Raw genomic sequence first — 192,387 nt, forward strand, 5'->3', positions numbered from 1 at the left:
AGCTAAATGCGGAAGAGATAAGTGCTGAAAGCATCTAAGCACGAAACTTGCCCCGAGATGAGTTCTCCCTGAGACTTTAGGTCTCCTGAAGGAACGTTGAAGACGACGACGTTGATAGGCCGGGTGTGTAAGCGCAGCGATGCGTTGAGCTAACCGGTACTAATGAACCGTGAGGCTTAACCTTACAACGCCGAAGATGTTTTGGCGGTTGAGAAGACAGATTTTCAGCTCAGATTCAGAGTCCGAAGGATTTTTCGCTGAGACAAGGCGGCAAACGCGGCGACGGAAGGAGCATACAGAAGTATGTGACTGACGTTCGCAAGAGCAGCCAACGCCGTATCAGCGTAAAAGACACAGGACAGAGCACAAAGAATTTGCCTGGCGGCACTAGCGCGGTGGTCCCACCTGACCCCATGCCGAACTCAGAAGTGAAACGCCGTAGCGCCGATGGTAGTGTGGGGTCTCCCCATGCGAGAGTAGGGAACTGCCAGGCATCAAATTAAGCGAAGGGCCCTGTCGGAAGACAGGGCCTTTTGTTTTATCTGTAGTCTGTCGGTGAGCACTCTCCTGAGGAGGACAAATCCGCCGGGAGCGGATTTGAACGTTGCGCAGCAACGGCCCGGAGGGTGGCGGGCAGGACGCCCGCCATAAACTGCCAGGCATCAGACAAGTGAAGAAGCCCGTCCGTCTGGACGGGCTTCTTTGCGTGTGTGGTAACTGTAAAAATGTAGGCCTGATAAGCGCAGCGCCATCAGGCAACCGGCACCGCCGGATGCCAGTTTCGCCTTATCCGGCCTGTATGCACTTATCAGGCAGCACCACTACTCACGGATAAATTAAATTCAACAATGGATACGGTTTCCCAAGATCGTCAACCTCCGAACGTCCCGTCACCTTAAATCCCATTTTCTTATAAAATCCAACAGCTTGTGTATTTTGCTCGTTAACATTGGTTGTCAACCCCGGCGCCAGTGTTAACGCATGTTCAACTAATCTCTTACCGATACCCTGACCACGCACGTCCGGATCGACAAACAGCGCATCCATATGTTCGCCGGTAAGCAGCATAAATCCTACCGGCTCATCCTGATCGGTCACGGCAACCCATAGTGGCGCTTCTGGCAGAAAATCGCTCACCAGCTCTTCCAGTTCGGCCCGATAAGCGTTTGACAGAAAATCGTGCGTGGCATCGACTGAGCGACGCCAGATCGCAATCAGTTTTTCCCCTTCCTCATGCCTTGAACGGCGAATGTTAATCATCATCTTCACTCCTTTTTTGCTTACTTCTATTCTAATGCAAATGCTGTCGTGAAACTTTCTCACCTTGAACTTGCAGACTCGACATTCGCCTGATTTCTGAGTATCTTCAGCTATCTGGATGTCTAAACGTTTAAACGTATGTCGTGAGGTTATCAGGTTATGCCGATTCGCGTGCTGGACGAGCTACCCGCCGTCAATTTTTTACGTGAGGAGAATGTCTTCGTCATGACGACTTCTCGCGCATCAGGTCAGGAAATTCGCCCGCTAAAGGTACTTATCCTTAACCTGATGCCGAAGAAGATTGAAACGGAAAATCAGTTTCTGCGCTTGCTATCGAACTCGCCATTACAGGTCGATATTCAACTACTGCGGATAGATGCCCGCGAGTCGAGGAACACGCCAGCCGAGCATCTGAACAACTTTTACTGTAACTTCGACGATATCTGCGATCAGAACTTTGATGGGCTTATCGTGACCGGAGCGCCGCTGGGTCTGGTGGAGTTTAATGACGTGGCTTACTGGCCGCAGATTAGGCAGGTGCTGGAATGGGCGAAAGATCACGTTACTTCGACGCTATTTGTCTGTTGGGCCGTTCAGGCCGCACTCAATATTCTTTATGGTATCCCTAAGCAGACCCGTACAGATAAACTTTCCGGCGTCTATGAACATCACATCCTTCATCCTCATGCTCTGTTGACGCGTGGTTTTGATGATTCGTTTCTTGCGCCACACTCACGCTATGCCGATTTCCCGGCGGCGCTAATACGGGATTATACGGATCTTGAAATTCTGGCCGAAACAGAAGAGGGGGATGCGTACCTGTTTGCCAGCAAAGATAAACGTATTGCGTTTGTCACCGGTCATCCTGAATATGACGCCCATACGTTAGCGGGTGAATATTTTCGTGACGTTGAGGCCGGGTTAAATCCGGAGGTTCCGTACAACTATTTCCCAAAAAACGATCCGCAAAACATACCGCGCGCAACCTGGCGCAGCCACGGTAATTTACTGTTTACTAACTGGCTCAACTATTATGTCTACCAGATTACGCCATATGATCTGCGTCACATGAATCCAACCCTGGATTAATCTTCTGCTCCTGACGATCCTAAAGCGTTTCAGCATGTTGAATCAGGCACCTTCGGGTGCCTTTTTTATTTCCGAAACGCACCTCATCATGTAATTAAATTTAATTTATATTGTTATCAATAGGTTAATGTATAATTAAATTAAAAATGGAAATTGTTTTTGATTTTGAAATTTAATTGAGTAGTCTTAGTTGTGTTGAACGAAAAGCGCACAGTGATCCTTCGTTCGCATTGGGGATGTATCTGGATCAACAACGAGGAGCTGCATGATGAATCCACAGGCAACCACAACTGATGAATTAACCTTTACCAGGCCGCAAGGCGAGCTGGAAAAGCAAGTCCTGACCGCTGAGGCAGTCGAGTTTTTGACGGAGTTAGTTACCCGTTTTACGCCAAAACGCAATAAACTCCTGGCTGCACGTATCCAGCAACAGCAGGATATTGATAACGGTAAGTTGCCTGATTTTATTTCGGAAACCACTTCCATTAGAGAAAGTAATTGGCAGATTCGTGGTATTCCGGCGAATTTACAGGATCGCCGAGTAGAAATTACCGGGCCGGTTGAACGTAAAATGGTGATTAATGCCCTGAACGCAAACGTGAAAGTGTTTATGGCGGATTTTGAAGACTCGCTGGCGCCGGACTGGAATAAAGTTATGGATGGTCAAATCAACCTGCGTGATGCGGTGAACGGCACCATTAGCTATACCAACGAAGCCGGAAAAATCTATCAGCTCAAGCCCGATCCGGCCGTATTGATTTGTCGTGTACGTGGTCTACATCTGCCAGAAAAACATGTTACCTGGCGGGGGGAAGCCATTCCCGGCAGCCTGTTTGATTTTGCTCTGTACTTTTTCCACAACTATAAAGCGCTGCTCGCTAAAGGTAGCGGCCCGTATTTTTACCTGCCGAAAACGCAAGCCTGGCAGGAAGCAGCCTGGTGGAGTGAAGTTTTCAGCTACGCCGAAGACCGCTTCAATCTACCGCGCGGTACGATCAAAGCGACCCTGTTGATTGAAACGCTGCCTGCTGTTTTCCAGATGGATGAGATTCTTCATGCGCTGCGTGATCATATCGTCGGTCTCAACTGTGGTCGCTGGGATTATATTTTCAGCTATATCAAAACGTTGAAAAATTACCCGGATCGCGTCTTGCCGGACAGGCAGGTGGTAACGATGGACAAACCGTTTCTGAGCGCCTACTCGCGCCTGCTAATCAAAACCTGTCACAAGCGCGGCGCGTTCGCGATGGGCGGTATGGCGGCGTTTATCCCGAGCAAAGACGTTGAACGCAACAATCAGGTCCTTGCCAAAGTGAAAGCGGATAAAGCGCTGGAAGCGAACAACGGCCACGACGGCACGTGGATTGCGCATCCCGGGTTGGCGGATACCGCAATGGCCGTCTTTAACGAGGTACTGGGCGAGCACAAAAATCAGCTGTTCATTACCCGTGATGAAGATGCGCCGATTACCGCTGAACAGTTACTGGAGCCATGTGAAGGCGAACGCACAGAAGCGGGAATGCGCGCCAATATTCGCGTGGCAGTGCAGTACATTGAAGCGTGGATCTCCGGCAATGGCTGTGTACCGATTTACGGTCTGATGGAGGATGCCGCGACGGCGGAAATCTCACGAACCTCTATCTGGCAGTGGATTCACCATGAGAAAACACTGAGCAATGGAAAACCCGTAACGAAAACGCTTTTCCGCGAAATGTTGGCGGAAGAGATGCGGGTAATCCAGGACGAACTGGGCGAGCACCGCTACAGCAGCGGGCGCTTCGACGATGCCGCACGTCTGATGGAGCAAATCACCACCTCAGATGACTTAATCGACTTCCTCACCCTGCCGGGCTATCGCTTACTGGCTTAATTCACCACATAACAATATGGAGCATCTGCACATGAAAACCCGTACTCAACAAATCGAAGAATTACAGAAAGAGTGGACACAACCGCGCTGGGAAGGCATCACCCGCCCGTACAGCGCGGAGGAGGTGGTGAAATTACGCGGCTCGGTTAACCCGGAATGCACGCTGGCGCAGCTCGGCGCCGCGAAAATGTGGCGGCTGTTGCACGGTGAAGCGAAAAAAGGCTATATCAACAGCCTTGGCGCGCTGACTGGCGGTCAGGCGTTGCAGCAGGCGAAAGCCGGTATTGAGGCGATTTATCTTTCAGGCTGGCAGGTGGCGGCAGATGCCAACCTTGCATCCAGCATGTATCCGGATCAATCGTTGTACCCGGCAAACTCTGTTCCGGCGGTAGTGGATCGGATCAACAACACTTTCCGTCGTGCAGATCAGATCCAGTGGGCATCCGGTATTGAACCCAACGATCCGCGCTATGTGGATTACTTCCTGCCGATCGTTGCTGATGCGGAAGCCGGTTTTGGCGGCGTTCTGAATGCCTTCGAACTGATGAAATCGATGATTGAAGCCGGTGCAGCGGCCGTTCACTTCGAAGATCAGCTGGCGTCGGTGAAGAAATGCGGCCATATGGGCGGCAAGGTGCTGGTCCCCACGCAGGAGGCGATTCAGAAACTGATTGCTGCGCGTCTGGCCGCTGATGTGATGGGCGTCCCGACGCTGGTGATTGCGCGTACCGATGCGGATGCGGCAGATCTGATTACCTCCGACTGCGATCCCTATGACAGCGGTTTCATTACCGGCGAACGCACCAGCGAAGGTTTCTACCGCACCCATGCGGGCATTGAGCAGGCGATCAGCCGCGGTCTGGCGTATGCCCCGTATGCCGATCTGGTATGGTGCGAAACCTCTACGCCGGATCTCGAACTGGCGCGTCGTTTTGCCGATGCTATCCACGCGAAGTATCCGGGCAAACTGCTGGCCTATAACTGTTCACCATCCTTCAACTGGCAGAAGAATCTGGACGACAAGACCATTGCCAGCTTCCAGCAGCAGTTGTCGGACATGGGTTACAAATACCAGTTTATTACCCTGGCGGGCATCCACAGCATGTGGTTCAACATGTTCGACCTGGCACATGCATACGCTCAGGGCGAGGGCATGAAACACTATGTTGAGAAGGTTCAACAACCCGAGTTCGCCGCGGCGAAAGATGGCTACACCTTTGTTTCCCACCAGCAGGAAGTGGGTACTGGTTACTTCGACAAAGTCACCACCATTATTCAGGGCGGCGCGTCATCCGTTACCGCATTAACGGGTTCCACCGAAGAATCGCAGTTTTGATTGATGCCCGGTGGCGCTGCGCTTACCGGGCCTACAGATAGCGTAGGCCGGATAAGCGAACGCGCCATCCGGCATGACGTGGTGCCGAATGAGGGAAAAAAATGCCGCGTGGCCTGGAATTACTGATTGCTCAAACCATCCTGCAAGGCTTTGACGCGCAGTATGGTCGATTTCTGGAAGTGACTTCCGGCGCGCAGCAGCGTTTTGAACAGGCCGACTGGCACGCCGTCCAACAGGCGATGAAAAGCCGTATCCACCTCTATGATCATCATGTGGGCTTGGTGGTGGAGCAACTGCGCTGTATTACCGATGGCAAAAGTACCGACGTGGATTTCCTTTTACGCGTTAAAGAGCATTACACCCGGCTGTTGCCGGATTACCCGCGCTTCGAGATTGCGGAGAGCTTTTTCAACTCCGTTTATTGCCGGTTATTTGACCACCGCTCGTTAACACCCGAGCGGTTGTTTATTTTCAGTTCGCAACCGGAGCGCCGCTTTCGTACTATCCCGCGCCCGCTGGCCAAAGACTTCTTTCCCGATCACGGTTGGGAGCCGCTGTTGATGCGCATACTCAGTGACTTACCGCTGCGTCTGCCCTGGCAGAATAAAAGCCGGGATATCCGCTATATTATCGCGCACCTGACTGAAACACTGGGCGAGGACGCGCTACCTCGCTGCCATGTCCAGGTGGCGAATGAGTTGTTTTACCGTAATAAAGCGGCCTGGCTGGTAGGTAAATTAACCACACCTGACGGTACGCTGCCGTTTTTATTGCCGATTCATCGCACTGATGAGGGTGAACTATTTGTCGATACCTGCCTGACCACCACGGCAGAAGCGAGCATTGTGTTTGGTTTTGCCCGCTCTTATTTTATGGTGTATGCGCCGCTGCCTGCCGCGCTGGTTGAGTGGTTGCGTGAAATCCTGCCGGGTAAAACCACTGCCGAACTGTATATGGCGATTGGCTGCCAGAAACATGCGAAAACCGAAAGCTACCGCGAATATTTGTGTTATCTGGCTGAAAGCGATGAGAAATTCATTGAGGCGCCTGGTATCCGCGGCATGGTGATGCTGGTGTTTACCCTGCCAGGTTTCGACCGGGTATTTAAAATCATTAAAGACAAATTCGCCCCGCAGAAAGAGATGTCTGCCGCCCATGTGCGTGCCTGTTATCAACTGGTAAAAGAGCATGATCGCGTCGGTCGTATGGCGGATACCCAGGAGTTTGAGAATTTCGTACTGGATAAACGGCAAATTGATCCGGCGCTGATGGCGCTGTTACGGCAAGAAGCGCCAGAGAAGATTACCGATCTTGGGGAACATATCGTCATTCGCCATCTCTATATTGAACGGCGCATGGTGCCGCTCAATATCTGGCTGGAACAGGTAGAAGGCCAGCAGTTGCGCGATGCGATAGAAGAATATGGTAATGCGATTCGCCAGCTTGCCGCCGCTAATATTTTCCCCGGCGATATGTTGTTTAAAAACTTTGGCGTTACCCGTCATGGTCGCGTGGTGTTCTATGACTACGATGAAATTTGCTACATGACGGAAGTGAATTTCCGCGATATTCCGCCAGCGCGTTATCCGGAAGACGAACTGGCCAGCGAACCCTGGTATAGCGTCTCGCCAGGTGATGTTTTCCCGGAGGAGTTTCGCCACTGGCTGTGTGCCGATCCGCGTATCGGGCCATTGTTTGAAGAGATGCATGCCGACCTGTTTCGCGCCGATTACTGGCGCGCGCTACAGACGCGTATTAAAGAAGGGCATGTAGAAGATGTGTATGCCTATCGTCGTCGCCAGCGCTTTAGCGTGCGTTACGGCGCGATCTCAAGTACGGCGAACTCTTCGTAAACCAGTTCCATCTCCGGCGACCAATTACCCTCGCGCTCAAAAAAGGCCCGGTGTGCCGCTTGCCAGTACGCCAGGCTAAGATCGCCTTCGCCTTCCAGTGCGGCGAGATCGGCGCTCATCTCGTTAAAACGGATCAGCCTGAGCGCCAGCGTGCGTATGACGCACACGGCGTCGCCTGTGCCGTTGAGCACAATGTGATATGACCCGGGCGTGACAGGGGGCTGCTCTTTCTGATAGCTAACCAGCGAGCTACAGGTGCCACGCTTTTTACCGGCGACCACTAGCGCCGCCAGCTCGTCGGCCAGCGTCGGCGAATCACCGAAAGACCAACAGAAGGCCTGTGGGTACTTCTCCTGCCAGTATAATTTCAGGCTGCTCATTTCAGCGAGTTCCACCATAGGCCAGCGTCACCTCTTTCGCCGCTTTAATCACCATGGCGCCAAGTTCGGTGACGCGATCGTCAGTAATGCGTGAGCAGGGGCCGGAAATAGAGAGGGCCGCAAACGGTTCGCGGTGTTCGTCATAAATACACGAGGCCACGCAGCGCAGACCGAGCGCATGTTCTTCATCGTCAAACGAATAGCCGCGCTTGCGCGTCTGGGCCAAATCGTCTTTCAGATGCAGCGGCGACACCAGCGTCGCATGGGTATAAGCGTGCAACCCCTTGCGGTGCAGCAGACTGGTAACCTGTTCCTCACTGAGCTGTGATAAAAACGCCTTGCCCGCGCCAGAGGCGTGCATGGGCAGCTTGCCGCCAATAGGCGCGGACATACGCATCAGCTGCGTACACTGCACCTGGTCGATAATAATGGCCTGATGGTCGCTCTGGTCGAGTACGGCAAGGTTTACCGTTTCGCCGGAGTCCTCCATCAGTTTGCGCAAAATCGGATGGACAATCGCCAGCAGATTACGGCTCTGTAAGAAGCTGCTGCCGACGATAAACGCATGTGCGCCTACGGCCCAGTGGCCCAGCTCACCGACCTGGCGGACAAAACCCTGCTGCTGCATGGTGGTGAGTAGACGGTGAGTAGTGGAATTAGGCAAACCCGCCTGTTGCGCCAGTTCGGTCAGCGCGACGCTGCCGTTGGACTCGGCAATCCACTCCAGCAGCTTCAGACCGCGAGTTAAAGACTGAACCTGCCCGGTTACGGGTGCAGTGGTAGCGGCAGGTTTTCTCCCGCGTTTCGCGGGAACAGGGGCAACCATGGCAGACTCCTTTTTCTGTATCGTGGAAATCATTTTCGTTTTATTCAATTATAATGCAAGAGTTCCTGAACTGATCGGATGAGTGACATCACAGGATGCCCGATGGCGCTTCGCTTATCAGGCCTACGCTTTGGGAGCCGCCAAAGTAATTTGTAGGCTGGATAGGGCGCTTGCGCCGCCATCCGGCAAAACGGAACCAATAGCGCCAGCAAGCTGAACATGTCTCATGTTGCCCGTTGTTCTCTTTTCCGCCAGCACGCTTTGTGCCAGTATGGCTCGTTACGTGGAGCGTTGTCGGGAGCGAGTGTGAGCAGCAAAGTTGAACAACTGCGTGCGCAGTTAAATGAACGTATTCTGGTGCTGGACGGCGGTATGGGCACCATGATCCAGAGCTATCGTCTACATGAAGAAGATTTCCGCGGGGAGCGCTTTGCCGACTGGCCCTGCGACCTGAAAGGCAACAATGACCTGCTGGTACTCAGCAAGCCGGAGGTGATCGCCGCTATCCACAACGCCTACTTTGAGGCTGGCGCGGATATCATCGAAACCAACACCTTTAACTCGACAACCATTGCGATGGCGGATTACCGGATGGAATCCCTGTCGGCGGAAATTAACTATGCGGCGGCCAAACTGGCGCGCGCCTGCGCCGATGAATGGACGGCGCGAACACCAGAAAAACCACGCTTTGTTGCGGGCGTGCTTGGTCCAACTAACCGCACGGCCTCCATTTCGCCGGACGTCAACGACCCGGCGTTTCGTAATATCACCTTCGATCAGCTGGTGGCGGCCTACCGTGAATCCACCAAAGCGCTGGTGGAAGGTGGCGTAGATCTGATTCTGATTGAGACCGTCTTTGACACCCTGAATGCGAAAGCGGCGGTGTTTGCGGTGAAAGAAGAGTTTGAAGCGCTGGGCGTTGATCTGCCGATCATGATTTCCGGCACCATCACCGACGCCTCTGGTCGCACCCTCTCCGGCCAGACTACCGAAGCCTTTTATAACTCGCTGCGCCACGCCGAGGCGCTCACTTTTGGCCTTAACTGCGCGCTGGGGCCAGATGAACTGCGCCAGTACGTCCAGGAACTGTCGCGGATTGCCGAATGCTACGTCACCGCGCACCCGAACGCCGGCCTGCCGAACGCTTTCGGCGAGTACGACCTCGACGCCGACACCATGGCGAAACAGATTCGCGAATGGGCGGAGGCGGGCTTCCTGAATATCGTTGGCGGCTGCTGCGGCACTACGCCGGAGCATATCGCCGCCATGAGCCGCGCCGTTGTCGGTTTGCCGCCGCGCCAGCTGCCGGAAATCCCGGTGGCCTGCCGTCTGTCTGGCCTGGAGCCGCTGAACATTGGCGACGACAGCCTGTTTGTGAACGTCGGCGAACGTACTAACGTCACCGGTTCGGCCAAATTTAAACGGCTGATCAAAGAAGAGAAATACAGCGAAGCGCTGGATGTTGCCCGTCAGCAGGTAGAAAGCGGCGCGCAGATTATTGATATCAATATGGATGAGGGGATGCTCGACGCCGAAGCGGCGATGGTGCGTTTCCTCAGCCTGATTGCCGGTGAGCCGGACATTGCCCGTGTACCAATCATGATCGACTCCTCCAAATGGGAGGTTATCGAAAAAGGGCTGAAGTGCATTCAGGGTAAAGGCATCGTCAACTCTATTTCGATGAAAGAGGGCGTGGAAGCCTTTATTCATCATGCGAAGTTGCTACGTCGCTACGGCGCGGCAGTGGTGGTGATGGCTTTTGACGAGCAGGGGCAGGCCGATACCCGCGAGCGTAAAATCGAGATTTGCCGCCGGGCGTACAAAATTCTCACCGAAGAGGTGGGCTTCCCGCCGGAAGACATCATCTTCGACCCGAATATCTTCGCCGTGGCGACCGGTATTGAAGAGCACAACAACTACGCGCAGGACTTTATCGGCGCTTGCGAAGACATCAAACGCGAGCTGCCGCACGCGCTGATCTCCGGCGGCGTGTCTAACGTGTCCTTCTCGTTCCGCGGCAACGACCCGGTACGTGAGGCTATCCACGCGGTATTCCTCTACTACGCCATCCGCAACGGCATGGACATGGGCATCGTCAACGCCGGGCAACTGGCGATTTATGACGACCTGCCTGCCGAGCTGCGCGATGCGGTTGAAGATGTCATTCTTAACCGTCGCGAAGACGGCACCGAACGTTTGCTGGATTTGGCGGAGAAATATCGCGGCAGTAAAACCGACGAGGCTGCCAGTGCCCAGCAGGCGGAATGGCGTAGCTGGGACGTGAAAAAGCGCCTCGAATACTCGCTGGTGAAAGGCATTACCGAATTTATCGAACAGGATACTGAAGAAGCCCGCCAGCAGGCCGCCCGCCCGATTGAGGTGATCGAAGGGCCGCTGATGGACGGCATGAACGTGGTCGGCGACCTGTTCGGCGAAGGGAAAATGTTCCTGCCGCAGGTGGTGAAATCCGCTCGCGTGATGAAACAAGCGGTGGCCTACCTGGAGCCGTTTATTGAAGCCAGCAAAGAAAAAGGCTCCAGCAACGGCAAGATGGTGATTGCCACCGTGAAGGGCGATGTGCACGACATTGGCAAGAACATCGTTGGCGTGGTGCTGCAATGCAACAACTACGAAATCGTCGATCTTGGCGTGATGGTGCCAGCGGAGAAAATCCTCAGAACGGCGCGTGAAGTGAATGCCGATCTGATTGGTCTTTCCGGGCTTATCACCCCGTCGCTGGACGAAATGGTCAACGTGGCGAAAGAGATGGAGCGTCAGGGCTTTACTATCCCGCTACTGATCGGCGGCGCAACTACTTCGAAAGCGCATACGGCGGTAAAAATCGAGCAGAACTACAGCGGTCCGACGGTCTACGTGCAGAATGCTTCGCGTACCGTGGGCGTGGTGGCGGCGCTACTCTCCGACACCCAGCGCGATGACTTTGTCGCCCGTACCCGCAAAGAGTACGAAACCGTGCGTATTCAGCACGCCCGCAAAAAACCGCGCACGCCGCCGGTCACGCTGGAAGCGGCGCGCGATAACGATCTGGCATTCGATTGGGAACGCTACACCCCGCCAGTAGCCCACCGTCTGGGCGTGCAGGAGGTAGAAGCCAGCATCGAAACGCTGCGCAACTACATCGACTGGACGCCGTTCTTTATGACCTGGTCGCTGGCCGGCAAATACCCGCGTATTCTGGAAGATGAAGTGGTGGGCGTTGAGGCGCAGCGCCTGTTTAAAGACGCCAACGACATGCTGGATAAACTGAGCGCGGAGAAACTGTTGAATCCGCGTGGCGTGGTGGGCTTGTTCCCGGCGAACCGTGTGGGTGACGACATCGAAATCTATCGCGACGAAACCCGTACTCATGTTCTGACGGTCAGCCACCACCTGCGCCAGCAGACTGAGAAAGTCGGTTTTGCCAACTACTGTCTGGCGGATTTTGTCGCGCCGAAATTGTCCGGAAAAGCGGACTACATCGGCGCGTTTGCCGTCACCGGCGGTCTTGAAGAAGACGCCCTGGCTGATGCTTACGAAGCGCAACACGACGACTATAACAAGATCATGGTGAAAGCGATTGCCGACCGTCTGGCGGAAGCGTTTGCCGAGTACCTGCATGAGCGTGTACGTAAGGTTTACTGGGGATATGCGCCGAACGAGAGCCTGAGTAACGACGAATTAATCCGCGAAAACTACCAGGGGATTCGCCCGGCGCCGGGTTATCCTGCCTGCCCGGAACATACCGAAAAAGGCACTATCTGGCAGCTACTGGATGTCGAAAAACATACCGGGATGAAGCTCACCGAATCTTTCGCCATGTGGCCTGGCGCGTCGGTCTCCGGCTGGTACTTCAGCCATCCTGAGAGCAAATACTTCGCGGTAGCGCAGATCCAACGCGATCAGGTGACTGATTATGCTTTCCGTAAAGGAATGAGCGTTGAGGACGTTGAGCGGTGGCTGGCGCCGAACCTGGGTTACGATGCGGACTGATTCATAAAATCGTCACTTTTCCTTACAACATACAAGGCACTCATTGGGTGCCTTGTCTCTTTCTTACAATTAAACCCTTATACTGAAGGAAGGCTCTACGCTGAATTTGCCGGATGGCGGCGTAAACGCCTTATCCAGCATACCGTATTACGTATGGTAAGCCCGGTGGCGTGCAACGCCAGCAGGCCTTAACGCTGTGCGCCATCAGGCAATTTATCGCAAGTGAGCTTCAGGAAAACGTATAACGATAAGGAGAACCTGACGCCGTGTTAACTTTGCTCCATCTACTTTCTGCCGTTGCGCTGTTGGTATGGGGAACACATATCGTTCGTACTGGCGTAATGCGCGTGTTTGGCGCGCGTCTACGTACTGTCCTCAGCCGCAGCGTGGAAAAGAAACCGCTCGCCTTTTGTGCGGGTATCGGTGTTACCGCGCTGGTACAAAGCAGTAACGCCACCACTTTATTGGTAACGTCGTTTGTCGCCCAGGATCTTGTCGCCCTGACGCCAGCTCTGGTGATTGTGCTGGGCGCTGATGTGGGTACTGCGCTAATGGCGCGTATTCTCACCTTTGATTTGTCGTGGCTGTCGCCGCTGCTGATTTTTATCGGCGTGATTTTCTTTTTAGGACGTAAGCAGTCCCGCGCCGGGCAGCTGGGTCGTGTCGGTATCGGGCTTGGCCTGATTCTACTGGCGCTGGAGCTGATTGTGCAGGCAGTGACGCCGATCACTCAGGCTAATGGCGTGCAGGTCATTTTCGCGTCGCTGACGGGCGACATTATGCTGGATGCGCTGATTGGCGCGATGTTCGCTATTATCAGTTATTCCAGCCTGGCGGCGGTGTTGCTGACGGCGACCCTGACGGCGGCGGGGATTATATCGTTCCCGGTGGCGTTGTGCCTGGTCATCGGCGCCAATCTGGGATCGGGGCTGCTGGCGATGCTCAATAACAGCGCCGCCAATGCTGCCGCGCGTCGCGTAGCGCTCGGTAGCCTATTGTTCAAATTGATCGGCAGCCTGGTCATCCTGCCGTTTGTTCATCCGCTGGCGAATCTGATGGATGAGCTATCGCTACCGAAATCAGAGCTGGTGATCTATTTCCACGTTTTCTATAACCTGGTGCGCTGCCTGGCGATGGTGCCATTTGCCGAGCTGATGGCGCGTTTTTGTAAACGAATTATTCGTGATGAGCCTGAACTGGATACCCATCTGAAGCCGAAACATCTGGATGTCAGCGCGCTGGATACGCCAACGCTGGCGCTGGCTAATGCTGCCCGCGAGGTGCTGCGCATTGGCGATGCGATGGAACAGATGATGGAAGGGCTAAAAAAAGTCATGCACGGCGAGCCGCGTGAAGAGAAAGCGCTGCGCAAGCTGGCGGATGACGTTAACGTGCTCTACACCGCGATTAAGCTTTATCTGGCGCGAATGCCGAAAGACGAGCTGGCAGCGGAGGAGTCCCGCCGGTGGGCGGAGATTATCGAAATGGCCCTGAACCTCGAACAGGCGTCGGATATTATCGAGCGAATGGGCAGTGAGATTGCCGACAAGTCGCTGGCGGCGCGTCGGGCATTTTCAGAAGAAGGATTGAAAGAGCTGGATGCGCTTTACGATCAACTGCTCAGTAATCTGCAACTGGCGATGTCGGTCTTTTTCTCCGGTGATGTCACCAGCGCCCGTCGGTTGCGCCGCAGTAAACATCGCTTCCGTATACTTAATCGCCGATACTCACATGCGCATGTCGACCGCCTGCACCAGCAGAACGTGCAAAGCATTGAAACCAGCTCGCTCCATTTAGGGCTGCTGGGCGATATGAAGCGTCTTAACTCACTGTTCTGTTCGGTCGCCTATAGCGTACTGGAACAGCCGGATCAGGACGAGGAACGGGGCGAGTATTAAGTGAAATGCCGGATGGTGGGGCCTACGGAGAACATGCGCGTAGGCCCGCCATTCGGCATTCAATGTGCCAGGGATTAAAAGCGATGACCCGCTTCCAGCGCCACGGCCTCTTCGCCCGCTTTAAACACCCAGGTGGTATTCGGGCCGCCGAGAACCGCCTGGCCGTTGCTCACCTGAATCCAGTTACCTTCCGGCAAACCAATCACTGTCAGTTCCGGCGCGACCACCAGCAGTTCGCGAATACGCTGCTCGCGGGTCTCGCCCTTATGACCTTCCGGCAAGGCGTTAGTGAAGTGAGGATTAATTTGCAGCGGGAACAGATCCAGCGCGTCGAAACCGTTTGGATCGACGATCGGCATATCGTTGGTCGTGCGGATAGTCGGGCAGGCAAGGTTAGCGCCCGCGCTCCAGCCGATATACAGTGCGCCGCGTTTTACCCTGTCCGCCATCGGCGCCAGCAGCCCGCGTTCACGCGATTCTTTCAGTAGCTGGAAGGTATTTCCGCCGCCGACAATAATGATTTCCGCTTTCTCAATCGCCGTAAGCGGATCGGCGACACGATGAATCCCTGTGACGTTTATCCCTAATGGCGCAAGTACCTCTGCGGTTTTATCCGTGTACTCGTCCCATGTTTGCGTGACGCCGGCAAACGGAATAAACACGGCTGAGCGTCGACCGTTCAATTGATTCGCTATCAGCGGCAGAGCGTGTTCCAGCCAGGCTTTACCCGGCAGCGTCGAGTTACTTAATAAAAGCAGTTCCATTACTTCTCCACCTCATCAGGAAATGTCAAAACGTAATAATGCTACCATTATCCATTTAATGTCTTACTGATATGGCTCATGATGTTGCGCGTGTTACAGGCAACGCGCGGTCGTTAAAAGTGACGCCAGGCCAGATCTGCTATCTGGTATCGCCTGAAAAATTACAGGTATAATCCGCAAAATTATTTAACACGTTTAGAGACGAAAATGGCAAAACTGACCTTACAAGAGCAACTGCTACAAGCGGGATTAGTGACCAGCAAAAAAATGGCCAAAGTCCAGCGCACGGCTAAAAAATCACGCGTTCAGGCTCGTGAGGCCAGAGAGGCGGTGGAAGAAAATAAAAAGGCGCAACTTGAGCGTGATAAACAACTCAGTGAACAGCAAAAACAAGCGGTTTTAGCGAAAGAGTTTAAAGCTCAGGTTAAGCAACTTATTGAAATGAATAGAATCAATGTCTCTAAAGGCGATATTGGTTTTAACTTCACCGATAATAACGTCATCAAAAAAATAGACGTGGATAAGCTCACTCAGACGCAACTGATTAATGGGCGTCTCGCGATTGCGCGTCTGGTTATCAATAACAGCGGTGAATGTGAATATGCGATTATTCCCGCGAGCGTCGCCGATAAAATCGCACAACGAGATGCGGACAGTATTGTCGTAAACAGTGCGCTGAGTCAGGAAGAGCAGGACGAAGATGATCCGTATGCCGATTTTAAAGTTCCTGACGATTTGATGTGGTAAGTCACATTCCCGACGTTTATGTAGAAAAATTTCTCAGAGAGTAAATATGCTGACCGACACATCTACCCGGCTTAATAAATATATTAGTGAAAGCGGCATCTGTTCGCGTCGCGAGGCGGACCGTTTTATCGAACAGGGCAATGTTTTTATCAACGGCAAACGCGCCGCCATTGGCGATCAGGTGGTCGCCGGGGATGTTGTTAAAGTAAATGGTCGGTTGATTGAGCCGCGAGAAGCGGATGATTTAGTGCTGATTGCGCTGAATAAACCGGTTGGCATTGTGAGTACCACTGAAGACGGCGAACGCGACAATATTGTCGATTTTGTGAACCACAGCAAACGTATCTTCCCGATTGGTCGTCTGGATAAAGACTCGCAGGGGCTGATATTTCTGACTAACCACGGCGATCTGGTCAATAAGATTCTACGTGCCGGTAACGATCACGAAAAAGAGTATCTGGTGACGGTGGATAAACCGATTACCGACGAGTTTATTCGCGGTATGGGCGCTGGCGTGCCGATTCTGGGTACCGTCACCAAAAAATGTAAGGTGAAAAAAGAGGCGCCGTTTGTCTTTCGCATCACCCTGGTGCAGGGATTAAACCGTCAGATCCGCCGTATGTGTGAATACTTTGGTTATGAAGTGACGAAACTGGAGCGTACGCGCATTATGAACGTCAGCCTGAGCGGGATTCCGCTGGGCGAGTGGCGCGATCTGACGGACGATGAGCTGATCGATCTGTTTAAATTGATTGAGCGTTCCTCTTCCGAAGCCAAACCAAAGGCCAAAGCGAAGCCGAAGACCACGGGTATTAAGCGACCGGTCGTTGCGATCGAAAAAAGCAATGAGAAAGCGCGCCCGACATCAAGCGGTAAGCGCTTTACCTCGCCGGGACGAAAGAAGAAAGGACGTTAACGTCTGCCGCGCGTCGGCGTATTCGCCGACCAGGAGAATGACGCTTCCGTATCGGGTTTATACGCCTGCTTTTTCTTCAACTGGCGGGCTTTTTTCGCTTCAGCCTCACGCAGCGCCATCAGCTTATCGATGTACTCCTTTTTGACGCTGTTGGTCTCAGAATTGGTCAGCGGACGCCCGTGCGCAATACGGGCGCGGTCCAGCAACGTTTTCAGTTCGCGCTGTTCGCGCTCGGTCATCTCTTTTTGGGTAATGCGGGGGAGTGCCATACGGGTGCCCTCAGTTAGCCGATGCATTTAGAGCCTATCCCATTAGGGCTATTTTACTTGCCATTTTAGACCTGGGCAGTGCTCAAAATCCTCACGTACTACGTGTACGCTCCGGTTTTTGCGCGCTGTCCGTGTCCAAACTGGCTGCGCCAATAACGCCTGGTGGGATAGGCTCTTAGTCTACGGCAATACGCAACGGGCGGATAGCGCTCAGTCAGCAATCCGCAGCTTTCCGGCGAAATCCTGTGGCGTATAACCCGTTGACGTAAATCCTTTATCCGTGATGATGTTATCGATTTCTTTTACGCTTGCGATGCACATCACACCGTCCTGACCAAATTTGGTATGGTCGGCGAGAATCACTGATTTTTTGCTCATCGCAATCATGGCTTTGGCAACGTAGGCTTCTTCAAAGCTCTTCACCAACACGCCATGCTGGGGAGAAATGCCGCCAGCGCCAATAAAGCAGATATCCGCGTGAATTGCGTTAATCTGCTGACACACCGAGACGCCGAGATTGGCGCGAAAATGGTAATCATATTCGCCGCCTAATACATACACGCGGGCCTGTAGGTTATGCTCTTTAATTTTATCGGCAATCAGGGCTGAATTGGTAATCACGGAAAAAGCGAGAGGCGGTAATTGCTCGGCCAGAATAAGGTTAGTTGTACAGGAGTCAATAAACAATGTATCCCGTTCACTGACCATTTCGGCGGCAAGTTTGCCAATCGCTATTTTCTCTTCGCGATGCGCCTCTATTCTTGCGCTAAACGCATCCTCCTGGACAACTTGCTTTTTGACTGCGCCCCCATGAATCTTAGTGATTTTGCCTTCAGATTCCAGTAAGGAGAGATCGCGACGAATGGTTTCCGAGGTGACGTTGAGCATTTCCGATAATTTAATAACGGTGACTTCACCGAATTTGTTTAATTCATCAAGAATATGTTTTCGTCTTTTAATTGGATTCATTATCTTTCGCCGTCGTCAACCTTTGGCGCATGGTAACTGGATGCGTCAGGCAACGCAACCACTCCAATGCATGGACGATACCCTCCTCATCATTCGTGGCAGTCACATAGCCGGCCTGCCGCTTTACTGTATCCGGCGCATTGCCCATTGCGATACTGATTCCGGCAGCGGCAAACATGCTGACATCATTCTGCTGATCGCCAATCGCGACTACCTTGTCAGAAGATATATTTAAATAATGAATTAATTTATCGATTATGAACCCTTTATTTATATCGGCTCTTTGAATATCAATATAATTTTCTCCCGTGACAACCGCATAATATCCACAAGGCAGGTGATTATTCACTTCTGTACACAGAGTATCTATCTCCGAAGATGCGGCAACAAGTGTAATTTTATATATATTGCGACGATTAAAGATATTTTCTGCAGTTTCAGTTATAAGCGGTAACCCAAATAAGCGGGCTTCATATGTTGTCCAGGGCGCAATTAGTCTATCGTCACGATGGTGAATTGCTTCGGCGCTAAAAAAGTGGTGGTGGTAGCGGGAAAGAGAAATATGTTGGTCAATATTCCATAGATCTGTGGCGGTCAGCGGGGCAGCATGAATAATGCGCGGCCCCGCCATCTCCAGCAGGCGTCCGCAGTTAAAACCGGCGCACCAGCTAAACAACGTATCAACCTGTTGCTGGCGTAGCAGGCGTACCATTGAGGAGACCGGTCTGGCGGAACATGCCGCCAGCAGACCACCGTCCTGGCGGAACGCAATCAGCGCCTGACGCGTGCGCGGGCTGATTGTTTTCTGCGAGGTGAGTAATGTTCCATCCAGATCGGTGATCAACAACATCTCTCGTTCCCTGATATCAATGAACAATAAACGGCGTAACGGCTTCTTTGGCGGCGTTGCACACCATGTTGTCGATAGCCGTACCGACCACCAGAATATTGACCCCGGTATCTTTAAACGCTTTCGCGTTGGCGAGGTTAATCCCGCCTTCCGCCAGCGTCGGAACATCCACCGCGCCGACCAACGCCCGCAGGCGATCTTTAATCATCTGCGGGATATCGCCTGCCGCTACGCCTTCATAGCTCATGCCTGTCATCAGACCAATCATATCCACGCCGATATCCTGCATTCGCTTCGCCACGCTGGCGACCTCTTCCGGCGTGCGTGCAGGAATACCGAAAGTATGCAGATCGTCAGGATGGCCAATGTAGGCATCGACAGTCAGACCATACTGATGGGCGAGATTAACGATGTCCTGCAGATCGTCCCAGTCGGATTTATGCGTATGTAAACCGTCGGCCCCAGCGCGGGCAATCTCCAGAATTTCCGTTTCGCTGAGCGGCACCGGTAAGGTTTCGGTAAAACCGCCGGCGATACCAACGGTGATAAAAATATCGTCCGGGACCACATTACGCACACCGTGTACGGCCTCAGCCATCTGGCTATTGGTGATTTCGTGACGAATCTGCTCCGCCGCGTGCATGTTGTTCACGCCTTTGTGTCCACGCGCCAGCGCCAACGCAGGGTGGTTCGGCTCCAGTAGCTTAACGCCAGCCTCACACACGGCTTTCGCCAGGCGCGCATCGTCGCCGGTTATTCCTGTGCTGAGGATGGTTTGCCCGCCGTGAAGTGTGATGGCTTCTTTCACTTTCTGTAACGCTTTGGCGCGTTTTTTATTCATATCGCCTTTAAACATGGTGTACCTCTGGTGTTGGTGCATTAATTAACGGCTGTCGTTGTTGATTCGCTCTGTACGACAGGTTTGAAACGGTTAGCAATAATGGTGGTAAGGCAGGTCATCGCCATTGTGGCAATCATTACGATGGCCATCTGGAGCGCATTGTTGGATAAGAACGGTGAGGCGAAAGCCGGAACATAGGCCACCCCTTTGACGTTAAAAAAGCCCAGCATCATGCCGCCCATTCCGGCCCAAAAAATGGCGGAGCCAAAAACAATTTTGTTGGCGAACATGAAGGGATAGGCGGATTCAACAAAGGTGCCAAAGCCCAGGTTAATGAGCAGGCCCGGCGTAGCAACGGCAGCTTCGCTTTTTTCACGCGGGGCGATCACATTGGCAAGGTTAATACCTGCGGCCACCATCACCAGACCGACCATATCGACCGCGCCGAGGAAGCTGACGCCGGATTTTTCCATCTCCAGCAGCACCAACGGCAGGATCACCGCGTGATAGACGCCGCCGAGAATGGCAGGCCAGATAACCAGACCAGCCAGCAGCCCGGCAAGAATTGGGCTGAATGCCAGCGTGCTTTCGATAGCCAGTTTGATGTAATTACCCGCAGATAGCGCCAGCGGACTCAGCAGATAGTGCATGATTAACCCAGCGGCAAGGCCCGATATCCCACCGGCGACGATGTTGACGGTAGTCATTGGGAAGCGCCAGTTCAGGCACAGCTCGAACAGCCAACGGACGAAAATCCCCGCCATTACACCGCCGATAATGCCGCCGATAAGACCGCCCTCTACGGAAAGCACGCCAGCGACGACCCCGGCCACAATTGAAACTTCATCCAGTTCGGAAATCTGTTTTGCCGCCAGTACCGCGACTAACACCGGCAGACCTTTTAGTAATATTTCAAAGATATCGTTAAGTTTTTCCAGTCCTGGTATGTGGCTCAGGGCGAGTACAATCGCCATGGCGATAAAGCCTGGTAGCGCAGGGATCATGATGCTACGAATGTTAAAACGTTTGAGCAGGCTTTTTCCGGAACCGCTCTGCGAGGGCGAAGCGCTACCCAACTGTGGTTTGTACTTGATACCCCAATGTTTACACAGTGACGCCACGAAGGAGACGGCGCGGGTACGGCTGGTGGTGCCGGTTGTTCCGGAGGTCGCGACCACATTCGCCCCCTTTGCCGCCACCAGCGCCATGGAGGTTCCCCCGGTGCCGACAATCGGTGTTTTCATCTCAACGGCGGCGGCAAAAACGGCCTGGTTCGCCTTTACCGGATCGGCGCTCATTACCACGATCCCATCGATCTCACCGCAGCGGATCATCTCAGCGATTTGGCGATCGCTTTCTACTACCGAGGTGTTTACCTCCGAAAGTTTGCCCTGAAATATGCGCTGTGGTTTTTGTTGGTTTTCTGTGGTTAATGCATAAACCGATGCCGGGGTATCCGGTTTGGCGACGTCCATCGAGGCTTCTGCCGCGATAAACTGTACGGCGGCCACATTCACGCCCGCAGCCTCACACTGCTGATAAATCTCCTGGAGTAACTTCTCTGGCTCGGCGCCACCCAGGTTGTAGAGGTTGCCTCCACTGCTTCCAATAATCGCAATTTTTTTCATAGCGGCCTCAAATAGGGTAAGGGGGTTATCTGTGTTGTAGTGCAATCATAATTCCAACCAAAACAAAATAAAGCAACAATGAAAAAGTGGGCTTATACCAAAAGATATCAATTTTTAAATGTAACTCATTAAAATATAATGATTAATTTATGTTTTTGCTTTGTGTTGTTTTGTGTGGTTTTGTGACGAGGTTCAAAATGGGGAGTGCATAAATAGGGGAAAGTTGCCCATGTTGGTGGGACGAGTAGGGTGTTGCGGATTCCTGAGCAGTATTCCGCCGGCAGCGCCTGGCGCGGGAACCGCCGGATGACGTGCCTGCGTCGTCATCCGGCAGCGTATTGCCTGATAGCGCTCACCCGCTGTCGTGTCAGGGCGATTATTCAAATAAGTTCTGATGTAGCTTTTGCACCACTTTCTCGGCATCGTCTCCCGGCACGAGGAAGCACAGATTGTGGCTGGAGGCGCCGTAACAAATCATGCGAATGTTGAACGGTTCCAGGACGCCAAACACTTCTTTACCAACGCCGCAGGCTTTTGACAGGTTGTTGCCAATCAGCGCGACCAGCGCCAGTCCTTCTTCGACTTCTACCCGACACAGCGCGGAAAGCTCCATCAATAAGGATTGGGTCAGTAACGTATCGCCCGTGGAGGTGGAGCCGGTAGTATCCAGCGTCAGCGCGACGCTCACCTCCGAAGTGGTAATCAGATCTACCGAAATATTATGCCGCGCCAGAATGCCGAACACCTCAGCCAGGAAACCTCGCGAGTGCAGCATATTCAGGCTGTGCAGCGTCAATAGCGTTTGATTGCGGCGCAGCGCCAGCGCGCGGAACAGCGGCGGGTTTTGGGTTTTATTGCACACCAGCGTACCGCCCGCTTGCGGATCTTTACTGGAGCCAACGAAGACCGGGATATCGCTGCGCACGGCCGGGAGTAAGGTGGCTGGATGCAGTACTTTTGCGCCGAAGGTTGCCATCTCCGCCGCTTCTTCAAAGTCGATTTCATCAATTCGCTGCGCGACGGGCACCACGCGCGGGTCGGTGGTGTAAATACCGGGCACATCTGTCCAGATATCAACCCGCGCGGCGTGGAGCGCTTCAGCCAGCAACGCTGCCGTATAGTCGCTGCCGCCGCGGCCTAACGTCGTGGTGCGGCCTTTGCTTTCACTGCCGATAAAGCCCTGAGTAATGACCAAAGTTTCGTTCAGGCGCGGGAGCAACTGCTGCGCGGCCAGTTCCGCAAGCGCTGCGACGTCCGGTTCCGCACGACCAAAGCGATCGCTGGTACGCATCACTTTGCGCACGTCGAACCAGTGGGCCTGTACGTCGCGTTCACGCAGGATCTCAACAAATAGCAGGGTAGACATCAGCTCGCCGTGGCTGACCAGTTCATCGGTCAGGGCTGCCGATGTCGCCAGCGATGCCGCCTCCGCCAGAATAGTGATGTTTTCCAGCAGGCGTTCAATCTCTTCGCGAATGACATTCGGATGACGCAGACGATCAAGGATATCGAACTGGATTTTACGGATGGCGTCGAGCGTAGCGAAACGTTCGCCAGGCTCCATCCCTTCGGCCAGCGCCACCAGCAGATTAGTGATGCCGGCAGACGCGGAAAGCACGACTAAACGAACATTGGCGTCGGAAAGTACGATATCCGCGCTACGGTTCATGGCGTCAAAATCAGCGACGCTGGTACCGCCAAATTTGGAAACAACGATCTCTGTCATATCAACCTCGTGTCAGGAAATGAAAAACGCGACCATGGCACAAGGGCAGAACAGAAACCGGTGCAGGCGCAAATGCAAGTAACGTATTTATAAATAAAAGTTGTGGCCTGGACTGTCAACGTTGGGATTATGCGGATTTTTTATGCTGAGTTTAGGCTCAGTAACAGCGCTTATAACCCCGATACCCGTTTGTAGTATGTTGGCTTATCTATGCGCCCGGCGACTCACCCACTTGCTGCCTTTCTGCACCTCGAATTATTTAGGGTATATACTTTTTATCCTCATTCGACAGTGCCTGGGGCAACGGCACTAAAACAATCACACTTTTCTGTGACTGGCGTTACAATCGATCCCAGTCACAATTCTCAAATCAGAAGAGTATTGCTAATGAAAAACATCAATCCAACGCAGACTTCTGCCTGGCAGGCGCTCCAGAAACACTACGATGAAATGAAAGACGTTACGATCGCTGAGCTTTTCGCGAACGATAGCGACCGTTTCGCTAAATTTTCCGCGACGTTTGACGATCTGATGCTGGTGGACTTCTCCAAAAACCGCATCACCGAAGAGACGCTGGCAAAATTACAGGATCTGGCGAAAGAGACCGATCTGGCCGGCGCGATTAAATCCATGTTCTCCGGCGAGAAGATCAACCGCACCGAAGACCGCGCCGTGCTGCACGTGGCGCTGCGTAACCGTAGCAATACGCCGATCATCGTGGACGGCAAAGATGTGATGCCGGAAGTGAACGCCGTGCTTGAGAAAATGAAAACTTTCTCGCAAGCGATTATCTCCGGTCAGTGGAAAGGCTACACCGGTAAGGCCATCACCGACGTGGTGAACATCGGTATCGGCGGTTCCGACCTCGGCCCGTTCATGGTGACGGAAGCGCTGCGTCCGTATAAAAATCATCTGACTATGCACTTCGTCTCTAACGTTGATGGTACCCACATCGCTGAAGTGCTGAAAAAAGTGAACCCGGAAACCACGCTGTTCCTGGTGGCGTCGAAAACCTTCACCACGCAGGAAACCATGACCAACGCCCACAGCGCGCGCGACTGGTTCCTGAAAAGTGCAGGCGATGAAAAACACGTGGCGAAACACTTTGCTGCGCTCTCCACTAACGCCAAAGCGGTCGGCGAATTTGGTATCGACACGGCCAATATGTTCGAGTTCTGGGACTGGGTCGGCGGTCGTTACTCGCTGTGGTCTGCCATCGGGCTGTCCATTATTCTGTCCGTCGGTTTCGACAACTTTGTCGAGCTGCTTTCCGGCGCGCACGCGATGGACAAGCATTTCTCCACCACTCCGGCGGAGAAAAACCTACCCATTCTGCTGGCGTTGATTGGCATCTGGTACAACAATTTCTTCGGCGCGGAAACCGAAGCCATTCTGCCGTACGACCAGTATATGCACCGTTTCGCCGCCTACTTCCAGCAGGGTAACATGGAATCCAACGGTAAATACGTTGACCGTAACGGCAACGCCGTGGATTACCAGACAGGCCCAATTATCTGGGGCGAACCAGGCACCAACGGTCAGCACGCGTTTTATCAATTGATTCACCAGGGTACTAAAATGGTGCCGTGTGATTTTATCGCCCCGGCTATCACCCATAACCCGCTATCCGATCATCATCAGAAGCTGCTGTCTAACTTCTTCGCGCAGACCGAAGCGCTGGCGTTTGGTAAATCCCGCGAGGTGGTTGAGCAGGAATATCGCGATCAGGGTAAAGATCCGGCGCAGCTTGAACACGTTGTGCCATTCAAAGTGTTTGAAGGCAACCGCCCGACCAACTCTATCCTGCTGCGCGAAATTACGCCATTCAGCCTGGGCGCGCTGATTGCGCTGTATGAGCATAAAATCTTTACGCAGGGCGCCATCCTGAACATCTTTACTTTCGACCAGTGGGGCGTTGAGTTGGGTAAACAGTTGGCTAACCGTATTCTGCCGGAGCTGGGCGATGATAAAGCTATTTCGTCCCATGATAGCTCTACCAACGGTCTGATTAACCGTTATAAAGCCTGGCGCGCCTGATGGCGCTGCGCTTATCCGGTCTACGTAATGCATAGCGTCTGTAGGCCGGATAAGGCGTTTCGCCGCCATCCGGCAAAAAGAGAATAAGATAATAAAAAGGCCGATATTCACATCGGCTTTTTTTATAAGATAATTCCGCTTGTCCGTCTTTATCCCCACAATTTTATATTGAGCTTAATCCTAAAATAAGCAATAACCAGAAAATCACTCTGCGTTACTTTCAGATTATACGGATGCCGATGTCTTTTATTTTAATTTTAACTTATTGATTTTATTTGTTTGTTAATTAAACAATGTAGGCGTTACTTCTTTAAAGTTTAATTATCCTAAAACCTCGCTGTTATTTCTCCCGGACATAATCCGCCTGCTTTGGTTGTGTATACTCGGTAGCGCCCGAAATTCTTTTGGGTAAATCTCCATTCATTCAATGAAGGGAAATTATGATGAAAAAAGTACTGTATGGCATTTTTGCCATAACCGCGCTTGCGGCGACATCTGTCTCGGCAGCCCCCGTTCAGGTGGGTGAAGCGGCAGGGTCGGCAGCGACGTCGGTATCGGCGGGAAGTTCCTCCGCCACCAGCGTTAGCACCGTAAGTTCGGCGGTGGGCGTCGCGTTAGCGGCAACCGGCGGCGGCGATGGTTCCAATACCGGGACCACGACCACCACGACCACCAGTACCCAGTAGTATCGGTACGTTTAACCATAACCACACTCCGGTGTGGTTATTTTGCCCCTCTGGAGAAGCGTCGTGAAGCGACTCGCACTTATCCTGATTTGCCTGCTATTACAGGCGTGTTCGGCCACCACTAAAGGCCTGGGCGATTCACTGTGGGACAGTTTGTTCGGTACGCCAGGCGTACAGCTAACGGATGACGATATTCAAAACATGCCTTATGCCAGCCAGTACATGCAGCTTAACGGCGGTCCTCAACTGTTTGTGGTGCTCGCTTTCTCGGAAAACGGGCAGCAGAAATGGGTGACGCAGGATGGCGCGACGATCGTGACGCAGCATGGCCGTCTGGTCAAAACGCTGCTCAGCGGCGACAACCTGATCGATGTGAATAATCTGGCGGCCGACCCGCTGGCGAAACCAGGACAGATTATCAATGGCGCGACCTGGACTCGCACCCTGGGCTGGACCGAACATCGCCAGGTGCGTTACGCCACCGCCCGTTCCGTTTTTACATGGCGAGGGACCGATAGCGTTAGCGTCGGCAGTGAAGAGACCGCCGTGCGGGTGCTGGATGAAGAAGTGACGACCGATCAAACGCGTTGGCGTAATCGCTACTGGGTTGATAGCGAAGGCCAAATTCGCCAGACGGAACAGTATTTGGGCGCGAATTACTTTCCGGTGAAAACCACGCTGATTAAGGCGGCAAAATCATGATGAAAAGGACGATAAGCGCGCTGGCGCTGGCCTTTGTCGCGTCATCCGCCTTTGCCAGCGGCACTGTTACCGTTTTTACCCAGGGTAATAGCGAGCCTAAAACGCTGACAGACGCTGAGCGTCTGCTCGATTTAGTCGGACAGCCGCGCCTGGCAACGAGCTGGTGGCCTGCGGCGGTGATAGGCGAAGAACAGGCGACCGTGACGGCGCGTCAGCAGCAACAGGAACTTCTCGGGCGACTGGCGGCGCTCAGCGCTGAGGAAGACGGTGATGCGGCGGCGGCGATAAATACACTGCGCCGACAGATTCAGGCGGTGAAGGTGACGGGCAGACAATTCGTGAATCTTGATCCTGACGTAGTTCGGGTGAGCGAACGAGGTAACCCGCCGCTGCAAGGTCACTACACGCTCTGGGTCGGGCCGCAACCCACGCAGGTGACGCTCTTTGGCTTGATTAGCCAGCCGGGCAGCCAGCCGTTCGTCCCTGGGCGGGACGTCGCCAGTTATCTCGAGGGTCAGCGCTTACTCAGCGGCGCGGATCGTAGCTATGCCTGGGTGGTTTACCCTGATGGACGCAGCCAAAAAGCGCCGGTGGCTTACTGGAATAAACGTCATATCGAGCCAATGCCCGGCAGCATTATTTTTGTCGGTTTTGCCGATTCCCTTTGGCGCGGCACGCCGGAGGCGATAAATGCCGACATTCTTCATACCCTGACGCAGCGGATACCGGAATAATGAAAAAAACACATCTGCTCAGCGTGCTGGCGCTGGGTATTAGCGCGGCCTGCCATGCCGAAACATATCCAGCCCCTATTGGGCCTTCACAATCTGACTTTGGCGGCGTGGGCCTGCTGCAAACGCCGACAGCGCGTATGGCGCGTGAAGGGGAGATGAGCCTGAACTATCGTGATAACGATCAGTACCGCTACTATTCGGCTTCGGTTCAGCTTTTCCCGTGGCTGGAAACCACGTTGCGCTATACCGATGTCCGTACGAAAAAGTACAGCAGCGTGGAATCATTCTCCGGCGACCAGACTTACAAAGATAAAGCGTTTGATGTGAAACTGCGGTTGTGGGAAGAGAGTTACTGGATGCCGCAGGTGGCGGTTGGCGCGCGCGATATCGGCGGGACGGGGCTGTTTGATGCGGAATATATTGTAGCGAGTAAGGCCTGGGGGCCGTTTGATTTTTCATTAGGTCTCGGCTGGGGCTATCTTGGCACCAGCGGCAATGTGTCTAATCCTTTCTGTTCGTATAGTGATAAATTCTGTTCACGTGATAACAGTTATAAAGAGGCAGGTTCCGTCGACGGTAGCGATATGTTTCACGGCCCGGCCTCGCTGTTTGGCGGCGTGGAATACCAGACCCCGTGGCAACCGCTACGCCTGAAGCTGGAGTATGAAGGCAATAACTATCAGCAGGATTTTGCGGGTAAACTGGAACAGAAGAGCAAGTTTAACGTCGGCGCCATTTACCGCGTCACCGATTGGGCCGAAGTTAACCTCAGCTACGAGCGCGGCAACACCTTTATGTTTGGTGTTACGCTGCGCACCAATTTCAACGATTTACGTCCCGCGTATCATGACAATTCACGCCCGCAATACCGACCACAGCCGCAGGATGCCATCCTGCAACATTCGGTAGTGGCTAATCAATTAACGTTATTGAAATATAATGCTGGTCTGGCGGACCCGAAAATCCAGGTCAAAGGCGATACGCTGTACGTTACCGGTGAACAGGTGAAGTACCGCGACTCCCGTGAAGGGATCGTGCGCGCTAACCGGATCGTCATGAACGATCTGCCGGAGGGGATCCGCACGATCCGCGTGACGGAAAACCGCCTTAATCTGCCGCAGGTCACCACTGAAACCGATGTCGCCAGCCTGAAACGCCATCTGGAAGGCGAACCGCTGGGACATGAAACCCCGCTGGCGCAAAAACGCGTAGAGCCGATCGTGCCAGAGAGTACTGAACAGGGCTGGTATATCGACAAGTCGCGCATTGATTTTCATCTTGATCCCGTGCTGAATCAGTCGGTAGGCGGCCCGGAAAACTTCTATATGTATCAGTTGGGCGTAATGGGAACTGCGGATCTGTGGGTCACGGATCATCTGCTCACCACGGGCAGCGTGTTTGCCAATATCGCCAACAACTACGACAAATTTAACTACACCAATCCGCCGAAGGATTCACATCTGCCGCGGGTGCGTACGCATGTCCGTGAGTATGTGCAGAATGATGTTTATGTGAATAACCTACAGGCCAACTACTTCCAGTATTTTGGCAATGGTTTCTATGGGCAGGTCTACGGTGGTTATCTGGAGACCATGTTTGGCGGTGCCGGGGCGGAAGTCCTGTATCGCCCGATAGACAGCAATTGGGCGTTTGGTCTGGATGCCAACTACGTGAAACAGCGTGACTGGCGTAGCGCGCAGGATATGATGAAGTTTACCGATTACAGCGTGAAGACCGGACATTTGACCGCATACTGGACGCCGTCGTTCGCCCAGGATGTGCTGGTGAAAGCCAGCGTTGGTCAGTATCTGGCGGGCGATAAAGGCGGTACGCTGGAGATCGCCAAACGCTTCGATAGCGGCGTCGTTGTCGGCGGTTACGCGACGATTACCGATGCGTCGCCGGATGAATATGGGGAAGGGGATTTTACCAAAGGCGTATATGTTTCCGTGCCGCTGGATCTCTTCTCGTCCGGCCCAACCCGAAGTCGTGCGGCAATTGGCTGGACGCCGCTGACGCGTGACGGTGGTCAACAGCTTGGGCGTAAGTTTGGCCTGTATGATATGACCAGTGACAGGAGCGTAAATTTCCGTTAATACTCAGGCCGGATAAGGCGTTCAAAGCGCTATCCGGCAAATTATCTTATTGAACAAAATATAAACATAAATAAAAAATATAGATGCTCGTCACATTTGTGCGTTATACAGAAACCTCGCCGCAGAGAAAGAGGGGGCTGTTATGATGCCATTATCGCGCTCACGTCTTGAGTTTATCGCCACGATTTTACAAAACGTACTAAATTTGGGGCTGCTTACCCTCGGTCTGATCCTGGTCGTTTTTCTCGGTAAAGAGACGGTGCATCTGGCGGATGCATTATTCGTGCCTGAGCAAGCCAGCAAATATGAACTGGTGGAAGGGCTGGTGATCTACTTTCTTTATTTCGAATTTATTGCGCTGATTGTGAAGTACTTTAAGTCTGGCCTTCACTTTCCGCTGCGCTATTTCGTGTACATTGGGATCACGGCGATTGTGCGCCTGATCATTGTCGATCATAAAACGCCAATGGATGTATTACTCTATTCGGCGGCGATCCTCCTGTTGGTTATCACGTTGTGGTTATGTAATTCGAACCGACTACGGCGAGAATAGGCGTCGCCACACCGTAACGGACGTACGGCGTGGCGATAAATCAGCTTATTGTATGGCGGCTTTCGGCGTTTTCTCTTCTGCTGGCGTCCATAACTTCTCAAGTTCTTCCAGCGTTTTGCCTTTGGTTTCCGGCACGAACTTCCACATAAACAGCGCCGCCAGAATACCCATACAACCGTAAATCCAGTAGGAGAAACCGTTGTGGAAATGGGAAACCAGCCACGAATTTTTGTCCATCATCGGGAAGGTCCAGGAGACGAAGTAGTTCGCCAGCCACTGCGCGGCGACGGCAATGGCGAGCGCTTTGCCACGAATCGCGTTCGGGAAGATTTCTGCCAGCAGCACCCAACAAACCGGTCCCCAGGACATGGCAAATGCGGCGACGTAAAACAGCATCGACAGCAGCGCTATCAGCCCGGAAGCCTGGGTGTAAAACGCGGTGCCAAGGCTGAACATCCCAAGAGCCATACCCAATGCGCCAATAATTTGCAGCGGTTTGCGACCAAATTTATCTACCGTCATGATGGCCAGCACGGTGAAGCTCAGGTTGATTACGCCGACAATAATGGTCTGCAAGAGCGCCACGTCGGTGCTGGCCCCTAACGTTTTAAACACTTCCGGCGCGTAGTAGAGCACGACGTTAATGCCGACAAACTGCTGGAAGACGGACAGCATCACGCCAATGACTATCACGCCCACGCCAAACATCAACAGGCGTCCGCCGGTTTTACGGCCATGCTCCAGAGACTGGTTGATCTCCTGCATGGCCTGGGTAGTGAGGCTGCTACCCATAATTTTGCGCAGAATGCCCTCCGCCTGTTCGTGTTTGCCACGTGCCATCAGCCAGCGCGGGCTTTCCGGTACGGTATACAGCAGCAGTAAAAACAGCAGGGCGGGAATACTTTCTGAAGCAAACATATATCGCCAGCCATCGGTATTCAGCCAGTTAGCGTCACCAGAGCGGGCAATGAAATAGTTAACGCAATACACCAACAGTTGACCAAAAATAATGGCGAACTGGTTAAAGGAAACCAGTTTCCCACGAATATGCGCTGGAGCCAGTTCAGCAATATACATCGGTGAGAGCATTGAGGCTAAACCAACGCCAATACCACCAATGATGCGATAAATAACAAATTCGGGGACATATCCGGCCAAATAAACAGGTACGGCATTATCTGGGTTAATCGTGGTAAATCCTAATTCTGGCCATGCGGAGCCAATACCGGAAATAAAGAACAGCAGAGCGGCGATTTTCAGCGAGTCCCGACGACCAAAGCGGTTACTGCAATAACCGCCCAGCGCACCGCCGATGATGCAGCCAATCAACGCACTGGCGACGCAGAAGCCCAATAGCGAGTTGGCGGCGGATTCACTTAAATGTTGCGGAGCGACAAACACGGTATTTAAGGATTCTACCGTTCCGGATATGACGGCAGTGTCATAGCCGAATAATAACCCTCCTAATGTTGCGACTAAGGTAATGGAAAAAATATAGCGGGAATTATAGTGGGTGTTCATTCAGACCTGCCTTAGAGGATACAGCTCTTTTGATCAGTGTCGTGATGGTGAATTTAACAGGCAGGGAAAACAATTATCATTTTTTACATTGCAATTATGTTTTGTCTTTTCTGTGATCTTAATTCTGTTTAATTTGTCTGTTTTCAGGCGGTAAATATAATTGCAGTGATGGGGGCCACGAAAGGAAATAATCGTAACAGCAATGCAAAATAACATAAAAAAAGCGCTCCGAAGAGCGCCAAAATACGACCATAAGTGGGGATAACATAAGTTGAGGGCAGTGGCATTGCCCGTTGCCGGGCAGGTACTTCGATAAGACTTAACCTTTCACACCCCCTGCCGTCAGGCCGTTGACCAGCCAACGCTGCGCCAACAGGAACACCAGGGTGATAGGAATAGCGGAAAGGACGGCGGCGGCGGCAAAGTCGCCCCACAAATAGTTTTGCGGGTTGAGATATTGCTGCATACCCACGGCCAGCGTATAGCTGTCCACATCGCGCAGTAACAACGAGGCGACCGGAACTTCGGTAATCGCCGCGATGAACGACAGAATAAACACCACCGCCAGAATCGGTACGGAAAGCGGCAGCAGCACCAGGCGAAATGCCTGCCACGGGGTTGCGCCATCCAGCGCGGCGGCCTCTTCCAGCGAGCTGTCGATAGTTTCGAAGTAGCCTTTAATCGTCCAGACATGCAGCGCAATGCCGCCAAGATAGGCGAAGATCACGCCGCCATGCGTATTCAGACCGATAAATGGAATGTATTGTCCCAGGCGGTCAAATAACGCATACAGCGCCACCAGAGACAAAACCGCCGGAAACATCTGGAAAATCAGCATCCCCTTGAGCAGTGTTGCTTTACCTGGAAAACGCATTCGTGCGAAAGCGTAGGCGCAGGTGGTGGAGAGCGCCACGATGCCGATGGCGGTAATACCGGCGATTTTCACCGAGTTCCACAGCCACAGCAGGACCGGGAAGGGAGGCGGCGTTACCCGACCATCCGCATGTTCCACGCTGAAACCCAGCGCCAGCCGCCAGTGTTCCCAGGAGATTTTATCCGGGATCAGGCTTCCGGTGGCGAAGTTCCCCTCACGTAGCGAGATAGCGATGACCATCAGCAGCGGGAACATGATCGCCGCGATGAAAATCAGCAGCCCCAGGTGCGTGATGAAGAGACGTAATTTTTGAGATTTGGGTTGGACCATAGCCATTGTTATTATCTCCCTTAATCAAACTTCATACGCGTGGCTTTCAGGTTCACGATGGCCAGCGCGCCTACCAGCAGGAAGATCAGCGTGGCAATGGCCGCCGCCAGACCGAAGTCCTGACCGCCGCCGCCTTCAAAGGCGATACGGTAGGTGTAGCTGACGAGCAGATCGGTATAACCGGCAGGCGTGGTGGTGCCGAGACGGTCTGGCCCGCCGTTGGTCAATAACTGAATCAGGACAAAGTTATTAAAGTTAAAAGCGAAGCTGGCGATCATCAGCGGCGTTAGCGGCTTAATCAGCAGCGGTAAGGTGATCTTAAAGAAATTCTGAAATGGACCAGCGCCGTCCATTGCGGAGGCTTCGTACAGGTCATCCGGAATCGCTTTCAGCAGTCCCATGCACAGGATCATCATGTAGGGATAGCCCAGCCAGGTATTCACGATAATCACCATTGCCCGCGCGGTGTTGGGGTCGCTGAACCAGGCAGGTTTAATGCCAAACAGCGCGCTCAGCATCATATTGATTTCGCCAAAGCTTTGGTTGAATAACCCTTTGAAAATCAAAATTGAAATAAACGACGGTACGGCGTAGGGCAGAATCAGCAGGACGCGGTAGATAGCTTTACCTTTCAGCGCTTCCCACTGTACGAGGCAGGCCAATACCATCCCAACCGCCACGGTTAACACCACAGTGAGAACCGAAAAGACCACGGTCCAGACGAAGATAGCGAAAAAAGGCTTCTGGATCCCTTCGTCGGTAAAGACGCGCGTAAAGTTTTTCGCGCCGATAGTAACGGTATAACCAGGACTGAGTTTTTCATCACCCCAGCTTCCGTCGGCGTTGATCGACTGATAATAACCGCTATCGTTGTTTGGCCGGTATTTTACGCCGCTCTGGTTATTGGTCAGCAGGCCGTCATCAGCCAGTGTGTACAGCGGACGGGTACCGGAAAACTGACGCAGCGAGCTCATAATCACTTTACTTTCATCCGGCAGGACGGCGGTTATCTGGTTCAGTGCCAGACGGTTCTGGGTGATTATCCGCAGATTGGCGCGTTCGCCGCCCGGCAGGGCATCGGTCTCTTTCAGCTGTAATTTCTGTTCGCCGCCGAAGGAAAATGCGTCAGACAGGTAATGTTTGCCCGTTTCTCCGTCGGTGAGGGCCAGTTGCCACTCGTCGCCGGTCGGGTAAAGACCGAAGTTATAGGTTTTTCCCGCCTGATAAGAACGGTCCATCAGCACTTGCTGGGCGCGTTCAAAGGTGAGCTGGTTGGTGCTGCTGTAGTTAGTAAAGGCGATGGCGATGGTGCACACCAGCGGGAATAGCACAAACAGCCCCATGCCGGCGAGGCCAGGGTAAACGTAGCGCCAGGCATAGGTTTTACGATTTGCGAAAATATACAGGCCAGCAGAGCTTAAAATCAGCGTCATGATGGCGAACAGATACTCCCCTTGTACGTACATTAAAACTACAAGGTAACCCACCAGCAGGCCCAGCAGACCAATTACTGACCATTTAAGCTGGTCGCTTTGCCACCAGTGTTTCTTTTTAATGACATCCATGGGGGTTTTCCTCTACAGCGTTGAAACTTCCTGGCCGGAGATGTGCCTGATGGCGCTGCGCTTATCAGGCCTACGGTGTGTTGTAGGCCGGATAAGGCATTTATGCCGCCATCCGGCACAGGCTCGCGGCATTACTTGGTGATACGGCTTTGTGCATCTTTCAGCGCGGCATCCACGGTTTGACGGCCGCTGGCGGCGTTGATCACAGCCGTACGTACCGCATACCAGAAGGCGGACATCTGCGGAATATTAGGCATGATCTCGCCTTTCTGGGCGTTATCCATGGTGGCGGCGATACGGGGGTCTTTCGCTAACTGCTCCTGGAAAGATTTCAGCGCCACGGCGCCCAGCGGTTTATCTTTGTTCACCGCTTCCAGACCCTGATCGGTCAGCAGGTAGTTTTCGAGGAACTCTTTCGCCAGCTCTTTATTCGGGCTGGCAGCGTTAATCCCCGCGCTCAGCACGCCGACGAACGGTTTCGAGGGTTTGCCTTTGAAGGTCGGCAGCAGGGTGACACCGTAGTTGACTTTGCTCTTGTCGATGTTCGACCATGCCCACGGGCCGTTGATGGTCATTGCCGTTTCGCCTTTATTGAAGGCTGCTTCGGCGATGGAGTAATCGGTATCGGCGCTCATATTTTTGTTCTTGATCATATCGATCAGGAAAGTCAGACCCGCTTTCGCGCCGGCGTTGTCGACGCCAACGTCTTTCACGTCATACTTGCCGTTTTCAAATTTGAACGCGTAACCGCCGTCAGCGGCGATCAAAGGCCAGGTGAAATACGGCTCTTGCAGGTTGAACATTATCGCCGACTTCCCTTTCGCTTTTAGCTCTTTATCCAGCGCCGGGATCTCTTCCCAGGTTTTCGGCGGGTTCGGGACGAGGTCTTTGTTATAAATCAGGGAGAGGGCTTCAACGGCGATGGGGTAGGCGATCAGCTTGCCGTTATAGCGTACCGCATCCCAGGTGAACGGATAGAGTTTGTCCTGAAACGCTTTATCCGGAGTGACCTCCGCCAGCAGACCAGACTGCGCGTAGCCGCCAAAACGGTCGTGCGCCCAGAAGATAATGTCAGGACCGTCGCCGGTGGCAGCCACCTGCGGGAATTTCTCTTCCAGCTTATCCGGGTGCTCAACGGTCACTTTAATGCCGGTGTCTTGCTCAAATTTTTTACCGACCTCGGCCAGACCGTTATAGCCCTTGTCGCCGTTGATCCAGATAACCAGTTTACCTTCTTCAATTTTGGCGAGAGCCGGGGCGGAAATCATCATCGTCGTAAGTGCGGATAATGCGAGGATGCCTACGCCAGTTTTAATCTTCATATCTCCCATCCTTTTTGGTGATGTACACAGAGGTGGTTTAACGGTCTCTAGTTTCTTTATACGACAACCTCTTTCCATCCTCCCCGCCCCTACGCCCCACCCCGGCTTTATGTGATCTGTGTTACATAAATGTGAGTAATGCGTGCTGGCGCACATAAAAACACGCCGATTTTTGCGGGCGGCATCACGAAATTCCTTTTCTGTCCGCGCCCGTGGTCTCAGGCGCTGTGCCCTCATCCTCCCGCCTCCTCCCCCATAAAAAAGCCGGGGGGTGGAGGATTTACCCCAGTCAGGGATCGCGCATAGTCAGGCCATCATGAATGTTGCTGTCAATGACAGGTTGTAACGAAGGGAGAAGGGCATGGCGAGCGTACAGCTACGAAATGTAACGAAAGCCTGGGGTGACGTGGTGGTATCGAAAGATATTAACCTCGATATCCATGACGGGGAGTTCGTGGTGTTTGTCGGACCGTCAGGCTGTGGTAAATCGACCTTGCTGCGTATGATCGCCGGGCTTGAAACCATCACCAGTGGCGACCTGTTTATCGGGGAAACCCGTATGAATGATATCCCGCCTGCCGAGCGCGGCGTGGGCATGGTATTCCAGTCTTATGCGCTCTATCCCCATCTCTCCGTTGCAGAAAACATGTCTTTCGGCCTCAAGCTGGCGGGCGCCAAAAAAGAGGTAATGAATCAACGCGTCAATCAGGTGGCGGAAGTGCTGCAACTGGCGCATCTGCTGGAACGTAAGCCAAAAGCGCTTTCCGGCGGGCAGCGTCAGCGCGTAGCGATTGGCCGCACGCTGGTGGCGGAGCCGCGTGTGTTTTTGCTGGATGAACCGCTCTCTAACCTGGACGCCGCGCTGCGCGTGCAGATGCGCATTGAAATTTCTCGCCTGCATAAACGTCTGGGCCGCACGATGATTTACGTCACCCACGATCAGGTCGAAGCGATGACGCTGGCCGACAAAATCGTGGTGCTGGACGCCGGTCGCGTCGCGCAGGTCGGTAAGCCGCTGGAGCTGTACCACTATCCGGCGGATCGCTTTGTCGCGGGCTTCATCGGCTCGCCGAAGATGAACTTCCTGCCGGTGAAAGTGACCGCCACCGCAATTGAACAAGTCCAGGTCGAACTGCCGAATCGCCAGCAAATCTGGTTGCCGGTCGAAAGTCGCGGCGTGCAGGTCGGCGCCAATATGTCTTTAGGCATTCGGCCGGAACACCTGCTGCCGAGCGATATCGCCGATGTCACCCTGGAAGGTGAAGTCCAGGTGGTCGAGCAGTTAGGGCACGAAACACAAATTCATATCCAGATCCCCGCCATCCGTCAAAACCTGGTTTATCGCCAGAATGACGTGGTGCTGGTAGAAGAGGGCGCCACATTCGCTATCGGCCTGCCGCCAGAGCGCTGTCATCTGTTCCGCGAGGATGGCAGCGCATGTCGTCGTCTGCATCAAGAGCCGGGTGTTTAAGGCCTCCATAAAAAAACGAAACGCAAAACCATTCGCAGTTTTAGAAGGTGGCAGCGTTTAAAGAAAAGCAATGATCTCAGGAGATAGAATGATGATTACTCTGCGCAAACTCCCTCTGGCGGTTGCTGTCGCAGCGGGCGTAATGTCCGCTCAGGCAATGGCTGTCGATTTCCACGGTTACGCCCGTTCCGGTATTGGCTGGACGGGAAGCGGCGGCGAACAACAATGTTTCCAGGTGACCGGTGCACAAAGTAAATACCGTCTCGGTAACGAATGTGAAACCTATGCGGAACTGAAACTGGGCCAGGAAGTGTGGAAAGAGGGCGATAAGAGCTTCTATTTCGACACCAACGTCGCCTATTCGGTTAACCAGCAGAACGACTGGGAATCGACCGATCCCGCCTTCCGCGAAGCGAACGTGCAGGGTAAAAACCTGATTGAATGGCTGCCGGGCTCTACCATCTGGGCCGGTAAGCGCTTCTATCAGCGTCATGACGTACACATGATCGACTTCTACTACTGGGATATTTCAGGTCCTGGCGCGGGTATCGAAAATATCGATCTGGGCTTCGGTAAGCTTTCACTGGCGGCGACCCGCTCTACTGAAGCGGGCGGCTCTTACACCTTCAGCAGCCAGAATATTTATGATGAAGTGAAAGATACCGCTAACGACGTCTTTGACGTACGTCTGGCTGGTCTGCAAACGAACCCGGACGGCGTACTGGAGCTGGGCGTTGATTACGGTCGCGCCAATACGACCGATGGTTATAAGCTGGCTGATGGGGCATCGAAAGACGGCTGGATGTTCACCGCCGAACACACGCAAAGTATGTTGAAAGGCTATAACAAGTTTGTCGTGCAATATGCCACCGATGCCATGACCACGCAGGGTAAAGGCCAGGCGCGTGGTTCCGACGGTTCTTCATCTTTCACTGAAGAATTGCCTGATGGAACCAAAATTAATTATGCCAATAAGGTCATCAATAATAATGGCGATATGTGGCGTATTTTGGATCATGGCGCCATCTCGCTTGGTGATAAATGGGATTTGATGTACGTCGGTATGTACCAGAATATCGATTGGGATAATAACCTGGGTACTGAGTGGTGGACCGTGGGCGTACGTCCAATGTACAAGTGGACGCCAATCATGAGTACCCTGCTGGAAGTCGGCTACGACAACGTGAAATCTCAGCAGACCGGCGATCGTAACAATCAATATAAAATCACCCTGGCGCAACAGTGGCAGGCGGGCGACAGCATCTGGTCGCGTCCGGCTATCCGTATTTTCGCCACCTACGCGAAATGGGATGAGAAATGGGGCTATATCAAAGACGGCGATAACATTTCCCGTTATGCCGCAGCGACTAACTCCGGCATTTCCACCAATAGCCGTGGCGATAGCGATGAGTGGACCTTCGGCGCCCAGATGGAAATCTGGTGGTAATACGATGGTCATCTGACGTAACGAGGGGCGCAAGCCCCTCTGAAACATCAGGTCTGATGATGCTTGTAAGCCGAATAAGGCGCCAGCCGCCATTCGGCGATATGTTTGGGTTGGCGCGCTATTGCCTGGCTACCGCTGAACCCGCCTTATTGAGGTGAGAATAATGAAAATGAAGAAAAGTCTCGTTGCCCTCTGTTTAACCGCAGGGCTGTTCGCCAGCGTGCCGGGTATCAGCCTGGCGGAAGTGAACTATGTACCGCAAAATACCAGCGCCGCGCCTGCTATTCCTGCTGCTGCGCTACAGCAATTAACCTGGACGCCTGTAGATCAGTCAAAAACGCAGTCTACCCAACTGGCGACTGGCGGCCAGCGCCTTGACGTCGCCGGCATTACCGGCCCGGTCGCCGCTTATAGCGTTCCGGCGAATATCGGCGAGCTGACATTAACTCTGACCAGCGAGGTCAATAAGCAAGCCAGCGTTTTTGCGCCAAACGTGTTGATTCTTGACCAAAATATGACGCCTTCGGCATTCTTCCCCAGCAGTTACTTTACTTATCAGCAGCCGGGCGTCATGAGCGCAGACCGGCTGGAAGGCGTGATGCGCCTGACGCCTGCGTTGGGGCAGCAGAAACTCTATGTTCTGGTGTTTACGACCGAAAAAGATCTTCAGCAAACCACTACGCTGCTCGATCCGGCAAAAGCCTATGCCAAAGGCGTCGGTAACTCTATCCCGGATATTCCCGATCCAGTTGCTCGCCATACCACTGACGGCGTGGTGAAACTGAAGGTGAAAACCAACAGTAGCTCCAGCGTATTGGTCGGGCCGTTGTTTGGCTCGTCCGGTACCGGGCCGGTAACGGTAGGCAATACCGCCGCGCCGGTCGCTGCGCCAGCGCCAGTCGCGCCGAAGAAAAGCGAACCGATGTTGAACGATACGGAAAGCTACTTTAATAAAGCGATTAAGGATGCCGTAGCGAAAGGCGACGTCGATAAAGCGCTGAAACTGCTTGATGAGGCCGAACGTCTGGGATCGACATCTGCCCGTTCCACCTTTATCAGCAGTGTAAAAGGCAAGGGGTAATTGTTTCCCCACAGTGCTGATTTTGCAGCAACTGGTGCGTCTCCTGGCGCACCTTTTTTTGTCATTTCATGCGAATTGTTATTTTTTTGTTGCGCAACAGATCACTTAATTGTGATTGCGCCCCCCGTAATGTCTTTTCTGAGATACAATGACTTTAGGTTATGAATCGGAGAGTAAGGCATGTCACACCCTGCGTTAACGCAACTGCGTGCGCTGCGCTATTTTGATGCGATTCCTGCGCTTGAACCCCATTTGCTGGACTGGCTGTTGCTGGAAGATTCTATGACTAAACGTTTTGAGCAACTGGGAAAGCGGGTAAGCGTGACGCTGATTCGGGAAGCGTTTGTCGGCCAAAGTGAGGTCGAGGAAGCGTCAGGTTTACTGCCATCCGAATCCCGTTACTGGTTACGTGAGATACTGCTTTGCGCTGACGGCGAGCCCTGGCTTGCCGGACGTACCGTGGTACCGGAATCCACGCTGTGCGGACCTGAACAGGTCTTACAACATCTGGGTAAAACCCCGCTTGGACGTTATCTATTTACATCATCGACACTGACCCGCGATTTTATTGAAATTGGACGCGATGCAACGCTATGGGGGCGCCGCTCTCGACTGCGGTTGAGCGGAAAGCCACTGTTGCTTACCGAGCTTTTTTTACCTGCATCGCCGCTGTACTGAGAGGAAGATAAAGATGGAGTGGAGTCTGACGCAGAGTAAGCTGCTGGCGTTTCACCGTTTGATGCGTACAGATAAGCCTATTGGCGCGTTGCTGCTGCTCTGGCCGACGCTTTGGGCGCTATGGGTGGCGACGCCGGGTATGCCTCAGCTGTGGATTTTGGCGGTTTTTGTCGCTGGCGTGTGGTTAATGCGCGCGGCGGGCTGCGTGGTAAATGATTACGCCGATCGTAAATTTGACGGACATGTAAAACGTACGGTCAACCGGCCTTTACCCAGCGGCGCCGTGACAGAGAAAGAAGCGCGCAACCTGTTTGTGGTGCTGGTGCTGCTGGCGTTTCTGTTGGTGCTGACGCTGAACGCGATGACGATTCTACTTTCCGTGGCGGCGTTGGCGTTGGCCTGGGTTTATCCCTTTATGAAACGCTACACCCACCTGCCGCAGGTCGTGCTGGGGGCCGCTTTCGGCTGGTCAATCCCCATGGCGTTCGCCGCGGTGAGCGAATCCCTGCCGTTGAGCTGCTGGCTGATGTTCCTCGCCAATATTCTCTGGGCGGTGGCTTACGATACGCAATATGCGATGGTCGACAGAGATGATGATATCAAGATAGGCATTAAATCGACGGCGATCCTGTTTGGTCGTTATGACACATTGATTATCGGGATTCTGCAGCTTGGCGTCATGGCGTTAATGGCGCTGATCGGTTGGTTGAATGGTCTGGGATGGGGATATTACTGGGCTGTGCTGGTGGCGGGCGCGCTGTTTGTCTACCAGCAAAAACTGATTGCGAACCGTGAACGTGAAGCCTGCTTTAAAGCCTTTATGAACAATAATTACGTTGGCCTGGTGCTATTTTTAGGGCTGGCGATGAGTTACTGGCACTTCTGATGTCATGCCGGGCGGACCCGGCCTACAAAGCCAAAATTTTCAATACGTCATATCAGTTGCCCGATAAGCTTACGCCATCGGGCATTTCAGGCACTGGCTTACTCGCTCTGCGTCGCGCTTTCAATCGTCAGACGGACATCAGAGGTAATCAGATCGGCAAGCATCTGATATATCTTCATCGTTTCTGCCGGTTCGGCATCGCCCGTATCACTGATATAACCCTCATCCCGTAGCGTCAACACGAGTGAACTGAACACCGCTTTGTCGAAAAACTCCGGCGCGTTAATACCGTGTAGGACAGACAGACGTTGCGCCACGGTACGGCTTTCTTTCTCCAGCGTACTGCGGTTGATGGACGGATTGGCGCTCAACAGCCAGAACGTAATGGCATAACGCTGTAGCGTTTCTCGCGCGCCTGCCGCCAGCAGTTGCAGCGTACGGGAATGCGTCGGGTTGATATGCAGTTCATCATCCTGCAGGGTAATTAGCCCCTGACGCTGCATTTCACTGGCCAGCGCGTCGATGACCGAGGCTAACTCCTCGCGCTCCCAGCGCAGGAACAGCTCCGCTTTTAACATCGGATAGAGCGCTTCAACATGCTGCTGCAACGCATCACGCGAAATGCGACGATGCTGGGTGATAATCGCCGCCATCAGCGAAGGCATAATCAACATATGCGCGATATTGTTACGATAGTAGGTCATCAACACCGCCTGCTCGCGCGGCAGGATGATGATATCGCCAATGGTGTCTTTCTCGACCTCAAACTTATTCATCTGCAGCGCGTGAGCGATGAGCTCGCCAGCGCTGGCGGCAGGAACGGTTGAGTCTGTGGAATAAGGGACATTGCGCATCAGATCGAGATAGCAATCAAGCTGCTCGGTGAGCTGCTCGCGGGTGAGCGAGCGCTGACGCGACGCTAACAGCGCGGTACAACACAGGTTCATCGCGTTTGCCGCGCCAGCGTTGTTAATACGCACCATCAGATCGGCGGCGATACTATTTACCGTCGGCGTCAGCCAGGCTGGGCGTATGGCCTCTATAGGGTCGATAGATTCGCGCCACTCCGGCACATGCTGGTTCAGGTACGTCATGAGCGGCATCGGTTCGCCAAAGTTAACGTAGCCCTGACCCAGATTGCGCAGCTTGCTCAAGCCTTTCAGCATTTGCGGCAGGCTCTCTTTCTCTTTTGTCGCGCCGCGCAGCTCTTTCGCATAGGTTCCCACTTCCATGACGTGCTCATAGCCGATGTAAATAGGCACTAACGTAATTGGACGGGTACCGCCGCGCAGCATCGCCTGTATAGTCATCGACAGGGTGCCGGTTTTCGGGTCTAACAAACGTCCGGTACGCGAACGTCCTCCTTCGACAAAATACTCAACCGAGTAGCCGCGGCTGAACAGCTCGCCCAGGTATTCGCGAAAGACGGTGGAATAGAGTTTATTCCCCTTAAAGGTGCGACGAATAAAGAACGCGCCCAGACGACGGAAAATCGGGCCAGCGGGCCAGAAATTAAGGTTAATACCGGCGGCAATGTGCGGCGGAACCAGTCCCTGATGGTACAGCACATAAGAAAGGAGCAAGTAGTCCATATGGCTGCGATGACAGGGCACATAGACGATTTCATGCCCGTCGTGCGCCAGTTGGCGTACGCGCTCGGCGTTATGCACGTTAATCCCCTGGTACAGTCGGTTCCAGGTAAACCCCAAAATCCTGTCGGTCAAACGAATCATCTCGTAAGAGAAGTTCGCCGCGATCTCTTCCATCAGCGCAATGGCGTTTTGCTGCGCTTTTTCATGAGAGATTTTCTTACTACGCGCTTCGTCTTCTACCGCGCGGGCGATCGCTTTCGAGGCCAGCAGTTTGTTAAACAGATCCTGACGGGCGGGCAGGCGTGGGCCAACCGCCGCCAGGCGCTGGCGGGCAAAGTGCATACGCGCCACGCGAGCCAGCTTCTGCGCGATGATTTTATCGGTGCCGTGTTCATCAGCCATACGACGCAATGAGACGGACGGCGAGAATCGGACAAAGCTATCGCGACCCAGCCAGGAGATGGCAAAGAATTTCTGTACGCCGTTCAGCATACGTAAAGGCGGGTTATCTTCTCCCTTTTCACGACCCGGCGCGCGGCCAAACATCACGGAAACGGGCACCATCTGCACGTCCAAAGCCGGATTACTCCGATGCAGATCGAGATAATCGTGAAAAAGTTTCACCGACTCTTCTTTTGGCGTGTAATAGGTAAAGACACGCGGTCCGCCGTGAATAAATACATAGCGTGGCAGCAGCGCGCCGTCGATCTCCAGCGGCTCCAGCGGATCCGGGAGATCGTGCGCCAGACATTGAGCCCGCAGCGTCAGTAAGTCCGCTTTTGAGTTGTATGGCAAGACATACATAATGGGGCGAGAAGTATCGAGCCCCAATTCCTGGGCGGGTTCCGCCGGAATAGACTTGCTTTTTACCAGTATGCTTAATGGTAAATTCAGTAATTTGTAGTAAATTCGTGGCCAGCCGGACATAAACGATGTAAAGCCTCTGGTTAATAATGCAAATGCGGTGCAAGGATATCAGAAAGTTTAGCGAATTTCTGTTGTATCCCGTCATACTTCGCGCTGCGTTACGGCAGTCCGAATCGTGCAGGGCAACCGTATAATGTCATTGACGTTAATAATGTAAAAAGGTTCTTTTGATGGCCAATAATACCACTGGATTCACCAGAATTATCAAAGCGGCAGGATATTCCTGGAAAGGATTTCGCGCCGCATGGACTCACGAAGCAGCGTTTCGCCAGGAAAGTATCGCGGTATTGCTGGGCGTCATCATCGCCTGCTGGCTGGATGTGGATGCGATTACCCGTGTGTTATTGATAGGTTCCGTTTTACTTATCATGATTGTTGAAATCCTCAACAGCGCTATTGAAGCGGTCGTTGACCGCATCGGTTCTGAATACCATGAGCTTTCCGGCCGTGCGAAAGATATGGGATCGGCTGCGGTGCTACTGTCTATTTTCGTTGCCCTGATGACCTGGGGCATCCTGTTATGGTCACATTTTCGATAAAGGTTCCAAATTTTATAAATCTCTTGTTTTTTGCGCCGTTTGTGGTTCCAAAATCACCTTTAACTGTATATACTCACAGCATGACTGTATATACACCCAGGGGGCGGAATGAAAGCGTTAACGGCCAGGCAACAAGAGGTGTTTGATCTCATCCGGGATCACATCAGCCAGACAGGTATGCCACCGACGCGTGCGGAAATCGCGCAGCGTTTGGGGTTCCGTTCCCCAAACGCGGCGGAAGAACATCTTAAAGCGCTGGCGCGCAAAGGGGTGCTTGAAATCGTTTCCGGCGCATCGCGAGGTATCCGTCTGTTACAGGAAGAAGAGGACGGATTACCGCTTGTCGGGCGTGTCGCGGCGGGTGAACCGCTTCTGGCGCAGCAGCATATTGAAGGCCATTACCAGGTCGATCCTTCGCTGTTCAAACCCAGCGCCGATTTCCTGCTGCGCGTGAGCGGTATGTCGATGAAAGACATCGGTATTATGGATGGGGATTTGCTGGCGGTACATAAAACGCAGGACGTCCGTAATGGCCAGGTGGTTGTCGCTCGCATTGATGATGAAGTGACAGTAAAACGCCTGAAAAAGCAGGGCAATAAAGTGGAGCTGCTGCCGGAAAACAGCGAGTTTACACCGATAGTGGTGGATCTGCGCGAACAAAGCTTTACGATTGAAGGGCTGGCGGTAGGCGTCATTCGCAACGGGGAATGGTTGTAATCTCTTTTTAATCTCCTTGTAAGCCGTCATCCGGCAATCGTGCAGCCTGATGGCGCTGCGCTTATCAGGCCTACGGGAATGCAGTTCCTGAGATGATTAATTTGTAGGCCGGATAAGGCGTTACGTCGCCATCCGGCAATGCGCTCGTTTCGTTTAACTCCTTGTCAGGCTTTTCTCCATGCCGCTTTTTACCTCCTCTGATAAAGCTCTCTGGCGTCTCGCGCTGCCGATGATTTTTTCTAACATCACCGTCCCCTTACTGGGGCTGGTCGATACGGCGGTGATTGGTCATCTGGACAGCCCGGTTTTCCTGGGCGGCGTGGCGGTGGGCGCGACTGCCACCAGCTTTCTTTTCATGCTGCTGCTATTTCTACGTATGAGCACCACCGGACTAACGGCGCAGGCATTTGGCGCCAAAAATCCGCAGGCGTTAGCCCGGGCGCTCATTCAACCGTTATTGCTGGCGCTGGGCACTGGCGTGATGATTGTGCTATTTCGCACGCCGCTTATCGAGCTGGCTTTACATATTGTCGGCGGGAACGACGCTGTCCTGGTGCAGGCGAGACGCTTCCTTGAAATTCGTTGGCTAAGCGCTCCCGCGTCACTGGCGAATCTGGTGCTGCTCGGGTGGCTGTTAGGCGTTCAGTATGCGCGGGCGCCGGTTATCTTGTTGGTCGTGGGCAATATCCTCAACATCGCGCTCGACCTGTGGCTGGTGATGGGACTTCATATGAACGTGCAGGGCGCCGCCCTGGCGACGGTCATCGCAGAATATGCCACGTTACTGATCGGCCTCATGATGGTACGTAAAGTTCTCCATCTCCGCGGTGTGTCGCTGGATATGCTAAAACAGGCCTGGCGCGGCAACGTGCGCCGCCTTTTAGCGCTCAATCGCGATATCATGCTGCGCTCATTGCTCCTTCAGCTTTGTTTTGGCGCAATCACGGTGTCAGGCGCGCGGCTGGGCAGCGATATTATCGCGGTAAATGCAGTCCTGATGACCTTACTCACCTTTACGGCCTATGCGCTGGACGGTTTTGCTTATGCGGTGGAGGCGCACTCCGGTCAGGCTTACGGCGCGCGTGACGGTAGCAAGCTACTGGACGTCTGGCGAGCGGCGTGTCGTCAGTCAGGAATTGTGGCCTTGTTGTTTTCCACAGTCTATGCCCTGGCAGGCGAACATATTGTCGCGTTACTGACCTCATTGCCGCAAATACAGCTACTGGCGGATCGGTATCTTATCTGGCAGGTGGTATTACCGCTGGTGGGCGTATGGTGCTATCTGCTCGATGGTATGTTTATTGGCGCGACGCGCGCCGCCGAAATGCGCAATAGCATGGCAGTCGCCGCAGGAGGATTCGCGCTGACGCTCTTCGCCCTGCCGGTATTAGGAAATCATGGTTTATGGCTGGCATTAACCGTGTTCCTGGCGCTTCGCGGTCTGTCGTTGAGCCTTATCTGGCGTCGTCACTGGCGCGAGGGTACATGGTTTGCCAGATCGTGACGGTTAAAAATTCTGAATATAAAACCGAAGGCCGAATTCCTGCCTACAATTATTATCACGTCCAGCAGAAATTGCAGAGCATTTGGGCGAATAACACCTGCTATTCCTAACCGAATGATGAGGACAAGATGATGAATAAAGACGAAGCCGGCGGTAACTGGAAACAGTTTAAAGGTAAAATGAAAGAACAATGGGGCAAACTGACCGATGACGATATGACCGTTATCGAAGGTAAACGCGACCAACTGGTAGGTAAAATCCAGGAGCGTTACGGTTACCAGAAAGATCAGGCGGAAAAAGAGGTTGTTGACTGGGAAACCCGTAACAACTATCGCTGGTAATACGTTTTCCCCTACCAGGAGTACATGGATGTGCTTCCCACTGTTTGCTTATGAATGCGGGCGTGCCCCTCTCTACTGCCGCCCGTTTTTCCGTTCAGGCTAACGCGGTTTTTTCTTCACCAGCACCGAGTGATCGTGACCACAGTCGCCCGGATGGCGACACGCTTCCACTTCTACGCACGCAGGGCACAGACCGTGCGCCTCAATAACGTTATGTCGTAGCGCAAAGCCCATTTTAGCCGCCAGCGTATGCATGATGTCTTCCACGCCCTCGGCACACTCTTCTTTCACCACGCCGCAACGATCGCAGATAAACATGGCCGAGCTGTGCGTCGGCTGGTCGAACAGGTGGCAAACCACATAACTATTGGTGGATTCCACTTTATGGACAAAACCCTGTTCGAGCAAAAAATCCAGCGCGCGGTAAATGGTGGGCGGTTTGGCCTGTGGTTCCGTTTCGCGCAGCAAATCGAGCAAATCGTATGCGCTGATGGCACCCTGTTGCAGACTCATCAGGCGCAGCACTTCGAGGCGCTGAGGCGTCAGGCGTACGTTGCGCTGCGCGCAGAGTTTTTCAGCTTGCGCCAGTAACTCTTGCGTTGTGGTCTTTTCCATGTAGCACCTCGAATGGCATGAAAGTCTAATCCGTTACTTTACCACGAGCTGCTTAAAACTCTGAAATTACCCCGCGACAATATATCGCCTGCTAAGCTTTTCCGCGCCAGTATTCTCATCTATACCTAATGAGGGTCGATATTATAACAACAGGATTTAACATCACTATTTCACAGCAATAGTTCGCCTCTGTCCGGTAAAGCGTGGCGGAGGGATTACTTCACCTGATAATAAGATGGGCTAACTGTGAACAAAAACGTCAAACTTTCACTGATTGCTATCGCGGTCTCGCTTTTTATGGCAAAGCAGGCGAGAGCCGCCAATACCTGGACGGAAGCGCGTAATGACGCAATGGGCGGGACGGGCGTTGCGTCCGCGAATTATGGCAGCGGAGTACTATTAAATCCGGCGTTACTGGCAAAAGCCAAACCGGAAGACAATATCACTGTTGTCCTTCCTGCGGTCGGCGTCCAGATTACGGATAAAGACAATCTCCAGGATGAAATTGACGATATCAGCGATAAAGTGGATTACTACGATGAGGTCGTCGATAACCTTACGCTGGGGGCAAATTCTGCTCAATCCGCGAGGCGTGCTGAATCAATTTCAGGGCGCCGCGCGCGACCTGGCCGATGAGCTGGAATATCTCAACGGAAAAACCGCTCGCGCCAATGCCGGCGCCGGGTTGGCGGTAAGTATTCCAGGGCAAACGCTTTCCGTGGCGTTTATCGCCAAAGGTTATGCGCATGGGCGCGTGAGTTCGTCCATTGATCAGAACGATATTCAGTATCTGCGCGATATCCAGCATGATGAACGTGTTGCGCTTCGTGAAGCAGGACGCGCTGCTTTATTGGGGTCTGACGAAATTACAAAGCATTTAAACTCTACCGCGTCGGGGCGGGTAGCGATTGTATCTGACTACGGTATTGCGCTGGCGAAGCAGTTTGTGGTGGGCGAGGTGCCTGTTTCCATTGGCGTTACGCCAAAACTGCAAAAAACCTGGCTCTATAACTACACCACCTCAATTTATAACTACGACAGTAGCGACTGGAATAGCAGCCGTTATCGCAATGATGATACGGGTTTTAACATTGATGCGGGGCTTGCTGCCGATATCGGTGAAAACTGGACGCTGGGGCTGAGCGGGCAAAATCTGGTATCTCGCGATATCGATACGAAAGATATTTACATCACTAATGGTATGACGGGAGAAACCACCAACTACAAAGATACATACCAAATCCGCCCCCTGGTTACCGCGGGCATCGCATGGCATAACGATTTGCTGACCGTAAGCGCCGATGGCGATCTGACGGAAACGAAAGGCTTTAAGAGCGAAGACAATTCACAGTACGTGGGTGTCGGCGCTGAAGTTCGACCGTTGTCATGGCTGGCGGTGCGCGCAGGGTATCGTGCGGATGTGAAAAATAACGATAGCAATGTGGTTACCGGCGGTCTTGGCTTTGCGCCCTTTAACCGCGTGCATCTCGACTTAATGGGACTGTACGGCGAAGATGAAACCTGGGGGGCAGGCGCGCAGCTTACAATGACATTCTGAGGTGCTTTCACCGGAGGCGCTACGCCTCCGGTTTAGCGTTATGCTATAGTAACGCCCCTTTTTTAACCGGATGCTTATTTATTCGCCATGCAGCCTGAAACCCAGTCCTCCGCTTTTCCTGCTTATCGCTTCTCCATCGCGCCTATGCTCGACTGGACGGACAGACATTGCCGCTATTTCCTGCGTTTGCTGTCTCGCCAGACGCTGCTCTACACCGAAATGGTGACCACGGGCGCGATTATTCACGGTAAGGGTGACTATCTGGCTTACAGCGAAGAAGAGCATCCGGTCGCTCTACAGCTTGGTGGAAGCGATCCGGCTCAGCTTGCGCATTGTGCAAAGCTGGCGGAAGCGCGTGGCTACGATGAAATTAACCTCAACGTGGGGTGCCCTTCCGATCGCGTGCAAAATGGTATGTTTGGCGCCTGTTTGATGGGCAATGCGCAACTGGTCGCCGATTGTGTTAAAGCCATGCGTGATGTCGTCTCGATTCCGGTGACGGTAAAAACCCGCATTGGTATTGACGATCAGGACAGTTATGCGTTTCTGTGTGATTTCATCGATACGGTTTCCGGTCAGGGCGAATGCGAGATGTTTATTATCCATGCGCGCAAAGCCTGGCTTTCTGGCTTAAGCCCGAAAGAAAATCGTGAGATCCCGCCGCTGGATTACCCGCGCGTCTATCAGCTAAAGCGGGATTTTCCGCACCTGACCATGTCCATTAACGGCGGCATCAAATCGCTGGAAGAGGCGAAGGAGCATCTGCGCCATATGGATGGCGTCATGGTTGGCCGCGAAGCTTATCAGAATCCGGGTATACTGGCCGCGGTGGATCGGGAGATCTTTGGCGCCGATACCACCGATGCCGACCCGGTTGCGGTGGTTCGCGCGATGTATCCCTATATTGAGCGTGAGTTGAGCCAGGGAGCGTATCTGGGGCATATCACTCGCCATATGCTGGGGTTGTTCCAGGGCATCCCCGGCGCGCGGCAGTGGCGTCGCTATCTGAGCGAAAACGCCCATAAAGCTGGCGCGGATGTTGCTGTACTGGAGCAGGCGCTAAAACTGGTAGCAGACAAGCGTTAAAAGTTCGCCAAAAATTAGTCAATCTCACCACGTTCTGTGCAGTCTTGCAGGGCGTTTTCTTTATATATCAATAACATAAATATTGGCATGATTTTTGTAATAGCTTACCTGACCAGACCCGGTAAGCGCCATGCCGCCGGGCAATGCCATCTTTATGGGGAACGACTATGCTGGAACTACTTTTTGTGCTTGGCTTTTTTCTGATGTTAATGGTGACGGGCGTCTCCTTGCTGGGCATTCTGGCCGCGCTGGTTGTAGCGACTGCCGTCATGTTCCTGGGCGGAATGTTCGCCCTGATGATCAAGCTGTTACCGTGGCTACTGCTGGCGGTGGCTGTGGTGTGGGTGATCAAAACAGTAAAAACGCCAAAAATCCCACAGTATCAGCGCAATAACCGTCGGTTTTACTAAGGTATTGAGCGGTTCGTCACAACCTGGAACTTTGCCCTCACAGGCAAATAGGAATCGATTATTAAATCTGTCATGATTGCGCAGGTAACGAATTCATCGCGCTGTACCCTACATACAGCCGAACAAAAAAAGAAAGGGCTTCCCGGGTGGAAGCCCAATTTCTTTGCAGAGCTATTACGGAATCAGCAGGCTTGAGCCCTGTGTGGCCCGGCTTTCCAGCACTTCATGCGCGCGACGGGCATCTTTTAACGCATAGCGTTGATTTTCAGCCACATCGACTTTAATCACGCCGCTGGCGATCAATGAGAACAATTCATTGCTGGCTTCGGTTAGTTCTTCACGCGTCGTAATATACCCCTGTAGTGAAGGTCGCGTGGCATACAGGGAACCTTTCTGATTCAGAATACCTAAATTCACGCCGGTGACGGGGCCGGACGCATTGCCGAAACTGACCATCAGTCCCCGACGTTGCAGGCAGTCCAGTGAGGCTTCCCAGGTATCTTTCCCCACGGAGTCATAGACCACTCGGACTTTTTTGCCGCCGGTGATCTCTTTTACCCGTTCTACAATGCTCTCCTCACGGTAATTAATTACCTGCCAGGCGCCGGCGTCCAGCGCCCGCTGCGCTTTTTGCGCGCTACCGACGGTACCGATAAGCTTCGCGCCCAGCGCTTTCGCCCACTGGCAGGCGATCAGACCGACGCCGCCCGCAGCGGCATGAAACAGGAAGGGTTCGTCGGGTTTCACTTCATAGGTTTTGCGCAACAGGTAAAAAACGGTCAATCCCTTGAGAAAAGAGGCTGCCGCCTGTTCGAAGGAAATGGCGTCAGGTAAAATCGCGGCTTTATCTGCGGGGACGTTATGGACGGAACTGTAAGCGCCGAGCGTTGACTGCGCGTAGACGACGCGATCGCCCACGCGAATGTGCTCCACGCCGTTGCCGACTTTACTGACCACACCCGCAGCTTCGGTTCCCAGGCCCGCAGGCAACGACGGGGGCGGATAGAGTCCGCTACGGATATAGGTGTCGATGAAGTTGATACCAATGGCTTTGTTCTCAACCTGGATTTCGTGTTCCGCCGGTTCCGTTGGCGTAAACTCCACGGTCTGAAGCACTTCCGGACCACCATGCTTGTGAAATTCAATACGCGTTGCCATGCTTCCTCCAAAAGAAATGTGGTAATCTTTCGACCCAATCACTATCTCGGTAACTCCATTCACTATGGCAGGAAATAAACCCTTCAACAAACCACAGACTGATGCCCGCGACCGCGATCCGCAGGTTGCCGGGATAAAAGTACCGCCGCACTCGATTGAAGCGGAACAGTCGGTGTTGGGCGGTTTAATGCTGGATAACGAGCGCTGGGACGATGTGGCCGAGCGCGTGGTGGCGGAAGATTTCTATACCCGCCCGCATCGCCATATCTTTACGGAGATGGGGCGCTTGCAGGAAAGCGGCAGTCCTATCGACCTGATTACGCTCGCGGAATCGCTGGAGCGGCAGGGCCAACTGGACAGCGTCGGCGGTTTCGCCTATCTGGCGGAGTTGTCTAAAAACACGCCAAGCGCGGCGAATATCAGTGCTTATGCGGACATTGTGCGCGAACGCGCCGTGGTCCGCGATATGATCGCGGTGGCGCATGAAATTGCGGACGCTGGTTACGATCCACAGGGGCGTAATAGCGACGAACTGCTGGATCTGGCGGAGTCGCGCGTCTTCCAGATCGCGGAAAACCGGGCCAACAAAGACGAAGGCCCGAAAAGCATCGACCAGATTCTCGACGCTACCGTGGCGCGTATTGAGCAGTTGTTCCAGCAACCGCACGATGGCGTTACAGGCGTGGATACCGGCTATCAGGATCTCAATAAAAAGACGGCAGGGTTACAGCGTTCGGATTTGATTATCGTCGCGGCGCGTCCCTCCATGGGTAAAACCACTTTTGCGATGAACCTCTGCGAAAATGCGGCGATGTTGCAGGATAAACCGGTACTGATCTTCAGTCTGGAGATGCCCGGCGAACAGATCATGATGCGTATGCTGGCCTCGCTGTCCCGCGTCGATCAGACACGTATTCGTACCGGTCAACTCGATGATGAAGACTGGGCGCGAATCTCCGGCACGATGGGCATTCTGCTGGAGAAACGCAATATGTATATTGACGACTCCTCAGGTCTTACGCCGACAGAAGTCCGTTCGCGCGCGCGGCGTATTTTCCGCGAACATGGTGGGTTAAGTCTGATTATGATCGACTACCTGCAATTGATGCGCGTGCCGTCGCTTTCTGATAACCGTACTCTGGAAATCGCCGAAATTTCCCGCTCGTTGAAAGCGCTGGCGAAGGAACTTCAGGTGCCGGTCGTGGCGCTATCGCAGCTTAACCGCTCCCTGGAACAACGCGCGGATAAACGTCCGGTGAACTCCGACCTGCGTGAATCCGGCTCTATTGAACAGGATGCCGACTTAATTATGTTTATCTACCGTGATGAGGTTTATCACGAGAACAGCGACTTAAAAGGCATTGCTGAAATTATTATTGGTAAGCAACGTAACGGTCCTATCGGTACGGTTCGTCTGACGTTCAATGGTCAGTGGTCGCGCTTCGATAACTATGCGGGACCGCAATACGATGATGAGTAACTCTCCGTCATTCTGTTAACAAGGAATTCAAATGCAAGCGGCAACAGTCGTCATTAACCGCCGCGCTCTGCGACACAACCTGCAACGTCTGCGTGAACTGGCGCCTGCCAGTAAGCTGGTTGCGGTGGTGAAAGCGAACGCTTATGGACACGGTCTTCTGGAGACCGCGCGAACGCTCCCTGATGCTGACGCTTTTGGCGTGGCGCGTCTTGAAGAGGCTCTACGTCTGCGAGCGGGCGGGATCACGCAGCCTATCCTGCTGCTGGAGGGTTTTTTCGACGCCGCCGATCTGCCGACCATTTCCGCGCAATGTCTGCATACCGCCGTACATAATCAGGAGCAGCTTGCCGCCCTGGAGGCGGTGGAGCTGGCGGAGCCAGTAACGGTCTGGATGAAACTGGATACCGGTATGCATCGTCTCGGCGTGCGTCCCGAAGAGGCGGAGGCGTTCTACCAGCGTCTGACGCACTGTAAAAATGTACGCCAGCCGGTGAATATCGTCAGTCATTTTGCCCGTGCGGATGAGCCGGAATGCGGCGCTACCGAACATCAGCTCGACATTTTTAATGCCTTCTGTCAGGGTAAACCCGGTCAGCGCTCTATTGCCGCGTCTGGCGGTATTCTGCTGTGGCCGCGGTCTCACTTTGACTGGGCGCGTCCGGGCATCATTTTGTATGGCGTATCGCCGCTGGAACACAAACCCTGGGGGCCGGATTTTGGTTTTCAGCCGGTGATGTCTTTAACCTCCAGTTTGATCGCGGTGCGTGACCACAAAGCGGGCGAACCGGTGGGCTACGGCGGGACATGGGTGAGTGAGCGCGACACGCGCCTGGGCGTGGTGGCTATGGGTTATGGCGATGGCTACCCACGAGCGGCGCCTTCCGGTACGCCAGTGCTGGTCAATGGTCGTGAAGTCCCGATTGTCGGGCGGGTGGCGATGGATATGATTTGCGTGGATTTGGGGCCAAACGCGCAGGATAACGCGGGCGATCCGGTGGTCTTATGGGGCGAAGGTCTGCCGGTTGAACGTATCGCTGAAATGACAAAAGTAAGTGCTTACGAACTTATCACGCGCCTGACTTCAAGGGTGGCGATGAAGTATATTGATTAAATACGCGGCAGGCCGGGTGGCGCTTGCGCTTATCCGGCTTGTCTCGCGCATTGGCTGTAGGCCGGATAAGACGTTCACGCCGCCATCCGGCAATATGCGCATCCACCACAACATCCTCTCGATCTTCTCGTCCTTCCGGTTTATTGTGTTATTTCCTGCCCTCTGTAAACCTGGAGAACCATCGCGTGTTTCAAAAAGTTGACGCCTATGCCGGCGATCCGATTCTTTCACTGATGGAGCGTTTTAAAGACGACTCCCGTCACGACAAAGTAAATCTGAGCATTGGCCTGTATTACAACGAAGACGGGATTATCCCACAGCTCAAAACGGTGGCCGAAGCCGAAGCCCGGCTTAACGCGCAGCCGCATGGCGCTTCGCTGTACCTGCCGATGGAAGGACTCAATACTTATCGCCATACTATCGCGCCTTTGCTCTTTGGCGCCGATCACCCGGTTCTTCAGCAACAGCGCGTGGCTACTATCCAGACATTAGGCGGTTCCGGCGCGCTGAAAGTGGGCGCGGATTTCCTGAAGCGTTATTTCCCCGACGCAGGCGTATGGGTGAGCGACCCTACCTGGGAAAACCATATTGCGATATTTGCCGGGGCAGGATTCGAAGTGAGTACTTACCCCTGGTATGACGACGCGACTAACGGCATCCGTTTTAACGATCTGCTGGCCACGCTGAATACGTTACCTGCACGCAGTATCGTGCTGCTGCACCCCTGTTGTCACAACCCGACCGGGGCGGATTTAACACCTTCGCAATGGGATGCGGTGATTGAGATAGTGAAAGCGCGCGATCTGATTCCGTTCCTTGATATTGCCTATCAGGGTTTTGGCGCAGGCATGGACGAGGATGCTTACGCTATTCGCGCCATTGCCAGCGCCGGGTTACCTGCGTTAGTCAGTAATTCTTTTTCGAAGATTTTCTCGCTGTACGGCGAGCGCGTCGGCGGCCTGTCCGTGGTGTGTGAAGATGCCGAAATCGCCGCGCGGGTTCTGGGACAGCTAAAAGCGACGGTGCGCCGAATTTACTCCAGTCCGCCGTGTTTCGGCGCTCAGGTGGTCGCTACGGTCCTGGGCGATGAGGCGTTAAAAGCGAGCTGGCTGGCGGAAGTCGACGCGATGCGTAACCGCATTATATCGATGCGCCAGACGCTGGTGAAGGAGCTGAAGGCGGAGATGCCTGACCGCAACTTTGATTACTTGTTAGAGCAGCGCGGTATGTTCAGCTATACCGGGTTAAGCGAGGAGCAGGTCGAGCGGTTGCGCGATGAGTTTGGCGTTTACCTGATTGCCAGTGGCCGCATGTGTGTCGCCGGGCTTAATGATTCAAATGTACACCGCGTGGCGAAGGCATTTGCCGCTGTCATGTAATATTCAGGCCGGACGGCGATAACAGTGCCCTCCGGCCTGACAATAGCTGTTGTGATCATCCTCTTTTTTCGTAACAAAACCGCAGATAATCCTTCCTTTTGACCGTTACTGGCGTTATGGTCAGATAGTTTTTTGAGCAAAGACTCATCTTAATAACTATAATATTCTGAATTTTAAGGGAAAAGCATGAAAAAAATAACCCTGGCGCTGAGTGCCGTCTGTTTGTTGTTTACGCTAAACCATTCCGCGAATGCGTTAGTATCTTCCCCTTCGACGCTCAATCCGGGCACTAACGTTGCAAAACTCGCGGAACAAGCGCCTGTCCATTGGGTCTCTGTCGCCCAGATTGAAAACAGCCTCACCGGACGCCCGCCGATGGCGGTCGGCTTTGATATTGACGACACCGTGTTATTTTCCAGCCCCGGATTCTGGCGCGGAAAGAAAACCTACTCCCCGGACAGCGACGATTATCTGAAAAATCCGGCCTTTTGGGAAAAAATGAACAACGGCTGGGATGAGTTCAGTATTCCAAAAGAAGTGGCCCGACAGCTCATTGATATGCATGTTCGCCGTGGCGACAGTATTTACTTTGTCACTGGTCGTAGTCAGACGAAAACGGAAACCGTGTCGAAAACGCTGGCGGATAACTTCCATATTCCGGCGGCGAATATGAATCCGGTGATTTTCGCCGGCGATAAACCGGGACAAAATACGAAAGTTCAGTGGCTGCAGGAGAAGAATATGCGTATCTTCTACGGCGATTCGGATAACGATATTACTGCGGCTCGTGATTGTGGTATCCGCGGTATTCGCATCCTGCGCGCGGCTAACTCCACCTACAAACCGCTGCCGCAGGCAGGAGCGTTTGGCGAGGAAGTCATTGTCAACTCGGAGTACTAAAAATCAGGAGAGCGACAGGCTCTCCTTTTTTGCATGATTTTTGCACAAACTTGCCCCGCTGGCTTTTACCTTTTCCAGACTTGCTGCACACTATTCAGGAGACGTTTGTTTTTAGGAAGGAGCAGCCTATGTGGTATCAGCGCACCATTACACTGAGCGAGAAGCCGCGCGGGTTTCATCTGATAACAGATGAAATTATCGATAAATTGTCTGGCTTACCGCCTGTCGAAACGGGTTTGCTGCATCTGTTGTTACTACATACCTCGGCCTCGCTGACGTTAAACGAAAACTGCGATCCCACCGTGCGCGCTGATATGGAGCGCCATTTCCTGAAAACCGTTCCCGATAATGCGGCGTATGAACATGATTACGAAGGCGCAGATGACATGCCTTCGCATATTAAGTCGTCAGTATTGGGCGTCTCGTTGCTGCTGCCTGTACGCCAGGGGCGTTTACAGTTAGGAACATGGCAAGGTATCTGGTTGGGAGAGCACCGTATTCACGGCGGTCCACGTAAAATCATCGCGACACTACAAGGGGAATGATAATGACCATTTCGGAATTACTGCAATACTGCATGGCAAAACCTGGCGCAGAGCAGAGCGTCCACAGCGACTGGAAAGCGACGCAAATTAAAGTGGAAGATGTACTTTTCGCGATGGTAAAAGAAGTTGAAGGACGCCCGGCAGCCTCTCTCAAAACCAGCCCGGAACTGGCAGAGTTGTTACGTCAGCAGCACAGCGATGTACGACCGAGTCGGCACCTTAATAAAGCGCACTGGAGCACGGTCTATCTGGACGGATCGCTGCCGGATTCACAACTCTATTATCTGGTCGATGCCTCTTATCAACAGGCGGTAAATGCGCTGCCGGAAGATAAACGCAAGCAGTTGCCGCAGTCCTGATTATAGCGCGCCGACCAACAACGCCAGGGCGATATCAATGAGGCGGATGACCGTAGACCGGATACGGCTGTCGAGGGCGATTTGCGCATTATTGGCGCGTAGCCTGGCGAGGTCCCGCTGTCCTTCCAGCAGAATAATCATATCGTCGTCGTCCAGCCAGCCGCGAGCATGTTCCTGAAGCGCGCGGGCGATAAACGCAGCGGACTCGCGTATACCGTCGTCGCTGTCTTCTCTTGCCTGCTTATACGCCTGGATAAACTCGGCAATCGCCGAGGAGGCTACAGGATGTTCGGCCCGGGCGGTGGTCATCAGGTTATGTATTTCGTTAATAGACGCCATTTTCTTCTCCCTGAGTACAGCGTGCGCCCCAATGCAGACACTCACCCTGTATGGCTAATTTCCAGACCTGATTATTTTGCTGTTGGTATCTCTCAGCCTGGATGTAAGTAAGTGGTTGCTTACGTTGCATAACCCGCGCATAAAGACGCAAATAGTGATTTTTCAGCAGCGCCAGATTATCGAGTCGATGTTTATCCCCACCTTGACGGGCGACCCGCTCAGCCTGAAAAAATGTCTGGCGGATATCGCGGTCATCCTTGAGCAGTGTCTCTTTTTGCCACGGTATTCGCGCCGCGTCCTGCAGGAAGCGGGTTGAGCGCGCTTGTAATAGCGTCAGTTGTTGAAAAGCCACGGCGCTAAAGCGGTCAGGCAGCGTACAGGCGGATAAAAACAGGCACAGCAGTAGTGTGATTGCGTAGGGCAACTTCATGGTGTTTTCCATAACAGACCGTTTGCGCTATCACATGTCAGAGCGAGGCGGCACGCAAATCACAAATGCTCAACACGGATACAATGAGGTGGGATGAGGAAAAATGATGCCGCTTCCCGGCGAATCGGAAAGCGGCGTGAAGGTTATTTGAGCATAGGTTTAAGGAAGCGGGCGGTATGCGACGCCTCGCACTCCGCCACGGTTTCCGGCGTACCGGAGACGAGAATTTCGCCGCCGCCGCTGCCGCCTTCCGGGCCGAGGTCGACAATCCAGTCCGCCGTTTTAATGACGTCCAGGTTGTGTTCGATCACCACGATGGTGTTGCCCTGATCGCGCAACTGATGCAGAACGTCAAGCAACTGCTGAATATCAGCAAAGTGCAGGCCGGTGGTCGGCTCGTCGAGAATATACAGCGTCTGCCCGGTGCCGCGCTTCGACAGTTCGCGCGCCAGCTTCACGCGCTGGGCCTCGCCGCCGGAAAGCGTCGTCGCCGACTGACCAAGACGGATATAGGTCAGCCCCACGTCCATCAGCGTCTGCAGCTTACGCGCCAGCGCCGGAACCGCATCAAAGAACTCACGCGCTTCTTCAATGGTCATATCCAGCACTTCGTGGATGGTCTTGCCTTTGTACTTAATCTCCAGCGTTTCCCGGTTATAGCGCTTGCCTTTGCACTGGTCGCACGGCACGTAAATATCCGGCAGAAAGTGCATTTCGACTTTAATGACGCCATCGCCCTGGCACGCTTCGCAGCGACCGCCGCGCACGTTGAAGCTGAATCGCCCTGGCGTATAGCCGCGCGCGCGAGACTCCGGCACGCCAGCAAAAAGCTCGCGAACCGGGGTAAAGACGCCCGTATAGGTCGCCGGGTTGGAACGCGGGGTGCGCCCGATCGGGCTCTGGTCGATATCGATCACTTTATCGAAATGTTCCAGCCCCTGAATATCCCGATACGGCGCCGGTTCGGCGATAGTCGCCCCGTTTAACTGACGCTGGGCGATGGGGAACAGCGTATCGTTAATCAGCGTTGATTTACCGGAACCCGAGACGCCGGTGATACAGGTAAACAGCCCTACCGGTAGCGTAAGGGTCACATCTTTCAGGTTATTGCCGCGCGCGCCGGTGAGTTTGAGCACTTTTTCTGGATTTGCCGGCACGCGTTGTTTCGGCACTTCAATTTTGCGTTTACCGCTCATGTACTGGCCGGTCAGCGATTCCGGTACCGCCATAATGGCTTCCAGCGGGCCTTCCGCCACCACCTCGCCGCCGTGAACGCCCGCGCCGGGGCCAATATCAATCACATGGTCGGCGGCACGGATGGCGTCTTCATCGTGTTCCACCACAATCACGGTATTGCCAAGATTGCGCAGATGAATCAGCGTACCCAGCAGCCGTTCGTTATCGCGCTGGTGCAGACCGATGGACGGTTCATCCAGCACATACATCACGCCGACTAACCCGGCGCCTATCTGGCTCGCCAGACGAATACGCTGGGCTTCGCCGCCGGAAAGCGTTTCTGCCGAGCGGGAGAGCGTGAGATAGTTCAGGCCGACGTTCACCAGAAACTTGAGGCGATCGCCGATCTCTTTTAGCACTTTTTCGGCGATTTTCGCCCGTTGCCCGGAAAGCTTGAGATTAGTGAAAAAATCCATCGCATGGCCAATGCTCATATCGGAAATAGCAGGCAGCGGCGTATTTTCCACAAATACATGGCGCGCTTCGCGATTCAGTCGCGTTCCTTCACAGCTGGCGCAGGGGCGATTACTGATGAATTTCGCTAGCTCTTCGCGCACCGCGCTGGATTCCGTCTCTTTATAACGGCGCTCCATATTATGCAGCACGCCTTCGAACGGATGGCGGCGCACGGAGGTATCGCCGCGATCGTTCATATATTTAAATTCGATGTTCTCTTTGCCGGAACCGTACAGCACGACTTTGTGTACGTTGGCGCTGAGGCTTGCCCACGGCGCATCCACGTCGAACTTATAGTGTTCCGCCAGCGACTTGAGCATTTGAAAGTAGTAAAAATTGCGACGATCCCAACCACGAATCGCGCCGCCTGCCAGCGACAGGTCGGGATTCTGGATCACGCGGTCCGGATCGAAATATTGCTGAACGCCGAGGCCGTCACAGGTCGGGCAGGCGCCTGCCGGGTTGTTGAACGAGAACAGACGCGGTTCCAGCTCGCGCATACTGTAGCCGCAAATCGGACAGGCAAAATTGGCGGAGAACAGAAGCTCCTCCGCTTTCTCATCGTCCATATCGGCAACAACCGCCGTGCCGCCGGATAATTCCAGCGCCGTTTCGAACGACTCCGCCAGGCGTTGGGAAAGATCGTTGCGAACTTTGAAGCGATCGATCACCACCTCAATAGTATGTTTCTTTTGCAGCTCCAGCTTCGGCGGATCGGAGAGATCGCAGACTTCGCCGTCAATACGGGCGCGAATGTAACCCTGGCTTGCCAGATTTTCCAGCGTTTTGGTGTGTTCGCCTTTACGCTCTTTAATAATCGGCGCCAGCAGCATCAGACGTTTGCCTTCCGGCTGTGACAGCACGTTATCGACCATCTGGCTAACGGTTTGCGCCGCCAGCGGCACGTCATGATCCGGACAACGCGGTTCGCCCACGCGGGCAAACAGCAGGCGCAGGTAGTCGTGGATCTCGGTAATAGTACCCACCGTAGAGCGCGGGTTGTGCGATGTCGATTTCTGTTCAATTGAGATCGCGGGCGATAGCCCCTCAATATGGTCGACATCCGGTTTTTCCATGAGCGACAAAAACTGCCGCGCGTAAGCGGAGAGCGATTCAACGTAACGACGCTGCCCTTCGGCATACAGAGTGTCGAAAGCCAGTGAGGATTTGCCTGAACCCGAAAGCCCGGTCACGACAATCAGTTTGTCGCGTGGGATGACGAGGTTAATATTTTTGAGATTATGGGTGCGGGCGCCCCGAACTTCGATCTTATCCATTCACCTTTCCCGGTAGAGACTCGGATGCCTGGTTTGTTTGAAGGACAAACGGCAGAAACGGCTAATTATGACACAATTTAACCTGTTTGAATATACAGTATTGGAATGCATCTTCAGCTAAAGTATGCAACAATATGAGGTTCGCGCGAGTGACCTGGAACCTGCATCGCAGCTATTAAAATGCTACGTGGAAATGGTACACTCACGCGTTTACACTATTTATGAAACGTATTCAGGAGACTCAATTATGGCCAGCAGAGGCGTAAACAAGGTGATTCTCGTTGGTAATCTGGGCCAGGACCCGGAAGTACGCTATATGCCGAGTGGCGGCGCTGTCGCCAACTTAACGCTGGCTACTTCTGAATCCTGGCGCGATAAGCAGACCGGCGAAATGAAAGAGCAGACTGAATGGCACCGGGTGGTGATGTTCGGCAAACTGGCGGAAGTGGCCGGCGAATATCTGCGTAAAGGTTCTCAGGTGTATATCGAAGGTCAATTGCGTACCCGCAAGTGGACCGATCAGAGTGGCCAGGAACGCTATACGACTGAAATTAACGTTCCGCAGATCGGTGGCGTGATGCAGATGCTGGGTGGTCGCCAGGGCGGCGGCGCACCGGCAGGCGGTCAGCAGCAGGGGGGTTGGGGTCAACCGCAACAACCTCAGCAGCCGCAGGGCGGCAACCAGCTCAGCGGCGGCGCGCAGTCGCGTCCACAGCAATCCGCGCCAGCGCCGTCTAACGAACCGCCAATGGATTTTGACGACGACATTCCGTTCTGATTTTTGGTAAAAAACTCAAAGCGTTATTTGCATTTTCGCTATAGTTCTCGTCTGCTGAAATGCCTGGTGTAAACCAGGCATTTTCTTACCTGGTATTATTGTCTTTGTCTCCCTTTCAAAAAAGAGAAGCGCATATCTTACGGAAAAATGTCGCTTATCGCCTCTGGCCGACTCGCCTCGGCACATCATTATCCAGCCGAAGTTCATAAATGTACTGCAATAACCCGGATTGTCTTAAATATGAAAGAGAAATCTCATCTGCAAAATATATAATTTATAGCCATTTTTTGACAACAAAAAGATATTATAAAATAACGTTAGAGAATGGTCGGTATTATCAATAGTTAATTAAATGTTTGCTTTAGCTTGTGATGAGGTCAAATATGATATGTTCATCTTGCTTTATTTTTAATTGCTGAAGATAAACTTGTTACTTATAGCTGGCTTTATATAAAAAATGGTTTTATTTATGTATTTTTTTACGCAATTCTGATGTTTTACTCCCCACTTATTATATTTTTAATGATTTAAGTTATATTGAAGTCCCTATGACCCTATGTTTTAATTGTGAAAATTCATTTTATCCTCTGGAGGCAAATTTATTAAATACGTATGATTATAACGCGTATTAAAAAGAAATATGTCCTTAAAATGATTTAGAGTTTCAATGATTAGCTAACAAATCTATTTATCGGCGAGTGGTTTTAATTTGCTGATGACTATTTTTTATTTATGAGCTGAGAGCTTATGCGATACCTATTATTGGGGAAGATATAGTTAGTGCAATAATTGATGTATACCTAATAAAAAAATGAAGAGTGTTTTTAATTAAAGCACTCATCTTTGTTGTGGGCGCATAAAAATGGCGTCATTGTTTTTATTTTTCTGATTACGAGATGTAGGAAAACTGAAATCTATAAAGCGTATTGGTAGCAGGAAGCCAAGGGCGGTAGCGTTCACTTTCTGAATAAGTTGAGCATCCTTTATCCTTTCTAATCCACAAAAACATTTTATTCACAATGTAATATCAGGAGACAACATGGAAGACGAAAGTAATCCGTGGCCTAGTTTTGTTGATACATTCTCTACGGTATTGTGCATTTTTATATTTCTTATGTTGGTGTTTGCACTTAATAATATGATTATTATGTATGACAACTCAATTAAAGTTTATAAAGCAAATATAGAGAATAAGACTAAATCTACTGCTCAAAATAGCGGAGCCAATGACAATTCAAATCCTAATGAAATAGTTAATAAGGAAGTGAATACTCAAGATGTGTCGGACGGAATGACTACAATGTCAGGTAAGGAGGTTGGAGTATACGATATCGCCGATGGTCAGAAAATTGATATAACATCTACAAAAAATGAGCTTGTTATTACGTATCATGGCAGGCTGAGAAGCTTTTCAGAAGAGGACACTCATAAAATAAAGGCTTGGTTAGAAGACAAAATCAATAGTAATTTATTGATAGAAATGGTTATTCCTCAGGCAGACATCTCTTTCTCTGACTCTTTACGACTGGGATATGAACGGGGAATTATTTTAATGAAAGAGATTAAGAAGATATATCCTGATGTAGTTATTGACATGAGTGTTAACTCCGCAGCATCAAGTACAATGAGTAAAGCTATTATCACGACTATTAATAAAAAGGTGTCAGAGTGAAATATATAAATCATTACCGCTATTTGTTTGTCTGTTTTTTCCTTGCCATACTCCCTTTTTCCGCTTTATCTTTTCCCGGTATAAGAGAGTATGTTTTTGATAACTTTATGGTTTCTGCAATTTACAATGGAGTCATTATTGCCATTTATATTACAGGCTCTTTGTGTGCATTATTCACTATTTTTAAAAATATTTCAGCAAAAGACATATTAATAGCTCAGGACGCCAGCAGAAAAAATAGTATTCTTTCTAACCTCAATCAGATTTTGTTTTCCGGAGAACCCAAACAGTGTGATTTCAATTTGCTGATGGAATTAGATGACAATGTGTCTACCGCCCGTAACCAACGATTGTCATTTATTATGAGTTGTAGCAATGTGTCGACGCTTGTTGGCCTGTTGGGGACGTTTGCGGGTCTGTCTATTACGATTGGTTCAATCGGGAATTTATTGAGCTCGCCATCAGATGTTGGCGGTGATAATGCAAGTAATACACTCAATATGATCGTGACAATGGTAGCGTCGCTTTCTGAACCATTGAAAGGGATGAATACCGCATTTGTATCTTCTATCTATGGTGTTGTTTGCGCCATACTCCTGACCTCACAAAGTGTTTTTGTTCGCAGCTCCTATTCCCTTGTTTCTACGGAAATCAAAAAATTAAAAATCATAAGCAACAGATCCAATAATAAACAACGAAGCCTGCGGGTTGAATCAGAGACGCTTGTAGAATTTAAAGAGTTGTTTAAAGCGTTTTTTGATAACTACCTGACAGTTGAAAACTTACGGACGCAGGATGAAGAAAAGAAACGAGTGATGCTATCAGATAGCTTTGTCACTTTGCAAAACCGACTATTGGATAACTCAGCAAAACTGGAACAACTTTCTACGCTGATTGATGGTTATCTGGTAAGCAGTAACGAAAATCTCAAAAAATTATCTGACGGTGTAATAACAATTACCTCTCGTTTATCTGAAGGTAATATCCTGCTTGCTGATAATAATGCACGACTGGAGGCAATGAGTACAATACAAAATATTATAGACAAAAAGAATGATTCAATAATAGCATCAGTTGATAAATGTTATCAGGAATCTCTTTCACATGGTAAGACCATAAACGATATTGCCGCTGGCAGTGCCGATATTTCTCATACTCTCGATGGGCTGAGAACAGAAATGGATGAGGATATGAACAATGTTCATTTAGCACTATCCGATCTATCGGCTACTGATAAAAAGATTATTGCCAATACTAAAGAGATTAGTGCTGAAATGGTTAGCTACCGTGATACCTATATGCCATTAATGGAAAAAATAACATCTATGCACCAGGAAATAGTAAAGCAACGTTTGTTAAACAAGGAGGAAAAAAATGAAGATTAAGATGTTTTTTCTGACGACTGCTTTTATTACACAAAGCACATACGCCAGCGAGCTTCCGGTCATTCCTCTAAGAGATTTAGTTAATGCCGCATTAACGCATCAGCCATCTGTTGCTGTTTCATATTATGAGACTGAAAAGAAAAACAGTGACTTAGATCTTTCACGGGCAGCACTTTATCCTACCCTGGATCTAACATCTGGCCTTAATAATAACAGGAAAGAGTCATCAGGTACCGAGAGAAACGTTGAAAATAAGGTGTCTTTATCATACCGAATAACGGATTTTGGAGTGAGGGGGGCTAATATCAGGAAATCTGAATACGAAAGAGATAATAGTAAAACTGACTATGAAAAAACAAAGAATATAGTGTCTCAGGAGGTTGTGACAACCTATTACAACATCAGTAAATATCGTGAAATGATTGATGGCGTAAATCTTGAGAAAGAGTTTTATAAAAAGATGCTGGAAACTTTTTCGCTGCTGGTATCTTCCGGTGTAGCGATGCAATCTGATATGCGTAAAGTACAAGTATCTATCGATGCATTAAATACCAGAAGCATTATGTATCAGTCGATGTTGGATGATGAAATGTATAAAATGCAGAATATGACTGGTCTGAATTTATCACCAGTTCAGATTCAAAGCGATGAAAAATTCAACCTCTTCAAAAAATATATCTTTGTCGAAAGTCCTGAAAAACTTATGGACATGGTGATGAAATACAATGATGACTATAAGATGCTTGTCAATACCCGAAAAGCCGCGACCGAAGATATTAATGCCGCAAAATCATCCTATTTTCCGACTGTAGATCTCGTTTCCAGCTATGTACAGAATAACCCGAGCGGTAGTGCCAAAAAAAGTGATTATGAAGATGAATTCAAAACGGGTATCAATGTCAGTTTCAACATTTTTAATGGGTTCAGAAATTCAGCCCAGGAAAGAAAAATGGTGGCAAGTTACTCGCAGGCTAAGCTGCAAATTGACGATTTTTTGATTAAAACGCGTTATAACATTGATTCACAACTTTCAAAATACACCGCTGCAAAAGAGACTTACTCAGTGGCGGAACGTTCACATACAAACGCGTTACAGCTTACTGAGTTATATGAGCAGGAGTTTCAGTTAGGGCAAAAAAGTTTGCTTGATTTAATTTCAAGCCGTAATGAAGCATTTCAGGCATATGTAAGCATGGTCGACAGCAAATATAGCCTGTATATTTTAAAGTTACAGCAGCTCTCATTGATTTTTCATTTAATGGATTATTTAAAAGGAAATACTGAAAGTGAGTTAAATGGAATGAAATGAATAGAAGACAAAGCGATCATCTCATGATGATAATTATTTCTTTGACGATCTTAATTATTATCCTTACCTACTTTATAGAAATTAATTCAGTGGTTCATGGTCAGGGCGTTATCACTACTAAAGATAATGCTCAGTTAATATCTCTTTCTAAAGGAGGAACGATACAAGATATTTATGTGGCCGAGGGTGATACTGTAAAAAAAGGAGAACTCCTTGCAAAGGTCGTTAACCTTGATCTGCAAAAAGAATATCAAAGGTATAGAACTCAAAAAGGGTATCTGGATAAAGATGTTAACGAAATATCCTTCATTCTTGATAAAGAAAATGAGAGTGGGTTGATTACCCTGGATGGCACCCGTTCTTTAAGCAATAAAGAGGTAAAAGCGAATATTGAATTAGTGCATAGTCAGATAAGAGCTAAAGAGTTAAAAAAAACCTCTCTTGATTCTGAGATTAGCGGATTACAAGAGAAGCTGAGTTCGAAAGAAAAAGAACTAGCATTGCTTGCCGAAGAAATAAATATTCTTTCCCCACTGGTAAAAAAAGGAATTAGCCCATATACCAATTTTCTTAACAAGAAACAGGCGTATATAAAAGTTAAGTCTGAAATTAATGATATTGAAAGTAGCATCACTTTAAAAAAAGATGATATTGAGCTGGTTGTTAATGATATTGAGGCGCTTAATAATGAATTGCGATTATCTTTATCTAAAATAATATCTAAAAATCTTCAGGAACTTGAGGTTGTTAACTCTACATTAAAAGTAATAGAGAAGCAGATAAATGAGGAGGATATCTATTCACCGGTTGACGGTGTGATTTATAAAATCAATAAAAGTGCCACTACTCATGGTGGTGTGATTCAGGCGGCGGACTTACTTTTTGAAATAAAACCAAAAGTAAGGACTATGCTGGCCGATGTGAAAATACTACCCAAATACCGTGACCAAATATATGTAGATGAAGCCGTTAAGCTGGATGTCCAGTCAATTATCCAACCAAAGATAAAATCGTATAATGCGACTATCGATAATATTAGCCCTGATTCCTATGAGGAAAATACCGGAGGAACAATTCAGCGTTATTATAAAGTAATTATTGCATTCGATGTTAATGAAGATGATTTACGGTGGTTAAAACCAGGTATGACTGTTGACGCCAGTGTAATTACCGGAAAACACAGCATTATGGAATACCTGTTATCTCCCTTGATGAAAGGCGTGGACAAAGCCTTTTCAGAACCAGTTAATACTAAACGATTAGATACACCTTGAGAGTGAATATAATATTATGGGAAATAAAAGCATACAAAAGTTTTTTGCCGATCAAAATTCTGTAATTGATTTATCTTCTTTGGGTAATGCCAAAGGCGCAAAAGTTTCTCTTTCCGGGCCAGACATGAACATTACGACGCCGCATGGGTCAGTGATCATTGTCAATGGCGCTCTTTATTCAAGTATCAAAGGTAATAACCTCGCTGTTAAATTTAAAGATAAGACTATTACCGGCGCTAAAATTCTGGGCAGCGTAGATTTAAAAGATATTCAACTAGAGAGAATTGACAGCTCATTGGTTGATTCTGCTCAGGTAGAAAAGAAAGGTAATGGCAAACGACGAAATAAGAAGGAAGAAGAGGAATTAAAAAAGCAGCTTGACGAGGCTGAAAACGCAAAGAAAGAAGCTGATAAGGCGAAGGAAGAAGCTGAGAAAGCTAAGGAGGCTGCAGAAAAAGCGCTCAATGAAGCGTTTGAAGTACAGAACTCGTCAAAGCAAATTGAAGAAATGCTGCAGAACTTTTTGGCTGACAATGTAGCAAAAGACAATCTGGCTCAGCAAAGCGATGCTTCCCAGCAAAATACACAGGCTAAAGCAACGCAGGCTTCTAAACAGAACGATGCTGAAAAAGTTCTTCCTCAACCTATTAATAAAAATACCAGCACTGGCAAAAGTAATAGCAGTAAAAATGAGGAAAATAAGCTCGATGCCGAGTCTGTTAAAGAGCCGCTTAAAGTCACATTAGCGCTTGCGGCCGAGAGTAACAGCGGTAGCAAAGATGATAGTATAACTAATTTTACCAAACCTCAGTTTGTAGGTAGCACTGCTCCCAATGCCACGGTCATTATTAAAATTAATGGTATTGCTGTCGGTCAGGCTGTAGCGGATAGTTTGGGTAACTTCACCTTCACTGCGCCTGAAACATTGACTGATGGAACATACAATCTGGAGGCAGAGGCCAAGACTGCTGATGGGAGCGGTAGCGCCAAACTTGTCATTACTATCGATTCCGTTACCGATAAGCCAACATTTGAACTTTCGCCTGAAAGTAGTGTGTCTGGTCATAAGGGCTTAACGCCGACCTTGACGCCTTCAATTGTTGGTACGGCGGAAGAGAATGCCAAGGTTGACATTTATGTAGATAATAAACTGGTTGCCAGCGTTGATGTCGATAAAGATGGAAACTGGAGTTATGAATTTAAAGATAATGAATTATCTGAGGGCGAAAATAGTATAAAAGTCGTTGCCGTAGATAAGGCAGGTAATAAAAACGAAACGACGGATAGTATCATAACCGACACCATTGCTCCGGAAAAGCCGACGATTGAGCTGGATGATAGTAGTGATTCCGGCATTAAAAATGACAGCATTACAAATAGCACCCTGCCAACATTTATTGGTGTGGCGGAACCCGGTTCTACAGTCTCTATTTATCTTGGACTTAAACATCTTGGTGAGGTCATTGTTGCTAAAGATGGGACATGGAGCTATACGCTTACTACGCCGCTCAAGGATGGCGAATACAATATAACAGCAACAGCTACTGATATTGCCGGGCATACCTCAGCGACGGCAAATCTGCCTTTTACTATTGATACCCGTATCAGCTATTTCAGCGCTGAGATTGAAACTACTGATGATAGCGGTATTGTTGGAGATAACGTTACTAACAATACTCGCCCAACCTTTACAGGTAAAACTGAGCCAAATGCTATTATCAGTGTCATAAATAGTGAGACTGGCGAAGAGGTTATTTTTAAAGCGAATGACAAGGGCGAATGGACGTTCAATTTCACTTCCGACTCAGTGGAAGGGGTTAACAATCTTACGTTCACTGTTGAAGATGTCGCTGGCAACAAAAAGGATTTTTCCTTTAGTTACGTTATCGATACTGTTGCCCCTGTACCTCCGACAGTTTCTTTGGAGGATTTTGTTGTTTTACCGAATGGTATAATTTTATCAGGGAATGATTTACCGGCTTTAGTCGGTACGGCAGAGCCAAAGTCTACCATCTTATTGATGCGAGATGGTAAATTATATGACAGCATTGAGGTTGACTCAAACGGGACCTGGAATTATCAGTTTAGTAATAAATTTCTTCAGGGTGCCTATGATATTGAAATCATTTCTCAGGATGCCGCCGGTAATAAATCCTCTACTGTTAAATATTCTTTTACTATTCAAACTGAAGTTGTACCTCCAAAAGCGGAACTCGATGCCAGTGATGATTCCGGTGCAAAAGGCGACTGGATTACCAATAAACATAATGCTCTGACATTACTGGGAACAGCGGATAGGTTTGCTACCGTAAATATCCTTATCGATGGTAAAACGATAGGCGTGACGACTGCGGATGCAGACGGTAACTGGAATTTTGATATTTCCCGAAATCTGTCTGACAATGTTTATAAGATTACGGTTGAATCCATCGATCCTTTAGGAAGAACGTCATCTGTAGATTATCAGCTTACCATTGATAGCTTTACGCCGATCCCTACTGTTATGTTGCATGATAGCGCTGATTCTGGCGTTAAAGGCGATATGATTACTAAAATTAATACGCCGTTGTTTACCGGGATGGCTGAAGCTAATGCTAAGGTTTCCATCTATGTTGACGGTGTGTTAAGTGGCGAGGCTATTGCTGGCGATGATGGTGTATGGAATTTTCAATTTACCACAGCGTTATCCGATGGCTCGCATGACGTAACGGTAAAGGTAGAAGATATTGCCGGTAATACTGCCTCCTCATCAGCGTATAATTTCCAAATCGTAACGCAAACACAAAAACCAACAATAGAGTTGGTCAACGATACGGGGGTTGATAATACAGACCATATTATTAATGAAAAGAATCCTGCACTGACAGGAACCGCTGCACCCTATTCAACGGTTAAACTCTATATTGATGGTGCGCTGATCGCTGAGGTCAGAACAAATAAAGATGGCAGATGGGAGTATACTCTAAAAGCCGATCAAGGTTTGGTTGATGGCGATCATAGAATAACCGCTTCAGTTGAAGATATCGCTGGCAACATTGCCCATTCGGATCCTTTCTTAATTAGCGTCGATACTGCTATTTCAATACCGATAGTTTCATTGAGCCCGGATTCAGATTCGGGAATTTCAGATGATAATTTAACGAATATCGTTAAACCTACCTTGCACCTAAAAGATATTGATCCGGACATTATCAGTGTGCAGGTATGGGATGCCGCGTCTGATACGCAGATCGGTGTTGCCACGCAACAACCTGATGGTTCATGGGCCTATACCTTTACTTCAGATTTAACGGAAGGCTTGCATCAGGTTTATGTCAAGGTTGAGGACATTGCGGGTAATAAAGCGAACAGCGCGGTATTCGATTTTACTATCGATACCACAGTATCAACGCCGGTGATTTCCCTGCTTTCTAAGGATGATACGGGGGTTACAGGCGATAACCTGACCAACATCAATAAGCCAGGTTTTGCTATTTCCGGTGTTGATGCCGATGCGCATCGGGTCGTCGTACAGGTGATGCACAATGGCGTGAGCGAAGAGATCGAACTTTCTCACCTCAATGGTAGTTGGTTATTTACACCAGGGAATACGTGGGCGGATGGCAGCTACACGTTAACGGTGAAAGTAGAAGATAAGGCAGGAAATACCAACTACTCAGCACCGCTGACGGTCGTTATCGATACCCAAATCGCCATTGATGGGGTGGAACTGGTCAACGATAGCGGCGTGAAAGGCGATAATATGACCAACGACGACCGTCCCCACTTTCGTGTGACGGTACCGACCGATGTCAATGAAGTCCGTCTGAGCATTGACGGTGGTAATTCGTGGGTTCAGGCAACTCCGGGCGTGGCAGGAAGCTGGGAGTATATCTGGCCGACAGACCTGGCAGATGGTCAATACACGCTAACGGTGGAAGCGACTGATAAAGCAGGCAATACAGTGACGAAGACCATCGATTTCGCGGTGGATACCACGCTGTCAGTGCCGGTCATCGTACTGAATAGCGCGGACGATACCGGTGTCCAGGGCGATAACATGACGAATAGCACCCAGCCGACATTCGCCCTGCAGCATATTGATGATGATGCCGTTCGCGTTACGGTCAGCGTGGAGCATGGCGGCGTCACCACCACATTTGACGCCACGAAAGGCGTAGGCGGATGGAGCTTTACGCCGACAGGGGCGTGGGCGGATGGTGATTATACCCTGAGTGTGTCAGTCGAAGATAAAGCGGGAAACACCAGCCATTCGGCATCGCTGACGGTGACGGTGGACACGCAAATCGCCATTAATAACATTGAACTGGTCAATGACAGCGGTATTCCCAACGATAATCTGACTAATAACGTGCGTCCGCACTTCCAGGTGACGGTACCGACGGATGTCAACGTGGTGCGCCTGAGCATTGACGGCGGCAAGACGTGGTTCAACGCTACCCAGAACGCGACGCCGGGCGTCTGGGATTATATCTGGCCGGATGATGTGGCCGACGGAGGCTATACCCTGACGGTAGAAGCGACCGATGAGGCGGGAAATAAGACAACACAGACGCTCGATTTCACCATCGATACCACTCTGTCTGTGCCGACCCTCTCGCTGGACAGCGCAGATGACAGCGGCATCGCGGGCGATAATATCACCAATGTTAAAACGCCGGGCTTTACCCTCAACAATATTGATACCGATGTCAGCCGGGTAACAGTGGAGGTAATGCACAATGGCATTAAACAGGAGGTGCCACTGGTTCAGACCGGCGGACAGTGGCGCTTTGCGCCGACCAGCGACTGGGCGGACGGCGACTATATCCTGACGGTGAAGGTAGAAGATAGGGCCGGAAATGTGAAGCAGTCCGCGCCGTTGACGGTGACAGTGGACACGCATATCGCCATTGACCGTATTGAACTGGTTAACGACAGCGGTATCCCCGGCGATAATCTGACCAATGAAGCGCGCCCGCACTTTCAGGTGACAGTACCGGCGGATGTTAACGGTGTAAGACTGAGTATTGATGGCGGCAAAACGTGGTTTGACGCCACGCAGAGCGCGACGTCGGGCGTCTGGGATTATACCTGGCTGACGAATGTGGCTAACGGCCCTCACACCCTGATGGTGGAAGCGTCCGACAAGGCGGGAAACAAAACGACGCAGAAACTGGACTTCATCATCGATACCATGCTGTCAGAACCGACGATTACCCTGGACAGTGCGGATGACAGCGCCGCTGGCGATAACATCACCAACGTTAAGATGCCAGGCTTTACCCTCGGTAATATCGACGCCGACGTGACCAAAGTGGTGGTGACGGTGGCGCATGATGGTAAGAACCAACAGATAGAGTTGATTAAGAACGGCGGTGTGTGGCGCTTTACGCCGGGCGCAGCCTGGACCGATGGCGACTATACGCTGACGGTAAAGGTAGAAGATAAGGCGGGTAATACAAATTATTCTGCGCCGCTGACGGTGACTATCGATACGCAAACGTCTATTGATCGCATTGAACTTCTTAATGACACGGGTATTGTCGGGGATAACCTGACCAATGAAGCACGTCCACAGTTTCATATTACGGTACCGACGGACGTGAACTCTGTGCAACTGAGTCTTGATGGCGGCATCAACTGGGTTAACGCAACGCTGACGCCCGACGGCGTTTGGGAGTATATATGGCCGACAGATCTGGTCGAAAATACGTATACCCTGACAGTGAAAGCAACCGATGTTGCAGGCAACACGGCGACGGAAACGCTCAATTTTATCATTGATACCACATTGTCGACACCGACCATCACGCTGGATAGCGCAGATGATAGCGGCACCGCCAACGATAATAAGACTAACGTTAAAACACCGGGTTTTATTATCGGCGGTATTGATTCTGACGTGACTCAGGTCGTCGTGCAGGTGATGCGCGATGGTCACAGCGAGGAGGTGGAGCTGACGCAGACTAACGGGCAGTGGCGTTTTGTACCCGGCAGCGCGTGGACTGATGGCGACTATACGCTGACGGTAACGGTGAAAGATGAGGCGGGTAATATTCGCCACTCAGCGCCGTTGACGGTTACCATCGATACGCAAATCGCCATTGACCATATTGAACTGGTCAATGACAGCGGTATTCCCGACGATAATCTGACCAATGAAGCGCGCCCGCACTTCCAGGTGACGGTACCGACGGATGTCAACGTGGTGCGCCTGAGCATTGACGGCGGCAAGACGTGGTTCAACGCTACCCAGAGCGCGACGCCGGGCGTCTGGGATTATACCTGGCTGGCTGATGTGGGAGAGGGTAAGCATACCCTGACAGTGGAGGCGACCGACAAGGCGGGAAACAAAACGACGCAGCAACTGGACTTCATCATCGATACCCTACTGTCAGAACCGACTATCGTGCTGGACAACACGGACGACAGCGGAACAAAAGGCGATAACCTGACCAACGTAAATAAGCCGACGTTTTTACTGGGCAATATTGACGCAGACGCGCGGTATGTCACGGTTGAGGTGCAGCATGGCGGCACGAAAGAAGTGCTGACGGCCACCAAAGACGCGACCGGCAACTGGAGCGTAACACCGACCGGCACATGGGCAGATGGCGACTATACGCTGACGGTGAGGGTGGAAGATGAGGCGGGGAACGAAAAACACTCAGCGTCGCTGACGGTCACTGTTGATACCCAAATCACCATTGATGCTATTGAACTGGTTAATGATAACGGTATTCCCGGCGACAATATGACTAACGACGCCCATCCGCAGTTCCGCGTGACGGTACCGGGGGACGTTAACGAAGTCAGTCTGAGCATTGACGGTGGCGTGACCTGGGTTAAGGCGACACAGAGCGCGACGCCGGGCGTCTGGAATTATACCTGGCCGGGCACCGTGCCGGATGGCGACTATACGCTGAATGTGAAAGCGACTGACAATGCGGGTAATACGGTGACGGAGACACTCCACTTCACTATTGATACCACGCTGTCGACGCCGGTCATCGTACTGGATAGCGCGGACGACACCGGCATCCAGGGCGATAACATGACTAATCGCACCCAGCCGACATTTAACCTGCAACATATTGATGATGATGCCGTTCGCGTTACGGTCAGCGTGGAGCATGGCGGCGTCACCACCACATTTGACGCCACGAAAGGCGTAGGCGGATGGACCTTTACGCCGCCGACATCATGGGGGGCGGGCGATTATACCCTGAGTGTGTCAGTCGAAGATAAAGCGGGGAACACCAGCCATTCGGCATCGCTGACGGTGACGGTGGACACGCAAATCGCCATTAATAACATTGAACTGGTCAATGACAGCGGTATTCCCGACGATAATCTGACTAATAACGTGCGTCCGCAGTTCCAGGTGAAGGTACCGACGGATGTTAACGAGGTGCGCCTGAGCATTGACGGCGGCAAGACATGGTTCAACGCTACCCAGAGCGCGACGCCGGGCGTCTGGGATTATACCTGGCTGGCTGATGTGGGAGAGGGGAAGCATACCCTGACAGTGGAGGCGACCGACAAGGCGGGAAACCAGACGACGCAGAAACTGGACTTCATCATCGATACCCTACTGTCAGAACCGACTATCGTGCTGGACAACACGGACGACAGCGGAACAAAAGGCGATAACCTGACCAACGCGAATAAGCCGACGTTTTTACTGGGTAATATTGACGCAGACGCGCGGTATGTCACGGTTGAAGTGCAGCATGGCAGCACGAAAGAAGTGCTGACGGCCACCAAAGGCGCGACCGGCATCTGGAGCGTGACACCGACCGGCACATGGGCAGATGGCGACTATACGCTGACGGTGAGGGTGGAGGATGAAGCGGGTAACGTAAAATACTCGGCGCCGCTGACGGTCACGGTTGATACCCAAATCACCATCGATGTTATTGAACTGGTTAATGATAACGGTATTCCCGGCGACAACCTGACCAATGACGTTCGTCCACACTTCCGCGTCACGGTGCCAGGGGATGTCAACGAGGTACGTCTGAGTATCGACGGCGGTAATACGTGGGTTCGTGCAACACAGGGCACGGCAGGGATCTGGGATTACACCTGGCCGAAAGATGTGACCGACGGGCTACATACCCTGACGGTAGAAGCGACCGATAAGGCGGGAAATAAGACGACGCAGACGCTCGATTTTACCATTGATACCCGGCTGTCAACGCCTACCATCACTATGGATAGCAGGGACGATACAGGTGCCATTGGCGATCATATTACGAGCGTCAAAAGACCGGGCTTTACCATTGGCAATATTGACGCCGATGCGCAATCGGTCATTTTGCGGATCACACAGGGCGGCAATAGCCAGGAAGTGATACTAACCCAGGTTGGAGGACAGTGGCGCTTTACGCCAGATGCTGACTGGGCGGACGGTAGCTATACACTGACGGTAGAGGTAACGGATAACGCAGGAAACGTTCGTCAGTCCACGCCGCTGATAGTGACGGTAGATACGCAAACCAGCATTACTGATATTACATTGGTCAATGATCATGGCGTGCCGGATGACAATCTAACTAACAGCACCCGTCCGCAGTTTGAGATCACGGTGCCGGCGGATGTGAATTCTGTGCAACTGAGCATTGATGGCGGCGCAAACTGGGTGAGCGCGGCGCAGGGTATCGAAGGCGTCTGGGGCTATACCTGGCCAACGGATATGGGCGATGGAAAACACACCCTAACCGTCATGGTCACCGACAGAGCGGGCAATACGGCGACGCAAACGCTTGAATTTTTCATCGACACCCGGTTGTCGACGCCGACCATTGCGCTGGATAGCACGGATGATACCGGTACGCCTGGCGATGATATGACCAATCGCACCCGGCCGACCTTTATTCTGCAGAATATCGATTCGGATGTTATCAACGTTACAGTCAGCGTCACGCATAATGGAACGACAACCTCGTTTACTGCGACACAGGGGGCTGGAGGATGGAGCTTTACACCGCCAGCGCCGTGGGGCGACGGTGATTATACGCTGACGGTGACAGTGGAGGATCGGGCGGGAAATACGCGTCCGTCTACGCCGCTGACGGTGACAGTGGATACGCAAATAGCCATTGATCATATTGAATTAGTCAACGATAGCGGCGTCCCTGGCGATAATATCACAAAACATGTGCGTCCGCAGTTCCAGATCTCGGTACCGGATGATGTGGAAAAGGTTCTTCTGAGTATTGACGGCGGCACGACCTGGGTTACTGCAATCAAGAGTTCGACGGCTGGCATTTGGGATTACACCTGGCCGACGGATATGCCAGAGGGACAGCATACCCTGATCGTGGAAGTGACTGACGGTGCGGGTAATAAGATGACGGGGACGCTCGATTTCACTATCGACATCACGTTGTTGACGCCAACCATTGAGCTAGCGCCCGATCAGGATACCGGACAGAATAAGAACGATAATCTGACCAGTGTCACTCAGCCGGTATTTGTGTTGGGGAGTATCGATAAAGATGTTCGACACGTGGAATTGAGTATTGAGCATAACGGCACGTTTAAAACGGTGGTACTCACCGAATCAGCCGACGGCTGGCGTTATCGACCGGATTCTGCTTTGGCGGACGGTAGCTACACATTCACCGTGACGGTAACAGATGTGGCAGGCAACCAGCAAACATCCGCGCCTTTAAAGGTGACGATAGACGGTACGTTGACTACGCCGGTGATTGAACTGGCAGCTGGCGAAGATAGCGGTACTGTTGGCGATCGCCTCACCAATCACGATCGGCCGGTGTTCGACATACGCCAGGTTGATTCTGACGTTACGCGCGTGATGGTCAAAGTAACTTACAACGGTAAAACGCACGAGGAAGCGGCGGTATTCACCAATGGTCAATGGCGCTTTACGCCTTCTGCGAGCTGGGCTGATGGCTCATATCAGTTAGCCGTTGTGGTGGAAGATCTGGCGGGGAATGTAAAAGAATCTGCGCCGTTAGAGGTGCGTATTGATACCACGACAACCATTAACAATATCGTATTGCTTAATGATACTGGCGTGCAGAATGATCAATTAACGAATGTTGCCAAACCGTCATTCAGAATTGACGTTCCCGGTGATGTCATCCAGGTACGCGTAACCCTGGATGGTGGCGCTAACTGGAATGTGATACGCAAAAATGCCGACGGACAGTGGATTTTTGACAGCCCGAATACTCTGGTTGACGGCACATATACCCTTCGCGTAGAGGCCACGGATGAGGCAGGTAATATTGCGAATAAAGATTTAGTATTTAATATCGATACTAATATACAGGTTCCGACTATTGCTTTAGACGCAGGACAAGATACCGGAGCGAATACAGCCGATAATATCACTAATATTTCACGACCCACCTTTACGATTGGTAATGTTGACCCCGATGTTATTAAAGTCGTGGTGACGATTGATGGTCATGATTATAACGCGACTAAGGTTGGGGCTGGTTGGCAATTTACACCAGGCAATGCCATTCCGGATGGTTCTTATAATATTACCGTTACGGTTGAAGATAAGGCCGGAAATACCGCGACATCGAAACCATTACCTGTTGTGATAGATACGACGGCTGAAATTGAAAGCGTCACGTTGGTTACAGATAGCGGTGATAGCGATGTAGATAACATTACCAAAGTCGACAAGCCGCAGTTTAGTATTGTTACCGCTGATGATATTACCCATGTGCGCGTTAAAATCGATAACGCCGCTAATTGGATTGAACTCACAAAAGGAGGGGATGGCCGCTGGATATTTAATGTCGGTTCGGCATTACCTGATGGGAAACACACTCTCTTGGTTGATGTGACTGATATCGCTGGCAACGTTGCGCAAGAAACGCTGCAGTTTACGATTGATACGACTCTGCGAGAGCCGACAATTGTACTCGATCCCACCCATGATACTGGTGATGATACTAATGATAATCTTACCAGGATTAACAAACCGGTGTTTATTATCGGTAATGTAGATAATGATGTATCACACATTGTGGTTCATATTGATGGTCGGGATTACACCATTGAAAACACAGGGGGGAATTTAACCTTTACGCCGGATCAACCGCTGTCTGACGGTCAGCATACGATCTCTGTTACCGTAACGGATATTGCTGGTAATACCAAAACATCGGCCGAACTGCAGATTGAAATCGACACGCAGGTTCAGATTGACAGTGTTACGTTAACAACAGATAGCGGCGTCAACGATCACGATAATGTCACCAATGCTACCCGTCCCTCTTTTGAAATTGCAACGCCTGATGATGTGACATCGGTGCTGGTTTCTTTCGATGGCGTAAACTGGACGCCTATCAGTAAAAATGCGGCCGGGCAGTGGGAATTTACTGCAGGTAGCGCATTGCCTGATGGTCATTATACTCTCCATGTCCAGGCGACGGATCGGGCAGGAAATACGGCAAATTCCACGCTGGGCTTCACCGTGGATACGCAGATTGACGGCCTGAGCGTCGTGATGCTGGATGACGCCGGAAAGGATTCTACGGATGGTATTACGAATATTACCTCTCCACGTTTTGAAATTTCAGCCAGAGAACCGCTGCAGAGCGTGACGGTAATTTTAAACGGGAAATCCAGCACACTGACTCAGGGGGCAGGTAATAAATGGCTGTTTACCCCTGATACACCGTTAGTGGATGGAACTTACAAAATAGAAATAGTGGCTGAAGATATCGCAGGTAATAAAATTAGCAAAGAGGTATCATTCACAATAGACACTATTGTTTCTGATCCCAGTATTGATTTGCTGGATGCGGATGATACTGGCGAAAGCGCTGTTGATAATATTACGAGTGTCACTAAACCACGTTTCGTTATTGGCAATGTACCCGCCGATATTGATACTGTTGTAATCAGAATTAACGGCGTTTCTTATCCGGTTACGGCAAATGGCAATAACCTCTGGGAATTTCAGGTTCCCGTTGCGTTAAACGATGGCGTATATGAAGCCGTTGTTGTCTTCAGAGATATTGCCGGAAATACTTCTGAAACTAAGCTGCCCTTTACCATTGATACCACGACAAGCGTCAGTGTCAGAATGGAGCCAGCGTCTGATACCGGCAGCTCCAATAGCGATAACCTTACGAATAAGCAAAATCCCAAATTCGAAGGTACTGCGGAGCCTAATGCGAAACTGGTGATTACCATTGTTGATGATAAGTCAGGTCGGGAGGTTCTAAAACACACGATTACGGTTGGCGCCGATGGCAACTGGAGTGTGACGCCGAATATACTGCCGGATGGCATGTATACCATCAACGTCGTCGCAACAGATGTCGCGGGAAATACTGCGCAAACGCAGGAAAGATTCACTATCGATACGGTTACGATCGATCCTACCATTCGCCTTTCGGATCCATCTATTGATGATCAGTATGAAGCAACCAGCCTGCGTCCTGAGTTCAAAGGGCTAGCCGAAGCGTTCTCGACGATTATGATTCAGTGGGATGGGAAAGTGGTCGGCTCGGCAAACGCCAATGCGAATGGCGAATGGAGTTGGACGCCGCCATCAGTATTAGCGCCAGGCTCCTATGTTGTGAGCATTGTTGCCAAAGATAAAGCGGGTAATGAATCGTCGCAGGTCGACTTTCCTGTCGTAATACCTGTTATTGATGTCACGCCTCCAACCATAAAGCTCAGCGAGGAGAGCGATAGTGGTGCCTTAGGAGACTTTACCACGAATAATAAAACGCCGACCCTGGTTGGGAACACGTTACCTAATGCGATTGTGAGTATTTATGTGGATGGCGTGAAGGTCGGCGAGGCGACAGCGGATACAGCGGGTCGATATACTTTCCAGTTATCGGAAATGAAAGATGGCCATTATGTCGTCCAGGTGGGTATCGTCAACCCTCGCGATAATAGCGAACTGCGTTCCACCGCCGTTGATGTCACTATCGATACCGAGGTTGCTGAACTGGTATGGAATATATCTGGAATGCATGAGGGCGGATATATCAATACGGTGACGCCGGAGATTGGCGGCACCAGTGAGCCAAACAGCAAAATCACTATCTTTGTGAATGGCGTTGAAAAAGCGATTGCTTATACGACAGGCGCAGGACATTGGGGCGTAGTATTACCTGCTTTGGGTAATGACGGTAATTATGTATTAACGTTTAAAGTTGAAGATGTTGCCGGCAATATCAGAGAGTTTGGTCCGCAGAATGTGATACTGGATACGGTAATTTCGCCGTTAACCGTGGTATTACGCGAAGCTGATGACAGTGGCAAAGTTGGCGACTGGATCACCAATAAATCTCATGTCACCATCGATGGTACTGCCGAAGCCGGAAGTACTTTAACCATCAGGAATCCGCAGGGGGTGGTTATTGCTACCCTGGTGGTAGGCAATGATGGTCGATGGAGCGCAGAATTAGATCTGCGTGAAGGTAGTAATGCCTTTGTCGTGGTATCGGAAGATAAAGCGGGCAACAGCCAACAAAAAGATATCCTGATAGAACATGATACGCAGATTGAAATCAGCGATATTTCATTAAGTCGGGATACTAATAGCGGTGATAAATATGATCTGATTACCAATAATAAGTCTCCGGTACTGGTTGCCATGACCGATCCCGGCGCGACGGTACAGGTTTATATTAATGGTGTGTTACAAGGCACAGTAGAGGCGAGTTCGTCAGGTAATATTAGCTATACCATGCCGGCAAATAGCGCCGACGGCGAGTATCAGGTGCAATTTGTTGCTACGGATACTGCTGGTAACCGGGTTGAGTCTGCGATTACAACCGTGACAATCGATTCTCAAATTGCTGTCTTTGACATTGATGAAGATTCATTACCGGCCCTCTCTAATAACCGGGCGTTGTCAGTCTCAGGTGTCGGGGAGGCAGGTTCTCAGGTCAGCATCTTTGTCGATGGTAAATTAGTCAACGTTGTTATGGTTGAGGCTGATGGCACATGGCGCGCGCCGATACTGTTGCAAGATGATGGTACGTTTAATATTCATTTCAGCATTACTGACGTTGCTGGCAACACTGAAGTGAGCAAGGATTATAGCGTGGATGTCGATTCATCAACCGACTTCCCAACGCTCAACCTTGAAGATGCGAGCAACTCTGGTTCACTTGACGATCTGATTACTAGTCACAACAAGCCTGTGTTAGTTGGCACCGCAGAAGCGGGAGCCACAATCCATATTTATGTGGATGAAAAGATCGTGGCAAATGTTCTTGTGCTTGAAGATGGAACCTGGTCCTATCAGTTTGATAATGCGTTAAAAGATGGTGAATATTCTATCCGAGTGGTTGCCGAAGACCCGGCAGGTAATACGGCAGAATCGCCTCGCTTACTCGTCACGATAGATACCAGTACGTTTATCGATAATCCTGTTATGATGGCAGGTTCTGATAACGGTATTTTCAGTAATGATAGTATAACGAGTCAAACCCGGCCTGCGTTTAGTATTTATGGAGAAATGAACCAGAGTGTTCAGATTTTCATTGATGGGGTGTTAGTCGATACGATCACGGTGACGGACAGAAATCAAGTTTATCGACCTGAGTCACCGTTGGGCGATGGTTCCCATAGCATTTATTATGTTATCACCGATAAAGCAGGCAACACGGCTACCTCGAAAACGCTAAACTTTACTATCGATACCTTAAATACGACGCCTGTCGCTATTGATTCTATCGGCGGACAAACGTTAGCAGAGATGACCGGTAGTGATGGCAAAATATATATAACGGACACGACACGTAACTTATTGTTTAGTGGCAGTGCCGAGCCCAATAGCAAAATAGAAATCATCATTAATGGCTTAAATGTGGGGGAAGTTTGGGTTAATGACAAAGGCCACTGGCAGATGCCGGTGAACCCGCTTTATTTCACAGAAGGCCAGCTGGATATCACTGTTAAATCTACGGACCGTGCTGGTAACGTAAATCAGGAAAAGTATTCCATTTGGGTCGATACGCATATCCAGGTATTTACCAGCGAGCTTGATGACAATAAATCATCATCGAAAACGGACTGGTGGAGTAATAGCTCCACTATTACCATGAGAGGTATGGGGGAAATTGGCGCTACGGTATCATTAATCGTGGCAGGGGTCACGCTGGCAACCGCTGTCGTTGCGGCTAATGGGCAGTGGGAGTTATCGACCGATCAGCTTCCGGAAGGGAAATACGATATCACTTTGAGTATTGAGGATAACGCAGGCAACCGTAAGGAAGAGGTACATGAAATATTTATTGATCGAACGCCGCCAAACGCTCCGGTCGTAACGTATTCAGATATTGTCAACGATCTAATTATTATGCAGGGGACGGCGGAAGCCAAATCTCAGCTAATAATAACCGATAGTAATGGGAATACTTATACGCTAACCGTTCCTGATAATGGTAAATGGAGTATGGCGATCCCGTATCCATCGGAAGGGAAGTTTACCATTACGAGTGTGGATGCGATTGGTAACCGGAGTGATGATGTCCCTCTCGATATCATGAAAGAGGTTCCCGTTATTTCATTATCTCCAGACTCAGACAGTGGTACGGTGGGCGATAATATTACGCGAGATAATCAGCCTACCTTTATTATCGGGAATCTGGAAAGCGATGTTGTGGTCGTTCAGGTCGATATCAATGGGACCGTATATAATGCTGAAAAAAATGCCGATGGCGTTTGGTTCTTTACGCCAGGTACACCGTTAGCTGATGGTTCCTATACGATATCGGTAATCGCAAGCGATGCCGCGGGTAATCAGAAAAACTCGTTACCCATTACCGTTACGATCGACAGTACGCTGACCGTGCCGGAGATTGCGCTGGCAGCAGGTGAAGGCAATGGCGCTTCAGACAGCGATAACGTGACGAATCACAATCACACCCAGCCTAAGTTCACGCTGCAGCATATTGATGCTGACGTGACCGGGGTGACCGTAAACGTGACGCATAATGGCGTGACAGACATCTATCAGGCGACGCAAGGCGCGGATGGCTGGACCTTCACGCCGCCAGCCGCCTGGAATGATGGTACCTACACGCTGAGCGTGACGGTGGTGGATCGCGCGGGGAACTCACTGCAATCTGCTTCGCTGGAGGTGACGGTTGACTCAACGGTGACGGTAACAGCGGATAGCCAGCATGACGATGCGAGCGATGACGCCACGCCAACAGCGGTTACTCCACCGGAGTCTGAAACAGTGAATGCCGAAAGCGCTACGCATCTTCGTACAGTGCCGTCTGCGGCGGAAGAAAGCGTGGTGAAGGAGACAGCCTATAGTATTACATTGTTAAACGCTGACTCTGGGGATGAAATAGATCGTTCAATTAGTCAGACACCTTCTTTTGAAATATCAGTACCTGAGAATATTGTTAATGTCAGTGTTATGTTTGAAGGAGAAGAGTTTACTCTGCCGATAACTAACCAGAAAGCAATATTCGAAGTTCCGCTATCTTTGGAAGATGGTGAATATACTATGGACGTGAAATTCCTTGATAAGGACGATGATTTCCTGATTAAGGAGAAAACATTCTCAGTCGATCACTCCTCGGCGGATATTGTGAACGCAATGAATGCAAGAGGAAAGACCGAGGATGATATTAATGATTCCCCTTCAACGAGTTCTGTAGGGCACAACAATAACGGCGCTATTGAAGTTTTCGCCGTTAATGAAGTTACGTTACCTGTAGATAATCAAGAAGAACACGCATAATAACGGAGACCCCTCACCTTTGGGTGAGGGGGTTTACTTATGGATAAAAAACTAGAACCTTATTATTTAAGTGCGGAAACGGCATTATCTATAGTGTCTAAAAAATTCAACATAAAAATTGACATCAAAGAAGATGATATAAATTTAAGATTTAAAAAGTACGACAGAAATAACACTGACGACTCTATACAAATGAAGAATTTCTTTTTGTCGTTAGGGCTTTCTCTACAGGATATATTATTTAATAATGGTGAGGATTTACTAAATGAGCCTATGCCGATTTTACTATTAACACCAGAAATGAAGTGGATGGTGTGTGTGAGTGGCGGGCAAAAAATAAAGTTGGTAAACGCGCGCGGTGAACTCTGTTATGTTGAAATTGAAGATGAATATTTAAAAGAGTTATCTGCATTTAGTATACTACCTTTAAATAAAGTTGTTGATAGTATAAGAGTAAAAAATATCATAAAAAACTCTTTATCGATGAACAAGATTTTTTATACTAAATACTTCTTTTCATCTCTTTTTATGGCAATTTTTGCGTTAACTATTCCAGTATTTAGTAATCTGTTCTATGATAAGCTTGTTCCAAGTGCTTCGGTTTCATCTTTATTTGGCGTGGCTATAATTGTTGCTGTATTTATTGTTTTTGAGTTTATCCTTCGTACTTCGAAAGATATTTATCAGTCTATCACAGCAAGGCAGGATGACGTCGATATTGATATCGCATTTCTTGAAGCGGTACTTTATAGTAAAAAGAAAAATGGCAGATCCATGTCATCAGCATTTGTGCTATGGAATGAGTTTCAGAAAATTAAACCCGTTTTATTAAACTCGATCTTTCAACGTATAGCCGATATTCCAATATTTATTATATTTCTCATTGTTATATATGTAAATTTAGGTCTGGTCGTTATTGTCCCTGTTACCATGTTTATCGTCTCTATTATTATTTCCCTCGTTAACCACCATTATACTAATGAGTTAATGAACAAACAAAAAGAAGGACAGAAGAACAGGAATATCTTCATCTCAGAGGTTTTCTTATCTATTAAAATGATCCATACCTTAAATAATCAAGGTTTACTTTTTGATTGGGTCAACACATCAAATGAACAGTCGTATCTTAACCTGAAGATAAGGAAATTAAATCTTATCTATCAATCTATATTGGGGAGTATGTCATCTATTACCCAAATAACTATTATGGTAATAGCCTTTTTTATGGTAATCAAGGGTGATGTTACCACTGGCGCAATTGTTTCATCTGTCATTGTCTCTGGTCGTATTTCCGGGATCATTTCGAATTTTTCTTCTACATTAATCTCTATTTTATCAGCAGAAAAAACCGGTAAGGATCTGCTTTCTTTTTTTGATGAAGATCAGGCAGAAAAAACACCGGCATTACAGTCCATATCAAAGTGCAATGGCGATATCTCTATTCGGGGTGTGAGTTATCAGTATGACGCTCAATCTCCGATGATTATTAACCGACTGTCTATAGACATACCTGCGGGGCAGCGTGTCGCAGTGATAGGCGAATGCGGTGCAGGAAAAAGCTCATTACTGGGAATGCTATCTGGCTACCTTTCGCCAACAGACGGCGCCATCTTATATGATGGATATAACTTAGGGCATTTATCGCAGAACTTTTTTTCTCAGCATTTAAGCGTGGTGACGACACATGATGTTTTATTCACCGGAACCATTGAAAGTAATTTCGCGTTAAAACCGCAAAACGACAGGGGCCGGGTACTCAAGGCGCTCCATCTGGCGAACTGTGGTTTTATCTTGCAACATCCTATGGGGCTGAAGTTTCCGGTGAATTTTATGGCTAAAAACCTGTCATCCGGACAGCAACAGCAGTTATTATTAGCACGTAGTCTGAGCAGTAACGCCAGCGTCTTTTTATGGGATGAACCAACATCAAATCTGGATGAAAATACCGAGAAGCAAATTTTTGATAACTTAGATGAGTTTATTCATGGGAAAACGTTGATCATGGTGACGCATCGTCGATATCTGATAAAGTATTTTGACCGGGTTCTGGTAATGAAAGGTGGAAAAATAATCCGTGATTGTTCTCCGGATAAATTATTAATGTAAAATAAGCAGCGCTTGTCGCTGTTATCAGGTGGTACTGCTTAATAAAAAAGACCCGTTGCACAAACGGGTCTTTTTTGTCTATGGAAAACCCCCAGCTAGGCTGGGGGTTCCGGAAAGCTTTCAGCTTTAAGCCAGTTATTAAAACCCCTTTTGATTTGTTAAAACATCTTGCGGTCTGGCAACTGCAAAAGTTCAACAAGAAATCAAAAGGGGGTCCCAATGGGGGACGAAAAGAGCTTAGCGCACACCCGATGGAACTGTAAATATCACATAGTTTTCGCGCCCAAATACCGAAGACAAGCGTTCTATGGAGAGAAGCGTAGGGCAGTAGGCAGCATATTAAGAAAATTGTGTGAATGGAAAAACGTACGAATTCTGGAAGCGGAATGTTGTGCAGATCATATTCACATGCTTCTGGAGATCCCGCCGAAGATGAGTGTGTCGAGCTTCATGGGATATCTGAAGGGTAAAAGTAGTCTGATGCTTTACGAGCAGTTTGGGGATCTAAAATTCAAATACAGGAACAGGGAGTTCTGGTGCAGAGGGTACTATGTCGATACGGTGGGTAAGAACACGGCGAAGATACAGGACTACATAAAGCACCAGCTTGAAGAGGATAAAATGGGTGAGCAATTATCGATCCCTTATCCGGGCAGCCCGTTTACGGGCCGTAAGTAACGAAGTTTGATGCAAATGTCAGATCGTATGCGCCTGTTAGGGCGCGGCTGGTAAGAGAGCCTTACAGGCGCATCTGAAAAACCTCCGGCTATGCCGGAGGATATTTATTGTCATTTAACGAGTCGGCAATGTCTTCAATAAGTTTAGCTCGATTCTGTTAGGGCTATTCCACTTGCCATTTTTGGATAACCACACCTGGCGGCCCTCATCAACGGCAATGCGAGGGACGTGATGGTTCGCAAGGCTACTCCTGGCGCGCGATTCCGCGTTGAGATAACCGGTGGGCGGCTTCATCGGCAGCGATAGCGTATCAGGTCAGCACCATCGGCCATTCTGGCGGGGTCTGGCTCATCGTTTCGACCATTACGGCTTCAATGTTATGCCAGATCGCAGCGAGATCCATCATGGTAATACCGAGTAAACCGGTGGCAAACCAGCAGGCGGATACCACGCCCAGACCGCTACTGATCACCGCCAGACCAATATAATCTGATTTACGGAAACGGATATTGAGCGTGCTGGCTAAAAACATGAGCACGGCGCTCAACAGTTGCCAGCGGAGAAGAACGACACCAGTGGTTATGGCAGCCATGAAACATTTCCTCTGAATAGACCTTTGTCCAGGACAGCACGGCGTTGTTCCCGGGAAACGTGGGACATTCTGGCTATCAACGGACGTCACATCAACATCGAATGAAACATTGTTTCTGTTTCATTGTTTTTGTGAACTATATCACAAAAAAAGGCTTGTTCGCCAGATCGGCAATGTATTTTTTGTGCGTTTTATAACCTTGTTTTTTGTGTGACTTCTGCGCGTCCGTAGAGAAACAGCCGGAAAGCAAAGATGTATTATTACTACTCTTTTATTTTTTTTCGTGAAATTCAGACCTGATAAAAATATCAAGTTATTTATCAAAAGAAAGGAGTAAAGATGTATACCCCATCGTTTACTTAGGTATAAATCTGATGTTATCAAAAATATTTAGTGTCCTGCCTGGTATGCGAGAGAGATTGCGCTTAGTTATTAATGGTAAATGTTGATCGGTAAAAGTCTGTTGCTAATATTGATAAATTCATGCACCGTAAACCTCCGTTTGGTTCACGTCTTATTTTGCCAACAATAGTCACAAATAATGCAGGGAAATAGGCTGAAAATGAGTCAAAGCACACGACGCAAGGTGTTGAGATTTCTCGGAACGATCATTGTGGTGTTACTTCCTGTATTGCTGGCGATCTGGTTTGCTCATATCCGGGCAGTCTCTGAAACCAGAAATCAGTTACATTCATTTGCGCAGTTGGTATTAGATAAAACGGAGCGGGTTATCCTGCAAGCGAATTTAGCCCGCGATGCCGCTGAACAATATCAGGGGCAAGCCTGTACGCCAGCCCATCAACAGCGAATGCTGAATATTATCCGCGGTCGTTTGTACATTAATGAGTTGATTTATGCTAAGGGCCAGCGTTTTCTATGCTCTACGGTTATGACGCCAACAAGTCCTTATTTTATTCCCCGCGCTGACTATAAACGAAAGCCTGACATCGCTATTTATTACTATCGTGATACGCCTTTTTTCAACGGTTATAAAATGACATATATGCAGCGGGGAAACTATGTCGCGGTTATCAATCCCTTATCTTATAGCGAGGTGATGTCAGACGATCCGGCGTTGGCCTGGGGAATGTATGATACGGTGACCAACACCTTTTTCTCTCTGAGTGAACAGGCGCAGGCTGATCACCTATTACCTTTGGTACGACGGAGTGAACCTGTGTTCCAACAGGGTGAGCGTTTTTATACTCTGGTTAAATCAGCAAAACGACCGGTTGCCGCGATTGTGTCAACCTCAAAGCAACGCTTTTACCAGAACCTCTTTCATCAGCTTACGTTAACGCTACCGTTAGGGATCATCTGTAGCATTATCGTCTTATTTATGTGGTCACGATCCCGGCAGGCATATTACTCACCGCGTCGATTGCTGCAACGGGCCATTACCAGGCACCAGCTTTGCCTTCATTATCAGCCGATCATTGATATCCGAAACGGGACATGTGTAGGTGCCGAAGCGCTATTGCGTTGGCCGGGCTATCACGGTCCGGTGATGAGCCCGTGCGAATTTATTCCGCTGGCGGAAAAAGAGGGGATGATTGAGCAGATCACCGATTATGTCGTCGAAGAGGTATTTAATGATTTAGGTGGTTTTCTGGCCGCGCACCCGCATCTTTATGTCTCTATCAATCTCTCTGCCGCCGATTTTCTCTCTTCCCGACTAATTGTGATGATTCATGAAAAAACGCGTCAGCATTCAGTGCTTGCGCAACAGATAAAGGTTGAAGTGACCGAGCGCGGATTTATTGATGTGCCTAAAATGACGCCGATTATTCAGGCGTTTCGCCAGGCGGGATACGAGGTGGCAATTGATGACTTTGGTACCGGCTATTCGAACTTGCATAACCTGTACTCATTAAATGTCGACCTTTTAAAAATTGATAAATCTTTTGTCGACACGCTAACCACTAATAGCGCCAGCCATTTGATTGTGGAACATATTATTGAAATGGCGCAAAGTTTGCGGCTAAAAATCATTGCGGAGGGGGTTGAAACGGCTGAACAGGTTAGCTGGTTGCTAAAACGCGGCGTTCAGTATTGTCAGGGATGGCACTTTGCGAAGGCGTTACCACCGCAGGAATTCATCTCCTGGCTACAACAAACGCCCGCGCCTCTGACGATACGCGGGCAGACGCCCTACAGGCGGTGACGGTAATCGCTGGGAGTGCGATCGAACTCGCGGCGGAATACACGCGAGAAGGTTTGCTGCGATACATAGCCCAGGTCCATCGCGATATCAAAAATCGGGCGCTCGGTCGTTCGTAGCTCAACGGCCGCCAACAGGAGACGGCGCTGGCGAATATACTCGCCTAATGTTTGATGCGTTACCGTACGAAACATCCGCTGCAAATACCACTTGGAGTAGCCCGATTTTTTTGCCACCACATCAATGTTTAGCGGTTGGTCGATATGTTCATCAATCCATTCGATAAGGGTCTGAATTATCTGCTGATGCGACATATTGTTGCCTCTTAAACAGTATTCGATTCGTCGTTTTGTCTGCGGGCGAGTATAATTCCTCAAGTTAACTTGAGGTAAAGCGATTTATGGAAAAAAAATCTCCCCGTTTAAAAGCCTTACTGACGCCGGGGGAAGTTGCGAAACGTAGCGGTGTTGCTGTGTCCGCCCTGCACTTCTATGAAAGCAAAGGGCTAATTACCAGTATCCGTAATAGCGGTAACCAACGGCGATACAAGCGTGACGTGTTGCGTTATGTCGCGATTATCAAGATCGCCCAGCGTATCGGCATCCCGCTGGCAACTATCGGCGACGCGTTTGGTATCTTGCCGGAAGGGCATACGTTAAGCGCGAAAGAGTGGAAGCAGCTCTCCTCGCAGTGGCGCGAAGAGTTAGACCGACGTATTCATACGCTGGTGGCGTTGCGCGATGAGCTGGACGGTTGTATCGGCTGCGGCTGTTTATCGCGTAGCGACTGTCCGCTGCGAAATCCAGGCGACAGGCTTGGCGAACACGGGACGGGTGCCCGGCTGCTTGAAGATGATTAATATGCACTCGGCCATCGGGCTGAGTTCACCTAAAACTAAAGCGCCGCTAAGGGCGCTTTAGTTTGTTTCCGGTCTTTGTCTTTCGCTCTATCCCGCTGATTACAGGAGGGTTTCCCCCGACGTCAACACCCCTCATATCGAGCACGTGGTGGAGGTTCCGGTTTGTGTTGATACTGTAAGTGTAAGCGACGACGCCCTGTTCGCCAGCGAAATGCTGATTTTTTAGCCGAAATTTTTACGGCAACTGCCATAATTTTCTATAGTTAGTTGGCATACCTTACAGGAGACAGCCATGCTGACGGTGCACCATTTAAATCAGTCTCGTTCGCAGCGCATCCTCTGGGCGCTGGAAGAGCTGGCGTTGCCTTACCGGATTGTGCGTTACCAGCGTGAAAAGACCATGCTGGCGCCGCCGGCATTGAAAAAAGTGCATCCGCTGGGCAAGTCTCCGGTTATCGAAGATCACGGTATGGTTATTGCGGAATCGGGTGCCATCCTGGAATATTTGCAGGACACCTACGACAGTATCGGACGCTTTAAACCTGCGGATGCGCAGGGGAAACAACACTATCGATTCTGGCTACATTACGCTGAAGGTTCGCTCATGCCCTTGCTATTGATGAGACTGCTCTTTACCTCTCTGGGTAAACCGCCGGTACCATTGGGTCTGCGAACGTTGGGCGGCGTTATCGGTAAGGGCGCGCAAAAAGCGTACCTTAATCCGCAGCTGGAAACCCATGCGCGCTTTATTGACGGGCATCTGGCAAATCACCCCTGGTTTGCCGGAGAGCAGTTAAGTATGGCGGATATCCAGATGAGCTTCCCGCTATTTGCGCTGCTTGCCCGAGGCGGAATCGCTCATCTCGACCATATCAACGCATGGAAAGCGCGGGTAGAAATGCGTCCAGCCTGGCAGCGAGCGATTCAGCAGGGCGGTCCGTTTACCATCCCCGGCGGATAATGGCGTTTTTGTGAGCAGATTGCGCAACGTATTTGCTAACAGCGATGCGAAAAATTGTTGCTGGATTGCGCAGGGACGATAACGTTTGCGCATCGTCTGGCGATTTATTGAGCATACTAAGCAGAAAAGCATAAAAAGCGGCAAAGTTCAGTTGAAAAAGCGTTGATGATCGCTGGATAATCGTTTGCTTTTTTTTGCCACCCGTTTTGTATACGTGGAGCTAAACGTTTGCTTTTTTGCGGCACCCCGATTGTCGTAAATGTAGCACAAGGAGATAACGTTGCGCTGTTAGTGGATTACCTCCCACGTATACCGACGAATAATAAATTCTCAGGGGATGTTTTCTATGTCTACGCCTTCAGCGCGTACCGGCGGTTCACTCGACGCCTGGTTTAAAATTTCACAACGCGGGAGCACCGTTCGCCAGGAAGTCGTTGCTGGCTTAACCACGTTTCTCGCGATGGTTTACTCCGTCATCGTGGTGCCAGGGATGCTGGGTAAAGCCGGGTTCCCGCCTGCCGCCGTCTTTGTAGCGACCTGCCTGGTCGCAGGCGTCGGCTCTATCGTTATGGGGCTTTGGGCGAATCTGCCGCTGGCTATCGGTTGCGCTATCTCGTTGACGGCGTTTACCGCGTTTAGCCTGGTCCTGGGGCAGCATATTAGCGTACCGGTCGCGCTTGGCGCCGTATTCCTGATGGGCGTACTGTTTACCGTTATCTCCGCCACCGGCATTCGTAGCTGGATTTTGCGTAACTTGCCGCAGGGCGTGGCCCACGGAACCGGTATTGGTATTGGCCTGTTTTTGTTGCTGATTGCCGCCAACGGCGTCGGCCTGGTCATTAAAAACCCGCTGGATGGCCTGCCGGTCGCGCTGGGCGATTTCGACACCTTTCCGGTGATTATGTCGCTCGTGGGGCTGGCTGTTATTCTCGGTCTGGAAAAGCTGAAAGTCCCCGGCGGCATTCTGTTGACCATTATTGGCATTTCTATTGTGGGTTTGCTCTTCGATCCTAACGTCCATTTTTCCGGCATTTTCGCCATGCCTTCGTTGAGCGATGAAAACGGCAACTCGCTGATCGGCAGCCTGGATATTATGGGCGCGTTAAACCCTGTCGTTCTGCCAAGCGTACTGGCGCTGGTGATGACGGCGGTGTTTGATGCGACCGGAACGATCCGTGCGGTCGCAGGGCAGGCTAATCTGCTGGACAAAGATGGACAAATTATTGATGGCGGCAAAGCGCTAACCACCGACTCCCTGAGTAGCGTTTTCTCCGGCCTGGTCGGGGCGGCGCCTGCGGCGGTGTATATCGAGTCTGCGGCTGGTACGGCGGCGGGCGGTAAAACGGGCCTGACGGCGATTACCGTGGGCGTGCTGTTTTTGCTGATCCTGTTTCTTTCGCCGCTCTCTTATCTCGTTCCCGTCTACGCAACCGCCCCGGCGCTCATGTATGTCGGTCTGCTGATGCTGAGTAACGTGGCGAAAATCGATTTTGCTGATTTCGTCGATGCGATGGCGGGGCTGGTAACGGCCGTATTTATTGTACTGACCTGTAACATTGTCACCGGGATTATGATCGGCTTTGCCACGCTGGTCGTCGGGCGTCTGGTTTCCGGCGAATGGCGTAAGCTGAATATCGGAACTGTCGTCATTGCGGTCGCGCTGGTCGCTTTTTATGCCGGCGGCTGGGCTATCTAGTTCTGCCTTCATTCTGAAAAACGGGCGGCGTTGGTCGCCCGTTTTCATTTTCAGGACACATCACGTTACCTTTTGCGTTAATCTGAAGAAGGTGAAACCGAGGCATGATGCCTTTCTCCATCATAAAAAACATCGCAAACAGGGAACGCATGGAAATTTTCTTCACAATACTCATCATGACCCTTGTGGTCTCGCTGTCGGGGGTATTTACGCGTGTATTACCCTTCCAGCTTCCTTTACCCCTTATGCAGATCGCCATTGGCGCGCTGTTGGCGTGGCCGACGTTTGGTTTGCATGTGGAATTCGATCCGGAACTCTTCCTGGTGCTGTTTATTCCGCCGCTGCTGTTTGCGGATGGCTGGAAGACGCCGACCCGTGAATTTCTTGAGCATGGACGAGAGATTTTCGGGCTGGCGCTGGCGTTGGTCCTGGTAACGGTCGTGGGAATCGGCTTCCTGATTTATTGGCTGGTGCCCGGCATTCCGCTGATCCCCGCCTTTGCGCTGGCCGCCGTGCTGTCGCCGACCGATGCGGTAGCGCTCTCCGGAATTGTGGGCGAGGGGCGTATCCCGAAAAAAATCATGGGCATTCTGCAGGGAGAGGCGTTAATGAACGACGCCTCCGGTCTGGTATCGCTGAAATTCGCCGTCGCGGTGGCGATGGGGACGATGGTCTTTACCGTCGGCGGCGCGACGCTGGAATTTTTTAAGGTCGCTATCGGCGGTATTCTGGCGGGTTTTGTGGTCAGTTGGCTGTATGGCCGCTCGCTGCGTTTTTTGAGCCGCTGGGGCGGCGATGAACCCGCGACGCAAATTGTCCTGCTGTTTCTGCTGCCCTTCGCGTCTTACCAGATTGCCGAGCATATTGGCGTCTCAGGTATCCTGGCCGCGGTTGCCGCCGGGATGACCATCACCCGTTCTGGCGTAATGCGCCGCGCGCCGCTGGCAATGCGTTTGCGCGCGAACAGTACCTGGGCGATGCTGGAATTTGTCTTTAACGGTATGGTCTTTCTGCTGTTGGGACTGCAATTGCCGGGGATTCTGGAATCTTCGCTGGCGGCGGCGGAAGCTGACCCGAATGTCGAAACCTGGATGCTCTTTACCGATATCGTGCTGATTTATGCGGCATTGATGCTGGTTCGCTTCGGCTGGCTGTGGGCCATGAAAAAGTTCAGCCTGCGTTTTTTGAAGAAGAAACCGATGGAGTTCGCCAGCTGGACGTCGCGTGAAATTCTGATTGCTTCCTTCGCTGGCGTTCGTGGGGCGATCACCCTGGCTGGTGTGCTCTCTATACCGTTACTTTTGCCGGATGGCAGCGGATTTCCGGCGCGTTATGAACTGGTATTCCTGGCGGCTGGCGTCATTCTGTTCTCGTTATTTGTCGGCGTGATCATGCTGCCGCTGCTGTTGCAACATTTGGAAGTCGCCGATCATGCGCAACAGTTGAAAGAGGAGCGTATCGCCCGCGCGGCGACGGCGGAAGTGGCGATTGTCGCCATTCAGAAAATGGAAGAGCGTCTGGCGGCGGATACCGAAGAAAACATCGATAATCAGTTGCTTACTGAAGTAAGCTCGCGTGTCATCGGTAACTTGCGTCGCCGTGCCGATGGGCGAAACGATGTCGAAAGCTCCATACAGGAAGAAAACCTGGAGCGACGTTTCCGTCTTGCCGCGCTGCGTTCCGAACGCGCCGAGTTGTATCATCTGCGCGCCACACGAGAAATCAGCAATGAAACATTGCAAAAGCTGCTGCACGACCTGGATTTGATGGAAGCGCTACTGATAGAAAATCAGTAGTCCTTGTGGCCCGGTGGCGCCATGCTTACCGGGTCTACAAGTAGGCCGGATAAGGTGCTTGCGCCGCCATCCGGCAAGGGTTTTAACCTATGGCTTACGGTTGTTTCAGCCAAAACCCTTCGCAACAGGTTAACCATGCCCGGGCGCTGTGCGACAGATACACGCCCTCTCGCCAAATCATGCCTAACTGCCAGCGGAGATCGCTTTCCAGCGGTAGCCAGCGCAGCGTGGCCTTATCCAGACGCTGACAAATCGGCTCCGGCAAAATGGCGATGCCGACGCCCGCTTGCACCATGGCGGCGAGAAAATCCCATTGCCCGCTGCGCACGGCAATCCGTGGTTTTACGTCATGCTGGCTAAATAAGGTCATCAACTGGCGGCTCAGGGCAAAGTCTTCGTTATAGATAAGAAGAGGATGCTCCGCCAGTGCTTCAGGCGCGATGGAGTCGCAGGTTGTCCACTGACCTGAACGGGGAACCAGCACGCACAGCGGATGACTGAACAGCGATAATGTCGTCAGCCCGCTCGCTTCTTCCACCGGGAGCGCGGTCATCGCAACATCCAGCTCGCCATTCATTACCGCCTGCTGTACCGTCAGGCCGCCAAACTCCGAAATTTTGAGTTCAACGCCAGGGTAGCGTTGTCGAAACAAACTGATTGGCCCGGCCATCAACATGCCGACCATCGGGGGAATACCCAGCCGCAGCACGCCCTTATTGAGATGGTTAATATCGCTCAACTCGGCCTCTAACTGGCGAAACTCAGCGAGGATTGCCAGACCGCGTTCAAACACCACGCGTCCGGTATCGGTCAGCAATAACTTACGTCCGTCGCGGATCAGTAGCGTACAGTTAAGCTCATCTTCAAGATTTTTCAGCATCTTGCTAATGGTGGGCTGGGTGACAAATAACTTCTCCGCTGCGCGGGTGAAACTTTGCTGGCGCACCACCTCGACAAAATAACGCAGCGTTCTGATATCCATGATTATTCCTTCCGACTATGCCTGCAATGATTTTAATTCATTTCTGCCCGTGACGGAGGTTCTCTATACTGGCGCTCCGTATTATTTTTCAGGACATTCCCTCATGGCTGTGGCGATAAGCCGCGTTACGCCTGCCGTTGTGCAACGACTCCAGGTACCGGTTCAGGTACTGCTCTATGCAGGTTTATTCATTTTTTCCCAATATCTTGTCTCCTGGCTGCACCTGCCGTTGCCCGCGAATCTGGTCGGCATGGTACTTATGTTGGCGCTGATCGTTTGCCGGATTATTCCGCTTAGCTGGGTACGCGCAGGCGCACGCTGGCTGCTGGCGGAGATGCTGTTATTCTTTGTTCCCGCCGTCGTGGCGGTAGTGAACTATGCCCATCTGTTACTGGTGGACGGCTGGCGCATCTTCTCGGTGATAGCGATCAGTACCTTAATGGTACTCGGTGCGACGGCGTGGGTGGTGGATAAAGTGTATCGCTATGAGATGAGCAGGCTAAACCGTGAATAACGTTCAGTTAAGCGTACTGTGCCTGGTGATTACGCTGGGGATTTACTTCGCCAATAAGCGTCTGTATCGCCGTTTTCGCAAACTGCCGTTGATGCCATTAGTGTTGACGCCAGCACTGCTGGTGTTAATGCTGGTGTTCGGTCATATCTCCTGGCAAAACTATATTGGTGAATCGCACTGGCTATTGTGGCTGCTCGGCCCGGCGACCATTGCCTTTGCGGTGCCGGTGTACGATAACCTCGCGATTATCAAACGTCACTGGATGTCGCTCACCGCGGGCGTAGTGACGGCGACGGTGGTGGCGGTCACCAGTTCCGTTTGGCTGGCGCGTCTGTTCACGTTATCGGATGAGATTCAGCGTAGTCTGGCGGTACGTTCCGTTACTACGCCGTTTGCGCTGGCGGCGGCAGAACCCCTGGGCGGGCAGCCGGATCTGGTGGCGCTGTTCGTGGTCGTCACTGGCGTGTTTGGCATGGCGGTCGGCGACGCGCTATTTTTGCGTCTCTCTATCCGGGAAGGCATGGCAAAAGGGGCAGGATTTGGCGCGGCGTCACATGGGGCGGGCACGGCGCGTTCCTATGAACTTGGTCAGCAGGAGGGTGTCGTCGCCAGTCTGGTAATGATGCTGTCCGGCGTGGTGATGGTGCTGGCAGCCCCGCTGGTGGCGAGGGTAATGTTCTGATTTTCCTCCGACCCACAGGGCCGGAGGAAACGGTAAGATTAATGCGCACGCCCTTGTTGTACGCCGAATCCCGTTTGGGAGCGGATAAACTGAGCGCGGAACTGCTCACGTTCACGGTTGCCTTCTGCCGAGTTATCGGTGGCCGAGAAAAACCAGATCCCCAGGAACGCCACGCTGATAGAGAACAGCGCCGGATACTCATACGGGAAGATCGCTTTTTCGTGGCCGAGGATCTGCACCCAAATGGTAGGGCCAAGAATCATCAGCACCACCGCTGTCAGTAAACCTAACCAGCCGCCCAGCATAGCGCCGCGCGTGGTCAGTTTTGACCAGTACATGGAAAGCAGAATGATAGGGAAGTTGCAGCTCGCGGCGATAGCAAACGCCAGGCCCACCATAAAGGCGATGTTCTGATTTTCAAACAGGACGCCGAGGATAATGGCGATCACGCCCAGCACCAGGACGGTGATTTTCGACACCTTCAGTTCTTCACGTTCGGTTGCGCCTTTGCGGAACACGTTAGCGTACAAATCATGCGACACCGCCGATGCGCCCGCCAGCGTCAGACCGGCAACCACCGCCAGAATGGTGGCAAACGCCACTGCCGAAATAAAGCCGAGGAACAGGTTGCCGCCTACCGCGTTGGCCAGATGCACCGCCGCCATGTTATTGCCGCCAATCAGCGCGCCCGCCGCATCTTTATAGGCGGGATTCGCCCCCACCAGCATGATAGCGCCGAAGCCGATAATAAAGGTCAGAATGTAGAAATAGCCCATAAAACCGGTGGCGTAGAACACGCTCTTGCGCGCTTCGCGGGCATCGCTGACCGTAAAGAAACGCATCAGAATATGCGGCAATCCGGCGGTGCCGAACATCAGTCCCAGACCCAACGACAACGCCGAAATCGGATCTTGCACCAACCCTCCTGGGCTCATAATCGCCGTGCCTTTCGGGTGTACCGCCATGGCTTCGGTAAACAGATTATTGAAGCTAAAGCCGACGTGTTTCATCACCATAAAGGCCATAAAACTGGCACCAAACAGCAACAGGACGGCTTTGATAATTTGCACCCACGTTGTCGCCAGCATCCCGCCGAACAGCACGTACATCATCATCAGCACGCCGACCAGCACCACGGCGATGTGATAGTTGAGGCCGAACAGCAGTTCAATCAGTTTACCGGCGCCGACCATTTGGGCGATGAGATAAAGCGCTACCACTACCAGGGAGCCACAGGCCGAAAGAATACGGATTGGCCCCTGTTTCAGGCGATAAGAGGCAACGTCAGCAAAAGTATAACGTCCCAGATTACGCAGGCGCTCGGCAATCAAAAACAGGATGATTGGCCAGCCGACAAGGAAGCCCAGCGAATAGATCAGCCCGTCATAACCGGAGGTAAACACCAGCGCGGAAATGCCGAGAAATGACGCGGCGGACATATAGTCGCCGGCAATCGCCAGCCCGTTCTGGAACCCGGTGATATTGCCGCCTGCGGTGTAGTAGTCGCTACGGGAACGTACGCGTTTAGAGGCCCAGTAGGTAATACCGAGCGTAAACACGACGAAAATCAAAAACATGATAATCGCCTGCCAGTTGGTGGGCTGGCGTTCAACCGCGCCGCTAATGGCATCCGCCGCATGAGCGGCGAAGGGGAGTGCGGCGGCAAGCGCCGTCAGAACTCTCTTCATAATGCTTTCACCTCATGCAGTACGGCGTTATTAAGACGATCGAATTCGCCGTTCGCCCGCCAGATATAAATTCCGGTCAACACAAAAGAAATCACAATCACCCCGACGCCAATGGGAATTCCTCGGGTGACGCTGGTTCCCGCATGTAGAGGCGTGCCCAGCCAGCCAGGCGCGAAGGCGATCAGTAAAATAAAGCTGATATAAACCGCCAGCATGATAACCGACAGAATCGTGGCAAACCGTTGCCGTTTTTCGACTAATTCCCTGAAACGCGCACTGTCTTCTATCCGCTGATAAATTTGGTCATTCATCACAGAGCTCTCCAGAGGTCCCCCTGCGTCTTTCGCGCTACAGGCGCGTTGGCCGCACTCGCGCGCCCCAGCCACATAGTGAACTATGCTGCTGAGGATGTGCTCGCTTGCCGCCTTCCTGTAACACGAAATCCTTTGGGGGAGGTTTTTTTATATTTCCCTCTCCCGGTTTGAGAGAGGGCAGGGGTAGGGTCGTAGGCCGGATAAAACGCATTCGCGTTGCCATCCGGCATTTATGGTTATGACGGCATCGCGATGGCCTGCTTCTCTTCGAGCAGTTTCTCCACCACGCCAGGATCGGCGAGAGTCGAGGTATCGCCCAGATTGCTGGTATCGCCCGCCGCGATTTTGCGCAAAATGCGGCGCATAATTTTGCCGGAACGGGTTTTTGGCAGTGAGTCGGTCCAGTGCAGCACGTCCGGCGTCGCCAGCGGGCCAATCTCTTTACGTACCCAGTTGCGCACCTCCGCGTACAGTTCTGGCGACGGCTCCTCGCCGTGGTTGAGCGTCACATAAGCGTAAATCGCCTGGCCTTTGATAGCGTGTGGAATACCCACCACCGCCGCTTCGGCGATCTTCGGATGCGCCACCAGCGCTGACTCGATTTCCGCCGTACCCAGACGGTGGCCGGAGACGTTTAACACGTCATCCACGCGACCGGTGATCCAGTAATAGCCGTCTTCATCGCGACGCGCGCCGTCGCCGCTGAAATACATATTCTTAAAGGTAGAGAAATAGGTCTGCTCAAAACGTTCATGATCGCCGAACAGAGTGCGCGCCTGGCCCGGCCAGGAATCGGTGATGACCAGATTGCCTTCCGTCGCGCCTTCTTGCGGATGGCCTTCGTTATCCACCAGCGCAGGCTGTACGCCAAAGAAAGGACGGGTGGCGGAACCGGCTTTCAGTTCGATAGCGCCTGGTAGCGGCGTGATCATAAAACCGCCTGTTTCAGTCTGCCACCAGGTGTCGACGACCGGACATTTTTCCTTGCCGATCTTCTTCCAGTACCATTCCCACGCTTCGGGATTGATCGGCTCGCCGACGGAACCCAGAATGCGCAGTGAAGAACGGTCGGTGCCTTCAATGGCTTTATCGCCTTCCGCCATCAGCGCGCGGATGGCCGTTGGGGCGGTATAGAGAATGTTGACCTGGTGTTTGTCGACCACCTGGCACATGCGAGCGGGCGTTGGCCAATTCGGCACGCCTTCAAACATTAAGGTGGTCGCGCCGCAGGCCAGCGGGCCATACAACAGATAGCTGTGCCCCGTCACCCAACCCACATCGGCGGTACACCAGTAAATATCGCCAGGGTGATAATCAAAGACATACTTAAAGGTGGTCGCGGCGTAGACCAGATAGCCGCCGGTGGTGTGCAGCACGCCTTTCGGCTTGCCGGTGGAGCCGGAGGTATAAAGGATAAACAGCGGATCTTCGGCATTCATCGCTTCAGGCTGGTGCTCAGGGCTGGCTTTTTCAATCAAATCGCGCCACCACAGGTCGCGGTCTTCTTGCCAGTCAATGTCGTTGCCGGTGCGCTTCAGGACGATCACATGCTCAACGCTAGTGACATTCGGGTTTTTCAGCGCGTCATCGACATTCTTTTTCAGCGGGATACTGCGTCCGGCACGTACACCTTCGTCAGCGGTGATCACCAGCCGCGAGCTGGAGTCGATAATGCGTCCGGCGACGGCTTCCGGCGAGAACCCCCCGAAGATCACCGAATGCACCGCACCGATGCGGGCGCAGGCCAACATTGCCACCGCCGCTTCCGGCACCATCGGCATATAAATCGCTACCACATCGCCTTTTTTAATGCCCAGATCCAGCAGTGTATTCGCGAAACGGCAGACATCGCGATGCAGTTCGCGATAAGAGATATGTTTACTCTGCGACGCGTCATCGCCTTCCCAGATAATGGCGGTGCGATCGCCATTTTCCTGCAAATGGCGGTCAAGACAGTTCGCCGCCAGATTCAGCGTGCCGTCCTCGTACCATTTAATCGACACATTGCCTGGCGCAAAGGAGGTGTTTTTCACTTTTTGGTACGGCGTGATCCAATCGAGAATTTTTCCCTGTTCGCCCCAAAACGTATCGGGGTCGTTAATAGACTGTTTATATTTAGTCTCATACTGCTCTGGATTTATCAGGCAACGATCCGCAATGTTGGCGGGAATGGCGTGTTTATGTGTTTGGCTCATGCTGTTGTTCTCCTTGTAGGATGTTAATAATATGTCGCATAAACGTTAAATGTAGGGTCTTAATAAGTTTTGTTTAGTATTTGGGCGACAGATCACGCAAAAAGGGAACTGTGCAAATAAGCAGCAATCTATTTTTTGATTGTGTCCCGCAAAATTAGATAAATTTTCGGGATAACATGACGTTATATGAAATTTTTTAAAAAAGTGATCCGTGTCCGGAAATCAGAAAAGAGAGGGAGTTTTGTCCAGGTTACTAACTCTAAAGTGGTATTTTACATACACTTACAATTGATTAAAGACAACATTTTAAGTGTGGTTATTTGTTACACATAGAGGAGATCAATGTAATAACAGTATTTGTGCGGTTGCTGTTATGGAAAACGATAAAAAATCGCCATTAAAGATAATGGCGCAATCTGGATGAGACCTCTATGGCAAGGAAAACACTACGCGCACGCCGTTTCTTCAGCCTTATATTTCCTTTTTTCTTCATTACCTCTGTTTACGCTGAGCAAACGCCTGAATCCGCAAAAACCGTTACTGTTGAAGCGAAAAATGAAACGTTCGCGCCTCAACACCCCGACCAATATCAGTCATGGAAAGCGACGTCAGAACAGTCTGCCCGTGAAGATGCGCTGGCGGAAGACCCTCGTCTGGTGATCCTGTGGGCGGGCTATCCCTTCTCCCGTGACTACAACAAACCACGCGGCCACGCGTATGCGGTAACTGACGTGCGCGAAACACTGCGTACCGGCGCGCCAAAAACGGCGGAAGACGGCCCGCTGCCGATGGCCTGCTGGAGTTGTAAAAGCCCCGATGTCGCGCGCCTTATCCAACAAGAAGGCGAAGACGGCTACTTCCATGGCAAATGGGCGCGCGGCGGCCCGGAAATTGTCAACGATTTGGGCTGTGCCGACTGTCATAACACCGCGTCGGACGATTTCGCCCAAGGGAAGCCCGCGTTAACGTTGTCGCGCCCCTATGCTGAACGGGCGATGGAGGCTATCGGCAAACCGTTTGATAAAGCGGGACGATTTGATCAGCAATCGATGGTCTGCGGCCAGTGCCACGTGGAGTACTACTTTGACGGTAAAAACAAAGCCGTTAAGTTCCCGTGGGATGAGGGCATGAAGGTCGAAAATATGGAGCAATACTACGACGCCATCGCCTTCTCTGACTGGACTAACTCTCTGTCGAAAACCCCGATGCTCAAAGCGCAGCACCCGGAATATGAAACCTGGAGCGCGGGCATTCACGGTAAGAACAACGTGACCTGTATCGACTGCCACATGCCGAAAGTACAGAACGCCGAAGGCAAGCTCTACACCGACCATAAAATCGGCAACCCGTTCGACAATTTCGCGCAAACCTGCGCCAACTGCCACACCCAGGACAAAGCGTCCCTGCAAAAAGTGGTCGCCGAGCGTAAACAGGCGATTCATGACCTGAAAATCAAGGTTGAAGATCAGCTGGTACATGCGCACTTCGAAGCGAAAGCCGCATGGGATGCGGGGGCGACAGACGCGGAAATGAAACCGATTCTGAACGATATTCGCCACGCGCAGTGGCGTTGGGATCTGGCGATTGCGTCACACGGTATTCATATGCATGCCCCGGAAGAAGGTCTACGGATGTTAGGCAGTGCGATGGATAAAGCCGCGGATGCCCGTACTAAACTGGCGCGACTGCTGGCGACCAAAGGCATTACCCATGAAATTCCGCTGCCGGATATTTCGACGAAAGAGAAGGCGCAGAAAGCGATTGGTTTGAATATGCAACAAATCAACGCGGAGAAGCAGGACTTCCTGAAAACGGTCGTACCGCAGTGGGAAGATCAGGCGCGTAAAAACGGTCTGTTAAGCCAATAACCTCACATGTGACAAATTTGCCGGATGACAGCGCAAGCGCTTTATCCGGCCTACAGAAGTCTTGTAGGCCTTAAAGCTGCGCGCCATCAGGCATTATGTAATGGAGTGAATATGAGCGTATTACGTTCGTTATTAACTGCTGGGGTGCTGGCGTCAGGCCTGTTCTGGAGCCTGAGTGGAATTACTGCCACGCCAACGCCGCAGGAGTCGGATCAACGCTGGACGGTCACCCAGCAGCGTAATCCGGATGCTGCCTGTCTGGACTGTCACAAGCCGGACACCGAAGGTATGCACGGTAAACATACGGGCGCTATCAACCCGAACAATAAATTGCCGATAACCTGTACCAACTGCCACGGTCAACCGTCGCTTCACCACCGTGAAGGGGTGAAAGATGTGATGCGTTTTAACGACCCGATGTATACGGTAGAGCAGCAGAACAGCGTCTGTATGTCCTGCCACTTGCCTGAACAACTGCAAAAAGCGTTCTGGCCGCACGATGTTCATGTTACTAAAGTGACCTGCGCCAGTTGCCATTCCCTGCATCCGCAGCAAGACACGATGCAGACGCTAAACGAGAAAGGGCGGATCAAAATATGCGTGGATTGCCACAGCGATCAGCGTACTAACCCGCACTTTAACCCGGCGTCCGTTCCGTTGCTTAAGGAGCAGCCATGAGTTGCACCCGACGTCAATTTATTACCCGCGTCGGTGCGCTGGCGGCGGTCAGTGGGATGGCAGGACGCGTTGTAGCGAACACGTTGAATATTAATGGCGTGCGTTATGGCATGGTACACGATGAGTCATTATGCATCGGCTGCACGGCCTGCATGGATGCCTGTCGGGAAGTCAACAACGTGCCGGAAGGCGTATCGCGCCTGACGATTATTCGCAGCGAGCCGCAGGGGACGTTTCCGGAGGTGAAATATCGCTTTTTCCGCCACTCGTGCCAGCACTGCGACCATGCCCCCTGCGTTGACGTCTGCCCGACGGGGGCATCATTCCGCGATGCCGCCAGCGGTATTGTCGATGTGAATCCGGACCTTTGCGTCGGCTGCCAGTACTGCATTGCCGCGTGTCCCTACCGCGTGCGCTTTATCCATCCGGTCAGTAAGACGGCGGATAAATGCGATTTCTGCCGGAAAACCAACCTGAAAGCGGGCAAACAGCCCGCCTGCGTTGAGTCATGCCCGACGAAGGCGCTGACGTTTGGTAATCTGGACGATCCCAACAGCGATATCTCCCGTTTGTTGCGGCAAAAAACCACCTATCGTTACAAGCTGGCGTTGGGCACAAAACCGAAGGTCTACCGCGTTCCCTTTAACTATGGGGAGGTGAGCCAATGACACCCGCTTCTGCATTTCATTTTGCATCACTGGTGTGGGACTGGCCCATCGCCATCTATCTGTTTCTGATTGGCATCTCCGCCGGACTGGTCACGTTGGCGATTCTGCTGCGTCGCTTCCATCCGGAGGCGGGTGGTTCGGACAGCACGCTGCTGCGCACTACGCTGGTGTTAGGGCCGGGGGCGATTATTCTTGGTCTGCTGATTCTGGTCTTTCACCTGACGCGCCCGTGGACCTTCTGGAAGCTGATGTTCCACTACAGCTTTACCTCGGTGATGTCGATGGGGGTGATGCTGTTCCAGTTGTACATGGTAGTGCTGGTGCTGTGGCTGGCGAAAATCTTTGAAAAAGAGGTGATTGCCCTGCAGCAGCGTTGGCTGCCGCGGTTAGAGATCGTGCAGAAAGTGTTGGCGCTAATAACGCCGTTTCATCGCGCGCTGGAGACGTTAATGCTGGTGCTGGCGGTCCTGCTCGGGGCGTACACCGGCTTTCTGCTGTCGGCGCTGAAATCCTATCCGTTCCTGAATAACCCGATCCTGCCGGTGCTGTTCCTGTTCTCCGGCATCTCCTCCGGCGCGGCGGTGGCGCTGATCGCTATGGCGTTACGCCATCGTAGCAACCCGCACAGCACCGAGGCGCGCTTTGTGCATCGCATGGAGGTTCCGGTGGTATGGCTGGAAATTTTCCTGCTGGCGGCGTTCTTCGTCGGTCTGGCGCTGGGCGATGACGGCAAAATGCGCGCGCTGGCGGCGGCGCTGGGCGGCGGATTCTGGAGCTGGTGGTTCTGGCTTGGCGTCGTAGGGCTGGGATTGATTATCCCGCTGCTGCTGAAACCCTGGGCAAATCGTAGCGTCACGTTTCACGGCGTGCTGGCCGTTTGCGGCGCCAGTTTGACCGGCGTGCTGCTGCTGCGCTTTTTCATTCTTTATGCGGGACAGCTAACGGTTGCATAATCTGGACATCTTCCTTCCTGAAGCCGGATTTCTGGCGCTGTTGTTGAGTCTCGGGGTCAACGTGTTGACCCCGCTGGCGACGTGGTGCGGGATGGGGCAGCACTGGCGTGGCGTCATGCGCCTGACGACCTGCGGCGCGTGGACGGCGTTCACGCTGCTGCTACTGGCGTTTGCGATTCTGGTTAGCTGTTTTCTGACCAGCGATTTTTCGGTCGTTTATGTTGCGCAGCATAGCCATAGTCAGTTGTCATGGGGACTGAAACTGGCGGCGGTATGGGGCGGTCATGAAGGCTCGCTCCTGCTGTGGGCGCTGCTTCTTTCGGGGTGGACGGCGCTATTCGCCTGGCGCTCCCGGCATGAATCTGACGCGCTTTTTCCGCTGACCCTGAGCATCTTGTCCCTCATTATGGCCTCGCTGCTGCTATTTATTGTGCTGTGGTCCGATCCGTTCCTGCGTATTTTCCCTCCCGCCATGGAAGGGCGCGACCTTAATCCCATGCTGCAACATCTGGGGCTGATCTTACATCCGCCTCTGCTCTATCTGGGTTATGGCGGCCTGATGACCGCGGCGAGCGTAGCGCTGGCTTCGCTACTGTGCGGCGGCTTTAACGCGGCAACCGCCTGGGTGTGCTGGCGCTGGGCGTTACCCGGCTGGTGCGCTCTGACGCTGGGGATCATTCTCGGATCGTGGTGGGCGTATTGCGAACTGGGCTGGGGCGGCTGGTGGTTCTGGGACCCGGTGGAAAATGCCTCGTTGTTGCCGTGGCTTGCCGCCAGCGCCTTGCTGCACAGTCTGTATGTCAGCCGCCAGCGCGGGAGCTTCCGTCACTGGTCGTTGCTGCTGGCGATACTGACGCTGATCCTCTCGTTGCTGGGAACGCTGATTGTGCGTTCCGGCATTCTTGTTTCGGTACATGCTTTTGCGTTAGATAACGTGCGCGCGGTGCCGCTGTTTACCCTTTTTGCCGCGTTAAGTCTGGCATCGCTTGCTCTGTACGGCTGGCGGGCGCGGGAGCCGTATCCGGCGACGCGTTTGGACGGCGGAAAGTGCGAAACGCTCATTCTGGCGACGTTGCTGCTCTTTAGCGCCGTCTTGTTGATCGTGCTGGTCGGGACGCTCTACCCCATGATTTATGGTTTGATGGGCTGGGGAAGGCTTTCGGTGGGCGCGCCCTATTTTAATCGCGTCACGCTGCCGTTTGGTCTGCTGATGCTGGTGGTTATCGTACTGGCGACAATCAGAAGCCGCAAAGTCTCTGTGCATCGTCAGCTTCCGGCATTGCTGGCGCATACGGGCGTATTTATCTTCGCCGCCGGGATCATGGTTTCCAGCGGTAGTCGGCATGAAATCAGCCTTAACCTCAGCCCCAGTCAGCAGGTAGTACTGGCGGGCTATACCTTTCGTTTCGAGCGTCTGGATCTGGAGGCCAAAGGCAACTACACCAGTGAAAAAGCGCGGATCACGTTGTGGCGGAATGAAAAACGCATTGGCAGCCTGCAGCCTGAAAGGCGCTTCTATGCCGCGCGTCGTCAACAGATGATGGAGCCGGGGATTCACTGGAACCTGCTACATGACTGGTACGCGGTGATGGGCGAAAAAACCGGAGCGGATCGTTACGCCATGCGCTTATACGTGCAGACCGGCGTGCGCTGGATCTGGGGTGGGGGATTGTTGATGGTGTGTGGCGCGCTGCTGAGCGGATGGCGGGGGAGGAAGCGTGATGCGTAAATTACTCACAGCGTTGCCGGATGGCGGCGTAAACGCTTTATCCGGCCTACAGGATGCGCAAACCGTAGGCCGGATAAGCGTAGCGCCATCCGGCAGAAAGTTTTTACTCTTAACGATCGTCCTGTTTTTAATCACCTTCGCCACCCACGCCCAGGTGGTGGATACCTGGCGCTTTGACAATCCACAACAGCAGGAAAAAGCGCTGTCTATTGCCAGTCAACTGCGCTGTCCGCAGTGTCAGAACCAGAATTTGCTGGAATCCAATGCGCCCGTGGCGGTCAGTATGCGCCATCAGGTTTACAGCATGGTGGCCGAAGGTAAAAGCGAAGCGGAAATCACCGCCTGGATGACCGACCGTTATGGTGATTTCGTGCGCTACAACCCGCCGTTGAATGAGCAAACGCTGCTGTTGTGGACGCTGCCGTACCTGCTGTTATTGCTGGTGGGTGTGGTGGCCTGGCGGGTGAGAAAGCGTCAGCACGCAGAAAAGGGGGAACAATGAGCCAGTCTGAACACTCCACTGCGCCGTTACGTCCCATGCCCGTAAAGCGTCTGGCGGCTGCGGCGGTGTTGATGGTGGCTGCCTGTGTCGGCGGCTATCTGTTGACGCCGAAATGGCAGGCTGTGCGTAGCGAGCAACAGCGTCTGGCCGATCCGCTACGTGACTTTACGAACCCGCAAACGCCAGAGGCGCAGCTTTCCAGGCTGCAAGAAAAAATCCGCGCCAATCCGCAGGATAGCGAGCAATGGGCGCGGCTGGGCGAGTATTATCTCTATCGCAATGCGTATGACAATGCGCTGCTGGCATATCGTCAGGCGTTGCGTCTGCGAGGCGATAACGCGCAGCTTTTCGCCGCGCTGGCAACGGTGCTGTATTACCAGGCCGGGCAACATATGACGCCTGCGACGCGTGAAATGATTAGTAAAGCGTTAGCGCTGGATGCGACAGAAGTGACCGCGCAGATGCTGCTGGCGGCGGATGCGTTTATGCAGGCGGATTATGCGCAAGCCGTGTCGCTGTGGCAAACCTTACTGGACGCTAACTCGCCGCGAGTGAACCGCGCGCAGCTGGTAGAGGCCATTAATTTGGCTAAATTGTTACAAAATCGGCAGAAATAATTTTTTCTTTTTTGTGACTTTTGTCATGTGTGCTGTTTAAAAAAACGGCGAATGAGACACAAGTAAAAATTAATTACCTCAGTGTATTATTCGTTTTTGACGAAGTAAAAAACTTTCCATAACAAATAGTTATTCATCATTAACGCCATAAACTCGCGTTATTATGCATAAAAACAGCCAAAAGCCCTGTTATGAAAGGGTTGCGCAAGACGCTATGCAAATGATACTGATTATGCGCGTTAAAAAACTCTACAAACCAACGCAACACAAATCATACCCTTTCAGTATGTATTGCTCTCATGCTTTCGGCGGAGAGCAACGCTTCATCGAGGAAGTCTGTTGTTATGAAAAATTTGAAAGTCAGCCTGGCCTGGCAAATTTTGCTGGCTATGGTGCTGGGCATTCTGTTGGGCAGCTATCTGCATTATCACAGTGACAGTCGTGAATGGCTGATTGCCAACCTGCTGTCGCCTGCTGGCGATATCTTTATCCACCTGATTAAAATGATCGTTGTGCCGATCGTGATCTCGACTCTGATTGTCGGCATCGCCGGCGTTGGCGATGCGAAACAGCTAGGCCGTATCGGCGCCAAAACCATTCTCTATTTTGAACTGATCACCACGGTGGCGATTATCCTCGGCATTACGCTGGCGAATGTCTTTCAGCCAGGCTCAGGCATTGATATGTCGCAACTGGCGACCGTCGATATTTCGAAATACCAGAACACCACGGCGGAAGTACAAAGTCATGCGCATGGGCTGATGGGGACAATACTGTCGCTGGTGCCGACCAATATCATCGCATCGATGGCCAAAGGGGATATGCTGCCAATTATCTTTTTCTCGGTCCTGTTTGGGCTGGGGTTGTCGTCCCTGCCGGCAACGCACCGCGAACCGCTGGTGACGGTATTTCGTTCCATCTCTGAAACCATGTTTAAAGTCACCCATATGGTGATGCGCTATGCGCCAGTAGGCGTTTTTGCGCTGATCGCCGTCACGGTAGCGAATTTTGGTTTCGCGTCGCTGTGGCCGCTGGCGAAACTGGTGCTGCTGGTACACTTTGCCATTATCTTCTTTGCGCTGGTGGTGCTGGGCATCGTGGCGCGCCTGTGCGGGTTAAGTATCTGGATTCTGATTCGCATTCTGAAAGATGAATTGATTCTGGCGTACTCGACCGCCAGCTCCGAGAGCGTGCTGCCGCGCATTATCGAGAAGATGGAAGCTTACGGCGCGCCAGCCTCTATCACCAGTTTCGTGGTGCCGACCGGTTACTCATTTAACCTCGACGGCTCCACGTTATACCAGAGCATCGCCGCCATTTTTATCGCGCAGCTATACGGTATCGACCTGTCGCTGTGGCAGGAAATTGTACTGGTGCTGACGCTGATGGTGACGTCGAAAGGGATTGCCGGCGTGCCAGGCGTTTCCTTCGTGGTGTTACTGGCGACGCTGGGCAGCGTGGGCATTCCGCTGGAAGGGCTGGCGTTTATCGCCGGTGTCGACCGTATCCTCGACATGGCGCGTACTGCGCTAAATGTGGTGGGGAATGCGCTGGCGGTGCTGGTGATTGCCAAGTGGGAACACAAGTTTGACCGTAAAAAAGCGCTGGCCTATGAGCGCGACGTACTGGGGAAATTTGATAAGACCGCCCAATAACGGATTGCCGGATGGCGCTTTGCTTATCCGGCCTACAGAGAAAGAAAATGTAGGCCGGATAAGGCGTTCACGCCGTCATCCGACACCCTGCTCCGGGTTGCCTGATGGCGCTACGCTTATCAGGCCTACAACGACTACGTTCATCAGGCAATAAACATCAGCCATTTGTTAGCGTTTCGAACTCTTCGCAACCGGTATCAAACCCTTCCAGACAGCTTAGATTCAACCAGTGCAACGCCTTCTGCTTGTTCTTTTCAATAAAGCCCGGTTCACCGTTTAAAAACATCATTCCCGCCCAGTATTCTGAATAGCCGGTACGGGAAATGGCGGAACTGCGTTTGAAATACCAGGCGGCTTTTTCATCATCGGCGGCAATGCCCACGCCGTTGGCGTAAATCAGGCCAAGCAACATTTGCGCATCCACCGCGGAGTCGTTATCCAGATCTTCAGAGGCCTTTTGCAGCAGCGAGATGGCTTTTGGGTAGTCCGGACGCCCGGCCTGGGTGTTGACCAGGATCCGCGCCAGCGTAATTTCGCCCGCTTTACTGCCCGCGTTAGCCGCCTTTTCAGCCAGCTTTTTCGCGTCGGGATAATCCAGGCTTACCGGATTAGTGATTTTGATTTGCGCCAGTAGCGCGCAGGCGTCGGCGTCGCCATTGTCGGCGGCTTTTTGCGCCCAGTATTCAGCTTTGTTCAAATCGCCATAGCTCAACCAACTGTCGGCCAGAAAATATTGCGCGCGTCTGTCACCTGCCTCTGCTGCCTGCAAATACTGGCTACCCGGCTCAGGATCTGCGGCATGGGCAAAGAATGTCATAAACAACATCAATGCAAGAAGTGGTTTCATTTTGAATTTTATTTAGGGTACGGAAAAGACAGTATAAAGAGATCGTATGGATAAAAAAACAGCCTCCGGGCGGAGGCTGTTATAGGGAAAATGCCTGATGGCGATGCTAATGCATCTAATCAGGCCTACAGTAGACGCAGGCCGAATAAAGCATTCTGATGCCGCCATCCGGCAGATCAACCCATTGCGCTTTCGCGCAGGCGGGTTTTCAGCTTGTTGTACTCATCAATCACATACTGCTCGGCGGCTCGCTGATCGGCGATCGGCTCAACGCGTACGGCGCAGTATTTGTACTCCGGCGTTTTGGTAATCGGGCTGAGGTTTTCAGTCACCAGCTCGTTACAGGCGCCAATCCACCACTGGTAGGTCATGTAAATCGCCCCTTTGTTCGGGCGATCGCTGACCTGCGCGCGGGTGATGATTTTGCCTTTGCGCGAATGAACCCACACCAGCGCTTCATCTTCAATGCCCAGACGCGCGGCGTCGGCGGTATTGATTTGCGCATAGCCCGGTTCATCGGCCAGCGCGGCCAGCGCCGCACAGTTACCGGTCATTGAGCGGCAGGAGTAGTGGCCGACTTCGCGCACCGTCGACAGTACCATCGGGTACTCTTCGGTGAGTTTATCGATAGGCGCTACCCAGTCGCAGGTGAAGAACTGCGCCAGACCGTTGGGGGTATCGAACTTCTCTTTAAAGAGGTACGAGGTTCCCTGATCGGCATCCGACGTGTCGCGGCACGGCCACTGGATATAGCCCAGCTCGCCCATTTTCTCGTAAGTGGCGCCGTAGAAATCCGGGCACAGATGACGCAACTCATCCCAGATCTCCTGGGTGTTGTTGTAGTGCATCGGATAGCCCATCCGGGTGGCGATTTCACTTATAATCTGCCAGTCGGTTTTCAGGTCCCACTTCGGCTCAACGGCTTTAAAGAAACGCTGGAATCCACGGTCAGCCGCAGAGAAGACGCCTTCATGCTCGCCCCACGAGGTGGAGGGTAAAATCACATCCGCCGCCGACGCGGTTTTGGTCATGAAGATATCCTGCACGATGACCAGTTCCAGATCCTCAAACGCTTTACGTACTGCAGAGAGTTCCGCATCGGTTTGCAGCGGATCTTCACCCATAATGTACGCCGCGCGCACTTCGCCATGCGCCGCACGGTGCGGCAGCTCGCTGATGCGATAGCCGGTATGCGCAGGCAGACTTTCTACACCCCAGGCTTTAGCGAACTTCTCGCGATTTTCCGGGAACTTAACGTACTGGTAGCCCGGATAAGTATCCGGCAGCGCGCCCATATCGCACGCACCCTGAACGTTGTTCTGGCCGCGAACCGGGTTAACGCCCGCGCTTGGCTTGCCGAGGTTGCCGGTCAGCATCGCGAGGCTGGTCAGTGAACGCACGGTTTCCACACCCTGATAGAACTGGGTGACGCCCATCCCCCACAAGATCGCTGCGCTTTTCGCGCTGGCATACATCCGCGCCGCCTGACGAATCTCCTGTGCGCTCACGCCAGTGATCTCTTCGACGGACTCCGGCGTATAGCCTTCGACAATCTTGCTGTACTCTTCAAAACCTTCAGTACGGCTGGCGACAAACGCTTTGTCGTACAGGTTTTCTTCAATAATGACATGCCCCATGGCGTTGAGCAGCGCGATATTCGAGCCGTTTTTCAACGCGATATGCATGTCGGCAATGCGCGCGGTTTCAATTTTGCGCGGATCGCAGACGATAATTTTCGCCCCGTTGCGTTTAGCGTTAATCACATGATTCGCCACGATAGGGTGGGAATCCGCCGGGTTATACCCGAAGACGAACACTAAATCAGTGTTATCAATTTCGTTAATCGCATTACTCATTGCGCCGTTACCGACCGATTGGTGCAGACCTGCAACCGATGGGCCGTGTCAGACGCGAGCGCAGCAGTCAACGTTATTGGTACCAATAACGGCGCGTGCGAATTTTTGCATTACATAGTTGGTTTCATTTCCGGTACCGCGAGAGGAGCCGGTTGTCTGGATTGCATCCGGACCGTACTTCGCTTTGATGGCGCTCAAACGTTCAGCGACGTAATTGAGCGCTTCATCCCAGGAAACAGATTCCAGTTTGCCGCCACGCTGGCGACGGATCATTGGGGTTTTCAGGCGCGGGGTCAGGATCTGGGTATCATTAATAAAATCCCAGCCGTAGTAGCCCTTCAGACACAGGGTACCCTGGTTGGTTTTCCCCTGCGCCGCCTCAGCCCGGACGATTTTGCCGTTATCGACCACCAGATTGATTTTGCAACCTGATGCGCAATACGGGCAAACCGTGACGACTTTTTTCATCGGTTTCGCTCCAGTTAATCAAATCGCGCATACGCGCTGTCGCCCTCAGTATGCATGTTTTATGCCACTTTTTTAGTATGGGCTTTCCCTGATATTACGGGCGAATTTTGTTCAAAACCCTGACGAAAAACAGGCTATCGTCAGTTTTGACGTGTCGAAAGAAAATGCCGTATGACATTTATTATGGGGAGAAACGCGGAGCGCAGGCCAGATAGGGCGGAGCCGCCATCCGGCAATCTGCTCTGCCTGAAGTGGGGGTTTTTAATAAATTGTCCGGATGGGGATGGATAGACTCAAGGCCAGGGAACGCGTTGAGACTAACGCCAGGATAGAACGGGCCGCGGCAGGCAGTTCCATACCGCGGCCCGGCTTCAGAGGAGGCTGAAAAGGATTATCGCGGCAAAAATAGCGGCAATAACGAGATATTTCAGCGCGTAATAGAGAGTGCGGTTTTTCTTTTTCAGCCGTTGCCCGGCATCGCGTGCTGCGTGAACGTATTTAAAGATGCGATTAATCGCACCGGTACGATCGTTCTCGTCGTTTGGCGAACTGGCGGCGGACATCAACGATGCGCCGACCCAGTGGTTTACGCTCTGCGCCCAGCGCCATTTCATTGGGCGCTCAATATCGCAAAAGAGGATAATACGTGTCTGCTCAGTTTTATTTTCCGCCCAATGAACGTAGGTTTCGTCGAAGATGACGGCTTCGCCGTCGCGCCAGCTATGGCGCTGTCGATCAACTTCAATAAAACAGCGGTCATCATTCGGTGTGCTTAATCCAAGATGGTAACGTACTGAACCGGCATAGGGGTCGCGATGTTTTCCCAGATAGGCCCCGGGAGGCAACTCGGCGAACATCGCCGCTTTGATAGAGGGGATGCTGTTGACCAGCTTTGTCGTTATCGGGCATAACGTTTCCGCCGACGGGTGGGCATCGGAATACCATTTAAGGTAAAACCGTTTCCAGCCGCGCTTGAAAAAGGTGTTGAATCCGGCGTCGTTATTGGCCTGCGCGGCTTTTATGTGATGCTGAAGCCGTAGCGCCTCTTCACGAATCACCTGCCAGTTTTCCGTCAGCTTCTGCAGCTCTGGAAATGCCGTGGTATCAAAGTACGGCTGCTTTGCCGGTAACGTTGAGAAGCGAGTCATGAACATATTGATCGGCGCCATAAACGTCGAGTGGTCAAAGAGCTGACGGGAAAGCTTTTGTTTTTCCACCCCGCGTGAATGCGCATAAATGACGCTGATAATAAAAATACCGATAATGATTGCTGCGAACATAACGTCACTGTCCTTCTAAGAAAACCTCATCCCGGGATTTTCAGGCAACCCTCCCGGTGATGCCAAAGAGAAAAGTGTAGTTCGTTGACAATAAATTTACATTTATACAACTTAAAAGGGCCATTTTTGTTAAAGAAGCGAGTCAGCCCGTTTAATCTTTATCCAGGCTTGCCGACAGTAGAATTAAGATGGCTCCGCTACTTCACCCGGTGACGGTTGATTACGTTATGTCTTATCTCCCGATGACGGCTGCCAGATCACAATGCTTTCGTAAACCGAAAATGACTTTGCTTGTAACCTTCGCGAACATAAAAACGGTGTGCATCGCGGCGTTTAATATTTGTGGAAAGCTCCGTTAGCTCGGCGCCCGCCTGACGTGCTTCTTCTTCTGCCCAGGCCAGAAGCTGACTGCCAACTTTTTGTCCCCGCATCTGCGGTAATACCACCAGCTCCTGAATTTCGCCAATCCAGTTGGCATGATGGAGATGAAACTGCATATGCAGGCTGATCATGCCGACTACCTCTCCGTTGCGCAGCGCTAAACGATAATGAAAGTTGGGGTCCAGTAAATTAGCGGCGAACCCATCCCTGAAAGCCTGATAATCAAGCTCATCTTTAAGTAACTCACAGATAAGCGCGTAAACAGAATCGGTATCCTCTGTTGTCGCGTGGCGTAATTCACAGACTGGCATAATGTCCTCCCGATGCTTCATCAGGATCAACCATCTTTCGCCAGACTGTAACAAACTACCGTCATTATTTATTCTATGGCAGTTAAACGGCGGATAACGTGCAGCCAAAGATCACTCTGATGGCAAGGGGGAGGGCGAGCCTCCCGGGGAGTTAGGTGGCAGGCTGATGTTTAACCACGTTAATCATCCACGGCACACCGAAACGATCGCTGACCTTGCCGAACCCCTGCGCCCAGAAGGTCTCCTGCCAGTCCATTTCGATTTGCCCTTGTGCGGCAAGGTTATCAAACCAGCGCTTCCCTTCTGCTACATCCTGGGTATCAAGCACCAGCGTAAAGCCGGAATAATGCGCCGTTCCCGACGCGCTGGCATCACTCATCATGATATCGCTGCCGGCAATGCGCATGTTGGCGTGGGCGATAGCAGTATCGGGAAAGCGCATTCCTGACGGGCAGCCCTCTTCGTTATCCGCCGCCGAGGGGGGCATTTCACCGAAGCTGAGTTTATAAAGCAGTTCTGCGCCTAACGTTTGTTGATAATACGCGATGGCGTCGGCACAGTTGCCGGCAAAAGAGAGATAGGGACTTAACGGCATGATGGTTACCTCAGGTAAGAGATGCTCGTTAAGTGTAGTTCGAAATTGGCACAATATTGTCGGTGGCAGGCCCGCTCAGGCCCGGTAAGCGAGGCGCTACCGGGCAATGACACGGTAAATCAGTTCTTTTTCACGAACTCGGATTTCAGTTTCATCGGGCCAAAACCATCGATTTTGCAGTCGATGTTATGGTCGCCTTCAACCAGACGAATATTCTTCACTTTGGTGCCGATTTTCAGCATGGAAGAGCTGCCTTTTACTTTCAGATCTTTCACGATGGTGACGCTATCGCCGTCCGCCAGCAGGTTGCCGTTGGCGTCTTTGACAATCAGCTCATCGCTCTCCTGAGCGGGTTCCGCATCGTTCCATTCGTGAGCGCATTCCGGGCAGATGAACATGCCGTTATCTTCGTAGGTATATTCGGAGTTACATTGCGGGCAGTGGGGTAATGACATGTTGGTATCCTCAAAAAGTCAGCGGGGGCAAACGCGCCCAAAAATGGCAGATCGCCGAAAAAGGCCGCAATTATACACAAAATCCTTAGCGTTGTCGGGACTATTGCCGCTTTTATAAAAGGGTCAGCGCAACGACAGTCAGCAATGGTTTACACTCAAATAACCGCTTTTTTACTGTCACCACAGCGCATTAGGGCGTCCTTATTTACACCTTTTGACCGAATTGACATATATGTGTGAAGTTGATCACATATTTAAACCCTGTTAGGGTAAAAAGGTCATTAACTGCCCATTCAGGCGTCAACAGGTTCGGTTGTACAGTCCGTAACCGGACAGTGTAAGTAAACCTGCTACGCTTGTATGAGGGAGAGCGTTCGCGCCCCTCCCTCCGCTCGACGGCGACGCTGGCGCGGTATGCCAGTGCCCGCCGTATATAGCGCTACAGGGCTTAGCCTATGAGGACAGCTATGCTGAAAAGGAAAAAAATAAAACCGATTACACTGGGCGATGTGACCATCATTGATGACGGTAAACTTCGCAAAGCGATTACCGCCGCCTCGCTGGGCAACGCGATGGAGTGGTTTGATTTTGGTGTTTATGGATTTGTTGCCTACGCGTTGGGTAAAGTCTTTTTCCCCGGTGCCGATCCCAGCGTCCAGATGATTGCCGCGCTGGCCACGTTTTCCGTTCCCTTCCTGATTCGTCCGCTCGGCGGGTTATTCTTTGGTATGCTCGGCGATAAATACGGGCGCCAGAAGATCCTGGCGATCACGATTGTGATTATGTCGATCAGTACTTTCTGTATCGGGTTAATTCCCTCTTACGCGACGATCGGTATCTGGGCGCCAATACTGTTGTTGCTATGTAAAATGGCGCAGGGCTTCTCGGTTGGCGGGGAATATACCGGCGCGTCGATCTTTGTCGCGGAATATTCGCCGGATCGTAAACGCGGATTTATGGGAAGCTGGCTGGATTTTGGTTCCATCGCCGGGTTCGTGCTGGGCGCGGGCGTGGTGGTCTTAATCTCAACGATTGTCGGCGAGGAGAATTTCCTGGAGTGGGGCTGGCGTATTCCGTTCTTTATCGCCCTGCCATTGGGAATTATTGGTCTCTACTTACGCCATGCGCTGGAAGAGACGCCAGCGTTTCAGCAGCACGTGGATAAACTGGAGCAGGGCGACCGCGAAGGGCTGCAGGATGGGCCGAAAGTCTCCTTTAAAGAGATTGCCACCAAACACTGGCGTAGCCTGTTGTCATGTATCGGTCTGGTGATTGCCACCAACGTGACCTACTACATGCTGCTCACCTACATGCCGAGCTACCTGTCGCATAACCTGCACTATTCTGAAGATCACGGCGTGTTGATTATCATCGCCATTATGATCGGGATGCTGTTTGTGCAGCCAGTGATGGGGCTGCTGAGCGACCGTTTCGGTCGACGTCCATTTGTGATTATGGGCAGCATTGCGCTGTTTGCGCTGGCGATCCCGGCCTTCATCCTGATTAACAGTAACGTTATTGGCCTGATTTTTGCCGGTTTGTTGATGCTGGCGGTGATTCTGAACTGCTTTACCGGGGTGATGGCCTCGACATTGCCGGCGATGTTTCCGACGCATATTCGTTACAGCGCGCTGGCGGCGGCTTTTAATATCTCTGTATTGATTGCCGGTCTGACGCCAACGCTGGCGGCCTGGCTGGTGGAAAGCTCGCAGGATCTGATGATGCCGGCGTATTATTTGATGGTCATCGCGGTGATAGGCTTGATTACCGGTATTTCCATGAAAGAGACGGCCAATCGTCCGTTAAAAGGCGCAACGCCAGCGGCGTCGGACATCCAGGAAGCGAAGGAAATTCTGGGCGAGCATTACGATAATATTGAGCAGAAAATCGACGACATCGATCAGGAAATCGCGGAACTGCAGGTCAAACGTTCGCGTCTGGTACAGCAACATCCGCGTATCGATGAATAAATTTCGCGCTTAAGGTTCGCTTAATCTCTCGCGGGCATACTCTCCTCCATACCTTTGGAGGAGAGCGTCATGAAAAGCTATATTTATAAAAGTTTGACGACCCTGTGTAGTGTGCTGATTGTCAGCAGTTTTATCTATGTGTGGGTCACGACGTATTAAACGCCTGTTATGCCTTTTTCAACATCACCCAGGCACGGGTGCCTGTTCTTTCCGTACGGTTTTGCAGGAAAAACTGTCCCTGATGTAGCTGGGTGATGCGGCTGACGATACTCAGCCCCAGGCCAATTCCGCCATAACGGCTGTCCATCCGCACGAACGCTTCGCTTAGCTTCCCGCATTTGCTTTCATCAATACCCGGCCCCTCGTCTTCGACCGCCATAATAGCGTCGGGGTCGGCGCTAATGTGGATAGTGATATGGGTTCCTTCAGGGCTATAGCGATGCGCGTTTTCCACCAGATTTCGCAGCAGCATACGCAGTAACGTCGCGTCACCGCGCACCACCACGTCCGCCGCGCTTTCCGGCAGCAACAGAGTTTGCTGACGCGTTTCCAGCATGGTGTTCAGCTCATCGTAGGAGGGGAGGATCACATCTTCCAGCAGTTTTACTTCCTGATAATTCCCGGAAGAGAATGACTGGCCCACGCGCGCCAGTTGCAGAAGCTGGGAGACGCTATCCATCATCTGGTCAAGACGGGCGATAAGCGGCGCGACATCAACATTGTGGGTTTTTGACAATAATTCCAGATGCAAACGCACCCCCGACAGCGGCGTGCGTAGCTCATGGGCCACATCGGCGGTAAAAAGGCGTTCATTGTCGAGCGTGGTGGTCAAACGCGTAACCAGTTGATTGATCGCCGAGACAACGGACTCAATCTCAAGCGTGGAGCTGTGAATGGCGATCGGCGTCAGATTATCCGCCGTCCGCGCTTCCAGCTCTTTTTGCAGTTCGGCGAGTGGGCGGGTAATACGCCGTACCGCCTGGTAGCAAACAAGCAGCGTCAGGCTAACCATAAATATGCTGGGGACGATCAGGCTGGCGACCGCCTCGCGAATTTCGTGCATGATATGGCGATCGTTGTTGCGATTATCCCGCAGCGCCTGCTCGAACAGTTGGATTTGCTCAGTGCTTTCATGCCATAACCAGAAGGTACTGATTAGCTGGAACACCAGCAGAATAAGACCAATTGTCAGAGTTAAACGCTGGCGAAGGGTCATCGCTCTTCGCTGAAAACGCATCAGGCTCACTTAGCTTTCCTCAGTGGCAACCAGCATGTAGCCAAACCCGCGAACCGTGCGAATGCGCGACTTGCCGACTTTGTCGCGCAAATTATGTATATGCACTTCCAGAGTGTTGGTCGAGGGTTCGTTATCCCAGTTGTAGATATCGTTATAAAGAATTTCCCGGTGCACCGGACTGCCTGCCTTGAGCATCAACCGTGAGAGCAACGCGTACTCCTTAGGCGTCAGGGTCAGTTCCTGTCCATCCCTCCATGCCTGATGGCGGCCTATATTGAGCGTCAGATTGCCAACCGTCAGTTCACTTTCACCCTGGTTATTATGGCGGCGCAGCAGCGCGCGGATGCGGGCGTGCAACTCCTCCAGGGCGAAGGGTTTTACCAGATAATCATCTGCGCCGACATCCAGCCCGCTAATGCGATCGTTGAGCGTATCGCGGGCGGTCAGAATGAGTACCGGCAGAGTATATTTTTTCTGTCGGATTCGCGTCAGGAAATGCAGGCCATCCTCATCGGGCAGCCCTAAATCCAGCACCATCAGACTGTAATGACCAGACTCCAGACTATGCTCGGCGGCACGCGCTGTCGAAACGCCATCACACGCATAGCCTTCGGTTTGCGCGGCGAGTATTAACCCCTGTAATAATAGCGTGTCGTCTTCAACAATCAGTATCTTCATTCGCTTAGTCTCCTGCACGGTTGCAGAATATCATCTGCGGCCTGGTAATACGTCGTTTGTACGCCGGTTAATCCCAGCATGGTTGAGAAAAGATTGTCCTGTGAATAATCCAGCGTGCTCGCCCGTTTTTGCAGGCAGGCCTGATCCACCTGATAACGCTGTTGATAATCTTTAGAAAGCCAAATGAGCATCGGGACATGTTTTTGCGTATCCGGCGCAATGGAATACGGCAGACCGTGTAAATAAACGCCATTTTCACCCAATGATTCGCCGTGATCGGAAAGATACACCAGGCTGGTTGTGAATTTATCCTGATGAGATTTCAGCAGGTTAATGGCTTTATCTACAATATAGTCCACGTACAGCACGGTATTATCATAGGTGTTGATCAACTGCTGTTGGGAACAGTTCTGAATTTCGTTAGTGTCACAGGTTGGGGTAAATTTTTTAAACTGCGGTGGATAACGGTTGTAATAGGTTGGGCCGTGGCTGCCGATGGTATGTAGTACAATAACGCCATCGCCTTTCAAATGGTCGATATAGTCTTCCAGACCGTGGAATAACACCTCATCGTAGCACTCGCCGTCGATACATTGTCCGGGCAGGTTTAGCTCGGTGACATTTTGATGCGGAACGCGATCGCATGCGCCTTTACAGCCGCCGTCATTATCATTCCACAGTACGTTAATCCCCGCGCGCTGGATAATATCCAGTAGCCCTTCCTGGTGATGCGCCAGCTCTTCGTCATAATGTTTGCGCGGCATATCAGAAAACATGCAGGGAACGGAGATCGCGGTCGCCGTACCGCAAGAGGTGGTATGCGGGAAATAGATTACATCGTCTTTCGCCAGCCGCGGATTGGTGTCGCGCGGATAGCCGCCAAGAGAGAAATCATCGCCGCGCGAGGTTTCGCCAACGATAAGAATCGTCAGGTTTTTGCGATCGCCTTTCAGCATTAATGGATTGCGATGGGCATCCTCGCCAATGCGTACCAGCGGCAAATTCGCCAGCCGTTGATGCGAATACCATGACCAACTGGCGACAATACTGTTCGATGGGCTTAACGCTTTGATCAACTGTTTATTATTTCGAAATAGCGAGGCGTAATCTTTATAGAAAAAGGCGGCGACCAGAATAACTAATAAAATAGAGATCAGGACGCTGGCCAGGCGGTAAAGCCCGCTACGTAAGCGCGGCGTCGCCGGGCGGATTTTGACCCAGAAGGCAATCACGGCGGCCAGAACGCCGCTTAATCCCAGCGTCAGCACCATTCTCGGCGTCATCAGCGCAAAGGTTTCCGCAGGCGTGGTATCCATCATATTGGCGATCATGGAGCGATCGATGATGATGCCGTAAGTCAAAATAAAATACTGCGCGGCAGCGCCGACCAGAATAAAAACGCAGGCCAGCAGTCGGTTTAGCCAAATAAATGAGGCCAGCGTTAGCACACTATTGACCACGCTAAACGCGACGACCGGCATGGAAATAAACACCAGCACATTGCGCAGCGAGTTTAACGGTAGGTCTTGTAGTACCTGCTTGTAGAACGCAATGTTCAGGCAGACGGCAATATAAAAGGAAAAAAGCAGAAGCCAGGCGATTTGCCCAAGAACAGGTCTTTTAAGAAAGCGCTTTAACATGTTGATGCGTCCATCGATTCGGTGACGCTAATCGTGACAAAGTAAAATTAAGTGAACCTTAAGAACTTAATGTTGGTGGCGGCCGGATAACCTGCGCTATCCGGCCTGTTGCGATAACATTAACTACACGTGGTCAATCCTGTTTAACCGGCGCATCCAGCGGATACGGGTTTTTGTGAATGCGGTTGTAGTTCAACGCATACAGCGCGGTGATCACCATCAACGTGACGAACGACCACATCACTTCTTTGGCGCCGGAACCGATGACCGCCCAGATGCAATACACAAACGCGACGAAGGTAATCAGCAGATACAGCGGGCGCGCTTTACCAAAGTGGCCGTGGCCCAACAGCAACAGCGCGGCACAGGTGTAAAGATAAGGCACCAGGGTGAAGATAACCGACACGGAGGAGACCAGACCAAACTCTTTCGCGGCGTTCGGCGACATACTGCTGAACTGGAAGATAGTCATCAGCACGCCGACGATAAGCAACCCAGCCACTGGCGTACCGGCTTTATTAACCCGCGCGAAGATCGGCGGGAAGAGACCATCGTCCGCCGCCGCTTTTGCGGTTTGACCGGCAAGCAGCGTCCAGCCGCCGAGAGAGCCCAGGCAACCAGCTGCCGCACAGAAGGAAACAATAGCCCCTGCGGTATCGCCCAGCGCCATACGCGCCGCGTCACCGAAAGGCGATGCCGATACACGCAGCGCCGCGTTGGGGATCATCCCCATAATCGCCGTTGTGGAGAGTACATAGCAGACGGCGGCGATCAGTACCCCGCCGATGGTGGCGATAGGCACGTTGCGTTTCGGGTTTTTGACCACACCGGCCGCAACGGAGGCGCTTTCTACCCCGATGAATGACCACAGCGTAACGTTCAACGTGCTTTGAATTGCGCCGAAGGTATTCATGCCGCTCACGTTCCAGGCCGCCATATAGGTTTCGCCTTTAAACCAGAACCAGCCGAAGACCGCAATCCCTACGATAGGCACCAGCGCCAGTACGGTGGCGACGGCCTGTACGCGGGTAATCATTTTCGGCCCGACGATGTTCAGCAGAACAAAAATCCACAGCACCGCGACGCAGGTAAGCGTTAATACCAGCGGATCTTTCAGAATCGGGAAGAAATAGCTCAGATAGCCGACGCCGATAACGACCATCGCGATATTACCGATCCAGCATGCCAGCCAGTACAGCACGTTCGTTTGATAGCCCAAAAACGGCCCGAAGCAGCGGCGTGCGTAGGCATAGGAACCGCCGGGACTGGGATCTAAGGACGACATTTTGGCATAAACCATCGACAGCGCCAGGGCGCCGATGATAGTGACCAGCCATCCGTAGATTGCAATCCCGCCAGTGGCCGCCAGGTTGGCAGGGAGTAAGAATACCCCTGAACCCATAATATTCCCCGATACCATTAAGGTGACGGGGATTAGGCCCACTTTGTGAGCATCAGCATCCGAAGACATAATTTGGACTCCTGAAAAGGTGACTTCGTTACGATAAATTACGTCGTATCATACCCCCTCAGAATGCCGCTGAATTATGTCGGAGACGGGTTATCGCCAATGCTGTTATTATCGTGTCTTATCGTTGAGTGTAGAAAAATTAGGCAGCCGATCGTTCCCGATGTTGGCTAACATAATGCAGGGGGGTCATACCATAAAACTCTTTAAACACGGAAATAAAGTACGATGTGCTGTTATACCCACACAGCTGTGAGACTTGAGAGATATTCTTTCCGTCCATTAATAATTGGTTTACGGCATAACGCATTCGGCAGGTCGTGATTATTTGGCTATAACTGGTATTCTCGTTTTTGAGCTTTTTCTTTAACAAGCTTGGACTCAGGCACAGGCAACTGGCAACGGCGCTCAGATTCCAGTCTTTATGAATATCGCTCTGAATGATGTGGTAAACGCTGTCACTGATGCGGCTGCGCAGCATGTGCATTAACAAAGAAATAAATTTTTTGTGGTCAAGAAAGCGGGATAAAACGGTGAAAAGGAGCGCACGGGTACGTTCACTAACAATTTCATCCGGTGTTTCCATCGCGCTGTAGCGGGCAGCGACCCTGAAGATATCCGGCGTCAGACAGTTGGCGGTCAATAAGGGATCGGCGTTGCGTTGCCAGACGGGAAGGTGTGAGAGATCTTTATTCAGGAATTGTAAATAGTCTTTAATATTATTGCGACTCACTTGTATTACTAGCACGCTATTTAATGATGAAATGTCAATAACGTTATTTTCACAAGCCAGAATGGCCATATGATTCGCTTTTAAACTGATTGGCTCCTTACCATTTACTCGTAACCATGTATCTTTTTCGGTTAATAACACTATGCAAGGTTCGTTGCTGCAAATCCTCATACCCGAACTCCTGGAATATGAACATAAAATACCGGATCTCGCCAAACGGGAGAGATAACGGGGACTGAGTCAATTGTGTGATGAATTGAAACTGCACTAAAATAACTTTCCTGAATAATATTACAATATTTGTACGATGATTTAGGGTGTACAAAAAGTTGTACGCGAGTGGCAACTTGTCATTTTTGTATAAAAAAAGCGCGGGATGGGGCCCGCGCAAAAAGGTATGACAGTATTATTGTTTTGCAGCAATACTCAGGGAATACATGCCATCCTCAAAAAAAAGACTCTTTGTGATTAGGCTTTCACGCACATAACGTGATATACGCCATCAATAATTTCCGTGCCTTCGGTTTCATGCTCAAAGCCAGGGAAGTGATGATCCCAGGATTGCAGTGAGCGTAAGTAACCCACCTGCGGACTGTTTTCATCGCCAAAGTTTTCGCCGGAGAGCAGCATCGGGATTCCTGGCGGGTAAGGAATAACGGAGTTCGCCGCGATGCGACCCGGTAGATTTTCAATCGCCACCATTTCAATATTGTTGTTCACAATCGCGTTGTAGGCGTCGCGCGGGGTAATCTCCGCAACCGGCAGGGTGGAATAGGCGGCGTTGAGACGAGCGCCCGGGTTATTTTCACGTAGCCAGGCAAACATTTTATCGCCCAGGTCATGAATACCCATGTTCGCGTAAGTGTCAGGATAATCCTGCACCAGTTCCGGCATCACCTGCGCCAGCGGCGTATTCGCGTCGTAATGATGTTTGAAGGAGCACAGCGTGTTGATCAGCGTTCCCCATTTCCCGCGAGTTACCCCCATGGAGAACAGGAACATAATCTGAAAGTCGGTGGTGCGGGTCGGCACGATACCGTGGCGGCCAAGCCATGCTGTGACCAGCGCAGCAGGTACGCCGGATGCTTCCAGTTCGCCATCGTCGCCCATACCCGGCGCCAGGATACTGACTTTAATCGGGTCCAGCATACTCCAGTTATCCGGCAGGTCTTTAAAGCCGTGCCAGGTTTCTCCGGGGCGCATGACCCAGCAGTTCTGGTCGGTGGCCAGCAGTTTTGCCGGCGCGTCGGCGAAGTCATACGTTTTACCGGTTTGTGGATCGGTGACGACGTCTTTATTCCACGGTTTAAAGAACCAGTCGCCTTCATCGGTAAACTCTTTATAAAGACGCGCCATCGCCTGACGGAAATCAACCGCTTCGTCAATCACCTCTTGAGTCAGGGACAGGCCGCTGTTACCGTCCATCATCGATACCGCCACATCGTTGGATGCGCAGATGGCATATAACGGAGAGGTGGTGGCATGCATCATATATGCCTGGTTGAAGCGGGAGAAATTCACCGCGCCACGGCCTTCACGGACATGAATGTAGGAAGCTTGTGAAAGCGCATTCAGTAGTTTGTGCGTGGAGTGGGTGGCAAACACGGTCGGACCGTTATGGTCGCCTGGCTCGCCGCGCATCGCGTAGTGATCGCAATAAATCGGGTTGAAGCGCGCATAGCCGTACCATGCTTCGTCGAAGTGAATGCGATCGCTGGTTTTTGCCAGCAGATCCTGCGCCTCTTTGGCGTTATAGCATACGCCGTCATAGGTACAGTTGGTCACCACGCTGTAAGACGGTTTCTGTCCGGCTTTGGTTTTGGTCAGCGGGCTGGCGCTGATTTTTTTCTGCAAGGTTTCAGGCTGCATTTCCTGCGGGTAGATTGGCCCGATAATGCCGTAACGGTTACGGCTTGGCACCATATATACCGGTTTGGCCCCAGTGAGGATCAGCCCCTGCTCGATGGATTTATGGCAGTTACGATCCAGTACAACGACATCATTATCCGTCATACAGGCCTGCATAATAGTACGGTTAGAACCGGAAGTCCCGACAACCACGGACCAGGAGCGGTCAGCACCGAATACGCGGGCGGCGTTTTTCTCGCTTTCGCCAAACGCGCCGGTATGGTCGAGGAGTGAACCGAGCGTGGTACGCTCAATCCCCATATCGCTGCGGAACAGGTTTTCGCCATAATAATCGTGATAAAAGCGACCGGCAGGCGTTTTAGTGAAACCGACGCCGCCCTGGTGTCCCGGCGCCGCCCATGAATATTCATGAATGTCGCTGTATTTCATCAACGCGTTAAACAGCGGCGGTAACAGTTGCTGGCGATACCGGGTCATGGCGGCAACAGCGCGTCCGGCGATAAAGTCAGCGGTGTCTTCCAGAATCCAGGCGAATTCATCGACAAGCTCCAGCAGGTCGCGGTCCAGCGATGCCGTCGCTTTTTCCCTGTCGCCTAACAGGAAAACGGGCACGTTTTGCTGACGCTCGTGAAGCTTACCGATCAATTGCCTGACGCTCAGGTGCTCATCCGGTTGTTCCATTTGGTAGCTAAACATCAGACAGTCAATGGCTTCGTTCGCGGACAAGATGGCATAGCCGTCATCGAAGGATGTCGATTTAATGACGGTAACATTTTGTTGGCTCAAGGCATCCGCCAGACGCTCAACCGCGTTGCCAACCCAGGTGTCCTGATGCAGAAACTCACTTTCAACAATTAATACTTTCATCATCTTTTACCCGGTTGTGGAGGCCGTGCAATTTACGCCTTGCCGACCCGCCGTATGAATGTGACGTGGGCAAGTATTACCCCGTCAAATAGGGGGTGTAAAGTGATGGAATAATGGTCAGTTATTGATATTATTGTTTAATAAACAATGGGTTAATTATGGATATCGAGCGATTTCACCTGCCGTTTATCGACAGGTGAATTATTTTTTTGGCTGATAGTGGTATCCGGCTTTAGCCGGGCATCGTCTGGCGTCGTTGCTGGCTTAGCTTGCGATATTGTTGCGGAGACATGCCGACAAATTTGCTAAAAGTACTGTAAAAACGGCTGCTGGATCGGAACCCGGCAGTCAGAGCGACATCGAGGATCGTTTTGTCAGTATCGCTCAATAAGGCACGTACGTGATTGATGCGCATCGCCGTGATGTACTGCTTCATCGTCAATTGCATAACCCGCTGGAATATTCCCATCGCGTAATTAGCATTGAGTTTGACATGCTCCGCGACGTCGTTAATGGTGAGCGCCTGATCGTAGTTATCGGCAATAAATCCCAGCATCTGGCTTACGTAAAACTGCGCATGGCGTGAGACGCTATTCTTGTGGGTGCGTGATGTTTTATTGAGCAAAATAGGCTGCCAGCCGGAAAGGCTAAAGCGTTTAAGCATCAGGCCGATTTCATCGATCGCCAACTGGCGAATTTGCTCATTCGGGCTGCTTGTTTCCTGCTGCCAGCGCAACACTTCAAAGGTGCTAAGCTGCTGGGTCGCCAGTGATTTAACCACCATCCCGTGCGTGACGTGGTTGATAAGATCGCGATCCAGCGGCCAGGAGAGAAACAGGTGCATCGGCAAACTGAAAATCGCCATCTGGCGGCAGTTGCCGGGGCGGGTAAGCTGGTGTGGCGTACAGGCCCAAAACAGGGTGATATGTCCCTGCTTTATCTGCACGACTTCATTGTTGATTAAATACTCCACATCGCCGTCAAACGGAACATTCACTTCTACTTGCCCATGCCAGTGACTGCTGGCCATTCTGTGCGGTGGCCTCAGCTCAACGTCCAGTCGTTGATATTCGGAATAGAGCGACAGCGGGCTACGGGTTTGCTTTTCATCGCCGTTGCACATGTGCGGGTCGGGCGGGAGGAGGGATATTGCTTGCGTACTCATCGTCACTCCATTTCCTGAATTATCAGAATTATGCCCCTTTAGCCGGGAGGAAACCGGGAATCCGGACACAGAATCCGTCGATATTGTAGAGCGTAGCCTGACTTTCAGGCCGAATACTCTGCTTTTTACGCCATTTTGTCCCAAAAACTCAGATCTCCCGCGCGTCAGCATACGATCTGAGTTTTCGGGAATGCTCATCGGGGAAGACGGAGGTTTTCACCGGGAACGCGTGCCACCATGAAGGTGTTCACTACTGTTCTGGAGAGTCATGATGACGGCACCCAAAATTACCTTTATCGGCGCAGGTTCTACGATTTTCGTCAAAAATATCCTCGGCGATGTGTTTCACCGCGAGGCGCTAAAATCAGCGCATGTCGCCCTGATGGATATTGACGAAACCCGGCTGGAAGAGTCGCACATTGTGGTACGGAAACTGATGGACTCAGCAGGCGCTTCTGGCCGGATTACCTGCCATACCAACCAGAAAGCGGCGCTACAGGATGCGGATTTCGTGGTGGTCGCCTTTCAGATTGGCGGCTACGAACCCTGCACCGTGACCGATTTTGAGGTTTGTAAGCGTCATGGCCTGGAACAGACGATCGCCGATACGCTGGGGCCGGGCGGCATTATGCGCGCGCTGCGGACCATCCCGCATCTGTGGCGGATTTGCGAAGACATGACGGAAGTCTGTCCGAAGGCCACCATGCTCAATTATGTCAACCCGATGGCGATGAACACCTGGGCTATGTATGCCCGCTATCCGCATATCAAACAGGTCGGCCTGTGCCATTCGGTACAGGGAACGGCGGAAGAACTGGCGCGCGACCTGAATATCGATCCCGCCTCGCTGCGCTACCGCTGCGCCGGCATTAACCACATGGCGTTTTACCTCGAACTGGAGCGCAAAACGGCTGACGGGACTTATGTCGATCTCTATCCTGAATTGCTGGCGGCCTATGACGCCGGACAGGCGCCGAAGCCCAATATTCACGGCAATGAACGCTGCCAGAACATTGTGCGCTACGAGATGTTCAAAAAGTTGGGCTACTTCGTCACCGAATCATCAGAGCATTTTGCCGAGTACACGCCGTGGTTTATTAAACCGGGACGCGAAGATCTGATTGCGCGCTACAAGGTGCCGCTGGATGAATATCCGAAACGCTGCGTAGAACAACTGGCGAACTGGCATAAAGAACTGGAGGAGTATAAAACCGCCGAGCGTATCGACATCAAACCGTCCCGCGAGTACGCCAGTACCATTATGAACGCTCTGTGGACCGGCGAGCCGAGCGTGATTTACGGCAATGTGCGTAACGAGGGGCTGATTGATAACCTGCCGCAGGGAAGCTGCGTGGAAGTGGCTTGTCTGGTGGATGCCAACGGCATTCAACCGACGAAGGTGGGGACGATCCCTTCTCATCTGGCGGCGATGATGCAGACCAACATCAACGTGCAAACGCTGTTGACCGAAGCCATCCTCACGGAAAACCGCGATCGCGTGTATCACGCGGTGATGATGGACCCTCATACCGCGGCGGTGCTGGGTATCGAAGAAATCTATGCGTTGGTTGACGATCTGATCGCCGCGCATGGCGACTGGCTTCCGGCCTGGTTACGCCGTTAATCTCCAGCCGCGCTGGACGGCAGATCCGGCGTTTAACCTCTACTAACAGAAGGCGGGCGCTGGTAACAGCGACCCGGTACCCTATGAGCATCTCTCTGACAACAAAGCTGAGTTACGGGTTCGGTGCGTTTGGTAAGGATTTCGCCATCGGCATTGTGTATATGTACCTGATGTATTACTACACCGATGTGGTGGGACTCTCGGTCGGCCTCGTCGGCACCCTTTTTCTGGTCGCGCGAATCTGGGATGCGATAAACGATCCCATCATGGGATGGATTGTCAACGCCACGCGTTCGCGGTGGGGGAAATTTAAGCCGTGGATATTGATCGGCACCTTAACCAATTCGCTGGTGCTTTTCCTGCTGTTCAGCGCCCATCTTTTTGAGGGAACCGCGCAGGTTGTATTTGTCTGCGTAACCTACATCCTGTGGGGCATGACGTATACCATTATGGATATCCCATTTTGGTCGCTGGTGCCGACCATTACGCTTGATAAGCGAGAACGCGAACAACTGGTGCCGTTCCCGCGTTTCTTCGCCAGTCTGGCTGGCTTCGTCACTGCCGGTATAACGCTGCCGTTTGTGAACTACGTTGGCGGAGCGGATCGTGGGTTCGGCTTTCAGATGTTTACGCTGGTACTGATTGCGTTCTTTATCGCCTCGACTATCGTGACATTACGCAACGTACATGAGGTGTACTCCTCCGACAACGGTGTAACGGCGGGCCGCCCACATCTGACGTTAAAAACGATCGTTGGATTGATATACAAAAACGATCAGCTCTCTTGCCTGTTGGGAATGGCGCTGGCGTATAACATTGCCTCCAATATTATCAATGGCTTTGCGATCTACTACTTCACCTATGTGATTGGCGATGCCGATCTTTTTCCCTATTACCTTTCTTACGCCGGCGCGGCGAATCTGCTGACGCTGATTGTCTTCCCCCGGCTGGTGAAAATGTTATCGCGGCGGATATTGTGGGCGGGCGCCTCCGTGATGCCCGTTCTGAGTTGCGCAGGGCTCTTCGCGATGGCGTTGGCGGATGTCCATAATGCCGCTTTAATCGTGGCGGCGGGTATTTTCCTGAATATCGGGACCGCGCTCTTTTGGGTGCTTCAGGTGATCATGGTGGCGGATACGGTCGATTATGGGGAATTTAAGCTCAATATTCGCTGCGAGAGTATCGCTTATTCCGTACAGACGATGGTCGTGAAGGGCGGCTCGGCGTTTGCGGCGTTCTTTATCGCTCTGGTGCTGGGGCTGATTGGCTACACGCCGAACGTGGCGCAGTCTGCGCAAACCCTGCAGGGGATGCAGTTTATTATGATTGTCCTGCCGGTACTGTTTTTCATGATGACGTTGGTTCTCTACTTCCGCTACTACCGTTTGAACGGCGATATGCTGCGCAAGATTCAGATCCACCTGCTGGATAAATACCGGAAAACGCCGCCATTCGTCGAACAGCCGGATAGCCCGGCGATTTCTGTGGTAGCGACCAGCGATGTAAAAGCGTGAGCATGGTCTCTCGTGCAGGCCGGATAAGCGTAGCGCCATCCGGCAATTAACCGATAACGCGGCCCGGGAGAACGCCGGGCCTGCCAGGTTATTTCGCGCAGTTAGCGCACTGTTTGCTGACAATCTGCTGGAAGAAATCGTTGCCTTTGTCATCCACCAGGATAAAGGCCGGGAAATCTTCTACTTCAATTTTCCAGATAGCTTCCATGCCGAGTTCCGGATACTCGACGCACTCCAGATGCTTAATGCTCTGCTGTGCCAGAACCGCCGCCGGGCCGCCGATACTGCCCAAATAAAAGCCGCCGTGTTTTTTACAGGCATCCGTGACCTGCTGACTACGGTTGCCTTTCGCCAGCATGATCATACTGCCGCCGTGGGATTGCAGTAGATCGACATAAGAGTCCATTCGGCCTGCGGTGGTGGGGCCTAATGAGCCAGATGGATAACCTGCCGGGGTTTTTGCCGGACCTGCGTAATAGATGGGATGGTCTTTAATATACTGCGGCAGGTCTTCGCCGGATTCAATACGCTCTTTTAGCTTCGCGTGGGCGATATCGCGACCTACGATAATGGTGCCCGTCAGCGACAGGCGAGTCGAGACCGGGTACTGCGATAGCTGGGCAAGGATCTCTTTCATCGGACGGTTGAGATCGACTTTCACCGCGTCGCCTTCGCCCGCCTGACGCAGCGCTGGCGGAATATACTGGCCCGGATTGTGTTCCAGTTTTTCGATCCAGATGCCTTCGCGGTTGATTTTCGCTTTGATGTTACGGTCTGCCGAGCAGGAGACGCCCATCCCCACCGGACAGGAAGCGCCGTGACGCGGCAGGCGAATTACGCGAATATCGTGGGCGAAATATTTCCCGCCGAACTGGGCGCCGAGGCCAAGTTTTTGCGCTTCTTCCAGCAGTTCCTGTTCCAGGTGGAGATCGCGGAATGCCTGGCCGTGCTCGTTACCTTCCGTCGGCAGCGCGTCGTAATAGTGGGTGCTGGCGAGTTTAACGGTTTTCAGCGTGCTTTCCGCCGAGGTGCCGCCAATGACAAAGGCGATATGGTATGGCGGACAGGCCGCGGTGCCCAGCGTGCGCATTTTCTCAACGAGGAAGTTTTTCAGCTTGCCTGGGGTGAGCAGCGCTTTGGTCTCCTGATAGAGATACGTTTTGTTTGCTGAACCGCCGCCTTTCGCCACGCAAAGGAACTTGTACTCGTCGCCGTCGACGGCATAGAGATCGATTTGCGCTGGCAGGTTGCTGCCGGTATTGACCTCTTTGTACATATCCAGCGGCGCGTTCTGCGAGTAGCGCAGGTTATCTTCGATATAGGTATTAAACACGCCTTTGGAGAGCGCGGCTTCATCGCCGCCGCCCGTCCAGACGCGTTGGCCTTTTTTACCCACGATAATCGCCGTGCCGGTATCCTGGCAGGTCGGCAGAATGCCTTTGGCGGCGATTTCGGAGTTTCTCAGGAATTGCAACGCCACATATTTGTCGTTTTCGCTGGCTTCGGGGTCATGGAGAATGGCGGCGACTTGCTGCTGGTGTTCAGGACGGAGCATAAAAGACGCATCATGGAAGGCCTGCTGAGCCAGCAACGTTAACGCCTGCGGCTCAACGTTGAGGATAGATTCTCCGTTGAATTCACTGACGCTGACATAATCGGAGGTGAGCAGATAATACTCTGTTTTGTCCTCTCCCATCGGGAAAGGCGCCTGATAGATAAACTCTTTTTTCGACATGTGCTTCCAGCCTAATAGTAAGAAAATGTATTAAGAGCCTCATGGGCCAGACTCTAAGTCGCGCGCCGCGCATAACTTGGCGGCGCGCGCGGCCATTACAGGAATCCGTACATTGCGGCAAAGATCCAGCCAAAGACGCAGGAGACGCTCACGCCAATCAAACCCGGCAGAATGAAGCTGTGGTTAATGACGAAGCGGCCAATACGTGTTGTGCCGGAACGGTCAAACTGAATCGCCGCCAGATCGCTTGGGTAGGTCGGCAGAATATAGTAGCCATAACATGCCGGCGCAGAGGCCACGATATACGCCGGATCGACACCGATAGCCAGCGCGACGGGAACAATCGCCGCAAGCGCCGCTGCCTGGGAGTTAACAAACTTGGAGACCAGCAGCAGAACGATGGCGTAGGCCCACGGATACTCTTTGACCATTTCGCCCAGCACGCCCTGAATTTCCGACATATGCGCGCCGAACATGGTTTCCGCCATCCAGGCGATCCCGTATACCGCGACAATCGCAATCATACCGGAACGAAAAACTTCGTTTTTTGAGATAGACGCAGGATTGGTTTTGGTCAGGATGATAATGAGCGCCCCGGTCAGCAGCATGAACATCTGAATGACCAGCACCATCGACAACGGTTTGCCGCCGAAGGTTGGGCGTAAGTCGGAGTCCGCGCCCAGGAGAGCGACCACGGCAATCGCCGCCAGGAAGATCCACATCGCCAGCCAGTTGCTTTTCGGCAGTTTTTTATCCAGCAGCGTCGCGGTATCGCCGTACACGTACTGACGGTTTTCCGGTACGGAGATAAATTTCTGAAACGCTTCGTCTTTATCCAAATCTTTACCGCGGAACCAACTAAAAATACCGATTGCCAGGATACCGAGCAGGGTAGACGGGATGGTGATCGACAGCAGATCGAGGAACTCCAGATGTTTTCCGTCAAATGTCACGTTGCCCAGCATCGCTACCAGAGAAACAACGGCGACGGAAACCGGACTGGCGATGATGCCCATTTGCGCGCCGATAGAACTGGCCGCCATTGGACGTTCCGGACGGATATTATTCTTGATCGCCACATCATAGATAATCGGCAAAATGGTGTAGACCACGTGGCCTGTCCCACACAGAATCGTCAGGGTACAGGTGACGAACGGCGCCACAATAGAGACGTATTTGGGGTTGCGACGCAGCAGCTTTTCGGCAATCTGCAGCATCACATCCAGCCCGCCTGACGCCTGCAACGTTGCCGACGCGGCGACTACCGCGATAATGACCAGCATTACGTCAACGGGCGGTTTACCTGGCTGGAGATGGAAAACAAACACCAGAATGACCAAACCGATACCGCCCAACAACCCGAGCGCGATGCCGCCCTTTCGGGCGCCATAAAACAGACATATTAATATTATGAGAAGCTGTATACTAAATAACATTTTTATTTATCCTCGCGATAAACCCAGTCAATTTTGATAAATGGATCACAGCCATCTTCTGATTTGTGTGAATGAGCATCAGGAAATGGCGAATATTCAATGCGCCAGTGGCGACGATTAACGATTAAGCTTTTTACAGAGTTGCTTTAAGTAATTATTTTCTTGCGATGGTGATGTTCAGAGGGGAGTACCCTCTGGCGATGGGCAGGTGGAGTCAGCGAGAGCAGTAAATTATGATTTGTCTGTTTTAAAAACAGGCGTTTATTCTTTAATTTTTGTGTCTCGCCATCAGGTAAATCACGAGATAAAGCGAACAGAATGTGACTTATGTGATCATTGTCACGCCATTTTTTTAAATTATTAGTATGGCGTGTGGAGACGCGTATCTGCTCACCAATATACGTATTGTCCATAGGCGTAGCACAAGCTCCATTGCTACAAACATAATTTTATTTAAGTGTCAGGAAAATTCCGGACAAATCCCTTTTTTAATAAAAATACACACTCTCGGCATGGGATAATACTTAATTAACTTTTGTTAGCGTTTTGAAATTAAAAACAGCGCATAGCGCTGTAATTATAGAAAATAACGTTAACAGGCCTGGGTTGAGTATATTTGATCTGACACAATTTCCCAGGTTTGTTATTAATGTGATAGCGTTTTTATTGGCATTGTTATAATAAATGTTACCAAGATATAACGCTTCGCGTCGGATTTATGCGGTATCCTTACTGACAATATTGTTTCAGTAAAGAGTAATGTTCCGGCTGAACGCGGTAGCGGTAAACCGGCCTGCCGGTCACGCCGTAATGAATACTGGTAAACAAGATATGGCAATTCACCAGCCAGATAAGATATTTACGGCAGGAGACGCGCGAGATATTCACTTCGTTGGCCAACTCGTCGGTAGAAAATTCCTGCTCCTGATGCGCATCAATCCACTGGCATAAGGTGCGTAGCGTTTGCTGCGTCAGCCCTTTTGGCAGCCGGCGAGGCTCCTGCTCGCTGGATGAATTACCGTGAATGAGCAGGTCAAGCTCAGACTGTTCGTAATACTGGCGTTTTTCCATCGCCGTTTTCTTACGTAGCCAGCCGGTCAGCGCTTCTTCAAAGCGCGTGGCCTGAAAAGGCTTGATCAGATAATCCACCACGCCGTAGTGAAGCGAATCTTTAATGGTGGCGGCGTCAGCGGCAGAAGAAATGACAATAACGTCGCTTTTGCAGCCTGCGCTGTGCAGGACAGGCAGCAGATCCAAACCGTTTTCCTGCTGCATGTAGATATCCAGCAGGATTAGGTCAATGTGATTTTCACTGTTGAAGATAAACTCTTTCGCTTTTTCCAGCGTCGAAGCGGTTCCACAACAATGAAAACCGGAGATTTGCGCGACATAGCGGCGATTTAACTCCGCGACCATCGCATCGTCATCGACAATTAATACATTGATCATAGGCTGGTCCTTTTTCCATCCCAGGGTAACTGTACAAAAAATTGTGTGAAGATCCCAGGCTCGGACTCCACGGAAATTACGCCGCCAAGCGCTTCAACCTGCTGTTTAACCAGCGCTAAACCGACGCCGCGTTCGGCGCCTTTCGACGAGACGCCTTTTTCAAAAATCGCCTCGATGCGCTCAGGTTCGATACCCGGACCGTCATCGCTCACTTCGCAATGCAGCCAGCCATGGCGGTAGTGTAACGAGACGCTGATTTCGCCGCCGGATTCCTGGCTCAATGCTTCCAGCGCGTTTTCAATCAAATTACCCAGCGCCGTAATCAGCACCGTAACCTGATCTTCATTGTTATTATCCGGTAACTGGCTGTCGCTGCTTATCACCAGGCTGTGCCCGAAATCAGAGGCGCGAGTAATTTTACTGAGCAAAAAGCCAGCGATAATCGGCGACTTTATTTTACCCAGCAGCAAACCGATCTCTTCCTGATAGTTATTGGCCGTCTTGATAATATACGCTTCAAGCTGCTTATAACTCTTCAGGTGCAATAATCCCAGAATCACATGTAATTTGTTCATGAATTCGTGGGATCGTTCACGGAGCGCATCCGCGTAGTTCACCATCCCGTCCAACCGCTGCATCAGTTGGCGAACTTCTGTTTTATCCCTGAAGGTGGATATCGCGCCGATAATTTCGCCGTTGCTGCGCACCGGAACGGTATTCACCAGCAGCAGGCGGCCTTTGACGATAATCTCTTCATCGCGGCGCGGCGTACCGTCACGCAACACTTCGCTAATGTCCACCACCTGCGACCAGGCATGACTCAGGGTGGATAATCTGGCGTCATCCTGCGTTTTTCGATAATCGAGCAGCGCTTGCGCCGCATGGTTAATCAACGTGACTTCGCCGCTATCATCCACGGCGATAACGCCCTCTTTGATTGACTGCAGCATTGCCTGGCGTTGTTCAAACAGGGTTGAGATCTCATAGGGTTCGAGGCCAAACAGGATACGTTTTAGCACCTTGACCAGCGCATACGTGCCTAATAACCCCACCAGAGCGCCGAACAGAATGGACCAGATAATACTGCCGCGGCTATTGTTGATCTGCTGCGTAACGTGACTGAGTTCCAGGCCGATCGCTACCACACCGATCTGCCGGTGGCGTTCATCATAAACCGGTGTGAAAACGCGCAGCGCTTTGGCAAGAAAGCCGCGATTAATGGCAACGTTTTCCTTTCCCTGCAGCGCGAGCAGAATGTCATCGCCTTTGAACGGTTGGCCGATTCGCTGCGTTTCTGGGTGCGAATAACGGATGCCCTGCATGTTGGTCACCACAATAAACAAAAAGCCATTATGCTGGCTCACCGCTTCGGCGAGCGTCTGAATGCCGCTTTCCGCAGGCGGTTTTTTCAGCCCCTCGCGAATTGCCGGAGAGTCCGCCAGCGAGCGCGCCACCGCCAGCGCTTTATCTGCCAGCGCGTCGCGCGTCATGCTGCTGATTTGCGAAAAATAGATCAGATGGACCACAACGAGCACCGAAAACAAAACGGCGCTGACCATCAGAATGACGGTAGTGCCGAGTTTCATGGGGCGTTTGCGTAACGCCCGGCATGGCAGGGAGTGTTTCATAGTGGACCTGAGCGGACGAATCGTAAGGTTATTATCCCTGATGAGGCGTCTAATTCAAAGGCATAGGCGATGTTGCTCCAGTGTTGAAAAGCCCGTCTTACCTTGTAGGGGGCGCTACCTGCTCATGTCGACTGGCAAACGTCATGTCGTTAATTAATATCGCCGGATACCGTGATGGGTAATTTATTTTCATCAGAATTGCATAAAATAATTTTTCATTAATTTTTATAATAACGTATGCGGTGTCACGTTTTATTTTTACTGACGTTCAGAATGCGTTTGATCACAATCAATCAGCGCTAATGTTTAATCTATTATGATTAGTTTTCATTACATATTATTAATAATTATGGAAGCAATGTGAGAAATAAAAAATGGAAATAAAAAAATGGCTGAACACAACCATAACCCGACGTGATGCTATTGTCGCTACTGCAAAAGTAGGGGCGGCGGTGACGCTAAGTCAGGCGATTACGCTGCCTTTTGCTACCACTGCCCAGGCGCAGGATACCCCGATACCGAAGGATGCCAACGACGAAACCGTCAGGCACAGCGCCTGTCTGGTCAACTGTGGCAGCCGATGCCCGCTTAAGGTTATCGTGAAAAATGATCGCATCGTGCGCATTGAGCCGGAAGACGCGAAAGATGACGCGGTATTCGGCGAGCATCAGATTCGTCCCTGCCTGCGTGGGCGTTCCAGTCGCTGGCGCGTCTATAGCCCGGATCGCATTAAGTATCCGATGAAAAGAGTGGGAAAACGCGGTGAAGGAAAATTTAAACGTATTTCATGGGATGAGGCCACGGCCTTTATTGCAGCGGAATTAACGCGCGTTAGCGAACAATATGGCCGGGAAGCTATTTATTATAATTATCAATCCGGGGCATATTATCATACGCAGGGCAGGCCCGCCTGGATAAGATTATTAAATCTCACCGGCGGTTATTTAAATTATCACAACACCTATTCCACGGCGCAAATCGCCACCGCCACGCCCTATACCCACGGCGATTATGTCGGTAGCCATTTTACGCAGATCGCGCATTCCGATCTGGTGGTGCTATTTGGTCTGAATCTCTCAGAAACGCGGATGTCCGGCGGCGGTCAGGTTGAAGAGCTGCGCCGGGCGCTGGAGACCTCGAAAGCCCGAGTCATTATTATCGATCCGCGCTATACCGATTCGGTGATTACCGAACACGCCGAATGGCTACCGATTCGCCCAACCACGGACGCTGCGTTAGTCGCCGGCATCGCGCATACGCTGATTACCGAACAGCTTCTCGACGAGGCGCTGGTAAACCGCTATTGCGTCGGCTATGACCGTAGCACTTTGCCGGACACGGCTGCGCCTAACGCCAGCTATAAAGATTATGTTCTTGGCACGGGCGATGACGGTATCGCGAAAACCCCGGAATGGGCGGCGGATATCACCGGTATTCCGGCAACGCGTATTCGCCAACTGGCGCGCGAAATCGCCTCGGCGCGCGCCTGCTATATTTGCCAGGGCTGGGGGCCGCAGCGTCATGCCAACGGCGAACAAACCGTGCGTGCTATTCAGACGCTGCCAGCGTTAACCGGCCACTTCGGGCGGCCCGGCACCAACAATGGCAACTGGCCTTACGGTACGCCGTATGGCGTGCCATTGTTGCCTGTCGGTAAGAATCCGATCAAAACCTCTATTCCTTGCTATCTATGGACGGACGCCATTCAGCATCCGGAGAAAATGACCGCGACGACAATGGGCGTGAAAGGCGCGGACAGGCTAAAAACCGGGATTAAGCTGTTTTTCAACCAGGCCGGTAATACCTTGCTGAATCAGCACGGCGAAACGAACCGCACCCGTCAAATTCTCGCGGATGAATCGCTGTGTGAAACCATTATCGTGATTGAAAACCATATGACGCCCAGCGCGATGTATGCGGATCTGCTGTTGCCGGAGACCAGCTATCTTGAGGCGGAAGACCTGGTGGACAGCTCCTATGCGGCGGGATCGCATAACTATATGATTGCGATTCAGAAAACCGTTAAACCGATGTGGGAAGTGCGCAGCACGTATGACATCTGCGCGGATATCGCCGGGCATCTTGGACTGCGCGAGCAATATACCGAGGGCCGAACTCAGGCGCAGTGGGCGGAGATGCACTATCAGCAGATCCGTGAAAAACGACCATACCTGCCGGAGTGGAGCGTGGCGAAAGAGATGGGCGTGATTGACCAGCGTATCGCGACCGAGCAGCAGAGCCTTGCGTTTGCCGATTTCCGCGCCGACGCCGAGGCTAATCCACTCTCCACGCCGTCGGGCAAAATTGAAATTTACTCCCAGGCGCTGGCGGATCTGGCGCAAACGTGGACTTTGCCAGAAGGCGAGCGAATTCCCGCATTGCCGGAATTTTGTCCGGCGAAAGAGTCGCATCTTAACAAAGCGCTGACGGCGAAGTATCCGTTGCAGTTAAGCGGCTTCCATACCAAAGGGCATACCCACTCGACCTACAGCAATGTGCTGATGCTACATGAGGCGGTGCCGGATGAAGTCTGGATTAACCCGATTGACGCCAGCGCCCGCCAATTGAAGTCCGGCGATCGGGTGCATGTATTCAATGACCGCGGCGTGGTGGAGCTTCCCTGTAAAGTGACCCAGCGCATTTTACCCGGCGTGGCGGCGATGCCGCAGGGCGCGTGGACGCGGCTTGACGGCAACGGCGTTGATGTCGGCGGCTGTATCAATACGCTGACCAGCCACCATCCTTCGCCGCTGGCGAAAGGCAATCCGCAGCATACCAATCTGGTTGAAATTAAACGCGCTTAAGGAGTGATGTACGATGAAACAGTATGGCTTTTATGTTGACTCCTCGCGCTGTTCAGGCTGTAAAACCTGCCAGGTAAGCTGCAAGGATAATAAAGATCTGGATGTCGGTCCGAAACTGCGCCGCGTCTATGAATATGGCGGCGGAAGCTGGGTGAAAGAGGGGGAAAGCTGGCATCACGACACCTTTACCTACTACCTCTCTATTGCTTGTAACCATTGCGATGAGCCGGTATGTGTCTCTGGCTGTCCGACCGGGGCGATGCATAAACGCAAAGAAGATGGTCTGGTCGTGGTGGATGACAGCGTATGCGTCGGCTGTCGCTATTGTGAAATGCGCTGCCCCTACGGCGCGCCGCAGTTTGATACGCAGGCGAACGTGATGCGTAAATGCGACGGTTGTCTTGACCGACTGGAGAACAATCTGCGCCCTATTTGTGTGGATTCTTGCCCGCAGCGAGCGCTGGATTTCGGCCCTGTCGATGAATTACGGGCAAAATATGGCACGGAGAATCAAATCGCGCCGCTGCCTTCAGCGTCGTTCACCCATCCTAACCTCATTATTAAACCGCATCCGAAAGCGAGACCCACGGGCGATACGGAAGGCGCAATCATGAACATTCGGGAGGTGCGCCATGCATGAGTTACCGCTGGTCTTTTTTACGGTCTTTACCCAGAGCGCGGTCGGCGCGTTTATTCTGCTGCTGATTGGCGGCGCAATGGGGCTGGTCGCGCCGCGGCGCAAGGCTATTGGTCTGTTCTCGGTGATGTGCCTGTTTGGGCTGGGCGTCATTGTCGGCACCTTCCACGTCGGGCAACCGCTGCGCGCGTTGAATATGCTGCTGCGCGTCGGACATTCGCCGATGAGTAACGAGATTGTCTTGTCGGCGGCTTTTGCGGCGCTCGGCGGTCTGGGGGCGCTCGGTTTGTTGCTGAACCGGGCGACGCCGCTGTGTAACGCGTTGGTATGGTTGGCGGCGATAGTCGGGGTGGTCTTCTTATACGCCGTTCCGCAGATTTACCAACTGCCGACGGTGGCGACCTGGCGTTCATCTTACACCACGGCAATGATGATATTGACGCCGTTGATTGGCGGCGGCGCGTTGGCGGCATTGTTTGGCGTGCGCCGTCTGGGGCTACTGGTCAGCGTGTTGGCGATTTTGGTGAGCTTTTGTCTGCGCCCGGGCTATATGGCGACGCTGATGAGCGCCGATAGCGCTCTGACCGCCGCGCAGCATAGCTGGTTTACCGCCCAGGCGATATTGCTGGCGGCGGGTGTGGTCGGGGTGGTGGTCTGCGCGCGCTTGAAATCGAGCGCTGCGGTGCTGGCCATGACGGCAGTGGTGGTTATCGCGGCGGAGTTGGCGGGTAGGATTGCGTTTTACAATCTGTGGACGCTGCCAATGTAGTTTTTTGCCCGGTTTATGCCATGTAAGCCTGATAAGCGTAGCGTTATCAGGCGAAATATTTCAGGAGCTATTGCTATGCCTTCCCGTGCTGTTTTGCCGCGTATCCTCGGCGCACTGTTTTACTTCTCCCCTGAGAGGCCGGAGGTGAAAGCGTTGTTCGACTGTTTGCCAACGTTGCCTGAGCTTTACCCCTGGCGCGATCGCGGACATATTGAATCACTATGTGCGTCATGGTCGCTACCGGATGATGATGCGCTTACATGGCAATTTTCCGTGTTGTTTGAAGGCCAGGGAAAGATGCCCGTCCCGCCCTGGGGATCGGTCTATCTGGAAAAAGATAATTTGCTGATGGGGGAAACCACCGCCGATTATCGAGCTTTTTTACAGGCGCAGGGCATGGTATTCACTGACCGTGAACGCGAGCCGGAAGATCAGTTTGGCCTGATGCTATTAGCCTGTAGCGATCTGCTGGCACGAGGCGACAACGTGGCGGCCAACCGGTTACTGGAGGCGCATCTGCTGCCCTGGGGATTCCGCTATCTGGAATTGCTGCAACGCAATACCGTTAGCGCCTTCTATGCCCGGCTTGCCATCGTAGCGACCTGTTATTTGCAGGATGTTCAGCAGCAACAGGGACTACAGCCTGAGAATAAACGGTTGTTTTTCTGAGGTATTGGTCAGGTTTTGATGGCGTGCCATAATGCTTGTGCCGCCATCGTGCCCGCTGTTGCGTCAGCGGGCATAGTTTACTATTACAGCTCCGGCGTCTTTTTGAAACCGGTCAGCATCAGCACCAGGCTCTGTTTTGAGTCCGCTGGCGTGAAATCGTAGTGATTTCCCTGACGGTCGCCGCCGATATACCAGGATATTTCCGTTTTCCCTTCCGCCAGCGCTTTGCGCACCGCTTTATCGACATCAACCATGCGATACTCATGTGAATGGTTTAGATATAACACGGCATCGGAACGGTAGTTGATCGGCGGTTTATTGTTCCAGGACACGGTACTGACGTGCCAGTCATTGCTGGTCGGGTAAAAGAAAATTTGATCGGCGCCGTTCGTTTCCGTTTTGCCGCCAAAAAGGCGAATACGGTATTTGAATAGCGAAGCGTCCATATTGGCAGGCAGGGGCGGGATCTTAAATTTCACCAGCGTGAGCGTTTCCGGGTGCTGCGTGCGTCCGCCATTTGTCCAGTCATCCTGTACGTACAAGGTATCGACGCTGGCATGAGGCTTGTCGTCTTCGCTGCTTACCCAGGTATTTTCTTCCGCTTTACTGTAGGCGTAAGGAACCGTAGTGCCGCAATCCAGTCCCTGATTCATACACAGATCCGTCATAAACTGCGCGCCATCTTCCGTCCAGCCATTCATAAAATCGGCATGGGCGGTATAAAGACTTCCCCAGCGCTCTGCCCGGGTTTCGCCATGCATTACCGGGTCCATCGACAATTCCACTTTAGACGTATCCAGCGAGGAGATCTGCGGGAGTACCCAGGCGATGTTCATATTCACCGTCGGGATTTTGACCGGATAGTCTGCGGAACATTTCCCGTGGTCGGCATAGATAGCGTTATTGTGACTATGGGTCGGTTTCAGGTTGACGCCATCCCAACAGTTGGGGAAAGCGATCCCGATATTAAACTGGACGGCATCGCCCGCTTTACGCAGGCCGCATATTTCGCCTACCTTGTTGGTGTAACCTTTGCCGTTGGCACATAAAAAGGTGATTGCGGAACTGGGGCCAGTACCGTGATGATCGCCTGCCAGTAACTCCAGCCCGGCCGGGAATGGATGGAGCGGATATTGCGCAACATTTGTAGATTGATAATAGGTCTTTTGGTAGGCCGGATTTACGATTTCACCATCGGGTAATTTCATGGACGGCGCCCAGTAAGCGGAGCTGTCGGCTTTATTATCACAGGTGGTATCTGGTTGCGCGCGCAACGTCTGGTAGGTTGAGACCGCGTCGGTGTGGGTGTTGCCAAAAAAGTCATGCCACATCGCCTGATTCGCTTTACCAAACATCATAATCGCGTCATCGCCCAGCGTGTGGTGATAGCCGCACACGACATGCGCCTGAGGACCGGCATGGGCCGGGAATGCGCCAGCGGCAACGAGCGTAGCCAGGCTGACGGTAATAAGGTTGAGTTTCATTTTTTTGCTGCCCGGTTGAATAGAAGTGGGAGCAGCAATAGCAGATCAGATTGCGGTGTTACATCTCATTAATTATCACTTTTTGTCATTCGCCCTGCATACAGGGGCGAATTTGCAGACGTACTATTTAAATAATTAGCCGAAACTACCCTCCTCTTGATTATGTCAATTTACAAAAAGGGTACGTTAGTGATTAAAATCGGGCTTTTTGTGATAACCCTCACTATTTCATTTTGCCTATGCTAATGGCGCTCGCCATAACCGAATAACGATTCTATCGGACATCGGCTTTATTTTTAAGAAATTCGTTACGACATCAGTCGTGGCGCGATCTGTTATGGATTTTTTATGAGATTACTAAAACGCGTTATTGTGGTTGTACTCTTGGGCGTGATTTTATTTATGGTCAGGGACGATATACGCTATGTTTATCAACTGATCCTCAAATATGGTGATAAACCCTCGGCGCTAGCACTGAGTAGCTATAAAGCGGTTATTCAGCAAAAACCAGTCGCAGGAGTTGAGAGTAACCTTTCAGGTTTGACCTACTCCGCCGAAGACAGGATGCTTTTCGCCGTTATTAATAATCCCCCTGAACTGGTCTGGTTAACGACAGAAGGGCAGCTGGTAGGGCGGATGCCGCTCCAGGGCATCCACGACCCGGAGTCTATTGCATGGAGTGGGGGCAACCAGTTCCAGATAGGCAGTGAGAAAGATGGCGCGGTTTATAAAACACAGGTGGATATTCAGCGCGGCACCATGCAGATAATCTCCATGGTGAAGCTTGAGGGTTATGACAAAGCAAAAAATAAAGGGCTGGAAGGTACGGCATGGGATGCGAAAAATGAGAGATTATATGCCGCAAAAGAAAGAAAACCCATTATGATCAAAGAAGTAGAGATGAGCAAAAATGGTATCACCAGAGCGTTGCCTTCTGCCATCACTGCAAGTGTGAGCGATGTCTCCGGACTTGAATACCATGCCCCAACGAATTCGCTGCTGGTGTTGTCGGACGAGTCAAAAATGATTCTGGAGGTCAGTTCCGAGTGGCGGGTGCGCGATCGATTGTTCCTGACGGCGGAGTGGTCAGGGCTCAGAGATGATATCCCCCAACCAGAAGGGATTGCCATGGATAATGAAAATAATTTGTATATTGTGAGTGAACCAAATCTGTTTTATAAATTTTCGTGTGATATACAGAATGACTAAAATGTATTTTTACTGTCACAGTATGCTAAAACAGAACAAGGTTATTAATACCATGATTTGACGATTGCTTGATTCGTTGATTCATTGTTGGGGATATTTATGTTTTACTTACCTCAGTAACGGATTACTTTGTGGTGTAGCGTAACGGTAATTGTCCTCCTCATATTTGCGGCAGCGTAGTCTGCCGCTTTTTTTTATAAATTAACTCTCTCTGTAATAATTAACAGACAATAAATATTATGCTGTTTTTTTCAGAAGGCCTCCGAAGAGACCTCGCATGGTGATGTTTAGTTATCAGGCATAATATTCTTCATCAACACTTACCGAATGCCATGTCGCCTCGCTAAGCGAAATCATTTCATCTACGCCGGAACTCTTGTTAACCGGGTTTTACGTCGGCGATGTGCCTGTAAATGTTCCATTGGCGGTGGCGCTATTCCCGGCGGGATCGGTGGCCGTAATGATGTACTGATTCCCCCCCCCCCCGACAGAATAGCGGATTGCGGAACAGAAACATGCCAGTTACCGGTATCGTTATCAACACTGGCGGAGTAGAGTCGATCGTCAGCCAGCCGATAGACAGCGAAGAATTACCCCATAGCGTTTGCGGAACGAACACTGATTGAACAGCTTTCATTCACTGCTGTTCCCGGAGATTTTATGGGTATTATTGGTACATCAGGTTCAGGTAAATCTTCTTTAATCAAAGCACTATCAAATTCCAGTCATTGCTATACGGGAACAGTTAAATTAAACAACGTAGATATCACACCGATCTCTGAAGATGATATCCAGAATTGCCTTGCCTACCACTTTGGCAACATTTTAGAAAAAATTACGTAATATCGACTGATATGTAAAACTCATTCAGCATCAAATGGATTAATTCAACATCAGTAGTAATATCCATTTTTTTATAGGCTGATCTCTTTTGTGTTGAAATCGTTTTTATATTTCGATCTAATAAATTTGAGCAACTTTTAACAGATAATCCTGCTGCCACGTAATAAATGACTTTTTTCTCGCTCAATGTTAGGTCGAATTTTTTAGCGAGCAACAGAATCCCATCTCTTATATTAATATGTTTTGCTTTGTTCTTATACTGCATTGTCAGATATCTCAATTAACATATTGATGACGAGAGGAAGATAAAAACGCTAAAAATTCCGATGGTGTAGTTTTGAAGTGTTTTTTAAAAACGCATGTAAAATAAGAAGCACTATCATAACCACACATATAAGCCACTCGGGTAATATTATATTCACTATTGCGTAGAAGTTTTGTCGCTTTATTCATTCGCGCATTAAGGTAAACTTCGCTGAATGAGGTGTTCTCTTGTTTCAATTTCCTCTTTAATGTGGAACAACTCATATAGAGTGAGTCAGAAATATCCTTGAGCGCCCATTTTCGACTTATGTCGCTTATAATAATATTATAAATGTTTTCGGCTAATGTATTTTGCGATAGTTCTCTGAAGAGAGCAAATGCTTCGGGTTCATAGATGAACTCTGAAAGTAGAAATCTTATTAAATATTCCTTTTTATCTTGGGATAGTTTTTGGCTTTTATTTGAAGAGTGTAAGAGGTTGAATACTCTTGCTACGCCTGTTTCTATTGGCGCTAACAGATGTTTTGTCGTCGGTTTTGTTAATGGGGCCGAAAAGTCTGCATGTTCATACAGAAAAAAATTATAAGCATTTTTTATTGACGCTGAATCTAATTCAATTAAATTATAATTTAACTGTTCATGAGTCTCTTCCATTGTGATATGAATGGTTTGATCTTTAGCTAAAAATATTAACATTGGCCCTGATGTCGTAATATACTCCCCGGACGATGTCGTAATTGAAATTTTACCCGTGGTGAGCTTGATGAGCACGGACTGCAGTAAATTTAATCCCTGAAGTGATAAGGATTTCCTCTGCCAGTTTTGCGCTGATTGTAAACATTCAATGCTCCCCACCTGGACAGGTGAGGGATTAAATACTTTTAGCATGATAATTTCCTTTTATTAAATGTGCGTGTAAATCAAAAATTATTCTGAAAAATATTTCAAAAGAAAACTAATATATAGCTATATAATTATTTGCGAACTTAAGGTATCAGGTGGCGATCTTTTCATTTTCTATGGAAAATGCTATTTTATATTGCATTTCTACATATTATAGTATCGTTAAAAAACTATGTCGCGTATAAAAAAAAAGATGGAAATTTACAAGAATTGGCTCATGTTATTATCAAATTATCTCTTTAAAATTTGAATTAAGTAATAATTTCCTTTAATCTTTTAGAGAATAGCTCTTTAATTTCATGGAGGTAGTTAGCATGAGGTATAAGATCTGATTTTAATTTGTGATAAGGTTTATCCTGGAGGTAAATATTAACGTTCTCGGTTAGGAAAGGCATACAACGCGGTAAATATATACTGCGGCGGATAGATGGCGTAGCGATATCCGGAAGTTTGAGGGGGAGGGGACGCATTCAATCGTATGGTTGGCTTTATGAAAAACGGTGTAACACGTTATTGGGGTTCTTACTGTGCGTATCCGTTAGGTTTATGCTTTCTGATTATATAATGTTGCGTGTTTTGGCGCGGCAGTAGTGAATCTTTTGCTGCGTCGGCCCCGAGGAGGAATCACTCACAGCGAATGCCAGCGCACAGCCTGGTACTGAATCTCTAAATGAGTAGAAAACCTTTCGGTTCGATACTCCGGTTCTATTCCTTCTAAATTTATCGTAATGACATCTGCGTTACGCGTGTTGTATACTTAATATCCACAGAAGTACAAGAGGACAACACTATGCCAGCCGCAAACAGTATGGCGATGAAACGCGAAACCCTGAACCTGCGTATCAAACCCGCCGAGCGCGATCTTATTGATCGAGCGGCGAAAGCCAGAGGGAAAAACCGCACTGACTTTGTGCTGGAAGCTGCCCGTGCTGCCGCCGAGGAAGCGCTGATCGAACAACGCATCATTATGGCCGATCCAGAGGCTTATCAGGAATTTCTGGCTCGTTTGGATCAAACACCTTCACCTAATGCCGCACTGCGTAAAACCATGCAGACCCCTGCGCCGTGGGAGCAGGAAAAATGATCTCCTCCCCTGAGCCGCTTCATGCCGGACATATTCTTACTCCGTTTTGCTGCGGTGTGGATTCTATGGATAACTGGCTGAAACAGCGGGCGATGAAAAATCAGACCACTGGTGCGTCCCGTACCTTTGTGTGTTGTGGCAGCGATTCGAGCGTACTGGCCTATTACTCGCTGGCGTCCAGCGCGGTCACGACGAATACCGACCCCGGTCGCTTTCGTCGCAATATGCCTGACCCGATTCCGATTGTGGTATTGGGGCGTCTGGCGGTGGATAAATCGCTTCATGGGCAGGGCGTTGGTCGGGCGCTGGTACGCGACGCAGGGCTGCGGGTTATTCAAGTGGCGGAGACTATCGGCATTCGCGGGATGCTGGTTCACGCCCTGTCGGATGAAGCGCGGGAATTTTACCAGCGGGTGGGGTTTGTACCGTCGCCGATGGATCCGATGATGTTGATGGTGACGTTGGGGGATTTGGTGGAGAGTGTTTAAACTCCAGAACGTATCCATTAACCTCACAGACACTTCAAGTTACGGATGAACATTGCCCCTGAAATAAAAAATGAATTCAGTTTTGAACATTTTCCATCAAATTAAGTGGGTTTTCGTCGATATGCAGCGTCAAGTTGTACAAAAAATAGTTACGAAACACACCCTGGTCCTACGTTACTTATAAGAGTTATCGCTTGTTATTATGCAGCAGCGAGGTCAGCACAGAACCAGTAATGAGTTACGTAAACAGAGAGTCTTTATCTCCGGAAGCGGTGTCCGTTCTGTTTGGTTTCGCCATAACCTTGAGAACTTCAAAAAGCGCCTGAAAGCGCTGGAGCGTAGAGCCAGTGACGACGAGGCGTGTGGAGAAATCGAAACGGCGCATCCCGGTTATCTGGGGTCACAGGACATATTCTATGTTGGCAACCTGAAAGGCGTTGGGCGTATTTACCAGCAGACATTCTCGGCCAGACTGTGTGTTCTGTTCTTTTTGACGATCGGATGTCAGAAGATGATGGCTGCCGCCAGACTGACGATGTCTGTCCTGCTGCTCAATATCCCGTCCGGGGGCGTGATGATGCTGTCAGGTCTGCTGCCCGGTGGCCGCTGGTTTGCGCAACTTTGTGTCCTGCACCTGACCGTTATCGGAGCCGTGTTATATCTCCCCTGATCATTCCTTTCCTGTCGAAAATTACACTGTCTGTTGTTTAATTATGTATTAACCCGGAGAGACTCTTTTAGTTCCAGCAGTCAGGCATTGCGGGTTGTTTATCTGCTGACTGAACGTTTTCTCTGTGTGTAAACACCTTCCCTTCTTCCACCTGTTCCATGTTTAAGAATGGAACGGAGGTTATTTTATTACGGCAACCATGTCCGTTTTTTTTATTTATTTCCCTTTTTTTAATATCTGAACATAATTTAATGCTCTCCCAGCCTGTTTTCTGAACGTTGTTTTTATCCGGCATTAATGATTCTGTATTTTATATACCCTGTTCACCGGCCCCTTTAATTCCCGGTTACTGTTTTACGTTTTGTTGAAAAACAGGAAGATACTTGCGTAGTGAATAATATCCTGCGGTACTTGTTCGGGGCTGGGAAACCTCTTTGTTTGCGGTCGATTCCGGCTTAACTATAAATCAACGTCTTTTTTAAGTGCTGCGAGGTTGCTGTGTATCCATTTGATTTAAATGTATTTTATATCGTGATATTCAGTTTTATTACATGAAGTTCTGTCTTTTTCGTTATTATTTTCTGTTTTTGATTCTGGTTAATTAATTCTTTATTTTTTAATGGAGTGGAATGCATGGTGGACTGGTTATTTGGCGATCTTTTGTATTGGCTTAATGCTATTTTATGGTGTATTAATCTATTATTTGTTTGTTTTTTGGTTTTTAGTGTTACATATTGGCTTTACTATGGATTAAAAGATCGTTAAAAATGGCCTTTTCAGCATTAATCTCTTAAATATAATAAGCGAAAAGATTAGTTATCTTCCCTTTACATGTTTTCCTTGCCGGGAAGGTTAAGGAAAAGTTAAGGAAGGAAGTTCCGTTGAAACTGAATAAAAAATCATTTTCCGGCGTCAGGATAGTGAGGGCCGGGGAACTCGAACCGGGGGCAGTGTCCGAAGAGCAGTTCTGGCTACTTGTTGATATATCCCCGATACACAGTGAAAAGATTATTCTGGCCCTGAAAGATTATTTCGTTTCCGGGTATTCCAGAAAGGTTGTGTGCGAACGCCACGGTATGAGTGGCGGGTATCTCAGCACCAGTGTTAACCGGCTGAATTTTATCAGCAGGAATGTGCATAAACTGGCGGGTTATTACAGCCATCATGAATGATAAAGCAGACTGAACCGTCTGCTCCGGATTTGCGATGAAAAAAATAAAGATACTTTTCCTTCTGCTGCTGGCAGGGGGCGGGCTTTCTCACGCTTCCGTTCAGAAAACCCTGTTCAGTGCTGATGTGGTGGCCTCTGCCTGTCATGTGGTGGTGGATGCTGACGGTACCGGCAGCAGCCGTCTGACGTTCGGGACATACCGTAAGTCGTCCGCTGCACCCGTGCCGCCGCGTGATTTCACCGTGCGTCTGTATGAGACCGGCGCCACCGTTCAGGGCTGTTCGGCCTTTCTGGCCGGGCAGATCGCCACCCTGAATTTCGGCAACCCGGGCCAGCTGGACGGACAGGGTGTGGTCACCCGTGGCGCCGGCGACGGTATCCGTATCGATGTGCGGGCCGCGGATACGCAGGCGGACTTCCGGGGGCGCATCACGCAGGCAAATCATGAGGTGAAGTACCCGGTGGATTTTGCCGCGAAGGGGCAGTTCCGGTTTCGTGCGCAGCCGGTGTTTCCGGCGGACGTGAAGGCGGGTGAGTACAACGGCGCCCTGACCTTTGTGGTCACCTACCAGTAAGGAATGCTGATGAACGGGAATAACGTAAGACAGCCAGCCTGCCAGATGTCTTTTCGCCATGCCGTGCTGGCATTTGCGATAGCGGTTGCCCTGGGCAGCGGTACCGCAAGTGCCGGAGAAAAACTGGACATGTCCTTTATTCAGGGCGGGGCGGGGATTAACCCTGAGGTCTGGGCGGCGCTGAACGGAGATTATGCGCCGGGGCGCTACCTGGTGGACCTATCCCTGAACGGGAAGGATATCGGGAAACACATTCTGGACGTGACGCCGCAGGACAGCGAAGCGCTGTGTCTGTCAGAAGCGTGGCTGGCAAAGGCCGGGATTTATGTCAGCGCGGAGTACTTCCGTAAGGGGTATGACGCCACGCGGCAGTGCTGGGTGCTGGCGAAAGCGCCGGCGGTGAAGGTGGACTTCGATGTCGCCACCCAGAGCCTGTCGCTGGCTATTCCGCAGAAAGGACTGGTGAAAATGCCGGAGAACGTGGAGTGGGACTACGGCACGGAGGCGTTCCGGATGAACTACAACGCGAACGCCAACAGCGGGCGGTACAACACGTCGGCGTTCGGCTCAGCAGACCTGAAGGCCAACATCGGTCGCTGGGTGGTGAGCTCGTCAGCCACGGCCAGCACCGGGGATGGCGGGAGTAACGAGGCCACGATAAACATGTTCACGGCCACCCGGGCCATCCGCTCCTTGAGTGCGGACCTGGCGGTCGGGAAGACCTCAACCGGTGACAGCCTGCTGGGCAGTACCGGCACGTACGGGGTGTCCCTGTCGCGGAACAACAGCATGAAGCCGGGCAACCTGGGGTATACCCCGGTGTTCAGCGGCATTGCGAACGGTCCCTCAAGGGTGACCCTGACCCAGAACGGCAGGATGCTGTACTCGGGGATGATGCCGTCCGGGCCGTTCTCCGTCACGGATGTGCCGCTGTACAGCAGCGGGGACGTGACGATGACCGTCACCGGGGATGACGGGCGGGTGCAGACGCAGGTCTTCCCGCTGTCGGTAATGGCCGGGCAGCTGAGTCCGGGACAGCACGAGTTCAGCGTGGCGGCCGGGATACCGGACGACGACAGCGACCTGGAGGGCGGGGTGTTTGCCGCGTCATACGGGTATGGTCTGGACGGGCTGACTCTGCGCACGGGAGGCGTGTTCAACCAGGACTGGCAGGGCGCCAGTGCCGGTGCGGTACTGGGACTCGGTTATCTGGGGGCGGTGTCTGCTGACGGCGCTTATGCCACGGCGAAGTACCGGGACGGCAGCCGCAGCGGGAATAAGGTGAAACTGGCCTGGAGCAAACAGCTGGCGCTGACGAACACCGGACTGCGGGTGAGCTGGTCACATCAGAGTGAGGAATATGAGGACATGTCCTCCTTTAACCCGGCTGAAACATGGCTGCAGCAGAACCAGGGGCGCCGGACCCGGGATGAGTGGAATGCGGGCATCAGTCAGCCGGTGGGAGGGCTGTTCAGCCTGTCGGCGTCGGGATGGCAGCGGAGCTATTACCCGGCCTCCACGACCGGCAGTTACCGGTACCGGGATGATAACGGTAAGGAGACAGGAGTTACCGGTACCCTGAGCACACAGATAAAAAGCGTCAGCCTGAGTCTGGGCTGGTCCGGGTCCCGGAACATGAACGGGGAGAACACCTGGTCGGCCTCCGCGTCGGTGTCCGTACCATTCACCCTGTTTGAGCGGAAGTACAGCAGCAGCACCACGGTGAGCACCGGTAAAGATGGCGGCACCGGCGTCAGTACCGGTCTCTCCGGGGCTCTGAACGACCGGTTCAGCTACGGTCTGGGCGGCGGCCGTGACAGTGACGGCGGTGTCAGCAGTTACCTGAACGCCGCCTACAGCGGCGACCGGGCGAACCTGAACGGCACGGTGAACCACTCGTCCGGTTCGGGCACCAGTGGTTCGGTGTCAGCCAGCGGTTCGGTACTGGCGGTGCCGGCGGCGCGGGACATCATGTTCAGCCGGACCACCGGGGACACGGTGGCGGTGGTGAGCGTGAAGGACACGCCGGGGGTGAAGGTGATGTCCGGCAATGAAACGTCGGACAGTGACGGAAACCTGGTAGTACCGCTGAACAGCTATGACTGGAATACGGTGACCATAGATGCGGGCACGCTGCCGCTGGACACGGAGCTGTCCACGACCAGCCGGAAGGTGGTGCCGACGGACAGAGCGGTGGTGTGGATGCCGTTTGATGCTCTGAAGGTGCACCGTTACCTGCTGCAGGTGAGGATGCCGGACGGGGCCTTTGTGCCGGGCGGCACATGGGCACGGGACAGCAATAACACGCCGCTGGGCTTTGTGGCGAACAACGGCGTGCTGATGATTAACGCGGTGGACCGCCCCGGCGATATCACGCTGGGACAGTGCCGGATACCTGCGGCGAAACTACAGGAAATTACGTGCGAATAAGCATAACCGGACAATGATGACGATGAAACAGACCCAGAAAATGCGTTCTTTTTTCCGTAACAGAGTGACGAAGGCGCTGGGAATGACCCTGGCCCTGATGATGGCGAGCCAGAGTGCGCTGGCTTCCCTGGCGGCGGACCAGACCCGCTATATTTTTCGCGGCGACAAGGACGCGCTGACCATCACGGTGACCAACAATGACAAGGAGCGTACTTTCGGCGGCCAGGCGTGGGTGGACAATATTGTGGAGAAAGACACCCGCCCGACGTTTGTGGTGACACCGTCCTTTTTTAAGGTGAAACCGCAGGGGCAGCAGACGCTGCGTATCATCATGGCCTCTGACCACCTGCCGAAGGATAAAGAGTCAGTGTACTGGCTGAACCTGCAGGATATTCCGCCGGCGCTGAAGGGAAGCGGGATTGCCATTGCCCTGCGCACGAAGCTGAAGCTGTTCTACCGCCCGGAGGCGCTGCTGAAGGACCGTAAAGGCGCCGAGGAAGGCATCAGCCTGCAGGTCCGTCCGGACGGGCGGACGATGCTGGTCAACACCACGCCGTATATCTACGCCATCGGCAGCCTGCTGGATGCGAACGGTAAAAAGGTTGCGGTAGACAACGACACGGCTCAGAAACTGCTGATGTTTATGCCGGGGGATGAGGTGCAGGTGAAGGGGAATGTGGTGAAGGTGGATTCCCTGAACGATTACGGCGAGCTGCAGACCTGGACCATCAACCAGAAAAAAGCGGCGGCACCGGAGGCAAAGACGGTCCCGGAGACGAAAACAGCGGCCGGGGCAGGTAAAAAATAACCCTTTCCGGTCCTGCGGAATAAAGAGAAACCATGATGAAAAAAGCACTGATGGCGGTGGCCCTCTTCAGCGCCCTGCCGGTCCTGGCGGCGGATTACAGCGAGAAGACGCAGTACCTGGGCGTGGTGAACGGTCAGGTGGTGGGCAACAGCGTGGTGAAGGTGACGCGCACCCCGGCGGACCCGGTGCTGTACCGGACGGAGAGCAACGGTCCGCTGCCGGAGACGCTGGTCATCCGCAATGCCGAAAGTCGCCCGGCATCCGGAAACATGGCGTATATCACGGTGAAACGGACACTGGGAGACGGCCGGGACGCACGGCTCACGCTGAAGACCACCCTGATGGTGGACGGGCAGCGGGCGGCCCTCTCGGCCAGCCAGCGGGGAGAGGATGTGGTTATCACGGTGCCGGCGGCAATCCGGCAGGTGGAGCTGAGAAGTGACGCGCCGGCGGAGCTGGAGGTACCGGCGAACTACCGGGGGAATGTGCAGGTGCCGGTGGAAGTGGAAGGTATCAGCGCCGGTTAAAAAGAACGGCAGGGCACCACGAATTACCTGAGTGAATGACGCACAGTTATTTACGGCAATAACGTAAAGCCATTCTGTATTACAGGGATAAATATCTCAGTGATGCCACATAAATAAGGTGGCAGGGGATGGCTTTGCGGTAAGACCGGGTAACAGACGGAATTACTATTTAATAACAAAATAGTTCTTTAATTGTTTTATAAAACTGAAAGGAATAAATTCATGAAAAAAACACTGATTGCACTGGCAGTGGCTGCATCTGCAGTGGTATCCGGCTCGGCTATGGCGTGGACCGGCGGCGGTAATGGCGGAAGTTTGGAATTAGGTGGTACCCTGGCACCGCAGGACAAATATATTCCATGGGAGACGAGTGTTGGTGCCGCTGTGAGCGATTTGAATGCACAGATTATAAAAGGTGAGAAAGCCGTTTCTATTTCACATACGAGTGCAATTCCAGTACTGGGTATTCGTAACGTAGCTAATGGTTTTACAGGTCTGCCGTTGATTGACCCACAGATTGATTATAAGGGAGCTGTTGATGCATCCCAGTTCATGACTGATGGAAAGGGACAGGTATATCTGAACGCAACAGTGAATGATGATAAAGGGAACAAAATCGGTACACTGAAAACCGTTCTTCGTGTCGCAGCTCAGGCAAACAATGGTGTTGATAGTAACGTTATGTTGTATGCTTCTTCAGCAGATAGCGGCTTCTTCGGGGGCTTACCACAATCAGCTGAAGGGGTGTTTGACTCAGGTGACGCTTATTCGTTTGCACGCACTCTGTTCCCGGGCATTGCTGAAACCTGGAGTGATAACGGAACAGCGTACGCTCCCGGTAATGTTGGTCAGTTTGATTTTAGTTCCACAGCGAACACCTACCATGCTTATTATGCTTCAGGCATCCCGCAGGATGCTAACTTGTCTATTACCCTGGATCAACCAGCTGCCAGCGACGCTATTAAATGGCACGTTTCCTTGCCGATTACGGTTTCTTATAACTAACCCGGCAGTTATCAGGCATAAACAGAATATAGCTGTTGTCTGACCATTAACCCGGTGTTCTGCTTTACGGCCGCTCACCGGTAATAAACCCGGTATTCCGGTATATTTATTTCCTGCTTCTCTGTCAGTCAGGAAATGTCCGCGAACGCCGGTGCCGGGTTTATTCTTTTCAGCTTATCTGAATGCTCGTTTTTTATTAATTATGACCAACGGATAAAACAGAGTGAATAACGATGAAAATAACGCATCATTATAAATCTATTATTTCCGCCCTGGCCGCGCTGGCCCTGTTTTATTCCGCAGCACCCCGGGCCGGAATTCTTGACGGCGGGGAAATACAGTTTCACGGTCTGGTCACTGACGAGGCCCCGAAATGGACCTGGCAGGTGGGCTCCCCTGACCAGACATGGGCGGTGGATACCGCTGATGCCCGAACAGAGAGCGGACAACTGGTTTTTGATTTACGCGGCAAGGGTTCCCTGCCGTTTCTGGAAGGCCATCTGTATGAGGTGGCAGAGCGCGGTGGTCCCGGCTTCACGCCTTTCATCACGTTCAGCAGTAACGGTCAGCCGTTTTCCGTGACGGCTGGCGGTAGCACGACGGCGCAGCACTTCCGCGCCTCTGTCCCGGTACGTAACCCGGAGAACGGTCACGTGGCGGGGCAGCTTTCTTTCACCCTTGACCAGGGAATGGCCGTCAGCGCCGGACACCAGGAAGACGGGGCGGTTCTGCCGGCAGGCATGTCGCTCGTAAACGGTCAGAGCGTGAGCGGTGTGCAGGCCGGCACCCTGCCGCAGTGGCTCAAAAGCCGTCTGCCTTCCCTGCTGATGCTGAACCGGGGCTTCGGTAACGGAATGAGCACGGCAGATAACGGTCAGGTTATCAGTCAGGGCGTGCTGGCTGACGGCCGGGTGACCCGGCTGGCGGCGGCCTATGCGTCCGCCGTCTCGGATTTTGAGCTGCGCCTGCCGGCAGAAAACACGCCGGCGCAGTGGCAGGCCGGGCTGAGTGTGACGGTGATGGTCCAGTAAAGAACGGGCAGGGAGAGGAAGAACACAATGAAACGAATGACGCTTTTACTGCTGGCTGCCAGCCTGCTGCCATCCTGTGTGCTGGCGTGGAACACGCCGGGGGAAGACTTCAGCGGAGAGCTGAAGCTGGGCGGGCCGGTGACCAGCACCCGTAATCCCTGGGTCTGGAAGGTCGGGGAAGGGAACACACAGATAAACACGAAAGCTGTCTCTGTCCTGCGCAGTGGGGAGCAGGTAATACCGGTTCCCCTGCCGGCCATGACGGTCCTGCTGGGAAAAACTATCCTGACCACCCCGGCCGGCCGGGAGGGGCTTGCGCCGCAGGTGACGTACGGTAAGGAAACCGAGGGTTTTGCACTGACGTGGACGGCACCGGGTATGGCATCGGTGACACTGCCGGTGACGGGGGAGGGAAATGTCCGTACCGGGACATTCACCTTCCGGATGCAGGCGGCGGGTGTGCTGCGCCATGTCCTGGGGGACCGGGCGGAGTATGCCGGGCTGTATGGCGACCTGCAGGGCAACGGCTTGCCGCCACAGACGCAGGTGATGCCGGCAGGGCAGACGCCGGGTGTGCTGCAGACCCTGTTTGACAGTGAAGGCCCGGTCTGGCTCCGGGAGATGACGGTCAGCAGCGTGTCCGGACTGAGCCGGTTCAGTGACGCCGCCCTGCGCCAGGTTGACGGGGTATACGGCGCACAGACGGTGGCGGACAGCGGTGAGCTGCGTTTTAAGGGGGCGGTACCGTCCCGCTGGCACACCTCCCTGGCGGTGAGTATTGAATACCGGTAAGGCTGCAGGCTCCCGGTCACCCGTTCCGGGCCCCGCCGTTTTTGTGGGGCTGGAGCGGGCTGACGGCGTGTTTTTCTTTGTGAGTGTCCGGGATATCCGGCAGGTGCAGGAACATAACGGCCGGGTCAGGCTGGTATTCGGGGAAGGCACGACATTCATGACCAGAATGTCGCTGTCTGAGTTTTCTGCTGCCTTATATGAGGCCGGTGGTCGCTCTTTTTTTGATAGTTCCGCAGGAAAGGTAACCGGGGGAGATGTGTAATGAAAAACTATTATCTGTTGCTGATGCTGGCATCCGCATCCGTGAGCAGCCAGCCGCTGACAGTCGCACAGGCCCACTGGCAGGAAGGCATGGCCGTGGGCGTGACTGAACTCAGCGGCACACTGTATATCCGGGATACGGCCTGGCAGTGGCAGCCCGTCCCGCTGGAGATGAGCCGGCAGGAGGGCATGGTGAGTGAAAGCCGTCCGGGGAGACGTTATTACATTCTTAAAGGGTATACCACGACCCTGACATCAGCCCGTCCCGGGCTGCAGCCGTCGGTAAGCCTGCTGCATGCCGGACATGGCGTCGTCTGCCTTGAGGCCCGGGGCGAACTGGCGAAGGGGCAGGTGCGGTATGGCGAAATTACCTTTACTGCCAGCCATGTACTGGCCTGGCAGGACAGTACCACCGCAGAGAAGGGCTGGAGCGTGGTCAGCGGCAACGTCACGCCGGATGCGGCGCAGGAGATAAAACGCCTGCTGTGGCAGGTAAGAGATTACCGGTGGAACCCGTCTTACTCGGGTCTGAAGGCCCGGCCGGACGCCTTTACGGTAATGCCCGGCAGTTTCCTTCCGGATAACGGCATAAAAAACCGTATTGCCGGGGCTTGGTTGACGTCCCTGGAGGGTATCCGGGTCCGTTTTCCCGGTGCAGAGGAGCCGGTGAGCCGGTGGCAGGGGAGCCTGACGCCGGTGGTGAACTATTTCTGAGCAGGGATCGTAATGAAAATATCTGTACGTGTACTGGTCACGGTTTATCTGCTGGTTCTTGTGGGACTGGCAGCCATGCTGGCAGAGCTGATAAGCCCGGCGTTAAGTTAGCGGGGGCAGATAAATGGAAAATGCCATGTCCCGCCGGAAACGCATACTGCTGACGGGGAACTGTGAATATGAACTGCTGGGGCTGTCACATCTGCTTGCCGGTATGGGGTATGCCGTGGTGCGACCGGAGATGTCACCTCCCGGGGCATATGACCTGGCTCTGGTGGCACTGAGTGCGGAGCCGCTGGCCGGCTGGGGACGGCATCTGCAGGGCATCAGAATGCTGCACGCGGCCAGTCCGGTTCCCATGGTTGTTCTGGTACCTTCGCGGCTGCAGGAAATGCGGCTACTGAGAGGAACTGCGCAGGTTATCAGTGGCCGGGACAGCCTCCTCCGGCTGCGTGACATGCTGCGTCAGGCGCTTGAGGGAAGAGCCGGGCCGGAAAGCTCAGGTGAACTGACTGAGTTGCGAAAGCGGACTTTGATATCCCTGTGTACGGCCATAACCAGGAATGCCTCACTGAAGGCGGCATCACGCAAGGATTATTACCTCCGGGCCTGCCTGGTGGAGTATGCAGGGGTGGAGAACCTGCATGTACTGTGCACGAGCGGCCTGTTGCCCGGGGTGATTACAGATGAAACCGGACAACGGTTCTGATATGTGCAGACCCGGGGCAGGTATTTCAGCTTCCGGGACAGCATTGCTTCCCCGTAGCCACAGGAGAACAAAATGAGTAATGACGCTTGCGACAAAATTCTGTCTTTTATGCAGTCACAGGCAAACGGCAGGATAAATATACCTGTCAGAACCCGGAGTATTGCGGATGCGGCCGGGCTGACAATATACCAGGCCAGGGCTTATCTGGTTACGCTTGAGGACGCCGGCGTGGTGGAGAAAATGAATGCAGGTAAAGGCGTGTCCGGCCGATGGCGGCTGGTCTGACGGATATCCGGTAAAACAGGGGCATGGAGAGAACAAGTGGCCGGAACAGATATTGCGGTAACTGACTGATGAACTTTCTGAAGATGATTTATTACATCTGTATTTCTTTTGTCGTCATGATGTCACTGGTGTTTTTTGTATCGGTATTTCTGTTACTGAATATTGAATGAATATAATCCGGGGCTGCATGACAGGCCTTACGGGAATAAAGCTCTTTTTATCCGGACATCTCCATACCGGTAATTCCCCGGAGAATTTTTTTGCAGAAGGACAACATGCCGGATGACGAAAGACGCGCCGGGTATGGCGGGGGACGCTTTTCGCTCCGGGCGCTGATTTTACTGCTGCTGACCAGCGCTTTCATCTCCGGCTTCCTGACCGGAACCCTGGCCATGCTCTGGTTTGTCATTGACTGCATGTAATGCGATGAACTGAACATCCGGAACCATGACTCTGAGACGTTTACTTAAACAAAAACCGGCACTGCTGGCTGGCGCTCTTCTGATGGTGGCCGGTGCGGCCACACTGTATTTTCCGGAAACCTGGTACCCGGAGGAAACGCAGTGGCAGCTTGCGACAGAAAAAGACATTCCCGGTATACAGGGCGGTCTCTCCGGCCTGACGTGGAACCCGGACAGCGGAACGCTGTTTGCCGTGACCGACCATCCGTCGTCGGTGGTGGAGCTGGACACGGACGGGAACGTGCTGCGGGTGATACCATCGGATGGCGACCATGATTTTGAGGCCATTGAGTACCTCGGCCGGAACCGCTATGTCCTGTCCCGGGAGCGGGAACGGATACTCACCACCCACCACATTGACAGGAATACGTCTGTCCTGCCGCCGGCGTCATACACCCTGACCCTGGATGTGGACAGAAAAAGCGACAATGCCGGTTTTGAAGGCCTTGCCCGTGGACGGGGAGAGAATGCCCTGATAGTGGCGCAGGAAAAGAAACCGCTTCGTTTTTTAGAAACGGACCACAGCCATGACTCTCTGTCGGTCAGTGATTCACTGACGCACCGGTTGTCCCTGCCGTGGTTCCTGAAGGATATCTCCGGTCTGCATTACGACAGGATAAACAGGCGGCTGTATGTGCTTTCCCATGAATCAGCCCTGGTGCTGGTGTCAGACCCGGAGGGCGGCAGGAGGGTGATGCCGCTGCGCCGGGGACACAGTGGTCTGGAGCGGGACATTCCGCAGGCGGAAGGGATAGCTTCTGATGGCCGGAATTCGCTGTGGATAGTCAGTGAGCCAGACCGGTTTTACCGCTTCAGCCGGACAACGACGTCATGACGGTCTGGACGGACTGCAAACGGGTGGTTTGCGAATCGGGGAAACCGAAGGCATTCTCCACGCCCGGTCGCCCCTACGCAGTTGCACTTCCTTTCATTTGCTGTGGCCAGTTTGCGGGAAGACTTTCACCTTCAGTAATTAAGTTTGGGGTGATCTTCTTTACTCAATAAATTATTTTTGTCGTTCAGCTCCTCACGGACTTTTGCCAGTGACTTCTGAAAAGCCGGGATTGTTTGCAGTCTTGCAAACTCTACTGCTCCCACATAACGGCCAGCATCAACATCACTTTGCCAGTGAGCACCACATATCACTCTGCTTTGCCCGAACTCCCATCCTCGTCTGGCGAGCTCCTGCGCGCGTTCCGGTCTGGCCTGGGATAATACTAATGCCAGAAGTGTACCATAAGCAGTATGCCCGGAAGGGTAAGAGCCATCTTTTCGCAAAGTATTCTCATCTTCAGGACGGCAGGTGGAATGATTAAATAAGACAAAGGGGCGAGTACGCATATAATATTTTTTTGCCGAAGCAGTAGCGTAGTAGCCGCCCATTTTCAGAAGATTCTGTAACATATTCCAGGTTTCAGGCGTATCTTTGGGATTAATTTTAGCACCCACTACTGGCGAGAATATTCTGGCTATATTTTCCACGCTTACATCTGCATCCTCAGCAGCTTGTTTCCATCGTGGGGAACCCTTTATCGCATAGCCCTTAAAATAAGCCTCTTTATCATAGCGGAAAGCCGGATCATCATTACCTGGCGGTGGTGGTAAGTAGAACTGACTGTTCACTGATTCTTCAGGAGAATGAAAGAGTTGCACTGTTGCTGCTGATGTATATTTAGCTACGATCAGTGGTAGAAAAAATAGTAAATAACGACTTTTCATAAAGACTCACTCCGGATCAGACAATAATAAACAGATGTGATTCTATAATGATTTATTGAAATGGTTATTCAACATACAGGTAAAAAAGCAGGACGCTGTACTGGCATTATCCTCTACCCATACCGAACTGACTGCAGCGGACAACAGAACAATACTGGTACTTCCGGCTAACAGCATTTTGTTTAACTTTTCCCCCGGTTATTTTTTATCTGCGTGCCTGACTGACACGCATTAGGTTAAAATGTTTACGTAATAACAAAGTATGAATAAGTATTTTAAAATATGTGCCCTGTTACCCCGACAGTTACCACCAGTTATGATGTGCTGAGTATTAATTTATGATTATGAACAAGAGCCGGAAACAGTATTTAAGAATAAAGAAACCGAAAAAGAAAAAATGCTAAAATTGGCGAAGGAATTGTTGTTGTCAGTGATGGAAAAGTTCATGGCGGAGATATTGGACTCACTTGTCGAGGCTAGCGAACCGTCAGATGGAGTGATACGCGTTATTACTGGTAATAATCTCCCTGTAGCTAAGTAAGCTTTTGACCCAGGCCCAAAGATGAGCGGCTGATCGCCGAAGCGCTGGGCGTTGCGCCAGAGAAAATCTGGCCTTCTCGTTATAGCTAGTCAGGCCGGAGATGGGGGCTACGGATTTCCACTCCCAGAAAAGCAAAAACCCAGCCATAGGCTGGGTTTTCTGAATAAGTGGTGCCCGGACTCGGAATCGAACCAAGGACACGGGGATTTTCAATCCCCTGCTCTACCGACTGAGCTATCCGGGCAACGGGGCGCATTAAACCGTAAAGGGGCGCGGTCGTCAACGGCTTTACACGAAAAAAGTGATAAAAGCGCGCTGACTGCCTGCTTTTCAGGCAAAATGCATAAAATCAGTACCCGTCAGGTGAGCGCTCCACCCTGACGGCACTGTGCAAAACGCAGAATATCTTCCGCCAACCGCTGAGCGGTATCTACATCAGCCTGACTGCGGTTGACCAGCATTCGGCTGAGACAACCTTCCAGCACCAGCTCCATCTGCCTTGCGACCATCGCCGGATCGTCAATTTCCAGCGTGGTCAGTAGCTCATGGGTAAAATCATGTGCCGCGCGTTTTTGTTGATTAGCCAGTTGGTGAATAGGATGGGTTGGATCGGGATAAAACGTACAGGCGGCAATGAACAAGCAACCGGGATAACGGTTATTACTGACACATTCCGAGAGCGCGCTGTAGCGTGCCAGTAGCTTTTGTTCAGCAGAAAGCGTCTCATCAAGAAGAAGCTGGCGTCGCCAGATATCTACCTGCTGACTCAGATAACGTAGCGCGTCATATAAAATGGCTTCTTTATCTGGCCAGAAACGCTGTAATGTGTCGAGTGGGCGATTTACGCGCTCCGCCACCATTTCCAGCGTAGTATCGGCTATCCCTTGCGTCTCCAGTAATTTCAGGGCTTCTCCCAGAATATCTTCACGTTGCACGGTATTCTCCTCCGTCTTTGCTTTTGCAAGTGTCGCTCACGGTTGGCGATCGTGCAAATGCGCGCTAAAGGTGGCGGCGTCCATAAAGCCGGTGACTCGCGATTGCGGCTGTTCCTGGCCTTGGGCATTAAAGAACAGAATGGTGGGCAGCCCGAGGACTTGCAGATGCTTTAACAGCGCGACATCCTGCGCATTGTTAGCGGTGACGTTAGCCTGCAAGAGCACCGTGTCGCCGAGCGCCTGCTGGACCCGCGGATCGCTGAAGGTATACTTTTCAAACTCTTTACAGGCCACGCACCAGTCGGCGTAGAAATCCAGCATAACGGGTTTGCCTTTGGCCTGCGCCAGCGCCTGATTGAGTTCGTCCACGGTAGAAATAGCCGTGAAATTGAGGTGCGCTGGAGCTTGCGCGGATGGCGATCCGAACGCCCAATCCTGTAGAGGCCGCACGCTAATGAGCGCAGCTGCCAGCAGGATAATCTGTACGATACGCATCCACGCTCGTCTGGCCTGAAGGCTGGTGATAAAGGCCCAACCAAAGAAAGCGACGCCCAGCAGCGACCACAGACGTAAACCCCAGGCCTCGCCAATAATCCGCTCCAGTAAAAAGACCGGTAACGCGAGGATCACGAAACCAAAAGCGGTTTTGACATGCGCCATCCACGGGCCGCTTTTCGGTAGCAGGCGGTTGCCAAACACGGTGACCAGCATTAGCGGCAGACCCATACCTAATGCATACAAATACAGCGTACCGCCGCCCAGCCACATGTTGCCGCTCTGAGCGATATAAAGCAGGATCGCGCTTAACGGCGCTGTAGTGCAGGGCGAGCAAATTAATCCGGCAATCGCCCCCATAACAAAAACGCCGCCGGGCGAGCCGCCTTGCTGACGATTACTCATTAATGTCAGTCGGGTTTGCAGTGAGGAGGGGAGCTGTAGTGTGAACAGGCCAAACATCGACAACGCAAGCAGGGTGAACACGATGGCAAGGCCGATTAACACATAAGGGTGCTGCAGCGCCGCCTGAAACTGTAATCCCGCCGCGGCGACGACCAGACCCAGTGCGGTATAGGTCAGCGCCATCCCTTGAACATAGATAAAGGCCAGCAGCAGTGCGCGCCCCGTCGACAAACGTTGCCTTCCCCCCAGGACAATACCGGAAATCAGCGGATACATGGGTAAAACGCAGGGCGTAAAGGCGATGCCGATGCCGATCAGCAGAGCCCAGATCGCGGAAAAAGGTAGCTGGGCGGCGGGTTTTGACGTCTCACCCGTCTGGGTGACAGCAGGCGTCGGCGTGGCGTCTATTGCCGCGGCAACTTCACTTAGCGGCACCGTTTTCGTTTCCGGCGGATAACAGAATCCCGCATCGGCGCACCCCTGGTACGTTACCGTTAATGTCGCGCCAGCCGCCGCCTGGTTAACCGTTACCGGAACGTTTAGCCGCTTACGGTAGATTTCGCTTTTTCCGTAGAACTCATCTTCATGCCAGACGCCTGCCGGGAGTTGGACTGCGGCGATATCCGCTTTCGTCGGCGTGATACTAATTTGTTTACGGTAAAGGTAGTAACCCTCTTTTACCTGCCAGGAGAGGGTAAGATCGTGTTGATTTTGCTGAAAATCAAAAACAAACGCCCGGTCGGCAGGGACGAACTGCGAGCGACCCGGCGCGTCGAATAATCCGGCGAAGGCGGATGTGCTGCACAGCAGCAGGATCAGCGTAAAGATGCGTTGAGCCATGAGAGGTAATCAGTATCTCCGTGAGTAACAGGTAAAACCAGAAGTTCAGGCGTTTGATACGGGTGATGAGACTTCAGGCAGTCGATAAGCGCTTGCTGATGTGAAACGGTGGTCTTTAAGATCATTTGAACTTCATACTCCTGCTCCAGTTTGCCTTCCCAGTAGTACAGCGATGTCGCGCCGGGGAGGAGGGTGGCGCAGGCGGCCAGTTTTTCCGCCAGCACTTTGGCGGCCAGATCCTGGGCGGTAGCTTCATCCGGGGCGGTACAAAGCACCACAACGGCCTCGGGGATGGAAATATCCTGACTCTTAACATCAAGCATAAACACCTCGAAAGAACAAAAAGATCCGCAAGTGAACGGTCACTATACAACGGACGAGGGCAGGATGTTAGTCAAAGGGCGGGAGAATGCGGGGCGTGATACGCCCCGCGGGTGAAACACTTACAGCATAAAGCTGCCCAGCAGGAAGCCGAAGCAGACAGCCAGAACGACGCCCAGGGTGCCTGGGATGAAGAACGGGTGGTTAAAGACGAATTTACCGATACGGGTTGTACCGGTGTCATCCATCTGTACCGCCGCAACCAGAGTCGGGTAGGTCGGCAGAATGAACAGGCCGGAAACGGCGGCGAAGGAAGCGACTGCCGTCAGCGGAGAGACGTTCAGCGCCAGCGCCATCGGCATCAGCGCTTTCGCCGTTGCCGCCTGAGAGTAGAGCAGCGCGGAAGCAAAGAAGAAGATGACGGCCAGCAGCCACGGATGACCCTGGATGACGCTACCCGCAGTGTCTTTGATCCAGTCGATGTTAGCGGATACGAAGGTATCGCCCAGCCACGCCACGCCCAGAATACAGATACAGGCGCTCATCCCTGCTTTAAAGGTGCTGGAGTTGAGGATGGCGTCAGTTTCCACTTTACACAGGATGGTGGTCAGCGTTGCGACGCTCAACATGATGATCAAAATAGCGTTGGTGGTGTTCATCAGCGGTTTCTCAACCAGGCCGAGGCTCGGACTGTTAACAATCGCATAAACAACCACGCAGATAACGCCCAGCAGGAACAGCCAGACGGAATTTTTTGCCATCGGTTTGATTTCAATCTGCTTTTCACCACGCAGTTCAATCAGCCCTTCTTCCAGACGCTTGCGGTAAATCGGGTCGTCCGACAGTTTGGAGTTGAACAGCATAGTGACCAGGAAGGACATCACCAGCACCGCCAGCAGCGTAGAGGGGATAACCACGGACAGCAGGTGAATGTAGCTAATGCCATGACCTTCCATAACAGAAGACATATACACCACGGCCGCAGAAATCGGCGAGGCGGTAATCGCAATCTGCGCGGATACCACGGCGGTCGAGAGCGGACGGCAAGGTTTGATTCCCTGCTCCTTCGCGACTTCAGCAATAACCGGCAGCGTTGCCAGGGAAATGTTCCCGGTACCAGCAAAAATAGTCAGGAAATAGGTCACAATCGGTGCGAGGATAGTGATGTATTTCGGGTTCTTACGCAGCAGTTTTTCCGTCTGGTTTACCAAATAATCCAGACCGCCCGCGACCTGCATAGCAGAGATCGCGGCGATAACCGCCATGATGATGGAAATGACATCGAATGGAATTGTCCCTGGCTTCACGCCGATGGCGGCAAGTACCAGAACACCCAGCCCACCAGCGAATCCAATACCGATGCCCCCAAGTCTGGCGCCCAAAAAGATTGCCAGCAAAACAATGATAAGTTCGACAACTATCATATTAGCCTTCCTTGTTGTTTAACAAGTTGATATTAAATTGTTGTTATTTGGTAACTTCTTGTAAGAAAAAAGGCACGTCATCGTGACGTGCCTCTTTGGTACTACCCTGTACGATTACTGTTCGCTTTCATCAGTATAACGTTTAGCTTTATAAGCCGGGTGCATCAAGTTCTGTACGGAGAAAATATCGTCCAGCTCGGCTTCCGTTAACAGGCCGCGCTCCAGCACAACTTCACGTACGCTCTTACCGGTTTCAGCACAGATTTTACCGACGATGTCGCCGTTGTGGTGGCCGATGAACGGGTTGAGGTAAGTGACGATACCGATGGAGTTATAAACGTACCCTTCGCACACTTCTTTATTCGCGGTAATGCCGTTAACGCATTTTTCCAGCAGGTTGTAGCACGCGTTGCTCAGAATGTGGATGGATTCGAACATCGCCTGACCGATAACCGGCTCCATAACGTTCAGCTGCAACTGACCGGCTTCCGCCGCCATCGTAACGGTGGTGTCGTTACCGATGACTTTAAAGCATACCTGGTTTACGACTTCCGGTACAACCGGGTTCACTTTGGCTGGCATGATGGAAGAGCCCGCCTGCAGTTCCGGCAGGTTGATCTCGTTCAGGCCGGCACGAGGACCAGAAGAGAGCAAGCGCAGGTCGTTACAGATTTTGGACATCTTCACTGCCAGACGTTTCAGCGCGCTGTGAACCATAACATACGCGCCACAGTCAGATGTCGCCTCAATCAGATCTTCCGCCGGAACACAGGCGAAACCAGTGACTTCAGCCAGTTTTTTCACCGCCAGCGGAGAGTATTCTTTCGGCGTGTTCAGACCGGTACCGATTGCCGTTGCGCCAAGGTTGACTTCCAGCAGCAGCTCAGCAGTACGCTCGATGCTTTTCACTTCTTCTTTCAGCAGGATGCTGAACGCACGGAATTCTTGACCAAGCGTCATCGGTACGGCGTCCTGCAACTGGGTACGACCCATTTTCAGGATGTCCTGGAATTCAACCGCTTTACGTTCGAAACCTTCACGCAACTGGTTGATGGCATCGATCAGTTTGACGATAGAGGCGTAAACCGCTACACGGAAGCCTGTCGGATAGGCATCGTTAGTGGATTGACATTTATTCACGTGGTCGTTCGGGTTCAGGTACTGATATTCACCTTTCTGATGACCCATCAGTTCCAGCCCGATGTTGGCCAGCACTTCGTTGGTATTCATGTTGACGGAAGTGCCCGCGCCGCCCTGGTAGACATCTACCGGGAACTGATCCATGCACTTACCGTTGTTAAGGACTTCATCACATGCGGCAATGATGGCGTTCGCCACACTCTTAGGAATGGTTTGCAGCTCTTTGTTGGCCAGCGCCGCCGCTTTTTTTACCATAACCATGCCACGCACAAATTCAGGGATGTCGCTGATTTTGTTATTGCTAATGTAGAAGTTTTCAATCGCTCTCAGAGTGTGAACACCATAGTAGGCTTCAGCTGGAACTTCCCTGGTACCCAACAGATCTTCTTCGATACGAATGTTGTTTGACATGTGAACCTTCTTTTTCAAGCTGCCAATGATTTTTACTTTAAAACACACAGGATATATGTGATTTCGAATGTTTTCTGACCGACGATTATCCCCTCCATCGGCCTGATAAACGAGATCATATGCTGGTTCAGAATTCCTACCGTAATCTGGATCACTTAAAGTGCGGGAATTTACCCCTTATTTATTATTTTGTGAAATAGGTCACCGCTTTAGTATTACTACCTAAAATAGGTGTACAAACCACTTGAAATTTTGCTACGCACCACCATATCGAATCGATGCGAATCGCAACCCCATTCAAATGGTCGTCGCAGACGGCCATGACTTACAGGAGAGTCCTTTGCGCTGGATACCCTTTTTAGCTGTCTTTCTCTATGTTTACATTGAGATTTCTATCTTTGTCCAGGTCGCCCATGTGCTTGGTGTCCTGATGACGCTAATCCTGGTGATTTTTACGTCTGTTATCGGTATGTCGCTGGTACGTAACCAGGGTTTTAAAAACTTTTTGCTGATGCAACAAAAAATGGCGGCCGGTGAGAGCCCGGCGGCAGAAATGATTAAGAGTGTATCGCTGATCATCGCTGGCTTACTGCTCCTGTTGCCGGGGTTTTTCACCGATTTTCTCGGCCTTCTCCTTTTGTTACCGCCGGTGCAAAAACATTTGACGCTGAAGTTGCTGCCGCATTTACGTTTTTCCCGGATGCCGGGCGGCGGGTTTAGCGCGGGTACTGGCGGTGGCGAAACATTTGACGGCGAGTATCAGCGTAAAGATGACGATCGCGATCGTATTGAACATAAAGACGATCGTCGGGATTAAAGGTAGAAATGTTGGTCGGATAAGTCGCACGAGGCGTTATCCGGCCAGCGGATGCGTCTTACGCCATGCGTTTTCGCTTCGGTAAAAACAGCCATAATGCAGCCAGCATGATAATGGCATATAAGCTTTTCCACCCCAGCATTGCCAGCAATAACAGGCACAGTAGACAACCCGTCACCGCCAGTGCATAGCAACGCCCTTTCAACAGTCGACAGCCCGCCAGCATACAAAGCAGATAGAGCATAATAAAAATACCGTTAGCATAGACGATCAGCGCATTGAGGTTAATCTTCAGGGCGTAGACGACCAGGGAACTCACGCAACAACAGACCAGAATAACGTTCAACGCGTGCAAGGGAAGGCGCCCGGGAGAGAGTTGAGCCAGATAGTGATCGGGCTGATATTGCATTTGCGTCCATATCAGACGCGCAAAACTCTGAGCATACACATTCAGGCTGGCAAAGCAGGTGAGATAACCAATAATGCAGGCTACCCACAACGCCTGGATACCGAAGAGATGAACAATAATAAGCGGTAGCGATGCTGTTGCCGCTATCTTGTCGCTATAGACGCCAAAATGCAGCACCACGGCGGTACAGGCCCAATAAATGGCGCCGGCCAGCATCAGGCCAATGATCAATGCGCGCGGAAAATCACGTTCAGGATTTTTAAATTCAGATGACAAATGCGTAAACGCCTCAATTCCCACAAATCCCCAGAACATGATCGCCAGGGCGGTACACAGCCGGGAAAAGGTAATTTCGTTTGCGGCTGGGAAGGTGATATCTGCAGGTTTAATCGCGCCTTTCCACAGAATGGCGGCAATAAGCGCGATAATTAATCCAGCGATAATGGCTTGCAGGTTGGCGCTGGAGCTGGCGCCGCGCGATCCCATAAACCATAGTAAACCTAGAGTACCCAGCTCCCCAAATAAGAGCTGTTCGCTTTGCCAGCCAAACAGCGCCTGGCCGAAACCCACCGCAATATGCAAGGCTGCGGGAAAACTAACAGGAATGACTGATAAAAACAGCCAACTGATCACCCGTTGCAGACGCGGGCCAAATGCCATCCCGACAAAATGCGCTACGCCGCCAGCGTGTGGAAAATGACGCCCCAGCACAGCAAAGACAATCGCAATAGGGAAAATCAAAATAATGAGTAGCGGCCATGCCCAAAGGCTGATGTTGCCTGCCGCCAGCGCAGCCAGCTCTGGAAGCGCAAAAACGCCAGTCCCTAATAATGATGTGGTTAACAAGATAACGCCCTGAACCAACCCAAGCTCTTTTTTTAGTTCATTCATCAGCTCATTATCCGGCGGCATTGTAACGTCAGGTGACGACAGACATTTTTAAGCGTATCACACACGCCTTTTCTTATAGCAGGATGTTCTAAACCTTGGGTAAACGTGAGATAAGTAGCGTTTTTACCGCTTTTTTCGCTCAGAAGAATTTTTTTTCATCTCCCCCCTTGAAGGGGCAAAACCCCATCCCCATCTCTCTGGTCACCAGCCGGGAAACCGTTTACGGGCCGGCGTCACCCATAACTGATAATGACTTTCTCAAAGGAGAGCTATCAATGAGTATTCGTCCGTTACATGATCGTGTGATCGTCAAACGTAAAGAAGTTGAGTCCAAATCTGCTGGCGGCATCGTACTGACCGGTTCCGCAGCGGGTAAATCAACTCGTGGCGAAATCATCGCTGTCGGTAAGGGTCGCATCCTGGACAACGGTACTGTACAGCCGCTGGACGTGAAAGTTGGCGACATCGTTATTTTTAACGATGGCTACGGTGTGAAATCTGAAAAGATCGACAATGAAGAAGTGTTGATCATGTCTGAAAGCGACATTCTGGCAATTGTTGAAGCGTAATCCGCGAACGACACTGAACATACGAATTTAAGGGAAAGAGAAAATGGCAGCTAAAGACGTAAAATTCGGTAACGACGCTCGTGTGAAAATGCTGCGCGGCGTAAACGTACTGGCAGATGCAGTGAAAGTAACCCTCGGTCCGAAAGGCCGTAACGTGGTTCTGGATAAATCTTTCGGTGCGCCGACTATCACTAAAGATGGTGTTTCCGTAGCGCGTGAAATCGAACTGGAAGACAAGTTTGAAAACATGGGCGCGCAGATGGTGAAAGAAGTTGCCTCTAAAGCGAACGACGCTGCAGGCGACGGCACCACCACCGCGACCGTACTGGCGCAGTCCATCATTACCGAAGGCCTGAAAGCCGTTGCTGCGGGCATGAACCCGATGGACCTGAAACGTGGTATCGACAAAGCGGTTGCTGCTGCGGTTGAAGAGCTGAAAGCCCTGTCCGTACCGTGCTCCGACTCCAAAGCGATTGCTCAGGTAGGTACTATCTCCGCTAACTCCGACGAAACCGTAGGTAAACTGATCGCGGAAGCGATGGATAAAGTCGGGAAAGAAGGCGTCATCACCGTTGAAGACGGTACCGGTCTGCAGGACGAACTGGACGTGGTTGAAGGTATGCAGTTTGACCGCGGCTACCTGTCTCCTTACTTCATCAACAAGCCGGAAACTGGCGCAGTAGAACTGGAAAGCCCGTTCATCCTGCTGGCTGATAAGAAAATCTCCAACATCCGCGAAATGCTGCCGGTTCTGGAAGCCGTTGCAAAAGCAGGCAAACCGCTGCTGATCATCGCAGAAGATGTTGAAGGCGAAGCGCTGGCTACCCTGGTTGTTAACACCATGCGTGGCATCGTGAAAGTGGCTGCGGTTAAGGCACCGGGCTTCGGCGATCGTCGTAAGGCGATGCTGCAGGATATCGCTACCCTGACCGGCGGTACCGTAATCTCTGAAGAGATCGGTATGGAGCTGGAAAAAGCAACCCTGGAAGACCTGGGTCAGGCGAAACGCGTTGTGATCAACAAAGACACCACCACCATCATCGATGGCGTGGGTGAAGAAGCTGCAATCCAGGGCCGTGTTGCTCAGATCCGTCAGCAGATTGAAGAAGCGACCTCCGACTACGATCGTGAAAAACTGCAGGAGCGCGTAGCGAAACTGGCAGGCGGCGTTGCGGTAATCAAAGTTGGCGCTGCGACCGAAGTTGAAATGAAAGAGAAGAAAGCCCGCGTTGAAGATGCCCTGCACGCGACCCGTGCTGCGGTAGAAGAAGGCGTGGTTGCCGGTGGTGGCGTTGCGCTGATCCGCGTTGCTTCTAAAATTGCTGACCTGAAAGGCCAGAACGAAGACCAGAACGTGGGTATCAAAGTTGCGCTGCGCGCAATGGAAGCTCCGCTGCGTCAGATCGTGCTGAACTGCGGCGAAGAGCCGTCTGTTGTCGCTAACACCGTTAAAGGCGGCGACGGTAACTACGGTTACAACGCAGCAACTGAAGAATACGGCAACATGATCGATATGGGTATCCTGGACCCAACCAAAGTTACCCGTTCTGCGCTGCAGTACGCGGCTTCTGTGGCTGGTCTGATGATCACTACCGAGTGCATGGTGACCGACCTGCCGAAAAGCGATGCTCCTGATTTAGGCGCTGCTGGCGGCATGGGTGGTATGGGTGGTATGGGCGGCATGATGTAATTGCCCACACTCTGCATCCTTCAGGCTGCAGATGCGTTGGCTAACCCCAGTCACTTACTTGAGTAAGTGACTGGGGATTAACAAACTGGCCGCCTTCCTGCAACCAGAATGATTTGGGTGCTTATCTCCCAGAATTGAGAAACCCCCGGGCAGAAATGACCGGGGGTTTTTCTTTTAGTCATCTTTTTAGTATAAGATTCAGATACGGACAAAACGTCCAGCTCATTGATTATGGGGAATAACATGCACGTGAAATATTTAGCAGGGATCGTTGGCGCCGCGCTGCTGATGGCGGGTTGTAGCTCCAGCAACGAACTTACCGCTGCCGGCCAAAATGTACGCTTTGTCGAAGATAAGCCAGGCGCGGAATGCCAGCTTATTGGTACGGCAACCGGTAAACAGAGTAACTGGTTTTCAGGCCAGCACGGCGAAGAGGGTGGCTCAATGCGTGGCGCAGCGAACGATCTGCGTAATCAGGCGGCCGCGATGGGTGGAAACGTGCTGTATGGCGTAAGTAGTCCGTCGCAGGGCATGTTGTCCAGTTTTGTCCCGACGGCCAGCGAGATGAACGGCCAGGTTTATAAATGTCCGAACTGATATGTCTGAATCGTAACGCCCTCTGAAAGATTCAGAGGGCAATATGGTTAGCGTTTTTCCTGCGATGATGCCATGCGTAGATTATGCAACGCGCGCATGCATTGATCTTGCGTCAGACGCGCTGCTTTACCGGTTCTAAGCGTTCTGACAAAAACCTTACACGGTTTTCCTTCCAGCTTTTTAAGACGCGGGCTGAAATTCAGCAAGCGGCGTGATATCGCTTCAGCTTCTTTAGAGCCTGACTGACTGCGGGTCTTAATGATGGTGCCGCAATCATGCGATTGTCCTGCCTCATCCGTATAACGATAAACGAGCGCTAAATAATGGTTATACAGATTATGTTTCCAGTCAGGCTGGTTATAGGTATCGAATTCGATATTACCGTTTTCCAGGCAGTCAGCATCGTATAATGGTAAAAAGTCCAGCATTGAAGAAATACGCAATGCGAGCTCACGCATTTCGGCATTATTAATGGCGTGAATAATAGCCATCACCAGAACTTCAACCTGCCACTCACCGACCTGTAAATCAAGATGGCTACCATTGTGCAGCTTTAACGTAAAGGTTAATACTTTTTCTGTATTATCGCTCAACGCTAAAGATTCAACACGCTGATTAACATCGGCGTTTTCCAGCTCTTCACGGAGTATTGCCGGAATATTCTCATGCATTTTAAGCACATGACTGCTTTTGGCTTTCTGGCGTTTTTCCTGCTCTTGTTCCGGAAGCGAGTGTTGTAAATAAAGCCGGTGTTCAAGGCCGATCAACAAGTCTCGCAGCGCGAGCACAGGAAAGAAAAGCAGTGTTTCTTTATTTCTCAGTGACTTCACCTTAAGCGCCAGCGCGATAAACTTATCATTGTGACGAATAACGCCGGTATTTAGTCCCTTAATCGTTAAGGCCATGTCAATTCTCCACAAATATAAAATAATTAAATGTTTTACTGCAATGTATTTGATATATAAATTGTTTATGCCGTCCTATAAAAAGGAGAACCAGTATAATTCGAAAATGCAGTACACGCTAAGCGAGTCCTAAAACGGACTTTATTGAAAAGAGAGTAGCGGAAAGGTGTATTTAACGAAGGTTAGTTTATCCTCGCCAGAGGGTGAGGAGAATCGTGGGGGAATCTCCTCGTAATATTGCGCGGTAATATTTTTCGTCGTCCCTGACGCGCCCGCGAGGATTAGCACTGCCGAAGCTGTAAATCCAGCGGTGTTTTGCTCGGTTCGCCGCCGATTTCACGCGCCAGTCTTGGCACCATATAGCCGGATACCAGCGTGAGCAGTTCGCGCATGATTTGCCGGGCTTCGTCATCGGTGACCATAAAATGCGCGGCGCCCTGCACTTTATCCAGCACATGCAGGTAATAGGGCATCACGCCGGCGTCAAATAGCGCGTTGCTCAGATTCGCCAGCGTTTGCGCGTTATCATTCACGCCACGCAGCAGGACGCTCTGGTTGAGAAGCGTGACGCCCACGTGGCGCAGTTTCTTCATCGCCAGGCAGAATGCCTCGTCCACTTCATTAGCGTGGTTGATATGGTTCACCAACAAAATTTGCAGACGTGACTGGTCAAAGCGGGCGACCAGTTCGTCAGTAATGCGTGCCGGGATGACGATAGGCAACCGACTGTGGATGCGTAGCCGCTTGACGTGCTTAATGGCTTCCAGTTGCGTGAGCAGCCAGTCCAGCTCATGATCTTTCGCCATCAGCGGATCGCCGCCGGAAAAGATGATCTCATCCAGTTCCGGGTGTGCGGCGATATACTCCAGCGCGACTGTCCAGTTGCGCTTATTGCCTTGATTCTCCGCATACGGGAAGTGACGACGGAAACAGTAGCGGCAATTTACCGCACATCCGCCTTTTACCAGCAATAGCGCCCGGTTTTGGTATTTATGCAATAATCCTGGCACCACGCTGTGTTGCTCTTCCAGCGGGTCGGTGGAGAAACCGGGGGCGACAATAAATTCATCCCGGGACGTCAGCACTTGACGTAACAGAGGATCGTCAGGGTTGCCCTTCTCCATGCGCGCAATAAAAGCGCGCGGCACGCGGAGGGCAAACAAGCGCCTGGCGTCCTGTCCTGCCCGGAGGTTTTCATCAGCTTCAATCTGTAAAAGATGCAGCAGTTCGTCGGGATTGGTCACAACATCGGCAAGTTGCGCTAACCAATCTTCTCGCAATGGGGTATTTAGGGTTACAATATGCGCCATTTTGTGGCTTAGCTACCAGTTAACAATTTCAGAGGGCCTTATGGCGACTTACTATAGCAACGATTTTCGTTCCGGTCTTAAAATCATGTTGGATGGCGAACCTTATGCGGTTGAATCCAGTGAATTCGTGAAACCGGGTAAAGGCCAGGCGTTTGCCCGCGTTAAGCTGCGCCGTCTGCTGACCGGCACGCGCGTTGAGAAAACCTTCAAATCGACCGATTCCGCAGAAGGCGCGGATGTAGTCGATATGAACCTGACTTACCTGTACAACGACGGTGAGTTCTGGCATTTCATGAACAACGAAACCTTCGAACAGCTGTCTGCAGATGCCAAGGCTATCGGCGACAACGCAAAATGGCTGTTGGATCAGGCGGAATGCATCGTAACCCTGTGGAACGGTCAGCCTATCTCTGTCACTCCGCCGAACTTTGTTGAACTGGAAATTGTTGATACCGACCCAGGTCTGAAGGGCGATACCGCAGGTACTGGCGGCAAACCAGCCACGCTGTCTACTGGCGCAGTGGTTAAAGTTCCGCTGTTCGTGCAGATTGGCGAAGTGATCAAAGTCGATACCCGTTCCGGCGAATACGTATCCCGCGTAAAATAATTTACGTTATCGGGAAAAATGGTGCAGCGTATGCTGCGCCATCCTATTTTTCGCGCCTCAATGATGAAACGCTTTATCTGCCTTGTCGCGCTGGTTCTTCTTACCGGCACATTATTAACGGCATGTAATACCGCCCGCGGCTTCGGCGAAGATATTCAGCATCTTGGCCACGCCATCTCCCGCGCAGCCAGCTAATCGCTTCTCGTCTTCCTAAAATTAGTCGATCGCCCGTCATTTTCTGGGATGTTGTCTATTATTAAGTTGCTATACACAAACAACATTGGCTAGAAAAGGAAGACATTATGGTTAAAAAGACAATTGCAGCGATCTTTTCTGTTTTGGTACTTTCCACTGTATTAACTGCTTGTAATACCACGCGCGGCGTGGGCGAGGACATCTCGGACGGTGGTAGTGCGATCTCTGGCGCTGCAACCAGAGCTCAGCAGTAATCATCAACGGTACGGCATGGCGTCGTACCGTTAATCGATTTTCTCCGGAAGCATAAGAAAGGGAGAATACCGGTTATCCATATGAAGTTTCATACGGATATTACGCTTATAGGTGTAAACCGTTTTCCCGTGAATGCCAAGCGCATACGCAATCTCTTTATTGCTGGTGCCTTCCGTCCACATCGCGAGCACCTTTTCCTCCTGCGGAGAGAGCAATGGCGTGGCGCTTTCCGGCGCTTCCTGCAGTGGATGAGTATATAGCGCTCCTTTAATTCGTTGTGCAAGCTCATGTAAAGGCGTGTGTTTAGATAACACCGCATGACTGGCATATTGCGGTCTGTACGGCATATTCCCTGACTGTAATAATACCAACGGCGTCATCCTGCAGGCGGCAAAAAATGCATTGATAGGCTGTTCGGGTAAGGCATCGTTGAGAAAACCATATAAATCAGCGATAACCAGATGGGGCTTCCATTGCAGAATATGTTCTTTCGCCAGTATAAGGTTATTCATCCCGGATACCAGCAGTGAAGAACTGAGCACATCAGTGTGATTAAGCCAGGCCTCCATGCCCGTACGGGTAAAGTGGCATCGGTCTATCACTAAAATTTTCAACATAGTTTTTTGCACCCGGAAGTAGATAAAGCACTTTCTTTCCCAGAAGGCGTTCCATCATAGAGAACTCCTGTGGGCGCTAAATGCGAAAACTACGCGGCTTAAAAGGGCCAATTCCCGCCTTTAGACGGAAAAAAATAAAAAGGTTGAAATTCATTTTCTCTCAGGCAAAAATGGCTTTTCATCCGTGTACGTTACAGGACGACCTGTAAACGCTATTCTCACCGGGGACGGCCCCATTAATTATCTGGAGCCTGCTATGTCCTGGATCATTCTATTAATCGCTGGTTTACTTGAAGTGGTATGGGCTGTCGGCCTGAAGTATACCCACGGTTTTTCTCGTCTGACCCCCAGTATTATCACCATTACGGCCATGGTTATCAGTATGGCGTTACTTTCCTGGGCAATGAAAACGCTGCCCGTTGGAACGGCGTACGCCATCTGGACCGGCATCGGCGCCGTCGGGGCGGCAATCACCGGTATCCTTCTGCTGGGCGAGTCTGCCTCACCGGCGCGTTTGCTCAGTCTTGGCTTGATCGTCGCGGGTATCATTGGGCTAAAACTCAGTGCGCATTAATTCGTCGCTGACATTGCTACGAACCTGATTGTTTTACCCAAATTAATTTATTGACGTCAAACCCCTCCCGGGTCGCGACGGCCAGCATTTGCTGTTTTATTTCCTCAGAAAGCGTTGGCGTGCGAGAGAGTATCCACAGATAGTCGCGATCCGGGCCGCACACCAACGCATGACGGTATTCCCGGTCAAGCGCAATCACGTTATAGCCGCCGTAGAACGGGCCGAAAAAAGAGACCTTGAGCGCGGCGCGGTTTGGACTACCGGTAAAATACGCTTTGCCTTCTGTTTTTTGCCACATTCCCCGATCCGGGTTATAGCCTTTATTGATGACATTAATCCCGCCATCGTCACGCAGACCATAGGTGGCCGTGACTTGTTCCAGTCCACGTTCAAATCGATGATCGAGGCGTGCGATCTCATACCAGGTGCCGAGGTAACGTTTGGCATCAAAGTTATTTACCACGGTAACGCCTTTAGGCGGAGTAGGCGAACTACAGGCGACGACCAGAAATGTGGCCGTAACTGCAGCAACGACGGGCAGAATGCGCATAAGATTTTCCTTCCAGTGTTTTTTCTAAGTGTAGAACCTGGCGGGAAAATGAGAGGCAGGAAAAGAAAAAACGCCCTCTTATCGGGTAGATAAGAGGGCGTCGTGGCAACTTAGAGAGTGATAACGCCAATCGCCGTCACAACGGTCAGGATTGCCGCCAGACCGTAAAAGACCCATTTGCCCGCGGGCACGTGGATTTTCAGGTCATGCATCGCGTGGTGCATACGGTGTAGGCCACACCATAGCGGCAGCACAATCATCAGGAACAGAAAAACGCGACCAATAAAGCTTTGGGCGAACGTCAGTACGCGCTCAAAACTCAGGGCATCGCCCGGAAATAGCCCCAGCGGCAGCATGATGCCAACCAGTAGCACGATCACCGGCGCGATGATCGCGCCCCACATACCGCCTGCGCCAAACAGTCCCCAGAATACGGGTTCATCAGAACGTTTTGGGTTTGGATTAATCATCCGGGACTCCTTACCAGAACAGGGCAACATACAGAATGACTACGGTGACTACCGCAGTGACCACCCAAAGCCCTTTGATGATTGGCTCTGGCCCCATTTTTTCGTCTTTTACAATGATATTGGCCGCCTTCGGCGCCAGTTCAAACCAGGTTTTGGTGTGCAGCAGCGCGGCCGCCAGGGTGATCAGGTTTAAGATCACTACCACCGGGTTTTGTAAAAAGCCGACGAATCCCATCCAGGATTCCGCGCCGTGTTTGAGCGCAAACAGACCGAAAATCAGTTCAATACTGAACCAGACTGCCGGCACTGCTGTGCCTTCGCGCAGCATATAAAAGCGATAAAACGGCAGTTTTTTCCACCAGGTGGACGTCATCGGCCGCACATAGGGTTTGCGTTTAGTCGTCATGTTGCACTCCTTAGCGTGGTTTCAGGGTGGCGATAAGAAAGTCTTTCGAGCTTTCCACTTTACCCTGCTGAATGGCCGCAGCCGGATCGACATGTTTTGGACAGACTTCGGAGCAGTAGCCCACGAAAGTACAGGTCCATACGCCGTTCGGACTGTTCAACTGCGCCATACGCTCCTTCTTACCGTGATCGCGGCTATCTTCGTTATAGCGATGCGCCAGCGTAATCGCAGCCGGTCCGATAAACTCAGGATTCAGACCGAACTGCGGGCACGCGGCGTAGCACAGACCACAGTTGATGCAACCGGAGAACTGGTGATACTTCGCCATTTGCGCCGGGGTCTGGACATTCGGCCCCTGATCTGGCGTGCGAGAGTTGCCAATAATGTACGGTTTGATCGCTTCCAGGCTTTCGATAAAGTGCGTCATATCGACAACCAGATCGCGCTCAATCGGGAAGTTCGCCAGCGCTTCCACCTTCATACCGTTGGTGTAATCGCGCAGGAAGGTTTTACACGCCAGTTTAGGGACGTTGTTGACCATCATGCCGCAAGAGCCACAGATCGCCATACGGCAGGACCAGCGGTAGCTCAGGTCTGGCGACAGGTTATCTTTGATGTAGCCCAACGCGTCCAGTAGCGATGTTGTTTCATCATAAGGAACTTCATAGAAAGCACTGTGCGGCGCGGTATCGGTTTCCGGGTTATAGCGCACCACCTCAACTTTCAGGTTTTTCATCTCAGCCATTCGCCTTCTCCTTCTTATCGGCTGCTTCCGCTTCACCGCCGTAAACACGTTTGGCTGGCGGCAGGGTGGTGATTTTCACGTCGCTGTATTCCAGACGGGTCGTGCCATCAGCATCGCGGAAGGCGAGGGTGTGCTTGAGGAAGTTCACATCGTCGCGCTCGGTACAGCCTTCATCCAGACGCTGATGCGCGCCGCGGGACTCTTTACGCGCCAGCGCAGAGTGCGCCATACATTCCGCCACGTTCAGACCATGACCCAGTTCGATGGTATACAGCAGGTCAGTGTTGAACACGCTGGAGGTATCGGAGATACGTACGCGCTTGAAACGTTCCTGAAGCTCGGCCAGTTTATCAATGGTTTTCTGCATCAGTTCCGGGGTACGGTAAATACCGCAACCTTCTTCCATAGACAGACCCATCTCATCGCGGATCTTCGACCAGTTTTCGTTGCCTTCCTGGTTCACCAGATTTTTCAGACGTTGTTCAATATCGGCAACCTGGGCGTCGAGCGCGGCGCTATTTGCGGCGCCTGCCGTCGCAGCGCGTTCCATTGCTTGTTCGCCAGCCAGACGACCAAATACCACCAGTTCCGCCAGTGAGTTGGAACCGAGGCGGTTCGCGCCATGCAGGCCAACAGAGGAGCATTCGCCAACGGCAAACAGCCCTTTGACACGGCTTTCACAGTTCTGGTCGGTTTCAATGCCGCCCATGGTGTAGTGCGCGGTCGGACGTACTGGAATCGGTTCTTTAACCGGATCGACGCCGACATAGGCTTTCGCCAGTTCGCAAATGAACGGCAGACGTTCATGCAGTTTCTTCTCGCCGAGATGACGCAGGTCGAGGTGAACCACATCGCCGCGCGGCGTGGAGATGGTGTTGCCTTTACGCCATTCGTGCCAGAAAGCCTGGGATACTTTGTCGCGCGGCCCCAGTTCCATATATTTGTTTTTCGGCTCGCCCAGCGGCGTTTCGGGGCCCATGCCGTAGTCTTGCAGGTAACGGTAGCCATTTTTATTGACCAGAATACCGCCTTCACCGCGGCAACCTTCGGTCATCAGGATACCGGAACCTGGCAGGCCGGTCGGGTGATACTGAACGAATTCCATATCACGCAGCGGAACGCCGTGGCTCAGCGCCATGCCCATCCCGTCGCCGGTGACGATGCCGCCGTTGGTGTTATAGCGGTATACGCGGCCTGCGCCGCCTGTCGCCATTACCACGGCGTTGGCACGGATTTGCACCAGCGTGCCTTCCATCATATTCATTGCCACCAGGCCGCGCGCATGGTTGTCATCAACCAGAATATCCAGCACAAAATGTTCGTCAAAGCGCTGGATTTGCGGGAACTGCAGGGAAGTCTGGAACAGGGTATGCAGCATATGGAAGCCGGTTTTATCCGCGGCGAACCAGGTACGCTCGATTTTCATACCACCGAAGCGACGCACGTTAACGCTACCGTCCGGACGGCGGCTCCACGGGCAGCCCCATTGCTCCAGCTGCGTCATCTCAGTGGGACAATGGTGGACAAAGTAATCCACGACATCCTGCTCACACAGCCAGTCTCCGCCTGCTACCGTATCGTGAAAATGGTAGTCAAAGCTGTCATGATCCTGGGCGACAGCGGCTGAACCCCCTTCGGCAGCGACGGTGTGGCTGCGCATCGGGTACACTTTTGAGATCAGTGCGATTTTAGCATTGGGATTCGCCTGTGCGGCAGCAATTGCAGCACGTAATCCCGCGCCACCGGCGCCTATAATGGCAAGATCGGCTTGAAAGGTTTGCACGACATTCCTCCAGATTATTGTAATTTCACCCTCGCGCAGCCAGATAAAGCCTCTGGGTTCTGCGAAGTATGAATGCGTTTCCACTGCTCCTTTATGGGTACAACAGTATAGTCTCAGGGATGTGAGGGAAATTTGACGTGTTCGATTTTTTTAGCGTATCAGAGGGATGAATTATCATTGATTTTGATTAATTTAATTACTAAACCATCTGAAATCACTTTTTTTACCCTCCAGAAGGCGCCCGATACGCCTGCGCAAAATTTGTTTCGCCCGCGCGTTGCGAGTAGACTTCGTGACCTTGTCTTAAACTGGAGAAAGAATCATGAGCGAAACGGCAACCTGGCAGCCGAGCGCGTCCATCCCCAATTTATTAAAACGTGCGGCGATTATGGCGGAAATCCGTCGTTTCTTTGCCGATCGTGGAGTGCTTGAGGTTGAGACGCCCTGCATGAGTCAGGCGACGGTCACAGACATTCATCTGTTCCCGTTCGAAACGCGTTTCGTCGGACCTGGCCATTCCCAGGGGATCAACCTCTATTTAATGACCAGTCCGGAATACCATATGAAACGCCTGCTGGCGGCAGGGTGCGGTCCGGTTTTCCAGCTATGCCGCAGTTTCCGTAATGAAGAGATGGGACGACATCATAATCCGGAATTCACTATGCTGGAGTGGTATCGCCCGCATTACGATATGTACCGCCTGATGAATGAAGTGGATGATTTGCTTCAGCAAGTGCTGGATTGTCAACCTGCGGAAAGTCTCTCCTATCAACAGGCGTTTCAGCGCCATCTGGAGATTGACCCGTTATCAGCAGATAAAACGCAACTGCGTGAGGCGGCGGCAAAGCTTGATTTAAGCAATATCGCCGATACGGAAGAAGACCGTGATACGTTGCTGCAACTGCTGTTCACGATGGGGGTTGAGCCGCATATAGGTAAAGAAAAGCCGACCTTTATTTATCACTTTCCGGCCAGTCAGGCATCGCTGGCACAAATCAGTACCGAGGATCATCGCGTCGCCGAGCGCTTTGAGGTGTACTACAAAGGTATTGAGCTGGCGAATGGTTTCCACGAACTGACGGACGCACGTGAGCAACAACAGCGCTTTGAACAGGACAATCGTAAGCGCGCCGCGCGCGGTCTGCCGCAGCAGCCGATTGACCAAAATCTACTGGATGCGCTGGCCGCCGGTCTACCGGATTGTTCCGGCGTGGCGCTGGGTGTTGATCGTCTGGTGATGCTGGCGCTGGGAGCAGAAAGCCTGGCGGACGTGATTGCTTTTACGGTCGATCGGGCGTAAATCTGAAATTCACTCTTTCGCGAGATAAAATGGCGCAATAAGCGCCATTTTGTAGCATATTTTTTCAATTATCCTCTGTTTGCCACAACATAAGGCTGGAACTTTGATGCCATTTAGGTATCAATCCTGTGTTGATTTTTTTATCGCTGACCTTTGTAAAAAAGAAGGCGGCGTCAATCGGTGAGCGGCGTCTGGCAAACGCGCTCGAGCGTAAGGGATGGTTGAATGACCCACACGATAAAAAAGATGAGCCTTATTGGGCTTATCCTGATGATTTTTACTTCTGTTTTTGGTTTTGCGAATAGCCCGTCGGCGTTTTATTTAATGGGGTATAGCGCAATCCCGTGGTATATATTTTCTGCCTTGCTGTTTTTTATTCCATTCGCCTTAATGATGGCTGAAATGGGTTCCGCTTATCGCAAAGAAGAGGGCGGGATCTATTCGTGGATGAATAATAGCGTGGGGCCACGTTACGCGTTTATTGGCACGTTTATGTGGTTTTCATCGTATGTCATATGGATGGTAAGTACGGCGGCAAAAATTTGGGTACCGTTTTCTACTTTTGTTTTTGGCGCCGATATGACGCAGCACTGGCGTATTGCAGGGCTTGAGCCTACGCAGGTTGTCGGGCTGCTCGCCGTCGGCTGGATGATTCTGGTGACGTGTGTCGCCGCCAGAGGGATCAATAAAATTGCGCGAATTACGGCGGTCGGAGGTATTGCCGTAATGTGTCTTAATTTAGTTTTATTGTTAGTGAGTGTCGCTATTTTGTTATTAAATGGTGGGCATTTTGCACAAGAAATTAATTTTACCTCGTCACCGAATCCGGGTTATCACTCCGGCCTGGCAATGTTGTCATTTGTGGTATTTGCTATTTTTGCTTACGGCGGTATTGAGGCTGTCGGCGGACTGGTGGATAAAACCGAGAAACCGGAAAAGAATTTTGCGAAAGGTATTGTTTTCGCGGCTATTGTGATTTCAATTGGTTATTCTTTGGCGATCTTTTTATGGGGCGTCAGCACTAACTGGCAACAGATATTAAGTAATAGCGCCGTTAACTTAGGGAATATCACCTACATTCTGATGTCGAGTTTAGGCACGACATTAGGTAACGCGTTAAACCTTTCTCCGGACGCAGCGATGACGGTGGGCGTCTGGTTTGCGCGTATCACCGGCCTTTCTATGTTTCTGGCTTATACCGGCGCGTTTTTTACGTTGAGCTATTCACCGCTGAAAGCCATTATTCAGGGGACGCCAAAAGCGTTGTGGCCCGCGCCGATGACGACACTGAACGCTAACGGTATGCCGGCGACCGCTATGTGGCTACAGTGCGTGCTGGTGAGTCTGTTTATTTTGCTGGTCTCTTTTGGCGGTGACACCGCATCGGCGTTTTATAACAAACTCACGCTGATGGCGAACGTCTCAATGACCTTGCCATACCTGTTCCTTGCGCTGGCATTTCCCTTCTTTAAAGCGCGTCAGGATCTGGAGCGGCCATTTGTTCTCTTTAAAACCAAAGCCTCTACCCTGGTCGCGACGGGTGTTGTGGTGCTGGTGGTGACGTTTGCCAACGTCTTTACCATCATCCAGCCAGTGATTGAAGCTGGGGACTGGGACAGCGCCTTGTGGATGATCGGCGGCCCGATCTTCTTCTCGCTGCTGGCGATGGCGATTTATCAGAATTACAGCAGCCGCATGAGCGCTGATCCGGAGTGGGCGGCGGAGTAAAGGCCGTATGCCGGATAAGACCCCACGGGTCGCATCCGGCATTTCTTGCCCGATGGAGAACGTTATGAATGATAGTTCGAGAGACCCGATTATCACGGAAGATGAGGTTAAGGCACTCAATTTTACTCCGGAAGATATCCTTGAAATAGAAAAGGTTATTCTTTCTTCCGTTCATGTTGCACGTCGAAAGGTTGCGATGGTAGTAGGAATGACTATTGGCACGTTAAGGGATCGCGATGAGGATAAGTGGAAACATGTGTCGGATATTTATTGCGCGTATGTTATAAGATGCCTCGTATTTCGCGGAGAACTGGTGGGTTACGGCGATTTATTCCGAATGCGCTATAGCGAAATTAACCTGCCTGTTGCCGATCTGGACGCATAATAAGTCCGAAAATGTCTGTGAGCTGCGATGAAATGCCCGATGGCGCAAGCTTATCGGGCCTACAGATTAATTGCCGATAAGACCCGACGGGTCGCATCCGGCATTTCTTGCCTGGATCATGCGCTACAAACTGCCCGCCGGGCGGCTGGTTTTACCCGCTGACGTTAACGTTCTCCCCGTTTGTTTACCGCCGAGACTCTCCAGACGCATCTGGAACGGCGGGAACGGCATATCAATACCGTGCTCGCGGAAGCCCGCCAGAATCAATTGGTGGATCTCATGGCGTAATGGCATACGGTGTCCCATTTCCGCGGCATAGATACGCAGTTCGAAAATTTGAATACCCTGCTGGAGATCCACCAGAAAGATTTCAGGCGGCGGGTTGTCCAGCACCAAAGAACAGCGCTGCGCCGCCGTCAGCAGAATTTGCGTCACCTCTTCGCTATTGGCATCCGCTGGCGCCGGGATGGTTAACACCACGCGCGTAACGGAGTCAGACAGCGACCAGTTGATAAACTGTTCGGTGATAAAGGCTTTATTCGGCACGATAATCTCTTTACGATCCCAGTCGCTGATGGTGGTGGCGCGGGTATTGATTTTGGTCACGCTGCCAGTGAGATCGCGAATGGTCACCGTATCGCCGATACGAATCGGCTTTTCAAACAAAATAATCAGGCCGGAGATAAAGTTAGCGAAAATTTCTTGCAGGCCAAAACCAAGCCCAACGCCGAGCGCGGCAACCAGCCATTGTAGCTTCGACCACTCAATGCCGATCATTGAGAAACCGACCAGCCCGCCAATCAGCATTAACAGATATTTGGTGATGGTCGTGATGGCGTAACCGGTACCAGGCGTTAAATCGAGATGCTGTAATAACGCCAGTTCCAGCAGCGCAGGCAGATTACGCACCAACTGCGTGGTGATGATAAAGACCAGAATCGCAATGAGCACCGCCCCGAGGGTAATCGGCTCCAGGCTTTCCACGCCTTGCACCGTAGAGGTGACATCCCACAGCGAAATATTCTCCAGGAAGCCGAATGCCGAGTGGATTTCCGACCACAGTACAATTACCGATAGCAGGGCGATAAGCATCAGAATTGAGCGGACCAGACGCAGCGACTGAGCGCTAATAGCGTCAAGATCGATTTCACTTTCATCGATGTCGACCGCGCCTTCCAGGCTGGAGGAGTGCGCCGGTTCTTCTTCGCCGCGCGCGCGCTGCGCCAGCATTTCCGCCCGACGATGTTTGGCGCGGTCAAAAGCCAGTCGGCGTCGTTGGATCAGCATCCAGCGGCGAATGACGTGATAGATGACCAGCAACAGGAACCAGATGGCGACCGAGGTTTCCAGTCTCGCCAGTAGCGCCTGCGCCGTGGCCAGATAACCCACCGCCGCCGCCAGAATCGCGATAAGCGGCGCGCCCATCAACATATTCCACAGCAGGCTGTTGACCATGTTGTCGCCGTTGCCTTCTTTATCAAGATAGAGCGGGATGCCCGCTTTTTTCAGACTCAGCGTGACCAGCGCCAGCGCGCCGCATATCAGGATGAAGCAAAGGCGGCCCAACGAGCCGGAAAACTCCCGATCGTTAAGATTATCAAACATGATCACTGCCATGATGAGCGGCACGATCAGCCCAATGCTCATCAGGTAGTAGCGCATCGCTTTCGCTACCCGGTTTCGCGGCCAGCCGAAATGCGCCACAAACAGACCATTAGGGCGGGCAAACGCAGCGCAAATCATGACTACCCACAACAGCGGTACTGTCGCCGTCACGCCATCGCCGATGGCGACGGCCAGCGGATACGGCCAGGCTTCCTGTAGACCATAGCCGAGCGTCGCCCACAAGACCGGCAGCGGCGAGGCCACCAGAATCGACCAGAACACCGTTCGCAGCGTCAGCGAGAAGTGATCCTGGGTGACTTTCCCGACGCGCGAGGCCGAGCGCTCAAGGAACCGGTTGAAGTGTTGGCGTGAATAGAGGCTAAACCCGACCAGCGCCAGCGCGCCGAATAACGGCAGTAGCGTCTCTTTGCTGGTCAGCATCATGATGCTGGCTTTACCTAACTGATTAAATGTATCTAATGAGATAAGCCGGCGTAAATCCTGAACCAAATCAACAGGCCAGGAGAGCGATAGCGGGCTAACGTCAGCGGTCCAGAACAGATAACGGTGGGTCGCTTCATTAACCTCTTTAAGCGCATCCTCCAGTTGGCTGTTGGAGACTTTCAGTTTGGTCAGCTCCAGGATCAGCGTATCGCCGCCCTGTAACAACGAGTTGAGCAGCTCGCGCTGAGTGCGAAGCTGGGCGTCAAGAATCTGGTTTTGCTCGGCGGTCAGCGGCTGTCCATTGGCCTGACGTATTTGCCGTAGCTGCGGCTGCTTATTGAGTAACTCTTCATAGCGCATACGGTGGACGCGTAGCTGCGCCATTTCCGTATCAAGCTGCTGCGGCTTAGGCATCTCTGGCAGACGGGCGACCTGCGCGCGCAGCGCTTCGCCAAGCATGTTGGACACGCCAAGCCATTGCGACTGCTCCCGCAGCGTATTGAGCGCCTGGCGCACCTGTAACGTTTGGCTGGTGGCCTGTCGCTGCTGCGAGGCGACCAGATCCATCCGCTGCGCTTGTTGATTGAGCGCCTGTGACAGCTCGCGGTTGACTTTAAATTGTTCGACGATGCCTTCCGGCAAACCGGCGCTGTTTTCCGCCAGCAGCTCAGTGCTTTCCAGCGCGCGTTCCGCTTCACGTTGGCGCAGGCTATTGAGCTGATTGCGCAGCGCCTGAAGATACGCATCCAATTGCTGACTCTGTTTTTCCGCCAGCTCGGAACGCAGACGAGCCAGTTCCTGCCGGTTGTTGGCGGACAGTTGCGCCAACTCCAGTTCGTCGACTAACGCTTTTAGTTTGGCGGACTCCGCCTGCATACTGAGACTTTGCGCCTGGCTAAGCGCGGCACTTCCGCCTGCGGCGCCGAGCCGTCGCTCAATCTCATTAAGCTGGCGGCGGGCATCGTTTTGCTGTTGGGGAAGCTGGCTGAGCGAGTCGGCGATCTCCCTGACGCGCTCCTGCTCCTGTTGCGCCTCGCGGGTTTTATCCAGTAGCTGGCTGCTAACCTGCAAGATCTCCTGATTTAACGCTTCGGTGGACATCTCTGGCGGTACGCTGCGAGGCTCATCGCGCAGATTATTCAACTGGGCGCGCAAGGTGGCGGATAGCTTAGGGAAATTATCAATAACGTGTTGATATTGTTTCGCGCGCTCAAGCGAGCCTTTTCGCTCTTCAAGCGCGTTTAAAGCAGTCTGGAGCGCCTCAACGGCTTCCGGCTGAGCGGGCTTCGCCGCTTTTGCCTGCTCCAGTTCCTGCGTGATTTGTTTGGCGTCGGGGGCCGTTGCGGCGAACGCCCCCGTGCTGAGGCACCAGGCCATCAGAAAAGCGATAATCAGGCGCACGTCAGCATTCTCTCTTGATTAGGTGTCGTCTTTTTTATTGTCAACCAGCGGGCTGGCGTCGTGTTCGGCTTTAATTTCTTCTGCCGGCAGCGGAGCAGGTTCTACCTCCGGCGCGACGAATGTTTCGGTCGACGTCGCCAGCGGTTGGCCAATTTTGGTAACGGACAGGCTTGCCAGCGACGCGATCAGATTCACTTTCCCCGGCGCAAATAAGTTGATGACCGTGGAACCCAGTTTAAAGCGCCCCATCTCCTGGCCTTTCAACAAGGCGACAGACCCTTCATGTTCGCCTTCTGGCCAGGTCCAGCGCTTGATGATGCCTTCGCGCGGCGGGGTAATGGTTCCCGCCCAGACGGTTTCGATACTGCCGACAATAGTTGCGCCGACCAGAATCTGCGCCATAGGACCGAACTCGGTATCAAACAGACAGATAACGCGCTCGTTGCGGGCAAACAGGTTGGGGACGTTTTGCGCGGTCAGATGGTTAACAGAGAACAGATCGCCCGGTACGTAGATCATTTCACGCAGGATGCCGTTGCATGGCATGTGCACGCGATGGTAGTCGCGAGGGGAGAGGTAAGTGGTCACAAACGTGCCGTTGCGGAACTTATCCGCCATCAGGTAGTTACCCGCCAGCAACGCCTCAAGGCTGTAATTATGGCCTTTGGCCTGCAAAATTTTATCTTCTTCGATACGACCTAACTGGCTTATCACGCCGTCGGCAGGCATAACCAGGATGTTAGGATCGGTATTGAGCGGACGCACGTCATCACGCAGCGGACGAACAAAGAAATCATTGAACGTACGATAGCTGGCGGTATCCGGTTTTTGCGCCTCAGTCATATCAACTTTGTAATACTTTACGAAGAGATCGATAACCAGTTTTGTCAGCCATCCTGCTCGTTTGCTTGCGCCCCAGCCCGCCAGGCGAGTGAGCCATAGTTTCGGCAGAATGTATTGTAGCGAAAGTTTAAATGAGTTTAACAAGGTAGCCTCCAGGCCATTGTTGTTCCTGAACCGGCAGTTATACCGGTATCCTGAAAAAAGGGGACGATTCTAACGACGCCTAGCGTATCTGTCAGTCGTCCGTATCAGAAAAGTTTTTACGCGTTTTTACCTGCGCCATACTTTCAAGAATTCGGTGATAATTTTCGAAACGGGTTTCCGCAATAGCGCCGTTCTCTACCGCTTCGCGAATGGCGCAGCCTGGATCGGCGTCATGCTTGCAGTCCCGGTATTTGCAATGTCCCAAATAGTCATGAAATTCGACAAAGCCCTGGGTGATTTGTTCCGGCTCCAGATGCCATAAGCCGAACTCGCGCACGCCGGGGGAATCAATGACATCGCCGCCATGCGGGAAATGATACAGACGAGCAGCGGTAGTGGTATGTTGACCCAGACCGGAGACATTCGACACATCGTTCGTCAGAATCTCGTTCTGTAAGCCGAGCAGAGCGTTTAGCAGACTGGATTTTCCGACGCCGGACTGCCCGGCAAAAATACTGATGCGACCGGTTAACGCCTCTTCCAGCGGTTTCAGACCATCCTGCGTATGGCTGGAGACCATCAACACGCGATAGCCGATATTGCGGTAGATATCCATCTGCTCATTAACGAAGTCCATACCTTCGTCGTCCAGCAGATCAATTTTATTGAGTACGATAAGCGGCTCAACCTGTAGGGTTTCACAGCCGACCAGATAGCGATCGATGATATTCAGCGACAGCTCCGGCAAAATCGCGGAGACGATAACGATTTGGTCAATGTTGGCGGCAATAGGCTTCACGCCGTCGTAGAAGTCCGGGCGCGTCAATACCGAGGTGCGCTCATGCACCGCTTCAACGATGCCTTTTACGTTGACGCCCTCTGCGGCGGCTTTGCCCGGACGCCAGACGACGCGATCGCCCGTCACCAGCGAACGGATAGTGCGGCGGATATTGCAACGGTGAACCTCGCCGTCAGCAGACTCCACATCGGCATGCATACCAAAACGGCTAATGACGATACCTTCTGCAGGCTCGCCAAACAGGTTGTCATCGTAGTCGGCTTTCTCCGCGGACGTTTTTAAACGACGCTGGTGATTGGCGTTCACACGGCGCTGCTGGCCTTTGGAGAGTTTATTTTTGCTCAATCGTACTGGCTCCTGGTCGCCCATAGTGGGCAAAACATCTATGATACACGCAATTGTAGATGAATATAGTCACAGTGAATGTGACCTCTGAAGGGTGGAAAATAGCATGAGTGCCGATGAAAACAACCTGATTTGGATCGATCTGGAGATGACAGGTCTGGACCCCGAGCGCGATCGCATTATTGAGATAGCCACGCTGGTGACGGATGCCAGCCTGAACATTCTGGCGGAAGGGCCGACGATTGCGGTACATCAATCCGATGCGCAACTGGCGTTAATGGATGACTGGAACGTGCGCACCCATACCGGTAGCGGCCTGGTAGATCGCGTTAAGGCAAGTACGATGGGCGAACGAGACGCTGAACTGGCGACGATTGAATTTCTGAAAACGTGGGTGCCTGCGGGTAAGTCGCCGATTTGCGGTAACAGCATCGGTCAGGATCGTCGTTTTCTGTTTAAATATATGCCGGAACTGGAGGCCTACTTCCACTATCGCTATCTGGATGTCAGTACGCTCAAGGAACTGGCGCGCCGCTGGAAGCCGGAGATTCTGGCCGGCTTTACCAAGCAGGGCACGCACCAGGCGATGGATGATATTCGCGAGTCGGTGGCGGAGCTGGCTTACTACCGCGAGCATTTCATTAAGCTGTGAGGCGTAACATGCCGGATGGCAACGCCAGAGCGTCTCATCCGGCAGCTCTCCCGCCACTGAATTACTGCGTAAACCATTTCTCTTGCATTTGCGCATATTCCGGCGACGCTTTCACCTTATCGAGCGCGGCATTAATTTCTTGCAATAGCGCGTCGTTGCCTTTGCGTACCGCAATGCCTAACCCTTTTCCGTAGTAGTCAGGATCGCTGGCGCGTTCATCCATGATGGCGTAATCCGGATTGTTTTTTAGCCACTTACCAATCGCGGCGACATCGCCAAACACGCCCTCAAGACGGTTATTTTTCAGATCGGTAAAGGCGTTTAGATAGCTGTCATAGGCGACAGGCGTGATGGCTTGTTGTTTATCCTGCAAATAGCGCTGATGCGTTGTACCGTTTTCCAGACCGACTTTTTTGCCTTTCAGATCGGCAAAAGTGTGATAAGCCCCTTTACGCGTGACGACTACCGCCGATAAACCTTCGTAATAGGGTTGGCTAAAGGAGACCTGCTGCTCACGTTTGGGCGTCATATCCATACCGGCGATCACCGCATCAAACTTTTTGAAGCGTAGGCCGGGGATCAGACTATCAAAGCTCTGGTTAGTGAATGAGCACTCCGCTTGCATCTCTTTGCAGACCGCGTTGGCGACATCAATATCGAAACCAACAATTTTATTATCGGCATCGACAAACTCATAGGGCGCATAGGTGGCAGAGGTGCCAAAATGTAATGTTCTGGCGGAAACGGAAGCGGCGTGAACGGAGAGGCTGGCTAACAGCATGACAATAAGTTTTTTTTTCATCTTGATCCCTGATATCAGTTGGATGTTGTGGTCACCGTGCTATTCTTTTTTTGGCGCAGGGTGCTATTCTGATTCTGTGCCTTTAGGCGTGGCGTGAAAAGTTTTTTGTTGCATAGCGCACGCTTTGCTCGTTTTTTGTCTTGTTTGGTGATTTAATCAGCATTCAAACAAAAATCGCGAAAAAATGCGTTCAGGGGCTTGCAGCTAAATGGATTTCTCGTATAATGCGCCTCCCGTAACGACGCAGAAATGCGAATTACGACAGCAACAAATTTGCGGGAATAGCTCAGTTGGTAGAGCACGACCTTGCCAAGGTCGGGGTCGCGAGTTCGAGTCTCGTTTCCCGCTCCA

At 51.8% G+C, this 192,387-nt stretch carries 159 protein-coding genes, 2 tRNA genes, 2 rRNA genes and 8 pseudogenes; 100 read left to right on the forward strand and 71 right to left on the reverse strand.

Going from position 1 to position 192,387, the window contains the following annotated elements; genetic code table 11:
- Positions 1-184 (forward strand): 23S ribosomal RNA (locus ACLJPE_RS18580); the annotation flags it as partial.
- 193 nt (positions 185-377) lie between these two features.
- Positions 378-493, forward strand: a 5S ribosomal RNA gene (gene rrf, locus ACLJPE_RS18585).
- 332 nt (positions 494-825) lie between these two features.
- On the opposite strand, the gene ACLJPE_RS18590 is transcribed toward rrf, so the two are convergent.
- On the reverse strand, positions 826-1,263 hold the full coding sequence (locus ACLJPE_RS18590) for an acetyltransferase (RefSeq protein ID WP_000973248.1): 438 nt from the start codon (positions 1,261-1,263) through the stop codon (positions 826-828).
- Positions 1,264-1,419: 156 nt separating this feature from the next.
- Between ACLJPE_RS18590 and metA the strand changes: the two genes are divergently transcribed.
- The 4 genes from metA to aceK all read left to right on the forward strand — a co-directional run bounded on the left by metA (position 1,420) and on the right by aceK (position 7,408).
- Positions 1,420-2,349, forward strand: coding sequence for a homoserine O-succinyltransferase MetA (gene metA / locus ACLJPE_RS18595; RefSeq protein WP_001122767.1), 930 nt, complete (start codon positions 1,420-1,422; stop codon positions 2,347-2,349).
- 268 nt (positions 2,350-2,617) lie between these two features.
- On the forward strand, positions 2,618-4,219 hold the full coding sequence (aceB, locus tag ACLJPE_RS18600) for a malate synthase A (protein ID WP_039514797.1): 1,602 nt from the start codon (positions 2,618-2,620) through the stop codon (positions 4,217-4,219).
- 31 nt (positions 4,220-4,250) lie between these two features.
- The gene (gene aceA, locus ACLJPE_RS18605) at positions 4,251-5,555 is read left to right on the forward strand and encodes an isocitrate lyase (RefSeq protein ID WP_000857878.1); all 1,305 of its coding nucleotides are present in this window, start codon (positions 4,251-4,253) and stop codon (positions 5,553-5,555) included.
- Positions 5,556-5,656: 101 nt separating this feature from the next.
- Entirely contained in the window at positions 5,657-7,408 is a 1,752-nt protein-coding gene (gene aceK, locus ACLJPE_RS18610; protein WP_039514793.1) for a bifunctional isocitrate dehydrogenase kinase/phosphatase, read from the forward strand.
- Here aceK and ACLJPE_RS18615 read toward each other — a convergent pair.
- Positions 7,372-7,779 (reverse strand): ASCH domain-containing protein, encoded by a 408-nt coding sequence (locus tag ACLJPE_RS18615; RefSeq protein ID WP_077905741.1) that lies wholly within the window; start codon positions 7,777-7,779, stop codon positions 7,372-7,374. The two genes, aceK and ACLJPE_RS18615, sit on opposite strands and share 37 nt — an antisense overlap.
- A gap of 10 nt (positions 7,780-7,789) precedes the next feature.
- Complete coding sequence (gene iclR, locus ACLJPE_RS18620) at positions 7,790-8,614, reverse strand: glyoxylate bypass operon transcriptional repressor IclR (protein WP_000226434.1); 825 nt, start codon at positions 8,612-8,614, stop codon at positions 7,790-7,792.
- A gap of 306 nt (positions 8,615-8,920) precedes the next feature.
- Between iclR and metH the strand changes: the two genes are divergently transcribed.
- Positions 8,921-12,604, forward strand: a complete 3,684-nt coding sequence (metH, locus tag ACLJPE_RS18625; RefSeq protein ID WP_039514788.1) for a methionine synthase — start codon at positions 8,921-8,923, stop codon at positions 12,602-12,604.
- A 266-nt stretch (positions 12,605-12,870) separates the two neighbouring features.
- A complete protein-coding gene (locus ACLJPE_RS18630; protein ID WP_000956811.1) occupies positions 12,871-14,502 on the forward strand; it encodes a Na/Pi cotransporter family protein in 1,632 nt (543 codons plus the stop codon).
- Between the two features lie 74 nt (positions 14,503-14,576).
- Here the strand turns inward: ACLJPE_RS18630 and pepE are convergent, their stop codons facing one another.
- Positions 14,577-15,266, reverse strand: a complete 690-nt coding sequence (pepE, locus tag ACLJPE_RS18635; RefSeq protein WP_000421789.1) for a dipeptidase PepE — start codon at positions 15,264-15,266, stop codon at positions 14,577-14,579.
- A gap of 71 nt (positions 15,267-15,337) precedes the next feature.
- Between pepE and ACLJPE_RS18640 the strand changes: the two genes are divergently transcribed.
- The 3 genes from ACLJPE_RS18640 to rluF are packed head-to-tail and all read left to right on the forward strand — an operon-like array spanning position 15,338 to position 16,929.
- Entirely contained in the window at positions 15,338-15,439 is a 102-nt protein-coding gene (locus ACLJPE_RS18640) for a hypothetical protein (RefSeq protein WP_001576533.1), read from the forward strand.
- 34 nt (positions 15,440-15,473) lie between these two features.
- Positions 15,474-16,013 carry a DUF2058 domain-containing protein gene (locus tag ACLJPE_RS18645; RefSeq protein ID WP_001096724.1) on the forward strand — a complete coding sequence of 180 codons (540 nt, stop codon included), beginning with the start codon at positions 15,474-15,476 and terminating at the stop codon, positions 16,011-16,013.
- Between the two features lie 46 nt (positions 16,014-16,059).
- Positions 16,060-16,929: a 23S rRNA pseudouridine(2604) synthase RluF gene (rluF, locus tag ACLJPE_RS18650; RefSeq protein WP_000954619.1), complete on the forward strand. Its 870-nt coding sequence runs from the start codon at positions 16,060-16,062 to the stop codon at positions 16,927-16,929.
- Here the strand turns inward: rluF and ACLJPE_RS18655 are convergent.
- The 6 genes from ACLJPE_RS18655 to lysC all read right to left on the reverse strand — a co-directional run bounded on the left by ACLJPE_RS18655 (position 16,926) and on the right by lysC (position 23,212).
- Positions 16,926-17,198, reverse strand: a complete 273-nt coding sequence (locus ACLJPE_RS18655; protein ID WP_001207628.1) for a DUF3811 domain-containing protein — start codon at positions 17,196-17,198, stop codon at positions 16,926-16,928. The two genes, rluF and ACLJPE_RS18655, sit on opposite strands and share 4 nt — an antisense overlap.
- Before the next feature lie 210 nt (positions 17,199-17,408).
- Positions 17,409-18,167: a DeoR/GlpR family DNA-binding transcription regulator gene (locus ACLJPE_RS18660; protein ID WP_001068171.1), complete on the reverse strand. Its 759-nt coding sequence runs from the start codon at positions 18,165-18,167 to the stop codon at positions 17,409-17,411.
- On the reverse strand, positions 18,154-19,017 hold the full coding sequence (locus ACLJPE_RS18665; protein WP_000924645.1) for a Cof-type HAD-IIB family hydrolase: 864 nt from the start codon (positions 19,015-19,017) through the stop codon (positions 18,154-18,156). The genes ACLJPE_RS18660 and ACLJPE_RS18665 overlap by 14 nt, the downstream gene beginning before the upstream one ends.
- Before the next feature lie 16 nt (positions 19,018-19,033).
- Complete coding sequence (locus tag ACLJPE_RS18670) at positions 19,034-19,873, reverse strand: hypothetical protein (protein WP_000472329.1); 840 nt, start codon at positions 19,871-19,873, stop codon at positions 19,034-19,036.
- A gap of 23 nt (positions 19,874-19,896) precedes the next feature.
- The gene (locus ACLJPE_RS18675; protein ID WP_000716846.1) at positions 19,897-21,486 is read right to left on the reverse strand and encodes a PTS sugar transporter; all 1,590 of its coding nucleotides are present in this window, start codon (positions 21,484-21,486) and stop codon (positions 19,897-19,899) included.
- Positions 21,487-21,862: 376 nt separating this feature from the next.
- Positions 21,863-23,212: a lysine-sensitive aspartokinase 3 gene (lysC, locus tag ACLJPE_RS18680; RefSeq protein WP_000136392.1), complete on the reverse strand. Its 1,350-nt coding sequence runs from the start codon at positions 23,210-23,212 to the stop codon at positions 21,863-21,865.
- Positions 23,213-23,599: 387 nt separating this feature from the next.
- Between lysC and pgi the strand changes: the two genes are divergently transcribed.
- The 6 genes from pgi to psiE all read left to right on the forward strand — a co-directional run bounded on the left by pgi (position 23,600) and on the right by psiE (position 30,020).
- Positions 23,600-25,249 carry a glucose-6-phosphate isomerase gene (pgi, locus tag ACLJPE_RS18685; protein WP_000790032.1) on the forward strand — a complete coding sequence of 550 codons (1,650 nt, stop codon included), beginning with the start codon at positions 23,600-23,602 and terminating at the stop codon, positions 25,247-25,249.
- 443 nt (positions 25,250-25,692) lie between these two features.
- The gene (gene yjbE, locus ACLJPE_RS18690; protein WP_001541297.1) at positions 25,693-25,935 is read left to right on the forward strand and encodes an exopolysaccharide production protein YjbE; all 243 of its coding nucleotides are present in this window, start codon (positions 25,693-25,695) and stop codon (positions 25,933-25,935) included.
- A 63-nt stretch (positions 25,936-25,998) separates the two neighbouring features.
- Positions 25,999-26,637 carry a YjbF family lipoprotein gene (locus ACLJPE_RS18695; RefSeq protein ID WP_039514783.1) on the forward strand — a complete coding sequence of 213 codons (639 nt, stop codon included), beginning with the start codon at positions 25,999-26,001 and terminating at the stop codon, positions 26,635-26,637.
- Positions 26,634-27,371: a capsule biosynthesis GfcC family protein gene (locus ACLJPE_RS18700; protein WP_000977974.1), complete on the forward strand. Its 738-nt coding sequence runs from the start codon at positions 26,634-26,636 to the stop codon at positions 27,369-27,371. The genes ACLJPE_RS18695 and ACLJPE_RS18700 overlap by 4 nt, the downstream gene beginning before the upstream one ends.
- Positions 27,371-29,467, forward strand: coding sequence for a YjbH domain-containing protein (locus ACLJPE_RS18705; RefSeq protein ID WP_410966018.1), 2,097 nt, complete (start codon positions 27,371-27,373; stop codon positions 29,465-29,467). Before ACLJPE_RS18700 ends, ACLJPE_RS18705 begins: the two co-directional genes overlap by 1 nt.
- 142 nt (positions 29,468-29,609) lie before the next feature.
- Complete coding sequence (gene psiE / locus ACLJPE_RS18710; protein ID WP_000982752.1) at positions 29,610-30,020, forward strand: phosphate-starvation-inducible protein PsiE; 411 nt, start codon at positions 29,610-29,612, stop codon at positions 30,018-30,020.
- Positions 30,021-30,065: 45 nt separating this feature from the next.
- On the opposite strand, the gene xylE is transcribed toward psiE, so the two are convergent.
- From xylE to malF, 3 genes are all read right to left on the reverse strand, one after another.
- Positions 30,066-31,541 (reverse strand): D-xylose transporter XylE, encoded by a 1,476-nt coding sequence (gene xylE / locus ACLJPE_RS18715; protein WP_001091898.1) that lies wholly within the window; start codon positions 31,539-31,541, stop codon positions 30,066-30,068.
- A gap of 319 nt (positions 31,542-31,860) precedes the next feature.
- Entirely contained in the window at positions 31,861-32,751 is an 891-nt protein-coding gene (gene malG / locus ACLJPE_RS18720; protein ID WP_001252081.1) for a maltose ABC transporter permease MalG, read from the reverse strand.
- Between the two features lie 14 nt (positions 32,752-32,765).
- Complete coding sequence (gene malF / locus ACLJPE_RS18725) at positions 32,766-34,310, reverse strand: maltose ABC transporter permease MalF (protein WP_000382573.1); 1,545 nt, start codon at positions 34,308-34,310, stop codon at positions 32,766-32,768.
- A 42-nt stretch (positions 34,311-34,352) separates the two neighbouring features.
- On the opposite strand from malF, the pseudogene ACLJPE_RS18730 reads away from it, so the two are divergent.
- A pseudogene (locus ACLJPE_RS18730) lies at positions 34,353-34,493 on the forward strand (hypothetical protein); the annotation flags it as partial.
- Here the strand turns inward: ACLJPE_RS18730 and malE are convergent.
- Positions 34,442-35,632 carry a maltose/maltodextrin ABC transporter substrate-binding protein MalE gene (gene malE / locus ACLJPE_RS18735; RefSeq protein WP_000695415.1) on the reverse strand — a complete coding sequence of 397 codons (1,191 nt, stop codon included), beginning with the start codon at positions 35,630-35,632 and terminating at the stop codon, positions 34,442-34,444. The pseudogene ACLJPE_RS18730 and the gene malE overlap by 52 nt on opposite strands.
- A gap of 361 nt (positions 35,633-35,993) precedes the next feature.
- On the opposite strand from malE, the gene malK reads away from it, so the two are divergent.
- The 5 genes from malK to ubiA all read left to right on the forward strand — a co-directional run bounded on the left by malK (position 35,994) and on the right by ubiA (position 41,195).
- Entirely contained in the window at positions 35,994-37,103 is a 1,110-nt protein-coding gene (gene malK / locus ACLJPE_RS18740; protein ID WP_000179176.1) for a maltose/maltodextrin ABC transporter ATP-binding protein MalK, read from the forward strand.
- 88 nt (positions 37,104-37,191) lie between these two features.
- Positions 37,192-38,550 carry a maltoporin gene (locus ACLJPE_RS18745; protein ID WP_000973678.1) on the forward strand — a complete coding sequence of 453 codons (1,359 nt, stop codon included), beginning with the start codon at positions 37,192-37,194 and terminating at the stop codon, positions 38,548-38,550.
- Between the two features lie 163 nt (positions 38,551-38,713).
- Positions 38,714-39,631, forward strand: coding sequence for a maltose operon protein MalM (gene malM, locus ACLJPE_RS18750; RefSeq protein ID WP_000782497.1), 918 nt, complete (start codon positions 38,714-38,716; stop codon positions 39,629-39,631).
- Between the two features lie 180 nt (positions 39,632-39,811).
- Entirely contained in the window at positions 39,812-40,309 is a 498-nt protein-coding gene (gene ubiC / locus ACLJPE_RS18755) for a chorismate lyase (protein ID WP_000019217.1), read from the forward strand.
- Positions 40,310-40,322: 13 nt separating this feature from the next.
- Positions 40,323-41,195, forward strand: a complete 873-nt coding sequence (gene ubiA, locus ACLJPE_RS18760) for a 4-hydroxybenzoate octaprenyltransferase (protein WP_000455249.1) — start codon at positions 40,323-40,325, stop codon at positions 41,193-41,195.
- A 98-nt stretch (positions 41,196-41,293) separates the two neighbouring features.
- Here the strand turns inward: ubiA and plsB are convergent, their stop codons facing one another.
- Positions 41,294-43,714: a glycerol-3-phosphate 1-O-acyltransferase PlsB gene (gene plsB / locus ACLJPE_RS18765; RefSeq protein WP_015406182.1), complete on the reverse strand. Its 2,421-nt coding sequence runs from the start codon at positions 43,712-43,714 to the stop codon at positions 41,294-41,296.
- Between the two features lie 170 nt (positions 43,715-43,884).
- On the opposite strand from plsB, the gene ACLJPE_RS18770 reads away from it, so the two are divergent.
- The 5 genes from ACLJPE_RS18770 (at position 43,885) to ACLJPE_RS18790 (ending at position 46,815) form a co-directional block, all read left to right on the forward strand.
- Entirely contained in the window at positions 43,885-44,253 is a 369-nt protein-coding gene (locus tag ACLJPE_RS18770; protein ID WP_000002900.1) for a diacylglycerol kinase, read from the forward strand.
- 108 nt (positions 44,254-44,361) lie between these two features.
- Positions 44,362-44,970, forward strand: coding sequence for a transcriptional repressor LexA (gene lexA, locus ACLJPE_RS18775; protein WP_000646079.1), 609 nt, complete (start codon positions 44,362-44,364; stop codon positions 44,968-44,970).
- 178 nt (positions 44,971-45,148) lie between these two features.
- Positions 45,149-46,474, forward strand: coding sequence for an MATE family efflux transporter DinF (gene dinF, locus ACLJPE_RS18780; RefSeq protein WP_023229434.1), 1,326 nt, complete (start codon positions 45,149-45,151; stop codon positions 46,472-46,474).
- The gene (locus tag ACLJPE_RS18785) at positions 46,471-46,584 is read left to right on the forward strand and encodes a hypothetical protein (protein WP_010989093.1); all 114 of its coding nucleotides are present in this window, start codon (positions 46,471-46,473) and stop codon (positions 46,582-46,584) included. The genes dinF and ACLJPE_RS18785 overlap by 4 nt, the downstream gene beginning before the upstream one ends.
- 21 nt (positions 46,585-46,605) lie before the next feature.
- Positions 46,606-46,815 (forward strand): CsbD family protein, encoded by a 210-nt coding sequence (locus tag ACLJPE_RS18790; protein WP_001030592.1) that lies wholly within the window; start codon positions 46,606-46,608, stop codon positions 46,813-46,815.
- Between the two features lie 99 nt (positions 46,816-46,914).
- Here ACLJPE_RS18790 and zur read toward each other — a convergent pair whose 3' ends face one another.
- Entirely contained in the window at positions 46,915-47,430 is a 516-nt protein-coding gene (gene zur / locus ACLJPE_RS18795) for a zinc uptake transcriptional repressor Zur (protein ID WP_000416271.1), read from the reverse strand.
- Positions 47,431-47,676: 246 nt separating this feature from the next.
- Between zur and ACLJPE_RS18800 the strand changes: the two are divergent.
- The 3 genes and pseudogenes from ACLJPE_RS18800 (at position 47,677) to pspG (ending at position 50,484) form a co-directional block, all read left to right on the forward strand.
- Positions 47,677-48,988, forward strand: a pseudogene (locus ACLJPE_RS18800) (conjugal transfer protein TraF).
- Positions 48,989-49,075: 87 nt separating this feature from the next.
- On the forward strand, positions 49,076-50,074 hold the full coding sequence (gene dusA / locus ACLJPE_RS18805; protein WP_001182224.1) for a tRNA dihydrouridine(20/20a) synthase DusA: 999 nt from the start codon (positions 49,076-49,078) through the stop codon (positions 50,072-50,074).
- 167 nt (positions 50,075-50,241) lie between these two features.
- Entirely contained in the window at positions 50,242-50,484 is a 243-nt protein-coding gene (gene pspG, locus ACLJPE_RS18810) for an envelope stress response protein PspG (RefSeq protein WP_001657979.1), read from the forward strand.
- A gap of 174 nt (positions 50,485-50,658) precedes the next feature.
- On the opposite strand, the gene ACLJPE_RS18815 is transcribed toward pspG, so the two are convergent.
- Complete coding sequence (locus ACLJPE_RS18815; RefSeq protein ID WP_000235555.1) at positions 50,659-51,642, reverse strand: quinone oxidoreductase; 984 nt, start codon at positions 51,640-51,642, stop codon at positions 50,659-50,661.
- A gap of 64 nt (positions 51,643-51,706) precedes the next feature.
- Between ACLJPE_RS18815 and dnaB the strand changes: the two genes are divergently transcribed.
- The 6 genes from dnaB (at position 51,707) to ACLJPE_RS18845 (ending at position 57,416) form a co-directional block, all read left to right on the forward strand.
- Positions 51,707-53,122: a replicative DNA helicase gene (dnaB, locus tag ACLJPE_RS18820; protein WP_000918353.1), complete on the forward strand. Its 1,416-nt coding sequence runs from the start codon at positions 51,707-51,709 to the stop codon at positions 53,120-53,122.
- Between the two features lie 31 nt (positions 53,123-53,153).
- Positions 53,154-54,233, forward strand: coding sequence for an alanine racemase (gene alr, locus ACLJPE_RS18825; protein WP_001147300.1), 1,080 nt, complete (start codon positions 53,154-53,156; stop codon positions 54,231-54,233).
- 185 nt (positions 54,234-54,418) lie between these two features.
- Complete coding sequence (tyrB, locus tag ACLJPE_RS18830; protein ID WP_000486913.1) at positions 54,419-55,612, forward strand: aromatic amino acid transaminase; 1,194 nt, start codon at positions 54,419-54,421, stop codon at positions 55,610-55,612.
- Positions 55,613-55,798: 186 nt separating this feature from the next.
- Entirely contained in the window at positions 55,799-56,512 is a 714-nt protein-coding gene (aphA, locus tag ACLJPE_RS18835; RefSeq protein ID WP_000724436.1) for an acid phosphatase AphA, read from the forward strand.
- Positions 56,513-56,640: 128 nt separating this feature from the next.
- Entirely contained in the window at positions 56,641-57,057 is a 417-nt protein-coding gene (locus tag ACLJPE_RS18840) for a secondary thiamine-phosphate synthase enzyme YjbQ (RefSeq protein WP_000270392.1), read from the forward strand.
- A gap of 2 nt (positions 57,058-57,059) precedes the next feature.
- On the forward strand, positions 57,060-57,416 hold the full coding sequence (locus tag ACLJPE_RS18845) for an MmcQ/YjbR family DNA-binding protein (RefSeq protein ID WP_000155665.1): 357 nt from the start codon (positions 57,060-57,062) through the stop codon (positions 57,414-57,416).
- On the opposite strand, the gene ACLJPE_RS18850 is transcribed toward ACLJPE_RS18845, so the two are convergent.
- The 3 genes from ACLJPE_RS18850 to uvrA all read right to left on the reverse strand — a co-directional run bounded on the left by ACLJPE_RS18850 (position 57,417) and on the right by uvrA (position 61,154).
- Positions 57,417-57,755 (reverse strand): hypothetical protein, encoded by a 339-nt coding sequence (locus ACLJPE_RS18850; protein WP_000146586.1) that lies wholly within the window; start codon positions 57,753-57,755, stop codon positions 57,417-57,419.
- The gene (locus ACLJPE_RS18855) at positions 57,742-58,197 is read right to left on the reverse strand and encodes a hypothetical protein (RefSeq protein ID WP_000432213.1); all 456 of its coding nucleotides are present in this window, start codon (positions 58,195-58,197) and stop codon (positions 57,742-57,744) included. Before ACLJPE_RS18855 ends, ACLJPE_RS18850 begins: the two co-directional genes overlap by 14 nt.
- Positions 58,198-58,328: 131 nt before the next feature.
- The gene (uvrA, locus tag ACLJPE_RS18860) at positions 58,329-61,154 is read right to left on the reverse strand and encodes an excinuclease ABC subunit UvrA (RefSeq protein ID WP_000357722.1); all 2,826 of its coding nucleotides are present in this window, start codon (positions 61,152-61,154) and stop codon (positions 58,329-58,331) included.
- 247 nt (positions 61,155-61,401) lie between these two features.
- Between uvrA and ssb1 the strand changes: the two genes are divergently transcribed.
- The 8 genes from ssb1 to tnpA all read left to right on the forward strand — a co-directional run bounded on the left by ssb1 (position 61,402) and on the right by tnpA (position 87,058).
- Entirely contained in the window at positions 61,402-61,932 is a 531-nt protein-coding gene (ssb1, locus tag ACLJPE_RS18865; RefSeq protein WP_039514766.1) for a single-stranded DNA-binding protein SSB1, read from the forward strand.
- A 1,039-nt stretch (positions 61,933-62,971) separates the two neighbouring features.
- The gene (gene siiA / locus ACLJPE_RS18870) at positions 62,972-63,604 is read left to right on the forward strand and encodes an SPI-4 type I secretion system auxiliary protein SiiA (RefSeq protein WP_000389239.1); all 633 of its coding nucleotides are present in this window, start codon (positions 62,972-62,974) and stop codon (positions 63,602-63,604) included.
- Positions 63,601-64,989: a MotA/TolQ/ExbB proton channel family protein gene (locus ACLJPE_RS18875; RefSeq protein ID WP_023228454.1), complete on the forward strand. Its 1,389-nt coding sequence runs from the start codon at positions 63,601-63,603 to the stop codon at positions 64,987-64,989. The genes siiA and ACLJPE_RS18875 overlap by 4 nt, the downstream gene beginning before the upstream one ends.
- Positions 64,979-66,298, forward strand: coding sequence for an SPI-4 type I secretion system protein SiiC (siiC, locus tag ACLJPE_RS18880; RefSeq protein WP_001749704.1), 1,320 nt, complete (start codon positions 64,979-64,981; stop codon positions 66,296-66,298). The genes ACLJPE_RS18875 and siiC overlap by 11 nt, the downstream gene beginning before the upstream one ends.
- Positions 66,295-67,572: an SPI-4 type I secretion system protein SiiD gene (siiD, locus tag ACLJPE_RS18885; protein ID WP_001081935.1), complete on the forward strand. Its 1,278-nt coding sequence runs from the start codon at positions 66,295-66,297 to the stop codon at positions 67,570-67,572. The genes siiC and siiD overlap by 4 nt, the downstream gene beginning before the upstream one ends.
- 16 nt (positions 67,573-67,588) lie before the next feature.
- Positions 67,589-84,274 (forward strand): non-fimbrial adhesin SiiE, encoded by a 16,686-nt coding sequence (gene siiE / locus ACLJPE_RS18890; RefSeq protein WP_039514769.1) that lies wholly within the window; start codon positions 67,589-67,591, stop codon positions 84,272-84,274.
- A gap of 39 nt (positions 84,275-84,313) precedes the next feature.
- The gene (siiF, locus tag ACLJPE_RS18895; RefSeq protein ID WP_000358574.1) at positions 84,314-86,380 is read left to right on the forward strand and encodes an SPI-4 type I secretion system protein SiiF; all 2,067 of its coding nucleotides are present in this window, start codon (positions 84,314-84,316) and stop codon (positions 86,378-86,380) included.
- Positions 86,381-86,599: 219 nt separating this feature from the next.
- Complete coding sequence (gene tnpA, locus ACLJPE_RS18900; RefSeq protein ID WP_000502119.1) at positions 86,600-87,058, forward strand: IS200/IS605-like element IS200F family transposase; 459 nt, start codon at positions 86,600-86,602, stop codon at positions 87,056-87,058.
- Between the two features lie 310 nt (positions 87,059-87,368).
- Here tnpA and ACLJPE_RS18905 read toward each other — a convergent pair whose 3' ends face one another.
- A complete protein-coding gene (locus ACLJPE_RS18905; RefSeq protein ID WP_000719058.1) occupies positions 87,369-87,650 on the reverse strand; it encodes a YjcB family protein in 282 nt (93 codons plus the stop codon).
- A 562-nt stretch (positions 87,651-88,212) separates the two neighbouring features.
- Between ACLJPE_RS18905 and ACLJPE_RS18910 the strand changes: the two genes are divergently transcribed.
- Positions 88,213-89,814, forward strand: coding sequence for an EAL domain-containing protein (locus ACLJPE_RS18910; protein ID WP_000083658.1), 1,602 nt, complete (start codon positions 88,213-88,215; stop codon positions 89,812-89,814).
- On the opposite strand, the gene soxS is transcribed toward ACLJPE_RS18910, so the two are convergent.
- A complete protein-coding gene (gene soxS / locus ACLJPE_RS18915; protein WP_000019483.1) occupies positions 89,802-90,125 on the reverse strand; it encodes a superoxide response transcriptional regulator SoxS in 324 nt (107 codons plus the stop codon). The genes ACLJPE_RS18910 and soxS overlap by 13 nt on opposite strands.
- Positions 90,126-90,211: 86 nt before the next feature.
- Between soxS and soxR the strand changes: the two genes are divergently transcribed.
- The 4 genes from soxR to ACLJPE_RS18935 all read left to right on the forward strand — a co-directional run bounded on the left by soxR (position 90,212) and on the right by ACLJPE_RS18935 (position 95,123).
- Positions 90,212-90,670, forward strand: coding sequence for a redox-sensitive transcriptional activator SoxR (soxR, locus tag ACLJPE_RS18920; RefSeq protein WP_000412686.1), 459 nt, complete (start codon positions 90,212-90,214; stop codon positions 90,668-90,670).
- A gap of 292 nt (positions 90,671-90,962) precedes the next feature.
- Positions 90,963-91,631: a glutathione S-transferase family protein gene (locus ACLJPE_RS18925; RefSeq protein ID WP_000958582.1), complete on the forward strand. Its 669-nt coding sequence runs from the start codon at positions 90,963-90,965 to the stop codon at positions 91,629-91,631.
- A gap of 346 nt (positions 91,632-91,977) precedes the next feature.
- The gene (ghxP, locus tag ACLJPE_RS18930; RefSeq protein WP_000106907.1) at positions 91,978-93,327 is read left to right on the forward strand and encodes a guanine/hypoxanthine transporter GhxP; all 1,350 of its coding nucleotides are present in this window, start codon (positions 91,978-91,980) and stop codon (positions 93,325-93,327) included.
- A gap of 149 nt (positions 93,328-93,476) precedes the next feature.
- On the forward strand, positions 93,477-95,123 hold the full coding sequence (locus tag ACLJPE_RS18935; RefSeq protein ID WP_039513772.1) for a Na+/H+ antiporter: 1,647 nt from the start codon (positions 93,477-93,479) through the stop codon (positions 95,121-95,123).
- Positions 95,124-95,217: 94 nt separating this feature from the next.
- On the opposite strand, the gene ACLJPE_RS18940 is transcribed toward ACLJPE_RS18935, so the two are convergent.
- Positions 95,218-96,105 (reverse strand): LysR family transcriptional regulator, encoded by an 888-nt coding sequence (locus ACLJPE_RS18940; RefSeq protein ID WP_000354962.1) that lies wholly within the window; start codon positions 96,103-96,105, stop codon positions 95,218-95,220.
- A 103-nt stretch (positions 96,106-96,208) separates the two neighbouring features.
- On the opposite strand from ACLJPE_RS18940, the gene ACLJPE_RS18945 reads away from it, so the two are divergent.
- Both ACLJPE_RS18945 and ACLJPE_RS18950 read left to right on the forward strand, forming a co-directional pair.
- Positions 96,209-96,619 (forward strand): CidA/LrgA family protein, encoded by a 411-nt coding sequence (locus ACLJPE_RS18945; protein WP_000257347.1) that lies wholly within the window; start codon positions 96,209-96,211, stop codon positions 96,617-96,619.
- Positions 96,612-97,301, forward strand: a complete 690-nt coding sequence (locus tag ACLJPE_RS18950) for an LrgB family protein (RefSeq protein ID WP_001067096.1) — start codon at positions 96,612-96,614, stop codon at positions 97,299-97,301. Before ACLJPE_RS18945 ends, ACLJPE_RS18950 begins: the two co-directional genes overlap by 8 nt.
- Positions 97,302-97,339: 38 nt before the next feature.
- Here the strand turns inward: ACLJPE_RS18950 and actP are convergent, their stop codons facing one another.
- The 3 genes from actP to acs form a co-directional block, all read right to left on the reverse strand.
- Positions 97,340-98,989, reverse strand: a complete 1,650-nt coding sequence (gene actP, locus ACLJPE_RS18955; protein WP_000832536.1) for a cation/acetate symporter ActP — start codon at positions 98,987-98,989, stop codon at positions 97,340-97,342.
- A complete protein-coding gene (locus ACLJPE_RS18960) occupies positions 98,986-99,300 on the reverse strand; it encodes a DUF485 domain-containing protein (RefSeq protein ID WP_000999620.1) in 315 nt (104 codons plus the stop codon). Before ACLJPE_RS18960 ends, actP begins: the two co-directional genes overlap by 4 nt.
- Before the next feature lie 239 nt (positions 99,301-99,539).
- Positions 99,540-101,498 carry an acetate--CoA ligase gene (acs, locus tag ACLJPE_RS18965; RefSeq protein WP_000083873.1) on the reverse strand — a complete coding sequence of 653 codons (1,959 nt, stop codon included), beginning with the start codon at positions 101,496-101,498 and terminating at the stop codon, positions 99,540-99,542.
- 431 nt (positions 101,499-101,929) lie between these two features.
- Here acs and nrfA point away from each other — a divergent pair, with 431 nt between their 5' ends.
- The 8 genes and pseudogenes from nrfA (at position 101,930) to gltP (ending at position 110,168) form a co-directional block, all read left to right on the forward strand.
- Complete coding sequence (gene nrfA, locus ACLJPE_RS18970) at positions 101,930-103,366, forward strand: ammonia-forming nitrite reductase cytochrome c552 subunit (RefSeq protein ID WP_000101775.1); 1,437 nt, start codon at positions 101,930-101,932, stop codon at positions 103,364-103,366.
- Positions 103,367-103,477: 111 nt separating this feature from the next.
- Positions 103,478-104,044, forward strand: a complete 567-nt coding sequence (gene nrfB / locus ACLJPE_RS18975; protein WP_000115063.1) for a cytochrome c nitrite reductase pentaheme subunit — start codon at positions 103,478-103,480, stop codon at positions 104,042-104,044.
- Complete coding sequence (gene nrfC / locus ACLJPE_RS18980) at positions 104,041-104,712, forward strand: cytochrome c nitrite reductase Fe-S protein (RefSeq protein ID WP_001278026.1); 672 nt, start codon at positions 104,041-104,043, stop codon at positions 104,710-104,712. The genes nrfB and nrfC overlap by 4 nt, the downstream gene beginning before the upstream one ends.
- Complete coding sequence (gene nrfD / locus ACLJPE_RS18985) at positions 104,709-105,665, forward strand: cytochrome c nitrite reductase subunit NrfD (protein ID WP_000186604.1); 957 nt, start codon at positions 104,709-104,711, stop codon at positions 105,663-105,665. Before nrfC ends, nrfD begins: the two co-directional genes overlap by 4 nt.
- Positions 105,658-107,394, forward strand: a complete 1,737-nt coding sequence (locus ACLJPE_RS18990) for a heme lyase CcmF/NrfE family subunit (protein ID WP_000551711.1) — start codon at positions 105,658-105,660, stop codon at positions 107,392-107,394. Before nrfD ends, ACLJPE_RS18990 begins: the two co-directional genes overlap by 8 nt.
- Before the next feature lie 63 nt (positions 107,395-107,457).
- Positions 107,458-107,896: pseudogene (gene nrfF, locus ACLJPE_RS18995) on the forward strand (heme lyase NrfEFG subunit NrfF); the annotation flags it as partial.
- Positions 107,893-108,513 (forward strand): heme lyase NrfEFG subunit NrfG, encoded by a 621-nt coding sequence (gene nrfG, locus ACLJPE_RS19000; protein WP_001609647.1) that lies wholly within the window; start codon positions 107,893-107,895, stop codon positions 108,511-108,513. The pseudogene nrfF and the gene nrfG, both read left to right, overlap by 4 nt.
- Positions 108,514-108,857: 344 nt before the next feature.
- Positions 108,858-110,168 (forward strand): glutamate/aspartate:proton symporter GltP, encoded by a 1,311-nt coding sequence (gene gltP / locus ACLJPE_RS19005; protein ID WP_000793278.1) that lies wholly within the window; start codon positions 108,858-108,860, stop codon positions 110,166-110,168.
- Between the two features lie 157 nt (positions 110,169-110,325).
- On the opposite strand, the gene yjcO is transcribed toward gltP, so the two are convergent.
- From yjcO to ACLJPE_RS19035, 6 genes are all read right to left on the reverse strand, one after another.
- The gene (gene yjcO, locus ACLJPE_RS19010) at positions 110,326-111,015 is read right to left on the reverse strand and encodes a Sel1 family TPR-like repeat protein YjcO (protein ID WP_000803307.1); all 690 of its coding nucleotides are present in this window, start codon (positions 111,013-111,015) and stop codon (positions 110,326-110,328) included.
- 176 nt (positions 111,016-111,191) lie between these two features.
- Positions 111,192-113,339 (reverse strand): formate dehydrogenase H subunit alpha, selenocysteine-containing, encoded by a 2,148-nt coding sequence (locus ACLJPE_RS19015; RefSeq protein ID WP_011233236.1) that lies wholly within the window; start codon positions 113,337-113,339, stop codon positions 111,192-111,194.
- A gap of 371 nt (positions 113,340-113,710) precedes the next feature.
- Positions 113,711-114,619, reverse strand: coding sequence for a lipid A hydroxylase LpxO (gene lpxO / locus ACLJPE_RS19020; protein ID WP_000457029.1), 909 nt, complete (start codon positions 114,617-114,619; stop codon positions 113,711-113,713).
- A 257-nt stretch (positions 114,620-114,876) separates the two neighbouring features.
- A complete protein-coding gene (phnO, locus tag ACLJPE_RS19025) occupies positions 114,877-115,311 on the reverse strand; it encodes an aminoalkylphosphonate N-acetyltransferase (RefSeq protein WP_001530527.1) in 435 nt (144 codons plus the stop codon).
- Between the two features lie 151 nt (positions 115,312-115,462).
- Positions 115,463-115,906: a VOC family metalloprotein YjdN gene (yjdN, locus tag ACLJPE_RS19030; RefSeq protein ID WP_001131301.1), complete on the reverse strand. Its 444-nt coding sequence runs from the start codon at positions 115,904-115,906 to the stop codon at positions 115,463-115,465.
- A gap of 119 nt (positions 115,907-116,025) precedes the next feature.
- Positions 116,026-116,361 (reverse strand): zinc ribbon domain-containing protein YjdM, encoded by a 336-nt coding sequence (locus tag ACLJPE_RS19035; protein ID WP_000056482.1) that lies wholly within the window; start codon positions 116,359-116,361, stop codon positions 116,026-116,028.
- 467 nt (positions 116,362-116,828) lie between these two features.
- Between ACLJPE_RS19035 and proP the strand changes: the two genes are divergently transcribed.
- Positions 116,829-118,331, forward strand: coding sequence for a glycine betaine/L-proline transporter ProP (gene proP, locus ACLJPE_RS19040; protein ID WP_000919710.1), 1,503 nt, complete (start codon positions 116,829-116,831; stop codon positions 118,329-118,331).
- A gap of 69 nt (positions 118,332-118,400) precedes the next feature.
- Positions 118,401-118,490: an LpxT activity modulator PmrR gene (gene pmrR / locus ACLJPE_RS19045; RefSeq protein WP_000844399.1), complete on the forward strand. Its 90-nt coding sequence runs from the start codon at positions 118,401-118,403 to the stop codon at positions 118,488-118,490.
- A gap of 7 nt (positions 118,491-118,497) precedes the next feature.
- On the opposite strand, the gene pmrB is transcribed toward pmrR, so the two are convergent.
- The 7 genes from pmrB to melR form a co-directional block, all read right to left on the reverse strand.
- The gene (gene pmrB / locus ACLJPE_RS19050) at positions 118,498-119,568 is read right to left on the reverse strand and encodes a two-component system sensor histidine kinase PmrB (RefSeq protein WP_071585826.1); all 1,071 of its coding nucleotides are present in this window, start codon (positions 119,566-119,568) and stop codon (positions 118,498-118,500) included.
- Between the two features lie 9 nt (positions 119,569-119,577).
- Entirely contained in the window at positions 119,578-120,246 is a 669-nt protein-coding gene (gene pmrA, locus ACLJPE_RS19055; protein WP_000697894.1) for a two-component system response regulator PmrA, read from the reverse strand.
- Positions 120,243-121,886: a phosphoethanolamine transferase EptA gene (gene eptA / locus ACLJPE_RS19060; protein WP_001630070.1), complete on the reverse strand. Its 1,644-nt coding sequence runs from the start codon at positions 121,884-121,886 to the stop codon at positions 120,243-120,245. Before eptA ends, pmrA begins: the two co-directional genes overlap by 4 nt.
- A 133-nt stretch (positions 121,887-122,019) precedes the next feature.
- Positions 122,020-123,357: an arginine/agmatine antiporter gene (gene adiC, locus ACLJPE_RS19065; protein ID WP_000093130.1), complete on the reverse strand. Its 1,338-nt coding sequence runs from the start codon at positions 123,355-123,357 to the stop codon at positions 122,020-122,022.
- 139 nt (positions 123,358-123,496) lie between these two features.
- Positions 123,497-124,258: an AraC family transcriptional regulator gene (locus tag ACLJPE_RS19070; protein WP_001217075.1), complete on the reverse strand. Its 762-nt coding sequence runs from the start codon at positions 124,256-124,258 to the stop codon at positions 123,497-123,499.
- 297 nt (positions 124,259-124,555) lie between these two features.
- A complete protein-coding gene (gene adiA / locus ACLJPE_RS19075) occupies positions 124,556-126,823 on the reverse strand; it encodes an arginine decarboxylase (protein WP_001542850.1) in 2,268 nt (755 codons plus the stop codon).
- A 232-nt stretch (positions 126,824-127,055) separates the two neighbouring features.
- On the reverse strand, positions 127,056-127,988 hold the full coding sequence (gene melR / locus ACLJPE_RS19080; RefSeq protein ID WP_000106992.1) for a transcriptional regulator MelR: 933 nt from the start codon (positions 127,986-127,988) through the stop codon (positions 127,056-127,058).
- A gap of 268 nt (positions 127,989-128,256) precedes the next feature.
- Between melR and melA the strand changes: the two genes are divergently transcribed.
- Positions 128,257-129,612, forward strand: coding sequence for an alpha-galactosidase (melA, locus tag ACLJPE_RS19085; RefSeq protein ID WP_023212841.1), 1,356 nt, complete (start codon positions 128,257-128,259; stop codon positions 129,610-129,612).
- 83 nt (positions 129,613-129,695) lie between these two features.
- Positions 129,696-131,126 carry a melibiose:sodium transporter MelB gene (gene melB, locus ACLJPE_RS19090; protein WP_000028070.1) on the forward strand — a complete coding sequence of 477 codons (1,431 nt, stop codon included), beginning with the start codon at positions 129,696-129,698 and terminating at the stop codon, positions 131,124-131,126.
- A gap of 88 nt (positions 131,127-131,214) precedes the next feature.
- Here melB and fumA read toward each other — a convergent pair whose 3' ends face one another.
- The 5 genes from fumA to ACLJPE_RS19115 form a co-directional block, all read right to left on the reverse strand.
- Positions 131,215-132,861 carry a class I fumarate hydratase FumA gene (gene fumA / locus ACLJPE_RS19095; RefSeq protein ID WP_023232996.1) on the reverse strand — a complete coding sequence of 549 codons (1,647 nt, stop codon included), beginning with the start codon at positions 132,859-132,861 and terminating at the stop codon, positions 131,215-131,217.
- Positions 132,862-132,956: 95 nt separating this feature from the next.
- Entirely contained in the window at positions 132,957-134,297 is a 1,341-nt protein-coding gene (dcuB, locus tag ACLJPE_RS19100) for an anaerobic C4-dicarboxylate transporter DcuB (protein ID WP_000899149.1), read from the reverse strand.
- A gap of 146 nt (positions 134,298-134,443) precedes the next feature.
- A complete protein-coding gene (locus ACLJPE_RS19105; RefSeq protein WP_001530565.1) occupies positions 134,444-134,710 on the reverse strand; it encodes a hypothetical protein in 267 nt (88 codons plus the stop codon).
- A 316-nt stretch (positions 134,711-135,026) separates the two neighbouring features.
- Positions 135,027-135,746 carry a two-component system response regulator DcuR gene (dcuR, locus tag ACLJPE_RS19110; RefSeq protein WP_000611307.1) on the reverse strand — a complete coding sequence of 240 codons (720 nt, stop codon included), beginning with the start codon at positions 135,744-135,746 and terminating at the stop codon, positions 135,027-135,029.
- Positions 135,743-137,374, reverse strand: coding sequence for a sensor histidine kinase (locus ACLJPE_RS19115; protein ID WP_000682903.1), 1,632 nt, complete (start codon positions 137,372-137,374; stop codon positions 135,743-135,745). Before ACLJPE_RS19115 ends, dcuR begins: the two co-directional genes overlap by 4 nt.
- Before the next feature lie 374 nt (positions 137,375-137,748).
- Between ACLJPE_RS19115 and ACLJPE_RS19120 the strand changes: the two genes are divergently transcribed.
- From ACLJPE_RS19120 to ACLJPE_RS19135, 4 genes are all read left to right on the forward strand, one after another.
- A complete protein-coding gene (locus ACLJPE_RS19120; protein ID WP_023207450.1) occupies positions 137,749-140,178 on the forward strand; it encodes a DMSO/selenate family reductase complex A subunit in 2,430 nt (809 codons plus the stop codon).
- 13 nt (positions 140,179-140,191) lie between these two features.
- Positions 140,192-140,818 carry a DMSO/selenate family reductase complex B subunit gene (locus ACLJPE_RS19125; RefSeq protein WP_000816143.1) on the forward strand — a complete coding sequence of 209 codons (627 nt, stop codon included), beginning with the start codon at positions 140,192-140,194 and terminating at the stop codon, positions 140,816-140,818.
- Positions 140,811-141,584, forward strand: coding sequence for a dimethyl sulfoxide reductase anchor subunit family protein (locus tag ACLJPE_RS19130; protein ID WP_000544929.1), 774 nt, complete (start codon positions 140,811-140,813; stop codon positions 141,582-141,584). Before ACLJPE_RS19125 ends, ACLJPE_RS19130 begins: the two co-directional genes overlap by 8 nt.
- Before the next feature lie 75 nt (positions 141,585-141,659).
- Positions 141,660-142,253 (forward strand): molecular chaperone, encoded by a 594-nt coding sequence (locus ACLJPE_RS19135; protein WP_001542855.1) that lies wholly within the window; start codon positions 141,660-141,662, stop codon positions 142,251-142,253.
- 83 nt (positions 142,254-142,336) lie between these two features.
- Here the strand turns inward: ACLJPE_RS19135 and ACLJPE_RS19140 are convergent, their stop codons facing one another.
- Positions 142,337-143,737 (reverse strand): DUF1996 domain-containing protein, encoded by a 1,401-nt coding sequence (locus ACLJPE_RS19140; protein WP_000773780.1) that lies wholly within the window; start codon positions 143,735-143,737, stop codon positions 142,337-142,339.
- Between the two features lie 303 nt (positions 143,738-144,040).
- Here ACLJPE_RS19140 and ACLJPE_RS19145 point away from each other — a divergent pair, with 303 nt between their 5' ends.
- Positions 144,041-144,946 (forward strand): SdiA-regulated domain-containing protein, encoded by a 906-nt coding sequence (locus ACLJPE_RS19145; protein WP_023220383.1) that lies wholly within the window; start codon positions 144,041-144,043, stop codon positions 144,944-144,946.
- A gap of 294 nt (positions 144,947-145,240) precedes the next feature.
- Here ACLJPE_RS19145 and ACLJPE_RS19150 read toward each other — a convergent pair.
- Both ACLJPE_RS19150 and ACLJPE_RS19155 read right to left on the reverse strand, forming a co-directional pair.
- Positions 145,241-145,375, reverse strand: a pseudogene (locus ACLJPE_RS19150) (hypothetical protein); the annotation flags it as partial.
- Positions 145,376-145,487: 112 nt separating this feature from the next.
- Positions 145,488-145,587, reverse strand: a pseudogene (locus ACLJPE_RS19155) (hypothetical protein); the annotation flags it as partial.
- A gap of 19 nt (positions 145,588-145,606) precedes the next feature.
- Between ACLJPE_RS19155 and ACLJPE_RS19160 the strand changes: the two are divergent.
- Positions 145,607-145,789, forward strand: coding sequence for an ATP-binding cassette domain-containing protein (locus ACLJPE_RS19160; RefSeq protein ID WP_001527266.1), 183 nt, complete (start codon positions 145,607-145,609; stop codon positions 145,787-145,789).
- On the opposite strand, the gene rtsB is transcribed toward ACLJPE_RS19160, so the two are convergent.
- The 3 genes and pseudogenes from rtsB to ACLJPE_RS19175 all read right to left on the reverse strand — a co-directional run bounded on the left by rtsB (position 145,782) and on the right by ACLJPE_RS19175 (position 147,430).
- Complete coding sequence (gene rtsB / locus ACLJPE_RS19165; RefSeq protein ID WP_001269916.1) at positions 145,782-146,069, reverse strand: transcriptional regulator RtsB; 288 nt, start codon at positions 146,067-146,069, stop codon at positions 145,782-145,784. The two genes, ACLJPE_RS19160 and rtsB, sit on opposite strands and share 8 nt — an antisense overlap.
- A complete protein-coding gene (locus ACLJPE_RS19170; RefSeq protein WP_039513762.1) occupies positions 146,066-146,941 on the reverse strand; it encodes an AraC family transcriptional regulator in 876 nt (291 codons plus the stop codon). Before ACLJPE_RS19170 ends, rtsB begins: the two co-directional genes overlap by 4 nt.
- Before the next feature lie 266 nt (positions 146,942-147,207).
- A pseudogene (locus ACLJPE_RS19175) lies at positions 147,208-147,430 on the reverse strand (hypothetical protein).
- A 316-nt stretch (positions 147,431-147,746) separates the two neighbouring features.
- On the opposite strand from ACLJPE_RS19175, the gene ACLJPE_RS19180 reads away from it, so the two are divergent.
- The 3 genes and pseudogenes from ACLJPE_RS19180 to ACLJPE_RS19190 all read left to right on the forward strand — a co-directional run.
- Positions 147,747-148,040 carry a DUF1778 domain-containing protein gene (locus tag ACLJPE_RS19180; protein ID WP_001110450.1) on the forward strand — a complete coding sequence of 98 codons (294 nt, stop codon included), beginning with the start codon at positions 147,747-147,749 and terminating at the stop codon, positions 148,038-148,040.
- Positions 148,037-148,528, forward strand: coding sequence for a GNAT family N-acetyltransferase (locus tag ACLJPE_RS19185; RefSeq protein WP_031601973.1), 492 nt, complete (start codon positions 148,037-148,039; stop codon positions 148,526-148,528). The genes ACLJPE_RS19180 and ACLJPE_RS19185 overlap by 4 nt, the downstream gene beginning before the upstream one ends.
- 214 nt (positions 148,529-148,742) lie before the next feature.
- A pseudogene (locus tag ACLJPE_RS19190) lies at positions 148,743-148,991 on the forward strand (IS481 family transposase); the annotation flags it as partial.
- A gap of 274 nt (positions 148,992-149,265) precedes the next feature.
- Here ACLJPE_RS19190 and ACLJPE_RS19195 read toward each other — a convergent pair.
- Positions 149,266-149,493 (reverse strand): hypothetical protein, encoded by a 228-nt coding sequence (locus ACLJPE_RS19195; RefSeq protein ID WP_031601974.1) that lies wholly within the window; start codon positions 149,491-149,493, stop codon positions 149,266-149,268.
- 586 nt (positions 149,494-150,079) lie between these two features.
- Between ACLJPE_RS19195 and ACLJPE_RS19200 the strand changes: the two genes are divergently transcribed.
- The 13 genes from ACLJPE_RS19200 to ACLJPE_RS19260 all read left to right on the forward strand — a co-directional run bounded on the left by ACLJPE_RS19200 (position 150,080) and on the right by ACLJPE_RS19260 (position 160,802).
- The gene (locus ACLJPE_RS19200; protein ID WP_000773469.1) at positions 150,080-150,370 is read left to right on the forward strand and encodes a PapB/FocB family fimbrial expression transcriptional regulator; all 291 of its coding nucleotides are present in this window, start codon (positions 150,080-150,082) and stop codon (positions 150,368-150,370) included.
- 34 nt (positions 150,371-150,404) lie between these two features.
- Positions 150,405-150,944, forward strand: coding sequence for a fimbrial protein (locus ACLJPE_RS19205; RefSeq protein WP_000721295.1), 540 nt, complete (start codon positions 150,405-150,407; stop codon positions 150,942-150,944).
- 45 nt (positions 150,945-150,989) lie between these two features.
- Positions 150,990-153,374 (forward strand): F4 (K88) fimbrial usher FaeD, encoded by a 2,385-nt coding sequence (gene faeD, locus ACLJPE_RS19210; RefSeq protein ID WP_380953757.1) that lies wholly within the window; start codon positions 150,990-150,992, stop codon positions 153,372-153,374.
- 22 nt (positions 153,375-153,396) lie between these two features.
- On the forward strand, positions 153,397-154,182 hold the full coding sequence (locus ACLJPE_RS19215) for a fimbria/pilus periplasmic chaperone (RefSeq protein ID WP_024134449.1): 786 nt from the start codon (positions 153,397-153,399) through the stop codon (positions 154,180-154,182).
- A 35-nt stretch (positions 154,183-154,217) separates the two neighbouring features.
- Positions 154,218-154,709 (forward strand): DUF5462 family protein, encoded by a 492-nt coding sequence (locus tag ACLJPE_RS19220; protein ID WP_000709797.1) that lies wholly within the window; start codon positions 154,218-154,220, stop codon positions 154,707-154,709.
- A gap of 222 nt (positions 154,710-154,931) precedes the next feature.
- A complete protein-coding gene (locus tag ACLJPE_RS19225; RefSeq protein WP_000751772.1) occupies positions 154,932-155,714 on the forward strand; it encodes a hypothetical protein in 783 nt (260 codons plus the stop codon).
- A 233-nt stretch (positions 155,715-155,947) separates the two neighbouring features.
- Complete coding sequence (faeH, locus tag ACLJPE_RS19230; protein WP_039513757.1) at positions 155,948-156,745, forward strand: F4 (K88) fimbria minor subunit FaeH; 798 nt, start codon at positions 155,948-155,950, stop codon at positions 156,743-156,745.
- A gap of 27 nt (positions 156,746-156,772) precedes the next feature.
- Positions 156,773-157,537 (forward strand): fimbrial protein, encoded by a 765-nt coding sequence (locus ACLJPE_RS19235; RefSeq protein WP_039513754.1) that lies wholly within the window; start codon positions 156,773-156,775, stop codon positions 157,535-157,537.
- Between the two features lie 261 nt (positions 157,538-157,798).
- Positions 157,799-158,512, forward strand: coding sequence for a hypothetical protein (locus ACLJPE_RS19240; protein ID WP_039513748.1), 714 nt, complete (start codon positions 157,799-157,801; stop codon positions 158,510-158,512).
- A 124-nt stretch (positions 158,513-158,636) separates the two neighbouring features.
- On the forward strand, positions 158,637-159,221 hold the full coding sequence (locus ACLJPE_RS19245) for a hypothetical protein (protein WP_039513745.1): 585 nt from the start codon (positions 158,637-158,639) through the stop codon (positions 159,219-159,221).
- A 72-nt stretch (positions 159,222-159,293) separates the two neighbouring features.
- The gene (locus ACLJPE_RS19250) at positions 159,294-159,506 is read left to right on the forward strand and encodes a FaeA/PapI family transcriptional regulator (protein ID WP_000063793.1); all 213 of its coding nucleotides are present in this window, start codon (positions 159,294-159,296) and stop codon (positions 159,504-159,506) included.
- Between the two features lie 260 nt (positions 159,507-159,766).
- Positions 159,767-159,928: a hypothetical protein gene (locus ACLJPE_RS19255; RefSeq protein ID WP_162558398.1), complete on the forward strand. Its 162-nt coding sequence runs from the start codon at positions 159,767-159,769 to the stop codon at positions 159,926-159,928.
- A gap of 25 nt (positions 159,929-159,953) precedes the next feature.
- Positions 159,954-160,802 carry an SdiA-regulated domain-containing protein gene (locus ACLJPE_RS19260; RefSeq protein ID WP_000175389.1) on the forward strand — a complete coding sequence of 283 codons (849 nt, stop codon included), beginning with the start codon at positions 159,954-159,956 and terminating at the stop codon, positions 160,800-160,802.
- A gap of 131 nt (positions 160,803-160,933) precedes the next feature.
- Here the strand turns inward: ACLJPE_RS19260 and ACLJPE_RS19265 are convergent, their stop codons facing one another.
- Positions 160,934-161,686, reverse strand: coding sequence for a non-specific acid phosphatase (locus tag ACLJPE_RS19265; RefSeq protein ID WP_000842407.1), 753 nt, complete (start codon positions 161,684-161,686; stop codon positions 160,934-160,936).
- A gap of 555 nt (positions 161,687-162,241) precedes the next feature.
- Between ACLJPE_RS19265 and ACLJPE_RS19270 the strand changes: the two are divergent.
- A pseudogene (locus tag ACLJPE_RS19270) lies at positions 162,242-162,316 on the forward strand (helix-turn-helix domain-containing protein); the annotation flags it as partial.
- Between the two features lie 79 nt (positions 162,317-162,395).
- Here ACLJPE_RS19270 and ACLJPE_RS19275 read toward each other — a convergent pair.
- The 6 genes from ACLJPE_RS19275 to aspA form a co-directional block, all read right to left on the reverse strand.
- A tRNA-Phe gene (locus tag ACLJPE_RS19275) sits at positions 162,396-162,471 on the reverse strand.
- 115 nt (positions 162,472-162,586) lie between these two features.
- Positions 162,587-163,162 (reverse strand): transcriptional regulator, encoded by a 576-nt coding sequence (locus ACLJPE_RS19280; protein WP_001188509.1) that lies wholly within the window; start codon positions 163,160-163,162, stop codon positions 162,587-162,589.
- A gap of 36 nt (positions 163,163-163,198) precedes the next feature.
- A complete protein-coding gene (locus ACLJPE_RS19285) occupies positions 163,199-164,902 on the reverse strand; it encodes a protein-disulfide reductase DsbD (RefSeq protein ID WP_023170745.1) in 1,704 nt (567 codons plus the stop codon).
- Positions 164,878-165,225, reverse strand: a complete 348-nt coding sequence (cutA, locus tag ACLJPE_RS19290; RefSeq protein ID WP_000887832.1) for a divalent cation tolerance protein CutA — start codon at positions 165,223-165,225, stop codon at positions 164,878-164,880. The genes ACLJPE_RS19285 and cutA overlap by 25 nt, the downstream gene beginning before the upstream one ends.
- A 120-nt stretch (positions 165,226-165,345) precedes the next feature.
- Entirely contained in the window at positions 165,346-166,647 is a 1,302-nt protein-coding gene (gene dcuA / locus ACLJPE_RS19295) for an anaerobic C4-dicarboxylate transporter DcuA (RefSeq protein ID WP_000637595.1), read from the reverse strand.
- Between the two features lie 114 nt (positions 166,648-166,761).
- Complete coding sequence (gene aspA / locus ACLJPE_RS19300; protein WP_000069440.1) at positions 166,762-168,198, reverse strand: aspartate ammonia-lyase; 1,437 nt, start codon at positions 168,196-168,198, stop codon at positions 166,762-166,764.
- A gap of 340 nt (positions 168,199-168,538) precedes the next feature.
- Between aspA and ACLJPE_RS19305 the strand changes: the two genes are divergently transcribed.
- The gene (locus ACLJPE_RS19305) at positions 168,539-169,015 is read left to right on the forward strand and encodes an FxsA family protein (RefSeq protein ID WP_039513737.1); all 477 of its coding nucleotides are present in this window, start codon (positions 168,539-168,541) and stop codon (positions 169,013-169,015) included.
- Between the two features lie 58 nt (positions 169,016-169,073).
- Here the strand turns inward: ACLJPE_RS19305 and yjeH are convergent, their stop codons facing one another.
- On the reverse strand, positions 169,074-170,315 hold the full coding sequence (yjeH, locus tag ACLJPE_RS19310; protein WP_023205022.1) for an L-methionine/branched-chain amino acid transporter: 1,242 nt from the start codon (positions 170,313-170,315) through the stop codon (positions 169,074-169,076).
- Positions 170,316-170,590: 275 nt separating this feature from the next.
- Between yjeH and ACLJPE_RS19315 the strand changes: the two genes are divergently transcribed.
- The 3 genes from ACLJPE_RS19315 (at position 170,591) to ACLJPE_RS19325 (ending at position 173,171) form a co-directional block, all read left to right on the forward strand.
- Positions 170,591-170,884 carry a co-chaperone GroES gene (locus ACLJPE_RS19315; RefSeq protein ID WP_000027827.1) on the forward strand — a complete coding sequence of 98 codons (294 nt, stop codon included), beginning with the start codon at positions 170,591-170,593 and terminating at the stop codon, positions 170,882-170,884.
- 43 nt (positions 170,885-170,927) lie between these two features.
- On the forward strand, positions 170,928-172,574 hold the full coding sequence (gene groL / locus ACLJPE_RS19320; RefSeq protein WP_000729126.1) for a chaperonin GroEL: 1,647 nt from the start codon (positions 170,928-170,930) through the stop codon (positions 172,572-172,574).
- Between the two features lie 243 nt (positions 172,575-172,817).
- Positions 172,818-173,171, forward strand: coding sequence for a DUF4156 domain-containing protein (locus ACLJPE_RS19325; RefSeq protein WP_000558210.1), 354 nt, complete (start codon positions 172,818-172,820; stop codon positions 173,169-173,171).
- Positions 173,172-173,218: 47 nt separating this feature from the next.
- Here ACLJPE_RS19325 and ACLJPE_RS19330 read toward each other — a convergent pair whose 3' ends face one another.
- Together ACLJPE_RS19330 and epmB are read right to left on the reverse strand one after the other, a co-directional pair.
- Positions 173,219-174,076, reverse strand: coding sequence for a YjeJ family protein (locus tag ACLJPE_RS19330; RefSeq protein ID WP_001229229.1), 858 nt, complete (start codon positions 174,074-174,076; stop codon positions 173,219-173,221).
- Positions 174,077-174,357: 281 nt separating this feature from the next.
- Positions 174,358-175,386 carry an EF-P beta-lysylation protein EpmB gene (epmB, locus tag ACLJPE_RS19335; protein ID WP_017441214.1) on the reverse strand — a complete coding sequence of 343 codons (1,029 nt, stop codon included), beginning with the start codon at positions 175,384-175,386 and terminating at the stop codon, positions 174,358-174,360.
- Between the two features lie 40 nt (positions 175,387-175,426).
- Between epmB and efp the strand changes: the two genes are divergently transcribed.
- The 3 genes from efp (at position 175,427) to ecnB (ending at position 176,442) form a co-directional block, all read left to right on the forward strand.
- Entirely contained in the window at positions 175,427-175,993 is a 567-nt protein-coding gene (gene efp, locus ACLJPE_RS19340; RefSeq protein WP_000257282.1) for an elongation factor P, read from the forward strand.
- Between the two features lie 60 nt (positions 175,994-176,053).
- Entirely contained in the window at positions 176,054-176,188 is a 135-nt protein-coding gene (locus ACLJPE_RS19345) for an entericidin A/B family lipoprotein (RefSeq protein ID WP_001670700.1), read from the forward strand.
- Between the two features lie 107 nt (positions 176,189-176,295).
- Entirely contained in the window at positions 176,296-176,442 is a 147-nt protein-coding gene (ecnB, locus tag ACLJPE_RS19350; protein WP_000239598.1) for a lipoprotein toxin entericidin B, read from the forward strand.
- A gap of 30 nt (positions 176,443-176,472) precedes the next feature.
- Here ecnB and ACLJPE_RS19355 read toward each other — a convergent pair whose 3' ends face one another.
- A complete protein-coding gene (locus ACLJPE_RS19355; protein WP_000912959.1) occupies positions 176,473-177,060 on the reverse strand; it encodes a helix-turn-helix transcriptional regulator in 588 nt (195 codons plus the stop codon).
- Between the two features lie 256 nt (positions 177,061-177,316).
- Here ACLJPE_RS19355 and sugE point away from each other — a divergent pair, with 256 nt between their 5' ends.
- On the forward strand, positions 177,317-177,634 hold the full coding sequence (sugE, locus tag ACLJPE_RS19360) for a quaternary ammonium compound efflux SMR transporter SugE (RefSeq protein ID WP_000118469.1): 318 nt from the start codon (positions 177,317-177,319) through the stop codon (positions 177,632-177,634).
- A 16-nt stretch (positions 177,635-177,650) separates the two neighbouring features.
- Here the strand turns inward: sugE and ACLJPE_RS19365 are convergent, their stop codons facing one another.
- The 5 genes from ACLJPE_RS19365 to frdA all read right to left on the reverse strand — a co-directional run bounded on the left by ACLJPE_RS19365 (position 177,651) and on the right by frdA (position 181,588).
- Positions 177,651-178,184: a lipocalin family protein gene (locus tag ACLJPE_RS19365; RefSeq protein WP_031601872.1), complete on the reverse strand. Its 534-nt coding sequence runs from the start codon at positions 178,182-178,184 to the stop codon at positions 177,651-177,653.
- 110 nt (positions 178,185-178,294) lie between these two features.
- On the reverse strand, positions 178,295-178,654 hold the full coding sequence (gene frdD / locus ACLJPE_RS19370) for a fumarate reductase subunit FrdD (protein ID WP_000609650.1): 360 nt from the start codon (positions 178,652-178,654) through the stop codon (positions 178,295-178,297).
- 10 nt (positions 178,655-178,664) lie between these two features.
- A complete protein-coding gene (gene frdC, locus ACLJPE_RS19375) occupies positions 178,665-179,060 on the reverse strand; it encodes a fumarate reductase subunit FrdC (RefSeq protein WP_000208749.1) in 396 nt (131 codons plus the stop codon).
- A gap of 10 nt (positions 179,061-179,070) precedes the next feature.
- Positions 179,071-179,805, reverse strand: coding sequence for a fumarate reductase iron-sulfur protein (gene frdB, locus ACLJPE_RS19380; RefSeq protein ID WP_000829509.1), 735 nt, complete (start codon positions 179,803-179,805; stop codon positions 179,071-179,073).
- Positions 179,798-181,588, reverse strand: a complete 1,791-nt coding sequence (gene frdA / locus ACLJPE_RS19385; RefSeq protein WP_001192952.1) for a fumarate reductase (quinol) flavoprotein subunit — start codon at positions 181,586-181,588, stop codon at positions 179,798-179,800. The genes frdB and frdA overlap by 8 nt, the downstream gene beginning before the upstream one ends.
- Positions 181,589-181,910: 322 nt before the next feature.
- Between frdA and epmA the strand changes: the two genes are divergently transcribed.
- The 3 genes from epmA (at position 181,911) to ACLJPE_RS19400 (ending at position 185,001) form a co-directional block, all read left to right on the forward strand.
- Positions 181,911-182,888: an elongation factor P--(R)-beta-lysine ligase gene (epmA, locus tag ACLJPE_RS19390; RefSeq protein ID WP_000004794.1), complete on the forward strand. Its 978-nt coding sequence runs from the start codon at positions 181,911-181,913 to the stop codon at positions 182,886-182,888.
- 225 nt (positions 182,889-183,113) lie between these two features.
- Complete coding sequence (gene yjeM / locus ACLJPE_RS19395; RefSeq protein ID WP_000149872.1) at positions 183,114-184,616, forward strand: glutamate/gamma-aminobutyrate family transporter YjeM; 1,503 nt, start codon at positions 183,114-183,116, stop codon at positions 184,614-184,616.
- A gap of 64 nt (positions 184,617-184,680) precedes the next feature.
- Complete coding sequence (locus ACLJPE_RS19400; RefSeq protein ID WP_023215141.1) at positions 184,681-185,001, forward strand: hypothetical protein; 321 nt, start codon at positions 184,681-184,683, stop codon at positions 184,999-185,001.
- A 123-nt stretch (positions 185,002-185,124) separates the two neighbouring features.
- Here the strand turns inward: ACLJPE_RS19400 and mscM are convergent, their stop codons facing one another.
- From mscM to rsgA, 3 genes are all read right to left on the reverse strand, one after another.
- A complete protein-coding gene (mscM, locus tag ACLJPE_RS19405; RefSeq protein ID WP_001236755.1) occupies positions 185,125-188,451 on the reverse strand; it encodes a miniconductance mechanosensitive channel MscM in 3,327 nt (1,108 codons plus the stop codon).
- A gap of 18 nt (positions 188,452-188,469) precedes the next feature.
- Complete coding sequence (gene asd / locus ACLJPE_RS19410) at positions 188,470-189,438, reverse strand: archaetidylserine decarboxylase (protein WP_000934949.1); 969 nt, start codon at positions 189,436-189,438, stop codon at positions 188,470-188,472.
- A gap of 91 nt (positions 189,439-189,529) precedes the next feature.
- Complete coding sequence (rsgA, locus tag ACLJPE_RS19415) at positions 189,530-190,582, reverse strand: small ribosomal subunit biogenesis GTPase RsgA (protein ID WP_000041945.1); 1,053 nt, start codon at positions 190,580-190,582, stop codon at positions 189,530-189,532.
- A 106-nt stretch (positions 190,583-190,688) separates the two neighbouring features.
- Between rsgA and orn the strand changes: the two genes are divergently transcribed.
- The gene (gene orn, locus ACLJPE_RS19420) at positions 190,689-191,234 is read left to right on the forward strand and encodes an oligoribonuclease (protein ID WP_001271546.1); all 546 of its coding nucleotides are present in this window, start codon (positions 190,689-190,691) and stop codon (positions 191,232-191,234) included.
- A 61-nt stretch (positions 191,235-191,295) separates the two neighbouring features.
- Here the strand turns inward: orn and ACLJPE_RS19425 are convergent, their stop codons facing one another.
- Positions 191,296-192,036 (reverse strand): arginine ABC transporter substrate-binding protein, encoded by a 741-nt coding sequence (locus tag ACLJPE_RS19425; RefSeq protein WP_000727892.1) that lies wholly within the window; start codon positions 192,034-192,036, stop codon positions 191,296-191,298.
- Positions 192,037-192,311: 275 nt separating this feature from the next.
- Between ACLJPE_RS19425 and ACLJPE_RS19430 the strand changes: the two genes are divergently transcribed.
- Positions 192,312-192,387, forward strand: a tRNA-Gly gene (locus ACLJPE_RS19430).

The organism is Salmonella sp. SAL04196 (genome assembly GCF_046550835.1).
Classification (GTDB): domain Bacteria; phylum Pseudomonadota; class Gammaproteobacteria; order Enterobacterales; family Enterobacteriaceae; genus Salmonella; species Salmonella enterica.

Excerpts from the sequence above, each read along its gene's own strand:
- ACLJPE_RS18590 (WP_000973248.1), bottom strand. The coding sequence starts at position 1,263 with ATGATGATTAACATTCGCCGTTCAAGGCATGAGGAAGGGGAAAAACTG.
- metA (WP_001122767.1), top strand. The coding sequence starts at position 1,420 with ATGCCGATTCGCGTGCTGGACGAGCTACCCGCCGTCAATTTTTTACGT.
- aceB (WP_039514797.1), top strand. The coding sequence starts at position 2,618 with ATGAATCCACAGGCAACCACAACTGATGAATTAACCTTTACCAGGCCG.
- aceA (WP_000857878.1), top strand. The coding sequence starts at position 4,251 with ATGAAAACCCGTACTCAACAAATCGAAGAATTACAGAAAGAGTGGACA.
- aceK (WP_039514793.1), top strand. The coding sequence starts at position 5,657 with ATGCCGCGTGGCCTGGAATTACTGATTGCTCAAACCATCCTGCAAGGC.
- iclR (WP_000226434.1), bottom strand. The coding sequence starts at position 8,614 with ATGGTTGCCCCTGTTCCCGCGAAACGCGGGAGAAAACCTGCCGCTACC.
- pepE (WP_000421789.1), bottom strand. The coding sequence starts at position 15,266 with ATGGAACTGCTTTTATTAAGTAACTCGACGCTGCCGGGTAAAGCCTGG.
- ACLJPE_RS18640 (WP_001576533.1), top strand. The coding sequence starts at position 15,338 with ATGGCTCATGATGTTGCGCGTGTTACAGGCAACGCGCGGTCGTTAAAA.
- ACLJPE_RS18645 (WP_001096724.1), top strand. The coding sequence starts at position 15,474 with ATGGCAAAACTGACCTTACAAGAGCAACTGCTACAAGCGGGATTAGTG.
- rluF (WP_000954619.1), top strand. The coding sequence starts at position 16,060 with ATGCTGACCGACACATCTACCCGGCTTAATAAATATATTAGTGAAAGC.
- ACLJPE_RS18655 (WP_001207628.1), bottom strand. The coding sequence starts at position 17,198 with ATGGCACTCCCCCGCATTACCCAAAAAGAGATGACCGAGCGCGAACAG.
- ACLJPE_RS18660 (WP_001068171.1), bottom strand. The coding sequence starts at position 18,167 with ATGAATCCAATTAAAAGACGAAAACATATTCTTGATGAATTAAACAAA.
- ACLJPE_RS18665 (WP_000924645.1), bottom strand. The coding sequence starts at position 19,017 with ATGTTGTTGATCACCGATCTGGATGGAACATTACTCACCTCGCAGAAA.
- ACLJPE_RS18670 (WP_000472329.1), bottom strand. The coding sequence starts at position 19,873 with ATGTTTAAAGGCGATATGAATAAAAAACGCGCCAAAGCGTTACAGAAA.
- ACLJPE_RS18675 (WP_000716846.1), bottom strand. The coding sequence starts at position 21,486 with ATGAAAAAAATTGCGATTATTGGAAGCAGTGGAGGCAACCTCTACAAC.
- lysC (WP_000136392.1), bottom strand. The coding sequence starts at position 23,212 with ATGACAGAGATCGTTGTTTCCAAATTTGGCGGTACCAGCGTCGCTGAT.
- pgi (WP_000790032.1), top strand. The coding sequence starts at position 23,600 with ATGAAAAACATCAATCCAACGCAGACTTCTGCCTGGCAGGCGCTCCAG.
- yjbE (WP_001541297.1), top strand. The coding sequence starts at position 25,693 with ATGAAAAAAGTACTGTATGGCATTTTTGCCATAACCGCGCTTGCGGCG.
- ACLJPE_RS18700 (WP_000977974.1), top strand. The coding sequence starts at position 26,634 with ATGATGAAAAGGACGATAAGCGCGCTGGCGCTGGCCTTTGTCGCGTCA.
- ACLJPE_RS18705 (WP_410966018.1), top strand. The coding sequence starts at position 27,371 with ATGAAAAAAACACATCTGCTCAGCGTGCTGGCGCTGGGTATTAGCGCG.
- psiE (WP_000982752.1), top strand. The coding sequence starts at position 29,610 with ATGATGCCATTATCGCGCTCACGTCTTGAGTTTATCGCCACGATTTTA.
- xylE (WP_001091898.1), bottom strand. The coding sequence starts at position 31,541 with ATGAACACCCACTATAATTCCCGCTATATTTTTTCCATTACCTTAGTC.
- malG (WP_001252081.1), bottom strand. The coding sequence starts at position 32,751 with ATGGCTATGGTCCAACCCAAATCTCAAAAATTACGTCTCTTCATCACG.
- malF (WP_000382573.1), bottom strand. The coding sequence starts at position 34,310 with ATGGATGTCATTAAAAAGAAACACTGGTGGCAAAGCGACCAGCTTAAA.
- malE (WP_000695415.1), bottom strand. The coding sequence starts at position 35,632 with ATGAAGATTAAAACTGGCGTAGGCATCCTCGCATTATCCGCACTTACG.
- malK (WP_000179176.1), top strand. The coding sequence starts at position 35,994 with ATGGCGAGCGTACAGCTACGAAATGTAACGAAAGCCTGGGGTGACGTG.
- ACLJPE_RS18745 (WP_000973678.1), top strand. The coding sequence starts at position 37,192 with ATGATGATTACTCTGCGCAAACTCCCTCTGGCGGTTGCTGTCGCAGCG.
- malM (WP_000782497.1), top strand. The coding sequence starts at position 38,714 with ATGAAAATGAAGAAAAGTCTCGTTGCCCTCTGTTTAACCGCAGGGCTG.
- ubiC (WP_000019217.1), top strand. The coding sequence starts at position 39,812 with ATGTCACACCCTGCGTTAACGCAACTGCGTGCGCTGCGCTATTTTGAT.
- ubiA (WP_000455249.1), top strand. The coding sequence starts at position 40,323 with ATGGAGTGGAGTCTGACGCAGAGTAAGCTGCTGGCGTTTCACCGTTTG.
- plsB (WP_015406182.1), bottom strand. The coding sequence starts at position 43,714 with ATGTCCGGCTGGCCACGAATTTACTACAAATTACTGAATTTACCATTA.
- ACLJPE_RS18770 (WP_000002900.1), top strand. The coding sequence starts at position 43,885 with ATGGCCAATAATACCACTGGATTCACCAGAATTATCAAAGCGGCAGGA.
- lexA (WP_000646079.1), top strand. The coding sequence starts at position 44,362 with ATGAAAGCGTTAACGGCCAGGCAACAAGAGGTGTTTGATCTCATCCGG.
- dinF (WP_023229434.1), top strand. The coding sequence starts at position 45,149 with ATGCCGCTTTTTACCTCCTCTGATAAAGCTCTCTGGCGTCTCGCGCTG.
- ACLJPE_RS18790 (WP_001030592.1), top strand. The coding sequence starts at position 46,606 with ATGAATAAAGACGAAGCCGGCGGTAACTGGAAACAGTTTAAAGGTAAA.
- zur (WP_000416271.1), bottom strand. The coding sequence starts at position 47,430 with ATGGAAAAGACCACAACGCAAGAGTTACTGGCGCAAGCTGAAAAACTC.
- dusA (WP_001182224.1), top strand. The coding sequence starts at position 49,076 with ATGCAGCCTGAAACCCAGTCCTCCGCTTTTCCTGCTTATCGCTTCTCC.
- pspG (WP_001657979.1), top strand. The coding sequence starts at position 50,242 with ATGCTGGAACTACTTTTTGTGCTTGGCTTTTTTCTGATGTTAATGGTG.
- ACLJPE_RS18815 (WP_000235555.1), bottom strand. The coding sequence starts at position 51,642 with ATGGCAACGCGTATTGAATTTCACAAGCATGGTGGTCCGGAAGTGCTT.
- dnaB (WP_000918353.1), top strand. The coding sequence starts at position 51,707 with ATGGCAGGAAATAAACCCTTCAACAAACCACAGACTGATGCCCGCGAC.
- alr (WP_001147300.1), top strand. The coding sequence starts at position 53,154 with ATGCAAGCGGCAACAGTCGTCATTAACCGCCGCGCTCTGCGACACAAC.
- aphA (WP_000724436.1), top strand. The coding sequence starts at position 55,799 with ATGAAAAAAATAACCCTGGCGCTGAGTGCCGTCTGTTTGTTGTTTACG.
- ACLJPE_RS18840 (WP_000270392.1), top strand. The coding sequence starts at position 56,641 with ATGTGGTATCAGCGCACCATTACACTGAGCGAGAAGCCGCGCGGGTTT.
- ACLJPE_RS18845 (WP_000155665.1), top strand. The coding sequence starts at position 57,060 with ATGACCATTTCGGAATTACTGCAATACTGCATGGCAAAACCTGGCGCA.
- ACLJPE_RS18850 (WP_000146586.1), bottom strand. The coding sequence starts at position 57,755 with ATGGCGTCTATTAACGAAATACATAACCTGATGACCACCGCCCGGGCC.
- ACLJPE_RS18855 (WP_000432213.1), bottom strand. The coding sequence starts at position 58,197 with ATGGAAAACACCATGAAGTTGCCCTACGCAATCACACTACTGCTGTGC.
- uvrA (WP_000357722.1), bottom strand. The coding sequence starts at position 61,154 with ATGGATAAGATCGAAGTTCGGGGCGCCCGCACCCATAATCTCAAAAAT.
- ssb1 (WP_039514766.1), top strand. The coding sequence starts at position 61,402 with ATGGCCAGCAGAGGCGTAAACAAGGTGATTCTCGTTGGTAATCTGGGC.
- siiA (WP_000389239.1), top strand. The coding sequence starts at position 62,972 with ATGGAAGACGAAAGTAATCCGTGGCCTAGTTTTGTTGATACATTCTCT.
- siiC (WP_001749704.1), top strand. The coding sequence starts at position 64,979 with ATGAAGATTAAGATGTTTTTTCTGACGACTGCTTTTATTACACAAAGC.
- siiD (WP_001081935.1), top strand. The coding sequence starts at position 66,295 with ATGAATAGAAGACAAAGCGATCATCTCATGATGATAATTATTTCTTTG.
- siiE (WP_039514769.1), top strand. The coding sequence starts at position 67,589 with ATGGGAAATAAAAGCATACAAAAGTTTTTTGCCGATCAAAATTCTGTA.
- siiF (WP_000358574.1), top strand. The coding sequence starts at position 84,314 with ATGGATAAAAAACTAGAACCTTATTATTTAAGTGCGGAAACGGCATTA.
- tnpA (WP_000502119.1), top strand. The coding sequence starts at position 86,600 with ATGGGGGACGAAAAGAGCTTAGCGCACACCCGATGGAACTGTAAATAT.
- ACLJPE_RS18905 (WP_000719058.1), bottom strand. The coding sequence starts at position 87,650 with ATGGCTGCCATAACCACTGGTGTCGTTCTTCTCCGCTGGCAACTGTTG.
- ACLJPE_RS18910 (WP_000083658.1), top strand. The coding sequence starts at position 88,213 with ATGAGTCAAAGCACACGACGCAAGGTGTTGAGATTTCTCGGAACGATC.
- soxS (WP_000019483.1), bottom strand. The coding sequence starts at position 90,125 with ATGTCGCATCAGCAGATAATTCAGACCCTTATCGAATGGATTGATGAA.
- soxR (WP_000412686.1), top strand. The coding sequence starts at position 90,212 with ATGGAAAAAAAATCTCCCCGTTTAAAAGCCTTACTGACGCCGGGGGAA.
- ACLJPE_RS18925 (WP_000958582.1), top strand. The coding sequence starts at position 90,963 with ATGCTGACGGTGCACCATTTAAATCAGTCTCGTTCGCAGCGCATCCTC.
- ghxP (WP_000106907.1), top strand. The coding sequence starts at position 91,978 with ATGTCTACGCCTTCAGCGCGTACCGGCGGTTCACTCGACGCCTGGTTT.
- ACLJPE_RS18935 (WP_039513772.1), top strand. The coding sequence starts at position 93,477 with ATGGAAATTTTCTTCACAATACTCATCATGACCCTTGTGGTCTCGCTG.
- ACLJPE_RS18940 (WP_000354962.1), bottom strand. The coding sequence starts at position 96,105 with ATGGATATCAGAACGCTGCGTTATTTTGTCGAGGTGGTGCGCCAGCAA.
- ACLJPE_RS18945 (WP_000257347.1), top strand. The coding sequence starts at position 96,209 with ATGGCTGTGGCGATAAGCCGCGTTACGCCTGCCGTTGTGCAACGACTC.
- actP (WP_000832536.1), bottom strand. The coding sequence starts at position 98,989 with ATGAAGAGAGTTCTGACGGCGCTTGCCGCCGCACTCCCCTTCGCCGCT.
- ACLJPE_RS18960 (WP_000999620.1), bottom strand. The coding sequence starts at position 99,300 with ATGAATGACCAAATTTATCAGCGGATAGAAGACAGTGCGCGTTTCAGG.
- acs (WP_000083873.1), bottom strand. The coding sequence starts at position 101,498 with ATGAGCCAAACACATAAACACGCCATTCCCGCCAACATTGCGGATCGT.
- nrfA (WP_000101775.1), top strand. The coding sequence starts at position 101,930 with ATGGCAAGGAAAACACTACGCGCACGCCGTTTCTTCAGCCTTATATTT.
- nrfB (WP_000115063.1), top strand. The coding sequence starts at position 103,478 with ATGAGCGTATTACGTTCGTTATTAACTGCTGGGGTGCTGGCGTCAGGC.
- nrfC (WP_001278026.1), top strand. The coding sequence starts at position 104,041 with ATGAGTTGCACCCGACGTCAATTTATTACCCGCGTCGGTGCGCTGGCG.
- nrfD (WP_000186604.1), top strand. The coding sequence starts at position 104,709 with ATGACACCCGCTTCTGCATTTCATTTTGCATCACTGGTGTGGGACTGG.
- nrfG (WP_001609647.1), top strand. The coding sequence starts at position 107,893 with ATGAGCCAGTCTGAACACTCCACTGCGCCGTTACGTCCCATGCCCGTA.
- gltP (WP_000793278.1), top strand. The coding sequence starts at position 108,858 with ATGAAAAATTTGAAAGTCAGCCTGGCCTGGCAAATTTTGCTGGCTATG.
- yjcO (WP_000803307.1), bottom strand. The coding sequence starts at position 111,015 with ATGAAACCACTTCTTGCATTGATGTTGTTTATGACATTCTTTGCCCAT.
- lpxO (WP_000457029.1), bottom strand. The coding sequence starts at position 114,619 with ATGTTCGCAGCAATCATTATCGGTATTTTTATTATCAGCGTCATTTAT.
- phnO (WP_001530527.1), bottom strand. The coding sequence starts at position 115,311 with ATGCCAGTCTGTGAATTACGCCACGCGACAACAGAGGATACCGATTCT.
- yjdN (WP_001131301.1), bottom strand. The coding sequence starts at position 115,906 with ATGCCGTTAAGTCCCTATCTCTCTTTTGCCGGCAACTGTGCCGACGCC.
- ACLJPE_RS19035 (WP_000056482.1), bottom strand. The coding sequence starts at position 116,361 with ATGTCATTACCCCACTGCCCGCAATGTAACTCCGAATATACCTACGAA.
- proP (WP_000919710.1), top strand. The coding sequence starts at position 116,829 with ATGCTGAAAAGGAAAAAAATAAAACCGATTACACTGGGCGATGTGACC.
- pmrR (WP_000844399.1), top strand. The coding sequence starts at position 118,401 with ATGAAAAGCTATATTTATAAAAGTTTGACGACCCTGTGTAGTGTGCTG.
- pmrB (WP_071585826.1), bottom strand. The coding sequence starts at position 119,568 with ATGCGTTTTCAGCGAAGAGCGATGACCCTTCGCCAGCGTTTAACTCTG.
- pmrA (WP_000697894.1), bottom strand. The coding sequence starts at position 120,246 with ATGAAGATACTGATTGTTGAAGACGACACGCTATTATTACAGGGGTTA.
- eptA (WP_001630070.1), bottom strand. The coding sequence starts at position 121,886 with ATGTTAAAGCGCTTTCTTAAAAGACCTGTTCTTGGGCAAATCGCCTGG.
- adiC (WP_000093130.1), bottom strand. The coding sequence starts at position 123,357 with ATGTCTTCGGATGCTGATGCTCACAAAGTGGGCCTAATCCCCGTCACC.
- ACLJPE_RS19070 (WP_001217075.1), bottom strand. The coding sequence starts at position 124,258 with ATGAGGATTTGCAGCAACGAACCTTGCATAGTGTTATTAACCGAAAAA.
- adiA (WP_001542850.1), bottom strand. The coding sequence starts at position 126,823 with ATGAAAGTATTAATTGTTGAAAGTGAGTTTCTGCATCAGGACACCTGG.
- melR (WP_000106992.1), bottom strand. The coding sequence starts at position 127,988 with ATGAGTACGCAAGCAATATCCCTCCTCCCGCCCGACCCGCACATGTGC.
- melA (WP_023212841.1), top strand. The coding sequence starts at position 128,257 with ATGATGACGGCACCCAAAATTACCTTTATCGGCGCAGGTTCTACGATT.
- melB (WP_000028070.1), top strand. The coding sequence starts at position 129,696 with ATGAGCATCTCTCTGACAACAAAGCTGAGTTACGGGTTCGGTGCGTTT.
- fumA (WP_023232996.1), bottom strand. The coding sequence starts at position 132,861 with ATGTCGAAAAAAGAGTTTATCTATCAGGCGCCTTTCCCGATGGGAGAG.
- dcuB (WP_000899149.1), bottom strand. The coding sequence starts at position 134,297 with ATGTTATTTAGTATACAGCTTCTCATAATATTAATATGTCTGTTTTAT.
- ACLJPE_RS19105 (WP_001530565.1), bottom strand. The coding sequence starts at position 134,710 with ATGGACAATACGTATATTGGTGAGCAGATACGCGTCTCCACACGCCAT.
- dcuR (WP_000611307.1), bottom strand. The coding sequence starts at position 135,746 with ATGATCAATGTATTAATTGTCGATGACGATGCGATGGTCGCGGAGTTA.
- ACLJPE_RS19115 (WP_000682903.1), bottom strand. The coding sequence starts at position 137,374 with ATGAAACACTCCCTGCCATGCCGGGCGTTACGCAAACGCCCCATGAAA.
- ACLJPE_RS19120 (WP_023207450.1), top strand. The coding sequence starts at position 137,749 with ATGGAAATAAAAAAATGGCTGAACACAACCATAACCCGACGTGATGCT.
- ACLJPE_RS19125 (WP_000816143.1), top strand. The coding sequence starts at position 140,192 with ATGAAACAGTATGGCTTTTATGTTGACTCCTCGCGCTGTTCAGGCTGT.
- ACLJPE_RS19130 (WP_000544929.1), top strand. The coding sequence starts at position 140,811 with ATGCATGAGTTACCGCTGGTCTTTTTTACGGTCTTTACCCAGAGCGCG.
- ACLJPE_RS19135 (WP_001542855.1), top strand. The coding sequence starts at position 141,660 with ATGCCTTCCCGTGCTGTTTTGCCGCGTATCCTCGGCGCACTGTTTTAC.
- ACLJPE_RS19140 (WP_000773780.1), bottom strand. The coding sequence starts at position 143,737 with ATGAAACTCAACCTTATTACCGTCAGCCTGGCTACGCTCGTTGCCGCT.
- ACLJPE_RS19160 (WP_001527266.1), top strand. The coding sequence starts at position 145,607 with ATGGGTATTATTGGTACATCAGGTTCAGGTAAATCTTCTTTAATCAAA.
- ACLJPE_RS19170 (WP_039513762.1), bottom strand. The coding sequence starts at position 146,941 with ATGCTAAAAGTATTTAATCCCTCACCTGTCCAGGTGGGGAGCATTGAA.
- ACLJPE_RS19180 (WP_001110450.1), top strand. The coding sequence starts at position 147,747 with ATGCCAGCCGCAAACAGTATGGCGATGAAACGCGAAACCCTGAACCTG.
- ACLJPE_RS19185 (WP_031601973.1), top strand. The coding sequence starts at position 148,037 with ATGATCTCCTCCCCTGAGCCGCTTCATGCCGGACATATTCTTACTCCG.
- ACLJPE_RS19195 (WP_031601974.1), bottom strand. The coding sequence starts at position 149,493 with ATGCCGGATAAAAACAACGTTCAGAAAACAGGCTGGGAGAGCATTAAA.
- ACLJPE_RS19205 (WP_000721295.1), top strand. The coding sequence starts at position 150,405 with ATGAAAAAAATAAAGATACTTTTCCTTCTGCTGCTGGCAGGGGGCGGG.
- faeD (WP_380953757.1), top strand. The coding sequence starts at position 150,990 with ATGTCTTTTCGCCATGCCGTGCTGGCATTTGCGATAGCGGTTGCCCTG.
- ACLJPE_RS19215 (WP_024134449.1), top strand. The coding sequence starts at position 153,397 with ATGAAACAGACCCAGAAAATGCGTTCTTTTTTCCGTAACAGAGTGACG.
- ACLJPE_RS19220 (WP_000709797.1), top strand. The coding sequence starts at position 154,218 with ATGAAAAAAGCACTGATGGCGGTGGCCCTCTTCAGCGCCCTGCCGGTC.
- ACLJPE_RS19225 (WP_000751772.1), top strand. The coding sequence starts at position 154,932 with ATGAAAAAAACACTGATTGCACTGGCAGTGGCTGCATCTGCAGTGGTA.
- faeH (WP_039513757.1), top strand. The coding sequence starts at position 155,948 with ATGAAAATAACGCATCATTATAAATCTATTATTTCCGCCCTGGCCGCG.
- ACLJPE_RS19235 (WP_039513754.1), top strand. The coding sequence starts at position 156,773 with ATGAAACGAATGACGCTTTTACTGCTGGCTGCCAGCCTGCTGCCATCC.
- ACLJPE_RS19240 (WP_039513748.1), top strand. The coding sequence starts at position 157,799 with ATGAAAAACTATTATCTGTTGCTGATGCTGGCATCCGCATCCGTGAGC.
- ACLJPE_RS19245 (WP_039513745.1), top strand. The coding sequence starts at position 158,637 with ATGGAAAATGCCATGTCCCGCCGGAAACGCATACTGCTGACGGGGAAC.
- ACLJPE_RS19250 (WP_000063793.1), top strand. The coding sequence starts at position 159,294 with ATGAGTAATGACGCTTGCGACAAAATTCTGTCTTTTATGCAGTCACAG.
- ACLJPE_RS19260 (WP_000175389.1), top strand. The coding sequence starts at position 159,954 with ATGACTCTGAGACGTTTACTTAAACAAAAACCGGCACTGCTGGCTGGC.
- ACLJPE_RS19265 (WP_000842407.1), bottom strand. The coding sequence starts at position 161,686 with ATGAAAAGTCGTTATTTACTATTTTTTCTACCACTGATCGTAGCTAAA.
- ACLJPE_RS19285 (WP_023170745.1), bottom strand. The coding sequence starts at position 164,902 with ATGGCTCAACGCATCTTTACGCTGATCCTGCTGCTGTGCAGCACATCC.
- cutA (WP_000887832.1), bottom strand. The coding sequence starts at position 165,225 with ATGCTTGATGTTAAGAGTCAGGATATTTCCATCCCCGAGGCCGTTGTG.
- dcuA (WP_000637595.1), bottom strand. The coding sequence starts at position 166,647 with ATGATAGTTGTCGAACTTATCATTGTTTTGCTGGCAATCTTTTTGGGC.
- aspA (WP_000069440.1), bottom strand. The coding sequence starts at position 168,198 with ATGTCAAACAACATTCGTATCGAAGAAGATCTGTTGGGTACCAGGGAA.
- yjeH (WP_023205022.1), bottom strand. The coding sequence starts at position 170,315 with ATGAATGAACTAAAAAAAGAGCTTGGGTTGGTTCAGGGCGTTATCTTG.
- ACLJPE_RS19315 (WP_000027827.1), top strand. The coding sequence starts at position 170,591 with ATGAGTATTCGTCCGTTACATGATCGTGTGATCGTCAAACGTAAAGAA.
- groL (WP_000729126.1), top strand. The coding sequence starts at position 170,928 with ATGGCAGCTAAAGACGTAAAATTCGGTAACGACGCTCGTGTGAAAATG.
- ACLJPE_RS19325 (WP_000558210.1), top strand. The coding sequence starts at position 172,818 with ATGCACGTGAAATATTTAGCAGGGATCGTTGGCGCCGCGCTGCTGATG.
- ACLJPE_RS19330 (WP_001229229.1), bottom strand. The coding sequence starts at position 174,076 with ATGGCCTTAACGATTAAGGGACTAAATACCGGCGTTATTCGTCACAAT.
- epmB (WP_017441214.1), bottom strand. The coding sequence starts at position 175,386 with ATGGCGCATATTGTAACCCTAAATACCCCATTGCGAGAAGATTGGTTA.
- efp (WP_000257282.1), top strand. The coding sequence starts at position 175,427 with ATGGCGACTTACTATAGCAACGATTTTCGTTCCGGTCTTAAAATCATG.
- ACLJPE_RS19345 (WP_001670700.1), top strand. The coding sequence starts at position 176,054 with ATGATGAAACGCTTTATCTGCCTTGTCGCGCTGGTTCTTCTTACCGGC.
- ecnB (WP_000239598.1), top strand. The coding sequence starts at position 176,296 with ATGGTTAAAAAGACAATTGCAGCGATCTTTTCTGTTTTGGTACTTTCC.
- ACLJPE_RS19355 (WP_000912959.1), bottom strand. The coding sequence starts at position 177,060 with ATGTTGAAAATTTTAGTGATAGACCGATGCCACTTTACCCGTACGGGC.
- sugE (WP_000118469.1), top strand. The coding sequence starts at position 177,317 with ATGTCCTGGATCATTCTATTAATCGCTGGTTTACTTGAAGTGGTATGG.
- ACLJPE_RS19365 (WP_031601872.1), bottom strand. The coding sequence starts at position 178,184 with ATGCGCATTCTGCCCGTCGTTGCTGCAGTTACGGCCACATTTCTGGTC.
- frdD (WP_000609650.1), bottom strand. The coding sequence starts at position 178,654 with ATGATTAATCCAAACCCAAAACGTTCTGATGAACCCGTATTCTGGGGA.
- frdC (WP_000208749.1), bottom strand. The coding sequence starts at position 179,060 with ATGACGACTAAACGCAAACCCTATGTGCGGCCGATGACGTCCACCTGG.
- frdB (WP_000829509.1), bottom strand. The coding sequence starts at position 179,805 with ATGGCTGAGATGAAAAACCTGAAAGTTGAGGTGGTGCGCTATAACCCG.
- epmA (WP_000004794.1), top strand. The coding sequence starts at position 181,911 with ATGAGCGAAACGGCAACCTGGCAGCCGAGCGCGTCCATCCCCAATTTA.
- yjeM (WP_000149872.1), top strand. The coding sequence starts at position 183,114 with ATGACCCACACGATAAAAAAGATGAGCCTTATTGGGCTTATCCTGATG.
- ACLJPE_RS19400 (WP_023215141.1), top strand. The coding sequence starts at position 184,681 with ATGAATGATAGTTCGAGAGACCCGATTATCACGGAAGATGAGGTTAAG.
- orn (WP_001271546.1), top strand. The coding sequence starts at position 190,689 with ATGAGTGCCGATGAAAACAACCTGATTTGGATCGATCTGGAGATGACA.
- ACLJPE_RS19425 (WP_000727892.1), bottom strand. The coding sequence starts at position 192,036 with ATGAAAAAAAAACTTATTGTCATGCTGTTAGCCAGCCTCTCCGTTCAC.